The sequence below is a fragment of the Elusimicrobiota bacterium genome (assembly GCA_041660925.1).
Taxonomy (GTDB): Bacteria; Elusimicrobiota; Elusimicrobia; order UBA1565; family UBA1565; genus JBAZUV01.
In genome coordinates this window covers 115344-346029 of record JBAZVI010000001.1, presented here as the reverse complement: position 1 = coordinate 346029, position 230686 = coordinate 115344, and the positions used below count along the sequence as shown (strand labels likewise).

194 protein-coding genes, 1 pseudogene and 2 riboswitches (2 of these 197 only partly in view) are annotated in these 230686 nt (G+C 68.9%); of the genes and pseudogenes, 116 read left to right on the top strand and 79 right to left on the bottom strand.

Features of this window, described 5'->3' with window-relative positions; all coding sequences use genetic code 11:
* The 4 genes in view from WC969_01425 to aroA are tightly spaced (each overlapping or abutting the next) and all read left to right on the top strand, a layout consistent with a single transcriptional unit that may run on beyond the window.
* Positions 1-167: the end of a shikimate kinase gene (locus WC969_01425; GenBank protein ID MFA6028491.1), read on the top strand. 358 nt of this gene lie to the left of the window's left edge; only the last 167 of its 525 coding nucleotides appear in the window; its start codon lies off the left edge, out of view; it ends in the stop codon at positions 165-167.
* The gene (locus WC969_01420; GenBank protein MFA6028490.1) at positions 164-1216 is read left to right on the top strand and encodes a 3-dehydroquinate synthase family protein; all 1053 of its coding nucleotides are present in this window, start codon (positions 164-166) and stop codon (positions 1214-1216) included. Before WC969_01425 ends, WC969_01420 begins: the two co-directional genes overlap by 4 nt.
* Positions 1213-1644, top strand: a complete 432-nt coding sequence (locus tag WC969_01415) for a type II 3-dehydroquinate dehydratase (GenBank protein MFA6028489.1) — start codon at positions 1213-1215, stop codon at positions 1642-1644. Before WC969_01420 ends, WC969_01415 begins: the two co-directional genes overlap by 4 nt.
* Positions 1620-2915 carry a 3-phosphoshikimate 1-carboxyvinyltransferase gene (aroA, locus tag WC969_01410; GenBank protein ID MFA6028488.1) on the top strand — a complete coding sequence of 432 codons (1296 nt, stop codon included), beginning with the start codon at positions 1620-1622 and terminating at the stop codon, positions 2913-2915. The genes WC969_01415 and aroA overlap by 25 nt, the downstream gene beginning before the upstream one ends.
* A gap of 313 nt (positions 2916-3228) precedes the next feature.
* Here aroA and WC969_01405 read toward each other — a convergent pair whose 3' ends face one another.
* Entirely contained in the window at positions 3229-5775 is a 2547-nt protein-coding gene (locus WC969_01405; protein ID MFA6028487.1) for a hypothetical protein, read from the bottom strand.
* A 27-nt stretch (positions 5776-5802) separates the two neighbouring features.
* Here WC969_01405 and WC969_01400 point away from each other — a divergent pair, with 27 nt between their 5' ends.
* From WC969_01400 to WC969_01375, 6 genes are all read left to right on the top strand, one after another.
* On the top strand, positions 5803-6996 hold the full coding sequence (locus WC969_01400; protein MFA6028486.1) for a RidA family protein: 1194 nt from the start codon (positions 5803-5805) through the stop codon (positions 6994-6996).
* Positions 6993-8129, top strand: coding sequence for an aminopeptidase (locus WC969_01395; GenBank protein ID MFA6028485.1), 1137 nt, complete (start codon positions 6993-6995; stop codon positions 8127-8129). Before WC969_01400 ends, WC969_01395 begins: the two co-directional genes overlap by 4 nt.
* A complete protein-coding gene (locus WC969_01390; GenBank protein MFA6028484.1) occupies positions 8130-8714 on the top strand; it encodes a sigma-70 family RNA polymerase sigma factor in 585 nt (194 codons plus the stop codon).
* A complete protein-coding gene (locus tag WC969_01385) occupies positions 8711-8998 on the top strand; it encodes a zf-HC2 domain-containing protein (GenBank protein ID MFA6028483.1) in 288 nt (95 codons plus the stop codon). Before WC969_01390 ends, WC969_01385 begins: the two co-directional genes overlap by 4 nt.
* A 63-nt stretch (positions 8999-9061) precedes the next feature.
* A complete protein-coding gene (locus WC969_01380; GenBank protein ID MFA6028482.1) occupies positions 9062-10375 on the top strand; it encodes a hypothetical protein in 1314 nt (437 codons plus the stop codon).
* 177 nt (positions 10376-10552) lie between these two features.
* Entirely contained in the window at positions 10553-10999 is a 447-nt protein-coding gene (locus WC969_01375; GenBank protein ID MFA6028481.1) for a hypothetical protein, read from the top strand.
* A 55-nt stretch (positions 11000-11054) separates the two neighbouring features.
* On the opposite strand, the gene WC969_01370 is transcribed toward WC969_01375, so the two are convergent.
* The 3 genes from WC969_01370 to WC969_01360 form a co-directional block, all read right to left on the bottom strand.
* Positions 11055-11768: a hypothetical protein gene (locus WC969_01370; GenBank protein ID MFA6028480.1), complete on the bottom strand. Its 714-nt coding sequence runs from the start codon at positions 11766-11768 to the stop codon at positions 11055-11057.
* 16 nt (positions 11769-11784) lie between these two features.
* On the bottom strand, positions 11785-12636 hold the full coding sequence (locus WC969_01365; GenBank protein MFA6028479.1) for a YiiX/YebB-like N1pC/P60 family cysteine hydrolase: 852 nt from the start codon (positions 12634-12636) through the stop codon (positions 11785-11787).
* Positions 12637-12704: 68 nt separating this feature from the next.
* Complete coding sequence (locus tag WC969_01360; GenBank protein ID MFA6028478.1) at positions 12705-15257, bottom strand: protein kinase; 2553 nt, start codon at positions 15255-15257, stop codon at positions 12705-12707.
* Positions 15258-15342: 85 nt separating this feature from the next.
* Between WC969_01360 and WC969_01355 the strand changes: the two genes are divergently transcribed.
* Entirely contained in the window at positions 15343-15816 is a 474-nt protein-coding gene (locus tag WC969_01355; GenBank protein ID MFA6028477.1) for a hypothetical protein, read from the top strand.
* A 61-nt stretch (positions 15817-15877) separates the two neighbouring features.
* On the opposite strand, the gene cydB is transcribed toward WC969_01355, so the two are convergent.
* The 3 genes from cydB to WC969_01340 are packed head-to-tail and all read right to left on the bottom strand — an operon-like array spanning position 15878 to position 18688.
* Complete coding sequence (gene cydB / locus WC969_01350) at positions 15878-16894, bottom strand: cytochrome d ubiquinol oxidase subunit II (protein MFA6028476.1); 1017 nt, start codon at positions 16892-16894, stop codon at positions 15878-15880.
* A gap of 2 nt (positions 16895-16896) precedes the next feature.
* Complete coding sequence (locus WC969_01345; GenBank protein ID MFA6028475.1) at positions 16897-18216, bottom strand: cytochrome ubiquinol oxidase subunit I; 1320 nt, start codon at positions 18214-18216, stop codon at positions 16897-16899.
* A 19-nt stretch (positions 18217-18235) separates the two neighbouring features.
* Positions 18236-18688, bottom strand: coding sequence for a hypothetical protein (locus tag WC969_01340; GenBank protein MFA6028474.1), 453 nt, complete (start codon positions 18686-18688; stop codon positions 18236-18238).
* A gap of 82 nt (positions 18689-18770) precedes the next feature.
* Between WC969_01340 and WC969_01335 the strand changes: the two genes are divergently transcribed.
* Positions 18771-19406, top strand: coding sequence for a sulfite exporter TauE/SafE family protein (locus WC969_01335; protein MFA6028473.1), 636 nt, complete (start codon positions 18771-18773; stop codon positions 19404-19406).
* A gap of 15 nt (positions 19407-19421) precedes the next feature.
* Positions 19422-21044 (top strand): 2,3-bisphosphoglycerate-independent phosphoglycerate mutase, encoded by a 1623-nt coding sequence (gpmI, locus tag WC969_01330; protein ID MFA6028472.1) that lies wholly within the window; start codon positions 19422-19424, stop codon positions 21042-21044.
* Here gpmI and WC969_01325 read toward each other — a convergent pair.
* A complete protein-coding gene (locus WC969_01325) occupies positions 21041-21412 on the bottom strand; it encodes a VOC family protein (GenBank protein ID MFA6028471.1) in 372 nt (123 codons plus the stop codon). The genes gpmI and WC969_01325 overlap by 4 nt on opposite strands.
* A 38-nt stretch (positions 21413-21450) precedes the next feature.
* Between WC969_01325 and WC969_01320 the strand changes: the two genes are divergently transcribed.
* Positions 21451-22155: an RNA methyltransferase gene (locus WC969_01320; protein MFA6028470.1), complete on the top strand. Its 705-nt coding sequence runs from the start codon at positions 21451-21453 to the stop codon at positions 22153-22155.
* Between the two features lie 64 nt (positions 22156-22219).
* On the opposite strand, the gene WC969_01315 is transcribed toward WC969_01320, so the two are convergent.
* Positions 22220-23485 carry a nucleoside transporter C-terminal domain-containing protein gene (locus WC969_01315; protein ID MFA6028469.1) on the bottom strand — a complete coding sequence of 422 codons (1266 nt, stop codon included), beginning with the start codon at positions 23483-23485 and terminating at the stop codon, positions 22220-22222.
* Between the two features lie 83 nt (positions 23486-23568).
* Here WC969_01315 and WC969_01310 point away from each other — a divergent pair, with 83 nt between their 5' ends.
* From WC969_01310 to WC969_01275, 8 genes are all read left to right on the top strand, one after another.
* On the top strand, positions 23569-23709 hold the full coding sequence (locus tag WC969_01310) for a hypothetical protein (GenBank protein MFA6028468.1): 141 nt from the start codon (positions 23569-23571) through the stop codon (positions 23707-23709).
* The gene (locus WC969_01305) at positions 23706-25112 is read left to right on the top strand and encodes a radical SAM protein (protein MFA6028467.1); all 1407 of its coding nucleotides are present in this window, start codon (positions 23706-23708) and stop codon (positions 25110-25112) included. Before WC969_01310 ends, WC969_01305 begins: the two co-directional genes overlap by 4 nt.
* Positions 25113-25194: 82 nt before the next feature.
* The gene (locus WC969_01300; GenBank protein ID MFA6028466.1) at positions 25195-26805 is read left to right on the top strand and encodes a hypothetical protein; all 1611 of its coding nucleotides are present in this window, start codon (positions 25195-25197) and stop codon (positions 26803-26805) included.
* A 4-nt stretch (positions 26806-26809) separates the two neighbouring features.
* A complete protein-coding gene (locus WC969_01295) occupies positions 26810-29047 on the top strand; it encodes a protein kinase (protein ID MFA6028465.1) in 2238 nt (745 codons plus the stop codon).
* 1 nt (position 29048) lies between these two features.
* A complete protein-coding gene (locus tag WC969_01290) occupies positions 29049-30725 on the top strand; it encodes a Na/Pi cotransporter family protein (GenBank protein MFA6028464.1) in 1677 nt (558 codons plus the stop codon).
* Between the two features lie 38 nt (positions 30726-30763).
* A complete protein-coding gene (locus WC969_01285) occupies positions 30764-31891 on the top strand; it encodes a peptidoglycan recognition family protein (GenBank protein ID MFA6028463.1) in 1128 nt (375 codons plus the stop codon).
* 236 nt (positions 31892-32127) lie between these two features.
* Entirely contained in the window at positions 32128-32949 is an 822-nt protein-coding gene (locus WC969_01280) for a hypothetical protein (GenBank protein ID MFA6028462.1), read from the top strand.
* A 170-nt stretch (positions 32950-33119) separates the two neighbouring features.
* A complete protein-coding gene (locus WC969_01275) occupies positions 33120-33578 on the top strand; it encodes a hypothetical protein (GenBank protein MFA6028461.1) in 459 nt (152 codons plus the stop codon).
* On the opposite strand, the gene WC969_01270 is transcribed toward WC969_01275, so the two are convergent.
* Genes WC969_01270 through WC969_01260 form a run of 3 tightly spaced genes read right to left on the bottom strand, consistent with a single transcriptional unit; the run spans position 33494 to position 35998 of the window.
* A complete protein-coding gene (locus tag WC969_01270) occupies positions 33494-34564 on the bottom strand; it encodes a glycosyltransferase (GenBank protein MFA6028460.1) in 1071 nt (356 codons plus the stop codon). The genes WC969_01275 and WC969_01270 overlap by 85 nt on opposite strands.
* Positions 34565-34568: 4 nt before the next feature.
* Positions 34569-35246 (bottom strand): ATP-binding cassette domain-containing protein, encoded by a 678-nt coding sequence (locus WC969_01265; GenBank protein MFA6028459.1) that lies wholly within the window; start codon positions 35244-35246, stop codon positions 34569-34571.
* Entirely contained in the window at positions 35243-35998 is a 756-nt protein-coding gene (locus tag WC969_01260; GenBank protein MFA6028458.1) for an ABC transporter permease, read from the bottom strand. The genes WC969_01265 and WC969_01260 overlap by 4 nt, the downstream gene beginning before the upstream one ends.
* Before the next feature lie 217 nt (positions 35999-36215).
* Here WC969_01260 and WC969_01255 point away from each other — a divergent pair, with 217 nt between their 5' ends.
* The 6 genes from WC969_01255 (at position 36216) to WC969_01230 (ending at position 43192) form a co-directional block, all read left to right on the top strand.
* Positions 36216-37277 carry a trypsin-like peptidase domain-containing protein gene (locus WC969_01255; protein ID MFA6028457.1) on the top strand — a complete coding sequence of 354 codons (1062 nt, stop codon included), beginning with the start codon at positions 36216-36218 and terminating at the stop codon, positions 37275-37277.
* A 108-nt stretch (positions 37278-37385) separates the two neighbouring features.
* On the top strand, positions 37386-38789 hold the full coding sequence (locus WC969_01250) for a hypothetical protein (protein MFA6028456.1): 1404 nt from the start codon (positions 37386-37388) through the stop codon (positions 38787-38789).
* Between the two features lie 144 nt (positions 38790-38933).
* On the top strand, positions 38934-39605 hold the full coding sequence (locus tag WC969_01245) for a transglutaminase-like cysteine peptidase (protein ID MFA6028455.1): 672 nt from the start codon (positions 38934-38936) through the stop codon (positions 39603-39605).
* Positions 39606-39735: 130 nt separating this feature from the next.
* Positions 39736-41079, top strand: coding sequence for a hypothetical protein (locus WC969_01240; GenBank protein ID MFA6028454.1), 1344 nt, complete (start codon positions 39736-39738; stop codon positions 41077-41079).
* A 48-nt stretch (positions 41080-41127) separates the two neighbouring features.
* The gene (locus WC969_01235; protein ID MFA6028453.1) at positions 41128-42135 is read left to right on the top strand and encodes a DegT/DnrJ/EryC1/StrS family aminotransferase; all 1008 of its coding nucleotides are present in this window, start codon (positions 41128-41130) and stop codon (positions 42133-42135) included.
* Positions 42125-43192 carry a radical SAM protein gene (locus tag WC969_01230; protein ID MFA6028452.1) on the top strand — a complete coding sequence of 356 codons (1068 nt, stop codon included), beginning with the start codon at positions 42125-42127 and terminating at the stop codon, positions 43190-43192. The genes WC969_01235 and WC969_01230 overlap by 11 nt, the downstream gene beginning before the upstream one ends.
* A gap of 50 nt (positions 43193-43242) precedes the next feature.
* Here WC969_01230 and WC969_01225 read toward each other — a convergent pair whose 3' ends face one another.
* Complete coding sequence (locus tag WC969_01225; GenBank protein ID MFA6028451.1) at positions 43243-44049, bottom strand: lytic transglycosylase domain-containing protein; 807 nt, start codon at positions 44047-44049, stop codon at positions 43243-43245.
* Between the two features lie 161 nt (positions 44050-44210).
* Here WC969_01225 and WC969_01220 point away from each other — a divergent pair, with 161 nt between their 5' ends.
* Together WC969_01220 and WC969_01215 are read left to right on the top strand one after the other, a co-directional pair.
* Positions 44211-45584: a PAS domain S-box protein gene (locus tag WC969_01220; GenBank protein ID MFA6028450.1), complete on the top strand. Its 1374-nt coding sequence runs from the start codon at positions 44211-44213 to the stop codon at positions 45582-45584.
* Positions 45581-46261, top strand: a complete 681-nt coding sequence (locus WC969_01215) for a spermidine synthase (protein ID MFA6028449.1) — start codon at positions 45581-45583, stop codon at positions 46259-46261. The genes WC969_01220 and WC969_01215 overlap by 4 nt, the downstream gene beginning before the upstream one ends.
* A 36-nt stretch (positions 46262-46297) precedes the next feature.
* Here the strand turns inward: WC969_01215 and WC969_01210 are convergent, their stop codons facing one another.
* The 7 genes and pseudogenes from WC969_01210 to WC969_01180 form a co-directional block, all read right to left on the bottom strand.
* Complete coding sequence (locus WC969_01210) at positions 46298-46990, bottom strand: hypothetical protein (GenBank protein MFA6028448.1); 693 nt, start codon at positions 46988-46990, stop codon at positions 46298-46300.
* Positions 46991-47605 carry a hypothetical protein gene (locus tag WC969_01205; GenBank protein MFA6028447.1) on the bottom strand — a complete coding sequence of 205 codons (615 nt, stop codon included), beginning with the start codon at positions 47603-47605 and terminating at the stop codon, positions 46991-46993. It lies immediately after the preceding gene.
* A complete protein-coding gene (locus WC969_01200; protein MFA6028446.1) occupies positions 47602-47973 on the bottom strand; it encodes a response regulator in 372 nt (123 codons plus the stop codon). The genes WC969_01205 and WC969_01200 overlap by 4 nt, the downstream gene beginning before the upstream one ends.
* 151 nt (positions 47974-48124) lie before the next feature.
* Positions 48125-48430: pseudogene (locus WC969_01195) on the bottom strand (DMT family protein).
* Positions 48427-50952 (bottom strand): glycogen/starch/alpha-glucan phosphorylase, encoded by a 2526-nt coding sequence (locus WC969_01190; GenBank protein MFA6028445.1) that lies wholly within the window; start codon positions 50950-50952, stop codon positions 48427-48429. Before WC969_01190 ends, WC969_01195 begins: the two are co-directional and overlap by 4 nt.
* A 10-nt stretch (positions 50953-50962) precedes the next feature.
* The gene (locus WC969_01185) at positions 50963-53218 is read right to left on the bottom strand and encodes an acetate--CoA ligase family protein (GenBank protein MFA6028444.1); all 2256 of its coding nucleotides are present in this window, start codon (positions 53216-53218) and stop codon (positions 50963-50965) included.
* Between the two features lie 55 nt (positions 53219-53273).
* Positions 53274-54698, bottom strand: coding sequence for an NAD(P)H-binding protein (locus WC969_01180; GenBank protein ID MFA6028443.1), 1425 nt, complete (start codon positions 54696-54698; stop codon positions 53274-53276).
* Positions 54699-54727: 29 nt separating this feature from the next.
* Here WC969_01180 and WC969_01175 point away from each other — a divergent pair, with 29 nt between their 5' ends.
* The 5 genes from WC969_01175 to WC969_01155 all read left to right on the top strand — a co-directional run bounded on the left by WC969_01175 (position 54728) and on the right by WC969_01155 (position 60849).
* Positions 54728-55687 carry an ROK family protein gene (locus WC969_01175; GenBank protein MFA6028442.1) on the top strand — a complete coding sequence of 320 codons (960 nt, stop codon included), beginning with the start codon at positions 54728-54730 and terminating at the stop codon, positions 55685-55687.
* A gap of 78 nt (positions 55688-55765) precedes the next feature.
* Positions 55766-55853, top strand: a riboswitch (cobalamin riboswitch).
* A gap of 121 nt (positions 55854-55974) precedes the next feature.
* Entirely contained in the window at positions 55975-58101 is a 2127-nt protein-coding gene (locus WC969_01170) for a TonB-dependent receptor (GenBank protein ID MFA6028441.1), read from the top strand.
* Between the two features lie 399 nt (positions 58102-58500).
* A complete protein-coding gene (locus WC969_01165) occupies positions 58501-59349 on the top strand; it encodes a hypothetical protein (GenBank protein MFA6028440.1) in 849 nt (282 codons plus the stop codon).
* Positions 59350-59560: 211 nt separating this feature from the next.
* The gene (locus WC969_01160; GenBank protein MFA6028439.1) at positions 59561-60058 is read left to right on the top strand and encodes a hypothetical protein; all 498 of its coding nucleotides are present in this window, start codon (positions 59561-59563) and stop codon (positions 60056-60058) included.
* On the top strand, positions 60058-60849 hold the full coding sequence (locus tag WC969_01155) for a histidinol-phosphatase HisJ family protein (GenBank protein MFA6028438.1): 792 nt from the start codon (positions 60058-60060) through the stop codon (positions 60847-60849). Before WC969_01160 ends, WC969_01155 begins: the two co-directional genes overlap by 1 nt.
* Positions 60850-60983: 134 nt before the next feature.
* On the opposite strand, the gene WC969_01150 is transcribed toward WC969_01155, so the two are convergent.
* The 3 genes from WC969_01150 to WC969_01140 all read right to left on the bottom strand — a co-directional run bounded on the left by WC969_01150 (position 60984) and on the right by WC969_01140 (position 65467).
* The gene (locus tag WC969_01150) at positions 60984-63083 is read right to left on the bottom strand and encodes a prolyl oligopeptidase family serine peptidase (protein ID MFA6028437.1); all 2100 of its coding nucleotides are present in this window, start codon (positions 63081-63083) and stop codon (positions 60984-60986) included.
* Between the two features lie 106 nt (positions 63084-63189).
* A complete protein-coding gene (gene amrB, locus WC969_01145; GenBank protein MFA6028436.1) occupies positions 63190-64467 on the bottom strand; it encodes an AmmeMemoRadiSam system protein B in 1278 nt (425 codons plus the stop codon).
* Between the two features lie 25 nt (positions 64468-64492).
* Positions 64493-65467, bottom strand: a complete 975-nt coding sequence (locus tag WC969_01140; protein ID MFA6028435.1) for a lytic murein transglycosylase — start codon at positions 65465-65467, stop codon at positions 64493-64495.
* 271 nt (positions 65468-65738) lie between these two features.
* Here WC969_01140 and WC969_01135 point away from each other — a divergent pair, with 271 nt between their 5' ends.
* Both WC969_01135 and WC969_01130 read left to right on the top strand, forming a co-directional pair.
* Positions 65739-66218 (top strand): hypothetical protein, encoded by a 480-nt coding sequence (locus tag WC969_01135; protein ID MFA6028434.1) that lies wholly within the window; start codon positions 65739-65741, stop codon positions 66216-66218.
* A gap of 112 nt (positions 66219-66330) precedes the next feature.
* A complete protein-coding gene (locus tag WC969_01130; GenBank protein MFA6028433.1) occupies positions 66331-67185 on the top strand; it encodes a hypothetical protein in 855 nt (284 codons plus the stop codon).
* Between the two features lie 68 nt (positions 67186-67253).
* Here WC969_01130 and ppdK read toward each other — a convergent pair whose 3' ends face one another.
* The 4 genes from ppdK to nifJ form a co-directional block, all read right to left on the bottom strand.
* Entirely contained in the window at positions 67254-70034 is a 2781-nt protein-coding gene (gene ppdK, locus WC969_01125; GenBank protein ID MFA6028432.1) for a pyruvate, phosphate dikinase, read from the bottom strand.
* A 134-nt stretch (positions 70035-70168) separates the two neighbouring features.
* Positions 70169-70294, bottom strand: coding sequence for a hypothetical protein (locus tag WC969_01120; protein ID MFA6028431.1), 126 nt, complete (start codon positions 70292-70294; stop codon positions 70169-70171).
* A gap of 67 nt (positions 70295-70361) precedes the next feature.
* The gene (locus WC969_01115; protein MFA6028430.1) at positions 70362-72644 is read right to left on the bottom strand and encodes a site-2 protease family protein; all 2283 of its coding nucleotides are present in this window, start codon (positions 72642-72644) and stop codon (positions 70362-70364) included.
* A 179-nt stretch (positions 72645-72823) separates the two neighbouring features.
* Entirely contained in the window at positions 72824-76423 is a 3600-nt protein-coding gene (gene nifJ / locus WC969_01110; GenBank protein ID MFA6028429.1) for a pyruvate:ferredoxin (flavodoxin) oxidoreductase, read from the bottom strand.
* A gap of 467 nt (positions 76424-76890) precedes the next feature.
* On the opposite strand from nifJ, the gene WC969_01105 reads away from it, so the two are divergent.
* Positions 76891-77787, top strand: coding sequence for a hypothetical protein (locus tag WC969_01105; protein MFA6028428.1), 897 nt, complete (start codon positions 76891-76893; stop codon positions 77785-77787).
* A gap of 104 nt (positions 77788-77891) precedes the next feature.
* On the opposite strand, the gene WC969_01100 is transcribed toward WC969_01105, so the two are convergent.
* A complete protein-coding gene (locus WC969_01100) occupies positions 77892-78989 on the bottom strand; it encodes a TIGR04053 family radical SAM/SPASM domain-containing protein (GenBank protein ID MFA6028427.1) in 1098 nt (365 codons plus the stop codon).
* A 36-nt stretch (positions 78990-79025) separates the two neighbouring features.
* On the opposite strand from WC969_01100, the gene WC969_01095 reads away from it, so the two are divergent.
* From WC969_01095 to ppk1, 4 genes are all read left to right on the top strand, one after another.
* On the top strand, positions 79026-80324 hold the full coding sequence (locus WC969_01095; protein ID MFA6028426.1) for a TolC family protein: 1299 nt from the start codon (positions 79026-79028) through the stop codon (positions 80322-80324).
* Positions 80321-83464, top strand: a complete 3144-nt coding sequence (locus tag WC969_01090; protein MFA6028425.1) for an efflux RND transporter permease subunit — start codon at positions 80321-80323, stop codon at positions 83462-83464. Before WC969_01095 ends, WC969_01090 begins: the two co-directional genes overlap by 4 nt.
* Before the next feature lie 93 nt (positions 83465-83557).
* Positions 83558-85048 (top strand): signal peptidase II, encoded by a 1491-nt coding sequence (locus WC969_01085; protein MFA6028424.1) that lies wholly within the window; start codon positions 83558-83560, stop codon positions 85046-85048.
* A 53-nt stretch (positions 85049-85101) separates the two neighbouring features.
* Positions 85102-87258 (top strand): polyphosphate kinase 1, encoded by a 2157-nt coding sequence (ppk1, locus tag WC969_01080; GenBank protein MFA6028423.1) that lies wholly within the window; start codon positions 85102-85104, stop codon positions 87256-87258.
* A gap of 620 nt (positions 87259-87878) precedes the next feature.
* Here the strand turns inward: ppk1 and WC969_01075 are convergent.
* Positions 87879-89330: an ATP-binding protein gene (locus WC969_01075; GenBank protein ID MFA6028422.1), complete on the bottom strand. Its 1452-nt coding sequence runs from the start codon at positions 89328-89330 to the stop codon at positions 87879-87881.
* Positions 89331-89728: 398 nt separating this feature from the next.
* On the opposite strand from WC969_01075, the gene WC969_01070 reads away from it, so the two are divergent.
* Together WC969_01070 and WC969_01065 are read left to right on the top strand one after the other, a co-directional pair.
* On the top strand, positions 89729-90556 hold the full coding sequence (locus WC969_01070; protein MFA6028421.1) for a hypothetical protein: 828 nt from the start codon (positions 89729-89731) through the stop codon (positions 90554-90556).
* Positions 90557-90609: 53 nt separating this feature from the next.
* Positions 90610-91218, top strand: coding sequence for a hypothetical protein (locus tag WC969_01065; GenBank protein MFA6028420.1), 609 nt, complete (start codon positions 90610-90612; stop codon positions 91216-91218).
* Between the two features lie 112 nt (positions 91219-91330).
* Here the strand turns inward: WC969_01065 and WC969_01060 are convergent, their stop codons facing one another.
* A complete protein-coding gene (locus tag WC969_01060; protein ID MFA6028419.1) occupies positions 91331-92182 on the bottom strand; it encodes a nitroreductase family protein in 852 nt (283 codons plus the stop codon).
* Between the two features lie 53 nt (positions 92183-92235).
* On the opposite strand from WC969_01060, the gene WC969_01055 reads away from it, so the two are divergent.
* From WC969_01055 to WC969_01040, 4 genes are all read left to right on the top strand, one after another.
* Positions 92236-92844 carry a TetR/AcrR family transcriptional regulator gene (locus tag WC969_01055; GenBank protein MFA6028418.1) on the top strand — a complete coding sequence of 203 codons (609 nt, stop codon included), beginning with the start codon at positions 92236-92238 and terminating at the stop codon, positions 92842-92844.
* A gap of 67 nt (positions 92845-92911) precedes the next feature.
* Positions 92912-94285, top strand: a complete 1374-nt coding sequence (locus tag WC969_01050) for a radical SAM protein (GenBank protein ID MFA6028417.1) — start codon at positions 92912-92914, stop codon at positions 94283-94285.
* 46 nt (positions 94286-94331) lie between these two features.
* Positions 94332-94634, top strand: a complete 303-nt coding sequence (locus WC969_01045) for a metalloregulator ArsR/SmtB family transcription factor (protein ID MFA6028416.1) — start codon at positions 94332-94334, stop codon at positions 94632-94634.
* A 56-nt stretch (positions 94635-94690) separates the two neighbouring features.
* On the top strand, positions 94691-94852 hold the full coding sequence (locus tag WC969_01040) for a hypothetical protein (protein ID MFA6028415.1): 162 nt from the start codon (positions 94691-94693) through the stop codon (positions 94850-94852).
* Between the two features lie 49 nt (positions 94853-94901).
* Here WC969_01040 and WC969_01035 read toward each other — a convergent pair whose 3' ends face one another.
* From WC969_01035 to WC969_01015, 5 genes are all read right to left on the bottom strand, one after another.
* Entirely contained in the window at positions 94902-95888 is a 987-nt protein-coding gene (locus WC969_01035) for a hypothetical protein (protein MFA6028414.1), read from the bottom strand.
* A gap of 43 nt (positions 95889-95931) precedes the next feature.
* The gene (locus WC969_01030; protein ID MFA6028413.1) at positions 95932-96333 is read right to left on the bottom strand and encodes a response regulator; all 402 of its coding nucleotides are present in this window, start codon (positions 96331-96333) and stop codon (positions 95932-95934) included.
* A complete protein-coding gene (locus WC969_01025; GenBank protein MFA6028412.1) occupies positions 96330-97259 on the bottom strand; it encodes a HAMP domain-containing sensor histidine kinase in 930 nt (309 codons plus the stop codon). Before WC969_01025 ends, WC969_01030 begins: the two co-directional genes overlap by 4 nt.
* 322 nt (positions 97260-97581) lie before the next feature.
* Entirely contained in the window at positions 97582-98091 is a 510-nt protein-coding gene (locus WC969_01020) for a prepilin-type N-terminal cleavage/methylation domain-containing protein (GenBank protein ID MFA6028411.1), read from the bottom strand.
* Between the two features lie 97 nt (positions 98092-98188).
* Positions 98189-98923 (bottom strand): CYTH domain-containing protein, encoded by a 735-nt coding sequence (locus tag WC969_01015; GenBank protein ID MFA6028410.1) that lies wholly within the window; start codon positions 98921-98923, stop codon positions 98189-98191.
* 29 nt (positions 98924-98952) lie between these two features.
* Between WC969_01015 and WC969_01010 the strand changes: the two genes are divergently transcribed.
* The gene (locus tag WC969_01010) at positions 98953-100002 is read left to right on the top strand and encodes a hypothetical protein (protein MFA6028409.1); all 1050 of its coding nucleotides are present in this window, start codon (positions 98953-98955) and stop codon (positions 100000-100002) included.
* Between the two features lie 9 nt (positions 100003-100011).
* Here WC969_01010 and argH read toward each other — a convergent pair whose 3' ends face one another.
* The 9 genes from argH to WC969_00965 all read right to left on the bottom strand — a co-directional run bounded on the left by argH (position 100012) and on the right by WC969_00965 (position 109701).
* A complete protein-coding gene (gene argH / locus WC969_01005) occupies positions 100012-101397 on the bottom strand; it encodes an argininosuccinate lyase (protein MFA6028408.1) in 1386 nt (461 codons plus the stop codon).
* Positions 101360-102406, bottom strand: coding sequence for a M20/M25/M40 family metallo-hydrolase (locus WC969_01000; GenBank protein ID MFA6028407.1), 1047 nt, complete (start codon positions 102404-102406; stop codon positions 101360-101362). The genes argH and WC969_01000 overlap by 38 nt, the downstream gene beginning before the upstream one ends.
* Entirely contained in the window at positions 102403-103335 is a 933-nt protein-coding gene (gene argB, locus WC969_00995) for an acetylglutamate kinase (GenBank protein MFA6028406.1), read from the bottom strand. The genes WC969_01000 and argB overlap by 4 nt, the downstream gene beginning before the upstream one ends.
* Positions 103336-103612: 277 nt before the next feature.
* Positions 103613-104626 (bottom strand): N-acetylornithine carbamoyltransferase, encoded by a 1014-nt coding sequence (locus tag WC969_00990; GenBank protein MFA6028405.1) that lies wholly within the window; start codon positions 104624-104626, stop codon positions 103613-103615.
* On the bottom strand, positions 104623-105804 hold the full coding sequence (locus tag WC969_00985) for an aminotransferase class III-fold pyridoxal phosphate-dependent enzyme (protein MFA6028404.1): 1182 nt from the start codon (positions 105802-105804) through the stop codon (positions 104623-104625). Before WC969_00985 ends, WC969_00990 begins: the two co-directional genes overlap by 4 nt.
* Positions 105801-106832 carry an N-acetyl-gamma-glutamyl-phosphate reductase gene (argC, locus tag WC969_00980; protein MFA6028403.1) on the bottom strand — a complete coding sequence of 344 codons (1032 nt, stop codon included), beginning with the start codon at positions 106830-106832 and terminating at the stop codon, positions 105801-105803. Before argC ends, WC969_00985 begins: the two co-directional genes overlap by 4 nt.
* Entirely contained in the window at positions 106829-107923 is a 1095-nt protein-coding gene (locus tag WC969_00975) for a hypothetical protein (protein MFA6028402.1), read from the bottom strand. Before WC969_00975 ends, argC begins: the two co-directional genes overlap by 4 nt.
* Entirely contained in the window at positions 107920-109227 is a 1308-nt protein-coding gene (argG, locus tag WC969_00970; protein MFA6028401.1) for an argininosuccinate synthase, read from the bottom strand. Before argG ends, WC969_00975 begins: the two co-directional genes overlap by 4 nt.
* Positions 109228-109254: 27 nt before the next feature.
* Positions 109255-109701 carry a hypothetical protein gene (locus WC969_00965; GenBank protein MFA6028400.1) on the bottom strand — a complete coding sequence of 149 codons (447 nt, stop codon included), beginning with the start codon at positions 109699-109701 and terminating at the stop codon, positions 109255-109257.
* An 81-nt stretch (positions 109702-109782) separates the two neighbouring features.
* Between WC969_00965 and pnuC the strand changes: the two genes are divergently transcribed.
* The 3 genes from pnuC to WC969_00950 all read left to right on the top strand — a co-directional run bounded on the left by pnuC (position 109783) and on the right by WC969_00950 (position 111897).
* Positions 109783-110448, top strand: coding sequence for a nicotinamide riboside transporter PnuC (gene pnuC / locus WC969_00960; GenBank protein MFA6028399.1), 666 nt, complete (start codon positions 109783-109785; stop codon positions 110446-110448).
* Positions 110445-111089, top strand: coding sequence for a nucleotidyltransferase domain-containing protein (locus tag WC969_00955; protein MFA6028398.1), 645 nt, complete (start codon positions 110445-110447; stop codon positions 111087-111089). Before pnuC ends, WC969_00955 begins: the two co-directional genes overlap by 4 nt.
* A gap of 199 nt (positions 111090-111288) precedes the next feature.
* Positions 111289-111897, top strand: coding sequence for a Fe-Mn family superoxide dismutase (locus WC969_00950; protein MFA6028397.1), 609 nt, complete (start codon positions 111289-111291; stop codon positions 111895-111897).
* A 50-nt stretch (positions 111898-111947) separates the two neighbouring features.
* Here the strand turns inward: WC969_00950 and WC969_00945 are convergent, their stop codons facing one another.
* Positions 111948-113654 carry a glycosyltransferase family 39 protein gene (locus tag WC969_00945; GenBank protein MFA6028396.1) on the bottom strand — a complete coding sequence of 569 codons (1707 nt, stop codon included), beginning with the start codon at positions 113652-113654 and terminating at the stop codon, positions 111948-111950.
* A 53-nt stretch (positions 113655-113707) separates the two neighbouring features.
* Here WC969_00945 and WC969_00940 point away from each other — a divergent pair, with 53 nt between their 5' ends.
* Together WC969_00940 and WC969_00935 are read left to right on the top strand one after the other, a co-directional pair.
* Positions 113708-115324, top strand: a complete 1617-nt coding sequence (locus tag WC969_00940) for a FumA C-terminus/TtdB family hydratase beta subunit (GenBank protein ID MFA6028395.1) — start codon at positions 113708-113710, stop codon at positions 115322-115324.
* 375 nt (positions 115325-115699) lie between these two features.
* Positions 115700-116428 (top strand): cytidylate kinase-like family protein, encoded by a 729-nt coding sequence (locus WC969_00935; GenBank protein ID MFA6028394.1) that lies wholly within the window; start codon positions 115700-115702, stop codon positions 116426-116428.
* Here WC969_00935 and WC969_00930 read toward each other — a convergent pair whose 3' ends face one another.
* Both WC969_00930 and WC969_00925 read right to left on the bottom strand, forming a co-directional pair.
* Positions 116429-117049: a lytic transglycosylase domain-containing protein gene (locus WC969_00930; GenBank protein MFA6028393.1), complete on the bottom strand. Its 621-nt coding sequence runs from the start codon at positions 117047-117049 to the stop codon at positions 116429-116431.
* Positions 117050-117320: 271 nt separating this feature from the next.
* Positions 117321-117857, bottom strand: a complete 537-nt coding sequence (locus WC969_00925; GenBank protein MFA6028392.1) for a DUF4337 domain-containing protein — start codon at positions 117855-117857, stop codon at positions 117321-117323.
* A gap of 74 nt (positions 117858-117931) precedes the next feature.
* On the opposite strand from WC969_00925, the gene WC969_00920 reads away from it, so the two are divergent.
* Entirely contained in the window at positions 117932-119533 is a 1602-nt protein-coding gene (locus tag WC969_00920; GenBank protein MFA6028391.1) for a DUF2079 domain-containing protein, read from the top strand.
* Between the two features lie 19 nt (positions 119534-119552).
* Positions 119553-120434: a hypothetical protein gene (locus WC969_00915; protein ID MFA6028390.1), complete on the top strand. Its 882-nt coding sequence runs from the start codon at positions 119553-119555 to the stop codon at positions 120432-120434.
* Between the two features lie 28 nt (positions 120435-120462).
* Here WC969_00915 and WC969_00910 read toward each other — a convergent pair whose 3' ends face one another.
* Together WC969_00910 and WC969_00905 are read right to left on the bottom strand one after the other, a co-directional pair.
* Complete coding sequence (locus WC969_00910) at positions 120463-122073, bottom strand: nitrilase-related carbon-nitrogen hydrolase (GenBank protein MFA6028389.1); 1611 nt, start codon at positions 122071-122073, stop codon at positions 120463-120465.
* 16 nt (positions 122074-122089) lie between these two features.
* The gene (locus WC969_00905) at positions 122090-122917 is read right to left on the bottom strand and encodes a hypothetical protein (protein ID MFA6028388.1); all 828 of its coding nucleotides are present in this window, start codon (positions 122915-122917) and stop codon (positions 122090-122092) included.
* A 93-nt stretch (positions 122918-123010) separates the two neighbouring features.
* On the opposite strand from WC969_00905, the gene WC969_00900 reads away from it, so the two are divergent.
* From WC969_00900 to WC969_00880, 5 genes are all read left to right on the top strand, one after another.
* Entirely contained in the window at positions 123011-124159 is a 1149-nt protein-coding gene (locus tag WC969_00900) for a hypothetical protein (protein MFA6028387.1), read from the top strand.
* Between the two features lie 19 nt (positions 124160-124178).
* A complete protein-coding gene (locus tag WC969_00895) occupies positions 124179-124874 on the top strand; it encodes a hypothetical protein (GenBank protein MFA6028386.1) in 696 nt (231 codons plus the stop codon).
* On the top strand, positions 124871-126778 hold the full coding sequence (locus WC969_00890; GenBank protein MFA6028385.1) for a hypothetical protein: 1908 nt from the start codon (positions 124871-124873) through the stop codon (positions 126776-126778). Before WC969_00895 ends, WC969_00890 begins: the two co-directional genes overlap by 4 nt.
* A 182-nt stretch (positions 126779-126960) precedes the next feature.
* Positions 126961-129219 carry an inorganic diphosphatase gene (locus WC969_00885; protein MFA6028384.1) on the top strand — a complete coding sequence of 753 codons (2259 nt, stop codon included), beginning with the start codon at positions 126961-126963 and terminating at the stop codon, positions 129217-129219.
* An 83-nt stretch (positions 129220-129302) separates the two neighbouring features.
* A complete protein-coding gene (locus tag WC969_00880; protein ID MFA6028383.1) occupies positions 129303-130328 on the top strand; it encodes a hypothetical protein in 1026 nt (341 codons plus the stop codon).
* 69 nt (positions 130329-130397) lie between these two features.
* On the opposite strand, the gene WC969_00875 is transcribed toward WC969_00880, so the two are convergent.
* From WC969_00875 to WC969_00865, 3 genes are all read right to left on the bottom strand, one after another.
* Positions 130398-131906, bottom strand: coding sequence for a mechanosensitive ion channel family protein (locus WC969_00875; GenBank protein ID MFA6028382.1), 1509 nt, complete (start codon positions 131904-131906; stop codon positions 130398-130400).
* Positions 131907-131981: 75 nt separating this feature from the next.
* Positions 131982-133502 (bottom strand): hypothetical protein, encoded by a 1521-nt coding sequence (locus tag WC969_00870; protein MFA6028381.1) that lies wholly within the window; start codon positions 133500-133502, stop codon positions 131982-131984.
* Positions 133503-133711: 209 nt separating this feature from the next.
* Positions 133712-135148 (bottom strand): MFS transporter, encoded by a 1437-nt coding sequence (locus tag WC969_00865; protein ID MFA6028380.1) that lies wholly within the window; start codon positions 135146-135148, stop codon positions 133712-133714.
* 92 nt (positions 135149-135240) lie between these two features.
* On the opposite strand from WC969_00865, the gene WC969_00860 reads away from it, so the two are divergent.
* Positions 135241-135927, top strand: coding sequence for a DedA family protein (locus WC969_00860; GenBank protein MFA6028379.1), 687 nt, complete (start codon positions 135241-135243; stop codon positions 135925-135927).
* Here WC969_00860 and WC969_00855 read toward each other — a convergent pair.
* Together WC969_00855 and WC969_00850 are read right to left on the bottom strand one after the other, a co-directional pair.
* Positions 135824-136180, bottom strand: coding sequence for a GIY-YIG nuclease family protein (locus WC969_00855; GenBank protein ID MFA6028378.1), 357 nt, complete (start codon positions 136178-136180; stop codon positions 135824-135826). The genes WC969_00860 and WC969_00855 overlap by 104 nt on opposite strands.
* Before the next feature lie 261 nt (positions 136181-136441).
* Positions 136442-138106 carry a nucleotidyltransferase domain-containing protein gene (locus WC969_00850; GenBank protein ID MFA6028377.1) on the bottom strand — a complete coding sequence of 555 codons (1665 nt, stop codon included), beginning with the start codon at positions 138104-138106 and terminating at the stop codon, positions 136442-136444.
* A gap of 179 nt (positions 138107-138285) precedes the next feature.
* On the opposite strand from WC969_00850, the gene WC969_00845 reads away from it, so the two are divergent.
* From WC969_00845 to WC969_00810, 8 genes are all read left to right on the top strand, one after another.
* Positions 138286-139266, top strand: coding sequence for a hypothetical protein (locus WC969_00845; protein ID MFA6028376.1), 981 nt, complete (start codon positions 138286-138288; stop codon positions 139264-139266).
* Between the two features lie 116 nt (positions 139267-139382).
* Positions 139383-139979, top strand: a complete 597-nt coding sequence (locus WC969_00840; protein ID MFA6028375.1) for a Crp/Fnr family transcriptional regulator — start codon at positions 139383-139385, stop codon at positions 139977-139979.
* A 53-nt stretch (positions 139980-140032) separates the two neighbouring features.
* Positions 140033-140368 carry a nitrous oxide-stimulated promoter family protein gene (locus tag WC969_00835; GenBank protein MFA6028374.1) on the top strand — a complete coding sequence of 112 codons (336 nt, stop codon included), beginning with the start codon at positions 140033-140035 and terminating at the stop codon, positions 140366-140368.
* Positions 140369-140378: 10 nt separating this feature from the next.
* Entirely contained in the window at positions 140379-140972 is a 594-nt protein-coding gene (locus tag WC969_00830; GenBank protein ID MFA6028373.1) for a hemerythrin domain-containing protein, read from the top strand.
* 12 nt (positions 140973-140984) lie between these two features.
* The gene (locus WC969_00825; GenBank protein MFA6028372.1) at positions 140985-141332 is read left to right on the top strand and encodes a cupin domain-containing protein; all 348 of its coding nucleotides are present in this window, start codon (positions 140985-140987) and stop codon (positions 141330-141332) included.
* Positions 141333-141468: 136 nt separating this feature from the next.
* Positions 141469-144342, top strand: a complete 2874-nt coding sequence (gcvP, locus tag WC969_00820; GenBank protein ID MFA6028371.1) for an aminomethyl-transferring glycine dehydrogenase — start codon at positions 141469-141471, stop codon at positions 144340-144342.
* Between the two features lie 7 nt (positions 144343-144349).
* On the top strand, positions 144350-145252 hold the full coding sequence (locus WC969_00815) for an alpha/beta hydrolase (protein ID MFA6028370.1): 903 nt from the start codon (positions 144350-144352) through the stop codon (positions 145250-145252).
* A gap of 64 nt (positions 145253-145316) precedes the next feature.
* Positions 145317-145931, top strand: a complete 615-nt coding sequence (locus WC969_00810; GenBank protein ID MFA6028369.1) for a hypothetical protein — start codon at positions 145317-145319, stop codon at positions 145929-145931.
* Between the two features lie 3 nt (positions 145932-145934).
* On the opposite strand, the gene WC969_00805 is transcribed toward WC969_00810, so the two are convergent.
* On the bottom strand, positions 145935-146993 hold the full coding sequence (locus WC969_00805; GenBank protein MFA6028368.1) for a hypothetical protein: 1059 nt from the start codon (positions 146991-146993) through the stop codon (positions 145935-145937).
* Between the two features lie 103 nt (positions 146994-147096).
* Between WC969_00805 and WC969_00800 the strand changes: the two genes are divergently transcribed.
* Complete coding sequence (locus WC969_00800; protein ID MFA6028367.1) at positions 147097-147711, top strand: hypothetical protein; 615 nt, start codon at positions 147097-147099, stop codon at positions 147709-147711.
* Positions 147712-147723: 12 nt separating this feature from the next.
* On the opposite strand, the gene WC969_00795 is transcribed toward WC969_00800, so the two are convergent.
* Positions 147724-148809: a hypothetical protein gene (locus tag WC969_00795; protein MFA6028366.1), complete on the bottom strand. Its 1086-nt coding sequence runs from the start codon at positions 148807-148809 to the stop codon at positions 147724-147726.
* 183 nt (positions 148810-148992) lie between these two features.
* Between WC969_00795 and WC969_00790 the strand changes: the two genes are divergently transcribed.
* Positions 148993-149979: a hypothetical protein gene (locus WC969_00790; GenBank protein MFA6028365.1), complete on the top strand. Its 987-nt coding sequence runs from the start codon at positions 148993-148995 to the stop codon at positions 149977-149979.
* A gap of 370 nt (positions 149980-150349) precedes the next feature.
* Here the strand turns inward: WC969_00790 and WC969_00785 are convergent, their stop codons facing one another.
* Positions 150350-150682 carry a DUF190 domain-containing protein gene (locus WC969_00785; GenBank protein ID MFA6028364.1) on the bottom strand — a complete coding sequence of 111 codons (333 nt, stop codon included), beginning with the start codon at positions 150680-150682 and terminating at the stop codon, positions 150350-150352.
* Positions 150679-151287, bottom strand: coding sequence for a CsgG/HfaB family protein (locus WC969_00780; GenBank protein MFA6028363.1), 609 nt, complete (start codon positions 151285-151287; stop codon positions 150679-150681). The genes WC969_00785 and WC969_00780 overlap by 4 nt, the downstream gene beginning before the upstream one ends.
* 260 nt (positions 151288-151547) lie before the next feature.
* Here WC969_00780 and WC969_00775 point away from each other — a divergent pair, with 260 nt between their 5' ends.
* From WC969_00775 to WC969_00765, 3 genes are all read left to right on the top strand, one after another.
* Positions 151548-154070 carry a Gfo/Idh/MocA family oxidoreductase gene (locus WC969_00775; protein ID MFA6028362.1) on the top strand — a complete coding sequence of 841 codons (2523 nt, stop codon included), beginning with the start codon at positions 151548-151550 and terminating at the stop codon, positions 154068-154070.
* Complete coding sequence (locus tag WC969_00770; GenBank protein MFA6028361.1) at positions 154048-155820, top strand: hypothetical protein; 1773 nt, start codon at positions 154048-154050, stop codon at positions 155818-155820. The genes WC969_00775 and WC969_00770 overlap by 23 nt, the downstream gene beginning before the upstream one ends.
* A 68-nt stretch (positions 155821-155888) precedes the next feature.
* Positions 155889-157694 (top strand): ATP-binding cassette domain-containing protein, encoded by a 1806-nt coding sequence (locus WC969_00765; GenBank protein MFA6028360.1) that lies wholly within the window; start codon positions 155889-155891, stop codon positions 157692-157694.
* A 245-nt stretch (positions 157695-157939) separates the two neighbouring features.
* Here the strand turns inward: WC969_00765 and WC969_00760 are convergent, their stop codons facing one another.
* The 5 genes from WC969_00760 to WC969_00740 form a co-directional block, all read right to left on the bottom strand.
* The gene (locus tag WC969_00760) at positions 157940-159745 is read right to left on the bottom strand and encodes a hypothetical protein (protein MFA6028359.1); all 1806 of its coding nucleotides are present in this window, start codon (positions 159743-159745) and stop codon (positions 157940-157942) included.
* A gap of 151 nt (positions 159746-159896) precedes the next feature.
* Complete coding sequence (locus WC969_00755) at positions 159897-160409, bottom strand: hypothetical protein (protein ID MFA6028358.1); 513 nt, start codon at positions 160407-160409, stop codon at positions 159897-159899.
* Positions 160410-160661: 252 nt separating this feature from the next.
* Complete coding sequence (locus WC969_00750) at positions 160662-161603, bottom strand: hypothetical protein (protein MFA6028357.1); 942 nt, start codon at positions 161601-161603, stop codon at positions 160662-160664.
* 26 nt (positions 161604-161629) lie between these two features.
* Positions 161630-162199, bottom strand: coding sequence for a LemA family protein (locus WC969_00745; GenBank protein MFA6028356.1), 570 nt, complete (start codon positions 162197-162199; stop codon positions 161630-161632).
* Entirely contained in the window at positions 162196-163866 is a 1671-nt protein-coding gene (locus WC969_00740; protein ID MFA6028355.1) for an ATP-binding protein, read from the bottom strand. Before WC969_00740 ends, WC969_00745 begins: the two co-directional genes overlap by 4 nt.
* A 223-nt stretch (positions 163867-164089) precedes the next feature.
* On the opposite strand from WC969_00740, the gene WC969_00735 reads away from it, so the two are divergent.
* The 15 genes from WC969_00735 (at position 164090) to hcp (ending at position 182426) form a co-directional block, all read left to right on the top strand.
* On the top strand, positions 164090-164686 hold the full coding sequence (locus WC969_00735; GenBank protein MFA6028354.1) for a 4Fe-4S dicluster domain-containing protein: 597 nt from the start codon (positions 164090-164092) through the stop codon (positions 164684-164686).
* Complete coding sequence (locus tag WC969_00730; GenBank protein MFA6028353.1) at positions 164683-165546, top strand: CoB--CoM heterodisulfide reductase iron-sulfur subunit B family protein; 864 nt, start codon at positions 164683-164685, stop codon at positions 165544-165546. The genes WC969_00735 and WC969_00730 overlap by 4 nt, the downstream gene beginning before the upstream one ends.
* A gap of 2 nt (positions 165547-165548) precedes the next feature.
* Positions 165549-167576, top strand: coding sequence for a CoB--CoM heterodisulfide reductase iron-sulfur subunit A family protein (locus WC969_00725; protein ID MFA6028352.1), 2028 nt, complete (start codon positions 165549-165551; stop codon positions 167574-167576).
* Entirely contained in the window at positions 167566-168084 is a 519-nt protein-coding gene (locus tag WC969_00720; GenBank protein MFA6028351.1) for a hydrogenase iron-sulfur subunit, read from the top strand. The genes WC969_00725 and WC969_00720 overlap by 11 nt, the downstream gene beginning before the upstream one ends.
* On the top strand, positions 168077-169045 hold the full coding sequence (locus tag WC969_00715; GenBank protein ID MFA6028350.1) for an oxidoreductase: 969 nt from the start codon (positions 168077-168079) through the stop codon (positions 169043-169045). The genes WC969_00720 and WC969_00715 overlap by 8 nt, the downstream gene beginning before the upstream one ends.
* A gap of 63 nt (positions 169046-169108) precedes the next feature.
* Positions 169109-170575, top strand: a complete 1467-nt coding sequence (locus WC969_00710; GenBank protein MFA6028349.1) for a Ni/Fe hydrogenase subunit alpha — start codon at positions 169109-169111, stop codon at positions 170573-170575.
* A 110-nt stretch (positions 170576-170685) separates the two neighbouring features.
* The gene (locus WC969_00705; GenBank protein MFA6028348.1) at positions 170686-171186 is read left to right on the top strand and encodes a hydrogenase maturation protease; all 501 of its coding nucleotides are present in this window, start codon (positions 170686-170688) and stop codon (positions 171184-171186) included.
* The gene (locus WC969_00700; GenBank protein ID MFA6028347.1) at positions 171179-171580 is read left to right on the top strand and encodes a hydrogenase maturation nickel metallochaperone HypA; all 402 of its coding nucleotides are present in this window, start codon (positions 171179-171181) and stop codon (positions 171578-171580) included. The genes WC969_00705 and WC969_00700 overlap by 8 nt, the downstream gene beginning before the upstream one ends.
* Positions 171577-172245, top strand: a complete 669-nt coding sequence (locus WC969_00695; protein ID MFA6028346.1) for a hypothetical protein — start codon at positions 171577-171579, stop codon at positions 172243-172245. Before WC969_00700 ends, WC969_00695 begins: the two co-directional genes overlap by 4 nt.
* A 58-nt stretch (positions 172246-172303) precedes the next feature.
* A complete protein-coding gene (locus WC969_00690) occupies positions 172304-172696 on the top strand; it encodes a hypothetical protein (GenBank protein MFA6028345.1) in 393 nt (130 codons plus the stop codon).
* Positions 172693-172965, top strand: a complete 273-nt coding sequence (locus WC969_00685; GenBank protein ID MFA6028344.1) for a hypothetical protein — start codon at positions 172693-172695, stop codon at positions 172963-172965. Before WC969_00690 ends, WC969_00685 begins: the two co-directional genes overlap by 4 nt.
* An 81-nt stretch (positions 172966-173046) precedes the next feature.
* Entirely contained in the window at positions 173047-178950 is a 5904-nt protein-coding gene (locus WC969_00680; GenBank protein ID MFA6028343.1) for a hypothetical protein, read from the top strand.
* 13 nt (positions 178951-178963) lie between these two features.
* Entirely contained in the window at positions 178964-179647 is a 684-nt protein-coding gene (locus WC969_00675; protein MFA6028342.1) for a Crp/Fnr family transcriptional regulator, read from the top strand.
* A gap of 144 nt (positions 179648-179791) precedes the next feature.
* Positions 179792-180664, top strand: a complete 873-nt coding sequence (locus WC969_00670) for a 4Fe-4S binding protein (GenBank protein MFA6028341.1) — start codon at positions 179792-179794, stop codon at positions 180662-180664.
* A gap of 106 nt (positions 180665-180770) precedes the next feature.
* Positions 180771-182426, top strand: coding sequence for a hydroxylamine reductase (gene hcp, locus WC969_00665; protein ID MFA6028340.1), 1656 nt, complete (start codon positions 180771-180773; stop codon positions 182424-182426).
* A gap of 48 nt (positions 182427-182474) precedes the next feature.
* Here the strand turns inward: hcp and WC969_00660 are convergent, their stop codons facing one another.
* Positions 182475-182966, bottom strand: a complete 492-nt coding sequence (locus tag WC969_00660; protein ID MFA6028339.1) for a hypothetical protein — start codon at positions 182964-182966, stop codon at positions 182475-182477.
* 39 nt (positions 182967-183005) lie between these two features.
* Between WC969_00660 and WC969_00655 the strand changes: the two genes are divergently transcribed.
* From WC969_00655 to WC969_00645, 3 genes are all read left to right on the top strand, one after another.
* Positions 183006-184322, top strand: a complete 1317-nt coding sequence (locus WC969_00655; protein MFA6028338.1) for a sodium:alanine symporter family protein — start codon at positions 183006-183008, stop codon at positions 184320-184322.
* 93 nt (positions 184323-184415) lie between these two features.
* Positions 184416-184492: riboswitch (cyclic di-GMP riboswitch) on the top strand.
* A 158-nt stretch (positions 184493-184650) separates the two neighbouring features.
* Entirely contained in the window at positions 184651-184818 is a 168-nt protein-coding gene (locus WC969_00650; protein ID MFA6028337.1) for a hypothetical protein, read from the top strand.
* A gap of 55 nt (positions 184819-184873) precedes the next feature.
* Positions 184874-185446 carry a pseudouridine synthase gene (locus WC969_00645; protein MFA6028336.1) on the top strand — a complete coding sequence of 191 codons (573 nt, stop codon included), beginning with the start codon at positions 184874-184876 and terminating at the stop codon, positions 185444-185446.
* A 77-nt stretch (positions 185447-185523) separates the two neighbouring features.
* On the opposite strand, the gene WC969_00640 is transcribed toward WC969_00645, so the two are convergent.
* Positions 185524-186780 (bottom strand): aminoacetone oxidase family FAD-binding enzyme, encoded by a 1257-nt coding sequence (locus WC969_00640; GenBank protein MFA6028335.1) that lies wholly within the window; start codon positions 186778-186780, stop codon positions 185524-185526.
* Positions 186781-187056: 276 nt separating this feature from the next.
* On the opposite strand from WC969_00640, the gene WC969_00635 reads away from it, so the two are divergent.
* Together WC969_00635 and WC969_00630 are read left to right on the top strand one after the other, a co-directional pair.
* Positions 187057-187644 carry a nucleotidyltransferase family protein gene (locus WC969_00635; protein ID MFA6028334.1) on the top strand — a complete coding sequence of 196 codons (588 nt, stop codon included), beginning with the start codon at positions 187057-187059 and terminating at the stop codon, positions 187642-187644.
* 40 nt (positions 187645-187684) lie between these two features.
* Positions 187685-188917 carry a DEAD/DEAH box helicase gene (locus WC969_00630; GenBank protein MFA6028333.1) on the top strand — a complete coding sequence of 411 codons (1233 nt, stop codon included), beginning with the start codon at positions 187685-187687 and terminating at the stop codon, positions 188915-188917.
* Positions 188918-189020: 103 nt separating this feature from the next.
* Here WC969_00630 and WC969_00625 read toward each other — a convergent pair whose 3' ends face one another.
* Positions 189021-189770: a class II aldolase/adducin family protein gene (locus WC969_00625; GenBank protein MFA6028332.1), complete on the bottom strand. Its 750-nt coding sequence runs from the start codon at positions 189768-189770 to the stop codon at positions 189021-189023.
* Between the two features lie 451 nt (positions 189771-190221).
* On the opposite strand from WC969_00625, the gene WC969_00620 reads away from it, so the two are divergent.
* The 3 genes from WC969_00620 to WC969_00610 are packed head-to-tail and all read left to right on the top strand — an operon-like array spanning position 190222 to position 194132.
* The gene (locus WC969_00620) at positions 190222-190995 is read left to right on the top strand and encodes a glycoside hydrolase family 75 protein (protein ID MFA6028331.1); all 774 of its coding nucleotides are present in this window, start codon (positions 190222-190224) and stop codon (positions 190993-190995) included.
* Between the two features lie 41 nt (positions 190996-191036).
* Entirely contained in the window at positions 191037-192584 is a 1548-nt protein-coding gene (locus tag WC969_00615) for a glutamine synthetase family protein (GenBank protein ID MFA6028330.1), read from the top strand.
* A 12-nt stretch (positions 192585-192596) separates the two neighbouring features.
* Positions 192597-194132, top strand: coding sequence for an MFS transporter (locus tag WC969_00610; protein ID MFA6028329.1), 1536 nt, complete (start codon positions 192597-192599; stop codon positions 194130-194132).
* Between the two features lie 129 nt (positions 194133-194261).
* On the opposite strand, the gene WC969_00605 is transcribed toward WC969_00610, so the two are convergent.
* Entirely contained in the window at positions 194262-194867 is a 606-nt protein-coding gene (locus WC969_00605; GenBank protein MFA6028328.1) for a hypothetical protein, read from the bottom strand.
* 396 nt (positions 194868-195263) lie between these two features.
* On the opposite strand from WC969_00605, the gene WC969_00600 reads away from it, so the two are divergent.
* From WC969_00600 to WC969_00575, 6 genes are all read left to right on the top strand, one after another.
* Positions 195264-196175 carry a DUF1837 domain-containing protein gene (locus WC969_00600; GenBank protein MFA6028327.1) on the top strand — a complete coding sequence of 304 codons (912 nt, stop codon included), beginning with the start codon at positions 195264-195266 and terminating at the stop codon, positions 196173-196175.
* Between the two features lie 3 nt (positions 196176-196178).
* Entirely contained in the window at positions 196179-198728 is a 2550-nt protein-coding gene (locus tag WC969_00595; protein ID MFA6028326.1) for a DEAD/DEAH box helicase, read from the top strand.
* 192 nt (positions 198729-198920) lie between these two features.
* A complete protein-coding gene (locus WC969_00590; GenBank protein ID MFA6028325.1) occupies positions 198921-199394 on the top strand; it encodes a hypothetical protein in 474 nt (157 codons plus the stop codon).
* A gap of 109 nt (positions 199395-199503) precedes the next feature.
* The gene (locus WC969_00585; protein MFA6028324.1) at positions 199504-200127 is read left to right on the top strand and encodes a hypothetical protein; all 624 of its coding nucleotides are present in this window, start codon (positions 199504-199506) and stop codon (positions 200125-200127) included.
* A gap of 280 nt (positions 200128-200407) precedes the next feature.
* Positions 200408-200860: a hypothetical protein gene (locus WC969_00580; protein ID MFA6028323.1), complete on the top strand. Its 453-nt coding sequence runs from the start codon at positions 200408-200410 to the stop codon at positions 200858-200860.
* A 1317-nt stretch (positions 200861-202177) separates the two neighbouring features.
* Positions 202178-202924: a class I SAM-dependent methyltransferase gene (locus WC969_00575; protein MFA6028322.1), complete on the top strand. Its 747-nt coding sequence runs from the start codon at positions 202178-202180 to the stop codon at positions 202922-202924.
* 135 nt (positions 202925-203059) lie between these two features.
* On the opposite strand, the gene WC969_00570 is transcribed toward WC969_00575, so the two are convergent.
* The 3 genes from WC969_00570 to WC969_00560 all read right to left on the bottom strand — a co-directional run bounded on the left by WC969_00570 (position 203060) and on the right by WC969_00560 (position 206060).
* The gene (locus tag WC969_00570; GenBank protein ID MFA6028321.1) at positions 203060-203260 is read right to left on the bottom strand and encodes a PspC domain-containing protein; all 201 of its coding nucleotides are present in this window, start codon (positions 203258-203260) and stop codon (positions 203060-203062) included.
* Between the two features lie 74 nt (positions 203261-203334).
* Positions 203335-204801, bottom strand: a complete 1467-nt coding sequence (locus WC969_00565; protein ID MFA6028320.1) for a pyridoxal-phosphate dependent enzyme — start codon at positions 204799-204801, stop codon at positions 203335-203337.
* Between the two features lie 14 nt (positions 204802-204815).
* Positions 204816-206060: a threonine synthase gene (locus tag WC969_00560; protein ID MFA6028319.1), complete on the bottom strand. Its 1245-nt coding sequence runs from the start codon at positions 206058-206060 to the stop codon at positions 204816-204818.
* A 264-nt stretch (positions 206061-206324) separates the two neighbouring features.
* Here WC969_00560 and WC969_00555 point away from each other — a divergent pair, with 264 nt between their 5' ends.
* The 8 genes from WC969_00555 to WC969_00520 all read left to right on the top strand — a co-directional run bounded on the left by WC969_00555 (position 206325) and on the right by WC969_00520 (position 216267).
* Positions 206325-208424, top strand: a complete 2100-nt coding sequence (locus WC969_00555) for a hypothetical protein (GenBank protein ID MFA6028318.1) — start codon at positions 206325-206327, stop codon at positions 208422-208424.
* 4 nt (positions 208425-208428) lie between these two features.
* On the top strand, positions 208429-209217 hold the full coding sequence (locus WC969_00550; protein ID MFA6028317.1) for a GH25 family lysozyme: 789 nt from the start codon (positions 208429-208431) through the stop codon (positions 209215-209217).
* Positions 209218-209290: 73 nt separating this feature from the next.
* Positions 209291-209815: an SHOCT domain-containing protein gene (locus WC969_00545; GenBank protein MFA6028316.1), complete on the top strand. Its 525-nt coding sequence runs from the start codon at positions 209291-209293 to the stop codon at positions 209813-209815.
* Positions 209816-209837: 22 nt separating this feature from the next.
* The gene (locus WC969_00540) at positions 209838-210659 is read left to right on the top strand and encodes a tRNA threonylcarbamoyladenosine dehydratase (protein MFA6028315.1); all 822 of its coding nucleotides are present in this window, start codon (positions 209838-209840) and stop codon (positions 210657-210659) included.
* A gap of 131 nt (positions 210660-210790) precedes the next feature.
* On the top strand, positions 210791-212632 hold the full coding sequence (locus WC969_00535) for a DUF885 domain-containing protein (protein MFA6028314.1): 1842 nt from the start codon (positions 210791-210793) through the stop codon (positions 212630-212632).
* Positions 212633-212652: 20 nt separating this feature from the next.
* A complete protein-coding gene (locus WC969_00530) occupies positions 212653-213546 on the top strand; it encodes an SUMF1/EgtB/PvdO family nonheme iron enzyme (protein MFA6028313.1) in 894 nt (297 codons plus the stop codon).
* Positions 213543-214244, top strand: coding sequence for a hypothetical protein (locus WC969_00525; GenBank protein MFA6028312.1), 702 nt, complete (start codon positions 213543-213545; stop codon positions 214242-214244). Before WC969_00530 ends, WC969_00525 begins: the two co-directional genes overlap by 4 nt.
* 100 nt (positions 214245-214344) lie before the next feature.
* A complete protein-coding gene (locus WC969_00520; protein MFA6028311.1) occupies positions 214345-216267 on the top strand; it encodes a hypothetical protein in 1923 nt (640 codons plus the stop codon).
* Positions 216268-216327: 60 nt separating this feature from the next.
* Here WC969_00520 and WC969_00515 read toward each other — a convergent pair whose 3' ends face one another.
* The 7 genes from WC969_00515 to WC969_00485 form a co-directional block, all read right to left on the bottom strand.
* Positions 216328-218871 carry a GNAT family N-acetyltransferase gene (locus WC969_00515; GenBank protein ID MFA6028310.1) on the bottom strand — a complete coding sequence of 848 codons (2544 nt, stop codon included), beginning with the start codon at positions 218869-218871 and terminating at the stop codon, positions 216328-216330.
* Positions 218871-219284, bottom strand: a complete 414-nt coding sequence (locus WC969_00510; protein ID MFA6028309.1) for a hypothetical protein — start codon at positions 219282-219284, stop codon at positions 218871-218873. Before WC969_00510 ends, WC969_00515 begins: the two co-directional genes overlap by 1 nt.
* Positions 219281-220312, bottom strand: coding sequence for a hypothetical protein (locus WC969_00505; GenBank protein MFA6028308.1), 1032 nt, complete (start codon positions 220310-220312; stop codon positions 219281-219283). Before WC969_00505 ends, WC969_00510 begins: the two co-directional genes overlap by 4 nt.
* A 154-nt stretch (positions 220313-220466) precedes the next feature.
* A complete protein-coding gene (locus WC969_00500; protein MFA6028307.1) occupies positions 220467-222542 on the bottom strand; it encodes a hypothetical protein in 2076 nt (691 codons plus the stop codon).
* Positions 222539-223792 (bottom strand): hypothetical protein, encoded by a 1254-nt coding sequence (locus WC969_00495; protein ID MFA6028306.1) that lies wholly within the window; start codon positions 223790-223792, stop codon positions 222539-222541. The genes WC969_00500 and WC969_00495 overlap by 4 nt, the downstream gene beginning before the upstream one ends.
* Positions 223793-223916: 124 nt before the next feature.
* A complete protein-coding gene (locus tag WC969_00490) occupies positions 223917-224426 on the bottom strand; it encodes a hypothetical protein (protein ID MFA6028305.1) in 510 nt (169 codons plus the stop codon).
* Positions 224423-226405, bottom strand: coding sequence for a hypothetical protein (locus tag WC969_00485; GenBank protein MFA6028304.1), 1983 nt, complete (start codon positions 226403-226405; stop codon positions 224423-224425). The genes WC969_00490 and WC969_00485 overlap by 4 nt, the downstream gene beginning before the upstream one ends.
* Positions 226406-226552: 147 nt before the next feature.
* Between WC969_00485 and WC969_00480 the strand changes: the two genes are divergently transcribed.
* From WC969_00480 to WC969_00465, 4 genes are all read left to right on the top strand, one after another.
* Positions 226553-226969 carry a M48 family metalloprotease gene (locus tag WC969_00480; GenBank protein MFA6028303.1) on the top strand — a complete coding sequence of 139 codons (417 nt, stop codon included), beginning with the start codon at positions 226553-226555 and terminating at the stop codon, positions 226967-226969.
* 9 nt (positions 226970-226978) lie between these two features.
* Entirely contained in the window at positions 226979-227854 is an 876-nt protein-coding gene (locus WC969_00475; protein MFA6028302.1) for an endonuclease/exonuclease/phosphatase family protein, read from the top strand.
* Complete coding sequence (locus WC969_00470; GenBank protein ID MFA6028301.1) at positions 227851-228972, top strand: crosslink repair DNA glycosylase YcaQ family protein; 1122 nt, start codon at positions 227851-227853, stop codon at positions 228970-228972. The genes WC969_00475 and WC969_00470 overlap by 4 nt, the downstream gene beginning before the upstream one ends.
* Before the next feature lie 115 nt (positions 228973-229087).
* Positions 229088-229921, top strand: a complete 834-nt coding sequence (locus tag WC969_00465; protein ID MFA6028300.1) for a glutaminyl-peptide cyclotransferase — start codon at positions 229088-229090, stop codon at positions 229919-229921.
* Between the two features lie 5 nt (positions 229922-229926).
* Here the strand turns inward: WC969_00465 and WC969_00460 are convergent, their stop codons facing one another.
* Together WC969_00460 and WC969_00455 are read right to left on the bottom strand one after the other, a co-directional pair.
* Positions 229927-230349, bottom strand: coding sequence for a hypothetical protein (locus WC969_00460; protein MFA6028299.1), 423 nt, complete (start codon positions 230347-230349; stop codon positions 229927-229929).
* Positions 230350-230483: 134 nt separating this feature from the next.
* Positions 230484-230686 carry the 3' end of a DUF4239 domain-containing protein gene (locus tag WC969_00455; GenBank protein ID MFA6028298.1) on the bottom strand. Its footprint extends 574 nt past the window's final position, so only the last 203 of its 777 coding nucleotides appear in the window; the start codon falls outside the window, past its right edge; it ends in the stop codon at positions 230484-230486.

Here is a 230686-nt window from a genome sequence, read left to right as displayed (position 1 = left end):
TCATCGGTACGGGGGAGCCCGCGAAGATCCGGCGCAGGGTCCGCGCGCTGCTGGCTCGGCGCCGGCCGGGCTACCGGCGAGCCGACTGGACGCTCGACTGCGCGCGCCTGTCTCCGGAGCGCGCCGCCGCCCGCATCGCCGCGCGCCTGAGCGTGAGGGCGCGATGAAGGCCATGTCCTGGAGGGTCGGCGGCCGCCGTACGCGGACGCTGGTCGGGCGCGGGCTGCTCGGACGCCCGGGCCTGCTCGCGAGGATGCTGCCGGGGGCCGACCGCGTCGCCGTCGTCACCGACGCGCGCTGCCGCCGGCTTTTCCTGCCCCGTCTGCTCCGTTCTCTCGGCCGCGCGCCGGACCTGGTCCACCTCCTCCCGCGGGGGGAACGGGCCAAGTGCGGCGCGGAACTCGAACGGCTTCATCGTGCGCTCCTCGCGGGAGGCTTCTCCCGCGACTCGGCGCTCGTGGCCCTGGGCGGCGGAGCGGTCTCGGACCTCTGCGGCTTCGCGGCCGCCACTTTCATGCGCGGCGTCCGCTGGGCCTGCGCGCCGACGACCCTGCTCGCGCAGATCGACGCCGGACTGGGCGGGAAGACCGGAGTCGACCTCGCCGGGGTCAAGAACGCCGTCGGCGCCTTCCATCAGCCGGAGGCCGTGCTCTGCGACCCGGAGCTCCTCGAGTCCCTGGGCCCGCGGGAGCTGCGCGCGGGGCACGGCGAGCTCCTGAAATACGCGCTCCTCTTCGAGCGCCGCTTCCCCGCGACGTCGGCCGTCCGGCCGCCGCGCGGCGCGGCGCTGGAACGGGCGGTCGAGCGCTGCGTACGCTGGAAGATGTCGGTCGTCGCGCAGGACGAGCGCGAGACGCGGAGCCGACGGGAGGTCCTCAACCTCGGGCACACCTTCGGGCACGGCTTCGAGGCCGCCGCGCGGGGAGCGCTGCGTCACGGAGAGGCGGTGCTCCTCGGCCTGCGCGCCGCCGTCCGGCTTTCGGAGCTGGAGGGGCTCCTCCCCGCGCCCGAGGCGCGGCGCCTGCGGGGCCTCCTCGCGGCGCTCCCCTGCCCGCGCCCGCGTCTGCGGGCGGCGGAGGTCCTGAGGCACATGGGCGCCGACAAGAAGCGGCGAGGCGGACGGCTCCGCTTCGTGCTCCTGCGCGGACCGGGCCGTCCCGTCGTCGCCGGCGCGCGAGCGGCCAACGTCGCGCGCGTCCTGAAGGAGATCCTATGAAGGTCCTCGTCATCCACGGCCCGAACCTGAACCTCCTCGGCGAACGGCGACCCGACGTCTACGGAAGGCGCACGCTCAAGGAACTCGACCGGGAGCTCCGCGCGAAGGCGCGCTCCCTGAAGCTCACGCTGCGCATCCTGCAGAGCAATCACGAGGGCCGCATCCTCGACGTCCTGGCCGCCGCGCGGCGCTGGGCGGACCGGCTCGTCATCAACCCCGGGGCGCTCACGCACTACAGCTACGCGCTGCGCGACGGCATCGAGGCGTGCGGCATCCCCGCCGTCGAGGTCCACCTCAGCGACATCCGCCGCCGCGAGCCCTTCCGCCGCCGCTCGGTCGTGCGGGCGGTCTGTCGGAAGAGCTTCAGCGGCGGGGGCTTCGGCTCCTACCTGAAGGCGCTGGAGTGGTGCGCGAAGAGCGCCGCATGAACCTCGTCGTCCGACCCGCGCGGCTCCTCGTCGGGACGCTGCGCCCGCCGGGGGACAAGTCCGTCTCTCACCGGGTCCTCGTCCTGGGGGCGCTCGCGAGCGGACGCACGCTGGCCGCCGGCCTCTCCGACTGCGGGGATGTGCGTTCGACCGCGCGATGCTTGCGCGCGCTCGGCGTGAGCATCCGGACGAGCGGCGGGAAGACCCTCGTCGAACCTCCCGCGCGGGGTCTGCGCCGCCCGCGCGGACCTCTCGACTGCGGGAACTCCGGGACGACCTTGCGCCTGCTCGCCGGGCTGCTCGCCGCCGAACCCTTCGACGCCGTTCTCACGGGGGACGCCTCGCTGCGCCGACGCCCCATGGAGCGCGTCGCGGCGCCGCTGCGGCGCATGGGAGCTTCCGTCCGCCTCGCCTCCGGCGGGAGAGCCCCGATGCGCGTGCGCGGCGGGCTCCTGAAGGGCGCGGTGCACCGGCTGGAGGTCGCCAGCGCGCAGGTGAAGACCGCGCTTCTGCTTGCGGGCCTGCGGGCGCAGGGGCGCACACGCGTCGTCGAGCCCGCGCCCAGCCGCGACCACACGGAGCGGCTGCTGCCCCTCTTCGGCGCCGCGGTCCGCCGCCGGGGGCTCGAGGTCTCTGTCCGGGGGCGCGCGCTGCGCGGCGCCCGTCTGCGCGTGCCCGGCGACTTCTCCTGCGCTGCGCCCTTCATCGCCGCCGCCGCCATGCTCCCGGGCTCGCGCCTGCGGGCGGAGGGCGTGGGCCTCAACCCGACGCGGCTGGGGTTTCTGCGCATCCTGCGGCGCATGGGGGCTCGCATCCGCGTCGTCCGCCGCCGCGCCGGGACCGAGCCGGAGGGGACGCTCGAGGTCCGGGGCGGGAACCTGCGCGCGACGACGGTCCTCGCCCGGGAGGTCCCCTCGGCGATCGACGAGCTCCTCCTGCTCGCCGTGCTCGCGGCCCGGGCCCGCGGCGTCACGCGTCTGCGCGGCGCGCGCGAGCTGCGGGTCAAGGAATCCGACCGCATCGCCTCGGCGGCGGCGCTCCTGCGCGCGCTGGGCGCGGAGATCCGGACCTTTCCGGACGGCTTCGAGGTCCGCGGGCCCCAGCGCCTGCGCGGCGGCCGGGTGGACTGCCGGGGGGACCATCGCGTCGCCATGGCGGCCGCCGCCGCGGCGCTCTGCGCCGACGGCCCGACCGCGCTGTGCGGCTCCGGCTGCGCGGCGGTCTCCTATCCGGCCTTCTTCAGGGAACTCCGGAGGCTCGCCCGGCGCTGAGCGCCGTGAGCACCTGACAGAACCTAGGAGTCCGTCCGAGTAATAGCATGTTCTCCGGTCGCGCGCTATTGGAGCGAGACAAGGAGCGAGGAGCGCGCATAGCTGCGGCTATGTAAGCGACGAGCGACGCCGTCGCAGCCCGATAGCGCGCGACCCGCTCCTCCCATGACTTCTGAGGAAGAGCGGGAGGCCCCATCCCGGCCGTGCGCCGCGTTGCTCCTCGCTCACATAGCGGGGCTATGCTCGCTCGTCGCGCCTTGCGCACGGCTCAGGCTTGGGCCTCCGGGGAATACGCTATTACTCGGACGGACTCCTAGGGCAGGCGCGGGTCGAGCTTCTCCAGCCGTCCTGGCTGGAGGTTGAAGAACTGAGGCAGGTTCGCGGAGAGTCCGTCCTCGTCCCTCATCGCCGTGAGGACGACGGGGGGAGAGTCGTTCCCGTCCTCGTCGATGTGGGTGAGGACGATGTCCGTCTCGGGGCCGTGCGACTTCGAGGCGAAAGCCAGCCAGCGGCCGTTGGGCGACCAACTGTGCCAGGAGTCCGCCCGGGGCCCGTTGCAGCGGAGCTTGCGCGCCTTCCCGCCCGCGGCGGGGACGAGGTAGACGTCGCTGTCGGAGCGGATCAGCATCATCCCGTTGGCGCTCTGCGTGAAGGCGACCCACTTCCCGTCCGGCGAGGCGATGGGGAAATAGTTGCTCCGGCCGTTCGCGGAGGCGCCGGCCAGACGGACCGCCTTCCCGCCTTTCCCGCCGTTGAAGGGGATGCGGTAGACGTCGTACCTCAGCGGATAGCGGCTGTCCACGTCCTTCATGCTCAGGGGCTCGGGCTCGTCCGTCGACTTCCCCTCCAGATAATCGCGGTTGAGCTTGTCGAAGAACGGGGGGATCGGCGCTCCCGAGAAGTAGATGTACTTTCCGTCGGGACTCCAGGAGGTGGGCGAGTGGATGAAGCGCTCGTCGTCGGCGCCGGGCAGGGTCCGGACCGTCTTGTCCTCGAGGGTCCGGTACTGGACGATCCCCCGCGTGACGTGGCTGCAGCGCGCCAGCTCCGTGCAGTTGGGGGCGTTGAAGGAGAGTCCCTTGCCGCTGGTGACGATGACGCCGCCGTCCGGGGAGATCGCGGAGAGGTTCGCCTGGTATCGGCCGTAGACGCCTCCCTTCGGATCGTCGTTCCAGTTGAAGGCGGCCTCCCGGCCGGGGCGCTCCTTCTTCCCCGGATCCCGGATGAGGAAGTAGCTGCCCTTCTCCTCGAGCGTCACGTTGTACTCGAAGCCGATCGTCTTCCCGTCGGCCGAGGCCACGTGGCAGTTGAAGCAGGTCTTGCGCCTGCTCATGATGACGGTCGGGGGGGCGTAGGAGGAGACCCGGCCGAGCTTCCACTTCACCTTGGCGTAGTCCGAGGGCGGCGGGAACGGGGTGGGAACGGCCCGGAAGACGAGGGGGGCGGCGACGGGGTCCTTCGAGGTCTTGAACGAGACGCGGGCGCGCGCTGCGCCCGCGCCGGACACCTCCAGGGAGGCCGGCGTCTCCAGGGAGAGCCGCTTCACCTCCTCCCATTCCTTCTCCGAGGGCGTCCAGCGCGGCTCCCGGACGCGGAACTCCAGGGGAGTCGGCGGACCCTTGAAGGATATCCGGACGAGCCAGCCCCCGTCGTCGGGCGCGGGGCCCTCCCAGCGGATCTCGGGAGACCGGATGTCCGCGGGGAAGAGCGTCCCCTCGTACGGATAAAGGATGCGAAGGGCGGCGGCTTTGCCGTCCGCGGGCGCCGCCGCCGGAGGGGTCGGCGCCGGCGCTTCTTCGGGACGCGCGCGGTCTTTCCACCGAGAGGAGAGGGCGGCACGGGGGTGCCGGAGGGCGCGGAGGAAGGCGTTCAGCCGCCGCCGGGCGCCGGGCGTCACCGCGTCCAGCGGGGAAGGGGCGTTCCCGGTGAAGCGGCGCCGCAGCAGGCTCAGCCGCTGGCGCAGCAGCAGCCGCGAGGCGTTCTTCAGCGCGGAGTCCTGGATGTCCAGCCGGAGCGGCGAGTACTCCGCGGCCCTCGCGTAGTCCGACAGGGCCCCGGCCGGGTCGTTGGCGGCTTCCCGGAGCACCGCGCGCGTGTGATACGCCTCGGGGTTGCCGGGGTCCGCCGCGAGGGCCTCGTCGAGGCTTCGCGCCGCTTCCGCGCGCTTCCCCGACAGATAGAGCGAGACCGCCGCGTCGTTGAGCGTCCTTCCCCGGCGCACGCGCGCGTCGAGGCGCGCGAGCTCCGGCGCCAGCGCCGGAGAGCAGAGGCACCGGTCCGCCGGAAGGCGGAGGCCGTCCGGCGCCCGCTGGGAGTCCGAGAAGTCCCGGCAGGCCTTCCCGACGTCTCCCGAGAGGGACTGGACGGCGGCGCGGTTGGCGTAGGCGTCGAGGAAGCCGCCGTCGAGCGCGATCGCTTCGTCGAGGAGGGTCCGGGCCGCTCCGTAATCCTTGCGGTCGACCGCTCCGCAGGCCCGGTCCAGGCGTTCCTTCGAGAGGACCGCCTTCCGAAGGAAGTCCTCGAACGCGGAGGCGCCGAGGCTCATGCGCACGTGGCGGTCCCGGCACGGGTCCGACGATGTCCCGGCGAGCGCGGCCATCAGCGCGTCGGCTTGCGCCGGGATCTTCCTGCGAAGGGCCTTCTCGAGCCGGCGGGCGAGTTCCGGGTCCTTCGAGCGCAGGACCGGGAGCGCGGAGACGGCCTGCGCGAACTCCGCGGCCCGGAAGGAGGCGGGGGCGTCGAGGAAGGCGCCGGAGAGGATGGCGGCGACGCCCGCGCTCGAGACGGAGACGGGGGCCGCGGCGGCGGCGAGGGGCGCCGTTCCCAGCAGGAGGACGAGCGCGGGCGGTCTGTAGCCCATCCTCCGGATGATACTATAATGGACCGCATGAGCAGATCGCTCCGCGTCCGCGCGTTCGGCGAAGGGCGCGAGGACGTCTATCTCACCGCGCTCCCGGCGTCCGGACGCTCCGCCGAAAGGGGCGCGAGGGAGGTCTATGACGGGCTCTGCGCCGAACTCGCCGCCCGCGGCCTCGAGCCGGTGCAGGAGAAGATCTACGGGCTGAGGCGCGCGCGGGCGTCCGTTCTGAAAGCCCGGGCCGCGGCGTTCTCCGCCTGCGGCCTCGACGCTTCGCTCCCCTCGAGCTATATCGAAGGCCGGCCCGTGTCGGGGTCCTTCGCCGGCGTCCAGCTCTGGGCGCTCTCCCGCGGCCGCCGAGAGGAGGCCGTGCGCACCCTCCGCCATCGGACGGGGGGAGGCCGTCTCTGGAGCGACGGAGGGCGGCGCTTCCTCTATCTTCCCGCCATCGACGGGACCTCCCCGGACGGGACGCTCCCCTCCTCCCGCGGCGCGCAGGCGCGGCGCATGTTCCTCAACGCCCGCGCCGCCCTGAAGGCCGGCGGCTTCGAGTTCTCCGACGTCGTGCGGACGTGGATCTACCTCCATCGCATCCTGGAGTGGTACGCGGACTTCAACGCCGTCCGGAGCGCGCTCTACCGGAGACCCGGCTTCTTCGGCCGCTCCTTCTTCGAGCGCGCGCCGGCCAGCACGGGGATCGAGGGTCGCGGCCGCCGGGGGGACTGCGTCATGGACCTCCTCGCGGTCCGCTCCGAGGGCGCCCGCGGGACCGGCGTCGAATGGGTCCGGCGCAGCGCGCGCCAGGGCCCCGCGCCCGCGTACGGCTCCGCCTTCTCCCGCGCGGCGGCGCTCGGCGCGGGAGCGCGGCGGACGGTCCATGTCTCCGGGACGGCGAGCATCGACGCCGAGGGCCGGAGCTTCGCCGTCGGCGACGCCGAGGGCCAGAGCGTCCAGACCCTGCGGAGCGTCGCGGCCGTGCTCGAGGCCTGCGGGACGGGCTTCGACGCCGTGGCGACCTCGGTGGTCTTTCACAAGTCGCGCCCGGCCTTCGCCGCCTTCCGCCGCGCCGCGCGCCGGCTGCGCCTGCCCTCCTGGCCGGTCGTCCCGCTGCTGGCCGACGTGTGCCGCCCCGAGCTCCTCGTCGAGATGGAGGCCGTCGCGGTCGCCCCGCGCGGGAAGCGGCGTCATTTTGCTAACCTGCCCGGGGACCGGAGGAAGCCATGAGAGACAAGCGCAACGAAGTGCTCGCGAAGCTGCTGGTGGACTACTCGACCAAGCTCAAGAGGGGCGACGTCCTCTATCTCGAGCTCAAGGGCAAGGAGACGCTCGAGCTGGGCAAGGTCATCCTCCGCTACGCCACCGAGAAGGGGGCGATCCCTTTCTGGTTCTACAACGACGACTCGCTCCAGCGCCAGTGGGTGCGCTCGGCCGACGAGAAGCAGTTCAAGGTCCAGGCCGAGTTGCACCTCGGCCTCATGAAGCGGGCCGACGCCTACATCGGCGTGCGCGGCCCGGACAACGCCTTCGACCTCTCCGACGTGGACCCCAGGCAGAGCGCCCTCCACAGCAAGCTCTACCTCAAGCCGGTGCACTTCGAGGAGCGCGTCAAGCGCACGCGCTGGGTCATCCTCCGCTACCCCAGCAACTCCATGGCTCAGCTCGCCCAGATGTCGCAGGAGGCCTTCGAGGACTACTACTACGACGTCTGCTGCGCCGACTACCCCAAGATGTCGAAGGCGCAGGAGGTCCTCAAGTCCCTCATGGAGAAGACCGACGAGGTCCGCATCAAGGCGCCCGGCACGGATCTGCGCTTCTCCATCAAGGGCATCCCGGCCGTCAAGTGCGACGGGATCATGAACATCCCCGACGGGGAGGTCTACACGGCGCCGGTGAAGGACTCGGTCAACGGGACCATCCGCTACAACACCCCGTCCCTGCACGAGGGGACGGTCTTCACCGGCATCTCCCTGACCTTCAAGGACGGGAAGATCGTGAAGGCGACGGCCGACTCCAACGAGGAGAAGCTCAACAAGGTCTTCGACACCGACGCGGGCGCGCGCTACGTCGGCGAGTTCGCCGTCGGCTGCAACCCCTTCGTGACCCGGCCGATGATGGACACGCTCTTCGACGAGAAGATCGCCGGCTCCTTCCACTTCACGCCGGGCAACAGCTACGACGAGGCCCCCAACGGGAACTCCTCGGCGGTGCACTGGGACCTCGTGCAGATCCAGAGGCCCGAGTACGGCGGCGGGGAGATCTGGTTCGACGGCAAGCTCGTGCGCAAGGACGGGAAGTTCACCGACCCCAAGCTCGAGCGCCTGTTCTCGAAGGAGAACCTCCGCTCCGAGGGGATGTAGGTGTCCGAGGCGGACCTCGTCGCGCGGAGCAAACGGGGCGACCCCGAGGCGTTCGGGCGCCTCATCCGCCGCTACGAGGACCGCATCTACCGCCTCGCGCACAGCGTGTGCGCGGGTCTGCCGGCGGAGGCGGAGGACGTCTATCAGGAGACCTTCCTGACCGCCTTCAAGAAGATCTCCGGCTTCCGCTCCGACGCGGACCTCGGGACCTGGCTCTACCGCATCGCCTCCAACCTCTGCTGGATGCGCTTTCGCGACGAGCGCCGCCGGAAGTCGGTCCCGCTGCCCGAGTGGACCGAGGGGGATGAGACCTCCTCCCGCGCGCAGCTCTCGGACCCCTCCCCGCGCCCGGACGAAGCCGCGCGCAAGAAGGAGCTCGCGAAGGCGGTCTCCGAGGCCCTGGGAGCGCTTCCGGTGGAATACCGGCTCGCGCTGACCCTGCGCGACGTGGAGGGGCTCTCCGGCGAGGATACGGCGAAGGCGCTCGGCCTGAGCCTCCCGGCGATGAAGTCGCGCCTCCATCGCGGTCGTCTCCTGCTGCGCGAACTCCTCGACCGGCGCTATGGCGGCGGGGGGGACGCGTGAAAGGGCACGACTGCTCCGCCCATGAGGAGCTCTTCCGGCGCCATGCCGCCCGGCTGGGGCCGCGGGGACGGGCCGCGCTCTCCCGCGTCTGCGCCTACCTCGACGGGGAGCTGGGCGGGCGCGAGCGCCGCTTCGTCGAGCGGCACCTGGCGGGCTGCAGGCCCTGCCAGGACTTCCTGCGCGGACTGCGCGGGGCCCGGCGGGCCCTGCGCGCGGCGTCGAAGCCGCGTCTCCCCGGCCGCCTGCGCGGCGTCCTGCGCCGCCGTCTCCTCTCCGGGCGTTGAGCCGCTCCCCGGTCCCTTGACAGGGGACGGCGTCCGGATACACTTGCTTCGGAGGTGGATCCCATGGCACGACCCCTCGTCGCCCTGGCCGCCGTCGTCGGCCTCGCCGTTTCCGCTCTCGCAGAACCCCCGCCCTTCGAACGCGCCTTCCCCGAGGCCATGACGCAGGCCGGCGCGCAGTTCCTCCAGGGCAAGCCCATCCTGGAGCCGGAGGGACTGAAGGCCTTCGAGAACAAGCCGGAACACCAGGCGAAGCTCGACGACTTCTACTACCTGCTCGGGAAGGCGGTCTTCGTCCAGATGGGCCGCGCCTCCGCGGAGAAGCCCGACGTGTACGCCTCGATGGTCCGCCTCGTCGCCGAGCAGTTCCGGGTGGACCCCGAGGCCTGCCTCACGGCCTACAAGGACCGCGTCCGGACGGCCGATGCCGAAGAGCCGACGGTCGAGGAGGAGGCGATGCGCGCGGAGCTGCTCGCCGAGGTGCTCGCCGCGCCGAAGCTCGACGGCGCCCTCGCCGCGCGCGTGGGCGGGAGCCTGCGCGAGGCGGGGAAGGCGCTCCTCTCCGGCTCCCGGCGCTCGGCGGCCGGGTCCTCGTCTTCCCCCGGAGACGCGGTCCCGGCGTCCGCCGACGAGACGGCCGCCGCGTCCCCTGCGTCCGCTCCCGCGGCGGCCGCTGCGCCGGCGCAGGCGGCCGCCGCCTCTGCGGCCAAGGCGGCTCCGGTGAAGTCCGCTTCCGCGAGGGCGGCCCCGGAGTCCGCGTCCGCTCCGGCCGAGCCCCCTCCGAAGAAGGCGGGGCTCAAGACGCAGCCCGCTCCGGCGCCGAAGACGGCCGAGGCGCCCTCCGCGGCCGAGCCGACGCCGCCGGCCGCCAGGGGTTGGAGCTGGCGCGACCTCATCGACTGGGAGAAGGCCGTCGAACTCGCGCGCGAGGTGAAGGAGGCGGTCGTGGGCTTCACGAAGTACTGCTATCGCTTCGTGAAGAACGCGCTCGAGAGGGCAGGCCTGATGGCCAGGGGCTGGCGCGCGAAAGTCAGCTCCGAGGAGGCCGTCAGCGCCTACCAGTTCAGCCGGCTCGTCAGGGAGAAGCCGTACCTCTTCAAGCGCAAGCTGCGCGAGATCAGCCCCTACACGAAGCCGCTGCCCGTCGGGAGCATCCTCGTCTGGGGCAAGGGAGACTGCGGCTTCAGCCGGGAGCACGGCCACATCGAGATCGTCGTGGACGCGAAGGACCCGCCGCTGGCCTGCAGCGACGGCTGCGCGCGCGTCAACCCGAAGCGCTGGGAGCATGCGATCGCGCGCACCGGCTGCATGAAGGTCTTCGTCCCCAGCCGGGCGGCGGAGGTCGCCGCGCAGGCGAAGTACACGGGCGGGCACTGAGCTTGCACCGTCGTCCGAGAGGCCGGGCCCTTGGGGGGGGCCGGCCTCTCGTCTACGGACTTCTCCGTCCTCAAACAATCTGGGCCCAGAGGGCACGATGCGCATGGGTCCATGGACCCGTACCTCCTCGGGGGTTCCCGGTCTATAATCATGTGAGTCGTCCCCTGAGGTGAACGAATGCGCAAGTTCCTTTTCTCCGCCGCCCTTCTCTCCCTGGCCCTGCCCGTCTTCGCGGGGACAAAAGCCTGCGAACAGAACAAGGCTCTGGACTCGCGCGACGTCGTCTTGACGCTTCCGACTGCGGATGGCGCCAAGACCTTCCGGCTCGGCTTCGTCGCCTGCTACGATGAGGGCGAGGGAGAGGCCGCGCGGGCGGTCCGCGTGTACGCGAGCTTCGATACTCCCTATCAGATATTCCTCTCCGGTGCGCTCGACGGCTCCTCCGTCGCCGTGACGCTCATGCAGCGCTACGCCCGACGGCTCATGCCCGCCGGGGACTTCGGAGAGCTGGCGGTCTCGGCGCTGCTGGAGCAGAGCGTCACCTGGCCTTCGGCCAAGGTCGCGGATCTGCCGGCCGGTCGGACCTATACTGGCGCGGTGACGGTCTCGGCGCAGGCGCGCTGACCGTTCCGGACGGAAAAGAGGAGCCCCCGGCGGACGCCGCCGGGGGCTCCCTATTTCAAAGGCCGAGGAAGGTGACGGCGCCGCCGCAGAGGGCGAGCGCGAGGCCGGCGAGCGCGTGCGACCAGCGCTCGAGCTTCCCGAAGGGGAGGCGGGAGACCCCCAGGCGCAGCAGGTGGACGACGACGAGCATCGTCCCGATCGTCGCGAGCGAGAAGACCCCGGCCACGACGAGGGCCCCCGTCCAGGAATGCTTCGCGGCGGGGTAGATGAGCAGGGGGATGAGCGGCTCGCAGGGGCCGAATACGAAGACCGTGAAGAGGATCCAGGGGGTCATGTTCGGAGCGCCTCCCTCGACGTGGGCGTGGACGTGCTCCTCGGAGTGGTCGTGCTCGTGGGCGTGGGGGGCGCCGTCGATGTGCAGGTGGGCGTGAGCGTGCTTCTCCCCGCGCAGGGCTTTCTTCACTCCCCAGGCCGCGTAGGCGAGGCCGAAACCGAAGAGGAGCCAGCCCGCGGTCGCCCCGCGCAGCCCCTCGATCCACTCGAGCTTCCCGACCGCCGTTCCCAGGGCGAGGCCGGCGAGGCCGAGGAGGACCGAACTCAGCACGTGGCCGACGCCGCAGAGGGTCGTCCAGAAGGTCGTGCGCCAGGCCGACCACTTCCAGGCGCGGGCCATGGCGACGAAGGGGACGTAGTGGTCGGGGCCGAGCAGGGTATGGGTGGCGCCGATGGCCGCCGCGGTCCAGGCAAGAAGGGCGACTTCGGAGTTCATGCGGCCATTTTACCAATTACGATGATCGGGACAGGAAGATCTTCTCGCGTCCTTCCAGATAAAGTCCGAGCGGGCTGAGGCCCGGCTGTCCTTCCGGGACCGGCAGGCCGAGGCGGGAGAAGTGCTCCTCCCAGAACGCGCGTTCCGGAGTGCCCTCCCGGCCGAAGTGCATGGGGCGCGGGGCGAAGAGGCCCGTCCCCGCGAAGAGCACGGCGATGAGCTTCGAACAGTAGAGCTCGCGGCTCTCCCAGGAGAGGTCCGTCCCGAAGGGGAGCCCGCGCAGTTCCTCGGCGCGGCGCGCGGCCTCGAAGCCGAGCGCTCGGAACTCCGGGCGCAGGCGGCCGACGAGGTAGCCGCCGGGCTCGCCCTCTCCTCTCTGGACGCGCGAGAGGAAGAACGCGAGCGGCACGCGCCCGACCCCGCGCATCGGCCAGGCTTCCCAGACGAACGGCTCGCCGTCGACGACCTCGACGAGCCCTGCGTGGTGCAGGCGCGGACCCTCCACGCCGTACTGCTCGAGCGTAGGGTCCGCCACGGCGTCGTAGTAATCGCCCCGTCCGAAGTCCAGGAAGAGGAGGTCGCCGGTCTCCACCGACGGAAGGGGGCGAGCCGCGGCGGCCGGGGGCGTCCGGACCGGCACCGCAGCGCCGGCACGGACCCGGACGGTCGCGGCGTGCGGGAGCGAGGGCAGGGCGGTCGCCGTCTGAAGAGCGGAGAGGACGGGCAGGACGCTCGAGAGGACGGGAGGAACGACCTGGACGGGCGCGAAGCCGGGCGGCGGCGCGGGGATGCGGAGCGGAAGGACGACGGTCTGCGCGCGGACGGCCGCGGCGCAGAGGAGGAGGGCCGGGAGGAGGCGGAGCTTCATCGGAAGATGGTAGCAACCCCCGGGAGGGGGGCGCATGAGCCGTTGGACCCGGGAAGGGACCGGGTCGTTCAGGCGGCGAGGTTCTCGATAGCCGCGAGCAGGCCCGAGGGCACGCGCCAGCGGTCCTTGGGATCGGGGGTCAGCGCCTTCGCGAGGACCGCGTCCACGCTCTTGGGGAGCGAGGGTTCGCGCTCGGAGGCCGGCATGTAGCGGGCGGACATCTTGGCGAGCAGCATCGCCGCGGCGGTCCCTTCGAAGGGGAGCGTCCCGGTCAGGCACTCGTAGAGCATCACGCCGAGCGCGTAGAGGTCGCTTTCCCTGCAGACCATGCCCTGCTCCTGCTCCGGCGCCATGTAGGGCGGGGTCCCGGTGATGTCCTGGGTGCGGGTGAGCCGCGTCGCGGCGTCGCGCGCCTGGCGCGCGATGCCGAAGTCCATGACCTTCACGCCGCCCTTCTCGTCGACCATGATGTTCGCGGGCTTGAGGTCGCGGTGCACGACGCCCTGCGCGTGAGAGTACTCGAGCGCGGCGCAGACGCCGCGGAACACCTTCAAGGCCTCGGGGAGGGGGAGGGAGCCGCGCTCGGCGAGGAGCTCATGCAGGGTCCGGCCCTCGGCGAACTCGAAGACGAGGTAGAGCTCGGGGCCCTCCTCGACGATGGAGTAGATCTCGACGATGTTCGGGTGGCGCAGGGCGGCGACGGTGCGCGCCTCCTTGAGGAAGCGCTCCCGCTCGCGCGCGTCGGAGCGGATCTCGTCGCGCATCTTCTTGACCGCGACGCGGCGGCCGAGCGCGGAGTCCTTGGCCTCGCAGACGACGCCCATGCCGCCGAGGCCGAGCTCGCGGACGAATTCGTACTGCGCCCAGAAGCCGGCGCGCAGGTCGTTCTCCTCTCGCGCCGTCCCTTCGCCGCCCCAGGAAGGAGAAGGGGCCGAGGAGGCGGTGAAGGGGCCCGCCGAGTCCAGGGGCAGGGCGGCCGCGCCGCCCGCCGCGCGCAGGATCGTCGTGCGCAGGCGCTCGCGCCAGGTGGCGGAGAAGACGTGGAGCAGCCCGAGCGCGAAGAGGAAGCCGCCGCAGAGGGTGAGGAGGACGAAGCGCAGCGAGCGCTTCGCGCGGGGCGCGGCGGGCCGGGCCGCCCGGTTGAGGGCCGCGTCGCCCGCGAAGAGGAGCGAGGTGTCGGCGTCCTCGGGGAGCTGCAGCGCCTGCTCGTAGAGGGGCCGGAACTTCGGGTCCGCGGCGGCCGCCTTCCCCAGGGCCTGGCGCATCGCGTCGCGTTCGCCGAGGCCGGAGAGGGCGCGGGCCTGCAGGTAGTACGCCCCGGGGTCGTCGGGGCGCACCCGAAGGAGCTCGAGCGTGTCGCCGTAGGCGGCGCGGTAGTCGCCCATCTCGTTGTGCGTCCAGGCGCGGGTCTGGAGCAGGGCGGGGTTCTGCGGGGCGAGGGCGAGGCCCTGCGCGACGGAGTCGAGCGCCAGGCGGTGCTCCCCGAGCCGGGCCTGGGCCGTGGCCAGGAGGTTGAGGGCCTGGACGTTGCGCGCGTTGAGCTCGACGGCTTTGCGCGCGACGACGACCGCGGCCGCGGCGTCCTGGACCTGGAGGAGACGCTGGGTCTCGCGGGTCAGCCGCGCCGAGGCCTCGAGCGGGTCGGCGCCGGCCTGGCGTCGGAGCTCCTCGATGATCTTCAGCGGGTCGGCGTGCGGCGCGGGGGCGGCATCGCCCTCGGGAGCGCCCGCCTCCGCCGCGCGGCGTTCGGCCGTCCCGCGGAGCTCCGCGGCGGCGGCGGAGAGACGGATCGTCGAGGCCTTGCCTTCGGTGAGCTTGAGGAGCGCGCGGGCGCGGGCGTCGCGCGCGTCGATCGCGAGCGCGATGCTCGCGTCGCGGTGCCCCTGCTCGTGGTCCCCCAGGCGGTCCGCGCCGAGCCCGCGCAGGTAGAAGTTCTCCGCGGTCGCGTACCCTCGCTTGATCTCGCTCTGCGCGAGTTCGTAGCCGCCGCGGGAATCGCCTCCGTTGATCCGCGCCCGGACCTGCTCGGTGCGCACGGCCGGCGACTCCGGGAACATCGCCGCGTAGGCCTGCCAGGCGGGAGAGGGGAGGACCGTCGCGGGGGAGCTGGGGGCGGCGGGCAGCCCCTGGGCGGGGGCGATCGCGGCCTGCGCGGGCTGGACGGGGGTCGCGGGGGACAGCGGCTGCGGCTGCGCGGCTCCGCCCTGCCCTGTGTTGGCGGAGGTCTTCGGCAGGAGGCCGCCGGCCTCGGTGATGGAGAGCAGGGCCTGGTCGATCTCGGAGAATTTGGGGCTGTCCCTCATCTCCTGGTTGATGGCCATGGCGCGCTGGAGGAGTTCCGGGGTCGGGTTCTTCTTGACCTTCACCATGACGTCGAGGGCGATGAGCAGGCGCTGGAACGAGACGGCGTCTCCCTTGAGGCTGTCGTTCTTCCCCACCTCCGCGAGGACGATCCCGGCCAGCTTGGGGTCCTCGCTCCCGAGGGCGTCCATGCGGGCGCGCACGTCGCTCTGGGCCTGCGCGAGCTCGTTCCCTGCGCCGGCGGCCGCTTGGCTCGGCGGCTCCGCCCGCGCGGGGAGCGCGCCCAGAAGACATAGAAGGAAGGGGAGGAAGGGTCTCATGGGACTTCTCCCGGGAGTATAGGGAAGGACCCTTGCGAAGTCAAGGGAGTCCTGCTATCCTTCGAATACGAAGGAGGAGAGTCCCATGAAACCCCTGATCTTCCTCTTCGCCCTGCTCCCCGCGTTGTGGACCTCCCCGGTCCGCGCCGAGGACGGAGGCCAGAAGAAGTCCCTCGACCAGTACCTGGAGGAGAGCGGCCTCTTCCGGGATTTCCTGTCCGATCCCGCGCTCGCGCAGCTCGAGCGCCTGTGCGCGGCGGTCGAACCTCGGGACCTCGCGCGCACGGAGAAGCCGCTCAAGCAGGAATTGACGGCGGCGCGCGAGGCGCAGATGCTCTTCGTCCGCTGGCGCGGGGACCCCAAGCTGGCCAAGGCCGAGTGCGGCCGCGACGCCGCGGCCTTCAACGCGAAATGGGAGAAACTCGGGCGCTACATCGCCCCCGCGATGCTGGACAAGCTCAAGAAGGACGCGGGGATCGGCCAGAGCGAGGACCCGGGCTGGTTCGAGCAGCTCAAGGAATACGTCTGCAGGACGAAACCGACGGCCTGCGTGCCGTAGCCTTCGTCCGGCCGTCCGGCGTCCGGCGCTCTTCCCGAGGGGAGGGCGCCGGACTCTTTTCTCAGTAGCTCGTCGGGCCGAGGCGGACGGGGCCCTTGAAGACCCGATAGACCAGCGTCTGGTAGGCGATCACCAGCGGCATGCCCGTCAGCGCGATGACGAGCATGATCTTGAGCGTCTTCGGCGAGGAGCAGGCGTTGTAGATCGTGAGCCCGTTCTCCGGAAGGGGGTTCGAGGGCACGAGCGCCGGGTAGAGGGACCCGCCGAAGAAGGCCGCGGTCAGGGCGATGGCGGCGCACGAGGAGACGAACGCGCGGCCCTCGCGTCCGGCCGCGAGCGAGCGCCGGACGAAGAGCACGGCGAGGATGGCGCCGACCGGCGCGGCCAGCAGGAGCGGACGCGCGCGCAGCGCCTCGGAGAACCGCGGGACCACGAAGAGCCCCGAGCCCAGCGTCAGCGCGTAGAGCACGCCGAATGCGGCGTAGGCCGTCTTCGCCCAGGCCCGGACCCGCTCGAGGAGTGTCCCCTCGACCTTGAGGCCGAGGTAGAGCGCCCCGTGCAGGGCGAAGAGGGCGACGGTCGTCAGGCCCATGAGCAGCGACCAGGGGTTCAGGAGGCCGAGGAAGCTCCCCGCGAACTCTCCGTCGGGTCCGATGGGCACTCCGCGCAGGATGTTCCCGAGCGCGACGCCCAGCAGGAGGGCGGCGAGCGCCGAGGAGATGGAGAAGGCGGCGTCCCAGCCGGCGCGCCAGCCGGCGCCGGGGAGCTTGCCGCGGAACTCGAGCGACATCGCGCGCAGGATGAGCGCGAGCAGGACGAGCATCAGCGCGGTGTAGAAGCCCGAGAAGACCGTCGCGTACACGTTCGGGAAGGCGGCGAAGAGGGCTCCCCCGCCGGTGAGCAGCCAGACCTCGTTGCCGTCCCAGACGGGTCCGATCGCGTTCATGAGCGTGCGCCGCTCCTCGTCGCCGCGCGCGAGGAGGTGCAGCGTCCCCACGCCGAGGTCGAAGCCGTCGAGGAGGGCGTAGCCGGCGAGCAGGACGACGACGAGGGCGAACCAGACGGTGTTGAGGTCCATGCTCACGCTCCCTCCGGGCCGTGCTGGATCTTCTCCCACAGTACCCGCAGGAAGAGCGCGAACATCAGCGAGTAGAGCACCGCGAACATGAGGAGGGAGAAGAGGATCTGTCCCCCGGAGACGACCTTCGAGAGGCCGTCCGAAGTCTTCAGAAGCCCGTAGACGATCCAGGGCTGGCGGCCGACCTCGGCCGAGACCCAGCCCGCCTGGTTGGCGAGCTGCGGGAGCAGGAACGCGGGGACGAGGGCCATGAGGAGCGGGCGATGGGTCCACAGCGTCCCGCGCCGCCAGAAGAAGACGCCGGCGGCGGCGAGAGCGAGCATCAGCATCCCGAGCCCGACCATCAGATGGTAGCTCTGGAAGACCGCCTGCACCGGAGGGCGCAGTTCGGCCGGGAACTCCCGCAGGCCGGTCACGCCCTTGCGCGGGTCGAAGTGCACCAGCGCGCTGAGCATCCCCGGGAGGGGGAGGCCGAGGACGCGCTCGTTCTTCTCGTCCACCCAGCCGAAGGCGTAGAGCGGCGCCCAGGTCCGGGTCTCGTAGAGGCCTTCGAAGGCGGCGAGCTTCGCCGGCTGGTTCTTCGTCACGCCCACGGCGCTTCCGTGGCCGGAGCCGAGCTGGAAGAGCCCCGCGAAGAGCGCGAAGGCGAGGCCGAGCTTGAGCGAGGCCTTCGCGAAGTCCTCGTGGCGCCTGCCCAGCAGGTAGTAGGCGCCCAGGCTCACGGGCATGAAGGCGCCGGCCAGCCAGGCTCCGCCGACCGCGTGGGTGTAGCGCGCGACGCTGGAGGGGTTGAACACCATCTGCGCGAAGCTCGTGATCTCGGCGCGGGCCTTGAGTCCCTCGCCGACGACCTGGAAGCCGGCCGGGGTCTGCTGCCAGGAGTTCGCGACGATGATCCAGAGGGCGCTGAGGTGGGCGCCGAAGGCCACGAGGCAGATGGAGAGGAAGTAGAAGCGCGGGCTCACGCGCTCGCGGCCGAAGAGCACGACGCCGAGGAAGGTCGATTCCAGGAAGAAGGAGAAGACGCCCTCGGCGGCCAGCGGACTGCCGAACACGTCGCCCACGAAGCGGGAGTAGCTCGCCCAGTTCGTGCCGAACTCGAACTCCATCACGATGCCGGTGGCGACGCCGGCGGCGAAGGTCAGGGCGAAGACCCGCGTCCAGAACTCGGACATGCGCCGGTAGAGGGGGTCGCCGGTGCGCAGGTGAGCCCCTTCCATGAGGACGAGCAGGAGGCCCAGGCCGATGCTCATGGGAGGGTAGATGTAGTGGAACATCACCGTGAGCGCGAACTGCGCGCGCGCGAGGAGTTCGACGTTCATGAGGTCCTCCAGGGAGAGACTACGGGGCCGGCGGCGGATCGACGGGGGCCGGCTCAGGCGCCGCGACGGGCTCGGGAGCGAAGCGCATCTCGATGCGGCACTTGAGCACGCAGCCGCAGAGCTCGCTGCTGCCGGCGCCGATGGACTGGGCGCAGGTCGCGGAGAGCTCCGTCACCGGGAGGCGGGCGTTCGCGGACTCGTCGACCTTCTTCTCGACGCTGAAGACGCCGGAGCCGCAGCGGCCCGGGCATTCGACGCGGAAATCGCAGCCGTCGTCGGCGGAGTACACGCGGTCTTCTTCCCCGAGCAGCTGGCCCCTGTCGGTGGCGAAGGAGAAATGGATGGAGAGCTTCTCGACCGAGGGGAACCGGTCCTGGAGGCGGCTCTGATGGGGATCGCGTCCCCGCATCACCTTGAGTTCGTTCTTGTTGGGTCCCGGGGTCCGTTTGCGCTTGCGGAAGAAGTTGGCCATGGACGCATCATAGCAATTTCGGCGCTTCAGGGCTGGAAGCGGGGCCGCCCCGAAGCGCCGAATATATTAATCTAACCCCATCATGAGGACCCTCTGCGCCGAGGCCTTCGCGCTCGGCCTCTCCACCGGTCCCTACTGCCTCAGCGCCTGCGCCCCGCTCCTCTTCCCCTATCTGCTGGGAGGGGGCCAGGAGGGGTGGAAGCGGCAGCTCGCCGCGCTCGCCGAGTTCCTCGGCGGCCGCCTCGCGGCCTATCTCCTCTTCGGAGCGGCGGCGGGAGCGCTGGGCGCGGCCGCGCTCCAGCGCCTGCCCGCGGCACTCGTCGGAGGCGCGATCCTGGCCTCGGGCCTGCTGCTCCTCGCCGTCTTCGCCGTGGAGACCTTCCCGCAGGCCTCTCTCTGCGCCTGGGCGCTGCGCCGGCCGGTCCTTCGCCGCGCGCCCTTCCTGCTCGGCTTCGCGGTCGGCATCAACCTCTGTCCGCCCTTCGTCGCCGGCTTCCTGCGCGCCGCCGGGAGCGGAGGGGCCGGGAGCGGGGCGCTCTACTTCCTCTCCTTCTTCGCGGGGACGAGCCTTTTCCTCCTTCCCTTCGTCGCCGCGGTGCCGATGTCGGCGGTCGAGCGCCTGCGCGCCGTCGGACGCCTCGCCTGCGGGCTGAGCGGTCTTTGGCTCTGCGGACAAGGACTGTTCGTCCTCCTCAAATCCTATAATCTCTTCCGTTAGCGCACAGGAGGCGTCATGGCGGAGTTCAAGCTCAAGCGTTTGAAGGGCTATGTCGAGTACCCCGGTCCGCTCGTCTTCGTCATCATGGACGGCATGGGACTCGGGAAGCCGGACGCCGCCAACGCCCTGCACGTCGCCCATCTCCCGACGCTGAACGCGCTCCTGAAGGAGCCGCTCTTCACGAAGCTCCAGGCCCACGGCAAGGCCGTCGGCCTGCCCAGCGACGAGGACATGGGCAACTCCGAGGTCGGGCACAACGCGCTCGGCTGCGGCCGCGTCTTCGCCCAGGGCGCGAAGCTCGTCAACGAGGCCATCGCGACCGGGCACATCTTCGCGGGCAAGGCCTGGAGCGAGGTCCTGGCGAAGGCGAAGGCGGGCGGGACCGCCCACTTCATCGGCATGGTCTCCGACGGCAACGTGCACAGCCACATCGAGCAGCTCTACGCCCTGCTCGAACGCTGCGCCAAAGACGGGGTCCGCCGCGTCCGCGTGCACGCCCTGCTCGACGGCCGCGACGTCGGAGAGAGATCCGCGCTCGACTACCTCGGCCCGCTCGAAGGTCGGCTCAAGGACCTCTCGAAGGACGGCCGCGACTACCGCATCGCCTCCGGCGGCGGGCGCATGGTCACGACGATGGACCGCTACAACGCCAACTGGAGCGTCGTCGAGCGCGGCTGGAAGGCGCACGTCCTCGGCGAGGGCCGGGCGTTCGCGTCGGCCTCCGAGGCCGTGAAGGCCTGCTACGCCGAGGACCCGAAGATCACCGACCAGTACATGGACAGCTTCGTCGTGGCGGAGGGCGGGAAGCCCGTGGGAGCGATCCAGGACGGCGACGCCGTGGTCTTCTTCAACTTCCGCGGCGACCGGGCCATCGAGATCTCGCGGGCCTTCGAGGAACCCGGCTTCAAGGAGTTCGAGCGCCAGCGCGTCCCCAAGGTCTTCTTCGCGGGCATGATGCAGTACGACGGCGACGCGGGGATCCCGAGGAGCTATCTCGTCGAGCCGCCGGCCATCGACCGCACGCTCGGGCAGTACCTCTGCGGCATGGGCGTGCGCTCGCTCGCGACCTCCGAGACGCAGAAGTTCGGCCACGTCACCTATTTCTGGAACGGCAACAACTCCGGATACATCGACGAGGGCCTCGAGAAGTACGTCGAGGTGACCTCCGACCGCATCCAGTTCGACCTCAAGCCCTGGATGAAGGCCGCCGAGATCAGCGAGGTCGTCGAGGAGGCCGTGCGCGCGGGCGACCGCAAGTTCCTCCGCATGAACTACGCCAACGGCGACATGGTCGGTCACACCGGGGCCGAGGCCGCCGTGCGCGTCGCCGTGGAGTCCGTGGACCTGCAGCTTTCGCGGCTCACCTCCGCCGTCGCCGCGAAGAAGGGCGTGCTCGTCGTCACCGCCGACCACGGGAACGCCGACGTCATGTTCACCGAGAAGAACGGGAAGCGTACGCCGATGGTGGCGCACACGCTCAATCCGGTCCCCTTCATCGTGAAGGACTACTCGGGCGCCAACGCCTGGAAGCTCGCCCCCGTGAAGACGGCCGGGCTGAGCAACGTCGCCGCGACCCTCTGCGTCCTGCTCGGGTTCGAGCCGCCCGAGGGCTACGACCCGACGCTGCTTTCTCTCTAGCGCTTGGCGGGAAGGACCTCGAGCCAGTAGCCGTCGGGGTCCTCGATGAAGTAGATGCCCATCCTCGGGTTCTCGAAGCAGATGCAGCCCATCCCCTCGTGCAGGGCGTGGGCGGCCGCGTAGTCCTCCGCGCGGAAGGCGAGATGGAACTCGTTGTCGCCTAAGTCGTACTTCTCCTTGCGCTCGCGCAGCCAGGTCAGCTCGAGGGAGTGCTTCGAGACCCCGTCGCCCAGGTAGACGATGATGAAGCTGCCGTCCGGGGCGTCGATGCGCCGGGTTTCCTTGAGACCGAGCGCCTCCTCGTAGAAGGCCATGCTCTTCTTCAGGTCCAGCACGTTGAAGTTGTTGTGCGCGAAGACGAAGGGCATGTCTCCTCCTTTCCTGCGACGCATGATATCATAGCCCCGTGAAGCCGTCCTCCCTGCGCGTCGTCCTGGTCGGGCCCGAGAACCCGCTCAATGTGGGCTTCGTGGCCCGCGCGATGCGCTGCTTCGGGGTCGCCGACCTGACGGTGGCCGCCTCGGACTGGGGGGGGATGCCGGTCGAGGCCTATAAAACCGGCGGCTGCGTGCCGGAGATCCTCGACGGCGCGCGCTTCGTTCCGACCCTGGAGGAGGCCCTGCGCGGCTGCGAGGGTGCGGTCGCCTTCAGCCGCCGGCCCAGCACGCTGCGCCGCTCGGAGTTCACGCTGCCCGCCGTCCCCGCGCCTCTGCGCCGTACGCGCGGAACGCTCGCCCTCGTCTTCGGCCGCGAGTCCGCCGGCCTCTCGCGCGAGGAGTCCGCGCTCTGCCCCTGGCTCGCCCGCATCCCCTGCCACAAGAACCTCAGTCTCAACCTCGGGCAGGCCGTCGCCGTCGCCCTCTTCGGGATGAACGCGCCGGAAGGCGGAGTGTCGCGGCCTCCGCGCGCGGGCGTCTCGCTCGACCGGATGCTCTCCCTCTGGGACTTCGTCGCGCCGCGCATGAGCGGCGCCCGCTTCACGGCGGAGCGGCTGCAGCGCACGCGCCAGATGTTCTACCGCCTGAGCCTCGACGACGACGACTTCGACATGCTCTTCTCGGTGCTGCGCGCCGTTGCCGGCGCGCAGCCTTCGCGTCGGATCCGGGAATAACGAGACTCCCCCGAAAAACCGCGGCCGCCCCATGCGAGCGGGGCGGCCGCGGCTTTCCGGGGCGCTACGGAACGAGGATGCCGACGATGCTCGCCGTCAGGAAGCAGGCGAGCGAGCCGGCGATGAGCGCCTTCACGCCGAGGCGCGCCAGGTCCGGCCGGCGCCCCGGCGCGAGCGCGCCGATGCCGCCGATCTGGATGGCGATCGAGAGGATGTTCGAGAAGCCGCAGAGCGCGTAGACGCCGATGACGTAGGAGCGGTAGGCGATCTGGTCGGCGACGTGCGCCGCCGCGTACTGCGACATGTGCAGGTAGGCGACGAATTCGTTGAGGATGGTCTTCTCGCCCATGAGGGTGCCGATGATCGGGCAGTCCTTCCACGGCACGCCCATGATCCAGGCGACGGGCGAGAGGAGCCAGCCCATGAGCATCTCGAGCCCGATCTCGGGATGGCCGAAGAGGGCGCAGCCGCGGTGGAGGCCCCAGTTGACCATCGCCAAAAGCGACATGAAGGCCACGAGCATCGCGCCGACGTTGAGCGCGAGCTGCATGCCCGTGCTCGCGCCGCCGGCGGCGGCCTCGATGACGTTCGCGCTCGTGTCGCGGTACTCGAGCTTGAGCGTGCCGAGCGTCTTGGGCTGGCCGGTCTCCGGGAGCATGAGCTTCGCGATGACGATCGCTGCCGGGGCCGACATGACGCTCGCGGCGAGCAGGTGCCCGGCCACGTCGGGGAAGTAGGGCTGGAGCATGCTGACGTAGGCCACCATGACGCCCGCGGCGATGGTCGCCATCCCGCCGACCATGACGCAGAAGAGCTCGGATTCGGTCATCTCCTCGATGTAGGGCCGCACGAGGAGCGGGGCCTCGGTCTGCCCGACGAAGATGTTCGCGGAGGCGCAGAGGGTCTCCGCGCCGGAGGTCTTGCAGGTGTACTGCATGATGCGCCCGAAGAAGAGGACGACCTTCTGCATGACGCCCAGGTAGTAGAGCACCGACATCAGGGAGGAGAGGAAGACGATGGTGGTGAGCACCTGGAAGGCGAAGTAGAAGCCCAGCGAGCCCTCGCGGCCGGGCGGCAGCGCGAGGCTGCCGAACACGAACTTCGCGCCCTCCTCCTGGAAGCTCAGGAGCTTGAGCACGACGAGGTTCATGGCGTCGAAGACCCAGCGGCCGGGAGGGGTCTTGAGGATGAGGAGCGCGAAGATGAACTGCAGGGCGGTGCCCCAGAGCACGGTGCGCCAGTTCACGGCGCCCTTGTTCTTGCTCAGCAGCCAGGCGACGCCGAGGATGACCGCGGTCCCGAAGACGCTCATCAGCTGGTACGAGTTCATCGTGCTCTCCCCATGTGTCCGGTGTGCCGCGATTATATCAAGGAACGCGCGCGCGGGGGCCGCCTTTCAGTATCATGACGACGATGGACGACGCTCAGGACGCTCTGCACGCGGCCGGCCGCCTCGGCCGCGGCCTGGAGGCGGCGATGGCGCCGGCTCCGCTGCGCCGGAGTTCTCGGGACAACGGCGTCGGGCTCTTCGACGCCCCGGAGCGCGCGCCGTGAGGGTCGCCCTCGTCCTCTGTCCTCAGTGGGACCTCCGCTTCGCGCCCCTCGCGCCGGCCCTCCTCACCGCGGCGCTCAAGGAGCGCGGCCACGAAGCGGAGTTCTTCGATCTCAACCAGGAGATGACCCTGCTCGCCCGCGCCGCGGGCGACCCGGATTTCGAGCAGGCCCCCACCTTCGAATCCCGCTGGAGCGACCCCGCCTTCGTGCACGAGCGCGTCCTCCCCGGCTACCGGGAGTCCCTCGAGGCGGCCGCGGCGCGTCTGCTCGCGGGGGGGACCCGCGTCGTCGGCTTCTCCGTCTTCTTCTCCAACCGCGTGTTGAGCCTGGAACTGGCGGCGATGCTCAAGCGGCGGGAGCCCGGCGTCCGGGTCGTCTTCGGCGGGCCCTCGTGCGTCCGACTCGAAGAGGCCGCGTCCTGCCTGCGGACCGGCTTCGTGGACGCCGTCTTCCTGGGCGAGGCCGACCGGAGCTTCCCCGACTTCGTGGACGCTCTCGCGCGGACGGGGAAGCCGGAGGGGGCGCTCGGGGTGCTGCTGGCCGGCGAGTCCGCCCGCTGGGCGCCGGGCGGGGAAAGCGTCGCGGACCTTGACGCCCTGCCCTTCGCCGACTTCTCCGGCCATCGGCTCGGCCGCTACGACGGACGGACGATCCATCTGAGCCGCGGCTGCATCAACCGCTGCGCCTTCTGCGTCACGGGGCGCGGAGAAGGCTACCGCTGCCGCTCCGGCGCGCGCGTCGCCGAGGAGCTCGAGGGGCTCCTCGCGGGCGGGGGCGGCGCGACCTTCTTCTTCTGCGACTCCATCCTCAACGGCTCCCTGCGCGAGCTCGAGGCCTTCCGCGCCGGGGTCCGCGGGCGGCGCCTCGAGCCGCTCTGGGGGGGCTACGCCGCGGCGCGTCGGGAGATGACGCCGGAGCTCCTCTCCGGTCTGCGTGAGGCGGGCTGCCGCTTCCTCCTTTACGGCGTGGAGAGCGGCTCGGCGAAGGTCCTGCGCGAGATGGGCAAGCCCGCGGCCCCCGAGCTCAACGCCCGCGTGCTGCGCGACACCGCGGCGGCCGGCATCCAGAGCGTCGTCACGCTCATGGTCGGCTTCCCGAGCGAGACCGAGGAGGACTTCGGAGAGACCCTCTCCTTCGTGCGGGCCAACGCGCGGAGCATCGGCATGCTCGCCCCCTCGCTCTTCGCCGTCGACGAGCTCGTCGATCGCGGGGGAGACTGGGGCCTCGTCCCCGGGGGGGACTTCGTGCGCTGGAGCACGCGCGACGGCCGCAACGCCTTCGAGACGCGCGTGAGCCGCCTCGAGCGCCTCTTCGCCGCCGCGGCGGCTTGCGGCGTGCGCATCGACTTCGAGGCGCGCGTCGGCGCCGCGGGGATGCAGTCCCTCTTCGAACGCGGGCTCTGAATCCCGGCGGGGATATCGTATAATCGCGGAAATCACGGGATTTTCCGGGCGCGCCGCCCGGAGCTCCGGAGGAAGGCACGCCATGGAAAAACAGCAGAACGCGCCGACGAAATACGAGTGGTTCATCCTCGGCGACATCAACGGCTTCTTCGGCCTGATGTTCGACAACATGACGGTCCTCTCCTTCCTCGCGGGCATCCTCATCTTCGTCTTCAAGTACCCCGCGGACATCGTCTACCAGCGCATGTTCCCCGGCACCGCCTTCGGCGTGCTCTTCGGCGACCTCGTCTACACCTGGATGGCTTTCCGCCTCGCCAAGCGCACGAACAACCCCACCGTGACCGCCATGCCGCTGGGACTCGACACGCCCTCGACGATCGGCATCGCGCTCGCCGTGCTCGGCCCCTGCTTCCTCGCGATGAAGGCGCAGGGGATGCCCGAACGCGACGCCGCGATGATGACCTGGTACGTCGGCATGGCCACGATGGTGCTCATCGGCTGCGTGAAGCTCGTCTTCTCCTTCATCGGGCAGTGGGTGCAGAAGGTCGTCCCGCAGGCCGGCCTCCTCGGCTCGCTGGCGGGCATCGGCCTGGCCCTCATCGGCTTCATCCCGATCGTGGAGATCTTCGGCATGCCCATCGTCGGACTCATCGCGCTCGGTCTCGTCCTTTACACGCTCGTCGCGGGCATCCGCCTGCCGAAGAACGTCCCGGGCGTCCTCGCCGCGGTGGCCATCGGCACGGTCCTCTACTACATCCTCGGCCCGATGGGGCTCACCGGCGGGACCTACGCGCCGCCCTCCTTCGAGCTGCACTTCGGCTTCCCGCGCCCCTCGCTCGACTTCCTGCACGGCATGCGGGAGGCGCTCAAGTACCTGCCCATCGCGGTGCCCTTCGGCATCCTCACGGTCGTCGGCGGCATCAACGTGACGGAGAGTGCGCGCGTGGCGGGCGACGACTTCAACACCCGCGACATCCTGCTCACCGAAGCCGTGGCCACGCTCCTGGCCGGCGTCTGCGGCGGCGTCGCGCAGTCGACGCCCTACATCGGGCAGCCCGCCTATAAGCAGATGGGCAGCCGCGCCGGGTACACCCTGCTCACCGGGCTCTTCATCGGCCTTGGGGGCATCCTGGGCTACGTGGGCTTCATCGTCGAGCTCATCCCGCGGGCGGTCATCGCGCCCATCCTCATCTTCGTGGCCCTCGACATCATGTGCCAGGCGTTCCTCGCCTGCCCGCTCAAGCACGCGCCGGCCGTCGCCTTCGCGTACTTCCCGACCGTGGCTCGCCTGCTGCAGATCAAGCTCTCCAACCCCGAGTTCGTCCCGATGGAGCGCTTCGCGGCCCTGATGACGACGCCGGGGAAGGGCCTGCCCGAGATGCTCGTCACGGTGGCGCTGGGCAACGGCTTCATCCTGACCGCGATGCTCTGGGGGGCGTTCATCGCCAAGCTCATCGACCGGGAGCTCAAGGCGGCGTCGGCCTACCTGTCGATCTGCGCGGTGCTGACCTTCTTCGGCATCATCCACTCGGCCGTTCCGGACGGGAACATGTACCTGCCCTGGACGCTGACCGGGGTCGCGCAGCAGGTCCCCTACCAGTTCACGGCCGGCTACGTCGCGCTGGCGGTGATGTTCTTCGCGCTCTCCTATACGAAGGAGAGCCGCGAGGTCGCCTCCGCCCACGGGCACTGATCCTTTGCTGAGGGAAGTCCTCGTCCTATCCGCGCTGCTCTGCGCGGCTCCGGCGCTCTCCCGCGCGGCCGGCGCCGAGGCGAGCGGCGACGCCCCCATGCAGCAGACCGGGCCGCGGCAGGCGACGAGCCCCGCGGGGGCCGCGGGTTCGTCATCGCAGGCCGAGGATCCCTCGCGCCGCGAGGAGACCGGGCGCGAGCTGCAGGACTACGCCGGGAACCGCGACCCGTACTCCCTGAACCGCGCCATGCCGGACCTCGTGCGCTACGCGCAGTCCCCCGACGGACGCCGCTTCCTCTCCGAACTCTTCAGCGGGATGGGGACCAAGTGGTCGCGGACCGGCGGGAAGGGCAGCCCGGAGGAGGCCGTGCTCTCCGAGATGGCGCGCTATGCGCCCGAGGACGGCGCGGTCTGGCGCATGCTGGCCGAGCAGCGCGGGAGGGGCTCCGACGCCGCGGCGACGATCGCGGCCGCCGACAACGCCCTCCGCTTCGGCGGCCCCGACGCCAAGGTCTTCGAGGTCCGCGCGCAGGCGGACTACAAGCTCGGCGACTACGATTCGGCCTGGCGGGACGCGCGCGCCTCGCTGAAGCTCGATCCGCGCGACCAGTCGGCCTTCGCCGTCATGAAGCTGGCCGAGGGCCGGCTGCAGCTCGGGCCGGCGCCCGCACCGGCCGCGTCCTCCTCCGAAGGGGAGCCGGCGCTCTCCGCCGCATCCGGCGGGGGCGCGGCCCCGGCCGCGGCCTCTCCCGGGCGCGACACCCTCGCCCAGTCCGCCGTCCTCACGCGCGAGGCGGTCTCCGCGCTCGCCCTCGGCGACGCGGCCTCGGCCCTGCGCAAGGCGGACGCCGCGCTCGCGCTCGACTCCGGCAACGCCCAGGCCATGAACCTGCGCGCCACCGCCGAGGTGCGCCTCGCGCGCTACAAGGAAGCCGCCGCCGACGCGACCCGCGCGCTGGACCTCGCCCCCGGCAACGCGGCCGCGCTGACCACCCGCGCCTGGGCGCAGGGGCGGCTGGGGGACTACGCCCGCGCCCTCGTCGACGCGAGCGCCGCCGTCGAGGCGGCCCCGGCGGATCCCGCGGCCCGCTTCGCCCGGGCCTTCAGCCTCGCCGGCTTCGGCCGCAACTCGGAGATGCTCGACGAGCTGCGCACGGCCGCGGCTCTCCATCCCGCCTTCATGCCCGTCTACGAGCGCGCCGTGCGCGCTCCCGCGGGGAGCGACGCCATGCTCCTCTTCACCGGGCTCGAGCCCGGCCGCTCCGCCCCCGCGCCGCGCCGAGGCGGGCGTTCGATGCTCGTCATCGTCCTCGCCGCGATCGTCGGGGGCTTCCTCGTCGCCCTCGGCCTGCTCCAGAACCTCGCCGGCCTGCGCGAGCGCTTCACCCGCCGTCTGGGCGCGCGCGTCTCGGCGGTCCCGGAGGGGGGCGGAGGGTTCTGGAAGCGCTTCACGAAGGTGCGCGAAGCGGGCTCCGGCGGGATGGGGGTCGTCTACGAGGCCGTCGACCTGGCCATGCGGCGCAAGGTCGCCGTCAAGCGCATGCGCGAGGAGCTGCGCTCCGACCCGCGCGAGCGCCGCCGCTTCCTCGAGGAGGCGCGCGCCGCCGGAGCGCTGCGCCACCCGAACGTCGTCGCCGTCCACGGCGTCGAGGAGGAAGGCGACGACCTCTACATGGTCTGCGAGTTCGTCGAAGGCCCTTCGCTCGAGAAGCGCCTCAAGGAGCGCGGGCCCCTCGCCGAGGCCGAAGCCCTGCGCCTGGCCCTGCAGGTCTGCTCGGCGCTCGAGGCCGCGCACGCCCTGCGGGTCGTCCACGGCGACATCAAGCCCTCCAACATCCTCCTCGAGCCCGACGGCACCGCCAAGGTGGCCGACTTCGGCCTCGCCCGCCGCCTCGACGCCGCGCGGCGCACCGTGCAGGGCGCCTCCTGGGGCAGCCCGGCCTACATGGCGCCCGAGCAGGAGGAGGGGCGGACGCTGCCGGAGTCCGACCTCTATTCGCTCGGCGCCCTGCTCTACGAGGCCCTCACCGGGAAGCCGCCTTTCGAGGGAACGCCCTCGTCGGTGCTTCTGCGCAAGCGCGAGGGCCGCTATGAGCCGGCCGGGCGCGGAGCGGCGCTCTCGAGCGCGACCGAGGCGCTCATCGCGAAGGCGCTCGAGCCGGATCCGGAGCGCCGCTGGCGCTCCGCGCGCGAACTTTCGGCGGCCCTCGAGGCCGCGATCCAGTCGTCCAAGGGGAGCTGACATGGGCTGGGAGAAAGTGCTCTGCTTCGTCGGCGGCGGGCTCGCCGTCTTCGTCTATGGGATGACGCTCGCCAGCGACGCGTTCCAGAAGGTCGCCGGCCGGCGCCTGCGCATCATCCTCGAGCTGCTGACCGCCAACCGCCTCATGGGCATCGGCGCCGGCGTCGCGCTGACGATGGCGACGCAGTCGAGCAGCGCGACGACCGTGATGCTCGTGAGTCTCGCGAACTCCGGGCTCCTCCAGCTCGGGCAGACCCTCGGCGTGCTCCTCGGCGCCGACATCGGCACGACGGTCACCGTGCAGATCCTCGCCTTCCACATCTCCGACTACGCCCTCCTCATGATCGCCGCGGGCGTCGGGGTCCTCCTGCTCAGCCGCTACGAGCGGCCCAAGGCCCTCGGCCAGGTCTTCATGGGCTTCGGCTTCATCTTCTTCGGCATGTCGCTCATGCAGAGCGGCATGGCTCCGCTGCAGCAGAGCGACTGGTTCCGCTCCCAGATCCTCGCTCTCGCCGAGCATCCGCTGCGCGCCTTCCTCATCTCGACCCTTTTCACGGGGATGATCCACTCCAGCGCCGCCACGATGGCCGTCGCGATGACCCTGGCTTCCCAGGGGCTGCTCGGGGACACCCCGGAGGAGATGATGCGCGTGGCCCTTCCCGTCGTCCTCGGCGCGAACGTGGGGACCTGCGCGACCGCGCTCATGGCCGGCATCGGCACCAACGTCGAGGCGCGGCGCGTGGCGGTCGCCCATCTCCTCATCAAGACCTTCGGAGCGCTCCTCTTCTTCCCGCTCGCCGGACCCTTCTCGGCGCTCGTGCACGACCTCTCCATGCGCATGTCGCCCGACGCGAGCGCCATGCGGCTCCTCGCGAACATGCACACCGCCTTCAACATCGCCATCACGCTCATCTTCGTCGGATTCACGGGGCCCCTGGCGCGGCTCATCCTCTGGCTCGTGCCCCAGCGCAAGGATGACGACGCGCGGCGCGTGGACCTGCTGCCGCTGGAGATCGTGGACTCCGAGGAACTCGCCCTGCGCTCGGCGAAGACGGCTCTCGAACGTCTCGCGGGGACGGTGCTCCAGATGTTCCGCGACAGCATCCGCGTCATCGAGAAGGACGACCTGCGCCTGCTCGAGGACGTGCGTCGGGCCGACGAGAAGGTCGACGACGCCCAGCGCCAGATCTCCAAGTACCTCATCGGCCTGCTGCGCCGCCGCGAGCTCAGCGAGAAGGACGAGAGGCAGTGCAAGAAGCTCTTCATCATCGCCAGCGAGCTCGAGAAGATCGGGAACATCCTGCGCAACTCGCTGATGAACGCCGCCTACCAGAAGATCAGCCGCGACATCGAGTACTCCATCGAGGGGCAGAAGGAGTTCGAGCGCATGCTCGACACCTGCGAGAAGATGCTCCAGGAGGTCGTGGAGATGATCGGCGACGGCGAGGAGGAGACGGAGCGCGCCGCCCGCATCCTGGCCCTTCGCCGCGACGTCCTCGAACAGCAGCGCCTCCTGCAGGGCGCGCACATCCGGCGCCTGCGCAAGGGCCTGCGCGACAGCGGGCAGAGCAGCTGGTGCTTCCTCGAGATGATCAGCATCCTCGACGCCTTCAGCTACCGCCTCGCCTCGGTCATGCAGGCCCAGCTGGGCACCGACGTCGTCGACCAGCCGTATTGAGGCTTGCGCTCCCGTCGGGCGGTGTTATAATGGGAAAGATGACGAGCGCTCTTTTCGTCCTGCTGCTCCTCGCCCTCCCGGCGCGCGCCGGGGACCTCGGCTCCGACGTGCTCTTCGGCGGTCGGGGCGCCCTCGAGATCCCCGTCCGGCCCGGACCCGCCTCGGTGACGCCGGTCTATGAGAGCGGCGAGAGCGCGTTCCTCGCCGAGCCCTTCGACGCGGTCCTCTTCCAAGGCGTCTCCCCGGCCTCCGGCCTTCGCCGCGGGGACCCCGCTGGACCCCGCGGCACTGGCCGAGAGGAGAAAGACCGCGGCCTGCGCTTCGAGCTGCGCCGGCGCGTGCGCGGGAGCTGGGAGGCCTGGCGGCCGGCCGAGCTCCACCTGTATCCCGGGGGACGCTTCTGGGGCAAGGTCCGCTTCGAGACCGCCGCCGCCGGGAGCGTCGCCCTGCGCGCGTTCAGCGGGCCCACCGGGACCGGGGGCACCGTGGAGGTCTACGCGCTCGAGTCTTTCGATACCTCCCTGACGGAGGGCGAGCCCAAGCCCCAGGAGGTCCCGGCCGCCGTCCCCTCCCCGAGCGTCGTGCCGCCCGCGGTGCACGGCCGCGCCGAGTGGGGGGCGAAGCCGCCCAAGGAGCCGCCGACGGCCCATGAGCCCGTCGCCTTCACCCAGCACCACACCGACGGCAACCGCACGGAGACGCTCGAGGATTCGCTGCGCGAGGTCCGCTTCATCCAGGAGTACCATCAGAACGGCCGCGGCTGGAACGACATCGGCTACCACTATCTCGTGGACGCGGCCGGGCGCGTCTTCCAGGGCCGACCCGAGGGCGTCGTCGGCTCTCACGTCGCGAACCACAACACCGGCAACGTCGGGATCTCGCTTCTGGGCTCCTATCATCCGCCGAAGAGCCACGAGTTCACGGCCGCTCAGAAGGACGCGATCCGCCGCATCGGGGTCTGGCTGCGCGACGGCCATGGAGTCTCCCCCGACTCCTACAAGGGGCATCGGGACTACAACCCGCAGACGGACTGCCCCGGCGACGGCGTCTATCCGCTCATGAGCGCGATCCGGGAGTCCATCCGAGCCTCCCCGCCCGCGACCGACGTCCCGCCCTCCCAGCTTCGCCGCTTCCTGCGCGAGCCGCTCCCGCCGAGGTTTGATTAGATCAGGGTTCGTTCTTCCTTACTGCCCTCCCCTTTCGGGGGAGGTTGGGTGGGGGAGAGTATGGGGAAAGGGAGCCTTTACGGTTTCAGGAGTACATGAACTATATGGGACTGAAACGCTCCAACAATTAGTTCAATAAGGTGAGTGCCAGACACCGTAACCGGAGGAAGCTCCCGATGATGGGGGAAGACTCATGATGATGGCCATTATGCTTCCTACAGGAGTGAGGTCTCTGGATGGGTTCTAAAATGTCCGACCGGCTCCTGGATCTGTATCTGCGGTACCGCGTGGCCCTCCCGCTGGCCTCGTTCCTCATCTACCTCAACACCACCCAAATCGTCCTGGGCCGGATCGGATTCAAATCGCTGTACTGCGGCTTGTCCTTCGTGGCGCTCATGGAGATCATGTACGCCTACGACGCCCGGTTCAGGAACAAAGAGGACGTCATCAACCTGCCTGAGGGCAGGGCGGTCTCTCACGGCGTCCGGTCTCTGCTGCTGGCGGCGGCGCTGCCTGTGGCGCTGCTGCTTTCGGCGGGTTTCTGGCCGCTTCTCCTCTACGCCACGCTCGCGATAGCCGTCTACAGCGACCCGCACATCCTCCCGCGGCAGTTCAAGAGCATCCCCGGACTCAAGATGCTGGTGAACATGCTGAATTTCTGGACCGTCGGGATCCTTGCGCCGATGCTCTTCATCCACGAACTGTCGTTCGGGCTGGTCGGTTCCGCCCTGCGCGTCTCCGTCCCGTTCCTGGTCCTGCTTTTCAGTCTCAACGTCCTCATCGACATCCGAGACGCGGTCGGAGACCGGGCCGCGGGAGTCTGGACGTTCCCGGCGGCCATCGGCGTGCCGGCCTCGGCGGGGCTGATCGTCCTCCTGTTCCTGGGATGCGGGACCGTCGCGGTCGTGCGGGGGGATGTCGGCGGAGCGGGCTTTGCCTTCGGCCTGGCCGCTCTTTCGTCCGCGGCCGTGAAGCCGCGGAGCAGGCTCTACTACGAGTGGGTGCTGGCGTTCACCAACGTCTATCTCGCCGGCCTACTGGTCTTCAGGTTCCGCTGAACGGGCCCGCCGATCCCCGCCGGGAACCGGACTCTCCTGCGTGTCCTGGCGGCTATCCTACATGAAAGCGGTCGCGTCATCCGGCGGCACCCGGCGCCGTCTCTGATATAGAATACGCTCGGCGCGAGAAGGGGTCCCATCGGCGGCGCCGCCAAGAGAGGCTTGAGTCCATGAAGCGGATCGCCCGGCTGTTGTTCGTCGTGTCCTTCGCGTGCGTCGCCGCCCATCCGGCCGCGGCCAAAAGGGTGAAGCCCAGCGTGGCTCCCGCGGAAGTGATGACGGCTTTGAAGAAACTGTATCCGAAAGCGAAGGTCCGCCATTGCCTCCGCAAAGAGCGGGACGGGAAGACGGTCTTCGAGATCGAGACCAGGGACGGGAAGGTCCTCCGCGGCTTGGTGCTCTCCGAGGCCGGCGAGGTCCTGGAGAAGAAGGAACGCATCGCGCTGAAGGAACTGCCGGCGGCCGTGAAGCTCTCCGCTCAGACGAAATACCCCCAGGCCGACATCGTGTCGGCGAAACGGGTCACGAAAGGAGCCGCGGTCGTTTACGAGCTGGAGCTGCGGATGGGGAGCGAGAAGGAATCGATCGTCGTCGACGGCAGCGGCGAGGAGCAGCTCCTCCGGCCATAGCGCCCCGCCGCCAGCCCGGCGAAGAGGCCGGCGGCGTAGCTCAGATGCGCCAGCGGGTGGAGCAGAAAGAGCCAGGCGAGACCTTGTCCGCCCTCGAAGCGGCGCAGGGATAGAGCGGCGGCGTTGACCGCCGCGGAGAAGACGTAGACCGCGGCAAGCGGAAAAAAGAGGAAGGGCCGCGCGCAGAGGCCGAATAACCCCAAAAGAGGAAGGAGCGGCGCCAGGTGCAGAAGGCGCAGCGAGGACGGCAGCTTGAGCGACATCTGCGCCCGTCCCTGGCCGGACAGGAAGCATTGGCGGCAGAACGCTCCCACCGTCGAGCGTCGTTCATGGTGGACGTAGAGCTCCGGCGCATGCAGGGCGCGCCGCCCGACGCGCGCGAGCCGCTCGAGGAGCAGGTTCTCCTCGTTGCGCACGAGTTCGGGGTCGAAGGGCGGGCGCTCCCCGGCCAGCGCCTCGCGCCGGATGGCGAGGTTGCAGAGGATCAAGCCGCTCTCATCCGTCCACGTATCGGCGGGGAAGCCCCCGAAGCGCCGGCTCATGGGGCCGGCGCACAGCCTGGAGCTCAGAAGGCGGCCGACACAGCGCTCGAACGGCGGGCTTTGCGGCGGCGTGAGGTTGGGCCCTCCGATCACGGCCGCTTCGGGGTAGCGGAGGATCTTCTCGCCGAGGACCGAGAAGTAGTCCTGCGGCACCGTCACGTCGTCGTCTAAAAAGCACAGCCAGCCGCCCTGGGCTCGGGCCACGGCGGCGTTTCGCGCATCCCCGAGCGACCGCGGCGCCCCGGAGAGGACTTTCAGCCCCCGGAGTCGTCCCAGGTAGGGGGTCGCCGCCGCGGCGCAGGCCTCTTCGTTCCCGTTGAGGAGGAGCAGGCATTCGAAATCCTGCGGCAGCCGGGCTTCGACCAGACTCTCCAGGCAGCGGCTGAGCGAGCGCGGACGCGAGGCCAGGATGATGACGGAGAGGGAGGAAGCGCCGGAGCTCACAGGTTCATGACGGCGCTCCGCGCCCCTGCTCCAGGTGCAGCGTCCGACGGCAGAGGCGCCGCAGCAGCTCCTGGTCGTGCGAGGCGATGAGGAGGGTCTTTCCCTGCCCGCGCAGGTCGTGGAAGGCCCGAGCGCACTTGGCCTGGAACGCGGCGTCGCCGACCGCGAGCGTCTCGTCGATGAGCATGATGTCCAGGTCCGCGTGGAGGGCCGTCGAGAACGCGACGCGCGCGGTCTGCCCGGTCGAAAGCTCCGCGAGGCGCAGCTCCGCGCGCTCCGCGAGCCCGGAGAAATCGAGGATGGCGTCCCTTCGGCGCAGGAGCTCGCGGCGCCGCAGTCCCATGAGGATGCCGCAGATCTCGATGTTGTCCAGGACGCTCAGCTCCGGCTGAAGGCCGTGGGTCAGGCTCAGAAAGGCGTTGGTGCGGCCTCCGACCTCGACGCGTCCGCTGGTCGGCGCGAGGATTCCCGCGATCAAAGAGAGCAAAGTGCTCTTGCCCGCCCCGTTGGGGCCGCTGATGCCGAAGCATTCGCCGGGCTCGACCTCGAAGGACAGCTCGCGCAGCGCCCAGGTCTCGACCCCGTCCCCGAGCCCCCTCAAGCGGCCCAGGAGCGTGTCCCGGCGCGGGAGCACGTGCCGGAAGCGCTTGCTGAGCCTTTCCGCGCGGACGGCGCTCTTCACAGCTTCTCCACGAGGCCGCGGCTCATCCTCGGGAACAGCACGGCCGCCGAGACGCAGAGCGCGAGCGCGACCGCGCCCGCCGGCAGCAGGCCCGCCAGAGCCGGCGAGGGGTGGGCGAAGATCAGGGCGCGGCTCGCGGCGAGCACCGCGGCGAGCGGGTTGGCGGAGAGGAGCAGCCGGCCGGTCCCGCTCACGATCCCGGCGGCATAGAAGACCGGGGTCAGGAAGAACAGGCCGTAGAGCGCGATCGACCACGCGCGTTCGAGGTCCCGCAGGTGGACCGCGGCGACCGCGAGGAAGCAGGACAGGCCTGCGACGAGCGCCGTCTCGACCAGGATGACGGCCGGCAGGAGGAGCCAGCCGGCGTTGGGCTCGAGGCCCATCGCAAGGAGCCCCGTCATGAGCACCGGCCATTCCAGGAGGTGGGAGATCAGCACGGAGAACACCGCGGAGAGCACGATGAGGATGCGGGGAAAGTTGAAATGGCCGAGCAGGCCCGCCTTGCGCCGCAGGCTCGTGAGCCCCGCGGTCGTCGCGACCGAGAAGAAATTCCACTGGACGATCCCGATGAGGAGGTAGGCGGCGTAGTGCTCCACCTGGGGCGCCATCATGCGGGTGAACACCCCGTACAGGATCAGGAAGATGAACAGCGGATGCAGGAGCGTCCAGAGGAAGCCCCCGAAGGTCCCCTGGTCGCGCATGCGGAACTCCGTGCGCGTCAGCATCCAGAAGAGGTCCCAGTGGTAGGCCATCTTCAGATTCTACCTCATCGGCTCGGCCTGGGAACCGCGTTCCGGGAGGGCAGGACCCGTCCTCGCGCCGAGCGCCGCGGGCCCGCGCGTTGGGCCGAGGACCTAGATTTTCGAAGGGTCTTCTCCCGCGCGGTCGTTCCCCTGCCGGCCCCTCTTGGTGAGGGTCCTCCGTTGCTATCGTCGGGTCGGCTCTCGCAGCGCCCGAGGTGTTTCTGAGATGAAAAGCGACCGGAGTGCGTTGATCCTGGCGACGGCGGCTCTTCTCGGCTGCTTCCGCGTGAACGCCGCGGCGGAGGAGCTCCTCGCCGCGCTCGGGGCCGTCGGCGTCCCGGCCTTCCAGGCGCAGGAGTTCTCCCGCCCGACCCTCAACAACAACGTCGTCCCGATGACTCCGACCGAGCTCGTCATCCAGCAGGTGGCGGGTTCCGTGGTCAAGGTCCAGGCGGGGGGCAGCATCGGTTCCGGCTTCATCTTCCTTCCCGAGGGGATCGTCGCCACCAACGCGCACGTGGTGGGGGACCTCGAGGCGGGGGCGCCCGTCCGCCTCACGCTCGCCGACGGCGCCCGCGTCGAGGGCCGGCTCCTGGCGGCGGGCTCCGGGGAGCGGCTGGACGTCGCCTTCATCCGCCTGCCTCCGCGGAAGTCCGGCTGGAAGTCCCTTCCGCTCATGCACACCTCGCAGGTGCGCCTGGGCATCGAAGTCCTGGCCGTGGGCCATCCCTTCGGTCTGCCGCAGACCGTCAGCCGCGGGATCGTCAGCGGCATCGACCGGGCGGAGGAGTATTACACCTGCCTGCAGACCGACGCGGCCATCAACGGCGGCAACTCGGGAGGGCCCCTCATCGCCCTCGACGGCAGCGTGGTCGGGATGAACACGAAGGTCGTCCCTCCCGCGAAGGGCTCCGGCGTCGCCTTCGCCATCTCGGCCGACGACATCGTCCGGGCCTGGGAGCAGTACGGCCGGACCGGGAGCCTGACCTCGGTCTGGCTCGGGCTCTCGCTCTCCCTCGACGAGCAGGGGCGTCTGGTCGCGGAGCAGGTCTTCCCCGGCGGGCCGGCCAGAAAGGCGGGTCTCCGGCCCGAGGACGTCCTCGTGAAGTTCGACGGCGAGCCGATCGAGGACCCCGAGGCGTTCTTCGCGGCCGTCCACCAGCGCATGCCCGGGGACATCGTCGCCCTCACCGTGCTCCGCCAGGGCAAGGAGGTCGCGCTCTACGTGGTCCTCGAGGAGGAGCAGGCGGTCCGCAGTCAGCGCATCGCCGGAGCCGAAGGCCTCTGATGCGGGAGCGGCTCCCGCGGCGGGCTCGACTTGCATGAGCCGTCCGTCCCCATCTAGAATAGCGTCCATCTTGAGCTCTCCCCTCGGCGCTCCCGGCGCGCTCCCGCGATGACCGCGGAAGAACAGCCCGACAGCCCGGAGGCCCTGCAGGCGGCCGAGGAAGAGCGGCTCCTGCGCCTGCGCCGCGCGGGCCTGGAACAGCTCCAGGAAGTGCATGGGCGCATCTCCGAAGCCCGCAGGCACCTCGAGCAGGCCGTCGACCAGACCCCCGTGGGCGCCGTGCATGCGGAGATCCAGCGCGTGCTGCAGGAGATGCTGCGCGCGAAGACGGAGTTCGAGAAGAAGCGGGCGGTGTTCCACGAGCGGTACCTCAAGGTCTCTCCGGAGGGCTCGGAGTTCCGCGGACACCTCGCGCTCCTCGAGCTCCAATACGAGGACCGCGTCCGGATCGCCGAGACGGGGCTGCAGCTCCTCCTGGATTCCATCAGCACCCACTACCGTCTTTCCCGCGGGCGCATCGAGGATTTCTGCGTGCGTGCGGCGGAGTCCCTGGGGACGCGCGTCTATCCCGTGCACGCGGATTTCCGAGAGGTCGTGCAGCGCGACGCCCGCACCTACGAAGGCTTCAAGAGCGCGCTTGCGGCGCTGCGCGCGGACAAGGACGCCGTCCTGGAGCATCATCGGCGCGAGACCGTGCAGGTCCAGGAACTCGCGCGCTACACCTCGCGCATGTTCTCCACGGAGCGGGACAAGGCGGCCCGGGAGCTCCAGGAGCGCGAGCGCAGCGAACAGTCCCTGCGCGCGCACGTCGAGAAGCTCGAGTCCTGGCTCAAGGCCGCCGAAGACGAGCGCGCTCAGGCCCTGGAGCGGTCGAAAGGGCTGCAGACGGAATGCGGGCGTCTGCGTGAACAGACGGTCTTCCAGGAGAAGCATCTGCAGGACCTGCTGAAAGCCGCGCAGCGCCCGGCGCGCGGAACGGACCTGGAGGGGGCCTCCTCCCGGACGGCGGACGAGCTCGCGCGCCTGCAGGGGGAGGAGAAGACTTTCGAGGCGGAGCGCGCGGCGCTCCGGGCCGCGCTCGAGAAGTCCGAAGCCGACCTGCGCCGAGCGCAGGAGCAGCGGGACGAGGCGAAGCGGACGGCACCGGAGGCGGCGCTGCTGCCCCGCATGGAGCTGCTCGAACGCCGCCTGCACGAGGCGGAAGCCGCGCGCGACCTTGCGACGCAAAAGGTCCAGGAGCTCTCCCGGACCTTGTCGTCGTCGGAGCATGAACGCGGCGAGAAGCTCGCGGAGTGCGCGGGGAGCTGGGCCGCCGAGAAGGCCCGGCTGCTCGAGCAGGTCGGCGAGCAGGACGCGCTCCTGTGGGGCCTGCGCGAGAAGCTCGCGCGCGAGACGCAGGAATGGGAGAAGACGATGGTCGCGCAGGACAAGCTGCGTCTCGAGGAGATCTTCCGGCTCCGCGCCCAGGTCCAGCAGTCGACGGCGCCGGGCAAGGGCGGCCCGAATCCCTGAAGAGGGTCGTTCGGCCGCCGCTCGCCGCGGTCCGCTCGTGCGTCGCCGCCCATCCGTCCGCGGGGTTTCCGGCACCGCAAGCCCAAAGTCCCCGTGGGCCCTTCGCTTCTATCCCGTCGTGCCCCGTCCGGACATACTCTCTGCATGCTGCGAGCTTTCGCTCTTCTTGCCCTGCTCTGCGTCCGGGCGGAGTCCGCCGTGCCGTCGTTCGAAGCCCTCGGCCTCCGCGGCGCCGCGGCGATCGTCGCCGGCGGAGACATCCGGAGTCCCGAGGTCCCGCCCGTCCCGCCGTCCGCGCAGGCCTCTCCCATGCTTTGGGGCGCGCGGGAGCTGCTTCAGCCGACGCCCGTCTCCGGGCTCGTCCGCTGGCAGGATATGCTCGAGCGCCACCGCGCCGGCCGCTCGAGCCGATGGCGGACGGTCTTCGAGGACCTGCGCGGACGGCCGGAGAAGGAGCAGATGGAGCTGGTCCATTCCCGCTGGAACCAGGTGCCCTACAAGCCGGACTCGAGGGACAACGGCTGGGCCACGCCCGAGGAGTTCATGCGGGATGGAGGCGACTGCGAGGAGTACGCCGTCGCGAAATACTTCTCTTTGAGGGAGCTTGGCTGGTCCTCCGAGCGCCTGCGCATCCTCGTGGTGCACCATCATCTCCTGGGGCTCAAGCATGCGGTGCTCCTCGTCCGGCTGGAGGGCTCGGCGTGGATCCTGGACAACCTGTCTTGGAGCGTCTATCGGACGGAGGAGAACGTCTTCTACACGCCGCTGTTCTCCTTCAACGAGGACGCCTGGTGGGGCTACAAGACGCTCCGCTGACCTCTCATCCGCCGAGGCCCGCCCTCCGGCGCGGGCCGAGGACCTAGAATCCGAAGGGTCTTCTTCCGCGCGTCCGCTCCCCCGGCGGACCCTTCCGGGGAGGGCGCCTCCGAGGGTATCGTGTCCGTATATGACGAACGATCGACGACGGGTGATTCTGGCGGCGGCTCTCCTCTCCTTCTGCGGCGTCGCAGCGAGGGCGGAGGGGCTCGTCGATTTCGATCAAGGGGTCGTCTTGGAGGCTCCCAGGCTGCTCCTCCAGGGGGAGCGGCTCGCGGCCGCGGAGCCGCCCGCCCCGGTCCAGGGGGCCGGGGCGTTCGTCGAGCGCGGCCGCGTCGCACGGGTCTGGCCCGAGATCGTGTTTGCGCGCGGAGCGGATTACGCCGAGTTCGCCTACACCATGAGCCAGAACCGCGACGTCGTGCGCAAGATGATGCTCCAGGAGTTCGGCGAGCTCCTGATCCCCATGGCCGGCGCCAACGCGGACGTCAACGAGCTGGCCAAGACCATCCTGCAGGCCATCCTCATCTTCGACGGCATGCACGCGGTGCACAAGGAGCAGGCCCTGCAGGGGCTCGAGGTCTCCTTCGAGCACACCCTGCGCGCGGAACTGGACCGGCTCTTCACGGCCCACCGGCTGAGCGACGGACGGCGACGCGTCGAATTCCTCTCGCGCGGCTCCGCGGTCTTCGCGGCCGTCAAGAGCCGTTCCACCGACGAGCAGTCCGCGCGGAGCGCTCTCGAGAACGTCGACATCCTGCTCTACGGCTCGTACACTCTGCTCGGCGGCGACCAGATCCAGGCCACGCTGACGGTGGAGAAGCTGGCCGGCGGGCAGAGCCGCAGCTTCGTCGCCGCCGGCGCCGTCGGCGAGGTCATGGCGGACCTGGCGCGCCAGCTCTTCGACTTCTTCCAGGCCAACGAGTACCGCGACTGGTTCGATCCTCAGCCGGGGCTGGAATGGATCCCGGCCGCTCCGGGGCAGCCCCGGACCACCGCGGCCGCGGCCAAGCTGTATTGCGGCGGCCAGGGGGCCCGCCTGCCTTACGCGCGCGAGCTGATCCTCGCCAGCCAGGGCGGGCAGTACCGTCCGGGGGGGATCCCGCCGCTGGAGGCCGACGGGGTCTATCTCGTGGCCGACAAGCAGCGCTACGACGAACAGCATTACTTCTTCACCGGCGATTCCGGGGACGCCACGGGCGGCCCGATCCGGACCTCGGCGGGCTACGGCGTCCTCCATGCCTCGTACTGGTGCGTCCGCGGGAAAGTCTCGAAGGAGGTCTCCTTCTACGAGAACCTCTATCGCATCCGCCGAAAGGCGGGCGACGGGGAGACCGTCCGGGCGGTCGAGTGCCTGCTCGAGAAGCTGGAGGATTTCGGCGCCCACCCCTGGGAGTGCGGCGGAGCTTTCTCTTCCGCGGAGAAGGCGGCGCAGGCGCTCGCGGCCAAGGGGCATCGCATCCGTCTGCCCTGAGCGCGCGGCTCGCCGTCCTTTCCCAGGGAATGGTATAGTCGCGTTCCGATGGGGAACGGGACGCCCGTGAGCGCGAGGATCTTCGACCCGCACCGGATCGACCGGCCGGCGGAAGCTCCCGGCCGCGCTCCGTCTCCCGTCCCCGTCGAGCGCTTCGAGCGGGAGTTCGCCGAGTTCATCGGCCGCCGGTACTGCCGGCTCACCTCCGGCGGCGCCGCCGCCCTGAAGACCGCGCTCGGGGCGCTGCGTCCGAAGAAGGTCGCCCTCACCGACCTGACCCATCCCTCGCTGCTCGAGGCGGTCCGGTACGCCGGGGCCCGAGCGGTGCTCCTCGACGTCGACCTCCGGACGCTCAACGTCTCGAAGAAGGCCCTCGCCGCGGCCCGCGGGAGCTACGACCTCTTCCTCTGCGCGCACATGTTCTCCACGCCCGGCCTTCCGGGGGCGCCGGGCTCCGTCGTGGGCCGCGGTCGGCCCCCGATGGTCGAGGACGCCTCGCAGATCGTCGGCGCCGGGCGCGGCGGACGGAGATATGGCTCGTTCGGGCTCATCGGGGTCTTCTCGCTCTCCCCGTACAAGCCGGTCTCAGCTCCGTGGACGAAGGCCGGCGCCGTGGTCTGGGACGACCCTGGACTCTCGGCGAGGATCGCGGACGTCTTGAAGCGCTTCCCGGTCCCGGACGCGCGGACCGCGGGCTATCTCTCGATGAAGCTGGAGCGGCTGCCCGAGACGCTCGACGGCCTCAAGAAGACGAACCGTTTCTATCGCAAGGCTCTGGCGGGGCTCCCCGGCCTTGCCCTGCCCAGGGTCGCGGATGCGGCGCAGGAGTTCCCGGTCCTCACGGAGCGCCGCGCGGAGCTCGAGCGGCATCTTTCGGCGGCCGGGATCCCGCTCGAGTACGTCTACATGCCGCTGCACGGGCGCCGCGCGTCCCCGGGCCTGCCGTCGGCCTCGGACTATCTGCGCCGCGCCCTGCACCTGCCGGTCTATCCGGGCATGACGGAGGCGGAAGCGTCCTACGTCGCGGGCGCCGTCCGGAAGTTCTTTGCCCGCTAGACTCCTCGAGCCGAACTACATCGCGCTGGACCTGACCTACCGCTGCCCGCTCTCCTGCGATTTCTGCTTCATGTCCAGGAGCGGCTGCCGCGGCACGTCCCGCAGGGAGCTGCGCCTCCCCGCGCTCAAAAAGCTCGTGGACGCGCTCTCCGGGAAGCCCCGGGAGTTCTGGATCTGCGGCGGCGAGCCCGCGCTGCGGCCCGACCTGCCGGAGCTCGTCGCCTGCATCAAGGCGCGCGGCCACCGCTGCTTCGTGACCAGCGGCGGCTGGCCGATGAAGAAGGAGACCGCCCTCCGGCTCCTCGAGGCGGGCATCGACGAGATCGTGTTCTCGCTGCACGGGACTCCCGCGGTGCACGACCGCGTCGTCGGGGCGAAGGGCGCCTTCGCGCGCACGGCGGCGCTCTGCGCGGCCGTCAACGCCTCGCCGCTCAAGGGGAACACGCGCCTGAGCGTCTGGTGCACCATCCATCCGCGCAACCATCGGAACCTCCATGCGGCCTACAAGGCGTTCAAGGCCCTGCGCCCCGACCACATCGCCTTCAACCATCTGGAGTACGTCCGGAGCAGGGACATCGCCGCCGTCCGGGACCTCTTCCGCAGGGAGCTCGGCTGCGGCACGGCGGTGAAGGCCTCCGAAGAGCTCGCGCGCGGCATGGACGTCGCCCGGCTGCTGCGCGAGATGGCGAGGATCCGGGCGGAGCGCGACCCTTCGGTCCGCTTCGAGCTGGACCTCACGCCCGCGGAGATCCGCGCATGGTACGACCCGGCCGCCGAGGTCCCCAAGAAGGGCTTCTGCCTGGGGCAGTGGAACTGCCTCTGGGTCGTCCCGGACGGGACCCTCGTCTCCTGCCAGCCGCTGGGACACCGCCTCGGGCGCCTGCGCGGCGGCGACTATCGCCGGGCGTTCAACGGACCGGCGTACCGCCGTTTCCGGGCGCTGCTCATGCGGCAGGGCGGCTTCCTCGGCGTCTGCTCCCGCTGCGGGCGCAGCTCGCACTCCAGCGAGCATTACGAGCGTACGCAGGGCGCGCAGGCTCGCCGTCCTCGAGCGTAGACGCGCGAAAAGCGCGACCCCTTGCGGCGGCGGCCGCGCTTCTGACGTGCTCAGATGTAGTTCAACTGCTGCCGGAAGTAGTCGTAGTACTCAGCGACTTTCTGGACGTATTTGCGAGTCTCGCGGTAGGGGGGGACTCCCTGGTACTTCTCGACGGCGCCGGGGCCCGCGTTGTAGGCCGCGATCGCGGCTTTGACGCCGTTGTCGGCGAAAGGGTTGACCGTCGAGAGCTGGGCCATACTGACGTCCGAGAACTTGTCGAACATCTGCTTGAGGTAGCGGACCCCGGCCTGGATGTTCACTTCCGGGTTGTAGAGCTGAGAGGCGTTGCGCACGCCCAGGCCGCGGCCCGTGCCGGGCATCACCTGCATGAGGCCGCGTGCGCCATGTGGGCTGCGCGCCCGCTCGTTGAATTCCGATTCCTTCTTCATGACCGAGAGCACGAGGAGGGGGTCGGCGCCCTGCTCTTTGGATTCGGAGATGACGGTGTCCACGATGCGGTTCGAAACGCCGTGGCGGCTCATCATGGCGCGGATCTTGGCGTCGTCCACGGCCGGGGCTCCCATGGAGGCATGGGCGCCTGTGCCGTCGAAATAGCCGCTCCACCGGTTGGCCTGGCCCTCGGGCGCTTCGGCGGGCCCGAGCGCGAAGCTCCCGCCGAGCCTTTTAGCCAGGAGCTCCTGGGTCTCCAGCGAGAATCCGGGCTGGGCCTTCGTGCCGAAGCGGACGGGCTCGGGGGCGGAAAGAGTGTCGCCGTTGGCCTTCGAGGCCTGGGCGTCGTCGTCGCCGGGCTTGCAGCCGGAGAGCGCTACGAGGAGCGCGGGGAGGAGGAGGGCCTTCGGGAGTCCGAGCTTCATCATGGATAGGATAGCCGGATGGCCGCGAGCATCATGTGACAAGAGGCCCAGGCCCGAATAGGCCCTAAGGCCTACGCGGCGCCCCTCTTGCCGCGCCCGGGCTCCGTTTGCCGCGGAATCAGCTATAATCCGCGCAGGAGCCCTCTGCGGGTTCTAACGGCATGCTGAACACGTTCATCTCCTTTCGGACTCCTCTGCGGCGCTACGCCGGCCTCGCCGGCGCGCTCTGGACGGCGATGCTGTTCCTCTCATGGGGCTGGAACCTCCATACGCAGAACCTGAGCGTGCAGGCGATCGCGGAGGACGAGGCCCGGACCATCGTCGACATGGACAACTCCTTCCGGAAGTGGGTCAGCGGGCACGGCGGGGTCTACGTGCCGTTGACGTCGGAGACCGCCGCGGAACCCGCCATGCACGGTTCCGGGAAGGACGTCCGGACTCCTGAGGGCCGCCGGCTCACGCAGATCAGCCACGCCTACGCCATGCGGCAGATCTACGCCGAGCGGGCCCGGAAAGGGCTTCCCTACGGGGGCATCGCGAGCCTGGACAGCGTCCGCTCCGGTCCCCCCGAGCCCTGGAAGCGGACGGCCCTGGAATCCTTCCTGAGCGGGAAGACGGAAAGCATGTCTTTATCGGGAGAGGGCCGCGGCGCGCAGCTGAACTACATGCGCGCCTTTCGCACCGACGCGGACTGTCTCTCCTGCCATGCGCAGGACGGATATCGGCTCGGGGACATCCGCGGCGGGATCTTCAGCACGGTCCCCCTGGCGCCACTTCTGGAGGCCGAACGTGCGCTGCACGTCTCCCTCATCGTCTGGCATCTTCTCATCTGGGGCCTGGGGCTGGCCGGCATCTCGCTGGCCTATCTGGGGCTCGACCGGGCCATGACGCGGATGTGGGTGAGCGAGGAGCGCTACCGCTGCCTCTTCTCCACCTCGCGCGACGCCCTGATGACGCTGACGCCTCCGTCCTGGGCCTTCACCTCGGGAAACCCGGCGACCGTCGCCATGTTCGGGGCGAAGGACGAGGCGGAGTTCACCTCCCGCGGGCCCTGGGAGCTCTCGCCCGAGCGGCAGCCGGACGGGCGGCCCTCCGCCGAGAAGGCCCGCGAGATGATCGAGACGGCCATGCGGGAGGGCTTCCACCTCTTCGAGTGGACGCACCGGCGCCTCAACGGCCAGGATTTTCCCGCCGAGGTCCTTCTGACCCGGACGGAGGCGGAAGGAAAGGCCTTCCTGCAGGCGACGGTCCGGGACATCACCGAACGCAAGAACGCGGAGGCGGAGCGCCAGGTCACCATCCAGACGCTCCAGGACGCGCTCACGCAGGTGAAGCTCCTCAAGGGCTTCATCCCCATCTGCGCGTCCTGCAAGAAGATCCGCGGCGACAAGGGCTTCTGGGAATCGGTGGAGACCTATATCTCCCAGCACAGCGAAGCCCGCTTCTCGCACGGCATCTGCCCGGACTGCGGCAAGAAGCTCTACGGCGACCTCTACGACCGGGAGTTCCCCGAGGGCAAAGGCCCCGGGGCATGATCCCCTGGGAGCTGCTCGGCCGCGCGAAAGTCTCCGTGAGCGGTGAAGAGCTCACGCTCCACCGGCGCGGCGGCGAGTATTCCATCAAGGTGGACGGCAGCCTCCTCATGGACAGCAGCGCCCACTCCTCGGAGGACGCCCTCGCCGAGATCGTCATCCCGCGCCTGCACTCCCTCCCGCGCCCCCGCGTCCTCGTCGGCGGACTCGGCATGGGCTTCACGCTTGCCGCGGCGCTCAAGGGGCTCGGACCCGCGGCCCGGGTGGACGTCTCGGAGCTCGTGCCCGAGGTCGTCGAATGGAACGGGGGGCCGCTCGGCGCCCTGGCCGGCTACCCCCTGAAGGACCGCCGCGTCAGCGTTCTTCTCCGCGACATCGCGCTCGTCCTGCGGGAGGCGCGGGAGACCTACGACGCCGTCCTTCAGGACGTCGACAACGGGCCGCAGGGGCAGACGATGAAGGCCAACGACCGGCTCTACTCGGAGGAGGGCCTGTCGGAGGCCCGCGCCGCGCTGCGTCCCAACGGCATCCTCGCCTTCTGGTCGGCCCGGCCGAACAAGCCCTTCGTCAAGCGTCTGCGCCGGGCGGACTTCGAGGTCTCCGAGGTCCCGGTCCGCAGCCGGGGTCATCGGGGCGCCCACTACGTCGTCTGGGTCGCCGTCCGCAAAGACCGGCCTTAGCCCCCCTCTCTCCAAAGGAAGGGGGGCGGCTCTGTTTCAGGGCTTCGGGGCGGGGGGCGGCTCTTCGGGGGCGGGGGCGGCGAGTTCGGCCTTCTTGGCGGCGATGAGCGTCTCGGTGACGCGGTCGGTGAGGTCCCAGGAGGGGTCGACGTAGAGGAGCCCGGCCGCGGAGGCGTCGGTCACGCGTTGGACCCGCGACTCGCGCGCCACCTTCTCCAGCGCGTAGCGGAAGTCGCGGCGGACCTCGGCGGCCATCTCGTCCTCTTTCGAGAACTCGCGCTCGTAGTTGCGCTCTCCCTGCCCGATGGCTCCGCGGACGGCGCGGTAGGTCCCCAGCGGGAGCGCGGTGGGGGGGTAGAGCATCAGCCAGTCGGTGGCGCGGTCGGCCTGCCGCTTCGTGCTCTTCCAGAGCTGCTCGAAGGTGCTGTCCTTCTTCAGGAAGTAGCCGTCGTAGGCGGTCTTGAGCCCCGGGTCCTTGAGGAGCGCCTGGCGGTAGCCCGCGAGCACCCGGCCGGAGTCCACGAAGAACTCGCTCGGGAAGGGGGCGGCGGGGTCCTCGGGGTTCACGGTGAAGGGCGGGGCGATGAAGTGGGCCGCGACGGTGCTGCGGCGGACTTCGAAGGAGGCCGGCATGGCTTCGGGGCCCTTATGGACGCGCCGGCGCAGGCGTGCGCAGCCGGGCAGGAGGAGGGCGGCGGACAGCGTGAGGAGCAGGACGCGGCGGCTCATTCAGGCGTTCTCGGGCTTGTTCGCGAGGGTGATGAGGCGCTTGACCACCGCCGCGTCGAGCATGAGCAGCATGCTGCAGACCGCCGAGAGGGTGTCGGCGTACATCTCGACGTGGGTCAGCACGACCGTGTCCTTGCGCCCGTCGAACTTCTCGAGCACGCCGACGGTGAGCTCGGCCTTGCGCCCCGTCGAGATCTGCGGGACCGAGAGGATGATGGAGAGGTTGAAGGTGTCGGCCATCGCCTTCACGACGCCCTGGCCGAGGATGTTGGCGATCTCCCCCACGATGACCTTGTTGCGCTCGGGGAGGGCCTTCATCGCGGGAGAGGCCTTCGTGATGACGTCGGCGATGGGCTCGGCGCTCCAGTCCGGGAAGAGCATGAGGAACTCGAGCGGGAGAAGGGACTGCGAGCGCATGTGCGCGCCGATGTGCAGGACCGGCTCGTTGTGGAAGATGCTCAGCGCGCGCACGATGGGGACGACCTCGACGCTGGCCGAGACCACGTTCCACTTCGTCCCGGAGAGCTTGGCCAGACGCTCGCCGCTGAGCTGGACGCCGGCCTCGATGAGCTTGGAGAGGAAGGAGAGTTCGTCCGCGGTGAAGATCTCGTTCACGCGGGGCGCTTGCCGAAGGCCAGGTCGATGGCCGAGGCGAGGTCTTTGGATTCGAAGGGCTTGCTGACCAGCGGGGTCTTCATCTGCTTCGCGTAGTCGAGCACGCGCTTCTGGTCGTTGCCGCTGACGAGGACGACGCGGGCGGAGGGGGAGATGTGCCGCAGTTCGCGCAGGACCGCGAGCCCGTCCATGTCGGGCAGGGAGATGTCGAGGGTCACGAGGTCGGGCCGGAGCTTCTTGAAGGCGTCGAGCCCCGCCTGCCCGCTCTCGGCCTCGCCGACGATCTCGTGGCCGAGGGCGCTCAGCATCTCGGTGAGGAGCACGCGGGACATCGGAGAGTCGTCGACGACCAGGACCTTGTAGGCCATACCCGGATTGTAGCAGGGGCCTCTGCCCCTCGCAAGGGCGTTCTTCTCAGCCGTTGTGCGCCGGGATCGGGGCCCGGTCGGAGGCGTCCGCATGCGTCGAGACCGGCGCTCGAGGGGCCGGGCGGGGCGCGGGGGTCCAGAAGGCGCAGACCACCGCCGCGACGACGAAGGTCAGCGCGAGGGCGTGGTTGAGGCGGAGCTTCTCTCCCAGGTAGGCCCACGCGAAGACCACGAACACGCAGACGGTGACGACCTCCTGGATGATCTTCAGCTGGTAGCCGCTGAACTGCCCGTAGCCCCAGCGGTTGGCCGGCACCTGGAAGCAGTACTCGAAGAAGGCGATCCCCCAGCTCGCCAGGATGGCCAGCCAGAGCGGTGCGCCTCGATGCTTCAAGTGGCCGTACCAGGCCAGGGTCATGAAGGTGTTGGAGACGACGAGGAGGAGGACGGTGCTCATGTTCGGCCGCCCTTCTGCGCGCAGGGCAGGAGCTGGACGTCCCAGATGTCCTTGGCGTACTCCCGCACCGTGCGGTCGCTCGAGAAGCGGCCCGACATCGCGGTGTTGACGATGGAGGACTTCGTCCACGCGTCGGTCTTGCGCCAGCGCCGGTCCGCCTCGTCCTGGGCGCGGACGTAGTCCTCGAAGTCGGCGAGCACGAGGTAGGGGTCGTCGTTGAGGAGGGAGTCCACCAGCGGACGGAAGAGCCCCGGCTCGACCTGGGAGAAGAAGTCGGAGCGGATGAGGTCGAGGACCTCGCGCAGCTCCGGCGAGCGCTCGGCGTAGTGGGCGGGCCGGTAGCCCGCGGCGCGCAGCTGGACCACCTCCGGCGCCTTCAGGCCGAAGATGAAGCAGTGCTCGGGCCCGACCGCCTCGGCGATCTCGATGTTGGCCCCGTCGAGCGTCCCCATCGTGAGGGCGCCGTTCATCATGAACTTCATGTTCCCGGTGCCCGAGGCCTCGGTGCCGGCCGTCGAGATCTGCTCGGAGAGGTCGCAGGCGGGGACGATCTTCTGCGCCAGCGAGACGTTGTAGTCCTCGAGGAAGGCGACCTTGAGGCGGTCCCGGATCCCCCGGTCGGCGCTGATGACCCCGCCCACCGAATTGATGAGCTTGATGATGAGCTTGGCCATCCCGTAGCCGGGGGCGGCCTTGCCGCCGAAGAGGGCGACGCGGGGCACGAAGTCCCGGTTGGGCTCGGCCTTGATGCGCAGGAAGCGGTGGACGAGGAAGAGCGCGAAGAGGAGCTGGCGCTTGTACTCGTGGATGCGCTTGACCTGGATGTCGAAGAGGGCGTCGGGGTCCGCGCTCACGCCCGTGCGCGCGCCGATGATCGCCGCCAAGCGGACCTTGTTCCGGCGCTTGGCCTTGCGCCACTCCTCGCGGAAGGCGGCGTCCTCCTGGAGGGGGAGCAGCTTCTGGAGCCGGTCGAGGTCCACGGGCCAGCCCTCGCCGAGAGACTTCGTCAGGATCCTCGCGAGCGGGGGATTGCTCTCGAGCAGCCAGCGCCGGGGGGTGACGCCGTTGGTCTTGTTGTTGAAGCGCTCGGGCCAGAGCTCGAAGAAGTCCTTGAAGAGCGTGGTCTTCAGGAGCTCGGAGTGCAGCGCCGAGACGCCGTTGACCGAGAAGCTCCCCACGACCGCGAGGTGGGCCATGCGGATGCGCTTCTCCCCGTCCTCTCCGACGATCGACATGCGGCGCAGGCGGTCCGTGTCGCCGACCCAGCGCAGGGCGACCTCGCGCAGGAAGCGGGCGTTGACCTCGAAGATGATCTCGAGGTGGCGGGGCAGCAGGCGGCCGAGCAGGGCCGCGGACCAGGTCTCGAGGGCCTCGGGCATGAGGGTGTGGTTCGTGTAGGCGAAGACCCCGGTCGTGATCGTCCACGCGGTGTCCCAGTCGAGCTTCTCGTCGTCGAGCAGGATGCGCATGAGCTCGGCGATGGCGAGCGCGGGGTGGGTGTCGTTGAGCTGGATGCAGACCTGCTCGGGCAGGTCGCGCAGGTCCGGGTTGTGGACCTTGAAGCGGCGCAGGATGTCGGCCAGCGAGGAGGCGCTCAGGAAGTACTCCTGCTTGAGCCGCAGCTCCACGCCCGCCGAGAAGCTGTCGTTGGGGTAGAGGACCTTCGTGAGGTTCTCGGAGGAGATCTTGCGGTCGTAGGCCTTCACGTAGTCCCCGTGGTTGAAGACGTCGAGGTCGAACTCCTCGGTGCCTTTCGAGGACCACAGGCGCAGGGTGTTGACGACGTCGTTGCGGAAGCCCGGGATGGGCATGTCGTGCGGCATGGCCAGCACGTCCTCGGTGTCCACCCACTCGGCGACGCGGCGGCCGTCCTTGTCGGTGTAGTGGTTCGAGCGTCCGCCGAAGCGCACGCGGATGGTGTACTCGGGGCGGGCGATGGCCCAGGGGTTGCCCAGCTTCAGCCACTTGTCGGCGTGCTCGACCTGGTAGCCGTTCTGGATGGACTGCTTGAAGATCCCGTAGTCGAACATGATGCCGTAGCCGTTGGCGGGGACGCCGAGCGAGGCCATGGAGTCCATGAGGCAGGCGGCGAGGCGGCCGAGGCCGCCGTTGCCCAGGCCCGCGTCGGGCTCGCGCTCGTAGAGGGCGTCGAGGTTCACGTCGTAGGATTTGAGCGCCTCGCGCAGGGGCGTCTCGATGTCGAGGTTGGTGACGCCGTGTCCGAGGAGGCGGCCGATGAGGAACTCCATCGAGAGGTAGTAGACGCGCTTGAGGTTCTGCTTGTGGTAGCGCTGCTGGGTCTTGATCCAGCGCTCGATCATGCGGTCGCGCACGAGCAGGGCCGTCGACATGTAGTCGTCGTGCGGGGTGGCCGTGTACTCGTCCTTGGCGATGGAGAAGGTCCGCCGTTCCTGGAAGGACTGGCGCATGTCGTCGGCGCCGAGCCCGTTGCGCTCCTCGCGGCACATCGGCGGCGACTGCGGCAGAACGGGAGTCTTCGGCTTCAGGGTGCTCTTGGCCATGGGCTTCTCCTCAGTCCTTGCGGCAGCTGCGATAGCGCGCGTAGGCGCGCAGGGCGCGGTCGGCGGCGCGGAAGACGGGCAGGCCGCGCTCCTGCGCGAGGCGCGCGTAGGGGTCGTAGAGCGCGCCCGAGGCGACGCAGAAGAGCACGGGCTTGCCCGCGGACTTCGCGAGCGCTCCCAGGCGCGCCGGCACCGAGGCGTCGAGGCCCTCGGCCGGCAGCGTCTTCATCGCCGGGGTCAGCGGGATGATGGCGACGACCGCCCCCCCCACCCTGGGGGAGGCGAGCGCCGCCTCGCAGACGCGCACGATGGGCTCGTCGGCGCCCATCGGGGTGATGTCGAAGGGGTTTCGCGCGTCGACGATGCCGTCGAGCTTGAACTCCTTGAGGGCCGCCTCCATGCGCGCCGTCGTCTCCTTGTCCAGGTCGGCGGCGCGGATGGGCCCGTGGGGGAGGATGCTGTCGGCCATCCCGGCGCTCTCGAAGCCGGCGTTGCTGAGAGCGAAGACCTCGGCGCCGAGCTCCTTGAAGTTCCCGCAGAAGCAGGCGAGCTGGGCGAGGTCGTCGAAGTCGTCGAAGGTCTCGGCGACGAGGGCGCCGGCGCGCTCGAGCACGGCGGTCGTGACCACGTGGTCGCCGGCGATGGAGGCGGTGTGCCCCATGACCGCCTTCTGGCCGGTCGGGGTTCGGCCGGCCTTGTAGACGACGACGGTCTTCCCGGCCGCGCGCGCGCGGCGGATCGCGCGGGCCAGACGCAGGCCGTCGCCGGGCTGCAGGCCCTCGAGGTAGACGAGGAGGACGCGCAGGGAGTCGTCGTCGACCGCCTGGTCCACGTAGTCGGAGACGGTGACGTCCATCTGGTTGCCCACGGTCACGCAGTAGGCGGGCTTGAGCCAGGGGTTGCGGCTGACCACCGAGATGACGAAGGCGCCGCTCTGGCTGATGAAGGCGGTGCGGGCCAGCGCGGGGTCCTCGTGCACCGGCATGACGAGCTTCTCCTTGGGGATGAAGAAGGTGTTGACCTTGGCCGGCGAGGAGACGATCCCCAGGGAGTTGCCTCCGCTGACGGCGAAGTCGGGCGCCGAGCGCCGCGCGTCGGCGATCGACTTCAGGACCTGGTCCTTGACCCCTTCGCTGCCGCTCTTCTCTCCCATGCCGCCGCTGATGAGGACGACGCCGCGCACCTTCCCGGAGCGGCCGGCCTCCTCCAGCAGGGCGGGCACCTCGGGGGAGGGGACGGCGACCACGAACATGTCGACCGGCTCCGGGAAATCCGCGGGGCGGGCGAAGCAGCGCGCCCCTTCGATGGGCGCGGCGTTGTCCTTGAGGACGTAGAGCTTCTCGAGCGGGAAGCCGGCCTCGACCACGTTGCGCAGGATGATGCGCCCCATGTTCATCTTCTTCTCGCTGACGCCGGCGACGGCCACGGTGGCGGGCTTCAGGAGGCCGCGCACCGCCCGGTCCGACGGGCGGGAGCGTTCGCGCGGCGCGCCCTCGCCGAAGCGGAGCACGCCGTCGAGGGCGACGATGCGGCCGCGGCTCACGGCGAGGGGGTTGACCTCGACCTCGTCGATGCGCCAGCGGCATGCGCGGCCGTCGAAGCGGGAGAGGAGGCGCGCGAAGCCCTCCAGCCAGCGCAGCATCGCCGCGTCCTCGGCGAGGCGCTTTCCGCCGCGCACGGTCCCCGCGACGTAGCCCCACACCCAGGCCTCCCGGAGGAAGGCCGCCCAGCCGCCGCAGTCGGCCGCGAGCGAAAGGGGCATCACGGCGGGGGAGGTCCCGGGACGCAGGCGCGCGGTGAGCGCCTCGGCGTCGGTCCCGCCCACGCCGAGGGTGAGCAGGGGTCCGAAGCCCGCGTCGGCGCGGGCGCCGAGCATGAGTTCCTGGCCCAGCGAGAAGGCGGCGTGCTCGACGAACTCGCAGACGAGGAGGTCGGCGTCCGGGAAGGCCTTCCGCATGGCCGATACGGCCTTCGAGGCCTCGGCGCGCGCGCAGACCTTCACGCCGCCCGACTCGGTCTTGTGCAGGACCTTGTGCGAGGAGACCTTCAAGACGAGGCGGTCTCCGGGAACCGCGGAGAGGGCCTTCTCGACGGAGTCCTCCGCGCGGAGGACGACGCGCTTCGGGGTCTCGAGCCCGAGGAGGTCGAAGACCGCGTAGACTTCGACCTCGCTGAGGGCCTTGCGGCCTTCGGCGGCGGCTTTCGCGAGCAGGGTCTCGACGGCGTCGAGGGCGGGGTCGGAAAGGGGGGCGGTGGGGGCTTTCATGGGGCTTATTCTAACAATATCGGCCGCCGGGGCGGCGCGGGAACGGCGGGAGCGTCTACGCGAAGCTGCCGCCCGAGGAGATCCGACGGGCGAAGCGGCGCATCGTCCACAGGTGCAGCCGGGCCTGGGTGAGGTTGTAGAGGAACCAGGGCAGGGTGGGGCGGAAGTCGTGGAGGGCCGCGAGCACATAACGCCCGCCGAGGGTCTCCCGGAACTCGATGCGCGGGCGGGAGGCGGCGCGGTGGGTCTTCTGCGCGAGCAGGCCCCCGGTGATGTAGAAGACCTGCCGGTCGGTGTCGGGGCTGCGGTCGTGGGCGAAGGTCAGCTCGAGGAGGAGGGCCCGGGGCCAGAACCAGTAGAGGCGCACGTCGCGCTTCTCGTCCATCTCGGCGCGGATCGGGATGTGGAAGAGGAGGGGGTGCATGGCCCCGTACTGCTCGGCCACCCAGTGGGCGCTGCGCCCCGGCGGCAGGGGGATGCGCTGGACCGAACGCACGTCGGGCTCGGCGGGGGGCAGGTACGCGCGCCGCCTCGGGTGCGGCGACGCGGCCTCGGCCGCGACCGCGCGGCGCACGGCCTCATCGAACGGGGTCGGGGGGCGGCCCTCGGCCTGCTGGAGGACGAGGCTGCGCGCGACCATCGGGTAGCGCATGCTGTCGATGAGGGGGTCCACGAGCTCCCGGGGCGAGCCGGACACCCACGAGAGCCAGCGCTTGCAGAAGAAGGTCCCCTTCAGGGGGAGGTCCACGAAGCGGCGGCGCAGGCCGAGGAGCGCGGCGGAGCGCTCCAGCATCTGCCGGTAGGTGAGGGCCTCGGGGCAGGCGAGGTCGAAAGAGGCGTTCTTCTCGGCGCGGTTCCGGAGGCAGAAGACGATCGCGTCGAGCAGGTCGTCGAGGGCCACCGGCTGGGTCTTCGTGTGCGCCCAGGGCGGGCAGGGGATGACCGGCAGGCGCCGGAGCAGGCGGGAGAGCATGCCCCAGGAGGTCCCGTTGGCGCCGATGACGACGCCCGTGCGCAGGGTCGTCACGGGGACGCCGCGCGAGCCGAGCGTCTCCTCGACCTCCCGGCGGCTGCGCAGGTGCGCGGAGAGCTCCGCGCCCTCGGGCGTGAGCCCGCCCACGTAGACGATGTGCTCGACGCCCGCGGCCGCGGCGGCGCGGGCGAAGTTGTCGGCCAGGATGAGGTCCATGTCCTGGAAGGCGCCCTGCGTCAGGTGCGCGGAGGGCAGCATGGAGTGGACGAGGTAGACGGCCGCGTCGCAGCCGCGCAGGGCCTTCTCGGCCTGCAGCAGCGAGAAGAGGTCGCAGCGCCGCCAGTCCACGGGCCCCCCGCGCGAGTAGATGCCGGAGGGGGCGCCGCGGGTGAGGGCCACGGGGCGCCAGAGCGCGGCGAGTTCCGGGTCGGAGGTGAGGCGGTCGAGCAGCGCCCGGCCGATGAACCCGCTCGCGCCGGCGATCGCGATCGTCTTTTGAGTCGGCATCGGCGAGAGTCTACTGCTATAATCCCGGAATGAGCAAGGGCTTCTACGTCGGCGTGGACGTGGGCGGCACGAAGATCGCCGCCGGGCTCGTCAGCCCCGCGGGGAAGATCCTCGCCTGGGAGAAGGCCTCCACCCCGCGCCGGGGCGGGGCGGCCGAGGTCGTGCGCGTGCTCGTGCGCACCGTGCGCGACGTCATCCGCGACGCGGACCTCAAGCCCCGCCGGCTCAAAGGCATCGGCGTCGGCGTCCCCGGCATCGTGGACGCCGGGGCGGGGAAGGTCCTCGTCGCCCCGAACATCGCGCTGGCCGGCTACCCCATCGCGCGCGAGCTCGAGCGCCGCTTCGACACGGAGGTCGCGCTCGGCAACGACGTGAACCTCGGGGTGCTCGGCGAGCGCTGGCTCGGCGCGGGCAAGGGCGTCGACGACCTCGTAGGCATCTTCCCCGGCACCGGCGTCGGGGGCGGCGTCGTCTGCGGCGGGAAGCTCCTCGTCGGGGCCCACGGCGCGGGCGCCGAGCTCGGCCACATCGTCCTCGACCCCTCCGGTCCGCGCTGCGGCTGCGGGGCCCGCGGCTGCCTCGAGGCCTACGCGAGCCGCACCGCCGTCGAGCGCGAACTGCGCGCCGGCGTGCGCGCCGGCCGCCGTTCCGACATCCTCGCTCTCAACGGCGGCAAGCTCGACGTGGTCAAGAGCAAGGTCCTCGCGCGCGCGCTGCGCCGCCGGGACCCGCTGGTCGGCGCGGTCCTGCGCGCCGCCGCGGAGCGCCTCGGCGAGGCCTGCGTGAGCCTGCGCCACGCCTTCGACCCCGAGGTCTTCGTCTTCGGCGGAGGGCTCGTCGAGGCCTGCGGCGACTTCCTGCTCCCCGTCATCCGCGCGCGCATCGCGAAGGACCCGCTCTTCCGCAAGGTCGGCCCCTGCCGCGTCGTGCGCTCCCGGCTCGGCGACGACGCCGTCGTGCTCGGCGCCGTCGCGCTCGTCAAAGGTTGACGCCTCTGTTTGACGGCTTCCCCCGTATTTGCGACACTCGTGCGCCGTCCGTTCTTTGAGCCGTGCCTTCCTGGCGGAGGAACCCGGTGAGATCCCGGGGCTGCCCCGCAACGGTGATCCGCGCGTGAGCGTCTGAAGCGCTCGCGCCGCGGCTAGTCCGGTCGACCGCCGGGAAGCTCGTCGTGCCTTCGCGGGAAGGAGAAATGGACCCTGTGACGACGGCTTTTCCGTCGTCCGCTATCGCCCATCCCCCGCAGGATGGGTTTTTTGTTGCCTGGAGGCCGTACATGAAGAAGCGCATCGCCGCCGTCCTCTCGTTCGTCCTGGCCGCCGCCGTTCCCGTCCGCGCCGTCGAGGTCGCGTCCGCGTCGTTCGCCGCCCAGCCGGAATCCGTCCGCCGGGAGATCCTCGGCGCCGCGCGCCTCCCGGACGCCCCGCTCGACGAGTCCCGCGTGCCGGGGAGCGTCGCCGTCTACACGCGCGAGGCGATCCGGGCCTCCGGCGCCCGTTCGCTCGCGGAGCTGCTCTCGGCGCAGGCCGGCGTCAACTCCTTCGACAGCATCGGCAACGGCTTCCAGCCGACCCTCGACCTGCGCGGCTTCAACGCGCAGCCCGCGCCGGCCGTCGCCGTCGTCGTCGACGGCGTCCGGGTCAACGAGGCCGACCTCGGGCAGGTCAACTGGCAGCTCATCCCCCTCGAGGACGTCGAGCGCGTCGAGGTGCATCCCGGGCCGTCCACGCTCTACGGCAAGAACGCGCTCGGCGGCGTCGTCGTCGTGACGACGCGCCGCGGCGGCAAGGACCTGGAGGCCGAGGCCGGCTACGGCTTCGGGAGCCATCGGAGGAAGAAGGGCTGGGCGCAGGTCTCCGATACGGCGGGGAGCATCGACTGGCTCCTCTCCGCGTCGAAGGAGCACGACGGCGGCTGGCGCCGTCACTCGGAGGCGGGCGTGAGCACGCTCTTCGCGAAGCTGGGCTACCGGGTCGACAAGCGCTCCGACCTCGCGGTCTCCTACACGCGGGCCGACGACCGGCTCCAGCAGCCGGGTTCGCTGACCTCGGGCGAGGCGGCGCAGGACCCGACCGTCAACGTCTCGGAAGTGGACACGGTCGCGAAGCTGGACATGTTCACCTACAACCAGCGCCAGGCCCTGCCCTGGGACCTCTCCGCGGCGGTCAACGGCTATCTGCGCCAGCGCCGGGAGGCGACGCCGCTCAACCGCGGCCGCAATTCCCTGACCGAGTCGCTCGCGGCGATGAAGGCGCAGGGGCTCACCGGCCAGTTGAGCCGCGACGCCGAGGTCCTCGAGCGGCGCGGCGTGACGACGGCGGGCGTGGAGCTCTCCCGCAGCGAGGCGGAGTCCTCGAGCCGGGGAGACTTCGGGGGCTTCCCCTACCGCAGCGATACGCGCGCGCGCGACGAGTCGCTCGGGCTCTTCGCCGAGCACGTCCAGGACCTCGTCGCCGACCGCGTCTCGCTGAGCGCCGGCGTCCGCTACGACCAGGCGCGCGTGCACTACGACGACCGGGTGACGCCGGGGAACTCCGGGCGGCAATCCTTCCATCGGACGAACCCCCGGGCCGGGCTGAACTTCACGGCCGGCGACGCGCTCAGCGCCTATGTCCTCTATTCGGAGGGCTTCCGCGCGCCGACGGTCAACGAGGTCTCTTCCATCGGGCCCTTCTCCACGAGCATCCTCAAGCCCGTCAAGGCCCGCAACTACGAGGTCGGCGGCAAGGCGCTCCTGGGGGACTCCGCGAGTCTGCGCGTCTCGGCCTACCGGGAGGACGTGCTCGACGACATCTACCCGGTCTTCGACCCCGTCAACGGCTACGGGCGCAACATCAACATCTCGGCGACGAGGCACCTCGGCGTCGAGTGGGGGCTGAAGGGGAACTGGGGCCGCACGCTCGAGGCGCATCTCGAGCACGCCTACACGCGCGCGACCTTCCAGTCCGACCTGACGCTCGACAAGGCCCCGTGGGTCGACTCCCTGTGGCAGCCGGTCACCCAGCAGGTCCATAAAGGGGACCGCCTCCCCATGGTCCCGGAGCACAGGATCTCCGCGGGGGTCGGCGTCCACCCGGCCGAGGGCTGGACCGCCTCCGCCGACGGCCTCTGCGTCGGCGGCCAGCATCTGCTGGGCGACGAGGCCAACGACGAGGCGGAACTGCCGGCCTACTGCACGCTCGGCCTGGGCGGCGTCTATGAGCGCGGGCCCTGGCGGCTCTTCGTGAAGGGGAGCAACGTGCTCGACCGGAAGTTCCCGGTCCGCGGCATCCTCTCGACGAACGCGGGTGTCGTGGAACGCTTCGTGACCCCCGCCTCGGGCGTCAGCGTGTTCGGCGGGGTGAGCTGGCGCTTCACCACCGCCGCGGAGCCGGAGAGGATCCTCCTCTCTTCGGCCCGCTGAGGGGACGGAGCGTCCCCTAGGAGTCCGTCCGAGTAATAGCATGTTCTCCGGTCGCGCGCTATTGGAGCGAGACAAGGAGCGAGGAGCGCGCATAGCTGCGGCTATGTAAGCGACGAGCGACGCCGTCGCAGCCCGATAGCGCGCGACCCGCTCCTCCCATGACTTCTGAGGAAGAGCGGGAGGCCCCATCCCGGCCGTGCGCCGCGTTGCTCCTCGCTCACATAGCGGGGCTATGCTCGCTCGTCGCGCCTTGCGCACGGCTCAGGCTTGGGCCTCCGGGGAATACGCTATTACTCGGACGGACTCCTAGGGCCCAGGCGCGGCCTGGGCCCTAGGGCCCAAGAGGGCCTTTCCGGTGCTATAATGACCTCGAGGTCCTCGACCTCGGAGGCAGAGCGCATGAAGACCCTCGTCGCCGTCCTGTTCTTCGCCGCGGCGTCCGCACAGGCCGCGAGCGCGCCGTATCTCGGCTCGACCGGCTTCTCCTACCCCGGCTTCAAGGCCGTCGCCGCCGCGAAGGCCGAAGGCGTTCCCGTCGTCGCGGGCGAGCCCCGCGACCTCGTCACGGCGGTCCATCTGCTCCCGCGCTGCGGGACCGACAAGCTCATCGGCTTCGCCGACACCCCGGAGCAGTATCAGGAGGCGGTCGCGCTCTGGACGCGCGTCCTGGCCTCGGCGGGCCTGAGCGCCGGGCGTCCGACCTTCGAGCACGGGATCTACACCCTTCCGTACGACGCTCCGCAGGGCCTCGTCCTGCGCGAGTTCATGGCCGACCCGAAGCAGTTCAAGCCGAAGGACCCGGCCGACCTCCTCGCCAACCGCGAGATGACCGTCGCCGCGATGGAGAAGGCCGGCCTCAAGCCGGTCGCCGCCTGGCGCGAGGAACTCGAGGGGATGCTCCCGACCTGGTCGGTCTACTACCTTGCGAAGAAGGAGGCGCGGACCGAGGACGAGAAGCTCGTGCGCATCCTCCATTACGGGGAGGACATCGACGATGACGCCCTCGCCGGCCTCCCGCTGCAGGTCGTGCAGAAGCCGCGCGACTGGATGCGGGTGTACATCGGCCCCGAGCTCGGCATGGTGAGCCTCATCGGGCGGACCCAGGACGAGCTCGACGTGAAGGTGGCCAAGAGGCAGGGGCTCCTCGTCGAGATGGGCAAGAAGATGATCGCGGTGCGCGTGCACCCCATCGCCCCCGAATCCCTCCCTGAGTACCGCTGGCAGGCGAACCTCTACTTCTGGCAGTAGGTTCCGTTCGACGCCGCAAGAGCGCCGGGGCCCGTACGGCCCCGGCTCTCTTTTCCGGCGTCGGACGTTGCCTTTCGCAACTTGTTCAGCCGGACGCCCTCCCCAAAAGTCGCATAAGTTGACGTCAGGCACCATTGAGGTTTTATCGCTCAGATGGGGCGATATAGCGGCCCTATGGCGTCGGGGAGCCGGAATCGGCATAATCTCCTTTATGAAGAGCCACCTTCTGCACTCGCTCGTCGCCGCCGCCGTCTGCGCGGGCGCCGCCGCGGGCTCGAGCGCCGCCCTCCTATCCTGGGCTCCGCACGGCAAGGCGGGCGCGGCCTACGAGCGCTGGGTGCTCGCGCCGGGCGGAGCGGTCTATGAGCGCCTCCACGAGCGCAAGGGCTTCCGCAAGCTCCAGTCGGCCGCCGAGGACGCGCTCGACTCCGCCCGGGAGAAGGCCGAGGAGTTGCGCGAGAAGGCGGCGCCCGCCGACTCCCTCATGACCGCCTGGGAGCGCTCGCCCAAGCGCGAGCGGCTCGCCCACCTCTACAACGTCTCGGCCTGGGCGACGGTCGGCTTCGTCCTCTGCCTCCTCTTCGCGCTCTTCTTCGGCATCTCCTCCATCGGCCACGCGCTCATGCTGGGGCTGAAGGTCACCCTGACGCTCGCCTGCCTCCAGGGAGCGCTGGTCTTCGCGGGGATCCTGGCGGCCAAGGGCGGCTGATGGCCACTTCCTATCACAACCACACCGTCCTCAGCGACGGCCGCCAGGACATCGCGGAGCTCCTCGAGGCCGCGCGCGTCCTCAAGCTCACCGAGGTCGGGATCTCCGACCACCTGGTCCTCCATCCGGAGGGGAAGGTCTTCCGCTGGGGGATGACCTACGACTGCCTGGGCGCCTATGTGCGCGAGGTCCAGGAGGCCGCGCGGAGCGCCGAGCCGACTCTGCGCCTCGGCCTCGAGGCCGACTTCTTCCCCGAGACGGTCGAACGCCTGCGCCCCATGCTGGAGGCCCATCCTTTCGACTATGTCATCGGCTCGGTGCACTTCGCCGGCGGCTTCATGGTGGATTCCTCGCGGGAGGACTGGGAGAAGCTCCTGCCGGAGGAGCGGCAGGCCAAGTGGGACCTCTACTGGGAGCTCGTGCGGCAGATGGCCGAGAGCCGGGTCTTCGATTTCGCCGCGCACCTCGACCTGCCCAAGCGCTTCGGCTGTCGGGACTCCGAGGCGGTCTCGCGGGGGGCGCGGTCGGCGCTCGGCGCCATCGCCGCGGCGGACATGGCCATCGAGATCAACACCTCGGGCTGGTACCTTCCGGCGCAGGAATCGTATCCGAGCGCCGCGCTCCTGCGCGAGGCCCGCGCGCGCTCCATCCCCATCGTCATCAACGCGGACGCCCACGAGGCGGAGAACCTGTCCCGGGGCTTCGTCCGCGCGCGGGAACTCGCGCGCGAATGCGGCTACACGGAGACGGTCCGCTACGAGCGCCGCCGCCGCATCGCTGTCCCGCTCTAGCACGAGACTCGACGCTCAGGCGTCGGCTTTCGTGAGCCCTCTGGTTGGCTGTTGATGATGGATTTCGACGCAAGGCCCGAAGAGTTCCACTGCTTCCACTCAGCTGACCCCAGGCACCGTATGAAGGCGCCGGTTCATCTCTTGATATTGAGCGCTTTGATCAGGAACGCCCCGACGTCCGCGGACTTCTCGATCATCTTCGAGGTGGGCGTTCCCGCTCCGTGTCCGGCCTTGGTCTCGATCCTGAGCAGGATGGGGTTCTCGCCGGACTGCGCGGCCTGAAGACGGGCCGCGAACTTGTAGCTGTGCGCGGGGACGACGCGGTCATCGGACTCCGAGGCGGTGATCAGGGCGGGAGGGTACGCGGTCCCCGGGCGGATGTTATGGTAAGGTGAATAAGCGAGGAGCGCCTTGAACTCCTCGGGTTTGGCGATCTCCCCGTAGTCCACGGTCCACTCGGGCCCCTCGGTGAACATCTGGAAGCGGAGCATGTCCAGCACCCCCACGTCCGGGAGGGCGGCGCCGAAGAGGTCCGGCCGCTGGGTCATGCACGCGCCGACCAGAAGCCCGCCGTTGGAGGAGCCGGAGATGGCGAGCTTGGGGGTCGAGGTGTACTTGCCGGCGATCAGCCATTCGGCGGCCGCGATGAAATCATCGAAGACGTTCTGCTTGCGGGTCTTGATGCCGGCCTGGTGCCACGCCTCACCGTACTCGCCGCCTCCTCGGATGTTGGCGTAGGCGTAGATCCCTCCCATCTCCATCCATTGGATGTTGCGCACGCTGAACGAGGGCGGAGTGATGTAGTTGAACCCGCCGTAGCCGTAGAGGATCGTCGGAGCGGAGCCGTCGAGGGGGACGCCTTTCTTGCGGGCGATCGTCATCGGGACCTTCGTCCCGTCCTTGCTCGTGAAGAACACCTGGGTCGCCGTGAAATCTCCGGGCTCGAACAGGAGTTTGAGCTTCCACACCGCAGACGCCTCGCCGCTGATCGGGTCGAGGCTGAACACCGACGAGGGCGTCGTCAGGCTCGTGATCTGGAAGAACGCGCGCTCGTCCGAGGGGTTGCCGACCAGCGCGGAGATGCCGGAAAGCGGCACCGGCAGCGCGGCGTCGCGAGTCGGCTTGCCATTTTCGTCGAACACTCGGAGCCGTGCGGTCGCGTTCTTGATGTAGGCGAGGATGAGACGATGGTTGACGAGCCGGGCCTCCTGGATCGTGTCGGCGCCCTCGGCCACCAGCGTCTTCCATCCGTAGGGAGCGGCGGAGGTGTCGATGGAAACGATCCTGCCGCGTGGCGCGTCGAGCGAGGTGTGGAAGATCAGACGGGCGCCGATGTTCCCCAAGAACGAGAAACGGCCCTCGGCTTTCTCGACGATCGGGAGCACCCTGGGAGCGTCTCCGGAGGCCTTCAGGTCGGCGAAGTAGACCCTCGTGTCTTTGCTGCTCCCGCCGTGCACGAAGAGGATCAGATAGCGGCCGTCCTCGGAAATCTGCGGTGTGATGTAATCCTTCTTGTTCGAGGGATGCTCGTAGACGATCTTGTCCTCCACCTGCGGAGCGCCCAGGAGATGGAAGTACAGACGGTTGATGCCGGATTCTTCGAATTTGAGGTAATAAAAACCGCTGCCGTCATGAGCCCAGCGCACCGGCGCATGCTTGGACTTCAGGATCGAGTCCTGCAAATCCTTGCCGGTGGAGACATCCCGGACTTTCCATTCGAGCTGGTCGGAGCCGGAGCGGCTCAGCGCATACGCGAACAGTTCGCCGTCCCGGCTGACCGAGGTCTTGCTCACGGAGATCGTGCCGTCCGGGCTCAGCGTATTGGGATCGAGCAGGACTTTTTCGGGATTCCGCAGGTCTTCGGACACGAAGAATACGGGTTGGTTCTGAAGACCCGAGTTGTGGGTATAAAAGTAGCGCTTGCCGTGTTTTTCCGGGACCGAGTACCGTTCGTAGTTCCAGAGCTCGGTGAGACGCTTGCGGATTCGCTCGCGCTCCGGGACCTGGTCGATGAGGGCGCGAGCGGCCTCGTTCTGCTTGAGCACCCACCGATGGACTTCCTCGGACGTCATCTCCTCGAGCCAGCGGTAGGGATCCTTCACCTCGGTCCCGTGGAAAGTTTCCGAGACCTCGACCGTCCGCGTCGCGGGGTAGGAGCCTCCCAAGGCGAGAGATGCCGCGGACTGCGAGAGCAGAAGAATCAACGCCAGACGCGTGAGGGGGGGGGGCACCATCCGATGATTGTAGCAAGTGCCTGCGTCCGCGTACTCCTCCCGCGCATAACGGCGCTTGGGGTCGGTTTCATGGAATGAGTGGACTCGTTCGCCGAACACTCGACGCTCAGGCGTCGAGTTTCGTGGGGAAATAGGCCGAGGCGAAGGACACGACCCCGCCCTGGGGATCGTCGCCTTGCGCGTAGCCCAGCAGGGTCCCGGGCTGGGCGCCCAGGGCCTTCATCCAGCGCACGGCGGTGTAGAGGGCGGAGAGCCCGCAGAGGTGCCGCCAGGCGCCGTCCCCCGAGCCGGAGAGGTAGAAGCCGTCGGCATCGAGCGCGAGGGCCTTCGCGAGCGTCGCGCGGTCCTCCGCCTCGATCTTCTTGCGGAGCTCGGGGGTGAGCTCGAGCTCGTCGCCGAACTTCGGCCCGACATGCGCGAGGTCCACCCCGGCGAGGATCATGATCCGCCCCTTCTTCGCGCGCTTGGCCAGCCGCGTCCCGAGCGCTGAGAGGGCTTTCTCCACGGTCTCGATGGAGGAGGGGGCCTTGTCCGTGCAGAAGCGCTCGAAGCTCGAGACGAGCACCGGCAGCCACGGCGGCGCCTTCTCGCCCCAGAGCGACTTGAGCCAGAGCGCCTGGAACTCGAGGGAGTGCTCGCGGCGGTGGACCCATTCGTCGGCCGCGGGGTCGTACCAGAGCAGGTCCTTGAAGTCCCGGTAGAGCTCAGGGCTCGTCTTCATGGGGCCGTAGGGCGTGTCGTAGTCCTTGCGCGTGAGCGTCCACGGCGAGTCGGGCGAGGCGTGCGCGACGCCGAGCGCCACGACGAGGTCGGGCGGCGGGCACTCGGAGAGGGCCTGATAGCTCCATGCGTAGACGGGACCGCCGCGCTCGAAGTCGATGTGGGGCGCGACGAGGCCGACCGGCGGGGCCTTCCGGGTGGGCTTCTCCGGGACGGGCTTCTTCGGCCCGCGCGCGTCCTCCACCATCAGCTTCGCGAAGAGGGCGGAGAGCTCGGAGGGCTTCTCCGGGTAGCCGGAGCCCGCGAGCGTCGCCTTGCGCACGGGGTTCTGGAGGAACTCGTCGAGGATGCGCTTGCGCGCGAGCAGGACCTTCTCGGTCTCGAGGAGGTCCTCCTTCTCGAGCTCGAGCGCGATGGAGAGGATCTGCTCGAGGGTCAGCTCCACCTTCATGCGCTCGCGCAGGAAGGTCCGGATGTCCTCCGCGGTATGCCGGCCGTCGAATATGGTCGCCAGCGCCATGCCCGCCGGGGAGAGCGCCACGGTGCGCCGCGCGATCCCCTCGGGGTCGTGGAGGGCGAACATCTTGCGTCCTTCGGCGTCGACCGGGACGGGCTCGACGTCTCCGCGCAGGGGGGGGATGGGGCGGTCCTTCTCCTTCTCCATGCGGATATCTTAGGAAATCCCCGGCTTACCGGCGGTGGGTCGGCTTCTTCTTCGGGGGCTTCTTGGGGGCGGGAGGGGGCGCCGGCCGCTCCTCGGGCGGGAGCCGCTGGATGATGTCCGAGCGGAGTTTCAGGACCTCGCGGACGTACTTGTCGGAGTGGTTGTAGGCGTAGATCGACTTCCAGACCGCTCCTCCGCGGCTGAACCCGCCCTTGGGCTTGTAGCCGTTCTGGCGGAGGTAGTTGGCCGTGCTCGCCAATGCGTCCGGCCAGGAGGTCCAGCCGCGCTTGGAATCCCCGTCGAAGTCCACCGCGTAGGCGAGGAACGAGGAGGGCATGAACTGCGTGAAGCCGAAGGCGCCGGCGTAGGAGCCTCCGATGCTCCCCGGGTGGATGTCCTCGGCGCGGCAGATGCGCAGCAGGGCCGCGAGCTCGTGCGCCGCGAAGTCGGCGCGGCCCTTCACGCGCAGGAGCGCGGTGTAGAGCGCGTCGAAGACCGGGTACTGCACCGCGCGGGCGCCGTAGCGCGACTCGACGCCGGCGACGGCGACGAGCAGGAAGGGGTCCACGCCGTAGCGCTCGACGATGCGCGCGAGCAGGGCTTTGTTCTCCAGGTAGAAGCTCGCGCCGCGGGCGATGCGCCCTTCGAGGATCTGCCGGAGCTCCTCGTCGGTGCGCACGATGCCCGGAGAGGAGAAGCGGGCCACGACCTCCTCGAGGACCTGCGGTCCGGGCTCGAAGAAGACGGCGCGGACGTATTCTTCCGGGACGCCCGAGCCCTCGAGCTCGGAGAGGACCATGCGGAAGGCGTCCTCCTTCTCGAGCTGGCGCGCGGCCTTGCGCACGACGCGGGAGGCGGCGACGCGCTCCGCCATGCCCTGCTGGAGGATCGAGAGGTCCCGGAGGAAGGCGCCGTCGGCGAGCCAGGGCTCGGCCGCGCGGGCGGAGCCCGCGGCGAGCAGCGGGAGGACGAGGAGCGGCGCGAGGAGGCTCCGGTGCATCGTCATATTGATACCCCATCCCGACGGCTCCGGGGAGGGTCAATATGCTCGGTCCCCGCATGGGTCCATGGCTCCCTCATCCGAGAAGCCATCCCGATGGCTTCTGCGCACCGGGAACCGCAGGTTCCCGGTCTCCGACGCGTTGTAAAGCATCCGCGCTAGGACCAATGTCGTCTTGCCTCGGCCGCAACGGCTCATGTCGGTCGCGTCCGTCCCGAGCTAGGATGTGTGCGGCCGTCCGGCGGTGAACGCCGCGGCCGGGAGATTCACGATGAAAGGTCTCGCTCTGACGTTCGTCCTGGTCGCCGCCGGCGCCCTCGCGGCTTCCGCCGCGGGCTTCGCGGAGTTCGCCTACACCGACTTCCCCGCATTGCTCAAGGCCTCCGCGTCCCAGGGCGACGTCGTCATCGTCGCCGAGGCGAAGGTCCTTCCCATCCGCGAGCGCGAGCAGCTCAATGCGATCGCGAAGTCGCTCAAGGACCTGCGGGGCACGCTGGAGCCCCAGCTCGACGCCGCCTACACCGACGAGCAGCTCACGGCCTTCGGACGCGAGTGCGCGCAGACGGGCGCCTCCAAGGGCCTCGAGGAGCTCCAGGCGAAGGCCTACGAGCTCGGCAAGGCGAAGGCCTCGACGACCGCCGAGAAGATCATGCTCGAGGCGCTGCAGAAGGACTTCGTGCGCGACACCTTCGCCTTCGCGAAGGCGCTCGGGACCGCCTCGCTCCGGCTGGAAGCGATCCGGGCCGAGTAGCCGCAGGACCTCTCCGCGGACCGGCGGGCGGCCCCTCGACTTCTCTCGGGGCCGCTCGCCGTCTCTTTCAGCCCGCTTGCCTTCGACGCGCAAGCGGCCTATACTCCGGAGCATGGACACCCTCCCCTGGCTGTACCTGATCGTCCCCTGGGCGGCGTTCGCCTTCTGCTGGCGCCGGGGCTGGTTCGAGGCCGCCCGGATCGCGGCGGCGCTCGGGACGCTGGTCCTCTCGCTCGTCGCCGCCTACCATTGGCAGGCCTACGGCCGGGCGTGGGCGCTGGGGATCCCCTTCGTCATCGGGATGGCGGTCGTGACCGCGGCGGGCAAGGCGAAGGGGGAAGGCGTCGGGGCGCTGGGGAAGGCGGCCCTCGCCGTCGCGCTCCCGATCCTCCTCATGCTCATGACCTTCAACTACTTCCAGAAGCTGTTCCTCACGATCCGGGCCGACGGGAGCGTCCGGGAGTTCGCGCGCATCCCCGGGAGGGTCTCCGAACTGCCGCCGGAGCGCCGGGAGGAGGCCGTCCGCGCCCTTGTCGCGGCGCTCGAACGCGACGACCTCTTCGTCCGCTGGGGCGCCGTCCATCAGCTCTGGATGTCGGGCCCGGCGGCGGCCCCGGCGGCCGAACCGGTCGCCCGGGCGCTGGTCGCCTCGCGAGACGGGACGCCCAGCGCGGAGCGGCTGTACTTCCGGCGGGACGGAGCGCATTTCCTGGGCTCGCTCGGGGCCGACGGCGTCCCCGCCCTGCTCTTCCTCCTGCGCGGCGGCGACGAGGAGCTCCAGGGAGACGCGCTCTATGAACTCGAGCGCATGGGGCCTCCGCTCAAGGAGGCCGTGCTGCCGGGGCTGGCCCAGTCGAGTCCGGGGCTTCCTCCCGGGCTCTCCTACCGGCTCGAGTCGGCTCGCAAGGCGCTGGGCGTCACCGACGAAGAATGGCGGGAGGCTCTGGCCGCGCTGCCGCCGCGCTGAACCGGCGGAAGCAAAGAGAAACCCCGGCGGGGCTTGCGCCCCGCCGGGGTTCTTTGCGCCGCCCGGGCTTACCGCTTCTTTCCCTTGGCGACGGCCTGCGCCGCGGCCAGGATGGCGATCGGCACGCGGAAGGGCGAGCAGGACACGTAGCTGAAGTTCTCGGAGTGGCAGAACTCCACGCTGGCGGGGTCTCCGCCGTGCTCGCCGCAGATGCCGACCTTCAGGTCCTTGCGGACCCGGCGGCCGCGCTGGACGGCGAGGTGGATGAGCTCGCCCACGCCGGCCTGGTCGAGGGTCTGGAACGGGTCGACCGGGAGGATGTTCTTCTCCAGGTAGTCGCCCATGAACCCGCCCGTGTCGTCGCGCGAGAAGCCGAAGGTCATCTGGGTGAGGTCGTTCGTCCCGAAGGAGAAGAACTGCGCCTCGCCCGCGATCTTGTCGGCCTGCAGCGCCGCGCGCGGGATCTCGATCATCGTGCCGACCATGTGCGGGATGGTCTTCATCCCCTTGGCCCTGCACACCTCGGCGTACACGCGCGCGATGAGCTCGTACTGGTGCTTGAGCTCGGTCTCGACGCAGACGACGGGGATCATGATCTCGGGGAGCGTCTTGACGCCCTCCTTGAGCAGCTCGGCCGCGGCCTCGAAGATGGCGCGGACCTGCATCTCGGTGACCTCGGGGTAGGTGATCCCCAGGCGCACGCCGCGATGGCCCATCATCGGGTTGCTCTCGCGCAGCCCGTGGGCGCGCTTCTCGAGCTCCGACATGTCGATGTTCAGGGACTGTGCCAGCTCGCGCAGCTTCTCCTGTTCGTGCGGGACGAACTCATGGAGCGGCGGGTCGATGGTGCGGATGGTGACCGGGAAGCCGGCCATCGCCTTCAGCGTCGCCTTGATGTCGCTCTTCACGTGCGGGAAGAGCTCGTTGAGGGCGGCGCGCCGCTCCTCGAGCGTCTTGGACACGATCATCTTGCGCAGCTTGAAGAGCGGCTGCTCGGCGCCCTTGCCGTAGAACATGTGCTCGACGCGGAAGAGCCCGATGCCCTCGGCCCCGAAGCGGCGGGCTCGAGCGGCGTCGTCGGGCGTGTCCGCGTTCGCGCGGACCTTGAGCGCCCGCAGGCCGTTGCAGAGCCGCAGGAACTGCTCGAGCTCCGTGTTGCCCTCGTCGGCGCTGCGCATCGGCAGCTCGCCCTGGTAGACGACGCCCTTCGACCCGTTGAGCGTGATCCAGTCGCCTTCCTTCAGGGTGATGCCGGAGGTCGTCGCGGTCTTCTTGTGGAGGTCCACCTCGAGCGCTCCGCAGCCGACGACGCAGCACTTGCCCCAGCCGCGGGCCACGAGCGCCGCGTGCGAGGTCATGCCGCCGCGGGCCGTCAGGATGGCCTGCGCCGCGCGCATGCCCTCGACGTCCTCGGGGTTGGTCTCCTCGCGGACGAGGATGACCTGCTTGCCGTTCTTCGCCCAGTTCACGGCGTCCTGGGCGGTGAAGACGATCATGCCCTTCGCGCCGCCGGGGCCGGCCGGCAGGCCCTTGGCGATGACCTTGCTCGTCGCTTCGGCCTTGGGGTCCACGATGGGGTGGAGCAGCTCGTCGAGCTGCGCCGGCGTCACGCGCAGGATCGCCTCCTCCTTCGTGATGAGCTTCTCCTTGAGCATGTCCAGCGCGATGCGCACGGCCGAGGGGCCGTTGCGCTTGCCGACGCGGCACTGGAGCATGTAGAGCGTGCCTTCCTCGATGGTGAACTCGATGTCCAGCATGTCGCGGTAGTGCTTCTCGAGGCGGTTGCGGATGGCGAAGAGCTCCCTGTAGACCTCGGGCATGACCTGCTCGAGGGACTTGAGGCCCTTCGACTGGTCGCTGCGGCTGTCCTCGTTGATGGGGGCCGGGGTGCGGATGCCGGCGACCACGTCCTCTCCCTGCGCGTTCACGAGGAACTCGCCGTAGAAGCTGTTGTGGCCGGTGCCGGGGTTGCGGGTGAAGCCCACGCCCGTGGCGCAGGTGTCGCCCATGTTGCCGAACACCATCGACTGGACGTTGACGGCCGTGCCCCACGCCTCGGGGATGCCCTCGATGCGGCGGTAGGAGACGGCGCGCTTGCCCATCCAGGACGCGAACACGGCGCCGACCGAGCCCCACAGCTGCTCCATCGGGTCGTCCGGGAACGGCGTGCCCAGGACTTCCTGGATCTTCGCCTTGTACTGGGTGCAGAGGGTCTTGAGGTCCTTGGCCGACATGTCGGTGTCGGACTTGTAGCCCTTGCGCTGCTTCAGCTCGTCCATGATCCGCTCGAGCTGGCGGCGGATGCCCATGTCGTCCTTGGGCTCGATGCCCGCGGCCTTCTCCATGACGACGTCGGCGTACATGGTGATGAGGCGGCGGTAGGCGTCGTAGACGAAGCGCTCGTTGGACTTGCGGACCAGTCCGGGGATCGTCCCCTCGGTGAGGCCGCAGTTCAGGATGGTCTCCATCATTCCCGGCATCGACTTGCGCGCGCCGGAGCGCACGGAGACGAGCAGGGGGTTCTGGGCGTCGCCGAAGACCTTGCCGGTGAGCTTCTCGATCTTCCGGAGGTTCTCCTCGACGGTCTCGCGCAGGCCCTTGGGGTAGTTGCGGCGGTTGGCCCAATAGTAGGTGCAGACCTCGGTGGTGATGGTGAAGCCGGGGGGCACGGGCAGGCGCAGGTTCTTATGGCCGGCCATCTCGGCGAGGTTGGCGCCTTTGCCGCCGAGCAGGTTCTTCATGGATTCGTTTCCGTCGGCCTTGCCGCCGCCGAAGAAGTAGACCATCTTGCCGATCTTCATGGGCTTGGCGGACGAGGCGCAGGGTTTGCGGGAGCAGGTCGCGGGCATCTTGGGAGGTCCTCCTGGGGGTTTCTACGACGAGGATACTATAGAATTTCGGGGGCGAGGCCTGCAATGGCCTCGCCCCCTCACCCCGCGCGCAGAGAGCGCTTTCCCCTCTCCCATGGGATGGGAGAGGGGCGCTATTTCTCTCCGGCGAGGCGCTCGAGGGCGGGCTGGAGGTTGTAGCGGACGCTCTCGCGGTCGACCTTCCAGGGGGAGAGGAGCCCGGCGGCGCGGCGGCGGGCCAGCCCCGCGCGCAGGTCCATGCGCCCATCATAGCAGAGGAGCCCCTCCGACGGGGAGGGGCTCCGAGGCTTATGCGGAGGGGGCCTCTCAGCGCGCGGAGGCCGCTTCCTTCTGCTCGACGCGCTCGAGGATGGCGGCGGCGATGCGGAGCTGCGGAAGCTCGGCGTCGGCCGGCTCGAAGGCGACCCCGCGCTCTATCGTCGCGCGCACCCCCGAGAGGTACGTCGTCAGGAGCCCGACCACTCCCGGGCGCTCCGCTTCCGGAAGCTTCGCCACGGCTTCGATGAGGTCGAGGCGGAGGAAGAAGGCCTTCCCCTGCTCCGTGGGGGCGTAGCGCGCGAGCGCGGGGAGTCCTTTCGTCGGCGCGAAGTCGAGCTCGTAGACCGGGGCCTTGAGCTCCTTGGAGAGCCCGACGACGAGCTTCGTCTCGGCCGGGCTCAGGAGCCGGCGGCCCTTCTCGTTTCCGCCCATCGCCGCGGCCGCGGCCTGCGTGTGGAGGATCTCCAGGACCTTCGCGGGCCCGCCGAGCGCCTCGGCCGGGAGGAGGACGAAGCGCTCGATGGGGCCCTCTCTGGAGAGCAGGAGCCAGCGGCCGGCGCTCGCGCCCTCCGCGAGCTCCTCGTCGATGCGGACCGAGGAGCCGTCGTCGAGACGGCTCGCGGTCCTCCGTTCTTCGGGAAGCGCGGCGGCGGCGGCGGGGTCGATGAGCGCGTAGTCGCCCTGCAGGAGCTCGCGCAGAGACGCGTCCGCCGACCAGGGTACGACGACGGAGAGGGACGCGGAGGCCTGGACGGGACTTTTCCCCTTGAGTCGGCTCAGAGAGAGGCGGACCGGCAGGCCGCCGGCCTTGAGGAGGCGGCGGTCGGCGAAGAACTTCTTGACCGCCGCTTTCGCGGAGACGAACGCGGGTCGGACCGCGAGCGCCCAGAGGATCATGCCGTTGGCGACGATGCTCATGAGGAACGGGTCGTTCGTGTTGCCGAAGGGCGTCCCGGCGCCTTGACTCGTCGCGGCCGTATAGGAGGTCGAGCCGAGGCTGTAGACCATGTAGAGGAGCAGGAGGCCCAGGCCGATGACCACGCTGAACTTGTCGAAGGTCTTCAGCCAGCTCTCCGGGACGAAGCGGCGGAAGACCTTCTGCCCGTCGAGGGGGCCGAGCGGGATGAGGTTGAGCACCCCGAGGGTGAGATTGACCAGCGAGAGCATCGCCAGCGAGCGCAGGAAGCCGGCCGCCCAGGGCATGACGACGAGGGCCGGGAAGAAGGCCTTCGCCGCGACGACGATGCCTCCGAGGACCACCGTGAGGGCGAGGTTGACGAGCGGGCCCGCCACGGCGAGGCGGGCCATCGCCCCGCGGTGCTTCGTCAGGGAGAAGTCGCGCTGGACGTTGGTCGCGAAGACTCCGACGGGGAAGCCCAGCATCGAGGAGACCATGAGCATCGTCGCTCCGGCCGGGCTCGTGAAGGTCAGGGGGTTCGCGGACATCTGGCCCGCCATGCGCGGGGTGACGTCGCCTTCCCGCTCCGCGACCCAGGCGTGGCCGAGCTCATGGAGACTCAGGGACTGGACCACGCCCCAGAGGATGACGGCGCCCTTGAGGATGCGGAAGACCGTGGTCGTCGGGGAGAGCCCGAGGCCGGCGAGGACCCAGTCGTAGGCGGCGTTGAGGCCGGCGATGATCGCCGAGCCCAGGACCATGCGGGAGGCCGGGCGCACGACGGAGTCGTAGATGCGCGTCGAGAGGGGCGCCGGGACGGTCGATTCCCCGTAGGAGGCGTTCGAGGAGCGGGGGAGGAGGCGGGCCGCGAGGGTCTTCCAGCCGCCCTGGACCGGGACGGGGTCGGCGACCGCTCCCTGCGTCTTCGTCTCGGGGATGGAGAGGAGGCGGGCCATCGCGGCGCTCGTCGCCCCGCTCGCCTCTTCGGAGGAGGCGTTCGCGAGGGTCTCGGCGGAGGGGGCGACGGAGGAGGGGTCGGCGAGGAGGGCGGCGGCCGCCGGCGTCGCGCTCTCCGTCTTGCCGGTCAGGGCGGCGCGCGCGAAGGGGTTCTGCGCGGCGAGAGCTCCCTTCACGACCGCGGCCGGGACATCCGTCCCCTGGAGGGGGGCGGCGTTCGCGGCGGTCTTCACGACGGGGCTCTGCGAGAGGGTCGTCGTCAGCCCGAGGGCGAGCGGCGCCGTCAGCGAGCGCAGGGCGTTCCCGGTACCGAGAGGGAGGGCGCCCGGCAGGGCCGCGACGACGGCGGAGGGCGCCTGCGCGCCGTGCACCGGGGCGACGGAGAATGTTTGCGCGGCCGCTTCCCAGGCCGGCAGGCCGGGGGAGAGCAGCACGAGCGCGGCGGCGAGGATCGCGGCGGGAAGCTTTCGGGTCATCGTTCGTCCTCCGTTCAAGAGTGATTGTAATCCCTGCGCGCGCGAAGACCCTGAGACTCGGGGGCAGACGGGCGGCATCATGTGGCCTATGCGGGACGGTTGCGCGAGGGGGGGAAAGTGAGAACCAAAAGGAAACCCCTCCCCCGTTCCGACGGGGGAGGGGCTTGCGGCCGGCGCGCTCAGGCCTGAGCGGCCGCCGGCGGGTTCGCCGCGGCCGGCGCGGGCGTCGGCTGGACCGAGTAGTCCATCTTCGAGAGGTGCTCGATCTGCTTCCAGCGCAGATTCACCTCTTCCTGGGCCTCGAGGAGCAGGCGCTTGGCCTCTTCCGGATGGCTCACGGTGAGCATCCGGTAGCGGGTCTCCCGGTAGATGTAATCCTGCAGCGGGATCTTCGGCCCCTTGGAGTCGAGGACCAGCGGGTTCTTCCCCTGCTTGATGTTGTCCGGGTTGTAGCGGAAGAGCGGCCAGTAGCCGCTGTCGACGGCCAGCTTCTGCTGCTCCAGGCCCTTCGCCATGTTGATGCCGTGGGCGATGCAGTGGCTGTAGGCGATGATGAGCGCGGGGCCGTCGTAGGCCTCCGCCTCGCGCAGGGCCTTCACGGTCTGCGCGTCGCTGGCGCCCATGGCGATGCGGGCGACGTAGACGTTGCCGTAGCTCGCCGCGAGCATCGCGAAGTCCTTGCGCGGCAGGCGCTTGCCGGCCGCCGCGAACTTCGCCACCGCGCCGCGGGGCGTCGCCTTCGAGGCCTGTCCGCCGGTGTTGGAGTAGACCTCGGTGTCGAGGACGAGCAGCTTGATGTTCTGGCCCGAGCGCAGGGCGTGGTCGAGGCCGCCGTAGCCGATGTCGTAGGCCCAGCCGTCGCCGCCCATGACCCAGACGCTCTTGCGCACGAGCGCGTCGGCGACCGCGAGCAGGTCCTTGCTCTCGGAGTCGGTCTTGCCCGCGAGCTTCTTGCGGAGCTCCTCGACGCGGCCGCGCTGGGCCGCGATGGAGGCGTCGTCCTTCTGCTCGGCGGAGAGCAGGTCCGTGCCGAGCTTGCCGAACTCCGCCGCGCGCTTCTTGAGGATCGTCTCCGCGCGCAGGTGCTGGGCGTCGAGGGCGAGGCGGAAGCCCAGGCCGAACTCCGCGTTGTCCTCGAAGAGGGAGTTCGACCAGGCCGGGCCGCGTCCCTGCTTGTTCTGCGACCACGGCGTCGTGGGCAGGTTGCCGCCGTAGATCGACGAGCAGCCCGTGGCGTTCGCGACGATCATGCGGTCGCCGAAGAGCTGGCTGACGAGCTTCACGTAGGGCGTCTCGCCGCAGCCGCCGCAGGCGCCCGAGAACTCGAAGAGCGGCTCGAGCAGCTGGCTGCCCTTCACGGTGTTGAGGTCGAGCTTCGAGCGGTCCGGCTCCGAGAGGTTGAGGAAGAACTCGAAGTTCTCCTTCTCGTTGACGTGGATCTCTTCGGTGAGCGAGGTCATGTTGATGGCCTTGCGCCCCGCCTCGGTCTTGTTCTTGGCCGGGCAGACCTCGGTGCAGAGCGAGCAGCCCGTGCAGTCCTCGACGGCCACCTGGATGGTGAACTTGCTGCCGGCCGGGAACTCCTTGCCGCGCCAGTCGAGGCTCTTGAAGGTCTTCGGCGCCTTCGCGAGCTCGGCGGCCGGGTAGGCCTTCGCCCGGATGGCGGCGTGGGGGCAGACCAGCGCGCACTTGTTGCACTGGATGCAGCAGCTCGGGTCCCAGACCGGGACGTCGAGCGCGATGCAGCGCTTCTCCCACTGGGTGGTGCCCGTCGGGAAGGTGCCGTCCGCCGGCATGGCGCTGACCGGCAGCTCGTCGCCGCGGCCCGCCATCATGACGGAGGTCACCTCGCGCACGAAGCTCGGGGCTTTTTTGGAGACCGTCTCGGGGCGGTGGCGCTCGGTCGTGGGCTTCGCCGGGACCTTGATCTCGCGCAGGTTGGCCAGCGCGTTGTCCACGGCCTTGAAGTTCATGTCGACGAGTCGCTGGCTCTTCACGCCGTAGGTCTTTTCGATGCCCTTCTTCACCAGCTTCATGTAGTCGGGCAGGAGCTTGGTGAGCTCGAAGTAGCAGACCTGCATGACCGTGTTGATGCGCGGTCCGAGGCCGGCCTCCTTGGCCACGCTGTAGGCGTCGATCGCGTAGAACTTCAGCTTCTTGTCGATGATCTGCTTCTGGGCCTCGGCCGTCAGGCGCTCGAACGCCTTGTCCGGGGTCGTCGTGTTGAGCAGGAAGGTCCCGCCCTGGGCGCAGACCGCGAGCACGTCGACGCGCTCCATGAGCCCTTCCGAGTGGCAGGCCACGAAAGGCGCCTCGCTGACGAGGTAGGTCGAGCGGATCGGCTTGGGGCCGAAGCGCAGATGCGAGACCGTCATCGAGCCGGACTTCTTCGAGTCGTAGACGAAGTAGCCCTGCGCATGCAGGTCGGTCTCATCGGCGATGATCTTGATGGTGTTCTTGTTCGCGCCGACGGTGCCGTCCGCTCCGAGTCCGAAGAAGACCGCGCGGGTGGTCTTCGGGTCCTCGGTCGTGAAGGACGGTTCGTAGGCCAGCGAGAGCTTCGTGACGTCGTCGTTGATGCCGACGCTGAAGCGGGTCTTCGGCTGGGGCTTCTTGAGCTCGTCGAAGACGGCCTTCGCCATGGCCGGGGTGAACTCCTTGGAGGAGAGGCCGTAGCGGCCGCTGATGATGCGCGGCATGGCCTTCCACGGGGCGCTGCCGGCGGACTGCGCTTCCTGGACGACGGTGACGACGTCGAGGAAGAGCGGCTCGCCGAGGGCGCCGGGCTCCTTGGTGCGGTCGAGGACGGCGATGGACTTCACGGACTTGGGCAGGGCCTTCAGGAAGCTCGCGGCGCAGAAGGGCCGGTAGAGCCGGACCTTGAGCACGCCGAGCTTCTCGCCCTTCGCGTTGAGGGCGTCCACGGCCTCCTCGACGGGGCCGATGCCGGAGCCCATGAGGACGATGACGCGCTCGGCGTTCGGGTCGCCGTAGTAGTCGAAGAGTCGGTACTGACGGCCCGTGAGCTTCGCGAAGCGGTCCATGACGGCCTGCGTCTTCTGCGGGCAGGCGTCGTAGAACGGGTTGCAGGCCTCGCGCGCCTGGAAGAACACGTCGGGGTTCTGGGCGCTGCCCTTGAGCGTCGGATGGTCGGGCGAGAGCGCGCGGGAGCGGTGGGCGCGGACGGTCTCGTCGTCGACGAGGGCGCGCAGGACGTCGTCGGAGAGCATCTCGATCTTGTGCACTTCGTGCGAGGTGCGGAAGCCGTCGAAGAAGTGCAGGAAGGGGATGCGCGACTCGAGCGTCGCCGCGTGGGCGATGGCGGCCAGGTCGTGCGCCTCCTGGACCGAGGCCGAGGAGAGCAGCGCGTAGCCGGTCGCGCGGGCGGCCATGACGTCGGAGTGGTCGCCGAAGATGGAGAGCGCGTGGGCGGCCACCGCGCGGGCGGAGACGTGGATGACCATCGGGGTGAGCTCGCCGGCGACCTTGTACATCACCGGGATCTTCAGCAGGAGGCCCTGCGAGGCGGTGAAGGTCGTGGTGAGCGCGCCGACGGAGACCGAGCCGTGGGCGGTGCCGGCGGCGCCGGCCTCGCTCTGCATCTCGGTGACGTTGGGGATCTGGCCCCAGATGTTCGTGCGCTTCTCGGCGGCCCAGGCGTCGGACCACTCGCCCATGTTGGAAGAGGGGGTGATGGGGTAGATCGAGATGACTTCGCTCAGGCGATAAGCCGCGCTCGCGACCGCTTCGTTTCCGTCGAGAGGTTCCTTGGTGGACATTTGGGGCGTTCTCCGGGCCGATGGGGAGGGGCTTGAATGCCCCTCATGGCCGTGTATATTTTGACAAATATGCCTCCGGGGCGCAAATTCGGGGGGCGAATGAGGAAGCGAAGGGCCCGGGTCGCCCTGGGCCCCCTGTCGTCGACGGGCTGGGCCCGAAGGCGCTGAGCGGTTCCTCCCGGACGGGCTACACTCGGGACATGGAGCGCCTCCGAGGAGTCCGTCCGAGTAATAGCGCGCGACCCGCTCCACCGTCCGAGGAAGCTCCCATAGCGGGAGGCCCGATATCGGGGAGATTCCGTCGTTGGGCCGCCGGGTACATAGCTTCGGCTATGCCCCCGGCAGCCCGCCTAGGACTCTCCCTAATCTCGGGCCTCCGGCATGGGCGATATTACTCGGACGGACTCCTAGCGCTGGCGCTGTTCCTTTCCGCTTCCCCCGCGGGGGCGGCGCCCATCCTCGCGCCGGTGCCGGTCCCGGTCGCCGTCGCTCCCGCCCTGCCGGTCGTCCCGCGGCTGGCCCTGCCGGGGGCCGGGCTGCTCTCCCTGCCCGCTCTCGCTCCGGCCCCGCGGCTCGCGCTCTCCGCTCTCCCCGCTCCGCTCGTCTCGGTCCAGGCCGAGCGGCAGTTCTATCGTCGGGCCGCCGCCGCTCACGCCGCCCTTCGGACGGAGGGTCCCTGCGACTTCCTCCGTCCGACCATGCGCGCCCATGCCGCGCGCCTCGCCGAGATCCTCTCCGCCGCCGCGGCGACGAAGACCGGCGCCGAGGTCCTCGCGCGCGCCGCGGCCGCCCTGGCCCGCAACGGGCGCACCGTGCCGGTCTCCTTCATGGCGACCGGGAACAACCTGGGGGAGTTCGACTACGTCGACGGCTCCCTGCGCATGAACCGCCGCTATCTGACCGGCGACCCGCGCCGGGCCGCCGAGACCCTCGTCCACGAGCTGGTCCACGTGGCCCAGGAGAACGAAGGGGCCCCCGCCGACGCCCTCGAGCGGGAGATCGAGGCCCACATGATCGGCCGCGCGTTCACCCTCGAGCTCGGCCTCCCCATACAGGGCTCCTTCTCCCTGGCGCTCGAGCGCGAACTGCGGCGGGGAGCGGAAGCCGCCGCCGCGTGGCTGGCCGGCCAGCTTCCCGACACCATCCGCTTCGAGGGCCGGCCGTGGGCGGACGTCCGGGAAGACCTGCAGACCGCGGTCGACGACCTCGAGGAGCGCGACGGGCGCTCCCAGCGGGCCGAGCGCCAGCTCGAACGCGCGCGCGCCGAGCTCCGGCGGGCGGGCACGGCCCGAGGCCGCGCCGCCGCCCAAGCTCTCACCCGACGCGCCTGGACCCTCCTGCGCTCCGCCGCCTCCCAGGACTGACCCCTCCCCGCCCATCAGGTTCCCCGATACCTGTTATGCCGATACCTGTTTCCCGGATACCTATTGTCCTGGAACGAGGTATGGGGTCTATTGTGTAAAGGGAACTATTTTACGGGTGGTTCGTAAGCACAGTAAGGGTCGGTGGCGAGGGGGTCGCCGGTGACCGCGTAGGCGCGGGCGCGGGACCCGCCGCAGACGTCCGCGTAGGGACAGCGGCCGCACTTTCCTTTGAGGAGCTTCGGGTCGCGCAGCTGCTTGAAGAGGGGGGCGTCACGGTAGACCGCGGCGATGTCGTCCTGGCGCACGTTCCCGGCGGGGAGGGGGAGGAAGCCGGAGGGGCAGACCTCACCGCGGTAGCTGATGAAGACGAAGCCTTTCCCGGCGTTGACGGACTTCGGCGAGAGGCCGATGGCGCCGCGCACGCCGCGTTCGCGGGCGATGACGCGCTGGATGCGCTCTTCCGCGTTCGGAGCATCCTTCTCGCGCTCGATGACCCAGCGCCGGTAGTGGGGCGCCTCGGTGAGCTTGATGACGAACTCCACCTCGGAGTTCAGGCGGTGCATGCGCTCGAAGACGCCCTCGAACTCCTCGGCGCTGAGGCCGGTGAGCTCGGAGCCGCGGCCGATGGGGATGAGGAAGAAGACCTCCCAGAAGACGATGCCGAGCGACGAGACGAGCTTCACCATCGCCTCGACGGTGCCGGCGTTCTCCCGGGAGAAGCAGGTGTTGATCTGGAGCGGGAGGCCCGCTTCGCGGGCCCAGACCGCGCCCTGCATCGTCTTCGCGAAGGAGCCGGGCACGCCGCGCAGGCGGTCGTGGAGCTCCGCGTCGGGGGCGTCGAGGCTGAAGGCGACCTGGTCCAGTCCCGCGTCCTTGAGCGAGCGCAGGCGCGCGGGGGTGAGGTTGTCCGTGGCGGCCGGGATGGTCCCCATGCGCAGGCCGACCGACTTCCCGTGGCGGACGAGCTCCGACAAGTCGGGGCGGTTGAGCGGGTCCCCGCCGGTGAGGATGAAGATGGGCGTGCCCATCGCGGCGGTGTCGGAGAGGAGCTTCTTTCCTTCCTCGGTCGTCAGCTCGTCGGCGTCGCGGCCCAGGATGGCCGAGGCGCGGCAGTGCTTGCAGACGAGCGCGCAGGAGCGGGTCGTCTCCCAGATGGCGAGGAAGGGGGTGCGGTCGAAATCCGTGAGCTTCGGATGGCCCATATATACATATTCTCCAAAAAAACTAGAATGAGCGCCATGCTCCGCGCCCTCCTCCTGCTGGCGCTCGCGGCGCCCGCCTCGTCCCAGCCCCCCGCGTCCTTCAAGGCCTCGACGGCCGCCTCCGTTTCCGAACAGGCCGCGGGCCGTCCCATCGCCCTCGAGGAGGCCTACTCCCTGGCCCTCAAGCGCAGCGAGGAGCTGGCCCAGCGGGCGGGGAGCGTCGCGGAGGCCTGGGCGCGGGTCGATGAGATGTGGTCGGCGGTGAAGCCCGCCTTCACGCTCCGCGGGACCGAGTTCGCGCAGGACACCTCCGTCTCCGGCGGGGTCGTCTCGAACTCCCCGCGCCGCGACAGGCCGGAAGCGAAGCTCATGCTGCACCAGCCCCTCTTCAGCGGCCTGCGCGACTACCTGTCCGTGCGCGTCGCCCGTTCGGCGGGGCGCTCCGCCGAGCTCGACCTGCGCCGGGCCGAGGACCTCCTCTATTCCGACGTCGCCGTCGCCTTTCTCGACCAGCTCGGCATGGACAAGGAGATCGCGGTGCGCCGCAGCATCGTCGCCATCACCGCGGACCGCGTGCGCGAGCTCAGGGAGCGCGAGCGCATCGGGCGCACCCGCCGCAGCGAGGTGCTCGCCGCCGAGTCCCAGCTCGCGCAGAACGAGGCCGACCTCAAGCAGGCGCTGCGCCGGGAGCGGGACGTCCAGCTCAAGCTGCGCTTCCTCACCGGCCTCGAAGAGGAGCTCGCGCCTCTGGAGGTCCCGCTCAAGGACGCCCTCGGACTCCCGGACTACCTCGCGCGCGCCCGCGGCCGCTCCGACGTGGAGGCGCGCCGGCTCGACGCCGGCGCCGCCCGGGAGAGCACGACGATCGTCCGCCGCGCGCGCTGGCCGCTGATCTCCTTCGACGGGAACTACTACCTCAAGCGCATCGGCACGCTGAGCGACGCCCGCTGGGACCTCCTCGTCACCGGGGACCTTCCCCTCTATCAGGGGGGGAAGATCGGCGCCCAGGTCCGCCAGGCCGAGGCGCGCGCGCTGCGCTCCGACGAGGTCCTCGGGCTCGCGCTGCGCAAGGCCGAGCTCGAGACGCGCACGGCCTACGAGGAGCTCGAGACCGACCTCGCCGCCGTCTCCGCCCTCGAGAAGGCCGCCGAGCTCGCCGAGGCCAACGCGAAGGCCCAGGCCGAGGACTACCGCCTCGGCGTCGTGACGAACCTCGACGTGCTCGGCGCGCTCAACGCGCTCCAGCAGGTCCGCCTGCGCCTCGACGGGGCGCGGCTCGACACGCGCCTGGCGCGCATCCAGCTCGACGTCGCGAGCGGAGGAGTGCCCCGGTGAAGACGGGCCTCGGCCTCTCCGACGTCTCCATCCGCAACCCGGTCTTCGCCTGGATGCTGATGTTCGGCCTGATGTTCTTCGGCTGGATCGGGTTCTCGCGCATGGGCGTGAGCCTCATGCCCGACGTGGACTTCCCGGTGCTCTCCATCTCGCTGAGCTGGGAGGGCGCCGCGCCCGAGATCATGGAGACGGAGATCGTGGACATCGTCGAGGACGCCATGACCTCGGTGGAGGGCGTGCGCGAGATCTCGAGCTCGTCTCGCCAGGGCTCGGCCAGCGTCACCGTCGAGTTCGAGCTCAGCCGCGACATCGACGTGGCGCTTCAGGAGGTGCAGGCGAAGCTCGCGCAGGCCGTGCACCACCTGCCCCGCGACATGGACCCGCCCACCGTCAACAAGTCCAACCCCGAGGACCAGCCCATCCTCTGGCTGGCGGTCTCGGGCGAGCGCCCCATCAAGGAGATGATGGTCTTCGTCGAGGACCGCCTCAAGCAGCAGTTCCAGACCATCCCCGGCGTCGGCGAGGTGTTCCTCGGCGGCCTGGCCGCGCGCAACCTCCGGGTCTGGCTCGACGCGCGGAGGATGGAGTCCCTGCAGATCACGGCCGAGGACGTGCTCGGCGCCATCCAGCGCGAGCACTCCGAGATCCCGGCCGGACGCATCGAGACCGCGGCGCGCGAGTTCAACGTCCGCACCCTGGGCGAGTTCCGCTCGGCCGAGGAGTTCGGCGGCCTCCTCATCACCCAGCGCGGCGGCCAGCCCATCCACGTCCCGATCCAGCTCAAGGAGATCGCCCGCATCGAGGACGGCCTCGAGGACCTGCGCCGCATCGCTCGGGTCAACGGAGAGCGCGCGGTCGGTCTCGGCATCCGCAAGCAGCGCGGCGCGAACTCGGTCGCCGTGGCCAGGCAGGTGCTCGAGCGCCTCGAGGCGGTGCGCAAGACGCTCCCCGAGGGCATGAAGCTCGGGGTCAACTTCGACACCACGCGCTTCATCAAGGACGCGGTCCACGAGCTGACCTTCAACCTCATCCTCTCCGCGATCCTGACCTCCTTCGTCTGCTGGCTCTTCCTGGGGACCTGGTCGTCGACGGTCAACATCCTCATGGCCATCCCGACCTCCATCCTCGGGACCTTCATCGTCGCCTACTTCATGGGCTTCACGCTCAACAGCTTCTCGATGCTGGGGCTCACCCTCGCCATCGGCATCGTCGTCGACGACGCCATCATGGTGCTCGAGAACATCGTGCGCCACCGCGAGCTGGGGCAGGACCGCGTCGCCGCCTCCTCGCTGGGCGCACGGGAGATCAGCTTCGCCGCCCTCGCCTCCACCATCGCGATCCTCGCCATCTTCATCCCCGTCGTGTTCATGAAGGGCATCGTCGGCAAGTTCTTCTTCCAGTTCGGCGTCACCATCTCCGCGGCGGTCATGCTCTCGCTGCTCGAGGCGCTGACCCTGACGCCGATGCGGACCTCGCAGTTCATGGAGTCGGGCCAGCGGGTCGGGCGGGTGACCCTGGCGGCCGACGCCTCCTTCCGCTGGCTGGCCGAGCGCTACCGCCGTCTGCTCGCGGCCTGCCTCGAGCGCCGCTGGCGGGTCCTCGGGGCCGCGTCCCTCTTCTTCGGGCTCTCGGTGCTCTCCGTGACGAAGCTGCGCAAGGAGTTCACGCCGTCCCAGGACCAGTCGATGTTCATGGTCCGCATCAAGACGCCGGTCGGCTCCGCCATCGACTACACCGACGCGAAGTTCCAGGAGGTCGGGCGCTGGCTCACGAGTCAGGCGTCCATCGACCGCTACTTCGGCTCGGTGGGCGGGATGGGGGGCGGCGACGTCAGCAGCGGCATGATGTTCGTGACGATGAAGCCGCCCGAGAAGCGCCCGCGGGGCGCCGACGGGCGGCGCGTCACGCAGGCGTCCATGATGAAGCTCGTGCGCTCGGAGCTCAAGAAGATCGAGGGCGTCAGCGCCGTCCCCGTGGACCTCTCGCAGGGCGGCTTCGGCTCGGGGCGCGGCATGCCCATCGAGTTCTCGCTGCGCGGACCCGACTGGGAGAAGCTCATCGAGCTCTCCAAGGGCCTCATGAAGCGGCTCGAGGCGACCGGGCTCATGGTCGACATCGACACCGACTACCGGACCGGCATGCCCGAGGTCCGCATCTTCCCCGACCGGGCCAAGGCCTACGCCCGCGGCGTCTCCGTGGAGTCCGTCGGCACCGCCATCAACGCCATGGTCGGCGGCGTCCGGGCGGGCTATTTCACCGAGGGCGGCCGCCGCTACGACGTGCGCGTGCGGGCGGAGACCCCCTACCGGCTCAAGGCCGAGGACATCGGGCGCTTCTTCGTCCGCAACAACCGCGGCGAGATGATCCGCCTCTCCGAGGTGACGCGCGTCGAGGAGCGCTCGACCCTCTCGGTCATCATGCGCAAGGACCGCGAGCGGGCCGTCGGCATCTTCGCCAACGTCGCGCCCGGCAAGTCGCAGTCCGACGCCCTGGCCGCCATCGAGCGCATCTCGAAGGAGACCCTGCCGGAGGGCTACCATTCGGTGTTCTCCGGCTCGGCCAAGACCTTCAAGGAATCCTTCCAGAGTCTGCTCTTCGCGCTGCTGCTCGGCATCGTGGTCGCCTACATGGTGCTGGCCTCCCAGTTCAACAGCTTCGTGCATCCCTTCACGGTCCTGCTCGCCCTGCCCTTCAGCGTCTCGGGCGCCTTTCTCGCCCTCCTCCTCACGGGAACGAGCCTCAACCTCTACTCCATGATCGGGCTCATCCTGCTCATGGGCATCGTGAAGAAGAACTCCATCCTGCTGGTGGACTTCACGAACCAGCGGCGCGCCGAAGGGCTCGAGGTGAAGCCCGCGCTGCTCGAGGCCTGCCCCGTGCGCCTGCGGCCCATCCTCATGACCTCCATCTCGACGATCGCCGCCGCCGTTCCGCCGGCGCTCGCCATCGGGCCGGGGGCCGAGACGCGCATCCCCATGGCCGTCGTCGTCATCGGAGGCGTGCTGGTCTCGACGCTGCTCACCCTCTTCGTCGTCCCCTGCGCCTACAGCCTGCTCTCCCGCATCGAGCGCCGCAACCCGGGCCAGCACATCGACCCAGAGGCGGCCATCGCCGCCTCCAAAGCCCTCCCCACGGAGTAGGGCGCAGGACCCAGCCGGGTCTGGTCCCTCTGCCGCCGCCCGCGGGCCCGCTCGGCCCAGCCCCGCGGTCTCATCATCCGCTATCCTGAGGACATGAGTCGCCGCGTCCTTCGCGTCGCCCTCGCCGCGCTCGTTCTCGCCTATGCTCCCGGTCCCCAGGCGCTCGGGGCCTTCGCCCAGGCCGTCCACACGGCGCCCGTCGCCGCGAACTCCGGGATCGTCTCCATCATCCCGATCCTCCAGACCGCCCGTCCGCTCGTCGGCGGGACCGCCGCGCCGGTCCTCCCGGCGCTGACGCTCCCGACGGCCGGACTCCAGGTCCTGCCGGGCGTCAGGGCCGCGGTCCCGGCGGCGAAGAATGCCGCGGCGATCGTTCGGGCGTTCGTTCCTTCTTCCTCCGCGAACGCTGCTGCGGTGAAGAACGGCGATCCTACCCACCCCCAGCCCTCCCTCGTCCCGAACATCCGAACGTCGTCGGTTCGGGACGTCCCAAAGCTACGCCGTGCGGTTGTTTGGGACGAGAGGGAAGGGGAACGGAGTGCGGGGCTCGCGGCAATGGCGGTTCTGGAGACGGGGACGCGGGAGCTCGCGGCCGCGAAGACCTCGACGGCCCGCTCCTCCACGCTCTCTGCTCTTTTCGAGGGGATGCGCCGCGGCGCCGCCGAAGTCGAGCCGGTCGCCGGCGCCGAATCGAAGGGGATCCCCGCGCTGGCGCCCGCATCCTCCCTCTCCCGCTTGCGGGAGAGGGAAGGGGAGAGGGGCAGCGGCCGCGTTCAAGCGGACGCTGCCGCGCCGTCGTCGAAGCTCGGCGCGACGCTCAAGGCGGCCGCGAAGTGGGCGCTGCCCATCATCGCCCTCACCGCCGTCGTCTACTCGCTCGACTTCGCGACGAAGGCCCTCGCGGTCAAATACCTCTTCTCGGTCTTCCACGAATGCGCCTGGCGCGCCCCGCTCATGATGGGGATCATCCCCTACATCACGGGCCTCGCCTTCTACGCACGAGGAACCCTCGGCGCCTCCCGCGAGGTCTGGCGCTGGTCGGCGAAGCGCGTGAAGGAGGGACGCCTCGGCTTCTACAAGGAGCGGATCTCCGGCCTCGACGAGATGGCCGCCGAACATCCGTCCCTGAAGGGGACGGTCCGCCTCTACGACATCGCCATCGCCCTCATGCTCGCCGGCCTCTTCGGCAACGGGCTCGACGCCATCCGCCTCGGCGGCGCGCTCGACTGGATCCCGCTGGGCCGCTCCATCATCAACCTCGCCGACGTGGCTCTGCTCTGCGGGCTCGCGTTCTTCCAGATGGCCAGCGCCTTCTTCGCGAAGGCCCGGGCCGCCCACGCGAAGAAGGAACCCCTGCAGTTCGACGGCTCCATGTTCCTCGGCCTGCCCATCCTCGGCTTTTTCCTTTCCTGGGCGCTCGGCTCGGCGCCCACCGACGAGGTCTTGAACCTCGCCCTGAGCCACCTCGGCTGGGTCTACGTCATGGGCTTCTCGATGCTCCTCGGCATCAGCCGCTTCCTCGCCGCCCTCGTGCTGGGCCCCCGGGTCCGCCGCTACCGGGCGGAGAGCGGCGTCCCGCGCTGAACCGTCCAATCGCCGCAATACCCAAGCGTGCGCGGAAGTCCTAGAATAGGGCCATGCCGTACCGACAAGCCCCTCCCCGCTGGCTGACGCTCGCCGATGCGGCGCACGCCCCGGCCCACGGGCCCGTCCACCCGCCGCGGGCGCTGGAGGGCGACGTGCTGGGCGGGACGCTCTTCAACCGCGACCTCTCCTGGCTGAACTTCAACGAGCGCGTGCTCGAGGAGGCCGCCGACCCGAGCGTCCCGGTGCTCGAGCGCCTGCGTTTCTGCGCCATCGTCAGCTCGAACCTCGACGAGTTCTTCATGGTGCGCGTGGCCGAGACCGTCCGCGTCGCGCGCCGCCAGCCCAACCGGCGCCTGCCCGACGGCCTGCGCGCGCGCCAGGCGCTCTCGCACATCCGCGAGGGCGTGCTGCGTCAGAAGGCGCGGCAGGCCGAGGTCTTCAAGGACATCGTCCGCGCCCTCGACCGCCACGGACTGCGCATCCACACGGACTTCATCACGGACCGCTCCTGCGACCGCGAGGTCCGCTCCCGCCTGCCGCAGATCGAGGTGGTCGTCCGCCGCGCCGGCGAGCCGCTGCCCCCGCTCCCCGGCGGAGGCATCCACGTCTTCGTGCGCTTCCCGCGCGAGTACGCCGTGCTGCGCATCGTCGAGCGCGAAGGACGGCTCATCCGCCTGCCCTCGCGCGGCCGCGTCGAGCGCTGGGCGCTGGCCGAGCGCTGGCTCAGCGACCGCGCCCAGGAGCTCTTTCCCGGCCGCGAGGTCGTCGAAGCGTTCCCGTTCAAGATCCTGCGCGACGCCGACCTCCGCTACCGCCCGGATGACGAGGAGAACCTCGAGGAGCAGATCGTCGAAGCCGTCGAGCGCCGCGGGCGGGCCCGCATCGTGCGCCTCGAGGTGGACTCGCCCGAGTACTCCGAGGGCGCCATGTTCCTGGCCACCGCGCTCGGCGTGGACTCGGCCGGGCTCTATCGCTTCGACTTGCCGCTCGACCTGCGCACGCTCGCGACGATCTACGGCGCCGAGGGCCGCGCGCGCCTGCGCTATCCCCCGGTCCGGCCGCTCACGCCCGGTCCCCTGCGGCCTCCGAGCAGCATCCTCGGCCTGATGCGGCGCCACGACCTGCTCCTCCACCATCCCTACGACGACTTCTCCATCGTGGTGCGCTACCTGGAAGAGACGGCCCGCGACCCGCAGGTCGAGGCGGTCTACCATACGATGTACCGGACCAGCCGCGTCTCGCCGGTCATGGAGGCGCTCAAGGCGGCCGCCCGCAACGGGAAGAAGGTCACCGCGTACGTCGAGATCCGCGCCCGCTTCGATGAGATGAACAACGTCCGTTGGGCCGAGGAACTGCGCAAAGCCGGGGTGCGCGTCGTGCGCCCCTTCGGCGGCTACAAGGTGCACAGCAAGCTCACGCAGGTCCTGCGCCGCGAGGGCGCCGAGCTCGTCAGCTATCTCCATCTCGGCACCGGGAACTACCATCCCGGCACCGCGCGGCAGTACACCGACCTCGGGCTGCTCACCTGCGACGCCGCGCTCGGGAAGGACGCCGCCGCCTACTTCGAGGCCCTCGCCGGCCGCCGGCGCATGCCGCCCTTCAAGGAGCTGCTCGTCGCGCCGGACACCCTGCACCCGGCCATCCTGCGCCTCATCCGCGAGGAGACCCGCATCCAGCGCGAGGGGGGGCGGGGCCACATCATCGCCAAGATGAACTCGCTGGTGGACCGGAGGATCATCGACGCGCTCTACGCGGCCTCCCGCGCCGGGGTCAAGGTGGACCTGCTCGTGCGCGGCATCTGCTGCCTGCGGCCGGGGATGGCGGGCTTGAGCGAGAACATCCGGGTCTTCAGCATCGTCGACCGCTTCCTCGAGCACAGCCGGGTCTTCTACTTCCGCGCGGGGGGGAAGCGCCTCGTCTATCTCGCGAGCGCCGACTGGATGCCGCGCAACTTCTACGCGCGCTTCGAGACGGCCTTCCCGGTCAAGGACACGGCGCTGAGGCGCTATCTCCGGGAGGTCGTGCTGGCGCACGGGCTGCACGACAACGTGAAGGCCTGGACCCTCCGCCCCGATGGAACCTATGCGCGCGTCCAGCGCCCCCACGGGACGGAGCCGCTACGCTCGCAATTCTTCTTCGAGCGCCTCGCCCGCAAGCACTACCGCGACACCCTCCTCGAGCATCGCATCAAGAAAGTCGTCGCGTAAGGGCCGGGTACTCTACAGTATGGGCGTTTATCCGCGGGGGTCCTGTCGGCTGGGTCCTTCCCATCGCCTGCGCTCCTCAAACGGCGACGACCATTGCGGTGCTCGGCGATGGGACGCCCTCCCAGCCGCCACCCCCGTCCATTCTCCGAACTAAGAGCGACTGGCCATGGACTGACGCTTGATCGAAGAGCTTGAGCTTCGTTCATGCAGGGCGGCGCAGGAAAGAGGGTCGCGGGCGAGGCTGGGGGGGACCCCCCCTACGAATTCAGCGCCGGGAAGGGAGTCTTCGTAGGCGGCGCGAGCGGTCGCTACCGGCGCGCCGCCGACGGACAGGGGAAAGAGGAAACGTGCCCGCGCGAGCGGGCACGTTCTCTAATCCCTCTGGGGACGCGGTCGGCCCGTGACGCGGTCCGCCGCTCAGGGATTTTGACATCGCATTCTGCGATGTCAAAAGAACGAGCTCAGCGCGGGATGATGCCTGGGGTCCGCTTCGTGGACTATATAGATGTATTGGGTGACGGGGTTGTTGAAGGCGCCTCCGTCATCGGAGGCTGCGCGGGAGGATACGCTGCAGCAGATTTATAGCGCGCGAGAGGGGCCAATCTTTTTAAGACTTGGGGCTAATGAGCATCCTCGAGCATCCCAGAACACCGCTCTCCAAGCGCGCGTGTGGATACGCGGCCGACAATATAACAGTACAAGCTGGACTCTATGAATTTTATGGGCACTCCGGAATATTCGATGCTTCCAGCTTTGTCGATGGTGGTTACTCCGACAGCATCAACTCGTTTTCGTTTAGCAAAATCGAGAAGACCGCGCAGTTCGTCTGGGTGATTGATATATCGGTTGGACCATTTGATTTCCACGCACCAGTCGACCTGGTTCTCGCGTAAATACACCATATCCACTTCCCCGCCTTTATCCCAGCGGGCATAGAAGAGAGGGTCTTTAAAAAGCGAGTGCATCCATTGGCTTACGATTGCCGTTTCTGTGAGGAAACCCATTACGGGAGAGTCAGTATTTACAGGGCCAAACAATGCACAACGCATTGAAGGATTCGTTAGGTATGCCTTGAAAAAATTCGCTCGCCGAAATCTTTTTGCGTTATGATCGACCCGATGAAGGATGGTGATTAAGAAAGCTGCTTCCAGATATTCAAGATATTTCTTGATGGTGTTTTTTGCGACACCTGCTCCTGTGGACAAGCTCTCCAAGGAGAGTTCGTTCCCGGTGTTGTAGGCCAACACAGTAAATAGGCGGTTGAGTTCTTGAACATCATGGATTCCGTAGAGACTCGGGAGATCGCGCAAGAGAACCTTGTCGATGATATCGCTACGAATGTATCGGGCCGGGTTAGCTCGAATGGCGGGTGAAGCTATGACCTCCGGATAACCTCCGAAATTAAGGTAGTTGATAAATTCTTGGTTGAGGCGCCCGATGTCATTTGATTTATAGCGAACTCCTCGTTGCCGATATTCTTCGGGGCTCGACGTAGCAACGAGGTCCTCTTTGTCAAGAAGATAAAGAAATTCATAGAAGGTTAATGGCGGTAAATAGAAATCTGTAAAACGTCCCGCCCCAGACTCCTGGCTTTTAAGGCGTAAAGCCGCTGCCGCTGACCCAGAAGCGATGAAGCGAGTGTCCCGATAGTCCTCCACCAATTTTTTTAGATGAATCTCCCAATTCCGGTGGTACTGAATTTCATCAAGAAAGAAGTAGCAATCCTTTAGATCGGAGAAGCCTTGGCGTTCGCGAAAATGGCGGACTAATTCATCGATGCGAAGGTCTGTGTAGGTGGGAGAATCAAGAGATATGTAGCAAATCCTTCGGGGGTCGACGCCGTTATGCAGTAGTTTTTCGATGGCATGCCACATAAGGACCGTTTTCCCGACTCGGCGTGGTCCCATGAGCACTACTGCTCTCTGAATTGTTCTTTCTTGGACGAGTTTAAGGAACGCCTGCAAGAATGGTCTTGGCTTGGGTGGGAGGGAGGGGTCAAACTTGCCTGTCGTCCACCAGGGATTCTCGAAGGCAAGTCGTTCGACGATGTCTTCCAAGGCGATTTTCTTCATGGGACCTACCTATGGAGATATTCTATATCGAAAACTAAATAATGTCAAGGTCGTGACATTACACGTTTCTCGATGGAAAGCATATATATTTAAAGCGGAATTCAATTTTGATTTTACCCATTTGATTGTCTCTGTGGGAGACGGCGGGGGCTTCGTCGTGGCGAGGGGAAAACGGCAACGGGGTTCCCCCCTACCCCTGCCCCTTCCCGCGGGAAGGGGAGATAAGGAACTGTAATGGGTGTGATCCTAATGGGGCCATGGTTCTAGAAAGACCTGGGACTTTAAGTCGTTCGTTCCGGGGCCGTGGTTCCCATGCGGTTCGGGGCGGCGTCTGCGATAATCCTCACGGCGGTAGAGCATCCTTTAAGCGTTCACGATGCGCCGCCATCGAGGGAAACATGAAGAACATCCTGAGTTTGCTCGCGTTGCTGACGTTGTCGGCCGCAACGGCATGGGCCGAAGGCGATTTTGATCCCGTCCTGGACTTCGCAGCCATCCGTGAGGGCGCCCGTCAGCTTCCCGGCATCCCGGCGGGCGTCGTCGGCGCCGAGTCCGCGGGCGCTACGGCCGCAGTCCAGCCCGACCTGAACGGTCCCGGCGTCGGAAGCTACAGCGACGGCTACCGCATGGGCGTGTTGTCGAAGTTCTCGGTCAAGGGGATGTTCAAGAAATCGGGCGAGGGAGAACTTCTTCTCGGGCAAGACTCGTCGGTCGCCTATGACGGGACGGGAGACGACCGGAAGATGATCAATCCGTGGGCCTTCAGCTCCGACGAGAGTCAGGCGCCCGACATCCAGAAGTACCGCGGACAATTCGTCGTGGTCAAGTATCACCAGGTTCAGATCCCGGACTTCACCCAGCGCGAGACCGACTATAACCTCGTCGAGATCGCGCCCGTCGACACCACCGCGAAGCCCAAGACGGCCTGCGAGAGCGATGTGAAGGGGAGGGACTCCGAGGGCTTCCGCGTGGCGCGCATCGTCAAGGCCAGCTACAAGGGGCTGAACAAGAAGTCCTACGAGATCATGCTGCAGGTCGGCGGCTCGGGCAACGAGTTCCAGGAGATGTCGGTCTCGAGCGAGGAGATGTACCAGTGCGCGCTGAGCTGGCTCAAGTCGGGAGGGAAGGCCACGGTCTGGTACCGGGAGTCCTTCTTCTTCAACCCGCTCGAGCGCAACACCGGCTACGACATCGCGAAGATCGAGCCGATGCCCTCGCTCGACTGACGGCCGACCCCGAGGCCTTGCGCGTGCGGGAATCCGCTGATATCCTGGTCTTAATGCTTCGAAAAACGGGAGTCCGGCTCGGCGCGCTGCTGGCGCTGGGGTTCTGTGCGACGTCAGCGGCACAGGATTCCGTGCCGGTCCCCTTCATGTTCGTCGAACTCCGGATGGCGCCGTTTCAGGGAGCCGACGCGGCGCAGACGCGCACGCGCGCCGAGACGTTCCTGGCTTCTACGGGCTACAAGGTCCTGAGTTACCAGGACAACGAGGCGGTGCGGGCGGTCGAGGTCGTCCTTCCGCCGGCGCCCGAGGACGCGCTGGCGCGGATCAAGAACGGATTCGGGAAGATGCGCCTCCTGCGCGCGTTGCGCGCCCAGCCGGCCGTCTCGGAGGTCGCAGAGTACGAAGGCGGACGGCTCGGGGTCCATTTCGATCCGTTCGTCTACCGGGCGCAGGCCGAGGGGCTGCGCTCCGTCCTTCCCGACGGGGCCAAGCTATCCTTCCATGTGAATCCCGCCATGAGCGGGCTCTGGGTCCATCTGGACGTGTCGGGCGTGCGGGACCCCGAGGCGGCCGCCCGCGAGTTCGCACGGAGCCATCCCGACGAGGTCGTCGCGTCCGACATCCGCGTCATGGTCGAGACCCTGCGCATCGAGTCGCGCTGAACCCCCTCCCACTGCCCACGCTGGCACCCCGGCCCTGATAGCGCCAGAGTCCGCGACACGGATTGCGGACACCCGCAGGAGGGGGAGTCAAGGAACTGTAGTGGGCGTTATCCTAATGGGGGCGCCGTATCCCTCGGGCGTAGGGGAAGCGGGGGTGGCCTACCACGATGCTCGTGCGGACCGTGTCCCCAGGAGGGAGGCCGGCCAGGCGCGCCAGCGCTTTGTCGCGGTTCAGGGGCTCGGTGAGGAAGCCGATGACGCAGGCGCCCAGGCCCATCGCCTCGGCGGCCAGCAGGATGTTCGCCCCGCAGTATACGGCGTCCTCGCCGCCGCAGAGGTCTCCGCGCCGGGTGTGGATCAGGATGGCGCAGGGCGCGTCGTAGCAGACCACGTCCCGTCCCCTGCGGAACTCCTCCGCCATGGGCTTGAAGAGGGGGATGAAGGGTCTGAACTCACGGTACTGCGCGCCCATGAGCAGTCTGAAGAACGCCCGCCAGAGCGGGCTCTCGAGCCGGTCCGCGAATTCCGCGGTCTGCCGTCCGATCCGCTGAGCGAGCTCGCGGAGGACCTTCCTGTCCGTGAGGACCGTGTAATGGACGTTGCGTCGGTTGAGACCGTTGGCCGCCTGAGCGCCGGCGGCGAGCAGGGTCGAGACGTCCTGTCGGGAGAGCTCCCGGCCCGAGAATTCCCGGCGGGAGCGGCGCGATTCGAGCAGGGCCATGAACTGTCCGAGGTCGGCCTTCCGCTCCGTGGAGGGGAACTCGAGGCCCTCCAGTCCCGTATGGCGGATGGCGCCGCTCGGGCAGACGGCGACGCAGTGACCGCAGAGCATGCAGGTGTCCGCAGCGGTTTCGGCGACCCTGGGCTTGCCGCCGGGGACCGGGATGAAGTTGAGGGGACAGACCTCCGCGCAGCGGCCGCAGGAGGTGCAGCGTCCATCGTCGATCGTCGGTTTTGTGTTCATTTATGACCCTGGTCAGAATTGACCAGGGTCATTATATATGATAATCTATGCTTGTGAACAGCGGGAGGACGCTGGACCGCTCGCAAAGACGCGCCCTCGAGACGCGAAGAAGGCTTTTCGAGGCGGCGCTCAAGCTCTTCCTTAAAAAAGGCTTCGAGAACACGACCGTCTCGGAGATCACCGAGGCGGCGGACGTCGCGAAGGGGACGTTCTTCACGCATTTTCCGACGAAGGAAGCCGTCATGTGCGAACTCGGGAGCATGGTCCTCCAGGCGATGGAGGAGGCGCTGACCGATCCTTCCATGAAAGGCGCGGGCGCCGAGGAGCGGATCCTGGCGCTCTTCGAGTCCGCGGGGCGCTGGCATGAGGAGAACCGCGAGATCAGCCGGCTCGGCATCCGGCTTCTGGTCGCCTCTCCTGGAGGAGCGCAGACGGACCTTGCGAACCAGCTCCGTTTCGTGCGGCTCCTGGACGGCCTCGTCCTCGACGGGCAACAAAAGGGCGGATTCCGTTCCAAGGTCTCCTCGGAGCTCGCCGCGCAGGCGTTGGCCGGGGTCTACTACTCGACCGTCCTCGGCTGGCATCTCTCTCCCGTGCGCATGCCGCTGTGCAAGCTGCTCGCGCAGGGGATCGGCCTCGTCACGAAGGGCCTTCGCGCGTGACGCTTCGCGGCGAGGCGGCGCTCGGCTGCCGCCCAGGAGTCGGCCCGTCCGTCGCGTGGTTCGGGGAATGAGAGTCCTGCTGATCCAGCCTCCTTCCGTGCCGGAGTTCTCGCGCCACATCTTCGCGTACGAGCCGCTGGCCCTCGAGTACGTCGGGGCGGGCCTGAAGGAGGACGGGCACGCGGTGGAGGTGTTCGACGCCCGTTTCGACTCCGACCTCGACGGGACGGTCCGGCGCATGCGTCCGGACGCGGTGGGGCTCACCGCGTTCACCGTGAACGTCCCCTGGACCCTCCGGGCGGCCGAGCGTCTGAAGCTCCTCGCGCCGGAGACGTTCGTCGTCGTCGGAGGCCACCACGCGTCCGTCCGGCCCGAGGACTTCGACTCGCCCGCGGTCGATGTCGTGGTCGTCGGCGAGGGAGTGTTCGCGATGAGGGAACTGCTGGAGCGGCGACGGCAGGGGCGTCCGCTCGACGACGTCCGCGGGCTGGCGCTCCCGGGGTCGCCGATGCGGTGGACCGCTCCGCGGCCCTACGCCGATCTCGACGCGCTGCCGTTCCCCGACCGCTCGCTCACCGCTCGGCACAGGGAGCGCTATTTCGGAGAGTGGCTGAAGCCCCTGGCGTCCGTCCGGACCTCGCTCGGCTGCTCGTCGCGATGCAATTTCTGCGCGCTCTGGTCCATCACGGGTTCGAGGTATCTGCGGCGGACGCCGGAGTCGGTGGTCGAGGAGCTCAAGACCCTCTCCGAGCAGAACGTCTTCTTCTGCGACGACGAGTCCATGGTCGACGCGGAGCGGATGAGCCGCCTGGCCGACGCCATCCGGGCCGCCGGCGTGCGCAAGAAGTACTTCCTCTACGCGCGCGTCGACACCATCGTGAGGCATCCCGCGCTCTTCGCGAAATGGCGCGCGATCGGCCTCGAGCAGGTCTTCGTCGGCCTGGAGAGCTTCTCGGACCGGCGTCTCGCCGGGATGAAGAAGGGGACCACGGTCGAGCAGCAGCTCGCCGCGGCGAAGATCCTCCGGGACCTCGGGATCCTCCTCTACGGCTCGCTCATCGTCGAGCCGGACTTCACGCGCGAGGATTTCCGGGAGCTCGCCGCGTTCGTCCGGCGCCTGGGCCTCCAGTATGCGGGCTTCTCGGTGCTCACGCCGTTCCCGGGCACGCAGCTCTACGCCGAGCGGGAAAGGGAACTGCTCAGCCGCAAGCCCGAACTCTTCGATCTGCTGCATGCCCTTCTGCCGACCCGCCTGCCGCTCGAGGAGTTCTATGAGGAGTTCGCCGGGCTCTACGAACGCGCGATCCCGCCGTACCGTCAGCTGGGGATACTCCGAAGATACGGCTGGACGCGAGCCTTCCAGATGATCCGGCTCACTCCGAAGGTGATGTCCGCGCTGCGCAACGGGTACCTGGACCACGTGGGTTCCGGCGCGGCTTGACTTCCGCAGGGAGAGGGGTTAAAATATAGACAGAAGTCTATATGTTATGAATCCCGAATTCGATTGCTGCAGCTTCTTCAAGGCCGTGGCCGACGCCAACCGCGTCAAGATCATGCAGCTCCTGGCGCGGGGGGAACTGTCGGTCTCGGAGATCTGCCGGCACTTCAAGATGAAGCAGCCTTCCATCTCCCATCATCTCGGCGTACTCCGGCATGCGAAGGTCGTGGAGTGCCGCAAGGAGGGCAAGGAGGTCTTCTACCGGCTCAACCCATGTTGCGTCTCCTCCTGCTGTTCCGGATTCATGAAGAGGTTCGTGGGGAAAGGCGAAGGAGATGCGAGCGGGGAATGATTTTTTTTGAGACCACGAATAGACGGGTCTCAATATGTCAATGAAAGGAGGACGTCATGAAAGAGAAGAAGTGCTGCACCGTGGACGTCACGGAGACGGAGAAGGGACTCCGGTTGGAGATCACCGGAGAGAAGATCAAGGACTGCCTGTCCTCGCTGGCGTGCTGCTGCGCCTCAAAGACCTCGGAGAGCAGGGACTCCGGGAAGGCGCGCCGCTGAAGCCGTAGAAGCCGGCGCGGGGCGCTTCACGCGCCTCGCGCCGGCTCGTCTATCTGCGCCAGGAGAGGCGCAGGGCGAGGGACCAGGCGTCGGCGAGTTCGGCTTTCGGGACGCTGGAGCGGTTGGCGTCCCGGCTCTCGTAGAAGCGGCGGTTGAAGTCGCGTCCCAGCGACGCGTCCACCGAGAAGCCGTTCTCGAACTTCGTGCGGACGCCGGCGCGGACTTCCTGCTGGTCGTAGACCAGGCGGTCCGTGCGCTGCGCGCGGTCGGCCCGGAGCCATTGGGAAGGGTTCCGCTCCCAGCGCGCGTAGGCCCAGGTCTCGGAGACGAGACGCCGGTCTCCCTGGAGGGAGACGTTCGTGGGACCGAAGAGGGAGAAGCTCGCGCGCCAATCCTCGTTGGGCTTGTAGGACGCCGACATGAAGGGGAGCCCGATCGTCGCCTCGAGGCCCGGAAGGGGCTCGCGGAAGACGTACGCCGCGCCCGGGAAGGGGATGTTGTTCGCGAAGGACCGGTTGTTGGAGTAGGCGAGGAAGAGCATCCAGGAGTCCCGCGCCCGGCTCGGGAACTCCCGATGCGCGGTCGCCCGCACCTCGGTCTCGCGCAGGGAGTGGAAGGGCAGGTTGCTCGCGGACCCGAGGCCCAGCTGGACTCCCCAGTTCTTGCGCTCCCCGTTCTTGCGGAAGAAGGTCCCGCCCCCCTGCAGGTTCCACAGCTTCGCGGGCACGACGAGACCCGTACCGGCGACGACCGGAGAGCGGCTGAGCTCCAGCTCGCTCGCGCGTCCGTTGACCGTCCAGGTGTCGGAGCCGTCCTGCAGGACGATCTTCGACCCGCCCGCTTCCTGACGGACCATGCTCGGCGCATCATGGACGGCGGGGACCAGGGTGAGGGCGTAGCGGGCGCCGTCTCCCGGGTTCGTCATGGAGGCCAGGCCTTCTCCCCGTTCCTGTGCGCGGGAGGAGGCGGCGGACAGGAAGAGGAGCGCGGCGGCGAGGGGGAGCGTCCTTCGGACGGCGGACTCGTGGCGGATCATGAGGCGCATATTAGACGAAATCCGGCGGCGAAAGTGTCGCCCGTCAGACGGGAGAGGGGGGGGGCTTGAGCAAGGCGTCGATGCGGCTCTTGAGCACGGGCAGCTCGAAGGGTTTGCGGATGAGGGCGTTGCCCCCCGTGCGCAAGCCGTCGAAGAAGCCTTTGTCGTAGTGGCAGACCGTCATGAAGAGGATGGGCAGGAGGAGCCGTTCCGTCTGGGCGCGGATCGCGGAACAGAGGGCGTAGCCGTCGCTGCCGGGCATGTTGATGTCCAGGAGCACGAGGTCGGGCTTGCGCTTCTCGATGAGGGCGGGTACGTCCGGCCCGTTGGGGACGCACTGGACGTCGTACTTCTGCTCCAGCGCGGCGTGCAGCAGGGTGCGGATGACGCTGTCGTCGTCGACGACCAGCAGGTTCCGGCGGGGCTTCGGGCCGTCTGGGCTCATGATGCGCGCACCTCTCGGACGGTCCCGGGGATGTCGAAAGTGATGGTGGTCCCCTTGTCGATCTTGCTGGTCACGCGGATCGTCCCGCCGTGCGCTTCGACGGCCAGCCGGCAGAAATACAGCCCCAGACCGCTGCCGCGGCGCATCGTCTGGTCGCTGCCTTCCACCCGGTAGTACTTCCCGAAGAGCCGCTCCAGGTGCTTGGGTCCGATCCCGATCCCCGTGTCCGTGACCGCGAAGCGCAGGCGTCCCGCTTCCATGCGGATGTCCAGGGAGACGCTGCCGCCGGCGGGCGTGTACTTGAGGGCGTTGTGGATGAGGTTGGCCAGGACCCGGCGCAGGAGCTCCGCATCGGCCTGCAGGTCGGCCGGGATGTCCGAATCGATCGTCTCCTTCAGCGAGACGCCGAGGTAGGACGCCGCGCCCCGGGCGTCGTCGAGGACGTCGTTGAGGAAGCCCTGGACGGCGAAGGGCTCCCGGCGCACCGCCAGCTCGCCCTGCTCCATGCGGCTGGTGTCCACGAGCGTCTCCAGCAGCGCCATCTGCGAGCGGCAGCTGTGCTCGGCGAGGCGCAAAAGCTTGCCCTGCAGCTCGGGGCCGGGCGCGTCGTGGCGGAGGCAGGAGAGGCAGGCCATGATGGAGGTCATCGGGTTCTTGAGGTCGTGGATGATGGCTTCGTTCATCGTCTTGCGGAGGCCGTCGATGAGCCGCTCGCGCCTTCGGGCGCGGCGCAGGAGAGCGATGATGACGATGATGACTCCGACCAGGATGGCGTCGACGGCCAGGGAGAGGATGTCCGTCATCCAACGGCCGGACTTGAGACGGTCGGCGAGGAAGGGCAGGGCCGCGAGGAGATAGACCAGGCGCGCGCCGACGAAGGCCAGTCGGCCCCCGCGGGCTTCTTCGCTCAGCGCGGGGAGGTCCACTCCGCTCCTTTGCGCGAGGCCATCCCTCTGTGGTGTGCGCAGAGGTTCCGCCGTCCGGATCGCTCGACACCATGACGCTTCAGGCAGCGATGAGCGTCGGTGTAGCTCGAAGCCGGAGTGTTCGCGTCGCACTGCTTGAGGTCCATGTTCCGCCTTTCAGGTCGTCGGATTCAGAGGAGGGAGCCGGTCACGTCGTCCGGCTCCATGATAGTGGCATATTCGAAGCACGGGAGGGGCCTCTTCCGGACGCCGCGATGCTCCTCCTGCCCCTCGCGGTCCGCCGCGTGAAGGCCGCCTTCTCTCCCGCCGATCCCGCCGCGGCTCAGTAGCTCGACCAGGCCGAGCCCTTCGTGTCGGTGTGGTTGCAGGCGATCCAGAAGTCTCCCTGGTTATGCCGGTTCTGCCCTGCCGGCGGAGCGACGACCGCGCAGAGCTCTCCGCCGTCGCTCCAGTAGATCCAATCCCCCGTATCCAGGGAGTAGCCCGAGCCGCAGCCGAAGGGGTTCGTGTACTGGTTGTGGCGGATGACGGCGCTGTCGGGATGGAAGTTCGGGGTCTTGGACTTCGGGATGGCGGAGAGGTATTTCCCGTTGATCGTCAGCGAGTTGAAGTCGCCCGGATAGTTCCCTTCCATGTCCGCGTAGTAGATCGAGAGCGCGGAGCGCAGGGAGCCGAGGTTCCCCTTGGCCTGTCCCTCCTGGGATTTCCGGACCAGGTCGGCGAACTTGGGGATGGCGATGGCGGCAAGGATCCCGATGATCGCCACCACGATCATGAGCTCGATGAGGGTGAAGCCCGTCCTGTACGACCTTCCGTATCGGTCTCCGCTCATGCGTTCCTCGCTCCCGGATGGCTGCGGGGTGTCGTCCGGCCGACGGGAGAGTATAACCCCGGAGTCCTTGGTCGCGCCAGGTTCGCGCCGTGCGACTTCAGTCGGGGAGGAGTGCGGAGGCGCGCTGATATTTGTCGCGGGTCTCGACGGGCATGCGCAGCCCCCGCGTCAGGCGGCGGTCGAAGGCGCGCAGGCGCGCGAGGGCCGCGCGCCGCTCGCTGGAGGTGCGGCCGGGCCGCAGCGCCTCGTTCTCGTACTCGCAGAAGGTCCCCAGGAGCCGGAGGCGGCGGCCCGAGAGCGCGTAGACCCGGACCCGGTCGAGCGAGGGCTCGAACGCGCCGTCCTCGGCGAGGAACTTCTCCTTGCGGCAGACGGCGAGGAGACGGCAGCGCAGCTCCCCGCGCAGGAGCTCCGGCGCGAGGCGCGCCAGGACTCGGCGCGTCGAGAGGGGGAGACGGCGCAGCAGCGCGCGGGCCGCCGCGTCCGAGGAGACGGGGAGGCCGTTGCGCCGCGAGCACGGTGAGCGGAAGGGGCCGCGGACGGTCTCGCTGCGCGAGAGCAGCCCGCCGAGGGTCGTCCCCGGGCCCTTGAACTGGAGCCAGGCCCCGCGCTCTCCCTCCACGCGGCGGATCCGGAGGCCCGCGCCGACCGCGAGGAGGCGGGCGTCCGGGGTGTCGATGGGCTGGTCGTAGCAGACGAAGGAGCGGGCGCGGAGCACTCCCGGCGTCGCGAGGAGGCGGCGGCGCAGCTCCGGGAGGTCCCGGGGGGAGAGGCGGCGCTTGGCCTCGATCTCGAGGGCGGGCGGCTCTTCTGCGATAAAACGCGTTGCCATGCGCGATAAAATTACTAAATTATCGGCTGATGGGCCTGCCCAGCATCCGACGCGGTCCGGCCGGCGGCTTCCTCGCCGCGCTCCTCCTCCTGTGGGGAGGCTGCGCGGCGCCCCCCGAGCGCGCGGCTCCGCGCTCCTCCAGGCCGGCGCAGGTCGCCGCGCTCCCCTTCGCCCATTGGAAAGGCCCGTACTTCGGCGAAAGCTGCCGCAGGGAGTTCGTCGAGCGGGCGCGGCCGCTCTTCAAGAAGGACGCGGTCTTCGTGCCGCCCGAGCAGGTGCGCGCCGCCATCCGGGACCTGACGGGACGCGAGGACTTCGAGCTTTCCGACAGCTCGGGGGCCGCCGTCGCCCGGGCTCTTGGGGCCGACCTCGCGCTCTTCGGGGTCTGCAAGCTCCAGTCGGCCGGGATCCGTCTCGTGGAGCCGCGGGGAGAGCGGGTCTTGCTCGACGCCGTGGCCCCCATCCAGGGGACGAACCGGGACTACGCGCTCGCGAAGCTCGCGCGGAGGGCGGCGGACGGCTGGCCCTGCCTCGATTGTCCCGCGGCCGCGAGCGGCGCCGCGCGCGGCTACGCCCGCCCGAAGTCGGTCGCGGTGCTTCCCGTCGTCGACGAGACGGGGCAGCCGTCGGCGACCGCTCCGATCCGCGCCCTCTGCGACGAGGCGTTCAAGCTCAAGGGGCTCCGGACGGCCGAGCCGGGGGTCGTCGACGAGCGCCTCAAGAGCGTCTTCGGGATCATGGACGGGAACGGGCTCAAGACCGCCGTGATGGCGGACGTCGCGAAGGCGCTGGAGGTCGACGCGGTCGCGGTCCTCCGGCTCAACAAGGCCGGAGCGCCGCGCGACCGACGCGTCGGCATCGAGCTGACCGTCCTGGCGCCCTCCGACGGCGTCTCCTGGACCGCGGCGGGGCTCGGAGGCAAGCGCGGGGTCGCGCTGAGTTCTCAGGAAGCCCTGCAGGACTCCTTCGTCGACAAGGCCGAGAAGCTTCTGGTGGGGCCGCTGGCCACGCCCTATCGTTCGGAGATCGCCCTCGCCTTCGACGTCATCTGGCGCCAGCTGCCCAGCTGGCTGCAGTAGCCGGAACCCTCAGGCGACGAGGCGGTCCCAAGTCCTGCGCAGCCGCGCGCCCTCGCGGCGGCTCCAGCGGGCTTCCGTCCGCCGCTCTTCTCCCAACGCCTTGAAGCCCGGGTCCCCGGGCGCGCCGGCGTAGGACGGCAGGTCCACGCGGCCGGCCGTCCGCGCGGAGGTCCCGGCGGCGCGGGCGCCTTCGGCGACGCGGCGGTAGGCCTCCCGGAAGGGCACGCCCTCTCGCACGAGCGCGAGGGCCTTGGCGGTGGCGAGGGTGTCCTCCGTGACGGCGGCGCGGCAGCGCGCGGCGTCCACCTTCAGCGGGCCGGGAAGGCGCGCGAGGATCTCCAGCATCTCGTCGGCGGTCTCGACCGCGGCCATGAGCGGGCCCTTGGTGAGCTGGTAGTCCCGGTGATAGCCGGAGGGGAGCGTCCCGATCGCGAGGATCTGCTGGAGCCAGCCCGGGAAGAGGCAGGCGCGGGCGCGGGTCAGCTCGACGACGTCCGGGTTGCGCTTCTGGGGCATGATGCTGCTGCCGGTCGTGAAGGCCTCGGGCAGACGCAGGAAGCCGAACTCGGCGGTGGCGTAGAGGCGCAGGTCGTCGGCGAGGACGCCCGCGTCGCGGGCGAGCACCGTCAAAGCCGAGAGGACGACGGCCTCGAGGCGCGGACGGCTCGTCTGCACCCGCAGGGTGTTGCGCTGGACGCGGGAGAAGCCGAGCAGGCGGGCGACGAAGGCGCGCGGGAGGGGGAGCGGGACGCCGTAGCCGGCGCCGCTGCCCAGCGGGCAGGCGTCGACCTCCGCGTAGGCGGCGCGCAGGAGGCGCGCGTTCTCGAGGAAGGCCTCGGCGTGCGAAGCGGCCCAATGACCCAGCGTCGTCGGCATGGCGCGCTGCATGTGCGTGTAGCCGGGCGCGAGGACGCGGGCGTTGCGGGCGCCGAAGAGGCGCCAGGCCTCGGCGGCCTCGCAGGTCCGCGCGTGCAGACGCAGGAGCCGGTCCTTGAGGTAGAGGCGCAGGTCCGTCTGCACCTGGTCGTTGCGGCTGCGGCCGGCGTGGATGCGCAGCCCCGCCTCGCCGACGACGCGCGTGAGGTGCTGCTCCACCGCGGTGTGGACGTCCTCCTGCGCGCGGGTGATGAAGAACGCCCCCGGGCGCTCGAGCATGCGCGCGAGGGCCTTGCGCAGGGCGGAGTGGTCGCGGCGTGAGAGCACGCCGATGCGCGCGAGACCGGCCGCGTGCGCCAGGCTGCCGTAGACCTCGTAGCGCAGGAGGGCCCGGTCGAGCGTCGGGTCCTCGCCGACGGTGTAGCGCTCGACGGCGGCGTCGAGCCGGGAGGCCGTCTCCCAGAGCTTGCGGGAGGAGCTCTTAGGCGAGTTCGTGGTAGCTGCGGATGAGGCGTTCATAGAAGAGGACTCCTTCCTCGAGCTCGGCGGTCTCGAGGTACTCGTCGGGGGTGTGGGAGCGGCGCGAATCGCCCGGCCCGACCTTCACGGTCGGCACGTCCTTGAGGAAGATCCAGTCGGAGACGGTCGGGGAGCCGAACGCGGCCGCGCCCGGGCGTGCGGCCAGTGCGGCCCGGACGACGGGGTGCTCCGGAGCGGTGGCGACCGACTCGAGGCGCCGGGAGCGGATCTCCACCTCGCCGCCCACGGCCGCGCGCACGAGCTCGACGATCTCCTCGGGGCGGTAGTCGGGCGTGGTGCGGATGTCGATGGTCAGCTCGCAGCGGTCGGGGACGACGTTGTGGCGCGTGCCCCCCAGGACCTTCGTGACCTGCAGGCTCGGGCGTCCCAGAAGGGGATGCTCGCGCTCGAAAGGGAGTCCGGCGAGGGCCGTGATGTCGCGGGCCGCGGCGTGCACGGCGTTGACCCCGCCGCCCCAGGCGGCATGGGCGGCGCGCCCGCGCACGGTCACGGTGAGCAGGAGCAGACCCTTCTGGGCCACGGCCGGCGCGAGGCCCGTCGGCTCGCCGACCACCGCCGCGTCGGGGCGCGGAAGGAGCGGAAGGAGCGCGCCCAGTCCCTGTCCGGAGATCTCCTCCTCGCAGGTCGCCGCGACGAGGACGCGGCCGCGGGGGGGGGCTTTTGCGTAGGCGCGCGCCGCGCCGAGGATCATGGCGGTCAGGGGGCCCTTCGCGTCGTTGGCGCCGCGGCCGTAGACGCGGCCGTCTTCGACGGCGCCGAGCGGCGGTTTGCTCCAGCCTTCGCCGACCGGGACGGTGTCCGTGTGCGAGTTGAGCAGGAGCAGCGGGCCTTCCGTGCCGAGGACGGCGTAGAGGTTGCGTCCCTCTCGTCGCGGGGTCCAGCCCAGGCCGCGGAAGGTCTCCTCCAGGAGGGCGACGACGGCGTCCTCCTTCCCGCTCTCCGAGGGGACGGCGACGAGCCGGCGCAGGAGCTCGACGGCTTCCGTCACGCCCTCACGCCCTGCGGCGCCTCGGCGGCGAGCGGGGGCTCGCAGCGCTCGGCGATCATCGTGCCGCTGCCCGAGTTGGTGAAGATCTCCATGAGCAGCGTTCCCGTGCGGGTCCCGTTGAGGACGTGCGCGCGGCGCACCCCGCCGCGCAGGGCGGCGATCGCGCCCTCCACCTTCGGCAGCATGCCGCCGGAGAGCTTCCCTTCGTCGCGCATGCGCTCGAGGCCCGAAATGTCGGTGTACGAGACGAGGCTCGAGGGGTCCTTGGGGTCGCGCAGGACCCCGTCGGTGTCGGTGAGGATGAGCAGCTTCTCGGCCGAGAGGGCGCGCGCCACCGCTTCGGCGATGGAGTCCGCGTTGATGTTGAACACGGTCCCGCGTTCGTCGCAGGCGAGCGGGGAGATCACCGGCACGGTGCCCGCGGCGAGGAGGCTCTCGAGGATGGACGGGTCCACGCGGACGATGTCGCCCACGAAGCCGAAGTCCACCTCCACGGGCGGGGCGCCCGGGAAGGGCTCGATGCGCTTCTTGTGGCGGCGCTGGGCCGTGAGCAGACCGGCGTCCACGCCCGAGATGCCGACGGCCGGCGTCTGGTGGGCGCGGAAGACCGAGAGCATGTCCACGTTGAGCGAGCCGGCGTAGACCATCTTGGCGACCTCGAGGGTCTGCTCGTCGGTCACGCGGCGGCCGGCGACGATGGTCGGCTCGATGCCGAGGCGCCGGGAGAGCTCGGTCGCCTGGGGGCCTCCGCCGTGCACGACCACGATGCGGATGCCCACCTGGTGGAGCAGGCAGAGCTCCTCGACGAGGGCGTCGAGGGTCTCGCGCTTCTGCAGGATGCGGCCTCCGATCTTGACGACGAAGGTCTTCCCCTTGTAGAGGCGGACGTACGGGAGCGCCTGTCTCAGCGCGCGGATGGTGTCGGGCATTTGGAAGCCTCCATATGATGACAACCTTCTCTATGTCCTGCCTTGGAGACGCAAGCTTGAGACGGATGCGAGGCGCGAGGACCGAGGATAGCTTGAGCTATCTGAGGGAGGAGCAACGAAGCAGGCGCCCAAGGATGCGTCTCCCCGGAGGGGCCGGGCGATTTCGGGCTGCGCCCGCGTCGCTCGTCGCTTACATGGCTGCAGCCATGCGCGCTCCTCGCTCCTTGGCTCGCTCCAAAATCTCCTCGGCCAAGGCAGGACATAGAGAAGGTTGTCATCATGAGTAGTGTTTTCCGGTCAGCAGACGGTAGAGGACGGCCTTGGAGGTGTGCATGCGGTTCTCGGCCTGGTCCACCACGACCGAGGACGGGCCGTCGAGCACCGCGTCGTCCACCTCGACGTTGCGGCGCACGGGCAGGCAGTGCATGAACACGGCGCCGTCGGTGAGCGCCATCTTGTCGGCCGAGACGCGCCAGAGGTCGCGGAAGGCAGGGTCCGCGGAGGGCGGCTTGCCGTACTCGGCGAGCGAGCCCCAGGCCTTGGCGTAGACCGCGTGGGCTCCCTTGTAGGCCTCGCGCGGCTGGTCCGTGACCCTCAGCCGGGTCCCGGCCGCCTTGCACGCCGCGCGCAGCTTCTCCATCACCTCGGGGTCGAGGTCGTAGCCCTTCGGCCGGGCGATCGTCAGGTTCATCCCGGCGAGGACGGCGGTCTCCGCGGCCGAGTGCGGGACGGCGAGCGGGAGGGGCTTGATGTGGGGCGCCCAGGTGAGCAGGAACTCCTTGCCGCGCGGGTCCATTCGTTCGCGAAGGGTCATCTGATCGGCCAGACCCTGACAGGGATGGCCCATGGCGGACTCGAGGCTGATGACGGGCTTCGGGGAGTGGCGGCGGAAGGCCTCCAGGTAGGGGTCCTTCCGCTCTTCCGCCCAGTCCTTGCCGGCGGGGAAGGAGCGCAGGGCCAGCGCGTCGCACATGCGGGCGAGCACGGGCACGGCCTCGCGCGCGTGCTCGGGGCAGTCGCCGTCCATGACGACGCCGTCCTCCACCGCGATCTTCCAGGTCCCGGAGCCGAGGAAGAGGGTGACGGGATGCGCGCCCAGGGAGGCGGCGGCCACCTCGAAGGAGACCTGCGTGCGCAGCGAGGGGTTCATGAAGCAGAAGGCCACGCTCTTGCCTTCGAGCGGCCGGTCGGTCGGCGGCCGGCGCTTGAAGGCGCGGGCCGACTCGACGAGCGCCGCGACCTCCTCGGCGCCGGTCTCCATGAGGCTGGTGAAGTGTCGGGTGTTCGTCATGACGGGGTTCCTCCGAGGGTGTCCGAAAGGGCGGCGCGCAGGAGCTCGACTTCGGCGTCGCCGATGATGAGGGGGGGGAGCAGGCGCAGGACGCGCGGGTCCTCCGCGGTCCCGGTCAGGACGCCGCGTCCGACGAGCGCGCTCTGCACGGCTTTGGCCGGGCGGTCGAGGACGAGCCCGAGCAGGAGGCCCTTGCCCTGAACGGAGAGCACGCCCGGCATGCGGAAGGTCTCGCGGATGCGGAGCTCGAGGCGCGCGGCGTTCTCCCAGAGGCGGGCGCGGGAGAGCTCCCCCAGCGTCGCCTCGACGGCGGCGGCGGCGAGCGGCCCTCCTCCGAAGGTCGAGCCGAGGTCGCCCGGCCGGACGGCCGCGGCGGCGCGGGGCCCGGCGAGGGTCGCCGCGCAGGGGACGCCGGAGCCGAGGCCTTTCGCGAAGGTCTGAAGGTCGGGCTGGACGCCGAAGGCCTGGGCGGCCGAAGGGGCTCCGAGGCGGCCGAGCCCGGTCTGCACCTCGTCGAAGATCAGCAGGGCGCCGCTCCCGCGGCACAGGCGCGCGAGCCCCTCGAGATAGCCGCTCGGAGGGTGGACGGCGCCCGCGAGGCCCTGCACCGGCTCGAGGAGGAAGCCGGCGGCCTCCGGCCCCAGCGCCGCTTCGGCCGCGGCGAGGTCCCCGAAGGGGACGAACGTCACGTCGGTGCCGAGTCCCTGGACGCCCTGGCGGTAGTGCGGGATGCCGGTCGCGGCCAGCGCTCCGGCCGTGCGTCCGTGGAAGGAGCCCTCGACGGCGACGATGAGGCGGCGTCCCGTCGCCCGGCGCGCGACGCGCATGGCGTTCTCGTTGGCCTCGGCGCCCGAGTTGCTGAAGAAGACGCGCGAGCCCTCCGCGCCGCAAAGCTCGACGAGCGCCCGGGCCGCGCGGGCGCGGACGGGGAGGGTGGCGAGCGTCGAATAAAAGAGGAGCTCCCCGGCCTGTCGGCGCAGGGCGGCGACCACCGCGGGCGGGCAGTGCCCGAGCAGGGCGACGGCGTGCCCGGCGTAGAAGTCGAGGTAGCGCCGCCCCTCGGAGTCCCAGACCCAGGCGCCTTCCCCGCGTTCGAGCACGAACGGGAACTGCGCGTAGCCCGGCAGGAGCCAGCGGCTCTCCTCGGCCTTCCAGTCGGTCGCGGCGGCGGTCGTCATGGATACGCGCCGGGCTGTTCGAGGCCCAGCGCCTCGTCGAAGCCGAGCATGAGGTTCATGTTCTGCACGGCCTGACCGGCCGCGCCCTTGACCAGATTGTCGATGGCGGCGATCACCGCGGCCGAGCCGTCGCGCACGCAGACATGGAGGTCGCAGGCGTTGCTGCCGACGACCGCCTTGAGGTCGGGCGGCGCGTCGCAGAGGCGCACGAAGGGGGAGCCTCCGTATGCGCGCTCGTAGAGGCCGCGCAGGTCCGCCTCCGTCATCCCCTCGGGGAGGTCGAGCTGGCAGACCGCGTAGATGCCGCGCACGAAGGGCCCCGAGACGGGGACCAGCGAGAGCCGCAGCGACGGCTTCCCGGCGAGGCCGTCGAGGAAGGCCTCGACCTCCGGGATGTGCTGATGCTTGAGAGGCTTGTAGGCGCGCAGGGTCCCCTCGCGCGAGGGATGGTGCGTGCCGGCGCTCGGCGAGACGCCCGAGCCCGAGGAGCCGGTGACCGCGGTGACGCGCGCGCGGCCGGAGAAGCCGGCGGCCGCCAGCGGCCCGAGCGCGAGGGCGAGCGCGGTGGCGAAGCAGCCGGGGTTGGCGACGCGCGAGGCGCCGCGCACGGCCTCGCGGTTGAGCTCGGCGAGGCCGTAGACGAAGGAGGGAAGCAGCTCCGGCGCCGCGTGTTCGCGGCCGTACCAGGCGGGGTAGAGCGTCGCGTCGCGCAGTCGGAAGTCCGCCGAGAGGTCCACGACCCGGCACGCGGGGCCGGCGCGCTCGAGGAGCTGCGCCATGCGGCCCATCGCCTCCCCGTGGCCGCCCGCGAGGAAGAGGCAGTCGAGTCCCGCCGGATCGAGCTCTTCGACGAAGCGGAGGTCCGCGAGTCCGCGCAGGTGCGGGTGGGCGGCCCCCACCGGCTTCCCCGCGTGGGAGCGCGAAGCGACGGCGGCGACCTCCGCGCGCGGATGGCCCGAGAGCAGGCGCAGGAGCTCGCCGCCCACGTAGCCCGCTCCGCCGACGATCCCCGTCCGGACGCGCTTCACGCGGCCGCCCGGGCGGCGTCGGGGAGCGCGGCCGCGGAGGGCTCGCCCGCCTTGCCGAAGACGATGTTCTCGAGCGCCTCGCCGAGCCGCGCGTGGTCGAGCCGGGCGTTGATGGCGCGCAGGCCGAGCTGGCCCTCGATGTAGTCGCGGCCGACGGCGTTGTCGGTGGCCGGGCCGGCGACGACGTCGGGCAGCCGGCCGTACTTCGAGCGGTAGAGCTCGGCCGCGCCCCAGGCGCCGACGGGATCGTTGGCGCAGAGGACATGGGCGGTCCCGGCGCCCATGAGCTCGGCGTCGGCGAGGATGGCCTGCACGCCGTAGTCTCCCAGGATGCCGTCGCCGAGCTCCACGACCAGGACGTCGGGCTCCTCCGCGTTGAGAGCGTTGAGGAGTCCCTTCGCCACGGGGACCGAGACCTTCTCCGTCGTCGAGACGACGCCGGCGTCGTTGAAGAAGAGGCTGCGGACCGCCCCGAGGTCGCACATGCTCAGCGTGTCGCGCAGGAGCGAGACCCCGGTCAGCTTCGCGCCGCAGACGCGGTAGCCGCGGCGCGTCAGGTGGCGGATGATCTCGCCGCAGGCGAAGGTCTTCCCCGAGTTCATGCAGGTGCCGGCGACGTAGATGACGGGCGCGGAGGGGGCCAGCTGCGAGGCCCAGGGGACCGCGTTCTCCCGGATGGTGGCCGGTACGCCCGTGCGCTCCCCGAGCACCGGGAAGCTGAGCACGGAGCCCAGGACTTCCGCCTTCAGAGGCGCTCCGAGCTCGATGTTGGCGGAGGTGCAGCGGCCGATGACGCCGCCGAGGTTGAGGATGTCGAGCAGGTCTCCGGCCTGGACCCGCTCGGGAACGACGCCCGCGTAGCCGCGCAGCGCGCGCCGGGCGCCGAGCACTCCGGCGAGCAGGTCGCCGTCGTTGAGCGGGATCATGCGGCCGTGGAGGTCCTCGACCGTGTTGTAGACGGACTTCGTGCCGCGCACGCGCACGGCGATGACGCGGCCTTCCTCCGCGACGACCTCGCGCGTCAGGATGGACTCGCGCTGGACGCGCGCGTTGCGCGTCGCCGAGGCGATCTTGTCGAAGAAGACCTTCACCGGGACGCTCCCGCGGCGCGCAAGCCGTTCTCCTTTCGCGCCGTCCCTGCGGCGCTGCGGCCCGCCGTAGGGACCTTCTTCCGCGCCTTCGCCGCGGGCTTCACGTCGGCCGCGGGAGACGCGCGCAGGGCCAGGCTCATCGCGAGGCCGTGGAGCTTGGAGAAGCCGGCGGCTTCCTCGCCGCTCCAGAGGCGGCTGGTCTCCCCGTAGGCGGCGGACTGGACGGCCATCATGCTGTAGGGACTGCGCACGCCTCCGACCTCGAAGCGGCCGGGGGCCAGGCGCAGGCGGGCGTCGCCGCTGACGCGCTCCTGACTGGAGGCGATGAGGGCCTCGATGTCGCGCATGACCGGGTCGTAGTAGAGTCCCTCGTGGAGGAGCTGGCCGTAGAAGTCGGAGAGCTGGTTCTTCCAGAAGCACTGCCAGCGCGTGAGGACGAGTTTTTCGAGCTCCTGATGGGCCTGGATGAGGAGGAGGGGGGCGGGGGCTTCGAAGCCGATGCGGCCCTTGATCCCGAGCACCGTGTCGCCCAGGTGCGTGCCGCGGCCCAGGCCGTAGGCGCGTCCCAGCGCGTGCAGCTCGGCGACGAGCTCGGCGCCGGGGAGGCGGCGGCCGTCGAGCGCGACGGGCACGCCTTTCTCGAAGGAGACGACGACGTCCAGGGGCTTCGCGCGCGCCCCTTCCGCCGAAGCGGGATAGGCCGACTCGGGGACGGAGGCCCAGGGATCGTGCGTCTCGCGCCCGCCGACGGTGGTCCCCCAGAGGCCCGCGTTCACCGAGTAGACCGCGGTCTTCGCGGGGATCGTCACCCCGCGCTGCGCCAGCCAGGCGACTTCCTGCTCGCGCGTCCAGCCGAGCGCGCGGATGGGCGTGTGGATGGGGAGCCCCGGCGCGAGCGCGTGGAAGACCCCGTCGAAGCGGACCTGGTCGTTTCCGGCCCCGGTCGAGCCGTGGGCCAGTGCGTCGGCCCCGAGTTCCCGCGCCAGGCGGGCGACGCGGTCGGCCTGCAGGACGCGCTCGGCCGCCACGGAGAGCGGGTACACGCGGCCGCGCAGGACGTTCCCCTGGATGAGGACCTTGGCGAAGCGCTCGAAGAGTTCCTCCCGGGCGTCGATCGTGAGGTGTCGTTCGGCGCCGAGGGCGCAGGCGCGCGCCTCGATGGCCTTCAGCTCCGCGGGGGAGAAGCCGCCGGTGTCCACGGTCGCGGTCACGACGCGGGCGCCGAGCGTCTCCTTGAGCCAGAGGAGGCAGAAGGTGGTGTCGAGTCCGCCGCTGAACGCCAGCACGACGAGGGGTTTCTTCATGGGAGGGGTCTCTCGGGGGTCAGGATTTCAACGGAAGAAGCGCAGGAGGCGTTCGTCGTCGGCCGCGTCGGCGACGGCCACGAAGACCGTGTCGTCGCCGGCGATGGTCCCGACGATCCCGGGGAGGCGCAGGTCGTCGATGGCCAGAGCGGCGCGCGGGGCGACTCCCGGATCGCAGTGCAGGACGAGGAGGTTGCGGCCGGCGGGGGAGACGGAGCGGACCATCGCGCGCAGGGAGGCGCGGGGGTCGGGGGCGGAGTCCGGGCCGCTGGGCGGCTGGTAGCGGCCGCCGACCTTCACGAGGCCGAGCTCCGCGATGTCGCGCGAGACCGACACTTGGGTCGAGCGCACGCCCTTGCGGCGCAGGGCGCGGACGATCTCCTGCTGGGTGGCCAGCGGCTCGGCCTGCAGGGCCTCCAGGATGGACGCCTGGCGGCGGCGCTTGTTCTCGGCGGGCTCGGAATACTTATTCATCAAGCTGAATAATTATACACAAGACCCCCGCGCGTGTAAAGCGGTTTCCGGATCCCGGAGGAAACCGATATACTGGCGCCTGTGCGGAACCTCCTGAGCCTCGACGGGGTCCTCTTCACCGTCCTGGGCTACCCGATGAGCTCTCTGGAGTTCTTCGCGACGACGCTGAACCTCCTCGGCGTCTGGCTGATGACGCGCAGGAACATCTGGACCTGGCCCGTGAGCATCGTCGCGGTCGTCCTCCTCGGACTCGTCTTCTACCGGATCCGGCTCTACTCCGACCTGCTCGAGCAGGGCTATTACCTGGCGACGAGCGTATGGGGGTGGTGGCTTTGGCGTCGCGAGGGCGCGTCCTCGGCGGAGCGCGGCGCCGGTGTTCCCGTCCGCTGGAACTCTCCGACGACGAACTTCCTGCTCGCCGCGGGCATCTGCGCGGCTTCCCTCTGCGCGGGCCGCTTCATGACGGGGATCCACGACTATTTCCCCGCGTTCTTCCCTGCGCCGGCCTCTTATCCCTATCTGGATGCGGGCACGACGGTCGTCAGCCTCGTCGCGCAGATCCTCATGGCGCAGCGGCGCATCGAGTGCTGGGTCCTCTGGCTCGCGGTGGACGCCGTCAGCGTCGCCCTCTATGCGCGCAAGGGCGTCGTCTTCATCTCGCTCCTCTATCTGATCTTCCTGGGATTGGCGTTCAAAGGCCTGCGGGAGTGGCGCGCCGTTCGAGAAGTGGTAGAATCGCCGAGATGAAAGAGAAGCTCGAGCCGGTCGCCGCCGCCCTGCGCGAGGCCCTGAAGGAGGATCTCGCCGCGCTCGTGCTCTACGGCAGCGCGGCGCGCGGGAAGCACGCGGAAGGCTCCGACGTGAACCTCCTCGTCGTGCTCAAGGACTCCGCGCTCGACGCGGTGGAGCGCGCCGCCCGCGTCCTGGCCGGCGAGAAGACGCTCAAGCTGCGCCCGGTGTTCATGACGGAGGAGGAGCTCGCCCGCTCCGGGGACGTGTTCCCCCTCGAGTACCGGGACATCCTCGCCGGCTACGACGTGCTCCACGGCGCGGACCCGCTCAAGGGCCTGCGCGTCGACACCGGGAACCTGCGCCACCAGCTGGAGTTCGAGCTGCGCTCGAAGCTCATGCGCCTGCGTTCGGAGTGGCCGGCCCTCCGCAGCGACCCCAAGGCCCTGAAAGCCGCCCTCGCCGCCGCCGGTCCCTCGTTCGCGCGCCTCTGCGCCGAGGCGGCCGTCCTCGGGGTGCGCGTCCCTCCCGAGCGCTCCGCTCCGTTCGAGGAGTGCCGCTCTCTGCGCGGTCCTGAGAAGGGCTGCGATCTTCCCTCGCTGTATCGACGCGTCCACGACGCCGCCGCCGAGCTGGTCCGGGCCGTAGACCTTATCTAGAGTTCTGTATTACCTTAAATGCCCGGTCCCGGCGCCGAAGGCGGCGGCGAGGGTGGGGTGGGGGGGAATCGTGCAGACGACGATCCTCCCCCTTCTGTGTCTCCCCCCGAGGGGGGGAGCAATAGGGAACCCTTCCTCATCCTCATCCCAATTTGTTTAATACCTCGAGTCGTTGTCGCACCCCTATAAAGGAGGACACATGCCCGTCGCAGCCGAGACCAAGGACTACGCCGCTAAGAACTTCGAGACCCTGCTGGGCTTGCCCGGCTTCTCGGACGCCCTGCTCAAGAACCACTTCACCCTCTATAACGGCTATGTGACCAACACGAACAAGGTCGCGGCCCTTCTCGCGGGACTCCTCGCCGAGGGGAAGACCGGCGAGCCCGCCTACGCCGAGCTCAAGCGCCGCTTCGGCTGGGAGTTCGCCGGCATGCGCCTGCACGAGTACTACTTCGAGAACATGACGAAGGCTCCGGCTCCGCTCAAGGCCGACTCGAAGCTCGGAAAGGCCCTCGCGGCCCAGTTCGGCTCCCTCGAGAACTGGGAGAAGGACTTCCGCGGCCTGGGCGCCATCCGCGGCATCGGCTGGGTCACGCTGGCTTACGACAAGCTCGGGGGACGGCTCTTCAACGTCTGGACCAACGAGCACGACCTGGGCAACCTGCCCGGCTGCGCCCCGCTCCTCGTCATGGACGTCTTCGAGCACGCCTTCATGCTCGACTACGGCCTCAAGCGTGCCGACTACCTCGCGGCCTTCTTCAAGGCCGTCGACTGGACGAAGGCCGCCGAGCGCTTCGAGCGCATCTGACGAACGACGCCCGGGCCGGGAGTCTCCCGGCCCGGGCGTCTTTTTTCCCGTCAGTGCCGCGGGGCGGGAGGCGTCTCGAGGGCCCCGGCCTGCGCGAGCTCCCGGGCCTCGTGGCGGCTCCAGCCGAAGGCGCGGTACCAGAGCGCCAGCCGGCGGTGGATGTCGGGACGCTCCGTGACGTCCCACAGGAAGATGGACCCCCCGACGTCTTCGACGGGCCCCGGCCCTTCGCGGTCCCAGGAGAAGAGCTCCCGCAGGGGATGCTGCTGCAGCGCCGTCGCGCTCATCGCCAGGACTTCCCGCCCCGGCCCGACCGGGTGCACGAGCTCCCGGTTCGCGCCCATGACCTGCAGCGGCTGGATCGGCAGCAGCTGGGCCCGGACGCCCCACATCCCCGTGTCGGCCAGGCCGAAGTAGCAGAGGGTCAGCCGCGCCTGCGGATGGCGACGCTGCCAGCGCGCCAGGGCGGGCAGGTCCTGCCCCCAATCGACGTCCGACTCCCCGAAGACCCGGCGCAGGCCCCGCGTGCCGACGAGCTCGTTGGCGTAGGAGAGGGGATGGGGGAAGACGCTCATCGTCGAGAGCGCGCTCCAGAGAAGGCCGAGGGCGAGGAGCGGGCGTCGGCGCCGGTCCTGCCAGAGCCCGCCGATCCACAGGCAGCCCGCGGCGTAGAGCGGCAGCAGGTAGCGGTTGCCCGCCTGGGTCCGGCTCGCCGACGCCGCGAGGAACAGCAGGACGGCGAAGAGCAGCGAGGGGGCGAGCGCCCGCCGGTCCGGGAAGCCGCGGCGGAAGAAGGCCGCGGCGGCGGCGGCCGCCGCCAGCAGCCAGCCCAGGGGCGTCTTCACGAGCAGGGAGACGGCGTAGAAGAAAGGGGACCCCTGAGGCCTCATCGCCCCGAGGAAGAAGGTCCCGAAGCCGTGCTGCGAGGACTGGAAGAGGCGATTGTCCACGTTTCGGAACCAGTGCGCGAGGTCGGTCCCTCCGTAGACGGAGGCGAGGGTCGCGGACGCGCAGACGCACGCCAGCAGCGCCGCGCGGACGCGCTCTCCGGCGGGCCGGCGCGCGAGGAGGGCTCCGAGCGCGAGCGCGGGCGCCAGAAGGAGCGCGGGGGGCTTGCAGGCGAGCGCCAGGCCCCAGAAGACGCCCGTGAGCGCGGCCCAGCGGGTCTCGCCGGCCTCCTGCCAGCGCCACAAGGCGTAGAGTGTGCAGAAGGACATGGCCGCGAGGGCGTAGTCGTTGGCGACGAGGGCGCCGTTGGCGAGGAAGCTCGGATGGAAGGCCCAGGCGAAGAGCGCGATGAGGCCCGCTTCGGCGCCCCACAGCCGCCGCGCCCAGGCGAAGAGGGCGAGGCCGAGCGCGAGGGGGAAGACGAGCATCGCCAGTCGGCCGAGGACGAGGAGGCGCGCGGGAGGCCGCGTCCCGCGATAGAGGAACTCGAAGCCGGAGCGCTGGGAGTCCTTCGGGAGATGGTCCGGCGGCGTCGGGCAGCCCAGCAGCAGGCAGGGGACGGCGGCCGCGAACTCGGGCAGCGGCGGCTGGCGCACCGCCGTGCGCGCGAAGTCCCCGTTGCGCAGCACCAGCAGGCCCTCCGCGAGGTAGGCGGTCTCGTCGAAGGCGTTCGAGGTGGAGAAGACCGCGCCCGCGATGAGCGCGAGGTGGAGCAGGACGAGGAGCGGCCAGGCGCGGCGCGCGGCGCGCGGGGAGAGGTCCGAAGAGAGGAGGGTCGAGAGGTTCACTCGCGGGGCCGGCGTGCGCATGATATCATAAGCGCCGGATCCCTCCGGCGCCTGCCGGGGGACGGGAGTCGATCATGGCCACGGCGGCGCAGAAAGGGACGGGACTCTTCCAGCTCGGGGCGGACGCGACGCGCTTGCGCCGCCTGAGCGCCGACTTCACGCGCGTCGAGCGCGTCGGAGACCGCGAGGTCCTGCGCGTGGACCCGCGGGCGCTGACCCTCCTCGCCCACCAGGCCTTCCGCGACGTCTCCTTCCTGCTGCGCACGAGGCACCTCGAGCAGCTCGCGGCGATCCTCAGGGACCCGGAGGCCACGCGCAACGACAAGGCCGTCGCTCTCGAGCTCCTCGAGAACGCCGAGATCTCCGCGCGCTTCGAGCTCCCCAACTGCCAGGACACCGGCACCGCCACCGTCTACGCGAAGAAGGGCGGCGAGGTCTGGACGGGAGGGGGGGACGAGGAGGCGCTCGAGGCGGGCATCCGCAAGGCCTACGCCGAGGAGAACCTCCGCTATTCGCAGGTCGCGGCGCTCGACATGTACGAGGAGAAGAACACCGGCACGAACCTCCCCGCGCAGATCGACCTCGTCGCCTGCGACGGCGACCGCTATGACTTCCTCTTCGTCGCCAAGGGCGGCGGGTCCGCCAACAAGACGATGCTCTGGCAGGAGACCAAGGCGCTGCTCGCGCCCGAACCCCTTCGGAAGTTCCTCGTCGAGAAGATGCGCGCCATCGGCACCGCCGCCTGCCCTCCCTACCACCTCGCCGTCGTGGTCGGCGGGCTCTCCGCCGAGATGACGCTCAAGACCGTGAAGCTGGCCTCGGCGGGCTGGCTCGACGCCCTGCCGACCGCCGGCGACGCCTCCGGCCGCGCCTTCCGCGACCTCGCGCTGGAGGCCTCGCTGCTCGCGGAGGCCCGGAAGCTCGGACTCGGCGCGCAGTTCGGCGGGAAGCACTTCTGCCACGACGTGCGCGTCGTGCGCCTGCCGCGCCACGCCGCCTCCTGCCCCGTCGGGATGGGGGTCTCCTGCACCGCGGACCGCAACGTGCGCGGCCGCATCGACCGGGACGGGGTCTGGCTCGAGGAGCTCGAGCGCGAGCCCGGACGCCTCATCCCCTCGGAGTTCCGCAAGGGCTTCGGCGACGAGCGGGTCGTGCGGCTGTCCCTGGAGCGGCCGATGGACGAGATCCTCTCCGAGCTCTCGAAGCATCCGGTCGCCACGCCGCTGCTCCTCACCGGGCGCATCGTGGTCGCGCGCGACATCGCGCACGCCAAGCTCAAGGAACGGCTGGACTCCGGGCAGGGTCTGCCCGAGTACTTCCTGAAGCACCCGGTCTACTACGCGGGGCCGGCGAAGAAGCCGAAGACCAAGCCGGCGGGCTCCTTCGGACCCACGACCTCCGGGCGCATGGATTCCTATGTGGACCTCTTCCAGTCGAAGGGGGCCTCGAAGGTCATGATCGGCAAGGGCAACCGCAGCCCGCAGGTCACCGAGGCCTGCAAGCGGCACGGCGGCTTCTATCTCGGTTCCACCGGGGGCGCGGCCGCGCTCCTCGCCGAGCGCTGCATCAAGAACGTCGAGGTCCTCGATTACCCCGAGCTCGGCATGGAGTCCGTCTGGGGCATCGACGTCGTCGACTTTCCGGCCTATATCCTGGTGGACGATAAAGGAAACGATTTTTTCCGACGTTAGAGGATTACCGTTTCCTCAAGTCCGGAACTTTTCCCGCCCCGCGCGCGTACTCCATATATCATGGCTTCAATCATGGCGTCCATATCATGGCGTCAGGCACCATAACTTTCGCAACTTATTCGGGCGGGCGCCCCGAAAGGGAGGATATGCGCCTCCTGCGGGCTTGCACGGAATAAGTTGCGAAAGTTAACGTCTGACCCCAGCAAGATCACGCCGTTCACCGTTCCTTACGACCCCTTCTGCATGAGGGGGGAGGGGGATGTCGTGCTCTCTGCCCTTCTTCCTCTTGGGTTTTACGAATATATCGAATTTGTCGATTTATGCTTATAATAGGATGAGTCCGGCCCGCGAGCGGCGCCGGACGGGGGAGTCTCCATGACCAGATCCGGCGCATCCATCGAAGCCATCCTCGACGAGCAGATCCGGCGCTGGGCTCTGCTGAGCCGCGCCCGCAGGGAGGGCAAGCAGCTCCCCGAGCTCGCCATCACGCTCTCCCGCCTGCCCGGCTGCGCCGGCCGCGAGATCGCCGTGGAGCTGGCCCGCCGGCTGAAGTTCGACCTCTTCGACAAGGAGATCCTCCAGCAGGTCGCCGAGAGCACGCATCTGAGCGAGAGCGTCGTGAAGACGCTCGACGAGAAGGTGATGCCCGCGATGGAGGAATGGGTCACCTCCCTCTTCCTCCAACGCTACCTCTCCGAGGACTATTTCCGCCACCTCTCCCGCGTCCTCCTCGCTATCGGGAAGCACGGCCACGCGGTGATCCTCGGCCGGGGGGCGGGCTTCATCCTTCCTTCGCGCGAGTGCCTTCGGGTCCTGCTCGTGGCGCCGCAGGACGTGCGCGTTCGCAGCCTGGCCTACCGCATGAAGATGCCGCTGGAGGACGCGAAGCGGCAGATCATCCACGTCGAGTCGGACCGGCGGGCCTTCATCCGCCGGCACTTCCACACCGACATGACCGACGCGACGCACTACGACATCGTCATCAACACGCAGGACCTGGGCTCCGAGGGGACGCTGGAGGCCGTCCGGTTGGCGTGGGAGACCAAGAAGAAGGTCCTCGCCGCGGGGCAGCCGCCGTGGATGTCCGAGGCGGCCGTCGGCTGATCAGTCGACCAGGAGCAGGTGCGTGAAGTCCCGATAGTACTCCAAAACCCGCTCCACGTAGGCGCGCGTCTGGCGGTAGGGCGGGACCCCCTGGTGCTTCTCCACCGCGTGCGGGCCCGCGTTGTAGGCGGCGAGGGCCGCCCTCACGCTCTCGTTGGCCGACGGGTCGGCCGCCGAGAGGTCTTCGATGGAGACGTTCGAGAACTGCTCGAACATGTCCTTGAGGTAGGTCACTCCGGCCCGCACGTTGATCTGCGGGTCGTAGAGCTTCTTCACGCTGCGCACTCCGAGGTCCCGGCCCGTGCCCGGCATGATCTGCATGAGCCCGCGCGCGCCTTTCGGGCTGCGCTGGCGCGGGTCGAAGCCCGATTCCTGCTTGATGACCGAGAGGACGAGGATCGGGTCGGCCTCCTGCCTGCGGGCTTCGTCGAGCACGGTCCTGACGATGCGGGAGGGGACGCCCTGCTCGCGCATCGCCGCGAGGATGCGCTCATCGTCGATGGGGGCGCGCCGGCCCTCGCCGTCGAAGAAGGCCTGCCAGCGGTTCGCGTTGTTGAGCGCGGGGTCGGCCGGGCCCACGGCGTCGCTCTGCATGCGCGCTCGCTCGAGGGTCTCCCGCATATCCTTCGAGAGCGCCGCGTCTCCCCAGACGCCCGGGCGGTACGGGGCGGGCTTGTTTCGCGGGTCGGAGGTGTCGAATCTCCCGGAGGGAGCTTCTTGGGGTGCGTCGGGCTTGCATCCGGAGGCGGCGAGGAGAAGGAGGGGTAAGAGGAACGGCAGAAGCGTTCGGCGGGTCCGCAGCATCCCCCTGAGTGTAGCTCAGGGGACGCCTAGCCCGCCCGTAGCCAATGGCCCAGCCGATGTATGGGTCAGAGTCCCCGAGGTGCCGGACTTAGAAGATGGAGAGGTAGCCGTTGAGGAAGAACAGGAAGCCCGCAGCGCCGAGCGCGCTGCCGGCCAGCCAGAAGGCACGGCGGCGCAGCAGCGCCGAGACCGCGCAGAGGAGGATGGCGACCTGCAGAAAGACGCTCGCCACCCCGAAGGAGCGGCCGCGGTGCTGGAGCTCCACGCGCTGCGCGTCGCGCTGGCGCGCCTGGGCCAGGAGCGCGGCCTTGTCCGCGTCGAATTCGCGGATCCTTTCGTCGGAGTAGCGGATCTTGGCCATGTAGAGCGCGTGGGCCTCGGGGGAGGCCCGCGCGCTGCGCAGCGCGAGTTCGAACTCCAGGCGCTCCTTCTGGAGCTCGTAGAGGTAGCCCTTGAGGCTCTTCGACTGGTAGTAGGCCCAGCCGTTGGCGGTCTGCGCCTGCGCGAGCACGACGCGGGTGGACAGGTCGTCGCGCTCGTAGGCCGAGACGGCCGCGAAGACCGCCAGCAGCACCGCGGTCAGGGCCAGGTGGTCGAACCAGGCGTTCTTGCGCTCGTCGCTCATGACGCAGCGATTCTACGATATCCGGGCGGCTCGATACCGCGCCTCGCGGCGCCGGAATATCCGATAATGTCGCCATGGACTGGACGCGGCTCGTGCCGCTGACGCTCGAGTGGCTCTGGGCCCTCGCCGGGGGCGCCTGCCTGCTCGCCGCGGCGGCGCTGGCGCTGCGGCCCGCGCTGCTCCCCGATGAAGAGTCCGCGCGGCGCATCCGAGGGACGACGACGCTCGCTCTCGGGCTCGTCCTTCCCGCGCTCCTCGCCGCGTTCAAGCTCGCGCAGTTCCGCCGCTTCGAGCTCATGTGGGACTCCGGGGTCCTCGCGAACCTCGTCTACACCTTCGCGCACGGGGGAGGCTGGCATACGAGCGTCATCGCGGACCAGCCCTACCTCGCCGTCCACTTCGCCTTCACCGCCGGCCTCCTTGCTCCGCTGGTCCGGCTCTGGCCGAGCACCGCCGTCCTCGCCGCCGCGCACGGGCTCGCGGTCGGGCTCTCGGCCTTCGCCGCATGGCGGCTCGGGCGCCGGCTCGCCGGCGAGGTCCCGGGCCTGCTGCTCGTCCTCCTCCTCTGCGCCCATCCGTTCTTCCACGACGTCGCGGGCTCGGTGCTCGACAACAGCATCTACGTCCTTCCGTTCTTCCTCTTCGGGGCCCTCGCCTGGGAGGCGGGGAGGCCCGGCTGGGCCGCCGTCTGCGCGCTGGGTCTGCTCAGCGCGCGCGAACAGATGCCGCTGCTCTTCGTCGGAACCGGCGTCCTCGTCGTCCTCCGTGCCCGGGACCGGCGCGGCCGTCTTCTCGGGGCGGCCCTCGCGGCCGCGGCGCTCGCCCTCCTCTTCGCGGAGCTCGAGCTCATCCGGCGGGCCCGCATCGGTTGGGACGCGATGAAGCACTGGGAGTTCTATGCGGAGCTGGGCGGGTCGCCTTCCGGGCTCCTGCGGACCGCCCTGCGTCGTCCATGGGCGTTCCCGCTCGCCCTCCTCTGGCCGCCGGAGAAGCCTGTCCGGCTCCTGCGCGGCCTGCTCGAGCTCGGCTTCCTCCCCGCTTTCTCCGGCGCGGCGCTCGTCCCCGCGCTCGTCCTCTGGCTGCCGCAGGGCCTCGCCGGGTCCGGGACCATGTACAACCAGCTCATCGGACACAACGCGGTCTACGTGTTCGGGCCGCTCGTGTGGGCCGGAGCGCACGGGCTCCGGCGCCTGTGGGAGCGCTTCCCGGAGCGCCGGGCCTGGCTCGCGGCGGGGCTGCTGCTCGTCGCCGGCACGGGCTTCCTTCAGGGCGGGCGCTTCCTGCTCCCCGAGGGGATGAACCCGGCGCATTGGCGCGAGAACGGACCGAAGGCGCTCGCCTTCATCCCGCCGGGGGCCTCCGTCTGGACCGACGAGTTCTTCCTGCCGCATCTCGGGATGCGCCGACGCGTGAAGAGCTTCCTGCGCAACGCGGACCCCTACTTCGAGCGGGGCCTCTTCGTCCCGGACCGGGTGCTGCTGAGCACGCACTGGATCGCGCTCGCCGACTCCGGGCGCCGCGACGCGGTCCTGAAGGTCCTGCGCGAGCGGCGCTTCGTGGAGCTCTACCGGGAACGCGACCTCGTCGTGCTCGCCGATCCGGCGACGCTGGGGAAGGAGGGGGGGGAGCCGGAGCCCCTGGTCCTCGGAGCGGAAGTCTCTGGACAAAAGCCCTAAAGCGTCTATAATTCCTTATATGAGGGTCCGCTTCGCGGCCGCCGCCGCGTTCCTGGCGCTCGGGACGGCTTCCGCCGCCGCCGCCACTCCGATGGAGTGGCTCGCGGACCCCGTGCGTCTGGACCCGGACATGCTGGAGGTCTGGATCCCGCCCATGCAGTCCGCCGCGGTCGCCGACGAAGGCATCGTCGTCTCGCCGGAGGACACCCAGGAGATCGGTCGCCGCGTCTGGAAGAACGAGTGCGGCGGGACGGTCGAGGGACTCACGCACTGGAACAAGGGCGAGAGCTTCGCCTCGCTCGGCATCGGGCACTTCATCTGGTATCCGGCCGGCCAGGAAGGGCCCTTCGAGGAGAGCTTCCCGAAACTCCTCTCCTTCCTGCGCTCCGAAGGGGCCTCGGTCCCGGCCTGGCTCGTCGACGGCCTGGACTGCCCATGGGCGGACCGCGAGGCCTTCTTCTCCGACCTCCAGTCCTCGCGCATGCGGGAGCTGCGGGCCCTTCTCGCCGACACGGTCGCGCTCCAGGCGCGCTTCATCGTCATGCGCCTGGAGGCCTCGCTGCCCAAGATCCTCGCCGTCCTGCCCTACGAGGAGCGCGCGGCCGTGCGCGAGCGCTTCTACCTCGTCGCTTCGGGCGGCCTGGGGGTGTACGCGCTCGTCGACTACGTGAACTTCAAGGGCGAGGGCGTCAACCCGACCGAACGCTATAAGGGCCAGGGCTGGGGCCTGCTGCAGGTCCTGCAGGGGCTCGCGGAGGAGCCGTCGCTTCCCGCCAACGCCCTCTTCGCCGATTCCGCGGCGCGCACGCTCGAGCGCCGCGTGCGCAACTCCCCGCCCGAGCGCAACGAGGCCCGCTGGCTGCCCGGCTGGCTCAAGCGTCTCGACACCTACCGCCGCTGAGGCGGCCCTTCGGATGCCTGCGGACGGCTCACGCCGAGCGGCGTTCTTTCCTGCGGAAGAGGAACGGCACGGCGCTCAGGACCAGCAGGGACAGCGGCACGAAGTACTCTCCTCGGCGGCTCACCGCGGTCTGACGGCCGGGATGGATCCGGGCCTCCAGGAACACCGTCTGCGCCCGGGGCCCGCGGCCGAAGCCGGGCTCGACGAAGGGCCGTCCGCGGTCGTCCACCCAGCCGAGATAGCTCTGCTTGCCCGTCATGAGGACGGGCAGGGCGTAGGCGCCGGCCTGCAGGCGCACGAGGCTGAGGACCTGCCGGTTGTAGGTCGCGGGGTCCGCGTCGAACCATTGCGCGTTGGAGGTGAAGAGCAGGAACTGCGCCGCGCGCCGCTTCCAGGCCAGGGCCATCGTCGGGGAATGTCCCTCCAGACACATGGGCGCGCCGAACGGGAGACCCTCGAAGCTCAGCATCCGCGAAGGGTCGTCGCCCGGGACGTACTGCTCGTCGTAGGAGACGAAGCGCGTCCCCGGGCCCCGCGGGAACAGCTTCCAGTAGCGCAGGAAGCCCAGGGGCCAGCGCTCCGAGCCCGCCGCCAGACGGTGCTTGTCCGAGAGGCCGGCGACGTCTCCGTCCCGTCCGATGAGCATGAGCGTGTTCCGGACCCGGCCGCCCCGCAGGGTGGTCAGGCCGACCGAGAGCGCGGCGCCCGTGCGCCGCGCGAAAGCGCGGTAGGCCTCGATGAGCGCGCCGTTGTCCTCGAGGCCCCAGCGCGCGTACGCCTCCCGTGAACGGTCGCGCTCGAAGCTCAGATCGACGGCATCTTCGGGGAGGATGATGAGCCGCGCCTTCCCGGGAGCGAGCCCGGCGGCCGCTTCCCGAAGCCTCCCCTCCGCATAGTCCGCGAAGGCCGAGCGCGTCCGCGGCTCGAGCAGGGACTTCTCCGCCGCGGCCCAGGCGGCGTCCTTCCCGTCCTCCCGCAGATGCGCCGCGGCGAAGGCGAGCGTTCGCTCGGCTCCGCCGGCGTCGGACGCTCCCAGGGAGACGAGCGCGGGGACGACCGCGGAGACGAAGGCGAGGAGCCCCGCGCCTGCGAGCGCGGCTCTGCGCTCGCCCGGCGCCCGTGCGCGCAGGAGCAGAAGGAACGCGCAGGCCGCGGCGACCGGCAGGAAGCTCAGACCGTAGATGCCGAGCCAGGGAGCCAGGCCGAGAAGGGGGGAATCTCCCAGGGCGACGGCGAGGGTGGGGATGTCGGAGGGGAGGAAGTGCGCGGCGGGTGAGAAGCGGTCGAAGAGGACCCAGAGGAACGGCGCCGCGGCGAGGGCCGCAACCTCTCCTTTATGACGGCGCACCCCGTGGAAGACCGCCCCGAAGGCCGCCCAGATGAGGCCGTAGTTGGCCGCGTAGAGCAGCCAGACCGGCGGCCAGACGCCGTAGAGGTAGCGCAAGGAGAGCAGGGCCGCGCAGACGGCCTTCGCGAGGAGGCTCAGCGCCGCGGCGGCTGCGTACGACCGCGCGCGCTGGAGCGCGAAGAGGAACAGGAGCGCGCCGACGGGAGCGAGGGGCCAGAGTCCTTCGGGCGGGAAGGCCAGCCAGAGGACGCAGCCCGCGGCGAGCGTCGCGGCGGCCCCGAGGAGCGTCACCGGTGGGCCAACGGGGTCAGGCTCTCTTCCGGCAGAAGGGGAAGTCCTGTCCCGTCAGGTCGAGGTAGTTCACGAGCGGGTTCCGCGGGGTGAACAGCCCTTTCGGGTTGTAGAGGGGCAGCCAGACGTGCATGATCCACGCCTTCCGGATGAGCTCTCCACGGGCGCAGTCCGTCTTCCCGTCCTCGGAATCCTGGTAGGACAGCAGCCCGTCGCGGCGCTTGAAGCAGATGTCCTCCCAGGGACGCCAGAGCCGCATGATCTCCCGGGTGCCTTTGCGGGTGATGAGGAAGTCGTTGCGCGGGAGCTCCGAGCCCGCGACGAACGCGGCCCCGGCGATGCGGAAGACCGCCCGGTCCCGCTCCTTGACGTAGAAGAGCAGGTCCGGCTTGCCGAGGTCGTAGCGCCCGTCCGTCAGGAGGTCGGTCCGCGCGAACGCCACTCCGAGGCCCGACTCGTAGAAATCGACGGGCGCGTAGCCGTCGGCCAGCGCGCGCTCCGCGGAGGAGTACTTCTTCATGACGTTCAGGACGGCCTGGAGCTTCGTCTTCCCGTCGAGCGTGATCGAGTACTCCTCGGCGTAGCGGGTGGGCAGTTTTCCCGTCCCCGCGGGGCCGCATTCGGGGATGAATCCGGCCAGGTCGCGCGAATCGTCGGCGCCGCCCAGCTCGGCGTGGGTCGGGATGGTCCGGGAATGGAACGCGGCCTCGGGGCGCTCCTGCGAGCTGAAGAGGCTCTCCAGGTCCCCGCCCGAGCGCGCGAGCGTCGGCGCGGGCAGGCCCGGGAGCAGGACCGAGGCCATGAGGATGAACGACGCCGTTCCCGTCCGTCTCCGCTTCATCATGTCCGTTCCTTGCCTTTCGCGATATGCCCGTGGTCCCGGGAGAACGACATCCTGCTGAACTGCATGCGGGTAGTATTATAATATTCATCACCCATGCGAAAGAACAAACAACAGTATCTCTGGGGAGCCGCTATCCTCCTGATCTTCCTCGCCCCCGTCTATGTCGCGGTCAAGCGCTTCTGGCCCGGGGACACGACCCTCAAGGCCGGGCCCGGACTCTGGGACACGCGGGGCTCCGTCGAACCTCCCCGTCCGCTCCTGAGCTCGGAGGCCCCGCGGACGATGATGCACCCGCTCGCGAACTCCAAGCGCAACTACGGCAAGGAAGGCGGCCTCTACGGAGAGAAGCTCGACGCGGACTACGGAGAGCAGGTCGACGGCGTCGCCGCGGAGGAGCGGGAGAAGAAGCGGAAGGAAGCGGAGCTTCTGGCCAAGAAGGGCCTCGGAGGGGGAGAGCGCATCGACGGGGTGCCGGTCTCCCCAGAGGCGAGCGCGGCGTCCGGCGGCGGCTCCGGTGAGGGGATATCGCACGCCGACGGCGGCGTGCAGAGCGCCGGGGCGCTGGCTCCTCTGGCCGCGCCCGGGAACTCCGGTTGGGCGTCGGGGGGCTCCTCGGCGGGCGGCGCTTCGGGCGACCTCGCGGGAAAGCGGGTCGGCGTCGAGGGCAGCGGGCGGAACACGGGCCCTTCGAGCACTTTGAAGGCCGGCGAGCGGCTCAGAGGCGGCAAGACTTCGAGCGCGAACTCCGCGCAGATGAGGGACTCCACCTCGCTCGGGAAGTCCGTCAGCACCACCTTCGGGGCGAGCTCGGACGGACGGAGCCAGGGCGCCGCCGTCAGCGGAGTGGGCTCCGGGGCGTCCATGGGCGGCATCGGCGGCCCCAGCGACTCCCAGAACACGGGCGGCACGGGCATCGGAGGGAAGATCTCCGCGCCGGACACCGGCGCCGGCGAGGCCGTGGAGACGGGGAAGTCGGACGAAGACGTGAAGGCGGATAACTGCTCCCAGCTCACCGAGGGCTGCGCCAAGATCTACGCGGACTACGACCGCAGCATCGCGAGCACCGAGGCCGAGCTTCAGACGTGCACCAAATTCGTCGACATGGGCAAGAGCGGCATGGTGCAGGTCGTCGACCAGGCCTGCTTCAACCGGGTGAACGCCAAGCTGCTGTCCCTGCGCGCGGAGCGCGACGGCCAGGTCAAGGAATGCCAGAAGGGGCAGGACAGCACGTGCGGGAAGTAGAAGCCATCCGGCTTCCGTCTTGAACCCCTTCCCGCTCTTCCTCCTCACCGCCGTCGTCTCCTTCTGCAGCATCGTCTATGAGCTGCTCCTGGCCCAGAGCATGTCCGCGACCCTGGGCGACAGCTTCCTGCGCTACAACGTCACCATCGGCCTGTATCTCGCCTCGCTGGGACTCGGGGCGATGTTGTGCTCGCGGAGGAAGAAAGACGACCTCCTCCTGCTCCTCGCGGACGTCGAGATCGCGCTCACCTTCCTCGGGGCCCTGGGGCCCCTGCTCATCCTCCTTGTGGACGCGGCCGCGTTCAAGGCCGCCGCGCGCTGGAGCGGGGCCTACCCGGTCCTGACGCTCGGCTTCGATCACGGTCTCATCGTCCTCATCGGCCTTCTCTCCGGCTTCGAGCTCCCCCTGCTGATGCGGCTGGGGAAGGGGGAGGGCGCGGACCGCTCGACCGAAGTGCTCGCCGTGGATTACTTCGGGACCCTGCTGGGAGCCGCGGCGTTCCCGCTGGTACTCCTCCCCGGCCCGGGCCTGCTGAGCACGGCGGCGCTGACCGCGCTGCTCAACGGACTGTGCGCGCTCTATCTCCTGCTCGTCCTGCGTCGGGACGCCCGCCGCCTGTGCCTCGCCGGCGCCGCGACCGCGCTCTGCCTCGCGCTGCTCCTCTGGCGGGAGCCCCTGCAGAGGGCCGCGCTCGGGGGGTACCTCCAGCGATGACCCCTCGAGCCGCGTCGGTCCGCGAGGTCCTCGCCGTGACGGCGGCCGTCTCCTTCTCCTGCCTCGTCTACGAGACGGCCATCGCCGCGAGCTTCACGTCCCTGACCGGGGACGGAGTCCTCTGGCAGAGCCTGACCATCGCGCTCTACCTCGCGGCCATCGGCGCGGGGACCTGGGCCTGCTCCCGCCGGAGGGCGCCCGCGTCCTGGCCCTTCCTCTTCGCCATCGAGCTCCTGCTCGCGTTCTCCGGCGCCGCCGCCGTGCTCGGCATCCTGTCGCTGGAGAACGCCTACCGCTTCCACGCGCATTTCCTCCTCGAGCCCGGGGAGGCCCCCTCCGCGGCCGCCTACGCGGCGGTCGTCTTTTCGGCGCACGGCTGGACCCTCCTGATCGGCTTCCTCTCCGGCTTCGAGATCCCGCTCCTGCTGGGGCTCTGCGGGAAGGGAGAGGAGGAGGACGACGACGGCCTCCACCTCGTCCTCGGCGCCAATTACCTGGGAGCGCTCGCGGGGACGCTGGCGTTCACCCTCGTCCTGCTGCCGCGCCTCGACGTCGTCCGCTCGAGCCTGGCCGCCGCGGCCCTGAACCTCGGCGTCTGCCTCTACGTCTTCTTCACGGGCCTCGTCGAACGCTCCCGCAGGCGCGCGTTCCTGCTGAGCGCGGCCGCGGCCTTCATCGCCGTCCTGGGCGCGCTCTCCGGCCCGGCGGAGAGGTTCCATCTCCGGAACTTCTACGCGAATCCCCTCGGGCTCGCCGACGGACTGCGCGGCCTCGAGGTCTCCGACGTGCTGCGGCGTCTGCTCTCCTCCGAGCGGGACGTGGAGCACATCCGCAGCTCCCGGCAGGCCATCGACATCCTCGCCCGCACGCGGATCCTCTCCCCCGTCCTCGCTCATTTCGACCCCCGCGTCGAGACCGACCCCGGGCGGCCTTCGGGCATGTCCCTCTACCTCGACCGCCGCTTCCAGTTCCACGGCGCGACCGAGGCCCTCTACCACGAGTTCATGGCGCACGTGCCGGTCCAGCTCTTCAAAAGGGTCCCGAGGACCGTGCTGGTCCTGGGCGGGGGGGACGGACTGCTCGTCCGGGAGCTGCTCAAGTACGGCCCGGCCGTCCGCCGCGTCGTGAACGTCGAGTACGACCCGCGCATAATCGCGCTCGCGCGCTCGGACCCCGCGTTCCGCCGCCTCAACGAGGGGGCTTACGACGACCCACGGGTGCAGGTGGTCCTCGACGACGCGTTCATCTTCGCGCGCAGCGCGCGCGAGCGCTTCGACGCGGTCTACATCGACCTGCCGTACCCCACGAACTACGACCTCACCCGGCTCTACAGCGTGGAGTTCTACACGAACGTCGCGCGTCTCCTCGAGGACGGCGGGACCGTGACGCTCGACTTCCCTTTGGTGCCGCTCGACGACCGCAAGCCCCGCGAGGCCTACCGGAAGAACGCGGTCCTCTTCGCCACCCTGAAGGCCGCGGGCTTCCGGACCCTCGTCCCCTACGGCACGCAGAACCGGGAGCTCGTCACGTGGGCGCGCGCGCAGCGGATGGGGTTCACCCCGTCGGACTATGATCCGAAGCTCGCGAAGCTCCTGCGGCGCGTCGAGACCGAGCGGTTCCTGCGCACCCACCCCGGCTATCGACCGCCGCCGGGGGACGACTTCTTCGTCGTGTCCAACGAGGAGGCGGAGGTCGAGACCTTCGTGACCTGCGTGAAGCGGCCGACCGGGCCGGACTTCCGCTTCAAGGACTACGGGATAGCGCTCCACAGCCTGACGCCCCAGCGGCTCTTCCTGCTGAGGTTCCTGCGCTTCCCCTACGACGAGGCGCCCGGCCTCGTGAACTCCATCTTCCGCCCGCGCCTTTTCGAGCCCGAGCACCTCTCGGACTTCGCCTACCAGTGAGAGCCGGTCCGACGATCCCCTTGCGCCTGCAAACGCGGCTTTCGGCCGGTTCCCGGCCGAGTTGCCGTCCCCCCCTCGTTTGAGAACACCCGGGGATAGGACGAAAATCGCCCGTCTCCGGACTGTAGGCCCCGCGCACTCGAGGGGCTCCGCGGCTATCCTTTAGTCGGAAGGGTCTCTCCATGGGTCCACGCCATCACCCAGCACGATCCCGGGTCTGCGCGCTCGTCGCGGCGCTCGCTTGCGCGCCCTGTCCGGCGGCCGCCCAGACGCGTGCCCTCCCCGTCCCCGCGCTCGGCGTCAACGCGGTGTCGTTTCCCGCGGCCATCGCGTCCCCGATGGGGGGCTCTCCCGAGCTTCTTCCGGCGAACATCCTTCTTCCCGCGCCGCTCGCGCTCCCGGTGCCGACGCCCATCGTCGACGCCGCCGTCCCCGCCGAGGCGGCCCATGCGGCCGTTCGCGAGGCCCTCGCAAGCCCGGCGAAAGTCCTGCTCCCGACCGCCGTCCTCCCCGCGATGAAGGCGGCGCATGCGGCCTCGCAAGCGCAGGCGCCGAGCGCCGGCGAGCAGACCGTGGAAGCCGGGGTCCTCGCCGAGGAAGCGCTCCGCCCGGAAACGAGCGGCGAGCGCGGGGGTTCTTCCTTCGATCGCTTCTTCCACGGGAGAGGGGGCGCATCCGCCGACGCCGACCCGGTCGACGAGAGTCCTCGCGGCGTCGGCTCCTGGAAGGAACCTTCCCCCGCGTACGACGGGGTGGGCGGGTTCCGCGCGCTCATCGAGATCACGAAGGGCTCGAAGGACAAGTACGAGCTCGACAAGAAGACGGGCCGCCTCCGGCTCGACCGCGTGCTCGACTACGCCGAGGGCTACCCCGCGGACTACGGCTTCATCCCGCAGACCTACGCCGACGACGGCGACCCGCTCGACGTCCTGGTCCTCGGGGAGAACTCGCTCGCGCCGCTCGCGTTCCCCCGCGTCCGCGCGATCGGCGTCGTCCGCATGGTCGATCAGGGCAAGGCGGACGACAAGATCATCGCCGTCCGCGAGGACGACCCGGTCGTAGGGTCGTACCGCGACCTTCGGGAGCTCCCCGCGGGGGTCGTCGAGCACCTCCAGCGCTTCTTCCGAGAGTACAAGGCCTCCGAGGGGAAGGAGGTCGTCGTCGGCGAGGCTCAGGGCTTCGAGGCCGCCCGCGCGATCATCGAACGCTCATTTGCGGACTACCGCGCCCTGCACGCCCGCCCCGCGGAGGGGCCCGTCGGAGCGCGCTCGCGCCCTGTCCGGCTTCGGCCCATCCCCTTCAACGGACGTCTCTTCCCCCCGGTCCAGTTCACCGAGGACGGGCGCATGGGCGAGAAGCTGATCGCGGCCCTCGATGCGACCAGGGAGACGATGGATCTCTCCCTGCTCGAACTGAACCACCGCGGGCTTTACGCGGCCGTCTCCCGCGCCAGGAAGCGCGGGGTGAAGGTCCGCATCGTGGTCGACGCGGCCCATATGTACCCCGTGGCGCCCGGCCAGACGCGTTCCGCGGAGCTCCAGCGGCTCATCGACGAGGGCTTCGACATACGCGTCCTGCGCGGCGGCAGGGAGTACGGGCTGATGCACAACAAGTTCGCCATCCTCGACGGCAGGCTCCTGTGGTCCGGCTCGGCGAACTGGTCGCACGCCGCGGACACGTTCCACCAGGAGAACGTCGTCTATACCGACGACGCGCACCGCGTCGAAGGCTTCCAGGCGTCCTTCGACTGGATGTGGGGCCTGGCGCGGCCGGTCGGCGAGCGGGCGGGCGTCGCGGAGGGGGGCGTCCCGGCCGATGCGACGCGTCCCGTGGTCTTCAACGGCGTGGGGCTGCCGGCGTACGTCTTCGCTCCCGGCGTCGAGACCGAGGAATGGCTGCTCAAGGCCATCGCCGCCGCCCGCGTCTCCATCGACGTCGCGATGTTCAGCTGCACGTCCCAGCGGCTGCGCGAGGCCCTGCTCCAGGCCCGCGAGCGCCAGCCCGGCGTGAAGGTGAGGATCGTCTTCGACGCGGTCCAGTACGTGAATCTCATCGACATGGCCTGGTTCTTCCTCAACGGCTTCGACGTCCGGATCGCCTTCGGCCTGATGCCGAAGAAAGGCGCCATGCACAACAAGTTCGTGGTCTTCGACGGGGTCCTGGTCCAGACCGGCTCCTACAACTGGACCGAGAACGCGAAGTTCAACAACTTCGAGAACGCCCAGTTCTTCGACGATCCCGCGATCGTCGCCGCATACGCCGGCTACTTCGAGCGCGTGCGCGCGCGAGGCCGGGCGGCCCGCGAGGCCGGAGAGAGGACCCCACCCCTCCCCCGCGGCGAGGGGCCGATGCTCCCGTCGGGTCTCTCGCATGAGCGTCGGAGCACCGAGGGGAACGTCCAGGATCGAGGAGACAGGTTTCATCTTCGCCGTGTTTGGTAACCGTCTGGAGTAGGGCCAAGGACCGTACGGAGGAAGGCCTTCCTGCTCAGCCGGGTCTCGCCCTGTCCGGCTACAATCATCGTATGCTCATCCTTCGAGCTTCGATCCTGACGGTGACGCTCCTGCTCCTGATGGGGGGGGCGGCCCGCGCCGAAGAAGCCGCTGCTTCCCTCGACGGGCATCCGGTCATGCGCGCGCTGCTCGAGCGCGGCCGCGCGGGCCTGAACGCGCCCTGCGCGGAGACCTTCAAGGATGAGCTCACGCGCATGCCTTTTGAGGAAGCGACGGAGGCCGCCTTCGTCCTCAAGGACATGCTGGACTCCTCCTGCCGGGTCGCGCTCCTGGGCGTGGGCCGGGAGTCCTTCGTCCCGCTCTCGCCGGAGCAGTCCGACCGGGAGCTTTCGGACCCCGCCATGGCGAGGGCGCTCGACGCGCACTCCCATCCCGCGGGCAACGGCGCCTACTTCGGAGAAGGCGGTCCTTATGCCGGGGAGATCATGTTCGCGTCGGAGTCCGCGATCGCGGAGCGGCGGCTGCCGAAGGAGCTCTACGAGCAGGCCCTCTCCTGGGTCCGCGAAGGCCGCATCCCGGGCTTCAACATGAGCCCGCCGAGCATCCAGGACTTCCTGTCCGCGGGAGCGAACGCCCGCTACAACGTGAACGCCCCCGGACGAGTGACCTCCCTGGTGCTGACCTCCGGCGGGGCCTGGACCTACGTCGTCGACGACGAGACGAAGGCCAACGAGACCCTCTACAACCTGGTCGCCTACGCGAACGTCTTCGAGGCCGCGAACTCCTCCGCGCCTCCTCCGCGCGGCGCCCAGTCCGGGCGCAAGGAGCGCGCGCAGGCGCTCTTCGGCTCGATCGCCGCGGATCCGGTCTCGGGCCCGCTCGTCGAGGGCTGGGCCGGGGCGTCGCTCGCGCTGCGCGCCCCCTATACCGCCGAGGCGCTGAACCGGTTCCAGAACGGCGACGACGCGGGCATCCGGGAGGAAGCCGCGGCCAAGCAGGCCGAAGCCGAGCGCTTCTGCGCTCTCCTGCGCACGATGGGCATCCGCGCCGCCTTCACCCCGCGCGGGCAGAATCTCCGCTCTCCCTTGCCGAAGTAGCTCGGCGCCGGAAAGCGAAGGCCCTCGCTCACGCGAGGGCCTTCCCATCGGGGCGCGGGTCCCGCCGTCCTAAAGCTTGAAGAAATCCTTGATCTTGGAGAGCAGGTCGCGCTGTCCCAGCCCGAGTCCGCGGGCCGCCTTTTCCCCGTCCAGGCGCTCCCGGGCTTCGGCGAGCTCGACGCGGCGGCTGGCCAGCAGGGCCGCGATGGACTCCGCGAGTTCCGGCCGGCTGGCCAGGACGTCCCGGAAGCCTTCGCGGTCGAGACGGTAGCAGCCGGTCTCACCCACGGCTACGACGGTGGCCGTTCGCGGCTCCCCGGTGAGCAGCCCCATCTCCCCGATGAAATCCCCCGGGCCCAGCGTCTTCAGCGTCCGGGAGGAGCCGCCCGAGGAGATCCGCACCTCGGCGGAGCCCGCGTAGACGACGTACAGCCAGTCGGCCACCGCTCCCTGGCGCATCAGCGTCTCGCCCGCGGCGAAAGGAGTTTGCTTGAGCCGGCCGGCAAGGAGGTTCTTCTCCTCGACCGTCAGGCCCTGGAAGACGTCCACGCCGTTGAGGGCCGCCAGCCGGCGCTCGTGCTCCGTTCGGTGGCTCCGTTCCGCCGCGGCTTCCGCCGCCTCGCTGACCACCATCGAGCGGGTCGCGATGGAGAGCTTGATCCCGGCGCGGGTCAGAGCGTAGTAGACCTTGGCGCGCACCAGGGCGTCCGTGCGGCCGGGCGCGGAGAGGTTCGAAAGGTAATAGCGGACCTCGTAGGCCGCGCAGTTGGGCTGGAAGGCGCTCAGCGCGCAGTAGGGCGCGGGCGAGGCGGCCACGCCGGCCGGCGGATCCTCCCGCATGGCCCCGTCCACCGCCGAGGTCACTTCGCCGGGGGCGCGGTCGTAGTAGACGTTGAACGAGACCGCGCGGAAGCGCGTGCCGTCCTGGGCTCCGCCGAGCACGGTGACGGGGTTCTTCATGAGGATGATGTTCGGGACGACGACCAGGTCGCCGTCGAGCGTCTCCAGGGTGGTCTGGCGCCAGCGCACTTCCCGTACCACCCCTTCGTGCTTCTCGACCGAGATCCAGTCGCCGTGCTTGTACGAGTCCTCGAGGTGGAGGACCATCCCCCCGATGATGTTGCCCAGCGTGTCCTGCAGGGAGAACGCGACCACGCCGGTGACCACCGCGGAGGTGGCCAGGATGCCGCTGAGGTTGGCGCCGGAGGCGGAGACCACGGCCAGGGCGCCGAGCGCGTAGGCGACGACGAAGACGAGGTCTTCCACGAATTTGGAGACTCGGGCCCGCATGCGCGGCATGACCAGCGAGAAGCCGAAGACTCCCGCGATGTTGATCGCGGCGATCACGGCCAGCATCCGCGCGGCCAGCTCGAACATCTTCGGAAGGCGTCCGGCGTCCGCGCCGCCCATCAGCTTGACGACCAGGAGGCCGGCGATCGAGGCCGCGGCCATCAGGGCCGTCCCGCCCAGGCGCTTGCGGGAGACCGGGTCCGCCGCGTACAGCGCGGCGAGCGCCAGGAAGAGGAAGGAGTAGAAGCCGATGACCCAGGGGCCGAAGAGGGCGGAGATGTTCTGCACGGTCCTATTGTAGGAAATCGGGGACGAAGAAGGCCCCCGTGATCCGGGGGCCTTCTATGCGCGCGGCGGCGGCGCTCAGGCGAAGAGCGAGGCGATCTTCGCCACGAGCAGCGCGCCCCAGGCGGTGCGCACGAGCATGCGCTTGCCGAAGCCGAGGAGCGCGAAGACTCCCGAGCCCACCAGGGCGGCGAGGAGGATCCGGCGCATCCAGCGGCCGGAGTTCGTGTCCTGCGTCGCGTCCAGGAACTGGAGGACCGCCGCGCCCAGCAGGAGGGCGCCGGCGACGATGAGGACCTGGCTCCAGACCGGGAGGGCTCCGACGAGGTGGAAGCCCGCGACGATGATGTTGGCGGCGCCGAGCGCGGCGAGGACGGGGATGCCCCATTTCTTCAGGGAATCGAGGTGGAGGCGCTCCCGGAGGGGGCGGGCGATCGGCGCCGGGACCAGCACGGCGTTGGCTTTGGCGCGCTGCGTGCCGACGAGGTAGACTTCCAGGCGGTACGTGGAGAACCTCATCCCCAGGAACTCGTTGGGGGAGACGTCCTCGGAGTGCCGCAGGTTGAGGATGACTTCGTTGGCCTCGGCCTTCAGGTTCGCGTCCTTGAGCTCGTCCCGGAAGAGGATGGCGATGCCGACCTTCTCGCCCTTCTTGCGGATCTGCAGCTTCAGCCGGTTGAGCAGGTCCTGGCGCGCCGCGGGGTTGCCGAGCAGGTCATGGTCCTGGGGCGAGTAATCGTCGGCGGCGAACTGCGCGATGAGGACTTCCTGTCCGACGCCGGGCTGGAGCTTCCGGAGCGCCGGCCCCAGGTTCTCGATGACGCGCATCGAGGCGGCGTTGCTGTCCGCGGGGCTCTCAAGCTCTTTTCGGAAGTTGGACAGGGAGGTGTTCGCGAATCCCCCATAGACGAGGGGTTCGGGGCGGAGGAAGGAGGAATCGTTGGCCAGGGTCGACAGGAGGGCCTGCGCGTGGCCGTGGGCCGCCGCCAGCGTGTGCTCGTCGCGGGCGGCGGCGGCGGCGCGCTCGATGCCCGAGAGGAGGTCCATCGTCTCCTTCAGGAAGGCCCCGTGGTCGGTGTAGGCCTCCATCGCTATCCGCATCTGGCGGACCTGGCCCGCGTCGAGGCCGTTCTTCTCGTAGGCCTGGGCGACGACGTAGGCGAGGCTCTTCACGCCCCGGACGTACTCGGCTTCCGCCTCCTCGATGGCGGCGAGCAGCGCGGGTTCGTCCTTCGAGAGGCGGGCGGCCTTGACCTGTTCCTGGATCTTCGGAGCGTTCGGCATGAGGCTGAAGAGCATCCGGTCCATCTCGCGGGCGCCTTCGAGGTTCAGGGACGCGGCCAGGGGGGCGCGGTAGAAGCGATGGGAAGGGCGGAGGACGTCGGTGAGGGTGACGACCAGCTCCTGCTTGAAGCCGATGAGCGCGGCGGGGTCGCTCGGGGTCAGGCAGCTGCGCATGGGCCCGGGGACGATGAACTGCTGCACGGGCGGGTTGAGGAAGCGGCCCACCGAAGCGACGACGGCGTTGGCCGAGCCCGCGGTCGGAAGGGCGCAGAGGACGCCGGAGAGGATGAGGCCCGTCGAAGCTCTTCGAATCATAAGTCCTCGTTGAGGTACGGAGATGTGTATACGCGAAGTATACGGCTGGCGGCGCAGATGTGGATGGGACGATGAGGCAGGGATGCGGCGGAATGAGACCTATTCCGCCCGGTTCACAAACGGAGGCGCCAGAGAACCTGCCCGTTATTGACCTGGGACAAAGACGAAGGCCCCCGCTCGCGCGGGGGCCTTCGTTTCCGACGAGCGGGTCAGTGCGCCGACGCTCCCTTGGGGGCCGGCTTCGCGTGCCAGATGCGGGTCAGCAGGTAGAAGCCGGCGAGCGCGAAGGGCGCGAGGAACACCGGCCAGAAGCGCCAGTCGCGGCTCGTGATGTAGCCGAGCGCCAGCGATTGGAGGCCGGTGCCGAGGTAGACGAAGCCGTCGATGATGCCGACGGCCGTGCCCGCGGCCTTCCGGCCGCCGAAGTCCATCGTCGCCGTGCCGCTGAGCAGGCCGTGCGTGCCGATGACGCAGATGGACATGAGGAAGGCGATGAAGCCCAGGACCCAGCCGTTCTGCAGGAAGGGGATCATGAACAGGGTCGCCACGAAGCAGGCCGCGTAGAGGAAGCCCGCCGCGGGCGCGCGGCGCGACTGGAAGAACTTGTCGCTCACGGTGCCGGCGAAGACTCCTCCGACGATGCCGGCGACCATGAGGACCATCCCCCAGTTGTCGTTCATGAAGCCCCAGCCGCCCGAGCAGGTCTTGGCGGCCGTCTTCGCCGCGGCGACGCAGTCGGGCGCGCCGGCACAGGCCGCGACGGCGTCCTTCAGCGTGGCCGCGCAGGGGGAGATGTGCTCCTTGGCGAAGATCTTGAACCAGTGCATGATGCCGTTGCGCATCACGCCGGTGCAGAACTCCACGAGGGCGATGATGAGGATGACCTTGTGCGTGAGCACGCGCTTGAGCACCTCGAAGATCGGGGGCTGGTGCTGGTCTTCCTCCCCGCTCGAAGCGTCGGCCGTGTCGAAGTCCTGGAAGCCGGCCTGAGACGGCGTGTCGCGCAGGAGGAAGAGCTCGAGCAGGAAGAAGGCCGCCAGCAGGAGCGCGGGCCCGAAGAACACCCAGCGGGTCGCTTCGACGCCGGGGATGCCGTGGCTCTGCGCGAAGCGCAGGATGCGCTCGTTGACGTCGAAGGCGAGCCAGAGACCGGTCGAGATCATGATGCCGAAGATGCCCGAGAAGGTCCCGCGCTCGCGCACGTGGAACCAGTGCGCGTTGACCTTCACGATGGCGACGGCGCCATAGCTCTGGAAGTACATGTTCACGCCGTAGAGCAGCGTGAAGACCAGCCGGAGCGAAGCGGTCTTCGGGTCGGGCAGGGCCAGCACGTGCTGGAGGTAGAGGCCCATGCCGAGGTTCGCGAGCGCGGCGCCCAGTGCGCCGATGAGCATGGCCTTCTTCCCGCCGAGCTTGTCGGTGAGCGGGCCGTTGACGAGGAAGGCGAGCGCGTAGACCCAGGCGCCCACGCCGAAGATGGCGCCGAAGTCCGACTTGGGCATCAGGTCGCCCAGGGCGGTCTGGCTCACCGTGAGGTTGTAGCGGCCCATGTAGAGCAGCGCGTAGGTGAGGCCGAGCGGGAACCAGTTGAAGAAGCGGCGGGTGCGGTAGGCGGGGGAGTGCTGGGGGACGTCGGAGGCGTTCATCGTCTCGCTACCTCGGCGGAGCGGGGTGACGGCTCACGAAGGATAGCAAAGTCTCCCGCCGCCCGGGAACGCAAAAGGTATAATCCCGTCCCATGGAAATGCTCCAGACGCTCCTCGACGTCTTCCTCCATCTCGACAAGCACCTCAACGCCTGGGCGGGCCAGCTCGGGCCGTGGCTCTACGGCGTCCTCTTCGCCGTCATCTTCAGCGAGACCGGCCTCGTCGTCGCGCCGTATCTCCCCGGAGATTCCCTGCTCTTCGCGGTCGGCGCGCTCGCCGCCTCCCCCGACTCGCCGATCAAGCTTCCCCTCATCTGCGCGCTGCTCATCGTCGCGGCCATACTCGGCGACGCCGTCAACTATTCGGCGGGGAAGTGGATCGGCCCCAAAGTCTTCAACAAGGAAGACTCCATGTTCTTCGACCGCCGGCACCTGCTGCGCGCGCACCGCTTCTACGAGAAGTACGGCGGGAAGACGATCGTGCTGGCGCGGTTCATCCCCATCGTGCGCACCTTCGCGCCGTTCGTGGCCGGGATCGGCGAGATGTCCTACGCGCGCTTCGCGCTCTACAACGTGACGGGGGGGTGCGCCTGGGTCCTGAGCTTCCTTCTGGGGGGCTACTACTTCGCGAACATCCCGACCGTCAAGAAGAACTTCCACTTCGTCATCCTCGCGATCATCGTGATCTCCGTGATCCCCGTGGTCGTCGAGTTCCTGCGCGCGCGCTCGGAGCCGGAGGCCGGGTCAGCGCCTCCTTCCTCTCCTTCGGCAGCGACTTGATCGCCGCCTCGCGCACCAGCGCCTCCGAGCGCGTGTAGCCCGCCTGTTCGTAGACGAGCCCGAGCGGCGCGTGCGTGCGGGTGTAGGCCGCCCCCTTTCCCGAGCGGTGCGCCGCCAGGCGCGCCTCCACATCCTTCGCGATCCCCGTGTAGAGCGAGCCGCCCTCGCAGCGGAGCATGTAGACCGACCACTCCTTCTCGCCGGAGCTCTTCTGCGCGAGCGCCTTGAGCATGCGCTTGTAGACGGGCTTCATCGCGGGGGATTATACCCATTAGGACAACACTCGCAGCAGTTCCTTATTTCTCCCCCTTCGGGGGGAGGTCGGAGGGGGGAGGACTTCCGTTCCCTCTCACCTCGCTCGCGCGGAGATCTCCGCCGCACCGCTTCGGGTGGGGGTTCAGTCCTCCTGGCCCTCGACCGAGTGGAACCTCGGTCGAGTCCACAGCGAGGGAACCGCGTTCCCCCTGGCCGATTACCGATCGGCCGGGCGAGCGCGGCGGCGACAGATAGGCGGTCAGCGATCCGTGGGACCGCGGTCCGAGATGCGGTCCCACAGATCGCTGACCCGGATGTAGAGGCGGAGCCAGTTCGAGTACAGGAAGGAGTAGACCTTCCCGGGCCAGCGCCACTGCGGGCCGGCGGAGGCCTCCGTCGCCGGCGCGGCGAGGGCCTGCGCCACCTGCTCGTAGGGCGAGAAGACGAGGTAGCCGGCGTGCATGCGCGCGAGCAGCGCCGGGTTCGGCGGCACGGCGTACTCGAAGGGGGAGAGGGGGTTGGTCTGGCCCTCGAAGGCCCAGCGCTCCTTGAGTCCCTTCTGGAACGCCCGCGCGTCCCCCAGCGAGCCGTCCTCGGTGACGAGCTGGAGGTCCATGTCGCTGGAGGGGCTCGCGAGACCGACGGCGAAACTCCCGAGCAGGACGACGCCGAGGATGCGCTTGCCGGCCGGGCGGTGCGCGTTCTCCTGGAGGATGGCCGGGAGGATCATCGCGCGGAAGTCTTCGAGGACCCCCGGCATGCGCTCCGAACGGAATCGCCGGATCTCCTTGACGGCGGCGTTCGAGAGCATCGCGTCGAGTCGGTTGGCGACCTGCCGAGGGGGGAGGAGGGCCGTCTCCTCAAAGGCCTGGAAGACGAGCTTGCGGAAATGGCTCCTCCGCGAGGACGGTACGACCTTCTCGATGCGTCCCACGTAGCGCAGGAACGCCTCGCGCGCCATCGGCTGGCCCGGATAGTAGCGGTCGAAGATCTCGAGCCCCTCCTCCTCGATGACCTCGCGGGAGGCGGTCCGGGGGCCCAGCGGGCTCATCGCGCCGGTGTAGCCCTTCGTCCTCCAGGCGAGGAGGAGCCCTTCGAGGTCCTTTACCGCGGTCTCCCGGCCGCGGGCCCTCTCCTGCCAGCCCTGGACCTTGCGGCGGAACTCGCCGGTGCGCAGGCGGAAGTAGAAGTCGTAGCTCGAGGCCTGGCGCGAGCGGTAGAAGAGCTCGGCTCGCACCCGGTCGAGCAGCGTCGGGGGCGGGACGGTCGGGATGTCCTCGGCTCCCGAGAGGAGCTCTTCAGCGGAGACGGAGCGGGGGGACTGCGCGAGGAGAGCGTAGCGGCCATTGGAAGCATGGACGCTGTCACCGGAGACGACCGCCTCGTCCGCGTCGGAGACGCCGTGCGCGCGGCCGTTCTCCCAGATGAGGTCCGCGGAGGCGGGTACGCGCAGCCCGTCGAGCTGTGTGCGGGCGGAGGGCTTGAGATCGCCCCCCGCCTCCTCACCCCCAACCCCTCTCCCGTAGGATGGGAGAGGGGACGCGGTGAGGGGAAGAGCTGTCGTCCCGGCGGCTTTCCCCGTCGCTGCGTGTCTATTGGAAACCTTCGCGGGGACGAGATCCTCAGCCGCCGCGTTGGCGGTGCCCTCTCCCGCCTGCGGGAGAGAGGAGGGGGACGCCGCCGCTTTTTCGGCGGAGTTCCGGATCTTCGGCGCGGGGGAGAGGGGAAGGGAGAGGGACGGGGAGAGGGGAACCGAGAGCGCGGAAGACGGGGACAGGACTCCCGGGGCGTTCTGGCCGGCCACCGGGATCGTCGGTGCGAGCGTCGTCCGTCCGCCCGCCTGTCCCGAAACCGTCTGGCCCGCCGCCAGCGCCGCCCGGAGTAAGATCGCGCTGAGCAACAACGACCGGGTCTTCCGTACCACCAGCGGTGAGTATAGCGGCTCCCGGCCCGCGGCGGATGAGCCGAAGGGCCGGGGTCCGGGGCGGCGTGCGGCCCCCGTTCGCCTGGGCCCTTGGGGAAGAGCATGCTCTATGATTGTACGGCGGTGCTCCCTGGTGCTAATATAGGAAGGCATTCGGACGAGATACTGAAGGAGGGCTCATGGCCAAGATCCTGGACACCGTTCTGCTGCTCGCGCTCCCGGCCTCGGGGAAATCCGAGGTCCGCCGCTTCCTCAAGCTCCAGACCCCCGCGGCCTGCCGCGACGACTTCCACATGGGTCCGACCGTGCAGCTCGACGACTTCCCCTACGTGCACATGATGCGCCGCATCGACGACGAGCTCGAGAAGCTCGGCCAGGACCGCCTCTACTTCAAGTCCGGCGACCGGCCCTTCAAGGACCCCGTCGACTGGGGCACCCTCATCCACCTCGTCAACGAGGACTACCGCGACCTGCTCGCCAAGAAGGTCGTCCGGCCGGCCTCGGCCGGGGTGCATCTGATGGAGCGGCTCGAGGCGGCTTCCGCGAAGGCCGGGGCGAAGCCGCGGCTCGCGAAGCTCGACGAGAAGACCCGGGTCGCGGTCGCGAAGGCCGTCGAGAAGGAGTCGGCGGACCTCCTGCGCGAGAAGCACGAGGGCTATCCCGACACGCTCGAGGGCAAGACGCTCGTCATCGAGTTCGCGCGCGGCGGCCCCGACGGCTCGAAGATGCCGCTCAAGGGTCCCTTCGGCTACGCCTACTCGCTCGCGCAGCTCGATCCCGAGATCCTGCGCAAGGCCGTCATCCTCTACGTCTGGGTCACCCCCGAGGAGTCGCGCCGAAAGAACCAGGCGCGCACGAACCCGAACGACCCGGGCTCCATCCTCCACCACGGCGTGCCGATCGAAGTGATGATGAACGACTACGGCTGCGACGACATGGACTGGCTCGAGCAGAACTCCAAGGCCAAGGGCGCGGTGACGGTGAGCGCCGGCGGCAAGGAGTACCGGGTCCCCATCGCGCGCTTCGACAACCGCGTCGACAAGACGAGCTTCCTGCGCGCCGAACAGAAGGACTGGGCGCCGGCCGACGTCCAGGCCGTGCGCGACGGGATGAAGGCCGCGCTCGACAAGCTGGCCGAGTCCACCGCCGCGAAGGCGTAGGCGGGACCTCCCTGAAGCGCATCGCGACGGATGCGGCGAGACCGGGCGCCCGCGGCGGAAGCCGCGGGCGCCTCGACGTCTGGATCGCGAAGCTTCCCGTCTTCCGCGACCTTCCCATGGAGGACCTCGAGGAGCTCACGCGCCGCGCCGTGCTCCGCCGCTACCGGCGCCGGGAGGCGGTCTTCGAGGAAGGGGACCCGCCCCGCGCGGTCTTCCTCCTGCGCTCGGGCCTGCTCAAGGCGCTCAAGTACACTCCGCGCACGGAGCCCTGCGCGCTCGAGGTCATCGTCCCCGGCGCACTCTTCGGCATGATCGCGGTGCTCGACGAGAAGCCCTACCCCGTGAGCGCGCTCGCCATCCAAGACTCCGAGGCCTACACCGTCCCCGCGGCCTTCTTCGAGGATCTGCTCGCGCGCCATCCCCGCTTCGCGCGCGAGGTCTTCCGGCAGGTGGGGGAGCACCTGCGCAACGCGCAGGGCATGCGGGCGCTGGCCAAGGAGAGCGCCGAGCGGCGCATCGCCCGCGTGCTCGTTCTGCTCGGTGCGCTGCTCGGACGCGAGGTGAAGGTTCGTCGTGAGGATGTCGCCGAGATGGCGGGGACCACGCCCGAAACCGCCGTGCGCGTGCTCGCCGACTTCCGCCGAAGGGGCCTCGTCTCCTCCGGCTGGAAGCGCATCGTCGTCGCGAAGCCCGACCGCCTGCTGAAAATCTGAAAAACATGCGCGCGCGCATGTTTTCTCCTGCCTCCTCCCGCTAGACTATGTCCATGGAGCGGGAGGCGTCTGCCGTTGATGTTGACAAGCGAACTCAGGAATATGGCACCCTGGAACGCTTCGTCACGGTCTTCTGCAGGGAGAAGCATGCTCCGAGGGAGCTCCTCTGCGCGGAGTGCCGCAGCCTGCTCGCTTACGCGACGGACCGCCTCGAGAAGTGCCCGTACCTCGTGAAGGGGGAGCCCAAGCCCAAGTGCAAGGACTGCCCCATACACTGCTACGCGCCTGCCCGGCGCGCGCAGGTCCGCGAGGTCATGCGCTTTTCGGGCATGCATTTCGTGAAGCGGGGGCGCCTCGATCGGCTGCTCCGCTATTTCCTGGGATTCTAAGGGAGGAGACATGCAGGCCGCGATCAAGGAACTCATGGACGACCATCAGGTCATCCTGCGCATGCTGGGAGCGCTCGGCGGGATGGCCGCGCGCATCGCGGAGGGGGGCGTCGTCCCTGCCGACGACCTCGCGGCGGCGGTGGACTTCGTGAGGAACTTCGCCGACGCCGCGCATCACGGCAAGGAGGAGGACCTGCTCTTCCCGGCGATGGAGGAGGCCGGCATCCCGCGCGATACGGGCCCCATCGGGGTCATGCTCATGGAACACGAGAGCGGCCGAGCCTATGTGCGGGCCCTGCGGGACGCCGTCGAGCGGCTCAAGGACGGCGAGAAGGGGGCGGCGAAGGACGCGGCGGAGAACGCGGCGAACTACGCGGAGCTCCTGCGGAGCCACATCGATAAAGAGGACAACATCCTCTATCCCATGGCGCTCGAGAACCTCTCCGCGAGCCGCTTCAAGACCCTCGAGAAGGAATTCTCCCGGGTCGAGGCGGAGCGGATGGGCCCGGCGAGGCGCGCGGGCTATGTGCGGCTCGTGGAACGCCTCGAGAAGGAGTATCCTGCTCCTGCGTGCGGCTGCGATTCCCACGGCGGCTGCGGCTGAGCGGGAGGGGGCATGGAGATCAAGCCGGATCCGAAATCGGGCGAGGACGTCCGCGGGCGGACGCTGGACGCCGCGGGGCTCGTCGCTTATGAGACGGGCGCGGTGGTCAGCCGCGCCCTCATCAAGAAAGGCGTCGGCACGGTGACGGTCTTCTCCTTCGACAAGGGGGAGGGCTTGAGCGAGCACACCGCCCCTTACGACGCGCTCGTGCAGGTCCTCGACGGCGAAGCGGAGGTCCTCGTCGCCGGCGAGCCGCATCGCGTGAAGGCCGGGGAGATGATCATCATGCCCGCCGGAAAGCCGCACGCGCTCAACGCGGTCGAGCGCTTCAAGATGATGCTGGTCATGATCCGCGCCTGACGCCGCAGGGCCGTGACGCGGCCCTGCGTGGGCTCATGTGCGACGGGAATCCTTTCAAGATTCTCGTCCTTGTCGAGGGAGGGGCAAAGGGCTAGAATACGCTTGCCGCAACCTTCATAGAGGTTTTATGCCCACCATGACCAAGCCCCGCCAGAGCAGCGACCTGAAGAACCCCGACGTCTTCGCCGATCGGCACAACGGCCCCTCCCCGCAGGAGACCGCCGCGATGCTCGAGACGCTCGGCTTCCCGACCCTCGACGCCTTCGTGGACGCCGCCGTCCCGGCGAAGATCCGCAGCGGCCGGCCCCTCGAGCTGCCCGCTCCGGCCGCCGAGGCCGAGGCGCTCGCGGAACTGCGCGAGCTCGCGCTGCGCAACCAGGTCTGGCGCTCCTTCATCGGCTGCGGCTACAGCGATACCGTGACCCCGCCGGTCATCCTGCGCAACATCCTCGAGAACCCCGGCTGGTACACGCAGTACACGCCCTACCAGTCGGAGATCTCCCAGGGCCGCCTGGAGGCGATGCTCAACTTCCAGACCCTCGTCACCAGCCTGACCGGGCTCGAGATCTCCAACGCCTCCATGCTCGACGAGGCCACGGCCGCCGCCGAGGCCATGACGATGTGCCGCGCGATCAAGGGCGGCGGAGAGGTCTTCTTCGCCTCCGAGGCCTGCCACCCGCAGACCCTGGCGGTCCTGCGCACCCGCGCGACCCCGCTGGGCATCCGCGTGGAGACCGGCGACCCCGAGAAGTTCCGCTTCACGCCCGGGGTCTTCGGCGCGCTCGTCCAGTACCCGGACACCGACGGCGTCGTCCGCGATTGGACCTCCTTCTGCGCGCGCGCGCACGAAGCGGGGGCCCTCGTCGTCATGGCCGCCGACCCGCTCGCGCTCGTCCTGCTCAAGACGCCCGGAGAGCTCGGCGCCGACGCCGCCGTCGGCAGTCTGCAGCGCTACGGCGTGCCGCTCGGCGGCGGCGGACCCCACGCGGGCTACCTCGCCACGAAGGCCGCGTATGCGCGGCAGATGCCGGGCCGCCTCGTCGGCGTGTCCAAGGACAGCCGCGGCCGGCCCGCGCTGCGCCTCGCGGTGCAGACCCGGGAGCAGCACATCAAGCGCGAGAAGGCCACCAGCAACATCTGCACCGCGCAGGTGCTCCTCGCGGTCATGTCCTCCATGTACGCCGTCTGGCACGGGCCCGAGGGCCTGCGCCGCATCGCCGGGCGCGTGCACCGCATGGCGCGCCTGCTCTCGGTCGGCCTCAAGCGGCTCGGCCTGGAGACCGTCCCGGGCCCGTTCTTCGACACCCTGCGCGTGCGCACGACCAAGCCTCAGGCCGAGCAGATCCTCTCCCTGGCGGCCGCGCGGCGCATCAACCTGCGCGTCTACCCCGACGGCTCGCTCGGAGTCGCGCTCGACGAGCGCACGGGAGAGGGGGAGCTCGCCGACCTGCTCGCCTGCTTCGCCCGCGGCAAGGCCTGCCCGGTCCCCGCCGAGCTCGCCGCCGAGGCCGGAGACGTGCTGCCCCCGGCGCTGCGCCGGACCTCCGCCCTCCTCGAGCACCCGGTCTTCAGCCGCTACCATAGCGAGACCGAGATGCTGCGCTACATCAAGCGCCTCGAGTCGCGCGACCTTTCGCTGACGACCTCGATGATCCCCCTGGGCTCCTGCACGATGAAGCTCAACGCGGCGGCCGAGATGCTGCCCATCACCTGGCCGGAGTTCGCGAACATCCATCCCTTCGCGCCCGCCGAGCAGACCCGCGGCTACCGCGACCTCGTGGCCCAGCTCGAGACCTGGCTCTGCGAGATCACCGGCTTCGACGCCGCCTCGATGCAGCCCAACGCGGGCTCCCAGGGCGAGTACGCGGGATTGCTGGTCATCCGCCGCTACCATGAGGAGCGCGGCGAGGGCCACCGGCGCGTCTGCCTCATCCCGCAGTCGGCGCACGGCACCAACCCCGCCTCCGCCGCGCTCGCCGGGATGAGCATCGTCGTCGTCGCCTGCGACGCCGACGGCAACATCGACCTCGACGACCTCCGCGCGAAGACGGCCGAGCACGCCAAGGACCTCGCCGCCCTCATGGTCACCTATCCCTCCACCCACGGCGTCTTCGAGGAGGATATCCGGGAGATCTGCGAGGCGGTGCACGCCGCCGGCGGCCAGGTCTACATGGACGGCGCGAACATGAACGCCCAGGTCGGGCTCTGCCGTCCCGCCGAGCTCGGCGCCGACGTCTGCCATCTCAACCTCCACAAGACCTTCGCCATCCCGCACGGCGGCGGCGGTCCGGGGGTCGGCCCCATCGCGGCGAAGAAGCACCTCGTCCGCTTCCTGCCCGGGCACCCGCTCGTCGCGACCGGCGGCAAGGACGCCAACGGTCCGGTCTCGGCGGCGCCGTGGGGGAGCGCGAACGTGCTGCCCATCTCCTGGATGTACATCCGCATGATGGGCGCCGAGGGACTGACGCGCGCGACGAAGACCGCCATCCTCAACGCGAACTACATCGCCAAGCGGCTCGCGCCGCACTACCCGGTGGTCTACAAGGCGAAGAACGGCTTCGTCGCCCACGAGTGCATCCTCGACCTGCGGCACTTCAAGGCGACCAGCGGGGTGCAGGCCGACGACGTGGCCAAGCGGCTCATGGACTTCGGCTTCCACGCCCCGACCGTCTCCTGGCCGGTGGCGAACACGGTGATGGTGGAGCCCACCGAGAGCGAGAGCAAAGCCGAGCTCGACCGCTTCTGCGAGGCGATGACCGTCATCCGCGCCGAGATCGAGGCCGTGGAGCAGGGGAAGCTGCCTCAGAACGACAACCCGCTCCACAACGCCCCGCACACCGCCGACTCCGTCTGCGCCGACGAGTGGAAGCATCCCTACAGCCGGCAGACCGCCGCCTATCCGACCGCGTGGCTCCATGAGCACAAGTTCTGGCCCTCGGTGGGCCGCGTGGACAACCCGTGGGGCGACCGCAACCTCATGTGCACCTGCGGCCCGGTCCGCGAGGGCTGAGCGTCCGATGAAGAAGCGGACGCTCCTGCGCGCCGGGGCGCTCCTGCTGGTCCCGGCCGCCTTCCTCCTCGCCTGGGGCTGGGGGCATCCGGCGAAAGTGTACGAAGGGGCCAAGCGCGCGCGCCTGCGCCTCGCCGGCGCGCGGCCGGCCGAATCGGGCGGGCTCAGGGGCTGGATGCGCGACGACTGCTCCCTCGAGGGGGACTGCCGCTGCGTGGCCCTCGTGCACGGGCTCGGAGATTCCTACGTCAGCTGGGACGCCCTCCTCTCCCGTCGTCGGCCGGGCACGCTGATCTACGCCTTCAACATGCCGGGAACCGACGGCTCGCAGGCGCCCGCCGACCCCTCCGGCTACGGCATCCGCGCCCAGGCGCGGACCCTGCGCGGGGCCCTCGAGCCGCTCTGCCCGCGCTGGACGGTCGTCGGCAACAGCCTGGGGGGCTGGATCTCCGGCTGGCTCGCGCTCGACTGGCCGCAGGGAGTGGAGCGCCTCGTGCTCGTGGGGGCGGCCGGCGTCGACGACCCCAGCGGGAGCGCCGAGAGCGCCGCGCGGGTTCTCGCCTCCCCGGACGTTCCCAAGGTCCGCGAGTTCATGGACAAGGCCTATTGCCGTGCGCCGAAGCTTCCCGAGCACATCCTGCGGGAGATCGCCGCGCGCATCGCCGCGCGCCCCACGAAGGCCATCACCGACCAGCTCTCCAAGAAGGAGCTCCTCGAGAAGCGCCTGAAGTCCCTGCGGGTCCCGACCGAGATCGTGTGGGGGGAGTGCGACCGGATCCTTCCCGTCCCGATGGGAGAGACCTTCAAGCGCCTCATCCCCGGCTCGAAGCTCACCGTCCTTCCCGCCTGCGGCCACATCCCCCAGAAGGAATGCCCGGACGCCCTGCAGAAAGTCCTATTCCCTTCGTAGCACGCGCGGGACAGCCGCGAGGGGATTGCTTTAAAACGTTCAAAACGCCTAAACTCTCGAGGATATGAAGACAAAGAACCCGATTCGATGCTGTCTGCCTTTGCTCCTGGGCCTCTGCCTCCAGCCCGCCGGTTCCCATGCACAGCCCTCACGGAACGGCCCGGTCGTACACGACGACGCCTACTGGAACCGGGGCTTCGGGATGCCTCAGGCCGGCGACAACTATTCCGTGTCGCTCCGCGCCGATGAGGTGGATGCTCTCGCTCGACAGGTCGATGCGGTGATGCTGAAGAGCGGTGCGACGCTGACCGGCGACAACCGGAATGGCTTCAACCAATCCTACAACGGGGAATCGCGGCGCGTCATCCAGTTGAACTACACGCTCCCTTCCGATTCGGCGGAGAAGGCCGCTCGGAAGCTCCTGGAGATGGGGGAACTCACCAGCTACTCCCTGAACAGGCAGAACAATAAGGAGATTCAGCAGCAGGTCCAGGAGCGCATCGGGATACTGGAGCGCGAGCTCGCGAACAACAAGGCCGCGCTGACCGAGATGCCGGCGGCGACGTACTTCCTCACGACCCGCCTGCGATCCCTGCAGGGTTCGCGCGACGCCTATCAGCGGTCAGCGTCCAAGAGCTCCATCTCCGTCCAGCTGTCGACGCCGCCTGGGAAAAGATAACTCTCAGTCGGCCCGAAAGCCGACGGCCACGAATCGCCCTTTCCGGATTCGGGAGAGGAGCCCTGCCGTGGGCTGCAGCCTTTCGATCTCCGCCTGCGTCAGCGCCACGACATGAGGGACATCCCGACGCAGGGACTCCGCCGAGGAGAGTTCTCGTGAGAGGACCTCCACGCGCTCATCGTCCGTGACCGAGCCCGCGTAGCGGATCCGCGGGATCTCCGTCCAGGCCCGGAGTCCGGGCAGCGAGGTCAGAATCCGCTGAAGATCCTTCTGTGGGAGCATGGTGACGATCGCGGTGCTCCTCTTATTGGGTGAGAGAGAATCGCAAGCGGGCTCTTCGTAACGCTCTCCCAGCCGGAGCAGGCGCGTGAGGATCTTCCGCTCTGCCTCCGAGCCCGGGGCGGCGGTGTATTCGACGAAGAGGCGAGGGGCTTGAAGGCACGCGGGATAGGTCGTCCGCGCCCAGGGCTTGAGCCAGGACGGATCGCGGTCCTGCTCGGCCTGAGCGACCGGATGCGCGGGGCGGCGCCCCCAGAGTTCTTGAGTCGAGACGGCTCTTCCTGCCGCCGGATGCGCCGCAACGATCTCCAGCAGCGGCTGAGCCGCCATCTCCCTCGCGGCGATGAACTTGTCGAGGGTCCAGAGCTCCGCGTCCAGGAGGCCTCGAATCCCCGGGAAGCTCGAGGATGATTTTTCGATGGTCGCGGACTCCTGGCGCAAGACGTCACGTTTGAAATACAGCTCCTCGTTTGCGGGCGGGTCGGTGCAGGATATCTCGCGAGTTACGATCTTCCCGCGTCTCTCCAGCTTTTGGAGGATCTTGTCGATCTCCGATATGCTCGTACGGCAATAGGCGTAGAGCGAGTCTCCCGCGGGATCAGCCGGGACGAACCCACAAGGTCGTGCGGCTTGTCCGATTGTGCGGAGGTCGTCGGTCGTGAGGGTGATTCGGTGGTGGCAGTACGAGGGTGGGAAGGAATAGGGCCGCGTCCAGAAACCCGGCGCCAGGACATCGGGCTTTGTGGACCAGGCCGATGCCGCGAGAAGCAGTGCGAGGATCATGGGGTCACGCTATCAAGGATGGGGCGTGCGGGCAAGAGGGGGCGCGCTTGCTCTTATCGGGCGGGCGGTTGTAGAATGGGATGGTCCGCAAAAGGAGGAGTAAATGAGCATATTGAACGTTTTTGCGACCGTCCTGTCGGGTGCCCTCTGGGCGTCGCCGCTGTCGGCGGATTTCCCCGACGGCTACTGGGATCGGGAGTACGCCGGCGGGAGGCAGAGTCTCACGTACAGCCTTTCCGTCGTCGTGGATGATCCCGTCTCCGTCCGGCCGGAGATCGAGGCGATTCTGAAGACGTCGGGCGGAAAGATGAACGCTTTTACGGACCAGACGTCGATGCCGACGGGGTATGACGGCGGGATATCGAGGGCGCGACCAGCGTATTCCTGGAGCTGGCAGATGGCGGAGAAGGACGCCGGGAGGATCGCCCGGAAACTCATCGCTCTGGGACGACTGCTCAGCTACAACGTGAACACCCCGTACGCGACGCCGTATGCGAAGGACCTCTCGGAGCGCATCGAATGGATTGAGAAGGAGAAGAGATTGTCGGCGGCCGCGCTCAGGACGATGCCGGTCAGCCGCGCCCTGCTCGAGGGGAAACTCAAGCGGCTGCGTGCGGCGATGGACGCGGTGAAGGCGTCCGAGAACACCGCCGTGCTCTCCATCCAGCTGCTCCGCGAGGATCCGGATGCCGGCCAAAAGAAGGGGGTTCAGCCGTAGTCGTACGGGGGGTCACTCGATCGCTTCGACGAAGAGGAGGCGGCGTTCACGGGCGCGGGAGAGGTTGTCGGCGTAGGGCCGCAGCCGCTTGAGCTCGTCTGCCGCTACCGCCCGCATGTTCGGCGCATCGACGAGGCCCTCGCCGGCCTTCTTCAGGTCGCGGGACAGTCCGGCGAACTTCTCGTCATCCGGGATATCCGTGGTCCTCTTTGCGGCGCCGGCCTCTTTCCATTTTCGCAGTTCGAAGTCCCTTGTGAGCCGCTCCCGAATGAGGGGGAGAGCCTGCTCGTCGACCCACCATCCTTCGCCGCGTCGGCGACAGCCGTCGTCCGTGTAATGCTCTCCGCCATTCCGCATGAGGGCGTTCAGGCGGTCTTCCGCGTCTCCCAACGCAGTCACGGCGGCGTAGACGGTCGGGACGAGCATGCAGACGGGATGGCTCGCTCTCACCCAACGGCCCGACTCCGGGTCCGTCCCGTTCACCGGGACGGGAGGGAGGCGCCGCTTCGCCATCTTGACCGCGACATGCAGCGGCGTCCGGGAGTGGGAAGGTTCGCGGGCGGCTTTGTCTTCGTCCCACTGAGTTCGGATAACGACGACGATTCCTTCGAACATGCGCGCGTGCTTCTCGGCGGCGACGTAACGGTCGAGGTCGTCTATGCGCGCTTCGACGACTCCTCGGATGGAGGGTATCCTGGCGGCCAGAGCCGAATGCGCTTCCCCTTCGTTCTGAAGGATATCTCTCATGCGAGCGAGTTCCGGATATTCGGGGGCCGGGTCCGGGTCGCAGTTGCGGGCGTAGTGGGCGAGCTTCCCTAGCGATTGGAGAGCCGCGGTCTCATCGCCCGCGTTCTCGGAGAGCATCTCCCACCTGACGATCTCGTGACTCGCATCGGACTTCCTGTCCTTTGTGCCGCGGCTCCGCACGAGTTGTTCGGCGAGGAGCGCCGGCTTCTCGTGTTCGATGTTGAAGGTCCGGATGCAATAGTTCAGCGGGAAGTCGTAATCCTGCTCCCAGGGGAGGTCGGCGGTGGGGGTTTGCGCAAAAGCGGGGGTCAGGGGGCACAAGAGCGATGCGACAGCCAGGAGTCTGAGCATACGTGGAGACTAACACTGAGAGCGCGGGTTTGCAAGACTCTCGACATCCCCCTCCTCTCTGCGGTGTTAACGTGTCGTTCTCTCGGCCCACCCGGACAGAACCCCAGGGAATGGACCCCTCGTCGGTGAGGAGAGGGACACTCGACCCTTCCGGGAGGGACCCGCTCCCGGTATCCTCTGAGCGTGATGAAGTTCGACCGCAAGGGCTCCCTCGGCGCGGCGACCCTCCTGATCCTCGGGCTGTCTCCGTCGTCGGCAAGCGCGCAGGTCGTATACGCGCCTGGGCGGGGCGCGGCTCAGCCGGTGCCGATCGTCGTCCCGAGCGTCTTCCCCTCGCTCCTGTCTCCGCTGGTTCCGCGCGGACTCCGGGGACTCGTCCAACCGATGGCGGCCGGACTGCCGAAGATCGAGTCGCCGCAGCTCCGGTCGGCGGCGCTAGCCGCCCGCGACCTTGCACGCCCGGTCGAGACGAAGGGAACCGTCCGAACGAAGGATTCTCCTCGGAACGCGCTGAAGAACGCGGCGGCGGCGCTGTCCTCGGCGGACTCTCCCGAGGAGCGGGCGGCCGTCCTCGAGGGGCTGTTCTCCGGGGACGGGGAGGACGGGGCTCCGACCGAGGTCTCGCTCGACGGGGACCCGCTCGAGACGGTCCAGGCGCTTCTGGACCGTTCGGGACCCCTGACGGGAGAACAACGGAAGTTCCTGGGCGCCTGGCTGCCGTCCATGCTGAGAGAGGGGAAGATCGGGCGGGCGCCCACCGACGAGGAGCGGGAGAGGATGGAGGACTGGTTCCCGGGGCTTGCGGGGAAGGACTGGAGAGTGACGGGCGCCGAGTGCGCCGAGGTCAACTGCTACGCATGGGCGATGGGGGAGGGCCGACGGACGGGCGCTCCCACGGTGGGGATGGACCGGCTGGCCATCATCGCCGACGTGTACGGACTGGTTTCGCAGGATGCAGGAGAAGCCGAGGATGACGCGGCAGTCGCGGAGTTCGCGAAGTCCTATGGCCCGAGCGTTCCCCCGTTCCCGACCCATTGGAGCCGGCACCTGGCGGGGCCGTGGTGGGAGAGCAAGATCGGCGGCAATCTCCGCATCATCCACCGACTGCGCGACCTGGAGGGCGATGCGTACTACGGCCAGGTGAGCCGCTTCTACCGCGGAGTCCGGTAGCCAGGAATCCCCGACTGGGGATCCCAGGGTGGTTAAGTCCCGTTTGCGAGCCGTCGCGGCGCGCGTCTCAGTGTAGTCCTCTCGCGCCGCGTATCGGTTCCCTCCCGGCGCCTGAGGGCGGGGGGTACCCCCCATTCCAGCACGGGAAGATGATCGGTCGTCCTTCCCGCGATAGCGGCCGTCGCCGATCGGATGGCACGAAGGCTCCGAGGAACTGTCATGCTCCGCTTTTTGGGGGAGGCTGACCGATGCACGGGGGTGACGGCCGGGAGGGCGGCCCATCGCCGAGCACCGCAATGGCCGTCGCCGTCTGAGGAGCGCAGGCGATGGGAAGGACCCGGCCGGCAGGACCCCGCCGACTAACGCCTCCTTAATCCAGCTTGTAGTGGAGGGCTTCGACGGGCTGGAAGGTGACGAGGGCTTCGCGGATGAACTCGTCGAGGCGCGGCTGGAACTTTTTCAGCTTCTCCTCGGCGTCGACGATCTCGATGAGGACGGGCGGGTTGTCGTCGTGCTTGATCATCTTGCCCGCGCGCGCCTCGGCTTTGTAGCCGTAGCCCAGCACGCCCTTGAGGACGATGGCTCCGCCCAGGCCGTCCTGGCGGGCGGCCTCGACGATGGCCTGGTAGACGGGGCGCCCCTGGAAGCGGTCGTTCTCCTCCAGGTAGATGCGCATGAGCGTCTGGCGGGAAGGGGTCTTCATCTGGGAGGCAGGGACTTCGCGAGGTCGCGGGCGAGCTTCTCGCCGACGCCCTGGAGGGCCTGCTGGATGAGGGCGTCCGGGGTCGCGAGCGTGCCGAGCTTGCCGCCGAAGGCGTGCTTCTCGGCGCTCTCCGCCTTCCCGGCGGCCCGGCCGGAGCCCAGCAGCTCTCCGGTCTCCACGTCCACGATGCGCGCCTCGACCTCGACGTCCACGAAGCGCGTCGTCTTCTCGGCGATCTTCACGCTGCGGCCTTCCTCGCGCACCGAGATCGAGGTGATCGAGCCCAGCACCACGGCGCTCGCGTTGAGCCCCTTGCCCACCTTGGAGGCCGTCGCGCTGTCGGTGAGCCCGCTCTGCTGGAGCTGGAGCTCCTGGAGGGCGGCGTCGACGCGGGCGCGCTCGATGAGCCGCAGGCGGCCCGTGCGCACGAGGGCGCCGGCCAGGGCGTCGGCAAGCCCGCTCGCGTGGGGGGTGAACTCCTTCTGGGCGGCGGTGAAGGCGAAGGGCATGACCGCCGCGAGGCGGCGCTGTTCGAAGGGGTATTCCTTGAGCGTCCCGCAGGCGGCGAAAGCGAGGACGGCGCAGAGGGCGGCGGCTTTTTTCATGTTCCTCCGAGGGCTCGACACAGGCAGTATCCCTATTTTCCAACGGCTCCGTCAATTCGGCCCCGGGAGCTCCGGGAGGCGCCGCCCATCGGCGTTCACGGCGCTGGTTTCAGCCGGCGTCGGTTTTGGGAACCATGCCGGTTAGACCGAAAAACCGACGGGACGAACCTGAAGGGACCGCGTCAAGACCGGCCCTTCCCGTTATCCTTGAAGAAGCGACGGAGACCGACGACGGCCTCCTCTCGCTGGAGATCGCAGCCATGAAGAACGCCAAGAGACCGCTCGCCTGCGCGCTCGCGCTGGCCGTGCTCTGGAGCTCCTTCCCGGGGGCCGCCTATGGCCAGAGCGTCCTCCTCAGCCGGCCGGTCAACGCGCAGACCGCTCCCGTCGCGGGGCTGTCGTCCGCCGCGCAGGTCCGCTTCGCGTCGGGCATCGCGTCCCTGTCCTCTCAGCTCTCCATCCTTCCCTCGTTCTCCGCCCTCCAGACCGTCCAGGCGCTCCCGGGGAGCGTCCCGGCCTCCTCCGCCGCGGCTCTGCGCGCCGCCTTTATAAAGGATGCCGTCGCCTTCATCGACGCGGCCGCTCCCCAGGGGGGCGCGGAGTCATTCGAGGTCGAAGCCGGCCGGGCGGTCAAGGGCGCGCTGCTCGATCCTCAAGGGTACGGCGCCCGGATCATCGCGGACCTCGGGAAGAAGGACGGGGACCAGGCCTCCTCCGAGGGGACGCTGGCCGCTGAGGCGCTGTCCCTGATCGCAGGCGCCCCCGCCTCCGATGCGGGGAGCCGCAGCGCGATCGCCGCGGCTCTGGCCGGGCTGCGGCTCGACGCCCCCGGGACGCTGGACGCCCTCTACGACCGGCTCCGGACGCTCGAGGCCGGGGAGTTCAAGCCCGCCGCGGACGAGGCCCCGTCCGTCCCGGTCGTCCAGGGGCCGCGCTTCCATCACATCTCGAACCTCTCCTACGCGCGCGACCACGACGGCCCGACCGCCGCCGAGGTCCTCGGCCGTCCCGACGAGGTCATCGGGCTCATCGGCGTCGGGAAACAGGGACAGCGGCATCTGGACACCCTGGTGACGCACGGGGTGCGGGTGAGGGCCGTCGATCGGACCATCAGCGACGAGCTGCGGGCGCAGTATGCCTCGTCCGACGCGCTGAGCCTGGAGCAGGGAGACGCCTCCGAGGTCCTCGCCGACCCGCGCGTCAAGGCGGTCATCATCGTCACGCCGGGGAACACCCATCACGCGATCGCGAAGCAGGCCCTGCTCGCCGGAAAGAACGTCCTGGTGGAGAAGCCCTTCACTCAGACCGCGGAGCAGGCCGAGGAGCTGGTCGCCCTGGCCGAGGCGCGCGGCCTCATCCTCATGGTGGGGCACAACCGGTACTACCTGCCGCACTTGCAGCGGCTCAAGGACATGATCGCCGGCGGGAAGCTGGGGAAGATCCTCTCCGTCGAGGGGCACTATCTCAATCCGCCGCAGAAGTTCGACCGCACGCACACGGCCCTGGAAGGGCTGGGCTATCACCAGCTCTACATGATCGACGCCTTGATGGGGCAGGACGGCCCGAGCAAGCTGGTCGGCGCGGTCTCTTCGGAGAGCCGGGAGACGGTGGGCCTGAAGCTCATGTACGGCGAGGTCCCGGTCACCGTCAAGCTCTCGCGCGAGTACGACGGCCGCAAGACCCGCGACATCGTCGTCGTCGGCAGTGAGTTCACCGCGACCTTCGACTACGGCGGAGAGCCCGCGTTCACCCGGCTGGAGATCCGTCCGACCCCCCACGCGCTTTCGGACGAGCAGGCCGCGGTCGACGAGGCCGCGCTGGCCGCTCTGCGCGAACAGTCGGCGTTCAAGACGGAAGCGGAGGCGGAGCCCTCGCTCGACCACCAGCTCCGGGCTTTCCTCAAGGCGGTCCGTACGCAGGAGACCCCTCCGAGCAGCGGACGGATGGCCATCCGCGTCGTCGAGACCCTCGACGGCGTCCGCGCGGCGCTCGGCGCCTCCGGGGTGTATTATGCGGATCCGAAGGTCTCGGCGCCCCTCATCGTCCGGCTGGCCCGCGAGATCCACGACCGGCTCGGGGACAAGGGCGGGATGGTCGCCATCGACGGGACGGCCGGCGTGGGCAAGAGCACGATGGTCCGGGCCCTGGCCGACCTCTATGAGCTGATGTACCCGAAGAACCGCAGCATGGTCGACAACCTCGACGAGGTGCGGTTCCCGATGAAGATCTGCCTGGCGCTGAAGAGACGCATCCTGGGCGAGGACCTGACCGACGAGGAGGAGCGGATCCTGAAGGAGCACGGCTGGGAGACGGTCCGGCCGGGGGAGCCCTTCGTCGACGAGGAGAGCCTGTGGCGCAACGACGTCGTCGAGCTGGAGCTCAAGGAGATGCGCAAGCTCTTCGACGTCTTCGCCCCGGAGGAACAGGTGATCGTCACGAGGAAGAGCGCCTATGTCAGCCGCGACTCGAAGCGGTTCTACGCCGACAAGCAGTACGTCTACCGGCCGGGCGACGTCGTGTTCATCGACGGGAAGTCCGCCAACCGCGAGTCCTTCTCGGGCTATACCGACCTCCATGTCCGCCTGCGGGACGCGCTGGACGCGGTCCGCAAGAGATTCGAACGGGACCGGGGAGTCTTCCTGAATCCCGTGGAGCTGGCGAAGCATATGGATTATTACGCGAAGGTCATCCTGCCCAGCTGGCTGTCCTACGATGAGCGGACCCGCGCGAACATCGACCTCGAGGTGGACATCCCCGGCAATGAGATCCATCGGCTCCACTAGGGCCGTCCTGGCCGCCGCGCTCGTCCTGGCGCCGGGCGCCGGAGCTTTCGCCCAGGCGATCGTCATCTCGGGCGCGCAGGCGCCGTCGTCCGTCTCGGTCTCCCCGGTCCCGCCGGTCCGGCTGCCGTTTCCCGCGCAGACGGGAGCGGGGTCCTCGATGGAGCTCCAGCCGGTCTCCTCTCTGCCGAGCGCGGGAGAGGCCCCGACGGTGCGGGAAAGCGCCGCTCCCGCCCGGAGCGCGGGCGAGACGGTCCCGGCGGACGTCTCCGTCCTCCCGTCGGCAGCGCAGGCGGGGAGCGGGGACACCTCTCCGGCCGCCGCCAAGGCCTCCTCACCCGGGCGTGAAGGCCGCCTCCAGGCCCGCGTCCAGTCGTTCCTCCAGCGGTACCCGACGCTCCGGGTCTTCGTGCCTTCCGCCCCGGGCGTCGGCCACCAGTCCGCGGCGTCCGTCCTGCTCCAGCGTCTGCGCGAGCTCGGCTTCTCGGGGGAGTTCGAGGTGGTCTACAGCGGGAGTCGGGAGACCAAGTCCAAGATGGACGTGGTCCTCCCGGGCTTCGAGCCGACCGGGACGGACGTCCAGCGCGTCGCGGACGCCGGCGCGCTCGCCATGCCCATGGCCGAGCTGCACAGGAGCGGCCGGCATCTGGCGCTGGGCATCGTCTCGGCGACCGACGCCGAGCTCGCCCCCTCCGACCTCGATGTCGACCACCTTCTGACCGTCCAGCCCTTCCTCTGGGCCCCGGCGTCCCTGCAGGGTCCGGGAGACCTCGAACTCGCGGGCGCGCACAAGACCCTCAAGACCCTGCCCATCGTCTACGAGCTCCCGGCCCCGGAGTCGCCCGCGGAGTTCATCGCGCGCGAGACCGCGCGCTCCACGCGCTTCGCGCCGAAGGCCGCGGGCCTGCAGGCGATCGCGGGGGCGCTGGAGCGCAGCGACCTCCTGCCGGTCTACGACAATCCGGAGAAGTCCGGACTCGAGAAGCTCCTCCTCCTTCTGCGCGGAGTGCGCAGAGCTCAGGAGCGGGCGCCGCAGGCCTTCCGGCCGGGGGGAGTCCTCCTCCCCGTCTTCTGGACGCTCGACGCCGCGGGGATCCGCAAGCTCGAGGCGCTCATCCTCCGCGAGCCCGCCTTGAAAGGGAAGGTTCGGATCGCCAGCGTCGAGGACCCGGGCCTCGCCGGCCGCATCGCCGCCCTGCGTCAGGGCGAGGCGCTCGTCATCGCCGCGGGCGGCGTCCCGCGCAAGGTCTTCGAGTTCTTCTACGCGCAGGCGGACCTGCCGCCCGTGGCCGCGGGAGTCAACGCCCAGAACCTGCTCGCGCTCCTGGGGAAGCCGTTCTTCCACGCCCTCTACCTGACGGCGCGGAGCATGTTCGAGACCCATCGCTTCCAGCGCATCCTCGCGCGCGCGGACGCCGCGTCCCGGGAGGTCTTCGAGGAGGGCCAGGACGCCCTCGCGGGGGTCGAATGGACGGGCCGCAGCGACCGGGCTCAGTCCGCAGAGGACATCGCCGCGTTCATCCTCGCCTCCCTGACGCCGGACTCCGGCCTGCGCCGCATCTTCGAAAAAGGCCGGATCGCCGACCCGCGCTTCGACCGGGTCCTGCTCGCCCTGGATGCCACGCGCAGAGTCCTGGATGAGCCGGGCACCGCGCGCGGTTCGAAGCGGAAGCCCTGGTCCTGGCTCGAGAAGCTCCGGTCGGCGGCCGCGGCGTCCGTGCTCGGCCTGCTGGGCTCTTCGGGACGCTCCTGACGTCCGGAGGGCCCCGTCGCGCATGGTATCATGGATGAAGGGCCCCGCTCGCCGCGGCGCCCGAGAACATGGCGATCCTGCTGAGTTGTCAGAAGATATCCAAGAGCTACGGCAAAAGGCCGCTCTTCGAGGGCCTGTCGTTCGGGCTCTTCGAGGGCGAGCGCACCGGGCTCATCGGGCCCAACGGGACCGGCAAATCCACGCTGCTCAAGATCCTGGCCGGGCTCGAGACGGCCGATGAAGGGCTCTTCTCTCCTCGCCGGGGGATCCGCGTCGGTTATCTGGCCCAGGAGGAACGCTCCGAGAGCCCCGCCGAGGCGCTGAGCGTCCGCGGTGCCGCCGTCGAGGCCGTGCGGGACCTGGGTCTGGAAGACTGGGAGATCGACGTCCGCGTCGACGAGGGCATCCTGGCCGCCGGCTTCCCGGATCCCGCGCAGCACGTCTCCAAGCTCTCCGGCGGCTGGAGCAAGCGGCTGGCCATCCTCAAGCAGGTCCTGCGCAGGCCCGACCTGCTCCTGCTCGACGAGCCCACCAACCACCTGGACCTCGACGGCGTGCTGTGGCTGGAGCGCTTCCTCTCCGGCCTGGAGTTCTCCTTCCTCGTGGTCACCCACGACCGCCGCTTCCTCGAGCGCGTCACCAATCGCGTCATCGAGCTCGACAAGCGCTACCCCGACGGCCACTTCAGCAGCAAGGGCAACTACAGCGACTTCCTCGAGAGCCGCGAGGCCTTCTACGCCGCCCAGGCCTCCCGCGAGGAATCCGTGCGCAACATCGTGCGCGGCGAGATCGAATGGCTGCGCAAGGGGCCCAAGGCGCGCACCACCAAGCAGCAGGCCCGCATCGACCGTGCCGGCGAGCTCATCGGGGAGCTGGGCGAGCTCGAGTACCGCAACTCCCAGGACCGCGCCGCCGACATCGACTTCACGGGCTCCGAGCGCCGCAGCAAGCGCTTGGTCGAGACCGTGGGCGTCGCCAAGAGCCGGGGCGGCCGCAAGCTCTTCGGTCCGCTCGACCTTCACCTGGGTCCCGGCGACAAGCTCGGCCTGCTCGGCGAGAACGGCAGCGGCAAGAGCACCCTGCTCAAGCTCCTCGACGGGAGCCTTCTCCCGGACGAAGGGCTCCTCAAGCGGGCCGACGGGCTGCGGGTCGTCACCTTCGACCAGCACCGCGAGCAGCTCGACCCCGACATGAGTCTCAAGAAGGCCCTCTGCAACAACGGGGAGCACGTCCTTTATGAGGGAGCGCGCATCCACGTCTGCGGCTGGGCGTCCCGGTTCCTCTTCCGTCAGGAGCAGCTGGAGTACCCGCTGCGTCGGCTCTCCGGGGGGGAGAAGTCCCGCCTCCTCATCGCCCGGCTGATGCTCCAGCCCGCCGACGTGCTGCTGCTCGACGAGCCGACCAACGACCTCGACCTCCGCTCTCTGGAGGTGCTGGAGAAGAGCATGGCCGAGTTCCCCGGCGCGCTGGTCCTGGTCACCCACGACCGCTACCTGCTCGACCGCGTGTGCCGGAGCATCCTGGCCCTCGACGGCAAGGGTCAGGCGCGCGCCTTCGCCGACCTCGCTCAGTGGGAGGCGTGGAGGGAGCGCCAGCCCGACGCCCCCGCGCGGGAGAAGAGCGCTCCCGCGCCCAAGGCGAAGTCGAAGTCGAGCGCGAAGGAAGCGGCCGTCATCGAGGCCGCCATCCACGCCGCCGAGAAGCAGGCCGCGTCGGCCGCCGCGGCGCTGGAGGACCCTTCCGTCGCCCGCGACTTCGTCGAGCTGGCCAAGCGTCAGGAGAAGCTCGACGCCCTCAACCGGAAGATCGGGGAGCTGTTCGCCCGCTGGGAAGAGTTGGAGACGCCCCGGGCGGAGCCCGGGGCGGGCGCCTAGCCGGCGTCGACGTCGAGCTCGCCCGCAAGGGCGTCTTTCCAAAGGCAAAATGGCCCGCGCTGACTCGTGCGGCGGAGGTACTATCCACTGCATCGATCTATATCGATGACTCTCCGGGTCCGGAGTTGCACGAGATGGGGCGCCGCCTGGCGGGGTTGGATCGAGAGTTGAGGAAAAAGAATCAGCGTTTGGGGGCGGTTGTCTTCGCGTAAGGGCGACGGGGGAATGCGTCAATCGGGAGGAGGTTATGGCCCCCTAAATACTCCTGGGTCGATGTCCATGGCGTCCTGCTTTTTATAAATGGGTTTCATGTCGGAGTCTTCAATTCCCATAGTGCTTTCCTCTCCGTCATATCCATCTACTCTAAAACGATAGGAGAACTCGAATGGGAAGTCACCGGCAGGACAAAGCGGCACTTCGAGCTTCCAAGTGGTTCCGCCTTTTTCTCGCTTCATGGGCCAGCGGTTTATATCCACTAGTGTGAATTGGACAGTCTTAATTTTTGTTTTTGGATGTCCTTTGGGCAAATCCATACTCAAGTCGTAGTGGAATGTGACTGTTTCTTTTTCGAGAAGGCGTTCGCAGGATTTTCTTATACCTTCGGTCTCGGTGCTAGACAATCTGGAGATCTGTTTACAAGATTTCTTTTCATTCATACTTAATTCAGCGCATTCGCCCGGGGACAATGTCGAAGCCTTGTTTTTAAAAAATGTCCCCAGAACAGCTAAGGCATGAGTGCCCACTTGTTGAGACGGATCATTTAAAGCGTTGGCTAGTGGCAGGATTACGTCTGAGCCTCCTTTTTCCCCAAGAACCTTGACCAGACTTAACCGGAACTGCGCATCACTGTCCGGATCCTCGTATGCTGTAAGTATATTGTGGGTCCGCAATTTGGTCACTGCCTCAATAAGGCGACCGTTATCCTCACACTGCTCATTGCATCGACGAAGCTGCTCCAGCAGGAGACTTCCAGCGATTGGGGGACCTATCGCACGGATGTTTTTTAGCCGATTAGCGATCGGCTGATTTGCCAAAAATTCGCTTAGAGATGCTCGAGCAGAAGGAGTGTGGCGCAGGCTCATAATCACAAATGGCCACAAGTTTTTATCCGAACAGAGTTCGAAGAGCTTCTGCCAATCGTGTTGTTTAAGCTTGAATAGTGCTTGGATCGCCTCGCGACGAACACGGGGCGCCTCCGTCGCATCATTCATAACCATGGATAACTGATCTATCGCTCGCTTATCTCGGAGTTCGCCTAGCGAATAGGCGATGACCGCGCGCTTAATCGTTTCCCGCTGGCCCACGATTTCCTCACCGAATCGAGTCCGTGCGACATCCTTCATCTTGGCGAATGCTGTTATGTGCTCCGGTAGGCATAAGGTTTTACGGACCTTATGATCGTCGAAACTCATCGACTTCTCGCCAAGCGACTTATCCAGGGAAGATGTTCGCGAATAGAGAGACTCAATAAGGCAATCTGCGGTGGCCTTGTCGTCAGTGGAGACCTTTACCAATTGGGAGGCGAAAATTGAAAAAATTTCGCAACCGTTGTCTATTGTCCCCCGTGCCTTGGGTTGAGACAACTCGTAGTCAATCAGACCTCGGAGGTGGGGGGCCTTTCCTGCCGACGTCATCCGCGCGATCGTTCTGGCCAGGGCGATACGTTTCGGATTGTGCGGACCCATTTTCAGAAACGCATCTATGGCTCTTAACAATCCCTTTTCTTCTTTATCTTCTTTCAGCGCGAAAAGCTTGTAGACCGCATAGCTGGAAATACGATTCTTCTTACAGAATTTTACGACCCTGCTTTTCTCAATTTTCTTGAGATCGATCTGAACTCCCCTTTTCTTTGCCGTTTCCTCAGCATGGCTATTGGCGAACCTCTCCGCGATATCGAGATCATCGGCCTTATGCCAGCCGAGGACTCCAGGCTGTCCCTCCCAATTCGGAGCGAGGTTCCCATCGTTATTGCAAGGATATTCAGGGACATCGGCGAAAGAGGCGACGGTGCAGAAAAATATAACCGTAGCGCCATACAGGATGCATCTCACGCATATGCGCATCTGAATTCTCTCCATGCATGCAATCGGGATGCTTACAAAGGGCACTCCATCACGAGCACACGCGCAACCTAAGTCAGATAAAAAATGCCCTCGCAAAAGCAAGAGCATTTCTTATTCTGTCCGAAAACGACAAGGGCTGTTACTGCTTCGTGTCCAGAGTGCTAAAGAAGTTCTCGACGATCGCTCTGACCTTCGCCTTCACCATATCGAGCTTCTCAGGCCGAATGCCGATGACAACTGCGCAACCATGTCCCGTGTACATAATCCTTTCCACAGTCTCAAAATCCGAGATTTTCGAGGCGCTCTTTGCGAATTCATCGGACTCAAGGTAGCGTGACTTCTTGGTCGAACCGGATTCTCCGGCCTGAATGCCTACAATCGTCGAACCCAATTGAGAGATTGCCTGCCTGCGGGCAGCATCACATGCCTGGAGGTATAAGTCATTTTCCTGCTCGCGAGTGGAAACTGTCCCGCCCGGTTTATTTTTCCCAATCATCTCGCTGAGTTTCGATCCATCTGCCGCAGCCCAGCCCTCTGCAGTAAGTTGCTTCACTCTGTTGAGAGTCGTTTTGTTGGCACGCTGCATCGAGGGCATGCAGCCGGCAACCAGCAAAATCCCCGTAAACCCAATGAATAGCCGAGCAATTTTCATCCAGCCTCCATAATTATGCTGACCGCAGTTGATTATTGGCGATAAGGATACAGGTGTCAAGGCCCAGAATTAACTCGCGATTAGGACGGCTTCCTGATGGGAGCATTCACCCCTAAGCGTTTCCGTTCCGAAAGGCGCTGCAGGTACATCGCAAGGCCGCGCTACGCCTGTTCGTGCGCCAGATCGATCTCGTCCTGATTACTTACTCGGCGCTTCCGGGTGGACCCACGGCAAACCCGGAAGCGCCATTACTTATTCCGCCTGCACGACGTGCAGGCGGACGGCGAGGTAGGCGACGCAGGCGACGCAGAGGATCGGGCCGCCCAGGATCATGAGCCAGGCCGACCAGCCCAGCTCTCCGAGCAGTTCGGACTCCGTCTCGTCGGCGACGACGAAGGTCCCCGCGTCGCCCTGACGGACGACGGCCGAGGCGATGAAAGCGTCCGAGGGGGAGTCCGGCGGCGCCGCGTCGGCCTTCGCGAGCGCGTCCTGGAGCTCCCGCACGCCGGCGTCCCACTCCTGGGGGTCCACCATCCCGTCGCCGTTCGCGTCGAGCGCCCTCATCTTCGCCGCGTCCCCTTTCAGGCGCCGGACCGCGTCCTGGAGCGTGAGCTTCACCGCCCGGGCCGCGCGCCGGTGCAGCGGGGGCCGCTCGTCGAGCGGCATGGCGCTGCCGAGTATGTAGAGCGGGTCCCCCGGCCGGAGGATGCGGGCGTTGAGGCGCCGGCTGCTCCAGCTGTCCCCGACCACGGCGCGGATGTAGGCCGCGATCTCCGGGGGCGCGCCCGAGAGGAGGCCGGTGCCGTAGGAAGCGTCGACCTTGTAGCGCTTGTCGGCTCCCCCCGGCTGGACGAGGACGCGGCCGGTCTCGTCGATGAACCAGAACGGGTCGCCCGTGTTGTCCGCGGTATGGATGGTGACCCAGCGGCTGTTCTTGCCCGAGCCGCGGTGCTCCTCGATCACGATGCGCCAGCAGACGGCGTCCTGGCCGTAGATGGGGTCCGGGCGGACCTCCAGCGCGTCGGCCTTCCCGCAGAGCTCGACGGTCCCCATCGCCATCGAGCGCACCTTGGAGGTGGCGATGGCCTCGACGAGCCGCTTGAGACGGAGGCTCTGGAACCCCGAATAGAACAGCGTCGCGCCCACGCCCGCGCCGATGGCGGCGGCGACGACGTCGTCGTTCTTGGAACTCACCTAAGCCTCGCCCTGAGCTTTGGAGGTCAGGGCTGTGCGATGTCGATCGCGACGTCCTGACGGTCGGCCTCGGAGACCTTGAACATCTCCTGCGGCTGGAGGTTCATGAACGAGGCGACGAAGGAGTCCGGCAGGGACTGGATGCGGATGTTGTAGTTGTTGACCGTCTCGTTGTAGAACTCGCGCCGGTCGGCGAGCTGGCTCTCGAGGTCGGAGATGCGGCCCTGGAGCTGCTGGAAGGAGGCCTGCGACTTGAGGTCGGGGTAGTTCTCGGCCACCGCGAAGAGCTGCCGCAGCCCGGCGGTGAGCTGGCCCTCGGCCTCGGCGCGCTGCGCCACGCCGGTGGCGCCCTGGGCCGTGCTCCTCAGCGCCGTGATCTTCGTCAGCGTGTCCTTCTCGAACTTCATGTAGGACTCGCAGGTCTTGATGAGCTTCGGGATCTCGTCGTGGCGCTGCTTGAGCAGCACGTCGATGTTGGCCCAGGCCTTCACGATGTTGTTCTTGACGATGATGAGGCCGTTGTAGACGGTCACGAAGTAGGCGACGAGGCCGACGAGGGCGAAGCCCAGCAGGCCCAGCAGCACGAGCGCGTTCATTTCAGTGCCTCCCGGATGCGGCGGTCGAACTCCGATATGTCGAAGGGCTTCTCGAGGACCTGGAGTCCTTTGAACTTCAGCAGGGTCTCGAGCGCGGCGGCGGTGACGGAGCCGGAGACGGGGACGATGGGTACGTCGCGGAGCTTCTCATCGGCGTCCAGATGCGCGAGGAACTCCCCGGGGCTCATCCCCGGCATCTTGATGTCCATGATGAGAAGATCGGGGCGCTCCGCCCGCATGAGCCGGAGCGCCTCGTCGAAGCTCTCGGCCTTGGCGAGGTCGACGGAGAGCGGCTTGAGCAGGGTCTCGATGAGGGGGACGCAGCCGGGGTCGTCCTCGGCGAGCACGACCCGCCGCCGCCGGGTCGGCGCGGAGGGAGCGTTCGCGCGCGCCGGCGCGGGAGGGGGCGGCGGGGCGGGGAGCTTCGGGAGCGGGAACTCGATGGTGAAGCGTGCGCCTCCTTCCGGGGGGGCGTCGAGGCGGATGGTCCCGCCGTGGTCCTCGACGATCTGCCTGGAGATGCTCAGGCCGAGGCCGGTCCCCTGTCCGGCGGGTTTCGTCGTATAGAAGGGTTCCCAGACCTTGTCGGCGGCCTCGGGGGGGATGCCGGGCCCGTCGTCCTGCACGACGACGCGGACTCGACCGTCCTCCCGCGAGGTGCGGACCCGGATGAGCCCTCCGCCCTTCTCGCGCAGGGCCTGGTCGGCGTTGCCGAGGAGGTTGAAGAGCACCTGCTGGAACTCGGGACCGGCGAGCTCGACGGCGGGCAGGTCGGCGGCGAGGGTCTCCTCGATGCGCACCGGCGAGAGGACCATGTCGCAGCGCTTGAGCTCGATGCACTCCAGGATCAGCGCGTTGAGGTCGCAGGCGCCCTTGCCGCTCTTCTGGCTGCGCGCGAAGGCGAGCATGTCCTGGAGCGTGCGGCGGCAGCGCAGGGCTCCTTCCTCGACGCGTTCGAGCGCGCGGCGCAGACGGGGCGCGTCGTCCGGCCCCCCGAGTCCGACCTGGGCGAAGCCGAGCACGGAGGCCAGCGGGCTCTTGAGCTCGTGGGCGATGCTCGCCGAGAGCGTGCCGAGCGTGGCGAGGCGGTCCATGTGCTGGAGCTTCTCGCGCGCCTCGCGGCGCTCGCGCTCGGCGCGCTCCTGCTCTTCGGCGAGGCGGTGCACGGCTCGGCGCTCGCCGGCGGCCACGCGCATCGTGACCCCGGCGGCGGCGAGGAGCGTGAGCATCTTCACGACCATCGAGAGGACCTCGACCCAGATGCGGAAGCGGAGGGATTCCGCGTGGAAAAGGAGGAGGAGCGCGAGGGCCGCGCCGGTCGTCCAGAGGATCCCTCTCTCTCGGAAGGCGAGGCAGGCGCTGAAGATGGGGAGGAGGAACATGACCCAGAAGTAGGAGACGTGCCCGCCGGAGTAATAAAGGATGGCGGCGATGAGCAGGGTGTTCGCGCCCACCGCGACGGCCTGGCGGCGCTCGGGAGGCAGCCGCCGCGCGAGGAGCCCGAAGTTGAGGAGGTTGAAGGCGAGGAGGGCCAGGAAGGCCCAGAGGATGTGCGGGTAGACGAAGTCCGGGTTCTCGCGGCCGAGGTACGCCGCGATGCCCATCATCAGCGTGAAGGCGACGCTGTCGGCTCCGCCCGGGAATCCGCGCGTTTTAGCGGGGTCCATCGGACTCATAGTACATCTAGAACCTCGGTTCCGCCAGCCCCCGCCCCGCGGGACGGCCCCCCGACGGCGCAGCGAGCTGTTCCGCGGGCGCGGGGCGGGGGCTTCCCGGCCGTTATCCCGGGCGGGGGTCTTTGCAGGTGCCTTGCCCACACTTGGAGGGAAGTTGTAAACTCACATCAACTCCGGCTCAGCCGGACCAAGAGTGGCACCCTAAGGAGGGCGCATGAGCCCCTTCAAGCAACAGATCAAGTACGAGGCGGAGAGGGACACGCGCTTCGCCGACGAGATCATGTCGATGCCGGGCTGCGAGGACCTGGGCGGCTGCATCCAGTGCGGCACCTGCTCGGGCATCTGCCCGCTCAGCATCTACATGGACTACACGCCGCGGCGCATCATCAACCTCGCGCGCGCCGGCTTCAAGGAGGACGTGCTCTCGAGCCAGACCATCTGGCTCTGCGCCTCCTGCTACAACTGCACCGTCGAGTGTCCGAAGGACATCAAGATCACGGACATCATGTACGCGCTCAAGCAGCGCGCCATCCGCGACGGCGTCTACCCGAAGCGCTTCCCGATCCCGGTCCTCGCCCGCGAGTTCTTCGCGATGGTCCGCCGCAGCGGCCGGGTCACCGAGAACTGGCTGGCGACCTTCCTTTACCTGAAGACGGACTGGTTCGCGATGCTGAAGATGGCCGGCCTGGGGCTCAAGCTCATGCGCACCGGGCGCTTCACCTACGGCTTCGAGGGCATCGAGAACAAGGAGCAGCTGCGCAAGCTGCTCGATACGCCGCACAGCGAGACGGTCTCCGGAGGGGCGCGATGAGATACTCCTATTTCCCGGGCTGTTCGCTCAAAGGGACCGGCAAGGCCTACGAGGAGTCGATGCTCCCCGTGTTCAAGGCCCTGGGCATCGAGGTCAACGAGCTCAAGGACTGGAACTGCTGCGGCGCGACCGCCTACATGGCCGTCGACGAGTCCGCGGCGCTCCGGCTCTCGGCGCGCAACCTCGCCATCGCCGAGCAGGCGAAGGACGAGGTCCTCGCCCCCTGCAGCGCCTGCTACCTGGTCCTGCGCAAGACGCAGAAGTACATCCAGGACTACCCCAAGGTCCGCGCCGACGTGGACGCGGCGCTCACGAACGCCGGCCTTCAGTATCACGGGAAGGTCGAGGTCAAGCACCCGCTCGACATCCTGGTCAACAAGGTCGGGCTCGACGCGATCAAGAAGCGCGTCGCCAAGCCCCTCAAGGGCCTGAAGGTCGCGACCTATTACGGCTGTCAGATCGTGCGGCCCTATTCGACCTTCGACAACCAGGCGCGGCCGGTGACGATGGACAAGCTCCTCGAGGCGCTCGGGGCGACCGTCGTGCACTACCCGCTCAAGACGCGCTGCTGCGGCGGCAGTCTCACGGGGACGCTCTCCGAGGTCGGGCTGCGGCTCGTCTACATCCTGCTCAAGGAGGCGCGCAAGAACGGGGCGGACGTCATCTCCACGCTCTGCCCGCTCTGCCAGTTCAACCTGGACGCCTTCCAGGACCAGGTGAAGGACAAGTACGGCGACGTCACGACGCCCGTCGTCTACTTCACCCAGCTCATGGGGCTCGCCTTCGGGCTCGACCCGAAGGAACTGGGCCTCAAGCGCAACATCGTGCCGGCCGAGCCGGCGCTCGCGGGGAAGGTCTGAGCATGAGCCATCACAAACACGGGAACAATCAGGGCAACGGCGGCTCGGAGCCGGTCCGCGTCGGCGTCTACACCTGCTACTGCGGCTCGAACATCGCCGCGATGGTGGACGTCGAGGCGGTCGCCAAGTTCGCCGAGAAGCTTCCGGGCGTGGTCGTCTCCCGCGCCTACAAGTACATGTGCTCGGACCCCGGGCAGGAGCTCATCGCCCAGGACATCAAGGAGCATAAACTCAACCGCATCGTGGTCGCCGCGTGCTCGCCGCTGCTGCACGAGCACACCTTCCGCACCGCGACCGGCCGCGCGGGCCTGAACCCCTACTTCCTGCACATGGTCAGCATCCGCGAGCACGCCTCCTGGGTGCACGACGACAAGGCCAACTCCACGGAGAAGGCCAAGGAGATCCTCCAGGGCGCCGTCGCCCGGGTGGCGCTCCACAAGGCCCTCGAGAAGGCCAAGGTCCCGGTGAACCCCGACGTGCTCGTCGTCGGCGGCGGCATCGCGGGCATCCACGCCGCGCTGACGCTGGCCAACGCGAACAAGAAGGTCATCCTCGTCGAGCGCGACGCCACCATCGGCGGGCACATGGCGAAGTTCGACAAGACCTTCCCGACGCTCGACTGCGCGGCCTGCATCCTGACGCCCAAGATGTCGGCGGTGCGGGCCCACCCGAACATCACGCTCAAGACCTGGGCCGAGGTGACGAAGGTCGAGGGCTACGTCGGCAACTTCAAGGTCCAGATCAAGCAGAAGCCCCGCTACATCAACGAGGACCTCTGCGTGGGCTGCATGGAGTGCATCAAGGCCTGCGTCTTCAAGGAGCCCAAGTTCTCGGATGAGTTCAACCAGGGGCTCGGCAAGCGCAAGCCGGTCTACATCCCGTTCCCGCAGGCCGTCCCGCCGGTGGTCCTCGTCGACCCGGCGACCTGCCTCAAGCTCAAGACCGGCAAGTGCAAGCAGACCTGCGTCGAGGCCTGCGGCGAGCGCAAGGCCTTCGACTTCGAGCAGAAGGAGACCTTCGAAGAGGTCCAGGTCGGCACCGTCATCGTCGCGACCGGCTTCAAGACCTTCGACGCCGGACGCCAGGCGCTCTACGGCTACGGCGTCTACCCCGAGGTCTACACGGCGCTCGAGATCGAGCGGCTCATCAACGCCTCGGGGCCGACCGGCGGACACCTCGTCACGAAGAAGGGCGAGGCCCCGAAGTCGGTGGCCATCATCCACTGCGTGGGCTCGCGCGACGAGCACACCAACAAGTGGTGCTCGCGCGTCTGCTGCATGTACTCGCTGAAGCTCGCGCACATGATCAAGGCGCACACCACCGCGCAGGTCTACAACTTCTACATCGACATGCGCGCCGCGGGCAAAGGCTACGAGGAGTTCTACAACCGCGTCCTCGAGGAGGGCGTCCAGTTCATCCGCGGCCGCGTGGCCGAGGTCACCGACTGGGCGATGACCCCCGACGAGGAGGGGCGGCTCGTCGTCCGCGCCGAGGACACCCTCGCCGGCTTCGTGCGCCGCATCCCGGCGGACATGGTCGTGCTGGCGACCGGCCTGGAGCCCCATAAGGACGCCCAGGACGTGCGCCGCATGTTCAACATGAGCTGCTCGGGCGAGGGCTTCTTCCTGGAGCGGCATCCGAAGCTCGCCCCGGTCAACACGCCGACCGACGGCATCTTCCTCGCGGGCGCCTGCCAGGGCCCCAAGGACATCCCGGACACCGTCGCCCAGGCCGGCGCGGCGGCCGCCGAGGCGCTGGCGCTCATCGACCGGGGCCACGTCGAGATCGAGCCCAACACCGCCTACGTCGTCGAGGAGGAGTGCTCGGGCTGCAAGACCTGTCTCTCGATGTGCCCGTACACGGCCATCACCCGCGACGAGGTCAAGAAGAAGGCCGTCATCAACCCGGCGATGTGCAAGGGCTGCGGCACCTGCGTGGCCGCCTGCCCGTCGGGCTCCATCCGCCAGAACCTGTTCGAGGACGAACAGGTGCTCGTAGAGATCGAGGAGGTACTGACCCGTGCAGCATAAAGACAAGACCCCGCAGGCCCCCGAGGCCTGGAAGCCGCGGCTCCTCGCGATCTTCTGCAACTGGTGCACCTACACGGCGGCCGACCTGGCCGGCGTGTCCCGCATGAAGTACGCCGACAACGTCCGCATCGTGCGCGTCATGTGCTCGGGCCGCGTGGACCCGCAGTTCGTGCTCGACGCGTTCGCGCGCGGGGCCGACGGCGTGCTCATCGGCGGCTGCCACCCCGGCGACTGCCACTACATCGAGGGCAACTACAAGGCCCTGCGCCGCAGCGAGCTCCTCAAGCGGATGCTCGCCGACATGGGCATCGAGCCCAAGCGCTACCGTCTCGAGTGGATCTCCGCCTCCGAGGGCGACAAGGTCCAGCGCGTCATCAACGAGATGGTCACCGAGATCAAGGCGCTCGGCCCGCTCGACCTTCCGGGCCGCGCGAAGGCGTGGGACGAGGAAGTCGCGGAGCTCGAGGGCGAGCTGAAGGAGAAGAAGGGGGAATGCGCGAATGTCTAAGCCCAAAGTCGCCTTCTACTGGTGCGCGTCCTGCGGCGGCTGCGAGGAGTCCATCGTGGACCTCGCCGAGGACATCCTCGGCGTCGTCGCCGCGGTGGACATCGTCCTGTGGCCCGTGGCCATGGACTTCAAGCGCCATCACGTCGAAGCCATGCCCGACGGCTCCATCACCGCGACGCTCCTCAACGGCGCCATCCGCACCTCCGAGCAGGAGGAGATGGCCCGGCTTCTGCGCCGCAAGACCCAGGTCCTGATCGCCTACGGCGCGTGCGCGCAGTCCGGCGGCATCCCGGCGCTCGCCAACCAGTTCTCGCGCGAGCAGATCCTCAAGTACGTCTACGAGGACTCTCCGAGCACGGTGAACCCGGAGAAGACGCGGCCGCAGACCCGCTTCGAGGAAGAGGGCCGCGTCGCGGAGCTCCCGGAGTTCCGCAACGTCGTGCGCTCGCTCGACCAGGTCGTCGACGTCGACTACTACCTCCCCGGCTGCCCGCCGACCCCGAAGGTCCTCAAGGGCGCCCTGGAGGCCCTGCTCTCGGGCAAGCTGCCGCCCAAGGGGACGATCCTCTCGCCCGACACGGCGACCTGCATGGACTGCCCCCGCCTGGACAGCAAGCCGCAGGACCTCGCCATCGAGCAGTTCCGGCGGCCGCACCTGACGGCGATGGACCCGGAGAAGTGCTTCCTCGCGCAGGGCGTGCCCTGCATGGGGTCCGGCACCCGCGGCGGCTGCGAGGCCCAGTGCCCGAAGGGCAACATGCCCTGCACCGGCTGCTTCGGCCCGACCTCCAAGGTCCACGACCAGGGCGCGAAGCTGCTCAGCGCGCTGACCTCGACGCTGGCCGCGAAGGACGAGGCCGGCATCAACCAGGCGCTCAAGGGCATCCCGGACCCGGTGGGGACCTTCTACCGCTACGGTCTGGCCAAGTCGCTGCTGCGCCGTAAAGTCGACCTTCAATAGGAGAACACGATGCAGGCACAAAAGGTCTGGGACGAAGCGAGCAAGCGGGCCAACGCGGCCTACATGAACGGGCGCCGCCGCATCACGGTGGACCCGATCACCCGGCTGGAGGGCCACGGGAAGATCGACATCTTCCTCAACGACAAGGGCGACGTCGACCGCGCCTACTTCCAGGTCCCCGAGCTGCGGGGCTTCGAGATCTTCAGCCTCGGCCGACCGGCCGAGGACATGCCGCAGATCACCAGCCGCATCTGCGGCGTCTGCCCGACGGCGCACCACATGGCCTCGACGAAGGCGCTCGACGACCTCTATCAGGTCGAGCCGACCTCCACGGCCAAGAAGATCCGCGAGCTCGTCTACAACACCTTCATGCTCGAGGACCACGCGCTGCACGTCTACATCCTCGGCGGCCCGGACTTCATCGTCGGCCCCGACGCGCCTCCGGAACTGCGCAACGTGCTCGGCGTCATCGAGAAGGTCGGCATCGACGTGGGCAAGCGCGTCATCACGACCCGCCGGCGCCTGCGCGAGATGATCGCGGCCATCGGCGGCAAGGTCATCCACCCCGTGCTCGGCCTGCCCGGCGGCGTGGCCAAGGGCATCTCCAAGAAGGACCTGCCCGAGTTCCAGAAGCTGGCCAAGGACGGCCTCGAGTTCGCGCTCTTCACGAAGCAGGTCTTCCACGACATCGTCCTCAAGAACAAGGGCTACGTCGACCTCATCACCTCCGACGCGTTCACCCACCGCACCAACTACATGGGGCTCGTGGACAAGAACAACAAGGTGAACTTCTACGACGGGATGGTCCGCGTGGTCGGTCCGGAGGGGAAGGAGGTCGTGAAGTATCGGGCCCAGGACTACCGCGAGCAGATCGCCGAGCACGTCGAGCCCTGGAGCTACGTGAAGTTCTGCTACCTCAAGAAGCTCGGCTGGAAGGGCTTCACGGACGGCGCCGACAGCGGCGTCTACTCCGTGGCCCCGCTGGCGCGGCTCAACGCCTCCGACGGGATGGCGACCCCGCAGGCGCAGGCCGCCTACGAGGAGTACTTCAAGACCCTCGGCGGCAAGCCCGTGCACCACACCCTCGCCAACCACTGGGCGCGCGTCGTGGAGATGGTCTACGCGGCGGAGCGGATGGTCGAGCTCCTCAGCGACCCGGAGATCACGAGCGACGACCTGCGCAACATCCCGACCGCGACGCCCAAGGTCGGCATCGGCGTCGTCGAGGCGCCGCGCGGCACGCTCTACCATCACCTCGAGACGAACGCCGACGGCATCCTCACGAAGGTCAACCTCATCGTCGCGACGCAGAACAACTCCGCGCGCATGGCGATGAGCGTCGAGAAGGCCGCCAAGGGCCTCATCAAGGGCGGCGAGGTCTCCGAAGGCCTGCTCAACAAGGTCGAGATGGCCTTCCGGGCCTACGACCCCTGCCACGCCTGCGCGACGCACTCCCTGCCCGGCGACATGCCGCTCATCGCGACGATCCGCGACGCCTCGGGGAAGACGCTGCGCGAGATCACTCGCTAAATGCGTTCCGCATTTAGCGGGGGTGTCGGGAAAAGTTGCCGCCGCGCGTCGGCGGCGCCTGCGGTAGGTTGCCCTTCTCGGGCGCGAATTTCCCGGCGGTCGTCGTTTTGATGAGCCGGGAAATTGGCGCCAAGCCCACGCTGCTTCTCGCCCTCGGCAACGACATCCTGGGCGACGACGGGGTGGGCCTCGTCGTCGCCGAGCGCCTGAAGGACCGGGTCGGAGAAGGCGTCGAGATCCTCGCCACCTCCGAGTCCGGCTTCCGCGTCATGGAGTTCCTCGAGGGCTACGACAACGCCCTCCTCATCGACTCGGTGAGCACCGGGCAGAACCCGCCCGGGACGGTGCTCGAGTTCACGCGGGAGGCGTTCGCGCGCATCAAGGCGCCCTCTCCGCACTACGCGGGGATGTCGGAGGTCTTCGAACTGGCCGACCGTCTCGGCCTGACCTTCCCCAAGAACTTCCGCGTGCTCGCGATGGAGATCGTCTCTCCGAAGGACTTCTCCGTCGGACTGAGCCCCGAGGTGGAGCGCGCCATCCCCGGCCTCGTCGAGCGGGCGGGCGAGCTGCTGCTGGACTGGGAGAAGGAGAAGGGGGCGCCCGATGCATGAATACTCGCTGATGGAGCGCGTGCTGGAGACCGTGCTCAAGGACCTCGAGGGCCGCGGCATCCAGAGCGCCTCCCAGGTCAAGGAGCTCTCCCTGCGCGTGGGCGCCCTGGAGCTCCACTCCGTGGAGTCCTTCGAGCAGGCCTTCGCCGCGCTCACGAAGGGGACGCTGCTCGAGAAGGCCGCGCTCAAGCTCGACGTGTTCCCGGCCTCCTACGACTGCCGGGCCTGCGGACACAAGGGGCCCTGCGGCGACGATTCCGTGGACCACCACGACCCGACCCCGGCGGCGCCCTGCCCCAAGTGCGGCGCGGTCGCGCTGCTGAGCGGGGGACGCGGCGTGGAAGACCTTTCGCTCGTGATCGAAGACGCTCAGAAAAAAGGAGGAGTACGATGATCCAGGTGCTTTTGTCCGCCGTCCTCAGCATGCCGGTCCTCGCGGAGGAGCCGAAGCCGGCCGCTCCCGTCGAGACGCCCAAGCTCGAGGCGCCCGCCAAGATCGCGGAGACGCCGAAGGCCGAAGCCCCCAAGGCGGAGACGCCGAAGGCCGAGACGCCGAAGATCGAGACCCCGAAGGTCGAGGCCCCGAAGGTCGAGGCCCCGAAGGTCGAGATCCCGAAGGCCGAAGCCCCCAAGACCGAGCCCGTCGCGGCCGCGCCGGCCCCCAAGCCCGTCAAGGCGAAGGTCCTCACCGAATGCGCCGCCTGCCTGACGCCGCTCATCGACGGCTACAAGGGCGTCCTCGCGGATCTCGAGAAGTGGACCGCCGAGGTGGACGCCCAGACCGCGGCCGCCGAGGAGAGCTTCCAGAAGCTGCAGAAGGGCATCTCCGACAACGAGGTCGCCATCACGAAGGCCAAGCTGGAGGGCGGCAAGGCGAACAAGGAGCGCGTCAAGGAGCTCAACAAGCAGAATAAGACGCTCTGGAGCGAGCTCGAAGCCGCCCGCAAGGCCAAGGCCGCGCTCTGCAAGCAGTTCGGCCGCGACGCCTCCCAGAAGGTCCGCGAGTACAACGCGTCCATCCAGGAGAAGCTCAAGGAATCCCAGTCCCGGATGCAATAAGCTCCTCATCCTCCGACCCTCCCTCCCCTGCGGGGGAGGGCAGGGTGGGGGGGGATCCATGAGCAGCCGTCTCCTCACCGCCGTCCTCCTCCTTGTCGCCGCCTTCGGCGCGTCCGGCGCTCTGCGCGCGGCTCCGTCCTCTTCCGGCCTGCCCGCCTCCCGCCTCTGTCTGGGCTACATGGAGGACCGGCCGCAGGTGCGTTCGGCCGGGATCTACCGCTGCCGCCCGAGGGGGAAGGGCGCCGCGGTCTACGAGCTCACCTTCGCGGCGGAGGACGTCGGCTCGGACTACTTCGCGGAAGACGGCGCCTTTCTGGTCCGCTGCGGAGAGTTCGGCCCGCCGGGAGCCGCGCCCGCGGCCTGCGAGCGCATCGCGCGCCTCTCGTGCGACCGGAGCCGGGATCTCACACCCGAGCTGTGCCGTCCGTCCAAGAAGCGGCGGCGGCGATGAAGCGGACGCTGCCCGTTCTCGCGCTCATCCTGCTCGCGGCGGGCCTCTTCATCCTCTATCGCTCCGAGACCTGGAGTCCGGCGCCGGCGGACCCCGCTCCCGAGGTGCTCTACCGGGCGTCGAGCGAGAAGTCTCTCCCGCCGCCCGGTTCCCCGGCTCCCGCGGAGCCGAGGCGGGGCATCCCGAAGGGGAAGGCCGCCGCGGCCCTCGCCGTGCTCGTCGTCGGGGCGGGGCTGTCCTCAGGGCGCACCCCCCGGCGTCCGGCTTGAACAATCTGGGCCCTTAGGGCCAAAATCGCATAGGCCCCCTGGCACTAACCCGCTAGGTCTTTTATACTCACAATTACCTATATGGACAGGGTGCGCCGGGGGCTCCCGAAGTTCCTTAACGTCGCGATGGCGCTCGCCGTCGCGCTCTCCTCGTTCCCCCTGGACCTCGTCGCCGCCACCGTGGTCGTCGGTCGGGCGGTCCCGGCCTCGGACAACCCCGCGCTCAAGGCCTTCGAGGATTGCCTCGCGGCCCGCAGGGGCGACCTCGAACATCGTTCCAGCTGTCTGAAGAAGGCCGCCGAGGATGCCGCGCGCGCGGAGGACTCGGGGAACGCCCTCGCCGTCGCCGACTGGCCGGGCGCCCTCCTCCTTTCACACGCCGCCGCCAAGGAGACGCTGGACAAGGAAGGCGAGCGCCTCGCCGCGGACAAGCGCGAGGAGATCGCCCAGCGCCTCGAGAGCGTCCGTCTCTTCTGCGAAGCGCGCAGGAGGATCAGCCGGACCGATTCGAGCTGCGGGAGCAACTGCAGGGCCGCCCTGAAGGCGTATGCCCGCCGTGCGCTCGCACAGGAGGACGGCGAGGCGCTGCGCAGCGTCGATAAGAAGATCGAGAGAGTGGACAAGGCGGCCAAGGCCGGCGACCAGGACATGGTCTGGACCCTCCTCGGCGGCCTTTACGACAACCAGGAGGGCCGCAGCGGACGCGTCGGCGCGGACGACGCGGCGGTCGTCCTGGGGTCGGAGGGCTCCGCGGTCTCCGACGAGGTCCGGGCTCCCGCCAAGGGCTTCATCCCCGCCGCCGTGCCGGCGTCCCTGCCGAACGTCACCCGCACCCCGGCGAAGGAGGATTCCCCGGTCCGGACGGCCGCCGACGAGGCGCTCCGGAACACCTGGGGCCTGCCGGCGGTGGAATCCTTCGCCAACGACCGCTTCCAGAAGCGCGCCGGGCTGCTTCAGAGCGCCGCCGCGGCCTTGAGCGGGCTGGGCGCGGCGAGCGACGGGCTCGACCTCGCCGCGGCCGACCGCCGGCTCATCTCCGAGCTGCGCGCGCGCGCGGGGATCGCCTGGCCCTCGAAGGCCAAAGACCAGAACGAGCTGAAGAGCCGGATGCAGGGCTTCTTCACCGCCCTCCAGGACAAGGTCAAGGCCGCGGTCGAGGCGAAGGACCGGCCGGCCTACGACCGCTACAGCGCCGTCCTCAAGTACTTCGCCGAGCGCGAGCAGTACCGCGCCTACCTCTGGGAGGCCGTCAGCGCCCGCCGGGTCCCGCACAACCAGCGCTTCGAGCCCTGGGAACTGGGCCAGGACGCCGAGCGCGACGCCCTGGCTTCGCAGGCCGCGGGCGCCGTGGTCGGCATCCGCTACGTCGTCCAGTCCCAGGGAGGAGAGACCTTCGGCGGCTTCGAGATGCGCTTCGCCGAGGGGTACACCCGCTACGACGGCTTCACCGGGACGCCGGGGAAGGGGAACCACCTCATCATCGCTTTCGACGAGAAGACGAAGACCGAGAACCGGGCGCTCAACACCCCGGAGCGCGCGAACATCGAGATCCGCAAGAACGGACGCCTCATCCAGACCCGCCTCGAGGAGATCGCCCGCAAGCTCAGCGTCCAGACCGAGTACGGCCTCGACGGCAAGGTCGCCAAGATCGTCTCGACCGACGGGAACACCGGGCTGACCACCATCGAGGACCACGCCACCGGCGCAAAACACGTCGGGGTCCTCGACGCGAAGACCGGTTTCCAGGCCCGCGAGGTCACGCAGAAGGACGGCACCCGCGTCGACTTCCCCAGCGCGAACATCACGCGGGTGCGCCGCTACGACGAGAAGACGAAGAAGGACGCCGTCCTCTCCTATCAGATCAAGCTCGACGCGCTCGAGGGGCTTTCCGGGGAGAAGCGCCGCGCCGCCGCCGGACGGCTCGCCGCCGAGATCCTCGCGGCCGTCGGGAAGGCCAACCCGCGCTTCAAGGACGACCCCGGCGGCCGCTACAGCCGGCCGCTGACCGAGCTGCTCGTGGACCTGTCGTCCTTCCCCAAGTGGCTGGAGACGATGCGGCGCATCCAGCCCCCGGAGCTCGCGGGGAAGGCCGGCGCCGAGCTCGAGCGGCTCTCCGTCGGGCCCGACGGCGCGCTCACGATCGTCCTCCGCTATCCCGACGGGACCTTCGAGGCGGTGCGTGCGACCTTCGAGAACGGCGGCGCCCAGGACGCCGCCGGCAAGTCCCAGGCCTCGCTCATGGTCTCGCGGCCCCAGCGCTTCGACAAGGACTTCAAGCCGGAGGGGAGCGCGAGCCCCTTCTTCTGGTTCGCCTACCTCGCCGACGGGAGCCTCGAGGAGATCGCCCCGGAGCAGTCCGTCGAGAAGCACTGGGTGCGCTCCGACAAGGACATCCTGCGCCTGAAGGGCGTGTTCATGGCCCGCGGCCAAGACGGGCGCTGGACCGAGAAGGGCCGGACGACCCTCGAGGAGATCAAGACCGAGAAGGGCAACGGCATCGGCGCCACGATCGGCGGCTGGGTCGACGGCACCTGGGTCGGGAAGGGCTTCAAGTACACCGGCGAGTTCGCCGACAACGCCTGGAAGAGCATCAACGGCGGCCTGCACCTGGCCATCGGCTACGGCTTCGACTCGGACGCCTACAAGCTCTCCGGCTACAGCTTCCTCTCCGAAGGCAGCTACTACAAGAGCGTCGACTTCTACTCCAAGCTCTCCGAGGACAACAAGTCCTACGTCGACGCCACCGCGATGGACCAGCGCCAGAAGGCCCTCAAGGAGCAGGGGCTGAGCTCGAAGACCGTCGCGCCGAGCATGCTGCGCACCCTCAACACCTCCGCGCCGACCGACCTCGAGCGGCGCGCCGGGCTGGGCTCCTTCAGCCACATCGCCGAGCAGTACTTCCAGATGGGCGCCGAGTCGGACAGCGCGCTCGTCAAGGCGCTCTGCTACGGCGCCGGCGGGGTCTCCATCGTCGGCGAGAAGGCCGGGCGCATGCTCCTCGACCCCGCCTTCTGGGCCACGGTCGGCCTCGGGGCCGGCATCAACATGGCCAAGGGGGCGCTCGCCACCGGCGGGTCCTTCATGGGGATGACGGGGCAGTCTCTCGCCGTCGCCACGCGCGGGATGCAGCTGCTCAACGTGTCCATCACGATGCCCTTCATCGCCCCGATGGTCGCCAACGTGGCCGAGAACATCGCCTACATCCCCGAGGACATCAAGAACAAGGACGTGGCCAAGGTCGTCGAACGCACCGCGAACCTCCTCGTCGACGGCTTCATGGCCTGGCAGATCGGCAAGGGCGGCGTCGAGAGCGCCCGCGACCTCTTCAAGCCGCTCCCGCGCCCCGCGCCGGCGACTCCCGCGAACGTGACTCCCAACACCCCGGCCCCCGCGAAGGCCGAGGCCCCTACGCCCGCGAACCTGCCCGAGGCCCCGCCCGCCCGCGCCGAGGTCCAGACGCCCGCGGCGCCGCGCGAGGGCGCGGTCCCCAGGAACATCCCGACCCCCAAGGGCGGCGACGGCGCCTCGCTCTTCGACGGCGGCGGCAAGCAGACCGCTTCGAACTCCGGCTCGGGCACGAGCGGCGGGGCGGAGAGCGGCGCGCGCGGCAGCAACTTCTTCAACCTCGGCGGCGGGGACGGCGCGAAAGGCGCTTCCAAGACGGCGCCCGCTCCCGCGCCGGTCGCGACCGCCGTCGCGCCCAAGACGGCGCCGGCGCCGGCGGAGGTCTCCCGCGCACCGGCGCCGGTCGTCCAGAACGGCTCGAGCGCCAAGGCGGTCCAGACCAACGCCATCGAGGCGACGGCCTCCGCCCCCGCGAAGACCGCCGTCCAGCCCGCGCTCAAGACGGGCTCTCAGCCGGTCCTTGAGACTTCCGCCCCGGCTGTGCAGCAGGCCGTCCAGGCGAAGAGCGTCCAGCCCCCGCTCAACGCTCCCGCGCCCGTGCAGACGGCCCTCGCGCAGCCCTCCGCCGCCGGTCAGACCGCGGTCCTCGAGGCGCCCGTGACGCCGGCGGGCGAGGGGACCGCCGTGCGCGGGACCAAGCGCTTCTCCCTCTCCGACCTCTTCCGCAGCCGCCGCGGCGTCGAGGAGGCGCCGACGCGCACCGAGAACGTCGCGCCGCCCAAGACCGCCGCGGGAGTCGACGGAGAGCTCCTCGTCTCCTCGCTGGCCGGAGACCCCGGCTCCTCGGTCGCCCGGATGAGGCCCAACTTCGTGCAGAAGCCCCACCTCGGAGCGCCCGGCGAATCGGCGGCCCCGCGGCTCGAAGTCTCCGGCAGCCCCGAGGCCGGGGCGTCGCTCAAGCCGGGCAAGGGCGCGCCCGCCCAGCCGGCCGCGGGCGCGAAGCCGGCGGCGAAGCCCTCGACGGAGAGCGCCTCCGCGCCCGCTCCCGAGGGCATCCTCGCCCGCGTCGAGAAGTGGATCAAGGGGCGGGAGAAGACCTCCGCGCTCGAGGACGTCCGGAGCACGCGCCAGGCCGAGCGCGCCACGCGCGCCGCGCTCAAGCAGAAGGCCGCCGAGGTCGAGACGCGGCGCCTGGCCGTGGAGAGCGCTAAGGGCGAGGGCGCGGGGACGCTCAAGCAGTGGTGGCTGCGCCGCAAGGCGTCGGCCGCGGAGAAAGAGCTTTCGAAGGTCCAGAAGGAACTCGAGAAGGTCTCCGCCGAGAAGGCGAAGGCGCAGGAGAAGGCGAGCGAGCGGGTGGGCGCGAAGGAGGCCCTCGGCCGCGAGTACCGCGACTATCTGCGCAGCGACGCGGGGACCAAGGCCCGCGCGGCCGCGGCCAAGGAGGCCTCCGCCGGCCGGGGCAGCAAGTGGCTCAAGTACACGATGATGCTGGGCCCGATCCTGGGCTTCGGCGTGTACAACTACATGTCGAGCAACAAGGAGCCCGCCAAGCAGCCGTGGGAGGACCGCGAGGACGGCACTCCGCCTCCGCCGGTCTCCATCGGGACCGATGGAGAGAACCCCGACGAGAACCCGGACAAGTCCCGCGGCGGCGACGAGGAGCGCGTCGCGGCGCAGGGCGACGAGGAGACGGACGCCGAGGATCCGGACGCGACGACCCAGACCCAGGCCGGGACACAGACGGGGACGCGCCCCGGCGAGAAGCCCGGCGCCGACGACAACGCTTTCGTCAACGGCACCGTCTCGGCGGACCCCAAGGACAAAGGCAAAGACGCCGGCGGCCCCGCCGATGCCGATTCCGATAAGGGCAAGGCCAAGGGCATCAAGGGCGGCGGCATGGGCGGCGGCGGAGGCGGCGGAGGCGGCGGCGGGGGCGGAGGAGGAGGAGCAGGGGGAGGAGCGGGAGGAGGCAGCGACGGCAGCGGCAGCGGTCAGGGCAGCAGCGGCACCGACCCCTTCCCCCGCGGCAGCGGCGCGGCCTCCACGGACCTCGCCTCCAAGCCGGCGACGAGCGTCAACGACATGCGCAACGCCATGGTCCCCCAGGCGCCGGTCGCCTATTCCTACTCGACGCCCATCGATCCCCGCAGCGAGACGGCCCCGCACCGGGACTCCGGCCGCGCGAACCGCAACCAGTCCGCCGGGAACTTCGCCAAGACCGTGAGCAAGGCCGCGAGCGCCGCGGCGCCGAACACGACCTACCGCGGCGGCCCCAGCGGCGGCGCCGAGGCCTTCGACGGGCAGTCCATGCGTCCGCGCAAGCAGCCCGACCAGAAGGCCTCGAAGAGCGCCGCCTCCTCTCCCGCCCCGCTCTCCGCCTCGTCCTCCGGACTCATCCAGGGCGCCGCGAAGGCTCCGGCGGCGGGAGAGACCGTCGAGGAGGACGACTCCTCGGCTCTCAACGACCTGCGCAGCGCCGAGAACCTCTGGGGCTCCGCCGGCGACCGGCCCAAGCTCCCCGTCAACGAAGGACGCGACTCGGTCATGCTGCTCCTGCGCATCGCCCTCCTCCTCGGCGGGCTCTTCCTCGTCAAAAATACTAAGCTCGCCTACCTGCTCGGCCTGCGCCGCGGCCGCTGAGCGCTTCTTCACGATGACGCCCGACCCCTCCGCCAAGTTCCTTCGCGCCCTCAAGGACGCGCCGATGTTCTCGGCGGTCGGCGACGCCGCCCTGCGCCGCTTCTTCGCGCGCTGCACCCTGCGGCGCGCGCGGGCCGGGGAGCTCCTCTTCGCCGCCGGCGCGCGGGCCGACCGCTTCTACGCGGTGCTCCACGGCCGGGTCAAGGTCTATAAGATCTCCCCGAAGGGCGACGAGCAGACTCTGCATCTCTACGGGCCGGGCCGCACCCTCGGCGAGGCCGCGATGTGGGCGCGCGGGGGCTATCCCGCCTTCGCCGCGGCTCTCGAGGACTCCCTGCTCCTCGCCGTCTCCAGCGAGGCCCTGCGCCGCTCCGTCGCCGAGGACCCGGACCTGGTCATGGGCATGCTCGCGGGGATGTCCGCCAAGCTCCAGGAGTTCGTGCGGCTCATCGAGGAGCTCTCGCTCAAGGACGTCCCGGCCCGGCTGGCCGGCGTCCTCCTCGCGGAGTCCCGCCGCGCGGGCGGTCCCCGCTTCACGCTGCGCCAGAGCAAGAAGGAGCTCGCGGCGCAGATCGGGACCATCCCGGAGACCCTCAGCCGGGCCTTCGCGAAGCTTAAAGCTGCGGGCGCCCTTGAGGTCCGCGGAGCCTCCATCCTTATCAAGGACCCCGCCCTCCTCCAAAAGCTCTCCCGCTAAGCAGGAATCCCCAGAGGGGATTCCTGCTCCGGTTAGGCAGAGCAGAAACTCTTCCCGCAAGCACGCCCCCTCGCCTCTCCCGTCGGGAGAGGCGAGCTGACTTAAGTCAAGGACTCCGCTGCGTCCTCGCGGCATACTATCCCCATGAGCAGCGACATGGCGATGAAGAAGACCACGCGCAAGATCGTCCATATCGACGAGGAGAAGTGCGACGGCTGCGGGCTCTGCGTGCCGAGCTGCGCCGAGGGCGCCATCAAGATCGTCGACGGCAAGGCGAAGCTCCTCGCGGACAACCTCTGCGACGGGCTCGGGGCCTGCCTCGGCGAGTGCCCGCGCGGCGCCATCACGGTCACGGAACGCGCCGCCGACGCCTACGATGAAGCGGCTGCGGCGCGCGCGTCGGCCTCCTCTCGCGCCGTCCCTTCGCCGCTAGGGCCCGACGAAGGGACGGCGCGCGCGTCGGCCTCCTCTCGCGCCGTCCCTTCGCCGCTAGGGCCCGACGAAGGGGTCCATGCCTTCAAGAAGAAGTCGGCGCACGCCCATGCGCACCCTCATCCGCACGGGGGAGGCGGCTGCCCCGGCTCCCGCATGCAGAACCTCATCGTGAATGCCGGGGCCCCGGACTCCGGGCCCCGGCCTTCACGATTGGGACATTGGCCGGTGCAGCTGACGCTGCTCCCCGAGGGCGGGCCGCTCTGGGACGGGACCGACCTCCTCTTCGCGGCCGACTGCGTTCCCTTCGCCATGCCCGACTTCCACGAGCGCCTGCTCGGGGGGAAGACGCTGGCCGTGGCCTGCCCCAAGCTCGACGACAACGACGCCTACGTCGAGAAGCTCTCGCGCATCTTCGCGGACAACGAGGTGCGCTCCGTCACCGTCGTGCGCATGGAAGTGCCCTGCTGCGGGGGCTTGGAGCACATCGTGCTCCAGGCGCTCGCGGCGTCCGGGAAGAAGCTCCCCGTCCGCAGCGTCCTGGTGGGCGTGCGCGGGGCCGTTCTTGGTGAGAGGGCGTTGTAGCGGCCCCCTCACCCCCCAGCCCCTCACCCCCGCCCCCTCTCCCGGCGTGGCGGGAGAGGGGGGATGAAAGATCGAGACGGATATAAAAGGAGGAAGGAAAATGGAGATGTTCTGCTATCAGTGCGAACAGCGGACGCGCGGCGGCGCCGGCTGCATGCAGTTCAGCAACTGCGGAAAGGACCCGGAGACCGGAGTGCTCATGGACCTGCTCGAGCACGCCTGCAAGGGGATATCTCAGTATGCGCACCGCGCCCGGCTCTTGGGCGCGAAGGACCGCGAGCTCGACGTCTTCGTCGTCGAGGCGCTCTTCACCACCGTCACCAACGTGAACTTCGACGCCGCGCGCATCGAGCAATGGGTGCGCCGCGCCGCGGAGCTCAAGGACAAGGCGCGACGGCTCTATGAGGATGCCGCGCGCAAGGCCGGCAAGACTCCGGAGACCCTCACGGGCCCCGCCGCGTGGAAGCCCGCCGCCGACCGCAAGGGGCTGCTCCACCAGTCCACGGAGGCGAGCGTCATGGGCTCCATCCGCCGCCACGGCCCCGACGTCGCCGGGCTCCAGGAGCTCGCGAAGTACGGGCTCAAGGGCATGGCCGCCTACGCCGAGCACGCCCGCGTGCTGGGCAAGGAGGACGAGGCCGTCTACGCGTTCGTCCACGAGACGCTCTCCACGCTCGCCTCCGACCCGACCGACGCCGGCGCCCTGACCGGGCTCGCGCTCAAGGTGGGCGAGGTGAACTTCAAGGTCATGGAGCTGCTCGACGGCGCGAACACGGGCTCCTACGGACATCCCGAACCGACCCAGGCGCGCGTCACTCCGGTGAAGGGCAAGTGCATCCTCGTCTCCGGGCACGACCTCAAGGACCTCGAGCTCCTGCTCAAGCAGACCGAGGGACGGGGACTCAACGTCTACACCCACGGCGAGATGCTGCCTGCGCTCGCCTATCCGGGCCTCAAGAAGTACAAGCACCTCGTCGGCAACTACGGCGGGGCCTGGCAGGACCAGCGCGAGGAGTTCGCGGAGTTCCCCGGCGCGATCCTCATGACCACCAACTGCATCCAGAACCCCGAGGGCTACGTCGGCCGCATCTTCACTTCCGGCCTCGTGGGCTGGCCGGGCGTGCGGCACATCACCGACGGGGACTTCTCCCCGGTCATCGAGGCCGCGCTCGAGGCGCCGGGCTTCCCCGAGGACGAGGAGCCCAAGCACATCACCGTCGGCTTCGGCCGCAACGCGGTGCTGGGCGTCGCGGACAAGGTCATCGACGCCGTGAAGGCGGGCAAGATCCGCCGCTTCTTCCTCATCGGCGGGTGCGACGGGGCGAAGCCCGGCCGCGACTACTACACCGAGCTCGCCGAGGCCGTGCCGAAGGACTGCGTGATCATGACGCTGGCCTGCGGCAAGTACCGCTTCAACAAGCTGGACTTCGGCGACATCGGCGGCATCCCGCGCCTGCTCGACATCGGGCAGTGCAACGACGCCTATTCCGCCATCCAGATCGCGCTGGCGCTCGCCGGGGCCTTCAAGTGCGGCGTCAACGACCTGCCGCTCTCGCTGGTGCTCAGCTGGTACGAGCAGAAGGCCGTCGCCATCCTGCTCACCCTGCTCCATCTCGGGGTCAAGGACATCCGGCTCGGGCCGACGCTTCCGGCCTTCGTCGGGCCCGGGGTGCTGAAGGTCCTCGTGGACACCTTCGGCCTCAAGGCCATCGGTACGCCGGAGAAGGACCTGGAGGATATGCTCAAGCCGGTCGCCGCGTAAGTCGCGCGGAGCATCGGAGAGCGGACGCGCTCGAAAGGGCGCGTCCGCTCAGTCTTTCCAGGGGTAGACGGCGGTGAGCTTCCCGTCGGGGGCGGTCGAGAGGTGGACGCCGTAGACGTCCATCATCCCGAGGTGGAGGGACGCGAGGCCCCGCGGGTAGAGCAGCAGGTCGGAGGCGACGCCCGTCTCCTCGATGCGTGCGCGGCGTCCCATGGCGGCGCGCGCCTCGGCGACGCTCATCCCGGGGGAGGTCCCGGCCCCGGAGTGATGCCAGTCCTCCCAGCCGATCATCGAGGCGGTGACGAAGACGAAGAGGATGCTCGCACAGAGGGCGAGGGCGAAAAGGGCTCCCGCCGCGAGCGCGAGACGGCGCGCGAGGCGCGGGAGGCGCTCGTCCTTCCAGAGCCGCACGCCGGCCCAGGCGAGGGCGGCGAGGGCGGCGAGGGCGAGGAAGCCCAGAAGGGGGGAGTGGACGACGAGCGCCCCGACGAGGTCGAAGAGCATCCACGGCACGAAGAGCAGGAAGAGCAGCGCCTTCATGAGGGAATGTTACCACAGAAATGTGGTTCAATCCCCGCCATGAACGCCATCGAAGCCCTGCTCTCCACCGTCAGCGGCTGGGTCTGGGGACCGCCGCTCCTGATCCTCCTCTGCGGCACCCACCTCTTCCTCACCGTCCGGCTCGGCTTCGTGCAGAAGCACCTCTTCACGGCCATCCGCATCTCCTTCTCGCGGGAGAAGGAGGGGGAGGGCGACGTGAGCCAGTTCGGCGCGCTCATGACCGCCCTGGCCGCCACCATCGGCACCGGCAACATCGTCGGCGTCGCCACCGCGGTCGCCGCCGGCGGGCCCGGCGCGGTGCTCTGGATGTGGCTGACCGGCGTTTTCGGCATCGCCACCAAGTATACGGAGGCCCTCCTCGCGGTGAAGTACCGCGTCCAGAACGCGAAGGGCGAGATGTGCGGCGGCCCCATGTACGCGCTGGAGCGGGGGCTCGGCCTGCGCTGGCTCGGCATCCTCTTCGCCGTCTTCACCGCCGTCGCCGCCTTCGGCATCGGCAACATGGTCCAGGCCAACTCCATCGCCGCGATGCTCAAGGAGTCGATCGGCCTCTCCCCGTGGATCTCCGGCGCGGTCATGACGGTCCTGACCGCCGTCGTCATCCTCGGCGGCATCAAGTCCATCGCCCGGACCTGCGAGCTCCTCGTCCCCTTCATGGCGATCTTCTACGTGCTCGGCTGCGTGATCCTCCTCGCCGTCGGCTGGCGCACCCTGCCCGACACGGTCGCGCTCATCCTGAAGACCGCGTTCACCGGGCAGGCGGCCGTGGGCGGCTTCCTCGGCGCGGGCGTCCGGGAGGCCCTGCGCTACGGCGTCGCGCGCGGGCTCTTCTCCAACGAGTCGGGCCTCGGTTCGGCGCCCATCGTGGCCGCGGCGGCCCAGACGCGCAATCCCGTGCGGCAGGCGCTGGTCTCCTCGACCGGGACCTTCTGGGACACCGTCGTCGTCTGCCTCATGACCGGCCTCGTCGTGGTCAACTCGGGCGCGTGGCAGGGGGGGCTCAAGGGCGCGGCGCTCACGAAGGCGGCCTTCGAGGGCATCCCCGTCGTCGGCCCGCTCATCCTCAGCGTCGGCCTGCTGACCTTCGTCTTCTCCACCATCCTGGGCTGGGAGTACTACGGCGAGAAGGCGGCCGAGTACCTCTTCGGCGCCCGCTCCGCGCTGCCCTACCGCTGGGCCTGGGTCGCCGCGGTCATGCTCGGCTCGGTCACCTCGCTGAAGGCGGTCTGGGACTTCGCCGACGTCTTCAACGGCCTCATGGCCGTGCCCAACCTCGTCGCCCTCCTCCTGCTGGCCAAGGTCGCCGCCGCCGAGACCAAAGAGCATCTCGGCTGAGTGCGCCATGTGACTTTAGTCACATGGCACTTCCGGGGGATCCGAGCATACTGAGGGTGTAGGCTCTCTTCCGCGGCTCGTGAGGGCGCGGAAGGGCGATAAAGGCAAACCCGCCGCAAGGCGGGGGCGCAAAGCCAGGACCCCCGGCGTGGGGGCGTCCGGCCGCCGAACATGACAGTCGAGTCGAAGGCACGTGGAACCGTGCCGCAGCGCAACCTTGTCGCCCGTCCCGGCGGCCGCATTCGCCGTGGCGGGTTTTCCGTTTCCGGGCGGCGAGTTCGCGGGCGTTCGTCGATCACGGCTGTTGGAAGTGGGGAAGGAGACTGAGATGGGCACCCTGGCTATCAGCATCGCATCGCAATCGTTCGCATGCGGGAACGAGCTCCGCAACGTCTGCGCCGCGTTCCTGCTCGTCGGCGGAGCCGTCCTGCTCTCGTTCGCGCTCCGCCTGCTGCTGCGCCGCATCCCCAGCTGGATGCCGAAGCCGGATCTCTGAGCGCTCCGGGGGCGCGGCGGCGCGAATAAGCGCTAGAATCCTTGTCGGCTCCCCCATGGCCGAACATCCCTCCTCCGCGACGCTGCTCATGCTCCACAAGCCGAAGGGCTGCGTCGTCACGACCTCCGACGAGAAAGGGCGCCGCACCGTCTACGACTGCCTCCCCGACTGGGCGCGCCGCGAGGGCTGGATGCCCGTCGGCCGGCTCGACATGGACTCGAAGGGGCTCCTGCTCTTCTCGAAGGGCGGCGTCGACGTCGACGCGCTCACCCGGCCCGGGACGCTGCGCAAGACCTACGAGGTCTGGGTGCGCGGGATGGTCACCGACGAGCACCTCGCGCTGGCCCTCCAGGGCGTCGAGACCCCCGAAGGTCTGTGCCGCGCGCTCTCGGTCGAGCGTATGGGCGGAGCGGGCCCGAAGACGCGGCTCAAGGTCGTCCTGGACGAGGGGAAGAACCGCCACATCCGCCGCCTCTTCGGCGCGATGAAGGACCCCAAGTTCGGCACCCCTCTGAAAGTCCTCGAGCTCAAGCGCATCGCGATCGGCGACCTGAAGCTGGACATCCCGTCCGGCGAATGGCGCTTTTTAAGCGCCGCTGAAGCCGCCGCGCTTATTCCCTCCAAATAAGCCGTTATATTCGTTTTAAACCAGTTTATTTAGAACCTGGTTTGCGCATACCTGGTTCTGGGGAACGAGGTATCGCACTATCTGGAGGGGACGGCGGCGCGGGCGGCGAGGATGCCGGTGGCCCAGGCGAAGTGCAGGTTGAAGCCGCCGCTGTCGCCGTCCACGTCCAGCAGCTCTCCGGCGAGATGGAGGCCCGGGACCTTGCGGGACTCGAGCGTCTCGGGGCGGACCTCTTCGAGGCGGACCCCTCCGGCGCTCACCATCGCGTCTTCCCATGGCCGTGCGCCCGCGAGCTCGAAGCGCCAGCCCTTCAGCGCCCGGCCGAGCGCCTCGAGGCGTCCTTTCTCGAGCGAGGAGACCGCCGCGTGGCGGTCGAAGCCGTTGCGCTCGAGGAACACGTCCGGCACGCTCTCGGGGAGCATGCCGACCAGGAGGCCCTTGAGCGAGCGCGCGGGGAAGCGTGCGGCCCGCTCACGCAGGGAGCCGAGGAACGCGTCCTCCGGCGTCTCGGGGAAGAGGTCCACGGCGCAGGCGACGGGTCCCGCGGCCAGCGCGCGCAGGGCCTCGCGGCTGACGTCGAGCGCCGCGGGGCCGGAAAGGCCGTAGGCGGTGAAGAGGAGCTCTCCGCGGGCCTGGGCGAGGACGCGGCCGCGCGCCTCGGCGCGCAGGACGGCCTCCACGCGGGTCCCCTCGAGCTTGCGGATCCAGCCTTCGCGCACGAGGAGGGGGACGAGCGCGGGGGTGGGTTCCACGAAGGAGTGGCCGAGAGCGCGCGCGAGCTCGAGGCCGGAGCGCGAGCCGCCGAGCTGGGGATAGGAGGGGGCGCCGCAGCAGAGGAGGACGCGTCCGGCGCCCACCGCCTGGCCGTCGTCGAGTCTCACGAGGAAGTCCGCGGCGGCGCGCTCGAAGCCGGCGACGCCGGTCTCGAGGCGCACGTCGACGCCGAGCTCGTTGGCCGCCGACTGGAGCACGTCCACGACGGCGCGGGACTTGCCGCAGCGCGGGAAGACGCGCCCGTCGGGCTCCTCCATGAGCAGGAGGCCGAGTCCCTCGAAGAAGGCGCGGGCGTCGGCGGCGCCGAAGGCGGCGAGCACGGTCCGGACGAAGGCGGGGTCTCCGCCGTGATAGCGTTCGGGCCGGGGGTCGCGGTGGAAGAGGTTGCAGCGGCCGCCGCCGCTGGCGAGGATCTTGCGGCCGAGGGCCTTGCCCTTCTCGAGCAGGACGACCTTCGCGCCGGCGCGCGCGGCCGTGACGGCCGCCGCGAGCCCGGACGCTCCTCCTCCGACCACGACGACGGTGGGCTTCATCGAGACCATGATATCATTAGAAGCCATCCCCAAACCCCGCCGCGCCTGCAAACGCGTCTCTCGGCCGCCTGCTTCGTTGCTCTGACGCCTGCATACCTCCAGTATGCCGGCATCCTCGCGCCTCGCATTCGGCTCGAGATCCGCGTTTTCGCGTTCCGACGGGGCTCGGGGATGGCTTCTAATCGGCGTTCCAAATGGGCCCGCAAGAACGGGTCTCGGCGCAGGGTTGCGCGCGGGGTGGAAAGACCTTAAACTTGCAGTCTAATGGGAACCGACAACGTGTCCGGCGTACGGGAGGAGGGAATGGAGAACGCCGCTTTCGCGCTGCTGCTGGCGGCCGGGCGGGGGAAGCGGGCGGGCGGGCCCAAGGCCTGGCTCGACTGCGGCGGGACGACGCTCCTCGAGCGGCAGGTCCGCTTCCTGCGCGGGCGCTTCCCGCCGCTCGCCGTCGCGGTCTCGGTCCAGCCGCTCTGGCTCGACCGCTGCCGCGCCCTCGACGGGGGAGTGCACTGGGTCCCCGTGGACCCGGACCTGCCGCCGCTCGCGGCGCTCCAGTCCCTGCTCGAGGTGCTCCACGACGGGCGCTGGGCCTTCCTCCATCACGTGGACATGCCGGTCTGGGAGGGGGAGCTCTTCGACGCCCTCTGGGCGCGGCGCGCGGACGCCGAGCGCGGCGGCTCCGAGGCCGTCGTCCCCGTCCACGGCGGGCGCGGCGGGCATCCGGTGCTCCTCGCTCCCGCGGCCCTCGCGGCCCTGCGCGCGCTCGACCCGCTCGCCGAGCGGCTCGACCGCTGGCTGCACGGCCGGCCGACCCTGCGCGTCGACGTCCCGCAGGCCTGCGTCCTCGAGAACTGGAATCTTCCGGGGAACATGAGGCCGTTCCCCGGATAGCTTCGGCAGAGCCCCCGGCGCTTAAGTTATACTCTCCCATATGCCATTCACGAAACTAGGACTCCATCCCGAACTCCTGCGCGGCGCACGCGCCATGGGGTTCACCGACCCCACCCCCATCCAGCTGGAAGCCGTGCCGCCCGGACTCGCGGGCCGCGACGTGCTCGGCGCCGCACAGACGGGCAGCGGCAAGACCGCCGCCTTCGCCTGGCCCATGCTCCAGCGCCTGCTCGAGAAGCCGGCGCCGGGCATGCGCTGCCTCGTGCTCGTGCCCACCCGCGAGCTCGCCGCCCAGGTCGAGACCGTCTTCCGCGACTGCGGCCGCTTCACGCCGGTCAAGGTCGCCGTCATCATCGGCGGCGTCGGCTTCGGCGGACAGAACCAGGCCGTCGCCGGCGGCGCGCAGGTCTGCGTCGCCACCCCGGGGCGCCTGCTCGACCACCTGCGCCGCGGCACGATGAAGCTCGACAAGATCGAGATGCTCGTCCTCGACGAGGCCGACCGCATGCTCGACATGGGCTTCCTCCCCGACATCCGGGCCATCCTCCACAAGCTGCCCAAGCACCGGCAGACGATGCTCTTCTCGGCCACCCTCATGCCCGAGATCGAGAGCGTGGCCGCCTTCACCCTGCGCGAGCCGGTCCGCATCGAGATCGCCCGCCCGGCCACGATGGCCGAGGGCATCAACCAGGTCGTCTACCCGGTGATGCAGTCGCAGAAGAGCGAGCTCCTCATCAACCTCCTGCGCGCGACGGCGACGCGCTCGGTGCTCGTCTTCTCGCGCACGAAGCACGGCGCCGACCGGCTCGCCAAGCGCATGAAGGACTCGGGCTTCAAGGTCGGGGTCCTGCACGCCGACCGCACGCAGGGCCAGCGCACGCAGACGATGGACGCCTTCCGGGACGGCAAGCTCCAGATCCTCGTCGCCACCGACATCGCCGCCCGCGGCATCGACGTGCGCGAGATCAGCCACGTCGTCAACTACGACGTGCCGCGCCACCCCGAGGACTACGTCCACCGCGTCGGCCGCACCGGCCGCGCCTGCACCTCGGGCGACGCCGTCACGCTCATGGACGGCTCCGAGCGGGTCTTCCTCGCGCACATCGAGGCCTTCACCGGCGTCACCTTCCCGCGCGCGATGCTCCCCGGCTTCCCCTACTCGGTGCAGCCGAACCTCGAGGCGCCCAGGCCCAAGACCTTCGTGGACGTGCTCGGGAAGGGCTCCCGTCGCCCGATGCACGCCGCCAAGAAGCGTCCGTTCTTCGGCGTCTGATCCGGGAATCTCCAAAGGAGATCCCCGGGGGGCTTAGGCAAAGCAAGCCCAACTGAAAACACGGCGCCCTCCGCTCATCGAACGAGCGGAGGGCGCCGTGTTTTCAGGCCAGCTTTTCGATGACGGCCCGGACGATCTGCTCGACCACGGCGGGGTCGACGGCCTTCGCGGAGGGGGAGGCCGGGCAGCCCGGCCGGCGTTCCGGGACCCGGTCGAGGCCCTGATAGTGCGCGCGCGCTTCCAGGAGCTTGCGGATGTCCTTCTCTCCGAGCAGCGCCTCGCGCCCGAGCAGGCGCACGTTCATGCTGATCTGCGCGAAGTGCTCGATGGTCTCCATCTTCGCGTAGGCGTCCCAGAGGTCCTTGCCGACGGTCACGACCCCGTGGTTGGCGAGCAGGACGGCGTCGTGGCTCCGGGCCAGGTCCCGCAGGGAGTCCGGGACTTCGGGCGTCCCCGGGGTGGCGTAGGAGGCGAGCGGCGCGCAGCCCAGGGCCTCGATGAACTCCGAGGACAGCGGGCTGTCGAGCGGGAGGCCCGCGCAGGCGAAGCTCGTGGCCGTGGGCGGATGGGCGTGGACGACCGCGCGGACTTCGGGGCGCAGCGCGTAGAAGAGCAGGTGCATCGCGCTCTCCGAGGTCGGGCTCAGGCGGCCGCGCACCTTGCGGCCCTTGCCGTCGATGACGACGAGGTCCTCGGGCGCGAGGAGGCCCTTGCTCCGGCCGGTCGGGGTGATGAGGAAGAGGTCCGGGCCGAGGCGGGCGCTGAGGTTGCCGGAAGGCCCGGGGGTGTAGTCCCGCTCGAAGAGCAGGCGGCCGAACTTGACGAGCTCCCGGCGCAGTTCGGCCTCGGTCACGACGAGAATCTACCATAATCCCGTGCGGGAATCCCGAGGAGTCCGTCCGAGTAATAGCGTCCATGCCGGTCGCGCGCTGTTGGAGCGAGCCGAGGCGCTTCGGCGCGCGGCGTAGCAGCGCTACGCGAGCGGCGGGCAACGAAGGCGCAGCCCGATAGCGCGCGACCCGCTCTTCCCCTGAGTTATGGGGAGGAGCGGGAGGCCCGATATCGGGGAGATTCCGTCGTTGGGCCGACGGGGACATAGCTTCGGCTATGCCCCCGGCAGCCCGCCTAGGACTCTCCCCAATCTCGGGCCTCCGGCACGGGCGATATTACTCGGACGGACTCCTAGCCGGGGATTCCCGTGGGGAGTATGGATAAGCAGATGGGCCGGAGTAGGCCTTTGGGCCTACTCCGGCATGGGCCCTCGGATACGGGTCCTTCCCGCGCTTCGGCGCAAGACTATGGCCATGAAGGCCCGGGCCCTCCTCCTCCTCCCTCTCCTCCTCGCCCTGACGGGCTGCAAGCCCGAGGAGTGCGCCGACAAGAAGGCCTCCGCCCGCTTCGACACCTCCGACCCGAAGAACCGCCCCGAGCCCGCCCGCTTCGGCGCCCGGGTCGAGACCGCCTCCCCCGAGGCGCTGCGCCAGCTCGAGAAGGCCGGGAAGTCCTTCGCCGTCGCCGCCGCCCCCATCGAGGACATGGACGCGTCCTGGCGCAGCGGCGCGGTGCGCTTCGACGGCGCCTCCAACGGGACCTTCGTCGACGCCCTCGCGGCCTCTCCGACGCGCTCCTCCCCCTGGACCGTGCGGGCGGGGATGGCCATCGACACCGACGGCCCCGTGAGCGGCTACGACCCCCGCGTCCATCAGGACCCCCATCGCCAGCGCCAGACCTCGATGCGCTACGCCGACGGCTCCTCGCTCGATCCCACGCGCGTCCCCTACGTCGTCGTCCCCAAGTCCCGCAAGGACCTGCTCGGCAGCGTCGTCGTCGTCCGCTACAACGGGCAGAGCGCGCTCGCGGTCGTGGGCGACTGCGGGCCCCGCTTCGGGGAGGGCTCGGTCGCGCTCGCCCAGCGCCTGGGCATCCCCTCGCACGGGGTCAGCGGCGGGGTGGGCGGCGGCGTGACCTACTCCTTCCAGCCGGACCTGCGCGTGCGCAAGCCCCAGGGGGAGGGCGCCCTCCTGAACGCTCTCAGCGACGCCGGCCGCACCCTGCAGTCCGCCGCTTCCGCCCTCTGACGCCCGTTGCGTCCTTCCGTCGAAAATCTTAGACTGAGCGCATGGCGACCGCTCTTTTCGACGGGCACGCGAATCCGCTCGTGCGCGAGCTGGGCAAGGCCCCCGAGGACTTCACCCGCAAGGACCTCCTCGGCGTCATCCGCAAGCGCGGCATCCGCTCCATCCATTTCCGCTATCCGGCCCGCGACGGCAAGCTCAAGGAGCTCAAGCTCCCGGTCAACGACCTGCGCGACGCCGAGGCCGTGCTCGCCGAGGGCGAGCGCGTCGACGGCTCGAGCCTCTTCAAGGGGATGGTGGACGCCGGCCGCAGCGACATGTACGTCCTGCCGGTCTACCGCACGGCCTTCCTCAGCCCCTTCGCCCCCGACTCCCTCGAGTTCGTCTGCCGCTTCCTCGACGGCAAGGGCGAGCCGGCCGTCTTCACCCCCGACAACGTCCTCGCGCGCGCCGACGAGTCCTTCACCCGCGCGGCGGGCGGCGAGCTCCAGGCCTTAGGCGAGCTCGAGTTCTACGTCATCTACCCCGAGGAGAAGGAGCTCTACCCCGGCCGCCCGCAGGGCGCCTACCACGAGGCCGCCCCCTACTCGCGCTGGGACGGCTTCCTCGAGGAGGTCCTGCGTCTCTCCGCCGAGATCTGCGGGGGGGTGAAGTACGCCCACTCCGAGGTGGGCTACGTCGCCTCCGCCGAGGACGCGCTCCCCGAGTTCCGCGGGATGCGGATGTGCCAGTACGAGCTCGAGTTCCTGCCCGCCCCGCTCCAGGAGACCGCCGGCCGCCTGCTCACCGCCAAGTGGCTCGTCCGCCGCCTCGCCGCCCGCCACGGGCTCCTCGTCTCCTTCGCCCCCAAGCTGAGCCTGGGCGACGCCGGCAGCGGCCTGCACATCCATCTCTCCGTCTCGCGCAAGGGCCGCAACGTGCTGCTCGACGCGAAAGGCGTCTTGAGCGAGGACGCCCGCGCCGTCATCGGCGGCCTGCTCCGCCACGCCGGCTCGCTGACCGCCTTCGGCAACACCTGCGCGGCCTCCTACCTGCGCCTGGTGCCGCACCAGGAGGCGCCGACCCGCGTCTGCTGGAGCGCCGCCAACCGCTCGGCGCTCGTGCGGGTCCCGCTCGGCTGGCGCGGGGTCGACAACCTCGCCTGCCGCGTCAACCCCCGGCAGAAGCCCGACTACAAGGGCGACATGTTCGGCCAGACCGTCGAGCTGCGCTCGCCCGACGGCTCCGCCGACGTCCATCTCCTCCTCGCGGGCATCGCCTGCGCGGTGCGCGAGGGATTTACGGGACGCAAGGACGCGCTCGCGCTCGCGGCCCGGGGCGAGGTGACCGGCAACGTCTACGACGACAAGGCCGCCCTCGAGCGCCTCGACACCCTGCCGGGCAGCTGCGCCGAGTCCGCCCGCCGCCTCGCGCGCGACCGCAAGGCCTACGCGAAGGACGGCGTGTTCCCCGAACAGACCCTCGATTTCTGCGCGCGCCGCCTGGCCGACGAGAAGGACGAGACCCTCGCCCGCGACCTCGGCGGCATGACCCCGGAACAGCGCCGGGAAGCCCTGCGGAGGGTCGTCTCCTCCTCGCTGCACTGCATGTAGTCCGGAGGCCCGATGACTGAGAACAAAGACGAATCCTTCCTCGGCCGTTTCCTCGTGCTCAAGGGCGCGGTCCGCGAGCTGTGGCTCATCCTAGGCACCAAGATCCTGGCCATCGTGGCCTACGGCCTGGTGAACTCCACGCTCGTGCTCTGGCTCTCCTCGGACCTCAAGTACAACGACGTGAACGCCGGCTTCCTCATCGCGACCTGGTCCACCATCATGACCCTCTTCACCATCATGGTGGGCTCGCTCGTCGACGCCATCGGCCTGCGCAAGGCCTTCCTCATCGGCTTCGGGGTCTGCATCATGGCCCGCGGCGTGATGGCCTTCTCCGCCCTGCGCATGATCGCCCTGCCGCTGGGCCTGCTCCCGCTGGCCCTGGGCGAGGCGCTCATGACGCCGGTCATGGTCGCGGCGATCAAGCGCTACGCCTCGACCGTCCAGCGCTCCATGGCCTTCTCCATGTTCTACGCGATGATGAACGTGGGCTTCGCCATCTCCGGCACCATCTTCGACCGGGTGCGCAACGGCCTCGGGGAGTACGGGCACTACACCCTCCCCGTGCTGGGAACGACGCTGAGCACGTATCAGACCCTCATCTTCCTCGGCTTCCTGTTCACCATCCCGAACCTGCTCATCATGTACTTCTGTCTGCGCGACGGGGTCGAGGTCACCGACGAGGGCGTCAAGATCTTCGTCGAGAAGCCGAAGTACGGCGACCGCAACGCCCTCGAGGCCGCCTGGCTGAGCGGGCGCGACGCGCTCGAGAGCTGGGCGCGCATCTTCAAGAGCCTGTGGACGCAGCCCGCCTTCTACCGCTTCCTCATCTTCCTCTCGCTGGTGGTGTTCGTGCGGCTCATCTTCTACCACATGCACTACACCTTCCCGAAGTACGGCATCCGGGAGCTGGGAGCGGGCGCGCCCATCGGACGCCTCTTCGGCGTGCTGAACCCCGTCCTCATCGTGTTCCTCGTGCCGATCATCGGCGCGCTGACGCAGAAGATGTCGGCCTACAAGACCGTCATCATCGGCAGCTTCATCGCCGGGTGCTCGGTGTTCTTCATGGCGATGCCGCCGGCCCTCTTCACCGGGCTGGCGGACGGGCCGCTCGGGGACCTGCTCGTGCACAAGTGGTTCGGCATCGAGGGGCCCGTGAACCCGCTCTACATGAGCATCTTCTTCAGCGTCGTGGTGCTCTCGGTGGGCGAGGCCTTCTACTCGCCGCGGCTCTACGAGTACCCGGCGGCCATCGCGCCGAAGGGCCAGGAGGCCTCGTACATGGCCCTCTCGCTCCTGCCGTACTTCGTCGCGAAGTTCTTCGTGGGCTCGGTCTCGGGCTACCTCCTCTCGCGCTACTGCCCGGCCGAGGGCCTGCGCGACTCGCAGACCATGTGGCTCATCATCGGCGTCATGGCGATGGTCTCGCCGCTCGGCCTGCTCGTGTTCCGGCGCTTCATCCAGGTCCACGAGGCCGGCCGCACCGAGGACGGCGCCACCCTCGGCTCCCTGGCAGAGAAGGCCGCCGTGGAAGAGGGCGAGGAAGAATAAAGGTCGGTCTCCCTCCCTCCTGCCCCGCCGTTCACCCTCCCTCTCGAGGGAGGGCAAGGGGAGGGTAGAACTGAAAAGAGCCGGCCCGGGCACCCGCCCGGGCCGGCTCCTCATTCCTACCCGAAAAGTCTACCTACAAACCGCCCTCTGCGCCGTGTAAGTCGCGTGGAACCAGCTCACGACCTCGGCCGCCGCCGCCTGGGCCTCCGCGGAGGAGGGGGCGCGCTTGAGGACGCGGTACTGCACATAGAGCGCGAACTGCCCGGCGATGGCGTCGTCGATGCTCTTCGAGGCGTCGTACGCGGAGGCGGCGTCCTCCATGAAGATGATGTTGGAGAGCGGGAAGTAGGTGGTCTTGATCTCCTTCGGGGTGTCCTGGACGCTGATCTCCGCGTAGTAGTAGGTCTGGTAGTCCTCGAGGATGGTGCGGCTCGCGCGGTAGACGTCGGGCGCCTCGCCGGAGGGGGTCCCGACGTTCATGTGCCGGACCACCGCGGAGAGGACGCAGCGCTCGTCCTGCTTGGGCGTCTTCACGGCGTTGATGAACTCGAGCACGGCGGCGATCCGCTGCTTCTTCGCGCGCCGGACCTCGAGCTCGGCCTCGTACTTCGCCTGCTGGCGCTGGGCCTCGGCGATGATCTGCCCGGGGTCCACGCCGAAGATCTCGTCGATGCTCTGAGAGCGTGCCGGCGCGGAGAAAGCGAGCGCGAGAGCGATGAGGAAGAGTTTCTTCATGTCTAAAGGATACCCCAAGCCCCGTCGGTACGCATGAGGCGGGAGGCCTATCCGAGCGGGACAGATGGTCTGGGTCCAATGGACCGCCGGTCACCCTCCCTCTTCGAGGGAGGGCAAGGGGTGGGTAGAACTGCCCCCGCCGTTCACCCTCCCTCTTCGAGGGAGGGCATGGGGAGGGTAGAATCGTCGTTCTCTGCGGGGGAACCTCCGTTCTCGTGAGGGCATCAGCACGGAGCTGGAGGCTGGTGGGGAGAGAATTGTAAATTGCGTGGCTCAATTAGGATTTTTGAATGCTATGATTGATTCAAGTTTGTAATATGCAGGTCGGTCAACTTACAATTATGTAGTGCCCGTGGGGAACGCTACTATTCAACATTTCGATAGGTGAATTCCCGAATGCCCCCTCACGATCCCGTTGATACCGACAGCCTTCTCATCAAGACCGACGCACTCCTCCGCAGCATGCATTTCGTGGAAGAATCCTTTGGCCTAAAGCCCGATAAGGACCATATCGGCGCATGCATTGGCTACTCAGACCTCGTCGAAATGCGGCCGGAATTCATCGATGAGATGATGGCCAGCGTCTCCGACTACGTCTATACGGCCCCTCGTCAACGCGCCATGCGAGATGACTTCGAAAGAGATGGGCGCGGAGAGGCAGCCGCGTTTGCGATGGTTGATTTGAAGGCAAAGCAAAAATTTAGGCCCTGGAGCGTGAAAGGGCAGTTTTCGGAGCTCCTGCTTTTCAATCTTCTCCAGCACTTCTTTAAGGCTGCACCTCTGCTGAGGAAGATGCCAATCACCACGAGCCCCGGGCTCGAACGGAACGGAGCCGACGCATTCCATATCAGAAACAACGCTGGGAAGTTTGTCCTCTATCTTGGCGAAGCCAAAACCTACAAGCCCAAATCTTCACGTCTCAAAAGCTCTCTGCGAGAGGCGGTCAAGAGCATCCTCGACCATCACGAAAAGCACCGGAGCGAACTCAATCTATATGTCTACGAGGAGTTTGTATCGGAAGAGCTCGAACAGATCGCAAAGGACTACCTTGCTGGTAAGGACAACGGAATCGAAGTGCATCTGGTCTGCATGGTTGCCTACGAGTCGGGCAAGGCCGCTACGGGAAATAGTGCGGATGAAAAACTGGCAAGTGTGATGCAGGGCCTCCGGGATGAGGCAAAAGAGATAAAGGATGAATTCTTTAAGGACGTTCCGGCGGACAAGCTCCCGCGCCTAAACTACGTCCTCTTCCCTATCCACAACGTCGATTCCCTGATAGCGGATTTCAAAAAAAAGCTTGGTGTCTAAGGCATGAAACTCCCAGCACCGGCAGAACGTTTGGTCGGCCGCCTTCTTGAGCATGAGATGTGGAAGGTCGCCACATCGCTAAAGTTCGAACCCAAAGACCTCAAGCCCCTAAGTGAGATTGAAGTCGTTAAGCTGGCGAACTATGCCGAGCAACTCTCGCGTCACGCTGGAGATGACGAGAAAACCAAGAACCTCTGCCTAGCGATCTGCGCCCTCTTGTGGGAGCATCGGGATACGAAGTGGGATGGCCTTCCAATTGTACTCATCCAGGCTGTTTCCAGAATTGGCCTAGGACCGACGGCTAAAATGGTCGACCCGAATTACGATGCCACGAACGATCAGTTCTCCGGCCTAGGCAGCATCCTAAGCCAATACCGACTCGCGGCCAACATAGTCGAGAGCGAAGTTGAAGTGGCTGAAGGGAAATCAATCGTCCTCTCAGGCTTCCAAAAGGACTTGTGGAATGCCATCGACAAATACAGAAGCGTCGGCGTCTCCGCTCCGACTTCTGCCGGGAAATCTTTTGTGCTCGTCAACAAGATTGTGTCGATGCTGATTGAATCGCCGGGTGAAGTCGTCTATATCGTTCCGACCCTAAGCCTTATCGCACAGGTTACGAGCGACTTCAAATCGACAATTCAGAAGTTTGGTCTAACCAACTTCAGCGTTTTTCAAACTTACTCGGCCGATTACGAAAAAGAACACGCCAATACAATCTACGTTCTTACGCAAGAGCGCGCGCTGGCGGCATTCAGTCAAACTGAAAAGCCGTTTCAGAATTTGCAGGCCCTCGTTGTCGATGAAATTCAGAACCTAGAGCGTGTATCTGATTCAGGTGAGGAGAGAGCCCATACCCTTTACCATGTCCTACAGGAATTCAGGACACAGCGTCCTCCGAAGATCATCATTGCAGGTCCCCGAATCAACAATATCCGGAACCTTACTGAGGACCTCTTTGGGGGGCAAAGCGTTGCGATTTCGACACAGTCAAGTCCCGTTCTGAATCTTGCCTATGCGTTTAACGCGGAGAAAGAGAAGGTTGTTCTCAAGCAATACTCCACGATACGCCGGGAGCCGATTAAAGTTGAGATTGCCGGGGCCGATGTGGTTTCAAAGTTTGGTGGGAAACAATACAACGAGCATGTTCATAGATTCATTCATCACCTGATCTCGAATCTGGAGGATTCCGCCGGAACTCTAATTTTTTCTCCGACTTCCTCACAAGCATTGAGCACTGCTAAAGCTCTGGCAGACCTGCTACCCAAGAAAGCGGACCGGGCCCCTGAACTTAAGAGCCTCCGGGAGTATGTCGCTGGTCTCGTCCACCCAGATTATGAGTTGGTGAAGTCTTTGGAAAAGGGTATCGCCTGCCATCACGGCAAGCTGCCTCTTGATGTGCGTCGAGCGATAGAGAAAGCTTTCGCTTGCCAAGTGATCAAAGTGATGACGACGACAACGACATTAATGCAAGGCGTCAATCTGCCGGCGAAGCACATTATTGCTCGAAACCCGTTCCTTTATTTGAAATCTGGAAAGACCTCTGCCCATCTCACTGGCTATGAGTTTGCGAATCTGCGCGGCCGCGCGGGTCGCCTAATGAAGGATGTTGTCGGCAGGGCAATCGTCTTAGACGAGACGACATTCGACGAGGCCGACATATCCCTGGCTGAGCTGGATCAGAAAACCATCAGCCATGGGTACAAGGAAAAATTTGAACGGAATCGCGCAGACATTCTAGACGACCTTCGTCACAATAGGCCCCAGAACGCCCAACTGAACTACTTGGATGTTGAGGTTTACATTCGGCAGATGATCATGCGGTATGGCGATGATGCAACGACCCGACTATATGCTACGGGAATCGAATTCACCATGGGAGAGTTTCGTGAAATCCAACGCCAACTCAAGACCCTCCACGTTTCTCCTGAAGTCTGCGCCGCCAACCCCTACTGGGACCCTGTGGTCTTGGATGAAATCTGGATTGCACAGAGCAATAACAAATTCCACAAAATTCCAAGGAATCCGTTCGACGGCAATCTGGTAGGGACGATTTTATCGACAATCGCGCACCTGAAGGAAATCAGTCCTTTCTATTTCAATAAGCACATCAATGTCGATCATGAAGGACTGCGGAAGGCAATCGCAATAACTGCCGGGAAATGGGCAACGGAGAAGCCGCTGCACGAAATCATGGCCGAACGGGACCCCAAGAACTCCAAAGACATCCACAATCTTCTGAAGCTAATCTCCGATGTGATCCCGTTCAAATTAACTCGATTCCTAAGCCCCGTAGTCGCAATACAGGAAAAGGGGAATCCCATTCTGAGCTTCATTGAAATGGGCTCCTACAAGCCGCTGACTCGCCGTTTGATTGAGATTGGAATCGGACGTGAGACCGCTATTAGGCTAGCAGAGCGAATTCACAAGGCCGGACACAATCAAGACGACCTGCTCAAGTCTCCCGGGATACTCTATTCAGCCATTATTGCGGGGGCTAAGAACTTGAATTACTGGGAACGTCTTCAGGTTGAGGACTTGGTACTAGCAGGGTAGCAGGTTTTCCCGCTAGGTACAGGTCCGAAATTGGGCATATTGGCGGTTCGTCAGCATCAGGCGTCGGTACGTTTCGCTTGCGGTGCGAGCAACTGTGCCTTACGGTGCCAGGCACTTAACTAATGGAGCTAAACCAGACCGCGGGTAGTGCCTGCGGCTCAGCTAGGCGTTAGGCGTGCCCAGGGGAACGAGATGATGAGCCTCATGCAGTTTCCAGTGCAGCACCAGTGCGGCTTTTTAGGGCTCGCGCTAATAGTGAGCACTCTGTATGGGGTTCGCGGAATCGCCATCGAAGTGCGCGAAGTAAAAAATGAAAACGCGCAGGCAAAGCGTGATGGAAAGGAGGAATGGCGCTGCTGGCAAATACTCCTCGTCCATTACTTTCAGGATTTCATGTACAACTTCGTAGGATCACTGGCGGGTTGGACTGCCGTTTTCTTGCTTTCCTACAGGCTCTTTCTTTCAGTTGCCCCGCCTGCCCCGCCGCTCCCGGAAGGCTTCGTGCTGACGGCGCCGAATCTAAATCTGCTGAGCAAGCTCGATTTGACCTTGGCACTGGTTGCGTTGCTTGGAATCACTGGGAAATTGCCACAAACCGTCGAAGGATTTATTCACTCAATTGGGAAAGCAGTTGAGACGGTGACTGGGAAGCTAGCGAAGCAATGAATCAGCACAAGTCGCTTCGCCTAACTATTGGCTTGTGCGCAGCGGCCGCGGTTTGGGGGGACAGTTGAAACTGCTGTTGCACAGCCTCGGCGTTAGACAGAGCTAGAAAATGAAACAGCGCGTTTTTGTGATTGGCGCCGGCTGCTCTTACGATCGCTTTAAAGTTCTGACGAATAATTTATTTAAAGCCTTGTGGGATAAGGGTCTTAGAAAGGATGATGAACTTAAATCGCTACTGAAGTATCTGTATCCGCCCCGCTTTGATGGTCACGTTCATCCGGAAGAAGTGAATATTGAGGATTTGCTCAGTTGTATTGATGCTGCAGTTCATTTAGAGGGGATTAACTCTAAAGGAGCATTTTCAGAAGAGCGCTTACTCAAAGTGCGTGGCAAATTGGTTGCGGCGATGGTTTCCTTTTTTTGGACGAAAAGTTCCTCTCTAGACGAGAGCTATGTTGCATTCGCGAAGCAGCTTGGTCCGTCAGACATAATCATTACGTTCAATTATGATATCGAACTAGAACGAGCTATCGCCAAGTGCGCTGGAGTCGAAATTCATCAGCTCTACTTCCCGGCACATCAGACATATCACTGGAGGATGAAGAAAAAGGAGAGATGGCCTGGATGGATAAGCCTTCAGAATGCGCCAAGCCCATTATTCTTGCTCCCACAATCTTTAAGGATCCGAAAAGCGTTAGCGTATATTGGTGGGAAAGAGCGCGGGTATCTCTGAACCAGGCAAAAGAAGTCTGGTTCGTCGGATATTCACTGCCATCTCTGGATTTCGCAGCGCGGTATATTCTGCGACGTGGCGTTCGGATGTTGCTGAGGGAACGACCCAATACCCTTATCAATGTTGTGGATCCGAACCCAGAAGTTCTTAAACGATATATCTCACAAATTCATAGCCAAATAGAATACAAGAGAGCCACATTTGCTGAGTTTGTTAATGAAATCCTTCCTGGATGACTTATCATACAGTGCCAGAATGAATTAAGGCGGAAGGGGAAAATATGAAAAGAAGGATGGCAATACTGATTCTGTGCGTCCTTGGTGGGTGCAGTCGTCTCGGAGAGCATGAGAAATATCAGCTCGTGAGTGCCGCAGACGGGAAGGTGTATCGTCTGAATAGGACGACTGGCGAGGTTACCTTGATTCCTCCAGAAGGGCTTCGGGTTGCTGGTGCGGCAGGTGCTCAGAGCAGCGAAGGGGTTCTTGCAAAGGGAGACATTGACAAAGAGTTCGTTCGACGAGCGCAAGTGTATATGTTTCTGAGCGGTTCTTCTTTGGCTAAGCAGATACAGACCAAGCTGGTGGAGGGCCGGACGAACACGGAAGAGGCGCGCGGAGCCCTGAGCACATTGCTTCCGAAGGAATTGGGAAGTCTGCCTCTGGGTGCTGAAAAGGAGAACTGGGCTGCAAGCGCCAAAGCGCAGCGACGGTTGGCCTTGGGCTTGAATCCGTAGATTAGGCATTGCGGCGCCAGGCCCTTAACTAATGCAACTAAACCAGGCCGCCGGTAGCGCACGAGGATTAACAAGGCGTTAAGTTGATCTCACCCCAATGCCATTACATTGCATATCGGATGGGATCGATATTTACGCGTATAAGCTCGATGATTTTGCTTGGGCAGAAATCAGGCAACGTCATAAGAGAGACCGACATCTTCGTTTTCCATGTTGTGGGGCAATCGCCGTGCCGAAGGTTAGTTCTCGCGGCACGAGGTTCTTCGCTCATTTTCGCAAAGATGAAAAATGCACCTCCGCCCCGGAGAGCTGGCTGCATTTGCTAGCAAAGCATCAAGTTGCAGTTGCGGCGCAATCGGCGGGGTGGGATGCAAAAACAGAGTATCCTTTGCGCTCGGGTCATGTTGCGGACGTGTTTGTCGAAAGGGCGCAAGAGTCATTCATATTTGAGGTTCAACTCCAAAAGCAAAATGACGAGCACACAGCTTTTCGACACTCAATTTATCAGGCAGGAGCCAAGAAATGTGTATGGCTATTCAAACAGCCCAGTTTTCGTTCGAATAGAGAAATCCCTGCGTTCAACATTCGATACGATGCGGACCGATTCATTGTTGGCATTCCGCCGCGCGAGATGAATTCTGCGGTCGTGAAATGGTCCGATGAATTGGAGCTCAGCGAATTTGTGACCAAGGCATTGGCTGGACGCCTAAATTGGGTTCCCTTAATCGGAGGCGAGGTGCCGATTAGGCTGTATGGCTTAAATGGGACGTGTCCACAATGCAAACACAGTGATAGGCTCCTTTCATCTGTTCAACTGCTAGTGGACGGGCTGGATCCTTCCCCAATTTGGTTTTGGGACTCCCCTGTGCAGATACTGGAGTGGCTCAGGGGACAATTTCACTCTCTTCGGGTTGGAAGATTCCAAGAGCGCCCAATCAAAAGGACCGGAGAAATATTTTTAACCAATGGATGCAGGCACTGCGGGGCTGAAATACCAAATTGGGTGGTTAGGAAGTGTGCCCAACAGAATCCCTGCGCTGGTACGCTGTTCGGTGATGCAAGTATAACCTTGGATGAATCACTTGCCGCCACCTTAAAGAGATGGAAGCAATATCCGCACTGGAAGATTGGCTAGACGGCCTTATGGTGCCAGCAACTGTCTTTTCATCGGGGCTAAGCCGCCTGCCAAACAGCATGGTTTTTCAGCTCGCATTGAGGATGGTCAGCAGCTTGTGCTCAAGAGAAACGGCGGTTCGCCCCTACCCTGCCCTCCCCAGTGGGGGAGGACAGTGAGGAAGGGTAAGGAGTGTTATTAATATGGACATCCCACGGATCTTCAACATCAGCGAGAGCGCGCATCGCATCCACAACCCGATCACGCCCGAGAAGCTCGCCGCGCTCGGCGCGGCGCTGCGTCTGAAGGCGGGGACCCGGACCCTCGACCTCGGCAGCGGGTCGGGGGAGATGCTGTGCACCTGGGCGCGCGATCACGGCGTCACCGGCACCGGTGTCGACATGAGCGCGTTGTTCACCGAGCAGGCGAAGCTCCGCGCGGTCGAGCTCGGCGTCGCCGATAAAGTCGAGTTCATCCATGGCGATGCGGCGGGCTATGTCGCGCGCGAGAAGGTCGGCCTGGCCGCCTGCGTCGGGGCCACTTGGATCGGCGGGGGAGTCCAGGGCACCATCGAGCTCCTGTCCCGGAGCCTGCGCCCCGGAGGGCTCATCCTCGTCGGCGAGCCCTTCTGGCGGCAGCTGCCGCCGACCGAAGAGGTCGCCAAGGGCTGTCTTGCCCACTCGCTCTCCGACTTCCTCATGCTCCCGAAGCTGCTCGCGTCCTTCGGCCGCCTTGGCTACGACGTCGTCGAGCTGGTCCTGGCCGACCAGGACGGCTGGGACCGATACGAGGCGGCCAAATGGCTCACCATGCGCCGCTGGCTCGAAGCCAATCCCGCCGATGAGTTCGCCAAAGAGGTCCGGGCGCAACTGACCTCGGAGCCCGAGCGCTACGCCGCGTATACGCGCGAGTACCTGGGTTGGGGGGTGTTTGCGCTGATGGCGCGGTGATGCGGTAGATTGCTAGCGACGGAAGAAAGAGAAGGCCCGCATTTGGCGGGCCTTCTCTTTTGGAGTTCTCCCTCTCCCCTTCCCTCCCCCGAAGGGGGAGGGGGGCAGTAGGGAACTGTAGCGGGTGTGATCCTTTTAGGACGGTTCTTCAGGAATGACGAAGCACGCCAGGACGTAGCACAGGGCTAGGGGGACGAAGACGGTCAGCACTAGCAGGACGATGAAGATGACCCGCAAGAGGGTCGCGTCCATCCCGAAGTAGTCCCCGAGGCCGCCCAGGATGCCCAGGACGGTCCTGTTTGTGCGGGAGCGGTAGAGCTTCTTGACGTCGTGCATGGGGCCTCCTATGGTGCCCTTTTGGGGCTCCCCCTACCCCAGCCCCTTCCCGCGGGAAGGGGAGGGGAGGAAGGTCAGTGCTTCGCCGTTTCCTTTAGAAGGCCCGTCCGGGCGTTGAACTCGTCGATGAGGCGGTCGTACTCGGCGACCTGGGAGAAGGTCTCGTCCCAGAACTCGGGGGCCCAGAGCGCGTTGAGCTCCTCGCTCGTCTTGCCCTGCTGCTCCACCCAGGTGAAGTACTTGAGGTTGTGGAGGGCCTTGCGGTCCCAGTAGCCGAGCTCGCGCAGGTTGTCCCGGCCGGCGCCGCGCATGCGGCGCTCGAGGTCCACGAGGGCCTGGGTCTCGTTGTAGGCGCCGAGCTCATCGGTGAGCTCCTTCAAGCGGGAGCCGTACATCTCGGCGGAGTCCGTGAAGATGGTGAAGATCACGTCGTCTTTGCCGAGCTCGTAGTGCTTCGCCATCTTGATGGCGGCCAGCGTGTTGCAGATGCTGGAGATGCCGAGCAGGGGGAGCTGGTCGATGAAGGCGTCCTTGAGGCCTTCCTTCTTGAGCATCTTGCGGCCGGCGGGCTCGTTGAAGGCGCGCAGCAGGCGCATCGTGTCCTCGTCGTCGACGGCGACCACCATGTCCGTGTTGCGCACGTTGTGCACCCAGGGGATGTGCTTGTCGCCGATGCCCTCGATGCGGTGTCCGCCGAAGCCGTTGAGGAGGAGGGTGGGGCACTGCAGGGCCTCGACGGCGGCGATCTTCACGCCGGGGAAGTCCTTCTTGAGCCGGTCGCCCGCGCCGATGGTGCCGGCCGAGCCGGTCGCGGAGACGTAGCCGGCGAGGCGCTTCTTGCCCTTCAAGCCCGCGAAGACCTCCTCGATGGCCGTCGCGGTGACGTGGTAGTGCCAGGTCGGGTTGCCGAACTCCTCGAACTGGTTGAAGATGACGCAGTCCTTGCGGTTCTTGCGGATGCGCCAGCACTCGTCGTAGATCTCCTTGACGTTGCTCTCGCAGCCCGGGGTCGCGATGACCTCGGCGCCGATGGACTTGAGCCAGTCGAAGCGCTCCTGGCTCATCTCCTTGGGGAGGATGGCGACCGGGGTGCAGGCGAGCACCGCGCAGTCGAAGGCGCCGCCGCGGCAGTAGTTGCCGGTGGAGGGCCAGACGGCCTTCTGCGTCGAGGGGTCGAACTCGCCGGTCACCAGGCGCGGGGCGAGGCAGCCGAAGGCCGCGCCGACCTTGTGCGCGCCGGTGGGGAAGTACTTGCCGACGATGCCGATGATGCGGGCGTCGACGCCGGAGAGCTCGCGCGGGATCTCGACGAAGTTCACGCCGCCGTACTGGCCGGTCTTCGGGTCGTTCTTCCAGGTGATGCGGAAGAGGTTGACGGGGTCGATGTCCCAGAGGCCGACGCCCTTGAGGCGCTTCTTGACGGACTCGGGGGCCTTCGTCGGGTCGGCCATCTGCGCGAAAGTGGGGATGACGATGCCGCGCTCGCGGCAGCGGGCGGCGGTCTTCTTGACGACGGCTTCGTTCACTTTGAGTTTCGCCATGGCGTTCTCCCTTGTTATCCGATGCGCAGTTTGACGACCAGCTTCTTGAGTTCCGAAAGCTCCGGCGCGAGCTTGTGCGGCTCGCCGACGGCCTTCATCGCGCTCGCGACGTCCTTGAGGCCGTTGCCCGTGACGACGACGGCGACGCGGTCCTTCGCGCGCGCCTTCCCGGCCTCGGCGGCCTTGCGCAGGCCGGCGACGGCGGCGGCCCCGGCGGGCTCGGCGAAGACGCTCTCCGAGCGGGCGAGCTCCCGCATCGCGGCGAGGATCTCGGCGTCGCTCACGGAGACCGCGTAGCCGCCCGACTCCCTGAGCGCCTGCACGGCGGCGTCGCCGTCGCGCGGCAGGGAGACCGAGATGCTGTCGGCGATCGTCTCGCCACTCACGGGCCGCACGACCCCGTCGCCCTCGAAGGCGCGCTTGATGGCGTCGCTCTTCTCGGCCTGCACCGCGACCATGCGCGGCAGGCGCTCGACGAGTCCGAGGGCGTGGAAGTCCTTGAAGCCCTTCCAGAGCCCGCTCAAGATGTTGCCGTCGCCCACCGAGACGAAGACCTGGTCGGGGACCTTCCAATCGAGCCCCTCGAGGAGCTCGTAGGCGCAGGTCTTCTTCCCTTCGCGCGTGTACGGGTTGTAGCCGGTGTTCCGGTTGTACCAGCCGTACTCGGCGCTGGCCTTGAGGCAGAGGTCGAAGGCGTCGTCGTAGGTCCCGCGCACCGCGAAGACCTCGGCGCCGAAGACGAGGAGCTGGGCGACCTTCGCCGCGGGGGCCTTCTCGGGGAGGAAGATGACGGTCTTAAGGCCGAGCGAGGCGCAGAGGCAGGCGAGCGAGGAGGCGGCGTTGCCGGTCGAGGCGCCGGTGATGATCTTCTCGCCGCGCTCGAGCGCCTTGGCGACCGCGACCGCGCCGGCGCGGTCCTTGAAGGAGGCGCTCGGGTTGCGGCCGTCGTCCTTGAGCCAGAGACTCTTGAGGCCGAGGGCCCGGCCGAGGCGCTCCGCCTTGTAGAGGGGGGTTCCGCCGATGCGCACGGTCGGACGGCCCTTCCAGCGCCGCACCGGCAGGAGGGCCTCGTAGCGCCAGACCCCCGGCTCGAGGTCCTTCTTCAGGGAGGCGCGGGTGACGCGGCGGCGGAGGGCCTTGTAGTCGTAGATGACGTCGAGGTTCCCGCCGCAGGAGGGGCAGACGTAGGGAGCGTCCCCCTCGGAGTGCTCCTTGGCGCAGCGGAAGCAGCGCAATCCGAGGACAAGTCCCGTGCTCATGGGCATATCATACCACTTGAGGTTACCTTTCCTTAGTGCCCCTCCCCGCGGGAGGGGGCAGGGGGAGGGGATATCCATCACGGCAGCTCTCCCCCACCCTGCACCCTCCCCCGAAGGGAAGGGAGTTAAGGAACTATTCTGACCGTGGACCCAATGGGCTAGGCCCAATGTCGGCTCCTCCTTGCCCCAACAGGCCCAGAGCGGAACCGCGCGCGCACTATACAATAGTCCATGACGCGCGACGCCGCACGGAGGCCGAGACCCATGCCCAACCGAGCCCTGACCGTCGTCCTCGCCCTGACGTTCACTTCCGGCGCATCCTCCGCGTCCGCCCAGGTCGTCCACCAGGGGAAGGTTTCCGGCACGTTCTCGCCCGTCGTCGTCCCGCAAGTCCCCGGCCTCGGCACCTTCTCGGGCGTCGGCCTCGCGCAGACCGGCCTCCCCGCGAACATCGGCCTCACCCACACCGTTCTGCCGTCCCTCTCGGTCATCACTCCCGTCGTCGCGGCCAAGGCCGCGCTCCGCACCAACGCTCTGCCGGCGGTCGCCCCGACCGCCGCGCTGTTTGCCGTACCCGCCGCCCAGTCACCTGCGGCGGGCCTTAGCGCCGCAGGTGCGGTGCGAGAGGAGAACTACCAGCGCACCGCTGGCCGCATCGCCGAAGTCTCCAAGATGATGCAGCAGGACCTCGCGGCCGCGGGGGACGAGAAGTCCGGCGGCGAGGCCTCGAAGACCGCCGCCGCCCGGCTCCTCGAGCCCTCCGCGCCGGCGGCGGTGCAGACCGAGGCCTACGCCCCCGTCCTCTCGCCGCCCTGGGAGCTCACGAAGCACCAGAAGCGGACCCTCGAGGGCTCCTATGCGGAGATGCGCTCCGCCTGGGTCCGCGAGTTCGCGCCTCTCGGCGTGGACTTCGCCAAGGAGCAGCCGAAGATGAAGGTGCTCTCCTCGGAGTACCGCCTGGACCTGGCGAAGGGCACCGGGGAGCCGCAGTCGGCCGACTTCGTCTACGACGTCGAATGGTCGGCTTCGGGCGGGCGCGGCGGGCGCATCCGCGTCCTGCTCAACGCGGTCGAGAAGGACCTGCGCGTCTTCCCCGGCGGCACGCGGCAGGGCGAGCCGCTCCTTCCGCGCATCGCCTTCCCGGCCGGCAGCACGCTGGCCCAGCGGGCCCTCCTCATCGAGTCCCTTTCCCGCCGCAAGGCCGGCTGGACCCGCGGGCTCGAGCGCTCCGGGCTCAAGCTGAAGGACGGCCAGCCCGAGGTGACGCTGCTGTCGATGGAGACCCGCGTCTCGAAGAGGAACCCCGCCGACTACACCGTCACCTACCAGCTCGAGTGGAAGCTCAGCGAGACGAAGCTCGGACGCATGAAGGTCACCGTCAACTCCCTCAAGCTCGAGCCCTACGTCTCGACCCTCCCGCTGCCGACCCCGCCCAAGGAGCGCCAGCTCCTCGTCCGCTTCAAGACCCGCACGCTCGAGAGCGCCGGCGGCCTGAGCCGGGAGATCTCCATCGGCGAGAAGGAGATCAAGGCCCTTGCCGAGACGCTCGGCCTGCGCGTGCTCTGGCACAGCTACAAGGGCGAGTACGCGCTCGCGGCTCCGGCCGGCACCGACATGGCCGCCGCCGAGGAGAAGCTCCTCGCCAGCGACCTCGTCGTCGACGCCCGTCCCGCGGTCTTCGAGGTCCCCGCCGAGAACCAGGTGAAGCTCGTCTTCAAGAAGAACACCCGCTACGGCTGGGGCGACGTCCCGCTCCCGCACGAGGTCGACGACACGGTCGTCGCGGCCATCCTGCGCTCGCTCGGCGTGCGCGTGCTCTCGGTGGACTTCGGGGTCTGGACGGTCGGCGCCCCGAAGCTCGACGCGGTCCGCGCCGCCCGCTACCTCATGACGACCCGCATGGCGCTCTACGCCTTCCCGGCCGTCTCCGCGGCGCCGGAGTCCCGCCAGGTCGTCGTGAAGCTGCGCCGGACCCTCGGAAAGACCGAGGTCGGCGAGGACGAGGTCGCCGACTTCCTGCTCAAGAACGGGGCCCGCATCGTGAAGGCCATGGGCGACGGCTACAAGCTCGAGGTCTCCGGCGACAACGCCGCGGCCGCGGCGAAGCTCGCGAAGGACCCGCTCGTGGAGCGCGCGGCCGCCGTCGGCGCGCTCACCGACGACTCCATCCGCGCGACCGCCAACGGGGTCGCTTCCTACAAGGGTCGGCCGTGGTCCTCGACCGAGTACAACGCCGCCTGGGGCTACGCCTACGAGGGCCTCGAGGGCAGCGGCGCGACGAAGGCCCAGCTCGACCTCTTCGAGAAGCTGACCGCCGAGGCGCCGATGCGCGGCGGCGGCTTCAACCCCTGGTCCGGAGACTGACCGGATGGGCCGACTCCTGCTTCTTTCGACCGCGCTGGCCTTGGCGACGGCGAGCTTCGCCCGCGCCGAGGGCGGCATCGACGAGAACGCAGGTTCGAGGCTTCCGGAGATCCAGACGGCGCTGGGTCGTTTTCGAGCGAGTCGCCGTCCGGCCGACTCCGCGTTTCCCTCCTCCCTCGCCCGGAAATACCCGATCCGCGGCATCGATGTCTCCCATCATCAAGGCGCGATCGCATGGGATAAAGTCCGAAGAGAAGGGGTCCGGTTCGCCTATATCAAGGCCACGGAAGGCGGCGATCATAAGGACCCGCGGTTCCTTCGGAATTGGCAGGAGGCCGGGCAGGCGGGCGTGGCCCGGGGAGCGTACCACTACTTCAGCTTCTGCTCTCCCGGCGAGGCGCAGGCCGACAACTACATCTCCGTCGTCCCGAAGGAAGAGGGCGCGCTGCCTCCCGTCATCGACGTCGAGCCCGTCGGCAACTGCACCGCTCGGCCGGATAAGGAGCGTCTTCTGGAGGAGTTGGCCGTCTTCGTCCGCAGGATCGAGGAGGCGTACGGCCGGCGTCCCGTCTTCTACACCTTGCCGGCCTTCCATCGCCGCTATCTGTCGGGAGAGGACCGCCTGCTCTGGCTGCGCAGCGGCGTCGAACCCCGCCTTCCGGAAGGCGCTCCGACCTGGACTTTCTGGCAGCGCAGCGGGACGGGCTCGGTCGCGGGGATCGAAGGGCCCGTCGACATGGACGTGTTCAACGGCGACGAGCAGGCTTTCACATCCTTCATCGGCCGGCCATAGGCGAGACTCCGCTCCAAGAGGGCTCCGGCCTTCGTCTTTGAAACCGCGTCCGTTCAATTAGTAGACTCCCGACATGAAGAACCGCGGCCTGCTCGCGCTCGTCTCCCTGGGATTCGCCGCCGCCCTCAGCGGCTGCGCGACGGTCGGTCGGCTCAACAAGCTCCACCTCGGCATGTCCAAGGGGGAAGTGTTCACCGTCCTGGGCGTCCCCCAGAGCTCCTCCGCGCAGGACGGCGTCGAGACCCTCCATTACGCGCTCCCCGAGAACTTCGAGCAGGCGCTCTATCGCGCGACCACGCCCTGCTTCGTGCGGCTCACCGGCGGGAAGGTGGACGCCTACGGCCGCACGGACGCCCGCGAGGAGGGCGCGGCCGACGAGAGCCAGGCGCTCAAGCTCCTCTCCGACATGAAAGCCGAGCGCAAGGCGTCCGCGGCGGTCCCCGTCGCGGCTCCCCTCGCCGCTCCCGCCGCCTCCGCGCCCGAGGACATCGAGGCCAAACTCACGAAGCTCAAGAAGCTCGCCGACGCCGGCCTCATCACCCCGGCCGAGTTCGAGGAGCAGAAGAAGTACCTGCTCAGCGAATTCATCTCGAAGTAGCGAGCGGACGTCCCGCATCGAGATGAGCCCCGACCCCCGCGAAGACCCCGAGCGCCGCTTCGACCGCCTCCAGCGCCTCGTCGGCGGGGAGGCGCTCGCGCGCCTGCGCCGCAGCCACGTGCTCGTCGTCGGCGCGGGCGGGGTGGGCTCCTGGGCCGCGGAGTCGCTGGCGCGCTCCGGGATCGGCCGGCTCACGGTCGTGGACTTCGACACCGTCTGCATCCGCAACTTCAACCGCCAGCTCCAGGCCTTGAGCGGGAACATCGGCAAGCCGAAGGCCCCGCTCCTGGCCGAGCGCCTGCGCCTGGTCAACCCCGAGGCCGACATCCGCGGCGTCGAGGCCTTCTTCGCCCCGGCGACCTGCGACGAGCTCCTCGCCGGGCCCCCGGACTTCGTGGTCGACGCGATCGACCACGTCACGGCCAAGTGCTTCCTCATCAAGACCTGCCGCGAGCGGAACATCCCGCTCGTGGTCTCGACGGGCTCGGGCGGGCGGCGCGACCCCACGCGGCTCAAGGTCGCCGACCTCGCGCGCACCGACGTCGACCCGCTCGCGCGCGCGGTGCGCGACATCCTGCGCGAGAAGTACGGCTTCCCCAAGCGCGCCCTCTTCGGGGTCCCCGCCGTCTTCTCGCCCGAGCCGCCCGCGCGGCCCCTGCCGGGGTCCGACGCGACCGACTGCAAGGCCGGCTGCCTCTGCCCGCAGGGGGAGAATCCGCTCCAGTCCTGCACCAAGAAGAGCCTCGTCATGGGCACCGCCTCCTTCGTCACCGGCGCCTTCGGCCTCGCCTGCGCCTCCGTCGTCGTGCGCTCCCTCATCGGCGAAGACCTCTTCGCCGCCTGAGCGCGCGGCTCGCGCAACCGGATGTTCAAGTCGTCTCGAGTCCTGAGAACTCCCCCGGCTAGAACTTAAGACCGCCCGTCCGTGCCCGGAGGAATCAAGAAGAGCGCGGAGCCCGCGGCTATCATCAGGCTATGCGACCCTGCCTGCTCGTCCTGACGCTCTGCGGCGTCTCCCTGCCGGGAGCCGCCTACTCCCAGAACATCGCGGTCCCGGTCGTCCCGGGCGCCGCCCTCGGCGGCCTCCCCGTCGGAGCGGCGGGCGTGCCCTCCGCCGCCTCCGATTTCTCCGCCTTCCGCCAGGACTTCCTCCAGCGCCTCGTCCTCTTCCGGCCGGACCTTGGGTCCACGCTCGGAGTGCCCGCCGCCGCCGCGCGGCTGGCGGACCCCTCCGAGGCCGCCGTCCTCGAGCACGTCGCGTATCTGGAAGCGGCGCAGAGCGCTCTCGCCGCGCAGCCGGCGGGGGCGGTCTCTTCCGCGGAGGCGATCGACCGCGCGAGCATCCGGACGATCGTCGAAAGCCAGCTCCACGAGCTGCGCGACCGGAAGTCCTACGAGACGGACGTCTCCGCCGGGCAGCTGCCCTACGACAGCGTCGTCGCGCAGATCTCGCAGATCGAGCCCGGTCCGCGGGCGGCCGCGGACTGGGAGGCGGTCGTCTCCCGCGTCGAGGGGATCCCCCTGTACCTTCGGCGCGTCGCCGGGAACCTCGGGAAGGGCCTGCGAGGAGGCCGGCACGCCTACCGCGGGACCGTCGAGAAGGAAGGACTCGAGGCCGGCGCCGAGGCCGCGGACTTCTTCATGACGGGACTCGCGGAGAAGGCGCGCGAACAGCTCGACGCGGCGTCCTTCGCGGCGCTCGCTCCTCGGCTGGAGGCGGCCGCTCGCGCGGCGGCAGCCGCCTACGAGGGGCAGGTCCGGTTCCTGCGCGCCGAGGTCCTGCCCGCCGCGCAGGAGAAGTACGGCGTCGGCGCGGAGGAGTACGCCTGGAAGCTCAAGCACGAGCTGGCCCTCCAGGACTCCCCGCGGGACCTCATGGACAAGGGCCTGCGGCTCGCCGGGGAGATCCGCGGCCGGATGGAGAAGCTCGCGGGCCGGATCTATCCCGGGAAGACCCTCCCGGAGGCCATGGCCGAGCTCAAGAAGGACCACCCCGCCGACGACGCGGAGCTCCTGCGGACCTACGCCGCGGTCTCCGACCGGGCCCGCGACTTCGTCATCTCCCGCGGCCTCTTCCGCCTGCCCGCCGACTACCGCATCCAGTTGATCGAGACTCCGGCCGGCATGCGGGGCTCGCTGGCGAGCGCCGCCTACTTCCCGGCGCCGCCCCTGGACTCCGGACGAAAAGGCGTCTTCCTCGTCACTCCTTCGGGCGGCGACCAGAAGCGGCTCTCCCTGCACAACAACTCGCGCATCCCCTCGACCGTCGTGCATGAGGCCTTCCCCGGCCATGACCTGCAGTTCTGGTCGTTCCAGCACTCCCCGGAGATCTCGACGGTGCGCTATCTCCTGGAGGCCGCGGGCTACGCGTTCTCCCTCAACGTCGAAGGCTACGCCTTCTACGCCGAGGAGCTCATGCGCGCCAAGGGCTTCTTCACCCCCAAGGAGGAGCTGGCGCAGCTGGGCGGCCAGATCTGGCGCGCATGGCGCATCGTGCTGGACATCTCCCTGCATCTGGGGCTCATGAGCCTCGACGAGGTCGCCCGCGTCCTGACGGAGGAGGCGTTCCTCCCCGCGCCGACGGCGGCGATCGAGGCGTACCGCTATGTGAAGATGCCGACCCAGGCCATCACCTACATGCTCGGCCGGCTGCAGATCGAGGCGCTCAAGGCGGAGTACCGGCAGGTGATGGGGCCCGCGTATGACGAGACGGAGTTCCACCGCCTCTTCCTGTCCTTCGGACCCGTCCTTCCGGCGCAGATCCGGCCGGCCCTCCTCGAGGAGGCCCGCCGAGCCGCCTCCCGCGGCGAATCGTGAACCAGCAAGGAGACTCCTCGATGAAGAAGAACCTGTTCGTGACGGCCCTCGTCCTGGCGGCCGTCGTCCGGCCGCACCTCGTCCGCTCCGAGGTCGGATTCGGCTCGGAGCAGAGCATGGATCCCCTCGCGGCATTGAGCGCGGCCAAGGACGGCGCCGTCCCCGCGGCGTCCGCGGTGAAATGCGAAGTGCGCAAGGACCCCCGGATCGTGCCGGGCGTCCCGGTCGAGTGGGTCGCCATCCCCGGCGGGAAGTTCCTGATGGGCAACGACGCCATGAACCTCGACGCGCATCCGCGTCATGAGGTCGCGGTGAAGGCCTTCGCGATGTCGAAGACCGCGGTCACCGTGGAGCAGTACGCGGAGTGCGTCCTCGACGGACGCTGCACGGAGCCGGGGACCTGGGGGGACTGCAACTGGGGGAAGGCGGACCGCGCGCGCCACCCCATCAACTGCGTCGACTGGCTGCAGGCCGCCGAGTACGCGAAGTACATGGACGCCCGCCTGCCGAGCGAGTCCGAGTGGGAGTACGCGGCGAAGAGCGGGGGGAAGGACCGGCTCTACCCGTGGGGGAACGAGCCCGCGACCTGCGCCCGAGCCGTCCTGAACGGCGGCAAGGGCGAGGGCTGCGGCACCGGCGCCACGATGCCGGTCTGCTCGAAGCCCGAGGGGAACACGGAGCAGGGGCTCTGCGACATGGCGGGCAACGTCCGGCAGTGGGTGCAGGACAACCACCGCAACTCCTACGCCGACGCGCCCGCGGACGGGAGCGCTTACGACGACAACGGCTTTTACCGCGTGACGCGCGGCGGGTCCTTCTCCAGCATCTCCGGCGAGACGCTGAAGGCCGACGTGCGCAGCTACGTCGGCGACGGCTTCCGCGCCAGCGGCTTCGGCTTCCGGCTGGCGAGATGAGGACGGCGGCGGGCGTCTTCTCGCTCCTGCTGGGTCTGGCCTCCGCCGTATCGGCCGCGGGCCCGATCACGGCCAAACCCACGGGACGCTGCTGCGTCCGGAAAGCCGCGTTCTTCACCGCGAAGACCCCGGCCCTCTACCGACGCGGCGACTGGGGGGCCTCCCTGGGCGTGCGCTTCTCGGCCAGGGCGGAGTTCTCGGCGGACGACGGCTGTTCGTGCGGCTGCTGCGAGTTCCGGCAGTTCATCCGGGGGCGCTTCACCGTCAACGGCCGGGAGGTTCGCCATGAGCTGTCGCCCGGACGGTTCCTCGACGGCGAATGGCGCGAGGACGGCGGCGTGGAGCGGGCCGGCGCGCGGGGCCGTCCGTACGAGGAAGTCTTCTTCGGGGCGAAGGACGGCGCGGTCCTGAGCGCCGGACGCTACGGCCACCGCGGCGACGAGGGCTACGACCCTTCGATGGACCGGTATACCGCGGCCGCGCCGCCCTACGACCTCGACCGCCTCAACGGCTGCTTCTACATGATGAACGACATCCCGGTCCTGCAGGGGCGCATGGGCGACCGACTCGAGTACAAGACCGACTTCGAGCAGCGCATCGTCGACGTCTGCAACGGCGAGGCGGTGAAGTCCTCCGCCCTCTGGAGCGCCGACCTGTCCTGGACCGCCAACGAGGCGGACATCTACTCCCAGGAGTAGAACGCGGCCATCGGCCCCGGGTCGCGCGCGGGTCCTTCGGCTCAGGTCGTCGCAGAGGCACTCTGATAGCATGCCCCCGTCGCTCCTACGGAGGCATCGAATGAACGCTCTCAGGGCCGTCCCGTCTCTGCTGCTGACGCTCGGCATGCTCCTTTCCCCGCGCTTCGCCGCGGCCCAGACGGTCGCGCACGCGCCCCTCGCGCCGGCCGCCGTCGTCCCCGTCGCGCTGCCGGTGACGGCGGCGATCGGGCGCATGGAGCTGTCGGTCCCGACCGGGCTCCAGACGCTGCGGCTCGAGACGCCGCTCGCCCTGCCCTCCCAGCCCGCCCCGAAGACGGACGCGAAGGCGGCGACCCTCGACCCCTTCTCCGTGGGCGAGGTCATCTCCCAGGTCGAATACACGCCGGAAGGCCTGCCGATGCAGCAGTTGGCCGTGCCCCTCTCCCGACAGATCGAGGTCCGTTTCGTCTCGGGCGCCTACCTCTCCGAAGTCGCCGCGCTGCTCGAGCGCCTGGGGCTGAGCGTCGTGAGCAAGCTCAACCCGGAGCGCTTCATCGTCGCCGTCGCCCAGGACGCGGACGCGCGGGCGCTCGCCGACGCGCTCGAGAAGGAGCCGCTCGTGCTCTACGCCACGGCGAAGAGCTTCACGCTCCCCATCGAGCGGCAGGTCAGCGTCACCTTCAAGACGGTCTCCGTCCGGAGCATCCCGATGGGCGGCGGGAAGGTGAACGTGGAGCAGGCCGTCACCGACGACGAGGTCGCGGGGATCCTGCGCTCGCGCGGGCTCCGCGTGCTCGAGGTCCGCGCGGACGGCTACCGCGTGGGGGCCGAGGGCCTCGACGCCGAGGCGGCGGCGCGGGAGCTCGCGGCGGACCCGCTCGTGCTCGAAGCGCACCCCGCGAAGAACCAGCCCTCCAGCGACCGCTGGATCTCCGTGACCTTCGTGCGGAGCTACGTCGTGATGACCGACGGCGGCTGGGGCATCGAGGTCGGCATGGACGAGGACACCGTGGCGGACTTCCTGAAGAAGCACGGCCTCCAGCTCGTCCTCATCGGCGGGGGACGCTGGAACTACCTCCTCGCTCCTTCCGGAGACCGCCCCGTCGACGAGGTCGTCGCGGAGCTGGCGCAGAACGGGCTCGTCGCTGCCGCCGTCCGCAGCGAGGACCCCGCCCCGCCGGCCGCGGCGTCGCTGAAGGCGCCGGGCGCCTCCTTCGACCGTCCGGTCCTCCCGGCCGCGAAGGCCGTCGAGGAGCTCGGCGCGCGCATCGCCGAGCGGCTGCGCGCCGTCTCGGACGCCTCCCTGCGCGTGCCGGAGGCCGTCCTCGCGCCGGTCCTCGCCGTGCCCGGCGTCGTCCAGGTCGACGCCGCGTCGCGCAAGACCGCCGTCGAATGGGACGACGGGGTCTACCACGGGCGCCAGAACGTCGTCTACGTCTACTTCTCCGACCAGAGCTCACGGGACAAGGCCCGCAACGCGGGGCTCATCCCTTCGTCCATCGCGGGCCGGCCCGTCGTCGCACGGCCGCTCTCGAAGCCCGCGCTCGCCGCCCTCGCGCGGCGTCCCTGGCTCAAGCAGGTCGGCATCGAGGCGGTCCCCTCGCGGAAGGGAACGGGAAGCGGCGAAGGGTTCCTCCGGAGCATCGCCGAGCGCATCCGCAGGGTGCTCGACGCGACCGTGAAGGGGACGCTCGGCCGGCTCATCGACGGACAGAGGCGGGGAGTCTCGGCCGCGGTGGAGCCGGACGCCCGCTCCGCCGCGAAGATGGACCCGGACCTCCAGGCGCGCCTGGCGACGCTCTCGGCGAAGCAGGCCGTCTCGGTCATCCTCACGCTCGCCGAACCGGCCGGAAAGAGCGCCCAGGTCGTGCGCAAGCGGCTCAGGGCGATGGGGGTCGCGTTCTCCGAGCTCGAGGGCCTCGGCATGATCGTCGCCCCGCTGACCCGGGCGCAGGCGGAGGCGCTGGCGGCGACGGCGCAGGTCGCGGGCCTCTCGCTCGACGGCGAGGTCTCGGCGCTGTAGCGCACGCGGTCGTCCAGGTGTCCGAGAAGGCCCCGCCGCAGCGAGCGGCGGGGTCCTTCTTTATGGGTGTTCCAGGCGCGAGCGGGCGTCCCGGACGAGACTCTCGGGGAAGCCCTTGCGCTCGAGCGTGAGGATGCCGTTGCGGTCCTTCGCCGGTCCCGGCAGCACGCGGTAGCGGGAGACGCCTTCGTCGGCCGCTCCCGCGACGTGGAAGTTGCGCAGGGACGCCGCCTCCTCCGCCACCTCCGCGATGGAGAGGTTGTGCGTGGCGACGAGGAAGAGGTTCGGCGTGTCCGCGAGGTAGCGCACCACGGCGCGCTCGGCGGCCGTGCGCTCCTCCGGGTTCGTGCCCTGGAGGATCTCGTCCATCACCGCGAGCACGCGCGTCGAAGTCCGCGCCCCGTTCACGATCTTGAGGAGGCGGTCGGTCTCCGCGTCGTAGAGGCTCTTGCCCGAGCGGAGGTCGTCGCCCACGTCCACGCTCGTCAGGAGCTCGACCGGGGTCAGGGCCATGGCCCGCGCCGGCACCGGCGCGCCGATCTGCGCGAGCAGGGTCAGAAGCGCGACCATGCGCAGGTAGGTGGACTTCCCGCCCATGTTCGTGCCCGTGAGCACGTTGAAGCCGCGGCCCGCCCGCAGGTCCGCGTCGTTGGGGGTCGAGTCCTTGCCGCGCAGGGCCAGGACGATGGGATGATGGCCGTCCTCGATGCGCAGGCGGGCCTCCGGTCCGGATTCGACGACGGGCAGCGTCCACGGCGCGCCGGAGGCCAGCAGCTCGGCGAAGGTCAGGTAGACGTCGAGCTCTCCGAGCGCGCCGAAGAGCTGGGCCACGCTCTCCTGGGCCTGTCGGAGCCGCCAGATCGGATGCCAGAGCGTCTTCGTCCCCCACAGGAACAGCGCGTCCAGGAGCAGCGCGAGGGGCGTGGGCAGCAGGCGCAGGAAGGACCCCGCGACCTTCTTCAATGCGAGCGGATGCCTTTTCTCCGACACGGCGGAGAAGACTCCTCCGAGCTCTCGCAGGGCCGGGGAGGAGCTCTTCGCGAGCGGCTCGGCCAGGTCCCGGGCGAAGCGGAACACCTCCTTGTAGCGGACGAGCTTCGCACGGAGCGCGCCCATCTCCGTCAGCATCGACCCGATGATCATGAAGTAGACCATCGTCCCCTGGAGAAGCTGCCTCCAGCCCCCGATGATGAGGCTGCCGGGCAGCCAGAATCCCATGACCACCCCCAGCAGGATGAAAGGGATGAACAGGCCCGTCGGGGATTTGAAGTGCTCGGCCAGGGAATGGTCCGCCTTCCCCTTCAGTCGGTCGAGGCCCGTCTGCAGGCGCGTCCTGAGCGCAGCGTCCGAGGCGATGACGACCGCCGCTTCCTGCCTGCGCTGGATCTCTCCGGCGTCCAGGAACGGCCGTTTGAGGAGCCCGCTCAGGCGTTGCGAGCCGTAGAAAGTCCGGGTCTTGTCCAGCTGGGAGCGCAGACCGCCGTCGGTGAGGACCTGGAGGTCCTTGAGGGTCGCTTTGTCGAGCTCGAAGCTCTCCGGCTCCGGCGTGAAAGCCCGCTCCCCGCGCTCGAGCCGCTCGACGGCTCCGTCGACGGGCGCGGCGGGGACCTTCGCGGCCGCCGTCTTCAGCGGCTTCACCATCCGGTGCAGCGCGAAGCTCCGGCCGCCGATGCGCATGAGCGGGGTGGTGCTCTCGATCGTGAAGCCGAGGCGCGCGTAGAGCTTGAGCGCTCCGGCGTTGTCGGCCTCGACGTCGAGGCAGAGCGACGCTGCGCCCTGAGCGAGCGCCGTGCGCTCGGCGTCGGCGAGGAGGGCCTCGCCGATGCCGCGGCCCCGCGCCGCGGGGTCCACCGCGACGTTCGAGACATAGAAGGAGTCCGCGGGGATGCGGCCGATGCTGCCTTGCAGGCGCAGGAGCGCGGGCAGGCGCCCGAGGAGGGGGACGCCCAGCGAGCGCAGCAGCAGGGTCCCGGTGCGCAGTTCCTCCGCTTTCTTTTCGCTGCCCATGTAGCCCAGCAGCATCCCGACGGTCTTCCCTTCCGCTTGAGCGAGTCGGACGTGCTCGTGGCTGAAGATGTTCTCGCGCAGGGCCGAGAGGGCCGTCAGCGTAGGCCCGACCCGCGGCCCGAAGCTCGCCGGCAGGAAGTGCGGCGCCGACTCCAGAAGGAGGCGGCTGATGTCCGGCGCGTCCGACGACCCGGCCGGGACCGTCGTCGGCGCCGCGGACGGCACGGAGACCGCTTTCCCCTCAGCGGGAGTATCGGCGACCGCCGCCGTCTTTACGGCTGAGGAGGGGAGCCCTTCGACAGGGTTCAGAGCGAGCCCCGCGGCCGCCGCGTCCGCGGTGGGAGAGACCGTCGGGAGGGGGACCAGCCGCGGCAGCTCGCTTCCGGCGAGGTCCTGCTTCGATAGAGAGGAACCCATGAGCGGGGCGGTGAGCTGCACGGCCTGCACCGGCAGGACCGCCGTCACGCCCGTCCCGGCGCGCGCGGCCGCGGCCGCGCTCACGGCCTGGGCGAAGGCCGGGCCCGCCGAGGCGTGCAGCAACGCCGCGCACAGCAGAAGGGCGACGCCCTTGAGGGCGGGGGGGGAGGAGCGAGGCATCAGGGCGCACTCTCCAGTTCGAGGATCCGCTTCTTCCAGGCGGCCTGTTCGTTGACGATGAGATAGAGCCACGGCCTTCCAGGGGAGGAGCAGCAGCCGCGCAGTTCCGTCTCCAGGCGCTCGAGCGCGAGGAAGACGGGGCTCCCGGGCGCGTAGGGGCCGAGGAACTCGCGGCACTGCTCCGCGTCGCCTTCCCCGAGCTCGTAGTGGAGGACGGAGCGGGAGCCGTCGTCCGCGTTGACCTTGAGGAGGAAGACGTGCCGGGGTTCGGCCTCGAACTGGACCCAATGCGCCGCGCCGCGGCGCGCGCACTCGGTCGGAACGCCTCCCGAGGGCTGAGCGCCCGCTTCCCCGACGGTCATGAGGGAGAGGGATGCGGTCGCGAGGAGGAAAAGGAACGCTCGGATATTCATGTTTTCTCCGGATACAGCGCCGAGATGAAGCGTTCGGTCAGGAGGCGGGCCTCTTCCGTTCCCAGCCCGCGGACGAAGGATTCCAGCTCCCGCAGAACGGCCGTCTTGGAGCGCGCGGAGAGCTTGCTCAGAGGGATGGCGTCGAAGGATTTGTAGCTGCCGAGGATGCGATCGGCGCTCGTCGAGATGTGGCCTTCGAACTCGAGCACGACCGGCTTCGAGCCCTGCCGTTCGGCCCAGAGCACGGCGTGCGGAAGAGAACGCGCGAAGGTCCCTCCCAGGTAGGTGCCGGCGAAGAGCGACCCGTCTCCCGCGTTGATCAGGGCCTGCACGAGGTTCTGCCAGCTCGTCCCATGGTACTGGAGGTTCGGGTCGCGCGCGTCGGGGGGCGGGACCTCGCCGACGACCTTCGGCGCCCGCGGCTCGAACGCCGCGAGGAGCTTCGACATGAGCGGCTGAGCGGCGGGCGCGCTCGGCTCCGTCGGAGCGCTCGCAGGGAAGGGGAGGACGTAGCGGTCGGCGATGCTCTCCGGGTCGTCGACGGCGTCGAAGAAGCCCGCGAGCGTCGCGTGCGCGGCGAGGAGCTGGTCGTCCTCGAGCTGCTTCCTCAGGGTCATCGCCGTGTGGTAGGGGACCGAAAGCATCCTCGGCGGCCGTTCGGCGTCCAGGGGGATGACGGCCGCCTGGTTCCCCGCCCGGGGGATGAGGGCGACGAAGTCCCCTTTCCGGACGACCTCGATCGGCCCGGACCGGAGCATCTGCGCCGCCGCCGCCCGGACCCGACCCAGGAAGAGCGCCGGCTGCCAGGAGGCGGTCACGGAGGGCGCTTCCAGGAGCGCGGGGTTTCCGAGCGCGAGGAGGCGCAGCTCCGCTCCGGGCTGGAGCGTCGCGACGCAGATCGGGAGCGGCGGGACCGCTGCGGCCGCCGCGACGGGCGCGTTCACGACCGCGGCGGAGGCCTCGGCCGCACAGAGGATCGCGGCGAGAGCGAGCGCCCAGGCGGGCCCGCATGATCGGGAGAGCGTCATATCCATAGGATAACCGGGGAGCAGGACGTCGGCCTGGAGCCCTCAGTCCGCCGGGGGGAGGTTTCCGGCCTACTTCGGCTTGTTCTCAGAACGGGGGCCGACGCAACCGGGCATTCTCGCGAAGGTCGGAGGCCCTCGTGATGCGAGTTCTCGGTCATGGCGCGGGGTTCCGGAGCGGCGGTCCGGTGGCCGGGGCCTGCGCGGAGAACTCCGGAGAGCTCGGCGAGGCGTGACGCAGGGAGAGCAGGAAGCTCAGGACGCGCGCGGCGGCGAACGCGAGGGTCGCGCCTGTGAGGCCGGCCAGGGCCAGGGGATGGGCGAGCACTCCCGCGGCGGCCGCGAGCTGAAGTCCGAAGAGCCCGAAGAGTCCTGCGATGGCCGTGGGGATGAGGAGCGCGGCCGGAAGCGCGAATGCGAAGATCATGGCTTGCCGGAAATCCCAGGGAGAGCCGCTGGGATGGTCCAGCGCGGGGAGCCCGACCGACGCCGCGTCTCGGCGAAGGAGCTCGACGGCCGGCTTGACGACGCTCATCAGGAGCGGATGCACGACCGAGCCCGGCAGGTTCCCCGAGATCCTTTCGGCGGCGTCCATCTTCCCGAGAAAATGCAAAAGGCAGAGGCCTTGGATCAGGAACGGGATCACATCGGGCGAGGCGAGGGCCAGCAGGACCGCGTTCCCTCCCAGGCCGCCCCAGAACAGCATCCGGGCGAACATGGTCCCCGCTTCCCAGTAGCGGTATGCCCGGCGGAAGCTGCGGCTCGACGCGCGCGCGGCGGCCAGGGCCTCCCGCTCGGAGAAGCGCGCGGCGGAGCTCTCCGGCAGCAGGCCGGTCAGATAGGCCCGCACGGCTTTGACGATGACGCGCGCGACGGCGTCGTCGGAGAGGCCGTTGACCGCGCCGGAGTGGAGGAGGATGAAGGAGAGTTCCGCCAGGTTCTGCCCGAGCGCCAGGGAGTACGCGTCGTGATGGACCGTCCCATCGCCGTGATCGTCGTGTTCGTGCGTCTGGTAAAAGTGCTTGAGCGGCTCGATGTGCTCCCAATCCGCCAGGCCCGAGAGCCGGATGTTCGGGTACGCGAAGGCCTCTTTCCAGCCGTTGATGAAGCTCGGCCCGTAGCGCATCTCGCCCAGGAAAGGAGGATTCCAACGCCAGAAATCCCATTCCCAATGGGTGCCGTGATGCGAGAGCGGCATGAGCGAGGCGTGCGCGCGGCCGTTGCGCAGCAGCACGAGCATGTGCTCCACGGCCGCGAGCGCGGCGCTCTCGATCTTTTCGACCTTTTGTTCCGCGCTCAGGCCTTTCGGGAGTTTGTCGTTGAGATAGCCGCGATACCCGTCCACCAGGCGCTTGGGCATGAGGTAGGGGAGGTAGCGCTCCTCGGCCGGGTCCCCCGCGTCCGAGGAGGACTTCTCCTTCTTGCCGGGATATTTGAGCGCGAACTGCCAGTTCGCGCGGCTCAGCGGGATGGGAGCGTCGATGCCGAAGGAAAGGACCTCCTGCATCTTCCCGCTCTCGTTGAGCAGGGACGCGAGGTCCTTATGGCGCTTGAAGGAGAGTACCGAGCCGTCCTCCAGCTCGACGTCGGCGGTGCGGCCGCGCCAGGACGCGGCGCCTCCGGGCAGGATCTGCGCGATCTTCCCTTCGACGAGGCGGGCGCTCTCCTCGCGGAATTTCCGTTCGACACGCGTTTCGGACACGGAAAGCGCCTCGAGGAAAGCCTTCCTATCCCGGGCTTCGAGGACGGCCGCGCTCAGGCGCAGGTCCCTCAAGGCCGCGCGGCGCAGGGCCAGGGACTTGAGGCGTTCCGAGGGGCTCGCGTCCCGCTCCCGCGCGGGAGACTCCTCCTGGAGGGAAGCGGAGAGCGCCTTGAGAGAGGAGCGGACCTCCTGGAGCCGCCGCTGCGGCGGAAGGGACGAGATCTGCGCCGGTTCCACGCCTCCGCGGTCCAGGCAGCGCTCGAGCGCCAGGAGCGCGGGCTGCGGGAGGGAGGTCCCCTCGAGGTCCGGGAGGACCGTGAACAGGGACTGGACGGGCCGGAGCTGCCAGGCATGCGCCGAGGCGGAGACGGCCGCCGGCGGCAGCGCCGCCGCGCCGAGCCCGGCGCCGGCGGCCGAGCCCGCGTTCACGGTCCGGGCGGCCGCCTCCCAGGCGGGCAGACCGGGCGCGCCGAGCCAGAGCGCCGCCGCGAGCGAGAGGGCTGCGAAGCGGCGCAGCGCTTTCATGTTCACTGGATCCCGCTCTTCAGGTTCTTGAGCGTGACGTGAAGGTAGGGGTAGCGGCGCTGGTCGAGGGGATCTCCGCCCCGCAGGATCCAGCCGATGCTCATGAACACGCGCTTGTTGGCCGGGTCGGCCTGCGCGAGCAGGTAGGGCGAATCGGTCCAGACGATGCGCCAGCCCGTCTCCAGCTCGAACTCGCCCGCCATGGCTAGGAGCCCGGCCTCCCAGCGGGGCTGCTGGAGCTCCTTGTAGCGGAGGGCCCGGAGCGTCACGCGCTGGGCGTCCAAGGCCTCCTTGATGTGGTCGGCGGCGAGCGAACTGCCCGAAAGGGCCGCGAAGAGAAGACCGAAGAAGAGCATGGCGGCCATGTCGACTCCGCCTATCAGCGTGTAGATCGGATTGAAGAGAAGGAACGCCGTCCAGAGGGCGACGCTGACCGCGTAGGAGAGCGCCGTCAGCGTCCAGTGCTCCGAGCTCGTCAGGGGGTAGCGGACGGCGTTCTCGCCTCTCCAGGATTTGAAGGCATGATGGAGGGAGCGCAGGACCGAGACCTTCGGCACCGACGAACGGAAGCCGTTATGGACCGGGACGCCGTACCAGTCCGTGATCGCGGCGTGTCGCGCGGCGCCCTCGGAAGCGGGATCGGAACGCCGCGCCAAGAGCCCCGCGTTCCGCGCTTCCTTCGTCCTGACGGGGACGGCGTCGGGCTCGGCGGCCTCGGGCGCTCCCATGTTGTCGTAGACGAGCGCGTCGGCGCGGGTCCGGCTCAGCTCGCGCAGGCGCTGGATCGTGGAGGCCTTCTCCCCGCGGGGAGCCGGTGCGTCGGCCTGCGCAGCGTCCGCGCTTTCTTTCAGGACGGGAGCCGCCGAGGAGGGCGTCTTGACGGGCGCCGCGAGGACTCCGGCGGACGCCGCGGGGATGACGGCTTTCCCGGCGGGGACCGAGGCCGCGATCGGAAGCTCGGCGGCGTCCGCGTTCTGGAGGACGCTCGCCGCCCCGATCTTCCGGGTGACGGAAGGGATCCTGGAAGCGGGCAGCCCCAGCGTCGTCAGGTCCACGGAGCCCTGCGCGGTCGCGAGGAGGTTCTGAGACGGCGAGACCGCGATGACGGGCGTCGGGACGGCTCCCGCGGCCGTCTGAACGACGGAGGAGGTCACGGTCTGGGCGAGAGCGGGGGCCGCCGAGGAGTGCAGAAGCGCCGTACTCAGGAGGAGGGCGACGCTCTGGAGGAGGCTTTTCCTCACCGCCGGGATGCTCATGCCCTCAGGATAGCCGGAGAAGTCCCCGCGGGCATGGAGCCCCCAGTCCAGGAAGGGGGGATTTTCGGTCTACTTCCGGCTGTATCGAAAAGGGGTGGAAACAGAACCCCGGATGTACGCCCGCTCAGCCGGGGCGGAAGTCGGCGCGCAGGGCCTCGAAGACCGGCGCCGTCTCCTCGGCGACGGCCCTGGGGGCGGTGTGCAGGAGCGCGAAGAAGCCGTCCTTCGCCGGGAGCAGGAAGGCGCGCTCCTGGATCTCTTCCGCCTCCCCGCTTCCGTGCAGGGGCAGCTCGCGGCGCACGAGGGTGAACTCCCGGGGCGGGCCCCCGTCCGGAGCGCTCGAGCTCGACGCGGCGAGGCCCCGGCGCGCGGCGTAGAAGGCCTCCGGCGAGGGGAACTCCGAGTCCGAGCCGTACCAGCGGACGACGATGGAGGCGTTGTAGGGGCGCGGCCCCTCGGTCGGGCCGAAGAAGGACGAGCCGCCGCGGCCGTCCTCCAGGACCTTCCAGTCGGGGGGGGCGACGCAGGCGAAGCGGCCCGAGGGCTCCCGGTAGGAGGGGGCCGCGGCCTCCTTCTTCGCGCAGGCGCAGAGGAGCGTCAACAGGAGCGGAGCCCACAGGGAGCGCGGCTTCACGGCGCGCCTCTCAGCCGCTCGATCTCTTCGCACAAGGCGGAGTCCTTGACCGCGCGGGCCCAGGACAGAGCCAGGGACAGCGCCTTGTCCCGCGCGGAGCGGTCTTTCTCTCCCTTCGCGCGCTCGAGCTGCTCGCGCGCGGCGAGCCGGTAGACCTTCGCCTTCTGCTCGGCGAAGGCGGCGGGGACCGGCGCGCGGGTCTCCAGATACTGCGACTCGAGCGCCGAGAGGGTCTTGAGCCGGGGGTCGAAGGGGGGCTTCGGCGCGGACTTCGCGAGCCAGGCCAGCGTCCGGTCGGCCAGCGCTTTCGACTCCTCCTCGGCCTTGCGCCCTTCTTCGGCCGAGAGGCGCGGGGCGAGCGCGCGCGCGACGCGCAGGGCGGCCAGGGCCTGGTCCCACTGCGCCTTCTTCTCGAGCGCGAGCGCGAAGGAGCGCAGACCGGCGAGCGCCTCGGTCCGGACGCGGGGGTACTCCTTCGCGGCGAAGTCCTTCATGCGGGCTTCATGCTCGGCGAGGGCGTTCTCGAGCGACTTCGTCCCCAGGGCCAGGCCCTGCAGCTTCAGCGTCTGGCGCTCGCTCTCCTTCGGTTCCGCGGCCAGGCGGCGGCGCGCGGCGTCCTCCCGGATCTTCTGGAGCTCCAGAGCGGTCTTCAGCGTCGCCGCGTTGGCCGGCCAGCTGCGCAGATAGCGCCGGGTGATGTCGTCGCGGTACTCGTCGAAGCCGGCCAGGAGGGCGAGGTAGTCCGCGAAGCGCGGGTTCGCTTGCGCCCCCGCGGGGTCTTTGAGGAATTCGGCGTGGAGGAAGAGCGCGTGATGGAGGAACGCCTCGTGCTCCTGCTCGATGGCGTTGACCAGCGGCGCGTTGCCGCGGTACTGCTCGTGCGTCAGGGACGCGCGATGGGACTGCCAGGCGTGCGTGAGCTCGTGGTCGAGCTCCGCGGCATGGAGGCGCACGAACTCCGCGACCTCCTCGGGATGGGCCCGGAGGTACTGCGGCATGGACATGCCCGCGGGAAGGGGCTTGCGGGCGCTGAAGGCCCCGAGGTTGACGACGACGGCATCCGCCGCGGGGTTGTAGCAGGCGGCCATGCGGGGGTCGCCGGCGTCCAGGAGGAGGATCGGAGGCAGGACGGGCTTCCCCTTCGCTTTCGGGAAATGCGAGAGGAGTTCCCGGCTCACCGGGTTGGCCGAGAGCCGCTTCGCGATGCTCGCCTGCAGCAGGCCGGAGAGGGAGGACTCGTCCTTCGTGAGGAGCGCCGGCGGGGTCCGGGAGCGGTCCCAGCCGCGCAGGACGATGGGTGCGGCGAAGGACGGCCGCTTCGGGTCGGGCGGAAGGGCGGCCGCCTTCAGGTCCGAGAGCGGGCGCGCGGCGTCCCAGAAGCGGACGGCGTCCGCGTAGGACTGCTCGACCCCGCGCGCGAGGGCTCCGGCGTTCAGGGAATCGTCCTTGAGCATGCGCTCGAGCTTCTCCGAGACCATGCCCTGCTCGACCTTCGAGAGCGTGGAGAGCTGTCGGCGCACGTCGCGGGGGACGGCCGCGCCCGGCTTCTGGGGGGAGAGGAGGCGGAGCATGTTCTCGAGCACGAGGGGACGGGCTTCGAGGACCGCGTAGCGCAGGAGGTACTCGACCTCCAGGTTCGAGAGCGGCGCGAGGGTGTAGGGGTTGAGGACGCGGTCGCCCGCGTCGTCGAGGCGCAGGCCCATGCTGAGCACGCTCGTCGCGAGGCCCTCTCCGACGGGGGTCGCCTTCGCGCTGAACGGCCTGGCGAAGTCGGCGGCCTTCTCCGCGCTCACGGCCTTGCCGTCCGCGTCGAGGAGGCCGCCGTCGGCGCAGCGGTAGCCGAGGAAGTCGAGCTGGGCGGCCGTCTCTCCCTCGAAGGGGCTCGCCTTGCAGTCGTAGGGCGCGCCGGCGAGCGTCGGCACGCTCAGCGAAGACGCCAGCGCGGCGCCCAGCAGGAAGACGAGGAGCTTCTGGTCCATGGACATCCGACGACAGGATAGCCGCGGCGCGGCGCGCCGGCATGGAGCCATGAGGCAGCGGGCGGGAGATTTACGGCCTATGCCGCCCTGTTATCAAACGGGGGGCAAGCGATAACCAGGCCGGCTAGAGCGCAAAACCGAAAGGAGGTGTCCCGAGGTTTCAGGCGCGAAGCGGGCTCCGCGGGTATCCTCGCCGGAACGACGGGGCTGGTCTATCAGGCGATCCTTCTGGCGTCCCTCCACGCCGCATCGCTCGGAGCCCTCGGGCTCTCCGCGGCCTGGTTCGCCGGAGCCCTCTCCCTGTGGACGCTGGCCGGATTCTTCGGCCTCCGGGTCGTCCGCGGCCGAGAGCTCGAGGCGGACCACTTCGCGGCCTGGCTCACGGACCCGGCCTGGCTCGTCGAGTTCTTCGCGGAGCGCATCCGCTCCAGGGAGGCGCCCCGGTCCATGTCGGAGCGCATCCGATCCTTCGCGGAGGCGCTCCTCTCCGATCATCCCGGCGACGGAGAGCGGATCCGACGGCTCGGGAAGTCGTACGGGCTCCCGCGGCTCGCAATGGGTTAAGATATGCGCATGAAGAGACCCGCGTCCGCCGCGTATCCCTGTCTCGCGCTCCTCGTCTTGTCGTGCGCCCTCGCCTCGGCCGCCCCTCGCCCGTCGGTGGAACGGCAGGTCGGCTTCAAGGCCGTGACCTTCAACCTGCGCACCTCCGACGCCGACCATTCCGACGCCCCTCGCGGCAACGGTTGGGACGCCCGTAAGGAGGCGCTCCTCAAACAGCTCCAGGGGACCGGCGCGAAGCTCGTCGGCCTGCAGGAGCTCAGCGCGCGCCAGGCCGCCGACGTCCGCGCGCGCTTCAAGTCCTCCCATGTCCTGCTGACGAGCCCGCGCGAGCTCGGCCTCCTCTTCGACCGCTCGTTCTTCGTCCTCTCCGGCAGCGGCACGATGAAGCTGACGGGCTCCGACCAGTGGGGGGACCGCTACTTCATGTGGGCCCGGCTGAAGCTCAAGGAGGGCTGCGGCTGCGTGCTCGCGGTGAACACGCACTTCTCGACGGAGGCGTCCTCCCGCCTCACCAACGGGCGGACCGTCGCCGAGTGGCTGGGCGCGCAGAAGGCGGACTGCGCCTTCATGGTGCTCGGCGACTTGAACGAGCCCGAGGGCCCCGTCACGGCCGGGATACGCGCCGTCGCCGCTCCAGGGGAGTCCTGGAACGCGGCCGCGCCCGGGCTCGGGACGTTCAACGACTTCGCCGCCCCGCCGGGGGCGACGCTCGACCCCGCGCTCAAGCTCGACCACATCCTCGCGCGCTCCCCGGGGCTGCGGGTGCTCTCCGGCAAGGTCTACGGCGCCCATCCCGACCGCAACGCCTACAGCGACCACTACGCGCTGGAGGCCCTGCTCGCGCTGACCGCCGCCGACTGCCGCAAGGCGGCCCCGAAGAAGTGAAGCTCTCGGAGGCCCGGCGCATCGTCCTCGAAGCGCAGGGGCTCGGTGCGCAGGCCGGTCTCCCCCGGCGCCGCGGCGGCGCGCTCGGCGTCCTCGAGCGCCTGGGCTACGTCCAGATCGACACCATCTCCGTCGTCGAGCGCGCGCATCATCATGTGCTGTGGAGCCGGACGCCGGGCTACGCCCCGGCGGACCTCGACGCCCTCGTCGCCGAGCGCTCCGTCTTCGAGTACTGGAGCCACGCGGCCGCCTACCTGCCGATGCGCGACTACCGCTTCTCCCTGCCGAGGAAGGAGGCCTTCCGCAGCGGCCGCCGGCACTGGCATCGACGCAGCTCCCGCGCGCGGGGCTGGGTCCTCGACCGCATCCGGGCGGAAGGGGCCCTGCGCAGCGCGGACTTCGAGCAGGCGAAGAAGCCCGGGCCATGGTTCGAATGGAAGCCCGCCAAGGTCGCGCTCGAACAGCTCTTCCTGGAGGGCGTGCTCATGGTGGCCGGCCGCCGGGGCTTCCAGAAGCTCTACGACCTGACCGAGCGCGTGCTCCCGCCCGGCGTCGACGCTCGCGAGCCCGACGCGCGGGAGTACGCGCAGCACCTCGTCGAGGCCGGCCTGCGCGCCCAGGGCCTCGCCTCGGAGGCCGAGCTCTGCTATCAGCGCCGCGGCGTGCGCCGGGCCGTGCGCGCCGTCCTGCGCGAGCTCGAGGAGGCCGGGAAGGTCCGACGGGTGCGGGTGGAGGGCGGGGACGAGGACGACTTCGTCCTCGCCGGGACGCTCGAGAAGCCCGCGGCACGGACCGAAAAGCGCCCGGCCGCGGTCCGCATCCTCTCGCCCTTCGACAACCTCGTCATCCAGCGCGCGCGGCTCAAGCGGCTCTTCGGCTTCGACTACCAGATCGAGTGCTACCTGCCCGCTTCGAAGCGGCGCTACGGCTACTTCTGCCTCCCCGTGCTCTGGGGGGACCGCTTCGCCGGCCGACTGGACGCCAAGGCCGACCGGGAGGCCCGGACGCTGCTCGTCCGGGGGCTCCACCTGGAGCTGAGCGCCGAAGACGAGAAGTCCTTCCGCCCCGCGTTCGACGAGGAGCTCGGACGCTTTGCCCGCTTCAACGGCTGCGCATAACCAGCGGTTGAGGAACGGGCTCCGGAGGCGCCGTTCCCGGTATGGGTCCAAAGGCCCCGTCGGAAAGTCCCCTCCGGCCCAGCCGCCGGACCCGCCTCCAGCGCATACTGGGAGCATGAGGCGGCTCCTCCTCCTGTGGTGGCTCGGGGTCCCGGCGGCGGCGCAGGCGCAGATCCTCGCGCCGGTCCAGGAGCCGGGCTCCTTCAGCTCCACGGCGCCGGATGCGGAGAAGATCAGGGCCCTCCTGAGCGGCCTGACGCCGACCCCGTACACGGTCATGAAGGCCTACCCGCACGATCCCCGCGCGTTCACGGAAGGCCTGCTCTGGCGCGACGGCTATCTCTACGAGGGGACCGGGCTCAAGGGAGAGTCCGTCGTGCGGCAGGTGGACCTGAACACGGGCGCGGTCCGCCGCTCGGCCGCCTCGCCCGACGAGGTGTTCGCCGAGGGCATGACCCTGGTGGGCGACACCCTCGTCCAACTGACCTACAAAGAGGGGCGCGCCTTCGTCTACGACGCCGACACCTTCGAACTGCTCGGGGAGCATCGCTACCGGGGAGAGGGCTGGGGCCTCGCTTTCGACGGGAAGCGCCTCATCATGAGCGACGGGAGCTGCACGCTGACCTTCCGCGACCCCGCGACCTTCCAGTCCCAGGGCAGCGTCCAGGTGATGGTCGACGGGAAGCCGCTGGCGGCGCTCAACGAGCTCGAGTACATCGACGGGAGGGTCTGGGCCAACGTCTGGTTCACGAACTACATCGTCATGATCGATCCCGTCTCGGGCCGCGTGACGGGCTATCTGGACCTGACCGGCATCCAGGGGCCGGGCGCACGGGCAGCCGACGAGAACGACGTGCTCAACGGGATCGCGTACGATCCCGGCTCCGGGCGCTTGTTCGTGACGGGCAAGCGCTGGTCGAGCGTGTTCGAGCTGAAGGTCGGGAAGTAGTGGGGCTAGTCCGACAGAAGCCGGCGGAAGAGCTCCCGGACGGCGGCTTCCTTCTCCGCGCCAGGATCTTCCTTCCAGCTCTTCACGGCCGTGGAGAGCTCTCCGACGACCAGGTCCGCCTGCTTCTGCGAGAGGCCTTCGAGCGCCAGGCGCTTGACCTGAGCCGCCTCGGTCTCCGTCGCCGCGTCATAGGCGTACTCCCAGCGGCCCGAGGCGTCCTCGAAGCCGTACTTCACCCGCCAGAGCCCGTCGTTCTCCGGGGTGCAGGCATGCTCGACGGCCTGGGAGACCCGGAGGCGGCCGGAGGAGAGCGTCGCGGCGAGCAGCCACGGCTTGCAGGCCTTCCGCTGGACGCCGCGGACGGTCTGTCCCAGGCCGGGACAGGAAAGGGCGAGCAGGAGGAACGCGGAGAAGGCGGTGGTTCTCATAGCGGGTAAAGGATACCCCGCCCTCGTCGGCGCCGACAGAGGCTTCCGGCCGCTGCGCGGAGGGGTCGAAAGACCCAGTCCGGTGCCCGTCACTCCCATTAGGAGAGTGACAGGCACCGCTGCCGCAGGCACCGCTACGGCGCGTCCGCGTTCATGCGGTCGGCGAGCGTCGAGAACGCGTCGTTCGAGACGGTGAACCCCGTGCCGGAGAAGGGCCGGTCCAGGGAGAGGAGCAAGTTGACGTTGAGGGCGATGCAGAGAGCCACGAGCGTGTCCACGAGGAACTGCACGCGCCGGTTCTTCACCCCGACGAGGAGCAGGCCGATGAAGGTGGAGG

Excerpts from the sequence above, each read along its gene's own strand:
- WC969_01015 (MFA6028410.1), bottom strand. The coding sequence starts at position 98,923 with ATGGCAACGCGTTTTATCGCAGAAGAGCCGCCCGCCCTCGAGATCGAG.
- WC969_00890 (MFA6028385.1), top strand. The coding sequence starts at position 124,871 with ATGACCCCTCGAGCCGCGTCGGTCCGCGAGGTCCTCGCCGTGACGGCG.
- WC969_01325 (MFA6028471.1), bottom strand. The coding sequence starts at position 21,412 with ATGCCCTTCGTCTTCGCGCACAACAACTTCAACGTGCTGGACCTGAAG.
- WC969_00585 (MFA6028324.1), top strand. The coding sequence starts at position 199,504 with ATGAAACAGCGCGTTTTTGTGATTGGCGCCGGCTGCTCTTACGATCGC.
- WC969_00940 (MFA6028395.1), top strand. The coding sequence starts at position 113,708 with ATGGCCACGGCGGCGCAGAAAGGGACGGGACTCTTCCAGCTCGGGGCG.
- WC969_01210 (MFA6028448.1), bottom strand. The coding sequence starts at position 46,990 with ATGAGCCGCCGCGTCCTGCTCCTCACGCTGTCCGCCGCCCTCCTCCTG.
- WC969_00600 (MFA6028327.1), top strand. The coding sequence starts at position 195,264 with ATGCCCCCTCACGATCCCGTTGATACCGACAGCCTTCTCATCAAGACC.
- WC969_00675 (MFA6028342.1), top strand. The coding sequence starts at position 178,964 with ATGACGCCCGACCCCTCCGCCAAGTTCCTTCGCGCCCTCAAGGACGCG.
- WC969_00700 (MFA6028347.1), top strand. The coding sequence starts at position 171,179 with ATGCATGAATACTCGCTGATGGAGCGCGTGCTGGAGACCGTGCTCAAG.
- WC969_01065 (MFA6028420.1), top strand. The coding sequence starts at position 90,610 with ATGCTTCGAAAAACGGGAGTCCGGCTCGGCGCGCTGCTGGCGCTGGGG.
- argB (MFA6028406.1), bottom strand. The coding sequence starts at position 103,335 with ATGCCCGACACCATCCGCGCGCTGAGACAGGCGCTCCCGTACGTCCGC.
- WC969_00885 (MFA6028384.1), top strand. The coding sequence starts at position 126,961 with ATGGGTCCACGCCATCACCCAGCACGATCCCGGGTCTGCGCGCTCGTC.
- WC969_00735 (MFA6028354.1), top strand. The coding sequence starts at position 164,090 with ATGAGCCCCTTCAAGCAACAGATCAAGTACGAGGCGGAGAGGGACACG.
- WC969_00545 (MFA6028316.1), top strand. The coding sequence starts at position 209,291 with ATGAAGAACCGCGGCCTGCTCGCGCTCGTCTCCCTGGGATTCGCCGCC.
- WC969_01240 (MFA6028454.1), top strand. The coding sequence starts at position 39,736 with ATGACGAACGATCGACGACGGGTGATTCTGGCGGCGGCTCTCCTCTCC.
- WC969_00770 (MFA6028361.1), top strand. The coding sequence starts at position 154,048 with ATGAGATCCATCGGCTCCACTAGGGCCGTCCTGGCCGCCGCGCTCGTC.
- WC969_01040 (MFA6028415.1), top strand. The coding sequence starts at position 94,691 with ATGAAAGAGAAGAAGTGCTGCACCGTGGACGTCACGGAGACGGAGAAG.
- WC969_00765 (MFA6028360.1), top strand. The coding sequence starts at position 155,889 with ATGGCGATCCTGCTGAGTTGTCAGAAGATATCCAAGAGCTACGGCAAA.
- hcp (MFA6028340.1), top strand. The coding sequence starts at position 180,771 with ATGTTCTGCTATCAGTGCGAACAGCGGACGCGCGGCGGCGCCGGCTGC.
- WC969_00725 (MFA6028352.1), top strand. The coding sequence starts at position 165,549 with ATGAGCCATCACAAACACGGGAACAATCAGGGCAACGGCGGCTCGGAG.
- WC969_01045 (MFA6028416.1), top strand. The coding sequence starts at position 94,332 with ATGAATCCCGAATTCGATTGCTGCAGCTTCTTCAAGGCCGTGGCCGAC.
- WC969_01405 (MFA6028487.1), bottom strand. The coding sequence starts at position 5,775 with ATGGGCTACAGACCGCCCGCGCTCGTCCTCCTGCTGGGAACGGCGCCC.
- WC969_00955 (MFA6028398.1), top strand. The coding sequence starts at position 110,445 with ATGAAAGAGAAGCTCGAGCCGGTCGCCGCCGCCCTGCGCGAGGCCCTG.
- WC969_00745 (MFA6028356.1), bottom strand. The coding sequence starts at position 162,199 with ATGAACGCGCTCGTGCTGCTGGGCCTGCTGGGCTTCGCCCTCGTCGGC.
- WC969_01050 (MFA6028417.1), top strand. The coding sequence starts at position 92,912 with ATGAGAGTCCTGCTGATCCAGCCTCCTTCCGTGCCGGAGTTCTCGCGC.
- WC969_01200 (MFA6028446.1), bottom strand. The coding sequence starts at position 47,973 with ATGGCCTACAAGGTCCTGGTCGTCGACGACTCTCCGATGTCCCGCGTG.
- WC969_01155 (MFA6028438.1), top strand. The coding sequence starts at position 60,058 with ATGGCCACTTCCTATCACAACCACACCGTCCTCAGCGACGGCCGCCAG.
- WC969_00715 (MFA6028350.1), top strand. The coding sequence starts at position 168,077 with ATGTCTAAGCCCAAAGTCGCCTTCTACTGGTGCGCGTCCTGCGGCGGC.
- WC969_00845 (MFA6028376.1), top strand. The coding sequence starts at position 138,286 with ATGGCCAAGATCCTGGACACCGTTCTGCTGCTCGCGCTCCCGGCCTCG.
- WC969_01175 (MFA6028442.1), top strand. The coding sequence starts at position 54,728 with ATGAGCAAGGGCTTCTACGTCGGCGTGGACGTGGGCGGCACGAAGATC.
- WC969_00580 (MFA6028323.1), top strand. The coding sequence starts at position 200,408 with ATGAAAAGAAGGATGGCAATACTGATTCTGTGCGTCCTTGGTGGGTGC.
- WC969_00510 (MFA6028309.1), bottom strand. The coding sequence starts at position 219,284 with ATGAATATCCGAGCGTTCCTTTTCCTCCTCGCGACCGCATCCCTCTCC.
- WC969_00520 (MFA6028311.1), top strand. The coding sequence starts at position 214,345 with ATGAACGCTCTCAGGGCCGTCCCGTCTCTGCTGCTGACGCTCGGCATG.
- WC969_00810 (MFA6028369.1), top strand. The coding sequence starts at position 145,317 with ATGAAGACAAAGAACCCGATTCGATGCTGTCTGCCTTTGCTCCTGGGC.
- WC969_00945 (MFA6028396.1), bottom strand. The coding sequence starts at position 113,654 with ATGCGCACGCCGGCCCCGCGAGTGAACCTCTCGACCCTCCTCTCTTCG.
- WC969_01255 (MFA6028457.1), top strand. The coding sequence starts at position 36,216 with ATGAAAAGCGACCGGAGTGCGTTGATCCTGGCGACGGCGGCTCTTCTC.
- WC969_00930 (MFA6028393.1), bottom strand. The coding sequence starts at position 117,049 with ATGCGGGAGACCCTCGAGCGAGCGCGCATGCAGAGCGACGCCGTGGGC.
- WC969_00630 (MFA6028333.1), top strand. The coding sequence starts at position 187,685 with ATGCCATTCACGAAACTAGGACTCCATCCCGAACTCCTGCGCGGCGCA.
- argG (MFA6028401.1), bottom strand. The coding sequence starts at position 109,227 with ATGAAGAAACCCCTCGTCGTGCTGGCGTTCAGCGGCGGACTCGACACC.
- WC969_00540 (MFA6028315.1), top strand. The coding sequence starts at position 209,838 with ATGAGCCCCGACCCCCGCGAAGACCCCGAGCGCCGCTTCGACCGCCTC.
- gcvP (MFA6028371.1), top strand. The coding sequence starts at position 141,469 with ATGACCAAGCCCCGCCAGAGCAGCGACCTGAAGAACCCCGACGTCTTC.
- WC969_00485 (MFA6028304.1), bottom strand. The coding sequence starts at position 226,405 with ATGGACCAGAAGCTCCTCGTCTTCCTGCTGGGCGCCGCGCTGGCGTCT.
- WC969_00900 (MFA6028387.1), top strand. The coding sequence starts at position 123,011 with ATGCGAAAGAACAAACAACAGTATCTCTGGGGAGCCGCTATCCTCCTG.
- WC969_01225 (MFA6028451.1), bottom strand. The coding sequence starts at position 44,049 with ATGAAGCTCGGACTCCCGAAGGCCCTCCTCCTCCCCGCGCTCCTCGTA.
- WC969_01375 (MFA6028481.1), top strand. The coding sequence starts at position 10,553 with ATGCGCAAGTTCCTTTTCTCCGCCGCCCTTCTCTCCCTGGCCCTGCCC.
- WC969_01100 (MFA6028427.1), bottom strand. The coding sequence starts at position 78,989 with ATGGGCCATCCGAAGCTCACGGATTTCGACCGCACCCCCTTCCTCGCC.
- WC969_00805 (MFA6028368.1), bottom strand. The coding sequence starts at position 146,993 with ATGATCCTCGCACTGCTTCTCGCGGCATCGGCCTGGTCCACAAAGCCC.
- WC969_00560 (MFA6028319.1), bottom strand. The coding sequence starts at position 206,060 with ATGAGCACGGGACTTGTCCTCGGATTGCGCTGCTTCCGCTGCGCCAAG.
- WC969_00950 (MFA6028397.1), top strand. The coding sequence starts at position 111,289 with ATGCCCGTCGCAGCCGAGACCAAGGACTACGCCGCTAAGAACTTCGAG.
- WC969_00815 (MFA6028370.1), top strand. The coding sequence starts at position 144,350 with ATGAAGAAGCGGACGCTCCTGCGCGCCGGGGCGCTCCTGCTGGTCCCG.
- WC969_00495 (MFA6028306.1), bottom strand. The coding sequence starts at position 223,792 with ATGAGCATCCCGGCGGTGAGGAAAAGCCTCCTCCAGAGCGTCGCCCTC.
- WC969_00605 (MFA6028328.1), bottom strand. The coding sequence starts at position 194,867 with ATGAAGAAACTCTTCCTCATCGCTCTCGCGCTCGCTTTCTCCGCGCCG.
- WC969_00670 (MFA6028341.1), top strand. The coding sequence starts at position 179,792 with ATGAGCAGCGACATGGCGATGAAGAAGACCACGCGCAAGATCGTCCAT.
- ppdK (MFA6028432.1), bottom strand. The coding sequence starts at position 70,034 with ATGCCCGCGACCTGCTCCCGCAAACCCTGCGCCTCGTCCGCCAAGCCC.
- WC969_01415 (MFA6028489.1), top strand. The coding sequence starts at position 1,213 with ATGAAGGTCCTCGTCATCCACGGCCCGAACCTGAACCTCCTCGGCGAA.
- WC969_00905 (MFA6028388.1), bottom strand. The coding sequence starts at position 122,917 with ATGATGAAGCGGAGACGGACGGGAACGGCGTCGTTCATCCTCATGGCC.
- WC969_01420 (MFA6028490.1), top strand. The coding sequence starts at position 164 with ATGAAGGCCATGTCCTGGAGGGTCGGCGGCCGCCGTACGCGGACGCTG.
- WC969_00795 (MFA6028366.1), bottom strand. The coding sequence starts at position 148,809 with ATGCTCAGACTCCTGGCTGTCGCATCGCTCTTGTGCCCCCTGACCCCC.
- amrB (MFA6028436.1), bottom strand. The coding sequence starts at position 64,467 with ATGGAGAAGGAGAAGGACCGCCCCATCCCCCCCCTGCGCGGAGACGTC.
- WC969_00650 (MFA6028337.1), top strand. The coding sequence starts at position 184,651 with ATGGGCACCCTGGCTATCAGCATCGCATCGCAATCGTTCGCATGCGGG.
- WC969_00550 (MFA6028317.1), top strand. The coding sequence starts at position 208,429 with ATGGGCCGACTCCTGCTTCTTTCGACCGCGCTGGCCTTGGCGACGGCG.
- WC969_00615 (MFA6028330.1), top strand. The coding sequence starts at position 191,037 with ATGGCGACCGCTCTTTTCGACGGGCACGCGAATCCGCTCGTGCGCGAG.
- WC969_01120 (MFA6028431.1), bottom strand. The coding sequence starts at position 70,294 with ATGGACCTGCGCGCGGGGCTGGCCCGCCGCCGCGCCGCCGGGCTCCTC.
- WC969_01180 (MFA6028443.1), bottom strand. The coding sequence starts at position 54,698 with ATGCCGACTCAAAAGACGATCGCGATCGCCGGCGCGAGCGGGTTCATC.
- WC969_00620 (MFA6028331.1), top strand. The coding sequence starts at position 190,222 with ATGAAGGCCCGGGCCCTCCTCCTCCTCCCTCTCCTCCTCGCCCTGACG.
- WC969_00800 (MFA6028367.1), top strand. The coding sequence starts at position 147,097 with ATGAGCATATTGAACGTTTTTGCGACCGTCCTGTCGGGTGCCCTCTGG.
- WC969_00555 (MFA6028318.1), top strand. The coding sequence starts at position 206,325 with ATGCCCAACCGAGCCCTGACCGTCGTCCTCGCCCTGACGTTCACTTCC.
- WC969_00660 (MFA6028339.1), bottom strand. The coding sequence starts at position 182,966 with ATGAAGGCGCTGCTCTTCCTGCTCTTCGTGCCGTGGATGCTCTTCGAC.
- WC969_01010 (MFA6028409.1), top strand. The coding sequence starts at position 98,953 with ATGGGCCTGCCCAGCATCCGACGCGGTCCGGCCGGCGGCTTCCTCGCC.
- WC969_00640 (MFA6028335.1), bottom strand. The coding sequence starts at position 186,780 with ATGGCTTCTAATGATATCATGGTCTCGATGAAGCCCACCGTCGTCGTG.
- WC969_01300 (MFA6028466.1), top strand. The coding sequence starts at position 25,195 with ATGGAAAAACAGCAGAACGCGCCGACGAAATACGAGTGGTTCATCCTC.
- WC969_00590 (MFA6028325.1), top strand. The coding sequence starts at position 198,921 with ATGATGAGCCTCATGCAGTTTCCAGTGCAGCACCAGTGCGGCTTTTTA.
- WC969_00475 (MFA6028302.1), top strand. The coding sequence starts at position 226,979 with ATGAAGAGACCCGCGTCCGCCGCGTATCCCTGTCTCGCGCTCCTCGTC.
- ppk1 (MFA6028423.1), top strand. The coding sequence starts at position 85,102 with ATGCCGTACCGACAAGCCCCTCCCCGCTGGCTGACGCTCGCCGATGCG.
- WC969_00685 (MFA6028344.1), top strand. The coding sequence starts at position 172,693 with ATGAAGCGGACGCTGCCCGTTCTCGCGCTCATCCTGCTCGCGGCGGGC.
- WC969_00780 (MFA6028363.1), bottom strand. The coding sequence starts at position 151,287 with ATGAAAAAAGCCGCCGCCCTCTGCGCCGTCCTCGCTTTCGCCGCCTGC.
- WC969_01215 (MFA6028449.1), top strand. The coding sequence starts at position 45,581 with ATGATCCCCTGGGAGCTGCTCGGCCGCGCGAAAGTCTCCGTGAGCGGT.
- WC969_01035 (MFA6028414.1), bottom strand. The coding sequence starts at position 95,888 with ATGATCCGCCACGAGTCCGCCGTCCGAAGGACGCTCCCCCTCGCCGCC.
- WC969_01360 (MFA6028478.1), bottom strand. The coding sequence starts at position 15,257 with ATGAGACCCTTCCTCCCCTTCCTTCTATGTCTTCTGGGCGCGCTCCCC.
- argH (MFA6028408.1), bottom strand. The coding sequence starts at position 101,397 with ATGAACGCCTCATCCGCAGCTACCACGAACTCGCCTAAGAGCTCCTCC.
- WC969_00575 (MFA6028322.1), top strand. The coding sequence starts at position 202,178 with ATGGACATCCCACGGATCTTCAACATCAGCGAGAGCGCGCATCGCATC.
- WC969_01220 (MFA6028450.1), top strand. The coding sequence starts at position 44,211 with ATGCTGAACACGTTCATCTCCTTTCGGACTCCTCTGCGGCGCTACGCC.
- WC969_00870 (MFA6028381.1), bottom strand. The coding sequence starts at position 133,502 with ATGATTCGAAGAGCTTCGACGGGCCTCATCCTCTCCGGCGTCCTCTGC.
- WC969_00705 (MFA6028348.1), top strand. The coding sequence starts at position 170,686 with ATGAGCCGGGAAATTGGCGCCAAGCCCACGCTGCTTCTCGCCCTCGGC.
- WC969_01380 (MFA6028482.1), top strand. The coding sequence starts at position 9,062 with ATGGCACGACCCCTCGTCGCCCTGGCCGCCGTCGTCGGCCTCGCCGTT.
- WC969_00830 (MFA6028373.1), top strand. The coding sequence starts at position 140,379 with ATGCAGGCCGCGATCAAGGAACTCATGGACGACCATCAGGTCATCCTG.
- WC969_01275 (MFA6028461.1), top strand. The coding sequence starts at position 33,120 with ATGAAGCGGATCGCCCGGCTGTTGTTCGTCGTGTCCTTCGCGTGCGTC.
- WC969_00610 (MFA6028329.1), top strand. The coding sequence starts at position 192,597 with ATGACTGAGAACAAAGACGAATCCTTCCTCGGCCGTTTCCTCGTGCTC.
- WC969_01140 (MFA6028435.1), bottom strand. The coding sequence starts at position 65,467 with ATGCACCGGAGCCTCCTCGCGCCGCTCCTCGTCCTCCCGCTGCTCGCC.
- WC969_00785 (MFA6028364.1), bottom strand. The coding sequence starts at position 150,682 with ATGAAGACCCCTTCCCGCCAGACGCTCATGCGCATCTACCTGGAGGAG.
- WC969_01130 (MFA6028433.1), top strand. The coding sequence starts at position 66,331 with ATGGACACCCTCCCCTGGCTGTACCTGATCGTCCCCTGGGCGGCGTTC.
- WC969_01160 (MFA6028439.1), top strand. The coding sequence starts at position 59,561 with ATGAAGAGCCACCTTCTGCACTCGCTCGTCGCCGCCGCCGTCTGCGCG.
- WC969_00635 (MFA6028334.1), top strand. The coding sequence starts at position 187,057 with ATGGAGAACGCCGCTTTCGCGCTGCTGCTGGCGGCCGGGCGGGGGAAG.
- WC969_00565 (MFA6028320.1), bottom strand. The coding sequence starts at position 204,801 with ATGGCGAAACTCAAAGTGAACGAAGCCGTCGTCAAGAAGACCGCCGCC.
- WC969_00990 (MFA6028405.1), bottom strand. The coding sequence starts at position 104,626 with ATGACGAACACCCGACACTTCACCAGCCTCATGGAGACCGGCGCCGAG.
- WC969_00680 (MFA6028343.1), top strand. The coding sequence starts at position 173,047 with ATGGACAGGGTGCGCCGGGGGCTCCCGAAGTTCCTTAACGTCGCGATG.
- WC969_01365 (MFA6028479.1), bottom strand. The coding sequence starts at position 12,636 with ATGAAGCTCCGCCTCCTCCCGGCCCTCCTCCTCTGCGCCGCGGCCGTC.
- WC969_01395 (MFA6028485.1), top strand. The coding sequence starts at position 6,993 with ATGAGAGACAAGCGCAACGAAGTGCTCGCGAAGCTGCTGGTGGACTAC.
- WC969_00880 (MFA6028383.1), top strand. The coding sequence starts at position 129,303 with ATGCTCATCCTTCGAGCTTCGATCCTGACGGTGACGCTCCTGCTCCTG.
- WC969_00865 (MFA6028380.1), bottom strand. The coding sequence starts at position 135,148 with ATGAACGCCTCCGACGTCCCCCAGCACTCCCCCGCCTACCGCACCCGC.
- WC969_00935 (MFA6028394.1), top strand. The coding sequence starts at position 115,700 with ATGACCAGATCCGGCGCATCCATCGAAGCCATCCTCGACGAGCAGATC.
- WC969_01370 (MFA6028480.1), bottom strand. The coding sequence starts at position 11,768 with ATGAACTCCGAAGTCGCCCTTCTTGCCTGGACCGCGGCGGCCATCGGC.
- WC969_01150 (MFA6028437.1), bottom strand. The coding sequence starts at position 63,083 with ATGGTGCCCCCCCCCCTCACGCGTCTGGCGTTGATTCTTCTGCTCTCG.
- WC969_00525 (MFA6028312.1), top strand. The coding sequence starts at position 213,543 with ATGAGGACGGCGGCGGGCGTCTTCTCGCTCCTGCTGGGTCTGGCCTCC.
- gpmI (MFA6028472.1), top strand. The coding sequence starts at position 19,422 with ATGGCGGAGTTCAAGCTCAAGCGTTTGAAGGGCTATGTCGAGTACCCC.
- WC969_01310 (MFA6028468.1), top strand. The coding sequence starts at position 23,569 with ATGGACGACGCTCAGGACGCTCTGCACGCGGCCGGCCGCCTCGGCCGC.
- WC969_01235 (MFA6028453.1), top strand. The coding sequence starts at position 41,128 with ATGGGGAACGGGACGCCCGTGAGCGCGAGGATCTTCGACCCGCACCGG.
- WC969_00860 (MFA6028379.1), top strand. The coding sequence starts at position 135,241 with ATGGAAATGCTCCAGACGCTCCTCGACGTCTTCCTCCATCTCGACAAG.
- WC969_00740 (MFA6028355.1), bottom strand. The coding sequence starts at position 163,866 with ATGGACCCCGCTAAAACGCGCGGATTCCCGGGCGGAGCCGACAGCGTC.
- WC969_00505 (MFA6028308.1), bottom strand. The coding sequence starts at position 220,312 with ATGACGCTCTCCCGATCATGCGGGCCCGCCTGGGCGCTCGCTCTCGCC.
- WC969_01400 (MFA6028486.1), top strand. The coding sequence starts at position 5,803 with ATGAGCAGATCGCTCCGCGTCCGCGCGTTCGGCGAAGGGCGCGAGGAC.
- WC969_01190 (MFA6028445.1), bottom strand. The coding sequence starts at position 50,952 with ATGGCCAAGAGCACCCTGAAGCCGAAGACTCCCGTTCTGCCGCAGTCG.
- WC969_01290 (MFA6028464.1), top strand. The coding sequence starts at position 29,049 with ATGGGCTGGGAGAAAGTGCTCTGCTTCGTCGGCGGCGGGCTCGCCGTC.
- WC969_01280 (MFA6028462.1), top strand. The coding sequence starts at position 32,128 with ATGGGTTCTAAAATGTCCGACCGGCTCCTGGATCTGTATCTGCGGTAC.
- WC969_00730 (MFA6028353.1), top strand. The coding sequence starts at position 164,683 with ATGAGATACTCCTATTTCCCGGGCTGTTCGCTCAAAGGGACCGGCAAG.
- WC969_01355 (MFA6028477.1), top strand. The coding sequence starts at position 15,343 with ATGAAACCCCTGATCTTCCTCTTCGCCCTGCTCCCCGCGTTGTGGACC.
- WC969_00835 (MFA6028374.1), top strand. The coding sequence starts at position 140,033 with ATGGAGCGGGAGGCGTCTGCCGTTGATGTTGACAAGCGAACTCAGGAA.
- WC969_00925 (MFA6028392.1), bottom strand. The coding sequence starts at position 117,857 with ATGAGCGACGAGCGCAAGAACGCCTGGTTCGACCACCTGGCCCTGACC.
- WC969_00570 (MFA6028321.1), bottom strand. The coding sequence starts at position 203,260 with ATGCACGACGTCAAGAAGCTCTACCGCTCCCGCACAAACAGGACCGTC.
- WC969_01135 (MFA6028434.1), top strand. The coding sequence starts at position 65,739 with ATGAAAGGTCTCGCTCTGACGTTCGTCCTGGTCGCCGCCGGCGCCCTC.
- WC969_01165 (MFA6028440.1), top strand. The coding sequence starts at position 58,501 with ATGAAGACCCTCGTCGCCGTCCTGTTCTTCGCCGCGGCGTCCGCACAG.
- WC969_00465 (MFA6028300.1), top strand. The coding sequence starts at position 229,088 with ATGAGGCGGCTCCTCCTCCTGTGGTGGCTCGGGGTCCCGGCGGCGGCG.
- cydB (MFA6028476.1), bottom strand. The coding sequence starts at position 16,894 with ATGGACCTCAACACCGTCTGGTTCGCCCTCGTCGTCGTCCTGCTCGCC.
- WC969_00985 (MFA6028404.1), bottom strand. The coding sequence starts at position 105,804 with ATGACGACCGCCGCCGCGACCGACTGGAAGGCCGAGGAGAGCCGCTGG.
- WC969_00965 (MFA6028400.1), bottom strand. The coding sequence starts at position 109,701 with ATGAATAAGTATTCCGAGCCCGCCGAGAACAAGCGCCGCCGCCAGGCG.
- WC969_01340 (MFA6028474.1), bottom strand. The coding sequence starts at position 18,688 with ATGGCCAACTTCTTCCGCAAGCGCAAACGGACCCCGGGACCCAACAAG.
- WC969_01095 (MFA6028426.1), top strand. The coding sequence starts at position 79,026 with ATGCTCCGCGCCCTCCTCCTGCTGGCGCTCGCGGCGCCCGCCTCGTCC.
- WC969_00595 (MFA6028326.1), top strand. The coding sequence starts at position 196,179 with ATGAAACTCCCAGCACCGGCAGAACGTTTGGTCGGCCGCCTTCTTGAG.
- WC969_01060 (MFA6028419.1), bottom strand. The coding sequence starts at position 92,182 with ATGAACACAAAACCGACGATCGACGATGGACGCTGCACCTCCTGCGGC.
- WC969_00775 (MFA6028362.1), top strand. The coding sequence starts at position 151,548 with ATGAAGAACGCCAAGAGACCGCTCGCCTGCGCGCTCGCGCTGGCCGTG.
- WC969_00920 (MFA6028391.1), top strand. The coding sequence starts at position 117,932 with ATGGACTGGACGCGGCTCGTGCCGCTGACGCTCGAGTGGCTCTGGGCC.
- WC969_00655 (MFA6028338.1), top strand. The coding sequence starts at position 183,006 with ATGAACGCCATCGAAGCCCTGCTCTCCACCGTCAGCGGCTGGGTCTGG.
- WC969_01115 (MFA6028430.1), bottom strand. The coding sequence starts at position 72,644 with ATGACCCGAAAGCTTCCCGCCGCGATCCTCGCCGCCGCGCTCGTGCTG.
- WC969_00690 (MFA6028345.1), top strand. The coding sequence starts at position 172,304 with ATGAGCAGCCGTCTCCTCACCGCCGTCCTCCTCCTTGTCGCCGCCTTC.
- WC969_01070 (MFA6028421.1), top strand. The coding sequence starts at position 89,729 with ATGAAGAACATCCTGAGTTTGCTCGCGTTGCTGACGTTGTCGGCCGCA.
- WC969_01345 (MFA6028475.1), bottom strand. The coding sequence starts at position 18,216 with ATGAACGTCGAACTCCTCGCGCGCGCGCAGTTCGCGCTCACGGTGATG.
- WC969_01020 (MFA6028411.1), bottom strand. The coding sequence starts at position 98,091 with ATGAGCGGAGACCGATACGGAAGGTCGTACAGGACGGGCTTCACCCTC.
- WC969_00530 (MFA6028313.1), top strand. The coding sequence starts at position 212,653 with ATGAAGAAGAACCTGTTCGTGACGGCCCTCGTCCTGGCGGCCGTCGTC.
- WC969_01315 (MFA6028469.1), bottom strand. The coding sequence starts at position 23,485 with ATGAACTCGTACCAGCTGATGAGCGTCTTCGGGACCGCGGTCATCCTC.
- WC969_00710 (MFA6028349.1), top strand. The coding sequence starts at position 169,109 with ATGAACGGGCGCCGCCGCATCACGGTGGACCCGATCACCCGGCTGGAG.
- WC969_00515 (MFA6028310.1), bottom strand. The coding sequence starts at position 218,871 with ATGCCTCGCTCCTCCCCCCCCGCCCTCAAGGGCGTCGCCCTTCTGCTG.
- WC969_01185 (MFA6028444.1), bottom strand. The coding sequence starts at position 53,218 with ATGAAAGCCCCCACCGCCCCCCTTTCCGACCCCGCCCTCGACGCCGTC.
- nifJ (MFA6028429.1), bottom strand. The coding sequence starts at position 76,423 with ATGTCCACCAAGGAACCTCTCGACGGAAACGAAGCGGTCGCGAGCGCG.
- WC969_00535 (MFA6028314.1), top strand. The coding sequence starts at position 210,791 with ATGCGACCCTGCCTGCTCGTCCTGACGCTCTGCGGCGTCTCCCTGCCG.
- WC969_00915 (MFA6028390.1), top strand. The coding sequence starts at position 119,553 with ATGAGGGTCCGCTTCGCGGCCGCCGCCGCGTTCCTGGCGCTCGGGACG.
- WC969_00855 (MFA6028378.1), bottom strand. The coding sequence starts at position 136,180 with ATGAAGCCCGTCTACAAGCGCATGCTCAAGGCGCTCGCGCAGAAGAGC.
- WC969_00695 (MFA6028346.1), top strand. The coding sequence starts at position 171,577 with ATGATCCAGGTGCTTTTGTCCGCCGTCCTCAGCATGCCGGTCCTCGCG.
- WC969_01075 (MFA6028422.1), bottom strand. The coding sequence starts at position 89,330 with ATGAAGAAAATCGCCTTGGAAGACATCGTCGAACGACTTGCCTTCGAG.
- WC969_00825 (MFA6028372.1), top strand. The coding sequence starts at position 140,985 with ATGGAGATCAAGCCGGATCCGAAATCGGGCGAGGACGTCCGCGGGCGG.
- WC969_00645 (MFA6028336.1), top strand. The coding sequence starts at position 184,874 with ATGGCCGAACATCCCTCCTCCGCGACGCTGCTCATGCTCCACAAGCCG.
- WC969_01260 (MFA6028458.1), bottom strand. The coding sequence starts at position 35,998 with ATGGCCTACCACTGGGACCTCTTCTGGATGCTGACGCGCACGGAGTTC.
- WC969_01335 (MFA6028473.1), top strand. The coding sequence starts at position 18,771 with ATGAGGACCCTCTGCGCCGAGGCCTTCGCGCTCGGCCTCTCCACCGGT.
- WC969_01285 (MFA6028463.1), top strand. The coding sequence starts at position 30,764 with ATGACGAGCGCTCTTTTCGTCCTGCTGCTCCTCGCCCTCCCGGCGCGC.
- WC969_00755 (MFA6028358.1), bottom strand. The coding sequence starts at position 160,409 with ATGAAAATTGCTCGGCTATTCATTGGGTTTACGGGGATTTTGCTGGTT.
- WC969_01170 (MFA6028441.1), top strand. The coding sequence starts at position 55,975 with ATGAAGAAGCGCATCGCCGCCGTCCTCTCGTTCGTCCTGGCCGCCGCC.
- WC969_00460 (MFA6028299.1), bottom strand. The coding sequence starts at position 230,349 with ATGAGAACCACCGCCTTCTCCGCGTTCCTCCTGCTCGCCCTTTCCTGT.
- WC969_01085 (MFA6028424.1), top strand. The coding sequence starts at position 83,558 with ATGAGTCGCCGCGTCCTTCGCGTCGCCCTCGCCGCGCTCGTTCTCGCC.
- WC969_01030 (MFA6028413.1), bottom strand. The coding sequence starts at position 96,333 with ATGAGCCCAGACGGCCCGAAGCCCCGCCGGAACCTGCTGGTCGTCGAC.
- WC969_01250 (MFA6028456.1), top strand. The coding sequence starts at position 37,386 with ATGACCGCGGAAGAACAGCCCGACAGCCCGGAGGCCCTGCAGGCGGCC.
- WC969_01245 (MFA6028455.1), top strand. The coding sequence starts at position 38,934 with ATGCTGCGAGCTTTCGCTCTTCTTGCCCTGCTCTGCGTCCGGGCGGAG.
- WC969_00840 (MFA6028375.1), top strand. The coding sequence starts at position 139,383 with ATGGAGGACCTCGAGGAGCTCACGCGCCGCGCCGTGCTCCGCCGCTAC.